Raw genomic sequence first — 222601 nt, forward strand, 5'->3', positions numbered from 1 at the left:
CCTTGACCTCCTGGCCTTCCGACAGGACGTCGGCCGGATTGGCGACGCGTTCCAGAGCGATCTGGGACACGTGGACCAGGCCGTCCTTGGCGCCGAAGAAGTTCACGAAGGCGCCGAAGTCGACGACCTTCACGACCTTGCCGGTGTAGATCGTGCCGACTTCCGGTTCCGAGGCGATGGACTGGATCCAGGCCTTGGCCGCGTCGATCTTCTCCTGGTCGTTGGCGGCGACCTTGATGGTGCCGTCGTCGCCGATGTCGATCTTGGCGCCGGTCTTCTCGACGATCTCGCGGATCACCTTGCCGCCCGAACCGATCACTTCACGGATCTTGTCGACCGCGATCTTGATGGTTTCGATCTTGGGCGCGTGTTCGCCCAGTTCGGTGCGCGGCGCGTCCATGGCCTTGGACATCTCGTCCAGGATGTGCAGGCGACCGGCCGAAGCCTGGGTCAGGGCCTGTTCCATGATCTCCTTGGTGATGCCGGCGACCTTGATGTCCATCTGCAGGCTGGTGATGCCCTGCGACGTGCCGGCGACCTTGAAGTCCATGTCGCCCAGGTGATCTTCGTCACCCAGGATGTCCGACAGGATGGCGAACTCGCCCGACGGCTCCAGGATCAGACCCATGGCGATGCCGGAGACCGGACGGATCAGCGGAACGCCCGCGTCCATCAGGGCCAGCGACGAACCGCAGACCGTGGCCATCGAGGACGAGCCGTTCGACTCGGTGATCTCCGACACCAGACGGATGGTGTAGGGGAAGTCTTCCTTGGTCGGCAGCATCGGGCGGATCGCGCGCCAGGCCAGTTTGCCGTGACCGATTTCGCGACGGCCGGGCGAACCCATGCGACCCGCTTCACCCACCGAATAGGGGGGGAAGTTGTAGTGCAGCAGGAAGCTTTCCTTGTAGGTGCCCTGCAGGCTGTCGATGTACTGCTCGTCCTCGCCGGTGCCCAGAGTGGCGACGACCAGGGCCTGGGTTTCGCCGCGCGTGAACAGGGCCGAACCGTGGGTGCGCGGCAGGACGCCGACTTCCGACACGATGGCGCGGACCTTGTCAAGGGCGCGGCCGTCGACGCGGTGCGCGTTTTCGATGATGTCGCGACGCAGGACTTCGGCTTCACATTCCTTGAAGGCGGCCGAGAACTTGGAGCTGTCGACGCCTTCGGGGTTCTCGTCGGTCTTCACCAGTTTGGCGGCGGCGGTCTTCTTGGCCGCATCGACGCCCGAGCGACGGTCGTACTTGCCGGGGTGGGTGTAGGCGGCCTTGATGTCCTCGCCGACCAGCGACTTGATCGAGGCGACGACGTCGGCGTGGTCTTCGGCCTGGAAGTCGAACGGCTCCTTGGCGGCGTGTTCGGCCAGGTCGATGATGGCGTCGATGACCGGCTGCATGCCCGCGTGCGCGAACATCAGGGCTTCCAGCATCTTCTCTTCCGACAGCTCCTTGGCTTCGGATTCGACCATCATCAGGGCGTCCTGCGTGCCGGCGACCACCAGGTCGAGGTCCGAGGTCGGGACCTGGTCGATGGTCGGGTTCAGGACCAGCTCACCGTCGATCAGGCCGACGCGCGCGGCGCCGATCGGGCCCATGAAGGGCACGCCCGAGATGGTCAGGGCGGCCGAGGCGGCGACCATGCCCAGGACGTCCGGGTCGTTTTCCATGTCGTGCTGCAGCACGGTCACGACGACCTGGGTCTCGTTCTTGAAGCCCTTGACGAACAGCGGGCGGATCGGACGGTCGATCAGGCGGGAAACCAGGGTTTCCTTCTCGGACGGACGGCCTTCACGCTTGAAGTAACCACCGGGGATCTTGCCGGCGGCGAAGGTCTTTTCCTGGTAGTTGACGGTCAGGGGGAAGAAGTCCAGGCCCGGCTTGGGCGCGCGGCCATAGACGACGGTGGCCAGAACCACGGTCTCGCCATAGGTGGCCAGCACGGCGCCATCGGCCTGGCGGGCGATGCGGCCCGTTTCCAGGGTCAGCGGGCGTCCGGCCCACTCGATCGTCTTGCGTTTGATGTCGAACATATTTCGTCTTTCGTATCCCGGCGGGCGTATTCCCGGCGGGGTCCCATCATGGGGCGGATGCGTCGGCGTTCAGTCCTTCGATCCAGAGGTCGCCGCGCCATCGCGAACGACCGGGAGAGGACCGTCATGGCCCTCGCAGCAGCGCCGTTAAGTCCTGCGGCGCACAGGTCGTGTCTAGTTGCACAACGAGGCGCGGACGTGACCGCCCGCGCCTCGAAAGCGTTCTTTTACACTGATCCGACGCCTTAGCGGCGAAGGCCCAGCTTGGAGATGAGCGCCTGGTAGCGGCCGGCGTCGACCTTGTTCAGGTGGTCGAGCAGGCGGCGACGTTGCGACACCATCTTCAGAAGGCCACGACGCGAGTGGTTGTCCTTCTTGTGGGTCTTGAAGTGTTCGGTCAGGTTGGCGATGCGTTCCGACAGGATCGCGACCTGAACCTCGGCCGAGCCGGTGTCGCCGGCGGAGCGGGCGTTATCGGCGATGATCTCGTGCTTGCGTTCAGCAGTAACCGACATCGTAAGAGTCCTTTCTTGGCCTATCGCGCTTCGCGCGACTTGAGGCCGTGGGGTCTCGGCCCTTGCCGGATGGCGCGGGCCTAGAGGTTGAAAACGCGGTCGGGTTCTAGCCGGCCGGCCCGCAACTGACAGAGGGCGACGAGGGTCTGGCCCTGAAAGGCTGAAACCGTGCGCGAACCGTCGGAAAGACGGCCTTTGAGGGTTTCCACCTGACGGGGGAGCAGAACGATCGGGCGTCCCTGCCGAAGCGAGAAGGCGTCCTGTTCCGTTACGGCCAGTTCCGGGATGTCGTCCAGAGCGGTCGCGACGGCAAGCAAGCCTTCCGAGGCGGCGCCCCTATGCACCATTTCCTCCAGAGAATCCAGAGTGACGGCGTTTTGCGTGCTGAACGGCCCCACCCGCTCGCGTCGCAGGGCGCTGACATGGCCCTCGGCGCCCAGAACCGCCGCCAGGTCGCGCGCCAGCGATCGCACATAGACGCCCTTGCCGGTGCGGATGGTGATTTCAACGTGGTCGGCGTCGGGCGCGCCGCTGACCTCGGCGGAATGGATGGTCACGCGCCGCGACGGCAGTTCGAACTCCACCCCGTCGCGCGCCAGGTCATAGGCGCGGGCGCCGTCCACCTTGATGGCGGAAAAGCGCGGCGGGGTCTGGTCGATCTCGCCGACGAAGGCGGGCAGGGCGGCCTTCACCTGATCCACGGTCGGGCGCACGTCCGACCGTCCGATGATCTCGCCCTCGCGGTCCACGCTGTCGGTCGAGACGCCCCAGTTGATGGTGAAGCGATAGACCTTCTGCGCCTCCATCATCATGGGCACGGTCTTGGTCGCTTCGCCCAGCGCGATGGGCAGGATGCCGCTGGCCAATGGGTCCAGCGTGCCTGCGTGACCGGCCTTCTGGGCGTCGAACAGGCGGCGGATGCGGCTGACGGCCTCGGTCGATCCCATCTCGAACGGCTTGTCCAGGCACACCCAGCCGTCGACGATCTCGCCCTTCTTCTTGCGGCCCATTACGGTTGGCCTATCGCGCTTCGCGCTACTTGAGGCCGCGTCGCTTGGCCTATCGCGCCTCGCCCTAATTGAGGCCTAAACATCAGGCGTCGCCCTCATCCTCTCCGTCGCGTCGCTCCAGGTCGGCGCGGACGCGAGGGTCGTCGAACAGGCGGTCGATGTGGCTGGCGGCGTCGAAGCTTTCGTCGTGACGGAAGCGCAGGTCGGGCGTGAACTTCATGTCCAGCCGGCGACCCAACTGACCGCGCAGGAATTTGGCGTGGGCGTTCAGCGCCTTGATGATCTCGCTTTCGTGGCCGGCGGTGGGGGCCGTCTCGACCCCGGCGCCCAGCGGCTCCACGAAACAGGTGGCGTGTTTCAGGTCGGGCGACAGGCGCACCTCGGTCACGGTGACGGACACGCCGACCAGGGCCTCGTCGTGGATATCCTCTTCGCGCAGGATGTCGACCAGGGCGTGACGGATCAGCTCGCCGGCGCGCAGTTGACGCTGGCTGGGTCCGGCGGGACCGGAGGCGTTTCGGGTATGTTGCTTGTGGGCCATCGGCCTCTCCTTCGTGTTCGGCCCGCTGGGGATCGGACCCGGCCGGATAGGCGAAAGTCGGGCGGTCTAGTCTCGCGATGGTCGCGTGTCCAGTTTTCGCTCCGGGGCCTTGGCCCTTTCCGCCGCCCGCACGGACCGCATCACCTCGGCCGAGGTGATCGACCGGACCGGCCGAATCGGCACGCCTGCGGCGTTCAGCACGCCAGAAGTCCAGTGGTTGCACAGATGGCCGATGGAGAAGGTCTCGCGACTGGCGAAAAACCGCGCGTCGTCGCCGGGGCGGGCCGCGACGACCCGGGGCGAACCTCCGTACAGCGCCAGAGATTGTTCGACGCGGGTCGCCATCCGGTCGAACTGCGCCTGCGTCAGGATCAGGCGCGCCACCTCACCGCCATGGCCTGCGCCGGGATCGACGCTGACCGGGTCCAGCATGACGACCGATGCATTGCCTGGCCGGAAAAAGGCGCGGGCGCCGTCCGGCAGGCGATCCGCGATCGGGCTCTGATCCACATAGAACCGCGCGTCGCCCCAGCCGATCAGAATCCAGTCGCCGGACGCCAGGCTCGCCGTCGCATGGGCTAGGGGGCCGCCGCGTCGTATCAAAGCGGCGCGCGGCATGGCCAGGTCGGTGTGAAAGCCGTTGTCCAGCACCTGAACGACCACCGTATCGCCTACCGCGCTGATCGCCGCCGCGCCCGGCCGGGTCCACGTCCACAGGGCGGCGGCGACGCCGATCAGGGCGGCCAGGATCAGCGCGCGGATCATCGGTTGAAGTCTCTAACGGCGCACAGCCGATCCGCGGAGGCCAGGGCGCCGGGCGGCGGACCCTGGCGCACCGGCATCAGCAGAAGGCCGTTGCGTCGCACCGCCAAGGCCAGCCAGCCCACGGCCTGACCGGCGCACAGCCGGCTGTCCTCGTCGGCGACGACCCTGCGGATTTCGATCTGGGCGGCGGCTGGCGCGCCCATGACGTCGGCGAAGGTCCGGGCGGCGTCGGCCTTCTGGCCCGCGCCCACCAACCTGTGCGGGGTGGTGGTCAGCCGACCTGCGCCCTCGATGGTCAGGGCGCCGCCTTCGGCCTGGATCGTGAGGGGCGAAAGCGCGTCTGACCCGGCGGAGACATAGCGTCCCCCGACCACCGGATCGCCGATCACCACCTGCCCCTTGGCGCCGGATCCTGCGGGCGCGGCGCCCGGCTCGATCAGGCGGTTCAGGGCCGGTTCGACCACCAGGGCGCCTAGCAGAAACAGGCCGAACGCGCCGACGCCGACCGCCGCGGTCCATTTCAGCGATGGGACGCCGGACGGCGGTACGGTCGCGCTCATGCCCGGCAGCTTAAGGGAACAGGGGTTGAGGAATGGTCACCTGACCACCCCCGCCCCCGCGCGCAATCAGTTCCGGCCGGGGCGGCGCGTCGGGTCGCTGAGCTGGAACAGGCGCGCTGACAAGTTCGACGCCGGTTGCAGCGACGTCAGTTGCGTGCGGGTGCGCGCGCCCTGCGGATCGGTGATCGTCCATTCGTGCAGCCGCACAGGGTCGCCCGCGAAGGCCAGCACCACCTGACCGTCGTTCGGCCGGCTGGCGTCGCGCGCCGTGATGGCGAAGGCGCCCGACGCCATGCGCGTCACCCGCTCGATGCGGACGCCCTGGTCCAGGCGGACGTTGCGCGCCAGGAAGGTGGACAGGGGCGTGCGGCCCAGCGGCGCCTGTTGGAAGGTGTTCAGGCGCGGGTCGTAGCGTTTGACGTTATAGCCGTCAGACACCACCAGCAGCCCGGCCGGGTCGGTGTATTCGAACCGCATCTTGCCCGGACGCTGCAGATAGAACCGGCCCTGGCGGGTCTGGCCGCTTGGGCCCGTCTCGGTGAAGGTCCCCTGGGCCGAGGTCAGGGCTTGCAGATAGCCCTGCGCTTGCTGCACCACCGCCCGGTCGTCGGCCGACAGGTTGGACTGGGCATGGGCGGCGTCGAAGGCGCCCAGGGCGATCAGGCCGGTCGTCAGGCCCGCGCCCAGCAGCAGGCTGCGGCGGTGCAGGTCGGCGGCTGGCAGGGCCAAGGTCTTGGTGCGCGAGGTCATGAAGTTCGTCTCCCGTTCGGGATGGTTGTCGATCCTGCCGTCTTGCCCGGTCGGCTTGGCGTCGGAATGACGCGAGCCTGACCATATTCCGGCGCTGCGATGAAGCCCTGTTCATCGAAATGCTGAAGCTTGGACGCGATAGCGGGTCAGACAACGGCTCCGAGCCGCAGCCGTTCCTCGATTTTCGTCACACCATCGGCGGCGGGCCGGCCAGGACGTCGCGCTTGCCGGCGTGGTTGGCGGGGCTGACCACGCCTTCCTGCTCCATCCGCTCGATCAGGGAGGCGGCGCGGTTGTAGCCGATCTGGAGACGGCGCTGGACGTAGGAGGTCGAGGCCTTGCGGTCTCGGGTGACGACGGCGACGGCGCGATCGTACAGGTCGTCGCCCGATCCGCCACCGCCGCCCTCGTCATAGCCGTTGTCGCCGTCGCCGTCCGGCTCGTCGGTGATCAGATCCAGATAGTCGGGCTCGGCCTGCGCCTTCAGGTGTTTGCAGACGTCCTCGACTTCCTTGTCGTCGACGAACGGGCCGTGCAAGCGGGTGATCCGGCCGCCGCCGGCCATATAGAGCATGTCGCCCTGGCCCAGCAGCTGCTCGCCGCCCTGTTCGCCCAGGATGGTGCGACTGTCGATCTTGGACGTGACCTGGAAGGAGATCCGGGTCGGGAAGTTGGCCTTGATGGTGCCGGTGATGACGTCCACCGACGGGCGCTGGGTGGCCATGATCAGGTGGATGCCGGCGGCGCGGGCCATCTGGGCCAGACGCTGAACCGCGCCCTCAACGTCCTTGCCGGCGACCAGCATCAGGTCGGCCATCTCGTCCATGACCACGACCAGGAAGGGCAGGGGTTCGGGGCGGATCTTCTCGGACTCATAGACCGGGCGGCCCTGGTCGTCGAAGCCGGTCTGGACCGTGCGTTCGAAATGCTCGCCCTTGGCCTGGGCCTCGCGGGCGCGCTCGTTGTAGGAGGCGATGTTGCGCACGCCCAGCTTGGACATGCGGCGATAGCGGTCCTCCATCTCGCGCACCGTCCATTTCAGAGCGACGACCGCCTTCTTCGGATCGGTCACGACGGGCGCCAGCAGGTGCGGAATGCCGTCATAGACCGACAGCTCCAGCATCTTGGGGTCGATCATGATGAAGCGGCATTCGGCCGGGCTGTGGCGATACAGGATCGACAGGATCATGGCGTTGACCCCCACCGACTTGCCTGAGCCTGTGGTGCCCGCAATCAACAGGTGGGGCATCCGCGCCAGATCGGCGACATAGGGTTCGCCGCCGATGGTCTCACCGAGCGCGAGCGGCAGCAGATGGCCCTTCTTGTCGTATTCGGCGCTGGCCAGCAGGTCGCGCAGATAGACGGTCTCCCGCTTGGCGTTGGGCAGTTCGATGCCGATGGCGTTGCGCCCCTGAACCACGCTGATGCGGCAAGCGCGGGCGGACATCGAGCGGGCGATGTCGTCGGCCAGGGCCACGACGCGGCCATGCTTCACGCCCGGCGCCGGCACCAGCTCGTACAGGGTGACCACCGGGCCGGGACGGATCTGATCGATCACGCCGCGCACGCCGAACTCCTGCAGCACGCCTTCCAGCATCTTGGCGTTTTGTTTCAGAGAATCCTCATCGACCGAGGCGGTGCGCTGGCCAGGCTTGCTCAATATGCCCAGCGGGGGAAGGTCGAAATCCCCTTCAGGCCGGGTGAAGTCGAAGGCCTGCTGATCCAGATCGTCCTTCCGAGCCTTGGGCGCCTTGACGGCCGCGACGCGCGGTTCGACGGATTGCGCGGCCGCGCGCGCCGCGCTGGGGGGCAAGGGCGCGGCCTCCTCCTCCCATGGCGGCAGGTCTTCGTAGGCGGTCTGCGGGCCGGCATCCTCTGACGGATCCGTCTCGACAGGCGAAGGCGCGTCCTGGACAGGCGCGGCGCGGGGCGCTCGCGCCTTGGGCGGGGCCTTTTCACGCGCGGGCTTGGCCGGCGCGCGCGGCGCGGGCGCCTTTAACGACCGTCCCCAATGCAGGGCGTCCAAGAAGTCCATGGCCCTCAGGCCGATGGCGAAGCCAACTAGCCACAGGCCCGCGATCAAGAAGATCAGGCCCGCGATGATCCGCGCGCCGGGAATGTGCAGGGCGCCGATGGCCTTGGCCGTCACTCCGGTCAGAGCGTCGCCCCACAGACCGCCCAATCCGGCCGCCAAGGGCCAGGCCGCGGGCGCCGCCAGCGCCGCCAGCGCCGCCGACAGGGCCAGGGTCCCGCCGGTCGCGGCCAGGGCCTTCAACGGCGTGGGCTTCAGCCGCTGCTGGATCGCGTCCCCGACCGCCCGCGCCAGACCGAAGGCGACCAGCAGCAGGGCGGCAGGCCAGGCGGCCAGGCCCAGCGACTGCATGAACAGGTCGGCGAACAGGGCGCCGTTCGCCCCCAGCCAGTTGGTGGTCGGCAGGGTGGAGGCCGCATTCAGACTGGCGTCCGCCGGATTCCAGGACAGCAGGGCGATCAGCAGCAGCGTCGCCAACAGCGCCTGCAGCACCCCCCGGAACCGCACCACGAACGGCGCGTCCCACAGGATGCGGGCGCTGATCCAGGCCTGGCGGCCGATGACGAGGGCGGTGGACATGAAGGGGCGAGCCTTCCGGGCGGCTGACATTCGACCGTCCTTTTCGCACCCACAGGGTTAAGGGGCTGTTTACCAGCTTGGCCGTGCGCGGACGTTTCGCCCTCTGGACCTTTCGGCCGCACGGGGCGACAAGCCTGTCATGTCCGAGATCGAACGCCATGACATCATCATCGCCGGTGCGGGCCTGACCGGGGCGGCCTTCGCCCTGGCCGCCGCGCAAGGCGGGCTGAAGGTGGTGATGATCGATCCCCAGCCGTTCGACGCCCAGCTGGCGCCGACCTTCGACGGCCGTTCGACCGCCATCGCCTTCTCGACCTTCCGCATGTTGGACGCCCTGGGGCTGGGCGAGGCGCTGCGGCCGCACGCCTGTCGCATGGACCATATTCTGGTGACGGACGGTCGCCGACCGGGCGCCGCCAGCCGCCCGGCCTCGCCCGCCTTCCTGCGCTTCGACGCCGAGGAGATCGGCGGCCGGACGGGCGGCGAGCCGCTGGGATACATGGTCGAAAACCGCCGCATCCGCGCCGCCCTGGCCCAGGCGGTGACGGCGGCCGGGATCGCGGTCCGGGCGCCGGCGGCCGTCGCGACCGTTGCGACCGACGCCGGCAGGGCGACGGTGACCCTGGCCGATGGCGCGGTCCTGACCGCCCCCCTGGTGGTGGGCGCCGAGGGACGCGGCTCCATCGTGCGCCGCGCGGCGGGCATCGAGACCGTCGGCTGGGCTTATGGCCAGAGCGGCGTGGTGGCCACGGTGCGGCTGGGTCGCGACCACGGCAATGTCGCCCACGAATATTTCCTGCCCGGCGGCCCCTTCGCCATCCTGCCGCTGACGGATCAGCGCGCCAGCTTGGTCTGGACCGAGACGACGAGACGTGGCGAGGCCTTGCGCGACGCCTCGGACGCCGCCTTCCACGCCCATCTGATGCGGCGGTTCGGCGAATTCCTGGACGGCGCGACGGTCGAGGGGCCGCGCTTCGTCTATCCGCTGTCGCTCAGCCTGGCCGAGACGCTGGTCGCCCCCCGCATCGCCCTGATCGGCGACGCCGCCCATGGCGTCCACCCTGTCGCGGGTCAGGGGTTGAACATGGGACTCAAGGACGCCGCCGCCCTGGCCGAGGTGCTGGCCGAGGCCGCGCGCCTGGGCGAGGACATCGGCGCCGAGACCGTGCTGGACCGCTACGCCCGCTGGCGCCGGTTCGACAATGCGGCCCTGGCGGCGGGCTTCGACGCCTTCGTACGCCTGTTCTCCAACGACATCGCGCCAATCCGTCTGGCGCGCGACCTGGGCATGGCGGCGGTCAACCGCATCGGCCCCCTGCGTCGCGCCTTCATGCAGGAGGCCGGCGGCGCGACCGGCGACCTGCCCCGGCTGCTGCGCGGCGAGGCGGTCGTCTAGTTCAGTTGCAAGCGCACGCGCTCGAACGTCGTGAAGCGCCGCGCCTCTTCGGCGCCGTCTAATCCGTGGGCGCGCGACAGGGCCTGGAGCGAGCCGGCCAGGGCGCCCTGCTTCTCGCGCGCCGAAGCGACATCGAGCCACGGCCGGTGGTCCTCCGGGTCCAGCAGGGCGCGGCGCAGGGCCGAGCGTTCCGCCGCCTCATAGTCGCGGTCACGGATGGCCCGGCTGAACAGAACGTTCTGCAGCCGGATCAACGACTGCCGGTCCGTCACCGGCGCCATCAGTATGTCCAGCCGGTCAGCCACGTGCGGCGTCAGCCCGGCGCGGAGGGCCCGGCGGGTCAGTTCGCTGGGCAGGATCAGCCGTCCCTGGCTGAAGGGGTCCAGCGCCACCGGCCCCTCCGCCGTCTCGACCCGAACCATGAAATGCCCCGGAAAATCCACGCCCGCCGCCGCTATGCCCGCATGGCGCGCCGCGTGCAGATAGAAGACGGCCAGGGCGGCGGACAGACCGCGTCGCCGCTCGGCCACCTGGATGATGTCGGTGTTGGCCGGGTGATCGTAGTGGATCAGGTCGCCGTTCAGCCGCAGGTCCGCGCATAGAGTCTCGGACAGGGCGTCGTCGGGCCCTTCGCCGCCCAACCGCTCCGTCAACCGCGCGCAGGCGTTCCGGGCCAGGGCCCGGGTCGGTTCGGGATCGCGCAGGGGATGATCGTGGATGGCGCAGGCGATCGCCGCCTCCAGCAGGGGGAAGGCCTCGTCGTCGGCCTCCCCGGCCGCCGTCAGGATACGTTCGGCCTCCTCGCGGGTCATGCCGTTCCTTCAACCGCCTCGTTCGACGCCGCGAAGATGACGCGGAAAGCGCCAGGGAGCCAGCGCCACAATATCAATTCTCAAGTCCAGCCCTTTCAGGGTCGGCCGATTGCGCCGGATCGCCTCGCCCGCCGCGACCAGCCGGTCGAACTGGGCGGGCTTCAGCGCCAGTCGCGCAGCCTGAATGGTGGCGCGTCGTTTGACCTCCACGACCGCCAGCACCCGGCCGCGGCAGGCGAGAAGATCGATCTCGCCGGCCCGGCTCTTCAGGCGAAAACCCAGGATTCGATAGCCGCGCAGCATCAGCCAGAAGGCCGCGACCCATTCCGCCGCATGGCCCGCCCGGAACGCCGTCCCGCCCTTCGCCTGACGCCACGCCGCCTTGGGGCGGCGGACGGGCGCGGGACGGGCCAGCCGCCTCACTTGGCCTTCAACGCCAGCGCGCGGCGATACAGGGTCTTGCGGTTCAGCCCCAGGGCCTTGGCGACCTCGGAAGCGGCGTCGCCGGTGGACAGGGTCTGCAAGGCGTCGATCAGGGCGGCGTCGGCGTCGGCCTCGGTCGCCTGAACCTCCTCGCCTGGGCCCACGACCACGACGATCTCGCCCTTGGGCGCATCCAGGCGCGGATCGACGGCCAACTGGTCCAGCGGACCGCGCACGCATTCCTCGTAGAGCTTGGTCAGTTCGCGGGCGACAGCGGCGGGGCGCGGCCCGAGGACGGCGGCCATGTCGGCCAGGCTGTCCTTCAGGCGCGGCCCGCTTTCGAAGAAGACCAGCGTCTGGCGCTGACCCTTCAAGGCTTCCAGCGCGGCGGTGCGGCCGGCCGTCTTGGGCGGCAGGAAACCGGCGAACAGCACCCGGTCGGCGGGTAGGCCGGCGATGCACAGGGCCGCCAGCAGGCTGGAGGCGCCGGGGATCGGATGAACCGGCAGGCCCTCGGCGATCACCGCGCGCGCGACGACGAAGCCGGGGTCGCTGACCAGGGGCGTGCCGGCGTCCGACACCAGGGCTACGACCTGACCGTCGCGCAGCCGGTCGATGGCCTGTTCGGCGGCGCGGCTCGACGCATGGTCGTCGCAGCGTTCCAGCTTCGCCTTCAGCCCATAGGCGCTCAGAAGTTTGGCGGTGACGCGGGTGTCCTCGGCCAGCACCAGATCGGCGGCGGCCAGAACGTCCAGCGCCCTCAGCGTCATGTCGCGCAGGTTCCCGATCGGGGTGGCGACCAGATACAGGCCCGGCTCCACCCGCCGGGGCGGCGGGGCGGCGGCGGGAAAGACCGAGGCTTCGCTCAAGGTTCGACCACGGCCGCCGGCGGACGCGGCGCCGAGGTCAGGCCCGATCCCTGGAAGGCGGGACCGGCGTCATAGGCGGCGAAGGTGGCTGCGGTGATGATCTCGCTGACCGAGGCGCCCAGGGACACGATCTGCACCGGCTTCTCCAGACCGACCAGCAGCGGGCCGATCACGGTCGCGCCGCCCAGGGCCTGAACTAGCTTGGTCGAGATGGCGGCCGAATGGATGGCGGGCATGACCAGAACATTGGCCGGCTTGGTCAGGCGGTTGAAGGCGTAGGCGGGATGGCCCTTGGGATCCAGCGCGACCTCAGGCGGCATTTCGCCCTCGTATTCGAAGTCGACGCCCTTCTTGTCCAGGATGCGGATCGCTTCGCGCACCTTCTCGGCGCGGTCGCCGGGCGGGTTGCCGAAGGTGGAATAGGACAGGAAGCCGACGCGCGGATTGCGGCCCAGCTTCCTGACGGTCTCGGCGGCCTTGATGGCGATGTCGGCCAGTTCCTCGGCGTTCGGCAGTTCGTGGATGGTGGTGTCCGCGACGAACAGGGTGCGGCCCTTGGCCAGCAGGATCGACAGGCCGATCAGGGTGTCGTCCACGTCCAGCACGCGCTGGACCTCCTTCAGCGCCATGTTGAAGTTGCGGGTCACGCCCGCGACCATGGCGTCGGCCCGGCCCTTGGCGACCAGGGTGGCGGCGAAATAGTTGCGGTCCTGGTTGATCATCCGCTGCACGTCGCGTCGCAGATAGCCCCGGCGTTGCAGTTTCTCGTACAGCCAGTCGGTGTCTTCGGCGTTGTTCGGCGAGACGCGGGCGTTGGTGATCTCGATGCCCAGATCATCGAAGTTCAGGCCCGCCTCGGCGGCGTTCTGACGGATCAGATCCTCGCGCCCGACCAGGATCGGCGTGCCCAGTTCCGCCTGTTTGAAGCCCCAGGCGGCGCGGATGACGGCCGGCTCCTCGCCCTCGGCGAAGACGATGCGCTTGTCCGGCCCGCCGCGCACGGCCGAGTTGATCTTCTGCATCAGGGCGGCCGACGGATCGACGCGCGAACGCAGGGCGTCGCGATAGACGTCCATGTCCTCGATCTGGACGCGGGCCACGCCGGTGTCCATCGCCGCCTGGGCGATGAAGGGCGGGATGTACCAGATCAGGCGCGGATCGAACGGGGTCGGGATGATGTAGTCGGGGCCGAACTTCAGCTTGCGCCCGCGGTAGGCGGCGGCCACCTCGTCCGGCACGTCCTCGCGCGCCAAAGCCGCCAGGGCCTGGGCGCAGGCGACCTTCATCTCGTGGTTCACCCGGCGCGCCCGCACGTCCAGGGCGCCCCGGAACAGATAGGGGAAGGCCAGGACGTTGTTGACCTGGTTCACATAGTCCGAGCGGCCCGTGGCGATGATGGCGTCCGAACGCACCGACTGGACGTCCTCGGGCGTGATCTCGGGATCAGGGTTGGCCATGGCGAAGATGATCGGATTGGGCGCCATGGACGCCACCATCTCCTTGGTGATCGCCCCCTTGGCCGACAGGCCCAGCACCACGTCGGCGCCGACCATGGCCTCGGCCAGGGTGCGGAACGGGGTGTCGGTCGCATGGGCGGCCTTCCACTGGTCCATGCCGTGTTCGCGACCCTTGTAGACCACGCCGTCCCGGTCGCAGATCACGGTGTTTTCGGCCTTCACGCCCGCCGCCTTCATCAGGGCGATGGAGGACAGACCCGCCGCCCCGGCGCCGGCCAGCACCACCTTGACCTCGTCCAGCTTCTTGCCGGCGATATGGACGGCGTTGATCAGGCCGGCGGTCGAGATGATGGCCGTGCCGTGCTGGTCGTCATGGAAGACGGGGATGTCCAGCAGGTCCTGAAGCTCGCTCTCGATGACGAAACATTCCGGAGACTTGATGTCCTCCAGGTTGATGCCGCCCCAGGTGTCGCCGATGTTCTTGACCACGGTGATGAACTCGTCCGGGTCGGTGGTCTTGACCTCGACATCGAAGCTGTCGACGTCGGCGAACCGCTTGAACAGGACCGACTTGCCCTCCATCACCGGCTTGGACGCCATGTGGCCCAGATTGCCCAGGCCCAGGATGGCGGTGCCGTTCGAGATCACGGCCACCAGATTTCCCTTGGCGGTATAGTCGTAGGCCTTGTCGGCATCCTCGGCGATGGCCAGCACAGGCACGGCCACGCCCGGCGAATAGGCCAGCGACAGGTCGCGCTGGGTCGCCATCGGCTTGGTCGGCGCCATGGAGATCTTGCCCGGCGTCGGGATGCGGTGGAAATCCAGGGCCTCCTGGTCGGAGAAGGTCTGTTTTTCGGTCTGATCGGGCATGGCTTCAGGCGTTTCCGGCGCGTCGTTCTGATTGGCTTTGTCTGTTCCTAAAGCGCGGGCGCAGGCGGGACAACCGGCCAGGCTCTATCGCCCGCCTGCCCGTCCTGGCGGGCGCAGCCGCCGCAGCCGGGGCCGCGTCACGTCCAGCGTGTGCGAAAAAGGTGATCGGCGCGCGCCTGTCCGTGCGGATTTCCGCAAGGCGGCGGGTTTCGTCAGGTCAGAACGCCAGTGCGCTCGATCTCGACCGGGCCGGTCATCAGCACGTGATCGGTCTCGGCGCTCCATTCGATGACCAGTTCGCCGCCGTCCACCACCACGGTCGCCTTGCGTTCGGTCAGCCCCCGACGCGCCGTCGCGACCAGGGCGGCGCAGGCGCCGGTGCCGCACGCCTTGGTCAGGCCCGCCCCCCGCTCCCAGACGCGCAGACGGATGTGATCCCGGTCCAGCACATTGGCGAAGCCGACATTGACCCCTTGCGGGAACAGCGGGTGATGCTCGACCAGAGAGCCTGACCCGGCGACGAAGTCGTCGTCCTGGCGGTCGGTGAAGAAGACGACGTGGGGATTGCCCATCGAGACGGCGCCCGGGGTGTGCAGGACAGGATCGTCGATGGGGCCGACCTGAAGCTCGATCCCGCGCGTGTCCATGTCTTCGGCCAGCGGCACCTGGGCCCAGTCCAGGCGAGGCTTGCCCATGTCCACCGTCACGCGGTGATCGCCCGCGCGGGTCGCGACGGTCGGGCCGCCAGCCGTGTCGATGACCACACGATCCGCGCCGTTGGCCTGCATCAATAACCAGCCGACGCAGCGCAGGGCGTTGCCGCAGGTCTCCACCATCGAACCGTCCGCGTTCCAGACCCGCATGAAGGCGTCGGCCGTGTCTGACGGCTCGATGGCGATCAACTGGTCGAAGCCCTCGCCCGTCGCGCGGTCGCCCAGCGCGCGAATCTGGTCTTCAGTGGGAGCGAACGGCTGTTCCAGCGCATTGACGACGACGAAATCATTGCCGGCGCCGTTCATCTTGACGAAAGGACGGGTCATGCAGGCCATATAGGCGCAATCCCCGCGCCCCGGAAACCAGCGTGCTGCACACCGAAACCGACCCCAAGGACGACGGCCTGCGCCTGCGTGCGCGGCTGCGATACCTTTATCACGGCAGTCGGCCGGCCGCAGTGAAGTTCCGCCTGACGGTGATCGCCGTCGATTTCGCCATCATCGCCTTCTTCCTGGCCTCGCCGATTCTTAAGAACATGGGGTGGGCCTTCTATGCGCTGGACTATCTGGTGGCGACGATCCTGGGCCTGGATCTGGCGGCGCGGGCCTATGCCTATTCCGACATCAAGGACTGGCTGAAGCGGCCCATCGTCTGGCTGGACCTGTTCATCCTGGCCACCCTGCTGTTCCCCGCCTGGCTGTTCAACCTGGGCTTCCTGCGGATGATGCGGCTATGGACGGTGCTGAACTCGGACTTCTTCTGGCGCACCGTTGGGGCGCGGTTCGACGACACGCGGGTCGAGGGGATCGTGCGGGCTCTGTCCAGCCTAGTCACCTTCGTTTTCGTCACGACCGGCTTCGTCTATGCGACCTTCCTGGGGCATGACGGGATCGCCGGCTATGTCGACGCCCTCTATTTCACCGTCGCGACCCTGACCACGACCGGCTTCGGCGACGTGACATTGCCGGGATCGATGGGCAAGCTCTTGTCCATCGCCATCATGCTGGTGGGCATCACCCTGTTCCTGCGTCTGGCCCAGGCCCTGATCAAGCCGCACAAGGTCCGCTATCCGTGCGAGGCCTGCGGTCTTCAGACCCACGATCAGGATGCGGTCCACTGCAAGGCGTGCGGCAATCTGCTGTGCATTCCCGACGAGGACTGATCGCGGTGTGACAAAAGGGTTGGGCTCCCCGACTTGCCGCCGCCTGCGCCGCCGCTAAGGTGCCGGCTTCGTTTTCGGGGACTGTCCATGATCCGCTCTTCCGCCGTCGCGCTCGCGGCGCTTCTCGCCTCCACCAGCCTGACCACGGTATCCATGGCCCAGACCCCTGCCGCTTCTCCCGCACCCGCTCCAGCCTCTGGCGGCTTCGCCTCCAGCGAGGCGACCGACCCCTATGTCTGGCTGGAGGATGTGGAGGGCGAGCGGGCCATGGCCTGGGTGCGCGAACACAACGCCCACTCGCTGGGCGTGCTTCAGGGCGATCCGCGCTACGAGACCCTGCATCAGGAAGCCCTGGCCATCGTCCAGGCCCAGGACCGCATCCCCTCGCCCGGCTTCACGCACGATGGCCATATCGACAACTTCTGGCAGGACGCCCAGCACGTGCGCGGCCTGTGGCGTCGCACCACGCTGGACAGCTATCGCACCGCGACGCCGGAATGGACGACGATCCTGGATGTCGACGCCCTGGCCGCCGCCGAGGGCCAGAACTGGGTCTACAAAGGGGCGATCTGCCTTCAACCCGAGGAACGCTACTGCCTGATCAGCCTGTCGAACGGCGGCAAGGACGCCGTGACGCTGCGCGAGTTCGACAGTGTCGAGCGCAAGTTCGTCGAGGGTGGCGTCGTCCTGCCGGAATCCAAGGGCGGTGCGTCCTGGATCGACAAGGACACCCTGCTGGTCTCGCGCGACTTCGGCCCCGGCACCCTGACCAACTCGGGCTATCCGATGGTGGTCAAGCGGATGAAGCGCGGCCAGAGCCTGGATCAGGCCGAAACCCTGTTCACCGGCCAGCCGACGGATGTGTCGGTGTCCGGCTATACGCTGCGCGACGCCGACGGGATGGTGAAGGCGGTGCTGATCAATCGTTCAGTGGACTTTTATTCGTCCGAGACCTGGCGCGTCGGCGATGACGGCGCCCTGACGCAGTTGCAGCTGCCGGCCAAGTCCGACATAAGCGGTCTGGTCGACGGCCGGCTTCTGGTGTCGCTGAAGCAGGACTGGGCCGCGCCGTCGGGTCAGGAATTCAAGACCGGCGACCTGATCGCCTGGCCGCTGCAGGCGTGGCTGGCCGACCCGGCGACCCCGGCCCAGTTGGTGGTGCGCCCGACCGAGCGTCAGGCCATCGAAGGCGTCAACGTCACGCGCAACCGCCTGGTCGTGGCCCTCTACGACAATGTGCGCGGCTCGGTGCGGGTCTATACGCCGGGCGATGGGGAATGGGCGCATACGACGCTGGACCTGCCGCAGAACGTCTCGGTCGGCGTCGGCTCCGCCTCTGAAAAGGACGACAAGGTCTTCGTCAGCGTCACCGGCTATCTGAACCCCTCCAGCCTGTGGCTGGCCGATGCGGCGACCGGCGCGGTCGATCAGGTCAAGTCCATGCCGGCCAAGTTCGACGCCGCAGGCATGACGGTGGACCAGCACGAGGCCCGCTCGGCCGACGGGACCCTGATCCCCTATTTCGTGGTGCATAAGTCGGACATGCCGCTGGATGGATCGAACCCGACCCTCCTCTACGGCTATGGCGGGTTCGAAAGCTCGCTGCTGCCCGGCTATTCGGCCACGGTCGGCAAGCTGTGGCTGGAGCGGGGCGGCGTCTATGTCATCGCCAATACGCGCGGCGGCGGCGAGTTCGGCCCCCGCTGGCACGAGGCGGCGCTGCAGCAGAACCGCCAGCGCGCGCACGAGGATTTCCAGGCTGTGGCCCTGGACCTGATCGCCCGCAACATCAGCAGCCAGCCAAAACTGGGCATCATGGGCGGCTCGCAGGGCGGGCTGTTCATGGGGGCGATGCTGACCCAGCGCCCGGACCTGATCAACGCCGCCGTCATTCAGGTGCCTCTGTTCGACATGCTGCGCTTCCACAAGCTGCTGGCGGGCGCCTCTTGGAAGGGCGAATACGGCGACCCGGACATTCCCGAGCAGCGCGCCTGGATCGAGCAATATTCGCCCTACCAGAACCTGCGCGCGGGCCAGCCCTACCCCGAGGTCTTTATCCACACCTCGACCAAGGACGACCGCGTCCATCCGGGCCACGCCCGCAAGGCGGCCGCGCGTCTGGAGGCGCTGGGCTATCCGGTCCTGTTCTACGAAAACGTCGACGGCGGCCACGCGGCGGGCGCCAACCTGCGTGAAACCGCGCGTCGTCTGGCGCTGGAATACACCTATCTGTCGCGCCGTCTGATGGACACGCCGACGCAGGAATAGTCCTTTTCCGATCCTCCCCCATGAAGCGAAGCGAAATGGGGGAGGGGGACCACGAAGTGGTGGAGGGGGCGACCCCGAGCGCCCTGTCTGGTTCCGCCCCCTCAACCGCCCGACGGCGGTCCCCCTCCCCCGATGGGGAGGATCAGATTTGCGGAGTATTCGAATGCGTCACCTGATCCTGTCCGCCGCCATTCCGGCGCTTCTGCTCGGTGCCTGTAGTTCGGTGCCTGCTCAGCAGTACGCAGAATATAACGACCCCCCAGTGATGATCCCGCGCGAAGCCCCGCCCCACTTCCCCCGTGACCTGACGCCCGCCGGCGTCGCGGCGGCGGACGATCATCTGGCGCTGGAGCAGGTGGACGGGGCCGAGGCCATGGCCTTCGTCGCGGAAGAAAACCGCAAGTCCCTCGCCGTCTTGACCGGCGACCCGCGCTACGAGACCTTCCGGGCCGAGGCCCAGGCCATCCTGACCGCGACCGACCGCATCCCCAGCCCGTCCTTCCTGGGCGACGGCGTCGGAAACTTCTGGCAGGACGCGAACAATCCCAAGGGCGTCTGGCGCCGCACGACGCTGGCCAGCTATCGCACCGCCACGCCGCAGTGGGACACCCTGCTGGACATCGACGCCCTGTCCAGGGCCGAGGGCAAGGACTGGGTGTTCAAGGGCGCCGACTGCCTGGCGCCCGACGACGCGCGCTGCCTGATCATGCTGTCGGACGGCGGCAAGGATGCGGTGGTGGTGCGCGAGTTCGACCTGCCGACCAAGCGGTTCGTCGAAGACGGCTTCCGCCTGCCCGAGGGCAAGCACCGCATCGAATGGCTGGACCGCGACACCCTGCTGGTCGCCACCGACTTCGGCGCCGGAACCATGACCGAGTCCGGCTATCCCTTCATCGTCAAGACGCTGAAGCGCGGCCAGACCCTGGCCCAGGCGACCGAAGTCTATCGCGGCAAACAGGGCGACGGCGGCTATGGCGTCAGCCCCGCCGTCTATCGCGACAAGGACGGCAAGGTCACGGCCGTCATCATCACCCGCCCGCTGGACACCTTCCGGTCCGAGACATGGCAACTGACGGGGGACGGCAAGACTCAGAAGCTGGCCCTGCCCGAGCGGGTCGGGATTTCAGGCGTAATCGACGGCCGTCTCGTGTTCTCGCCGGACCAGGCTTGGCGCTTTGACGGTCAGGACTACGCCGCCGGGTCGCTGCTCGCCTTGCCGATGGCGGTGTTGGGCGAGACGCGGATCGACATTCTGATCGACCGCGATCGCGCTGTCGTCTTCGAGCCAACGGCCCGCCAAGCGCTTCAGGGCGTCGCCGTCCTGTCCGACACCATTGTTGCGGCCATTACGGACAATGTAGCCGGACGACTGATGAAATTCCGCCCCGGTGAAACGGGTTGGACCGCTTCCTCTATCGCGGTTCCCGACAATCTGGCGGTCGGTCTGGGCGATAGCTCCAAGTCACGCGGCGAGGTCTTCGTCTCGACCCAGGGCTTCCTCGTGCCGCCGACCCTCAGTCTGGCCAATGTCGGCGCGGCGACCCTGACCACGTTGAAATCCGCCCCGGCCAAGTTCGACGCCTCGCGCGACATCACCGAACAGTATGAGGCGATCTCCACCGACGGGACCAAGATCCCCTATTTCATCACCCGGCCGCGCGACATGAAGCTGGACGGGTCGAACCCGACCATCATGCTGGGCTACGGGGGTTTCCAGGTCAGTCTGAACCCCGCCTACAAGCCCGAGATGGGCAAGCTGTGGCTGGAGCGGGGCGGCGTCTTCGTTCAGGCCAACATCCGCGGCGGCGGCGAGTTCGGTCCCGACTGGCACCAGGCGGCGCTGAAGGAAAACCGTCAGCGCGCCTTCGACGACTTCGCCGCCGTGGCCCGTGATCTTGAGCAGCGCGGCGTCACCAGCCCGCGTCGCCTGGGCATCTATGGCCGCTCCAACGGCGGTGTGCTGACCTCGGTCTCGATCACCCAACATCCCGAACTGTTCAATGCGGCGGTGATCGAAAGCCCGCTGGTGGACATGCTGCGCTATCAGGACCTGCCTGCGGGCGCCTCGTGGATCGGCGAATACGGCGACCCGCGCATCCCCGCCGACGCCGCCTTCATCGCCCGCTATTCGGCCTATCAGCAGCTTCGCCCCGGCGCCGCCTATCCGCGCGTCTATCTGACCACCAACACCCGCGACGACCGCGTCCACCCCGGCCATGCCCGCAAGTTCGCCGCGCGCCTCGGCGACCTGGGCTATGACCACCTCTATTACGAGGACACGGCGGGCGGTCACTCCAACGACGCCGATCCCGTCGCCAACGCCCGTCGCTGGGCCCGTCACTATGTCTATCTGGCTCAGCAACTGATGGATTGAGTCGGGCTCACGGACTTATGAGGCGCTCTGCTGAACGTCGAAGTTTAAGAACACGGCCATGAGAACCACGGGCTGGGTCATTGCAGGCACGGTGATGGCGGGCGCCGTTCTGTCGATGGGCGCTTCCGCCCAGCCGACGGGCGCGCGTCCCGCCGCCACGCGCCATGCCGCCAACACCCCGCCGGTGGTGATCGAGCTGTTCACCGCCCAGGGCTGCGGCAGTTGTCTGGAGGCCAATGCGGCGGTCGAACGGGCGGCGGCCGAGCCGGGCGTGATCGCCCTGACATACGGCGTCGATTATTGGGACTATCTGGGCTGGACCGACACCTTCGCCCAGCCCGAGTTTTCGGAGCGCCAGCGCGCCTATCGCGCGGCCCTGCGCCTGCGCGGGGTTTCGACCCCGGAAGTGGTCATCGACGGCCGCCGCCAGATGTCGGGCGCCCGCGCCGCCGAACTTGAGGCCGCCATCGACGAGGAGGCCAGCCGCCTGAACTGGCCGCCCCAGATCGAGTTCCGAGAGACCGGCGACCGGGTCGGCATCGGTTCAGGCCGCGCGCCCGTCGGCGGCGCCGAAGTCATCGCCGTCACCTATACGCCAGGCCCCCAGGTGGTTCAGGTCCGCAGCGGAGAGAACCGGGGCCAGTCGGTGCGCCACATGAATGTGGTGCGCGACATCAAACGCCTGGGCGACTGGCGCGGGCGTCCGGTGCTTTATGTCCTGCCGGAAGTCCGCAGCGGCGAAGCCCTGGCCATTCTTGTTCAGACCAAGACGGATAGACGCATCATCGGGGCGAAGATCAGAAGCTAGGCTTAGCTGTCCGACACGCGGATCGCGGCCGCTGGCGCCACCGTTACTATCCGCGACCCCGCGTCAAAGCCTGACAGAAGCCGATTATGGTGCGCCACGATCTGATCCGCCGTCAGGACGCCGAAATCCGAGGTGGCATGACCATCCTCGACCAAAACCACGTCAAAGCCGTTCGACACGGCGCGCCGCACGGTCGTGTCCACGCAGAACTGCGTCATGCAGCCGCCGACGATCAGGCGATCGATTCCTCGTTCCTCCAGCCGCGCCTGCAAATCGGTTTCGTGGAATGAATCGCAGCTACGCTTGTGAACGATGATCGTCTGATCGCTGGGCGCGATTTCAGGCCTGAAGCGCCAGCCCTCGGCTCCGACGGCCAATCGATGTCCGAGGTCGCCATCGTGTTGCACCAGGACAACCGGCATTCCTGCAGCTTCGGCCGAGGCTTTTAGGCAGCCGAGGCGCGATGAGACCCTGTCGAGTTCGCTATCGATTACAGCCTGTCGATCCGGCGTCGCAACGCCCTGCAGGATGGCCTGCTGGACGTCGATGATCAAAAGCGCGGTCTTCATTCGGCGTCCCTATCAGGCGCCTGCTTTCTTCGCAAAGCCCCAGGCGGCTTCGCTGAGCGGGCCGACCTGGGCGGCCATGGTCCTGGCGTGGGCGCTGGCGGCGGTGCCGTCGCGAACCCGGCCTGCGATGCCCTGACAGATGGCCGCCAGGCGGAACAGGTTGTAAGCGTAGAGCCAGTCCAGATTGGCCGGCCTCATCCCGGTCGCGGCGGCATAGCGTTCGACCGTCTCTTCGACCGAAGGAATGCCCAGCGCCTCCAGGTCCGCCCCCGCCAGACCGTTGCGCAGGTTCGCCGGAATGGCCCAGGCGATCAGCAGATAGGAGAAGTCGGCCATGGGATCGCCGAGGGTCGACAGCTCCCAGTCCAGCACGGCGCGCACTTCCGCGCGATCGGGCGCCAGGATCATATTGTCCAATCGCAAGTCGCCGTGGACGATCCGGCTTGGGCCTTCCTGCGGCAGGCTGTCGGGCAGGAAGGCGATCAGGCGGTCCATGGCCGCGACGGATTCGATCTCCGAGGCCCGGTATTGTTTGGTCCAGCGCCCGACCTGACGCGCGAAATAGTTTCCGGCCTTGCCATAGTCCGCCAGGCCGATGGCGACGGGATCGAAGCCGTGAAGCCGAGCGAGGGTGTCTGTCTGGGCCTCATAGACGGCGCGCCGTTCGGGTGGCGTCAGGCCGGGCAGTTTCAGGTCCCAGAAGATACGGCCCTCAACCTTGTCCATCACATAGAAGATCGAGCCGATTACGCCCTCGTCCAGGCATAGGGCGTGGGGCTTGGCCACGGGAAAGCCCTGGGCGGCCAGGGCGGAGATGACCTGATATTCGCGGTCCACCGCATGGGCGCTGGGCAACAGGACGCCGGGCGGCTTGCGTCGCAAGACATAGGCGGCGGTCGGGGTGATCAGCTCATAGGTCGGGTTGGACTGTCCGCCCTTGAACTGGCGCACAGTCAGCGGGCCGGCGTAGCCGGTGACGTGGTCCGCCATCCAGGCGTCCAGCGCGGCGTCGTCCAGCCGGTAGCGGGGATCGACCTCGCGCGTGCCGGAAAAGGCGGCCTGGGCGTCGATAGAAGAGGCGTCGGTCATGGGCGGCCCGGTCAGTCCTGTTCGCGTTTCCTGTCGCCGTCCGGGTCTCAGGCCCGGTTCGGCGCGGCGATGATGGCGGCCTTGACCGCGCGACGCCAGCCGGAAAGCAGCCGTTCGCGCTCGGCCTTATCCATGCGTGGAGACCAGCGCGCAGGCGCCTCGGCCGGGCGCGCCTCCAGATCGGAAACCACGCCGACGCCCAGGGCGGCCAGCCGCGCGGCGCCAAGCGCAGTCATCTCCTGGAAGGCCGGGCGTTCCACCTCGACCTGACAGATGTCGGCGACGAACTGCATGGCGAAACTGTTGGCGGTTACGCCGCCGTCCACATTCAGCGTCTTCAGCGGCGGGGCGCCATCCTCGGCCAGAGCGTCCAGCAGGTCCCGCGTCTGATAGGCCAGGGCCTCCAGCGCCGCACGAACGAAATGGGCGGGGCCGGAATCTCGCGTCAGGCCGATGATGGTCCCACGCGCTTCGGGCTCCCACCACGGCGCGCCCAGGCCGGTGAAGCCGGGGACCAGATAGACCCCGCCATTGTCGGTCAGGTCCTGAGCCATCGCTTCCGACTGGCGCGACTGCGAGATCATGCCGACCCCGTCCCTCAGCCACTGTATCGCCGACCCGGCCGAGAAGATGGAGCCTTCCAGCGCATAGGCCGTACGTCCGGGGGCCTGATATCCCAGCGTGCCCAGCAGACGCCGCGTCGAGGCGACGGGCCGGTCTCCGACATTGGCGACCAGGAAGGCGCCGGTGCCATAGGTGATCTTGGCGTCGCCGGGTTTCAGCGCGCCGTGACCGACCAGGGCCGCCTGTTGGTCGCCCGCCGATCCGGCGATGGGCAGAGGGCGGCCGAACAGGGCCGCGTCGCTTTCGCCGATAACGCCCGCGCAGGGAACGATGGCCGGCAGGGCCATGCGCGGGACGTCGAACAGGGCGCAAAGATCCTCGCGCCAAGCGACCGTCTCAAGGTCCATCAAAGCGGTGCGTGACGCATTGGTGGCGTCGGTCGCATGCACCCGACCGCCGGTCAGTTTCCAGATCAGCCAGGCGTCGATGGTCCCCAGCTTGACCTCGCCCCGCGCCGCCCGCTCGCGCCCGCCCGGAACGGCGTCCAGCAGCCATGCGAACTTGGTCGCCGAGAAATAGGGATCCAGGATCAGTCCGGTCGCCGCCTGCACCTTCGGCTCATGACCTTCGGCCGTCAGTCGCGCGGTCACGTCGGCTGTCCTGCGGTCCTGCCAGACGATGGCGCGGTGCAGCGGCTCGCCCGTCGTCGCATCCCAGATCACAGCCGTCTCGCGCTGATTGGTGATGCCGATGGCGGCGAAGCGGGCCACGCCGCCGGCCTTGCGAACGACCTCGCGGCAGGTCTGGAGCGTCGCCGTCCAGATTTCGCCGGCGTCATGCTCCACCCAGCCGGAACGCGGAAAATGCTGGGCCAGTTCGATCTGGCTGACGGCGGCGGGACGCAGGTCGCCCGCCTCGCCCGACGCCGTCTTCGCCCCGCTCTCGAAAGCGATCGCCCGCGTCGAGGTCGTGCCCTGGTCGATGGCGAGGATCAGGCTCATGGATTTTCTCCCTGCGGCGGCTTGGGCGACGCCGACGTTGCGGTCTATGGGAGCATATGACCACGCACCGGCCCAGCTATGAAGGCGTTCTGGACGCCGCCCGACAGATCCACGGCTTCGCCGTCCGCACGCCCCTGATCGAGAACCCAGCCCTGAACGCCTGCGTGGGCGGCCGGGTTCTGATGAAGGCCGAGACGCTGCAACAGTCCGGGGCCTTCAAGTTTCGCGGCGCCTACAATCGCATCAGCCGCCTGACGCCAGACGAGAAGGGGCGCGGGGTTGTGGCCTTCTCCTCCGGCAATCATGCGCAAGGGGTCGCCGCCGCCGCCGCCTTGGTTGGCGCACCGGCTCTCATAGTGATGCCGTCTGACTCGCCCCAGGTTAAGGTCGATGGGGTGATCGCCTTCGGAGGCGAGGTGCGGATGTACGATCGCTGGACCGAAAGCCGCGAAGCCATCGGCGCCGCCATCGCCATCGAGCGCGGGGCCGTTCTTGTACCGCCCTTCGACGACCCCTTCATCATCGAAGGCCAGGGTACGGTCGCCCTGGAGATTCTGGACCAGGCGGATGAACCGCTGGATCAGTTGCTGTGCGGGGCCTCGGGTGGGGGGCTGATGGCCGGGATCAACCTGGTGATGGCCGAACGCAGCCCCGCGACCTCGGTCCTGGTGGTGGAGCCGGAAGCGTTCGACGACACCGCCCGGTCACTGGCTGCGGGCGAACGAGTCGGGCGCCCGCAAGGGGCGCCGTCGATCTGTGACGCCCTGATGGCGCCGATGCCGGGCGAACTGACCTGGCCGATCAACCGGCGCCTCGCCGGCGCCGTCACCGTGTCGGACGCCGAGGTCGCCGAGGCGATGCGCTTCGCCTTCCGTCACCTGAAACTGGTGATCGAGCCGGGCGGCGCGGTGTCCCTGGCGGCGCTTCTGGCCGGCAAGGTCGAGACAAAAGGGCTCACGACCGTCATCGTCCTGTCCGGCGGGAACGTCGATCCTGGCCTTTACGCCCAGATCATCGAAGGCCGTTTCGCCAGCTGAGGGGTTTTATTCGTCTCGCCACTGGGTCACCCTCCCGCAAAATCGAAAAGGGAGCGAGGACACGATGACGCAGGCCAGTGAACTTCAAGCGCTGATCGGTCGAGAGGTAGGGCTGTCGAAATGGTTTGAGGTCGATCAGGCCCGGATCGACGCCTTCGCCGATTGCACCGAGGATCACCAGTTCATCCATGTCGATCCCGAAGCCGCCAGAGCGACGCCGTTCGGCGGAACCATCGCCCATGGGTTCCTCACGCTGAGCCTGGCCTCGGCCATGAGCTACGACGCTGTGGCGCCTCTGGACGGGGTGATGATGGGCGTCAACTACGGCTTCGACAAGCTTCGGTTCTTGGCTCCCGTGCGCGCCGGATCGCGCATTCGCGGTCGGTTCAAGCTCCTGTCCGCCGAAGACAAGGGCGGCGGCCGCTGGCTGCTCAAGCACGAGCTGACGGTCGAGATCGAGGGCGAGGACAAGCCGGCCCTGATCGCCGAATGGCTGGGCATGCAGATGGTCCGGGCCTAAAAGGCCGCCGCCAGATGTCGCCAATGCTCGCTCAAGTTGGACGTGCCGGGGGGTGAAGATTGTGACGTTGGGGGGATCATAAGTCAGCGAAACTTCGACCAAGTTCCAAATTCGTCTGTAGCATCAACGTCACGGTGGCCGCAGAAGCACCGATATCGGTCACGTTTCCGCCTCGACATTCCAAGGCAAGGCTGGTAAGACCCGCCTAGGCGGTAGACCCGCCCCCTTATAAACAGAGGCGGAGGGATACCCCCTTATGCGTATGAAGACTTTCGTGCTGGCTTCCAGCGCAGCGGCCGCCCTGGCCCTGTCGGCTGGCGCCGCATCGGCGGAACCCAATGGTTGGTACGGCGCCATCGACGCCGGTTATCACACCATGGACGACATCACGGCCGAGTCGTCCACCACCGGCGCAAGCTGGAAGTATGAAGTGAACAACGGCTGGGCCGCCTTTGCGCGCCTGGGCTATCGCTTCAACCCCAACTGGCGTGTCGAGCTCGAAGGCGGTTACCGCTCGGGCGACATCGGCAAGATCCGCGCCGTTTCCGGCACGCAAGGTCTGTGCAACCTGACCCCGGCGACGGGCGGCTGCTTCTCGCCGGAAGGCGACATCGAGTCCGCCACCCTGATGGCCAACGTCATCTATGACTTCGGCTACGAAGCCTGGGGCATCCGTCCGTTCGTGGGTCTGGGCGCCGGTGTGAACCGCGTCAACGTCGACACCATCGGCGCTCTGCGCGCCAACCGTTCGGCCGCCTTCGCCATCGACGACACCTCGACCAAGTTCGCCGCTCAGGCGATCGCCGGTCTGGCCTGGGCGATCGGTGACCGCGCCAACATCGACCTGACCTACCGTTACCTGACGGGCGACGCCTCGTGGGATTCGACCACGGCCGGCACGGGCGTGGGCGCCACGCAGTTCGGCACCTGGGACGGCGACTACGATCAGTCGCACACCGTGACCCTGGGTCTGCGCTACAGCTTCGGCGCGGAAGACGCGCCGCCGCCGCCGCCGCCCCCGCCCCCGCCGCCTCCCCCGCCGCCTCCGCCCCCGCCGCCCCCGCCGCCGGTCGCTCAGACCCCGACGCCTCGCCAGTTCGTCGTCTACTTCGACTGGGATCGTTCGGACCTGACGGCGGAAGCCCGTTCGGTGGTGACGCAGGCCGCCAACTACGCCAAGTCGGGTCGTCCGACGCGCGTCCTGGTCGTCGGCTACACCGACACCTCGGGTTCGGCCGCCTATAACCTGGGTCTGTCCAACCGTCGTTCGCGCACCGTCGCGGACGCCCTGGTGGCTCAAGGCGTCAACGGCGGCGTGATCGCCCTGGACGGCAAGGGCGAAACCAACCTGGCCAAGCCCACCGCCGACGGCGTGCGTGAACCGCTCAACCGCCGCGCGACCATCGACATCAACTTCTAAGACCCAACGGAAAGCCGGTCTGGATATCCAGACCGGCGTTCCAGTGGATCAGATGTCGAATGACTTTGACGCCGTCTCCGAAAGGAGGCGGCGTTTCTGTTTGCGTAAAAGGGTCAGTCTCTGACGTTTACGGACAGCAGCATGGTCGTCGCGCTGGCCAACTATCGGGTGAGGACAGCTTCGCCGATGGCGATCACGACGGTCGCTGTCAAAAGGGCGCAGACCACCGCGATGGCGGCCAGCTTCAGGCTTTGCCCGAAATCCCAGTCGTCCGGCGTCACGGCGTCGCTCCTGTGGACATGGCGACTGGCCTAACCGTGATGTTCGACATCGTGCAAGCGCGAGCTGAGGATATGGATGCAAAAAAGGGCGACGTCGTGCGACGTCGCCCTGCTCGTGTTGTGAAGGCGCGTGGTGATCAGCCGGTGAACGGGCGGATCAGGATCTCCACCCGGCGGTTCATCGCCTTGCCTTCCGGTGTGGCGTTGGACGCCACCGGGTTGCGCGAACTGTTGCCGGCGACATAGAGGCGTTGGGCCAGAACGCCGTTGCGCACCAGTTCCGAGGCGACGCTGCTGGCGCGACGCTCCGAGAGGGGCTGGTTGATCGCGTCGCCACCCGAGGAATCGGTGTTGCCGATCACATCGACGGTCGACTGGTCATACTGTTGCAGCACGCGGGCCACGTCCTGCAGCACTGGCAGAAAGCGCGGGTCGATGGACGACTGATTGGTGGCGAAGGTCACGTCTGACGGCATGCGCAGGACCAGGGTGTCGCCCTGACGCGCGACGCCGACGCCGGAGCCCGACAGCTGAGATTCCATGGCGCGTTGCTGGCGATCCATATACTGGCCGACGGCCGCACCGCCCAGAGCGCCGACGCCGGCGCCGATGAGGGCGTTCTTGCGGCCCTGTTCGCCGTTCGAAGTGTTGGTCAGGTAGCCGAGCAGCGCGCCGCCCAACGCGCCGGCGATGGCGCCGGTGCCGGTGTTGTTGCGCACGGGGCCGGATTGATAGGGGTCGGTCGTGGTGCAGGCGGCGGCGCCCAGCAGGGCGGCGATGGAGACGCTGGCGACGATGAATTTGGCGCGCATGGACGGGTCCTCTTCGTGTTTGCGATCTGGCGCGGAAACGTATGCTTACTGTGAAGGTTCCAACCTGTATGCCGGATGAACGGTCGTCGCTCCGCCGTTCCGCGAACTGACAATCGCCGGGATTAGGCGTAAGGGAGGCCGCACACCTCATAGACCGAAGGACGACGCCCGTGAGCGCGACCCAAGACACCCGCCCGCAGGACCGCGCCATCACGCCGGTCTCGATGAAACAGCATGACGCCGATTTCCAGGCGTTCAGCGACGCCCTGGGCGCCTCCTTCACGCGCTACGGTTTCGCCGTGATCGCCGACCACGGCCTGGACGAGGGGCGCATCGCCGCCGCCATCGACGACGCCAAGGCCTTCTTCGCCCTGCCGGAAGAGATCAAGCGCCAGTATCATCAGCCCGGCACGGGCGGGGCGCGCGGCCTGATGCCGTTCGGGGTCGAGGCGGCCAAGGACGCCAAGACGGTCGACCTCAAGGAATTCTGGCACGTCGGCCGCGAACTGCCCGAGGGACATCCCTACCGTCGCTACATGCGAGACAATGTCTGGCCGACCGAGGTCGAGGGTTTCCGCGAGCATCTGTACGGCATGTTCGAGGATCTGGATGCGCTGGGCGCCAAGATCCTGCGCGCCATCGCCCGCTATCTGAAGCTGGGCGACGACTTTTTCGCCGACAAGGTGGAAATGGGCAACAGCGTCCTGCGGATGCTGCATTACCCGCCGGTGCCCGCCGATGCGCCCGGCGTGCGGGCCGGCGCCCATGAGGACATCAATGTCATCACCCTGCTGTTGGGAGCCGAAGAAGCCGGGCTTCAGCTGAAGGACAAGGACGGAAGCTGGCTGGACATCGCCCCGCCGCCCGGCGCCCTGGTCGTCAACATCGGCGACATGCTGCAGCGGTTGACCAACCACGTCCTGCCGTCGACGACGCACCGCGTAGTCAATCCGGCGCCGGAACGCCGCGGTTTCGCGCGCTACTCGACGCCCTTCTTCCTGCACTTCAACCCGGACTTTCCGATCAAGACGCTGCCCAGCGCCATCACGCCGGACAACCCCGATCGTTATGCCGGCAAGACCATCCTGGCAGAGGACTATCTGACCGAACGGCTGCGGGAAATCCGCCTGCTCTGACGGATCATCGCGAGATCCTGAGCCGGGTGATGTCGCGGCCGATGGCCTGGAAGTTGCTGGACAGGTCCGCCCCCGACTGCGGCAGGAACGCCTTGTCCTTGTCTGTGGCGCAGGTGCTCAGGATCCGCGCCGCGTCGCTGCCCTGTGTGATGGAGAAGCCGACGGTGTAGACGATCACGCCCTTGGCCTTGATGCTGTCGCACAGTCTGGCCGCCTGGTCGAACGGATCGCCGTTGGTCGCGTCGCAGGCGATCTTGTCGTAATAGTTGCCGGAACCTGATCCGGCGTCCCGTGCGACCACGCCGCCGCAATAGGGGGTGTTGAACTCGCCGTCGGTCATCAGGATCACGGCCTTCAGCACCTTGGTCGGCGCATAGGCGGCGGCCGTGTTGGATGGCCACAGCCGATTGAACTGATCGGAAACCGCATACCAGCCCCAGGCCAGGCCGATCTGGCCCGCAGTCGATCCCGTGACCGACAGACCGTTCACCAGGTTGGTCAGGGTGTTGATGTTGGACGTCAGCGGCTGGATCGTGGCTGTCGGGCATGGGTTGCCCTGCGATTGAGGCGACGACCTCTTCATCGCCGGATAGTTGCGTCCGACATAGGTTCCGGCGCCCGGCGCTGCGTCGGAGTAGGCCGCCGAACCTGTTCGTTCACTGACGCAGGCGGTGTTGTCGAACCGGGTCAGGCGATTGTACTGCGCGTCGCGGAACACGCGGCTGGCGCAGCCGTCGCGGCCGCATTGCACCGCGCCGTCGCTCGCATAGTCGGCATAGGCCGCGCCGCCCACGGGCAGGACGAAGGTGTCGTTGGTCGGTCGCTCATACACTTCATAGAGGCCGCCGTTCGTGGTGTTCAGCGCCGTCATGCCGCGGACATCGGAGATCGCCACGCCCTCGCCCTCCGACAGACCGTGGTTGCGCGAGGTGACGGTCACGAAACAGTCGGACCGCGTGCATTTGCGGATCTGTCCGCCGTAGCTGTAGCTGCTGAAACCGTTCCCGCTGGTGGTGTTCAGCGTGTACCAGGCGCCGTTGGACTGGTATTGCAGCGACACGCGGTTGGCGTCGACGCGGACGACCCGGTAGATTCGGTCGTTGATCTGGGTCATGCCATTGACGCCGCTGATCCAGACATAGTCATTGGACGCTAGGTTATGCCCATTCGCGGTGACGACGCCGGGTGAGGCGCGGGTGATGTTGCTGATCGATTGACTTGGCGCGGCGGCCCAGGCGGCGCCCGTGATGGCGGTGTCGCTGATCTCCGCGCCGCGCGCGCCGTCAGCCCAGGAGCCCAGATTGACGCCGATCGAGTAGGGCACGATGGCCATGCGCGAATAGTAGGGCGTCTGCTTTTCGGCCGGTTGCACCACAAGTTTGATCAGCTGGTTGGCGGCGTTCTTCAGATCGCGGATGCGGCTGCCGCCCATCGAGCCGGTGATGTCCAGCACCAAGGACACCTCGATGTCCTTGGACGAGCGGTTGACCTCCGAGTGGACGCTGACCGGCAGGGTGTCGTCCATCAGCTTGCCGTAGGGCGGCAGGACGATATTGGCCACCAGGGTCTTCACCTGCACCCGCATGTCCGCCACGACCACCTGGTTCTCGGTCAGCACGATCTTGATGTCGCTGTCGGCGAAAGGTTCGACAGAGGAACCGCGCAGATTGGCCCTAAGGGCGACCAGGGCCACTTTCTGAAGGTTTTCGGAGTCCGTGTAGGACGACCGCGCGGCCGCCAGGGTCGCCGCGTCCAGGGCGTCCTGCACCCGCGCCTTGACCGTGGTGATGCGGTTCAGGTCGATCCCGCCCAGGGTGATCATGAGCAGGGCCGGCATGACCAGGGCGAAGATCATCACGACATTGCCGCCGCGATCCGAGGCCAGGCGCGACGCCAGGAAGTAAAGGCCGCGCAGCGCTCGACGGATCAGTGTGGAAGCGTTCGCCAAGATCATCCCCGTGGGCGCCTACGGCCGCATGACCGCCCGATTAGCCGGCAGTCTGGCGCCGGGCGGTTAAGGGAAGGCTCATGGGGAAGGGTTAACCTGGTCTGTACTCAGGCGGCGCTCCACCCGCATTGGTGGCCGCGGTTCTGCTGCTCAAGCCAGACGTTCAGCGGGGCGAAATAGTCGGCGATGGCCGAGGCGTCGTTGCCGTCGTCGCCGGTGAAGGCCTTCATCGCCTCCTGCCAAGGACGCGACTGTCCCATCTGCAGCATGGCGTTGAAACGCGCGCCCACCTCCTTGTTCCCATAGACCGAACAGCGGTGCAGCGGCCCGGTCCATCCGGCCTGCTTGCAGGCGGCGCGCTGGAACTGGAACTGGTAGATGGCCGCCAGGAAGTAGCGGGTATAGGGCGTATTGCCGGGCACATGATATTTGGCGCCCGGATCGAAGGCGTTGGCCGGGCGCGGGCCGGGCGGGATAAGGCCCTGATATTGCAGCATGTCGGCGGTCCAGGCGGCGTTGTAGGCGGCCGGCGCCGTCTGGCCCGAAAACACGTCCCAGCGCCAGCGATCGACCATCAGGCCGAACGGCAGGAAGGCGATCTTGTCCAGCGCCATCTTCAGCAGGAAGGGAATGTCCTCCTCGGCGCCCGGCGTGGTCTTCAAAAGGCCGATCTGGTTCAGATAGGTGGGGGTCAGGGCCGACAGGCCGACGAAGTCGCCGATGGCCTCGTGGAAGCCGTCGTTGGCGCCGTTCCTGAACAGCATCGGCTGGTTCTTGTAGGCCCGCTGGTAGTAGTTGTGACCCAGTTCGTGGTGAACGGTGTAGAAGTCGTCGCCGTTGACGTTGGTGCACATCTTGATGCGGATGTCGTCGGCGTTGTCCAGGTCCCAGGCCGAGGCGTGGCAGACGACCTCGCGGTCAAGCGGCCGCGTGATCTGGCTGCGTTCCCAGAACGTCTGGGGCAGCGGATCGAGGCCCAGCGACACGTAGAAGCCCTCACCCGTCCTGACCATCTTGGTCGCGTCGTAATCGGCCGCCTTCAGCAGTTGGGTCAGGTCGTAACTGGAGGCGCCGCCCGACGCCGGGGCGACTACATCATAGATGTTGCCCCACTGCTGGGACCACATATTTCCCAACAGGTCGGCGCGGATCGGGCCGTGATCGGGTTGGACCGCATCGCCGTATCTGGCGTTCAGCCGGGCGCGCACATAACAGTGCAGGTTCTCGTAGAACGGCTTGACCTGCGCCCACAGCCGATCGGTCTCGGCGGCGAAATCATCGGCGGGCATGTCATAGCCCGAGCGCCACAGGGCGCCGGTGTCGGCGAAGCCCAGTTCGCGCGAGCCTTCGTTGGCGATCTCGACCATCCGGGCGTAGTCGTCGCGCATGACCGGCGAAATGGTGCGCCAGCCTTCGTAAAGGGCCTTGGTCTCCTCCGGGTCGCGGCTGTCGGCCAGGATCAGCGAGGCCTCGTCCAGGGTGATCTTGCGGCCCTTGAAGTCGAACTTGCCGGTCGAATAGGTGGAGTCCAGCCGCGTGGTCAGCTGCGCCAGCTCATCGGCCGCGCCCGGCCGGTTCGGCGCCGGCAGCACCAGCCCCAGCCGCAGCAGGTCCAGCTTGCGCCGCACGACCGGATCGACCTGGACGGCGTTGAACCTGGCGGCCTGATTGGCCATCCGCACCTGAAGCTCGGTCGCCTCGGCGTTGGCCTTGGACTCCAGCCACATGGTGTCGAAGGTGATGTTGGTGGCGCGCGCCCATTGGATGCGGGCGACATATTCGCTGGTCGCGGCCCATTGGGTTTCGGCGTCGGCGACGAAGGCGGTCGCGCCCTCGGCGGTGATGGGATAGTCGGCCTTGATCCCCGTGGCGGCCGGCGCCGGCGTGGTGGTGGAGGCGGTCTGTTCGGGCCCCGCGGCGCGCGCTTTGGTTTTGGGTGTGCTGGCGCAGCCGGCGGCGAAGGCGAGGGCGCAGACCGCGACGGCGGTCATCATCTGACGCTTCATCATAGATCTCCTGAACAGCGCGTGCAGGAGAGGGGAGGCGACGGCGCCCGTCAAGCGGGACGGTTCAGCCGCCTCGGCCCACCACGCAGAGGTTCAGGCCCTGGTTCCGCACCGCCCCCATCGCCGCCTGGACGCGCGCGGCCCGCCGGCGGACATAGGGGCCGGGATCGGCCGCCTCGTAGCGGCGGGGGGCGGGCAGGATGGCGGCCAAACGCGCCGCCTCGCGCGGGCTGAGGTCCGCCGCATCCTTGCCGAACCAGTGGCGCGACGCGGCCTGGGCGCCATAGACGCCGGGCGCCCATTCCACCACGTTCAGATAGACCTCCATGATCCGGCGCTTGGACCAGACCGTCTCGATCAGCACGGTGTAGCCTGCCTCCAGACCTTTTCGGACCCAGTCCCGGCCGGGCCACAGGAAGACGTTCTTGGCGGTCTGCTGGCTGATGGTCGATCCGCCCCGGATGCGACCGCCCTCGGCGTTATGGTCCAGCGCCTTCTGGATCGCGTCCATGTCGAAGCCATGGTGGCTGCAGAAACGGGCGTCCTCGGCGGCGATGGCGGCGTTGACCAGATTGGGCGAGATGCGCTTCAGCGCCTGCCACTGATAATCCAGCCCCTCGCCCCGCACGGCCTGGCGCAGCATCAGGATGGTAGGCGGCGGCGGAACGACCGCCGTCGCCAGCACGCTGACGATCGGGAACAGCACCAGGATCGCCAGCACGATCAGCAGCACCCGACGCCCGCGCTTGCGCCCCTTGGCCATCAGAGGATGATCACGCCCGCTTGGCCGTCCTCGTCGGCCCAGGCGACCTTGTCGACGGCGGGGCTCAGCGACAGGGCCACGATGGCCGATCCCTTCTCGGCCTTGACGAAGTTCAGGCCTTGCGCCGCCGGATGGGCGACCCAGACCCGACCGTCCATCAGTCCGGCGGCCAGCAACCCCTGATCGGCGCGGGCAGAGACCAGATTGACCAGGGTCGTGTCGTCATAGCCGATCTCTGTCGCCTCGCGCCCCATCGGCCCGTTCGACCCGACGAAGGGCCACAGCACGGCCCCTTGCGCGCCCGAGGTCGCCATCAGTTGACCATCGCCCAGGAAGGCCATCGAGCGCACCTTGCCCGGATAGCCGCCCATCCGCAGGTTCTTGGCGTCCTTGATGCGCCAGCCGTGCAACTGGTTGTCCTGCATCGTCGTGACGACGAAGGCGCCGTCGGGGGAAAAGGCGACGCCGGTGTGCGACCCGGCCCAGGCCAGTTTCACGGGTTGCTGCTTTTCGATCCGCGCATACCACAGCGCCGCCCCGCCATAGGTCGAGGTGGCGATGCGGCGGCCCTTCGGTTCGAAGGCGACGCCGGAAACGGTGCGCTCGTGCTGGAAGTCGCGACGGAAACCCACCTCGTTGGGGTCGATCACCGACAGGGTGCGGCCGAAGGAAAAGGCGATCAGGCCCGAGGCGGGCGAGGCGTCGATGGCGTCGATCCACTGGTTCCTGGCCGTGGCCAGGACGATGGCGTCCTCGTCACGGCGGGTCCAGACGACCTTGCCGTCATCGCCGCCGGTGACGATCCCGTCGCCGGACGGGTGGACGCAGGCGCACAGAACGGCGCCGTCGTGCGCCTCGACCCGTGTCCGATCCTCGAACCGGACCGAACCGTCGCCGAGGGCGAAGACGGCGCCGGTGTTGTCGAACAGGGCGGCGGTGACCTGGGCGTCGAAATCGAAGTTCATGGCGCAGGCGTTAGCGGGTTGCGAAGGCGGGGGCAAATGAGGCGAAGCGTCCGCCGACATTCTTCCTGCCCGCGCAACGGACGTAGGTCCTCAGACCGGATCGGTCGGCTTGGGTTCCACCGGCGCCGGGGCGGATTGCGCCTTGGCGGGCTCGTCGGGCAGAGGAATGAACTCCAGGTCGTCGGCGTCGGGCAGTTTCATCCGCCCGGCCTGCCAGTCGGCCTTGGCCTGGTCGATGCGGGCCTGGCTGGAGGCGACGAAGTTCCACCAGATCAGCCGCTCGCCCACCGGCTCGCCGCCCAGCACCATGACGGTGGCCTGGGTCAGGGCCTTGACCGTCGGCTCGGCGCTGGACGCCAGCACCACCATTTGACCCTCGTGGAAGGTGCGGTCCCCGACCTCGATCGCGCCCTTGGCGACGTAGAGGGCGCGTTCGCTCATGCCGCCGGCGCCCTTTGCGGGGGGCGGCGCGGTGCGCACGCCGGGCTGAAGCTCCCAGTGGATATAGAACAGCGGCGAGGAGACCGGCGCCTCGGCCTTGGCGCCATAGGCTTCGCCCGCCACCAGCCGCGCGAACAGGCCGCCGTTCTCATAGGTCGGCTGGGCGTCCTCACCCAGGTGAACGAAGGACGGATCGATCTCCTCGGCCTCGGCGGGCAGGGCGACCCAGGCCTGCATGCCGTGCATCGGGCCGCCTCGGCTCTTGGTCAGGGGATCGGTGCGTTCGGAATGGACGATGCCCTTGCCGGCGGTCATCCAGTTCACCTCGCCCGGCCGGATCGCCTGATCGTAGCCGAGGTTGTCGTGGTGCATGATCTGACCCTCGAACAGATAGGTCAGGGTCGACAGGCCGATATGAGGATGAGGCCGCACGTCGATGGCGGTCGCGCCGGCTGCGAACTCGGCCGGTCCCATCTGGTCCAGGAAGATGAAAGGCCCCACCATCCGGCGCGAATGGAAGGGCAGGACGCGCCCGACCTCGAACCCGCCCAGGTCCTTGCGGCGCGCGTCGATCACCAGTTCGATCATGTCTCGGCTCCCACGACGACCCGCGCCGCCTGAGCGACGTTATCCGACGTGAGGCGTGATGATGCCAAGAGGCAGGGCGGTCACATTCTTCACGCCGCGCGTCACGATGTGGCTTTCGCAGTCCGACACGATGCCGAGCGCCAGCAGCTTCTCGCGCAGGAACAGGTCGAAGGCGTGCATGTCCGAGGTGATGATGCGCAGCACATAGTCCTCGCGCCCGGTGATGGTGGCGCACTGCACCACCTCCGGCCATTTGGCCACGGCCGCCTCGAAGACGTTCAGATTGTCCGCCGAGGGCAGCATCAGCTTGACGATGGCGTACACCTCGAAGTCAAGGCCCAGCAGCTTGGCGTTCAGCAGGGTGACCCGCTTGGTGATCAGGCCGGAATCCTCCAGCCGCTTGATCCGCCGCCAACAGGGCGAGGCCGACAATCCGACGCGATCCGCGACCTCGGCGACCGACAGCCCGGCGTCTTGTTGCAGGATATCCAGGATACGGGCGTCGATGGGATCGAGTTCATCCGCCAAGGCGTTTCTCCGATTATGATTATGGCGAAATAAAATACCCGAAATCGGGATTTAGCAAGGTCAATTTGAGCGAGCGCCTGCTTAGGGGCCGTGTTATCAAACGTCCAGAGGAAACACGGACGGACCCCCGAACGGACATGGACGCCCGCATGAACGACAAAATGAACCAAAAGAACAGCCAGCCCCTGTCGCTGCGCGTGCCGGAACCGTCCGGCCGTCCCGGCGATGCGCCCGACTTCGGCCATCTGCAGATCGACCCCGCCGGCGCGGTGGATCGACCCGACGTCGGTTCGACGCCCTATCAGATGCGCGATCTCGCCTTCCGCCTGATTCGGGTGCTGGACGACGAGGGCAATGCCGTCGGCGCCTGGAACCCGCGCCTGGACCCCGAGACGCTGCGTCGCGGCCTGAAGGCCATGATCCTGACCCGCGCCTTCGACGACCGGATGCACCGCGCCCACCGTCAGGGCAAGACCAGCTTCTATATGAAGTGCACGGGCGAAGAGGCGATCGCGGTGGCCCAGGGGATGCTGCTCAGCCGCGAGGACATGGGCTTTCCCACCTATCGCCAGCAGGGGCTTCTGATCGCGCGCGGCTATCCGCTGGTCGAGATGATGAACCAGATCTATTCGAACGCGGCGGACCCGATCAAAGGCCGCCAGCTGCCGATCATGTATTCAGCCAAGGACTACGGCTTCTTCACCATCTCGGGCAATCTGGGCACCCAGGTGCCGCAGGCGGTCGGCTGGGCCATGGCCAGCGCCTACAAGGGCGACGACAAGATCGCCATCAGCTGGATCGGCGACGGCGCCACGGCGGAAGGCGACTTCCACAACGCTCTGACCTTCGCCGCCGTCTATCGCGCGCCGGTCATCCTGAACGTGGTCAATAACCAGTGGGCCATTTCGTCCTTCATGGGCATCGCTGGCGGTCTTGAGACCACCTTCGCCTCCAAGGCCATCGGCTATGGTCTTCCGGCCCTGCGGGTGGACGGCAACGACTTCCTGGCCGTCTGGGCCGCGACCCAGTGGGCCGAGGAGCGCGCCCGCACCAACCAGGGGGCGACGGTGATCGAGCTGTTCACCTATCGCGGCGCCCCACACTCGACCTCTGACGATCCCAGCCGCTATCGCCCCGGCGACGAGCATGAGAAATGGCCGTTGGGCGATCCGCTTGAGCGTCTGCGCCAGCACCTGACCGTCATCGGCGAGTGGGACGACGCGCAACACGCCGAAGCCCTGAAAGACGCCGTCGAACAGGTCCGAGCCGCCGGCAAGGACTCCGAGGCTATCGGCACCCTGGGCCAGTCGCGTCCCAGCGTGAAGACGATGTTCGAAGAGGTCTATGCGACCGAAGACTGGCGGCTGATCGAACAGCGCCGCGAGGTGGGGGTCTGACCATGGCTGAGCAAACCACCTTCACCGAGGCCGACCGCAACGACGGCGTCGAACCCGACATGGTCGATCAGAACGCATCCCCGGCCTCGCAGGCGACAGGGTCCGGCGTCCAGCCGATGAACATGATCCAGGCCCTGAATTCGGCCATCGACGTCAAGATGGCCGAGGACGCCCATGTCCTGTCGTTCGGCGAGGACGCGGGCTATTTCGGCGGCGTCTTCCGCGTCACCGACAAGCTGCAGCAGAAGCACGGCCTGACCCGCAGCTTCGACGCCCCGATCTCGGAATGCGGCATCGTCGCCGCCGCCATCGGCATGGGCGCCTATGGGTTGCGTCCGGTCGTGGAGATCCAGTTCGCCGACTACATCTATCCGGCCTATGACCAGATCGTCTCCGAGGCGGCCAAGATGCGCTACCGCTCGGGCGGTCAGTTCACCTCGCCGATCACGATCCGCAGCCCCTATGGCGGCGGCATCTTCGGCGGCCAGACCCACAGCCAGTCGCCGGAAAGCCTGTTCACCCATATCGCGGGGCTGAAGGTCGTCATTCCGTCCAACCCCTACGACGCCAAGGGCCTGCTGACGGCGGCTATTGAGGACGACGATCCGGTCGTCTTCTTCGAGCCGAAGCGCCTCTACAACGGCCCGTTCGACGGCTGGCACGAGAAGCCGGTCTCGCCTTGGAAGACGCAAGACCTGGCCCAGGTCCCGACCGGAAAACATGTCGAGCCCATCGGCAAGGCCCGCATCATGCGCGAAGGCGCCGACGTCACCATTCTGGCCTATGGCACCATGGTCTGGGTCGCCCTGGCCGGCGCCGAACACGCGGGCGTGGACGCCGAGGTCATCGACCTGCGCACCCTGGTTCCGCTGGACATCGAGACCATCGAAGCCTCGGTGAAGAAGACTGGCCGCTGCGTCATCGTGCACGAGGCGCCCAAGACCTCGGGCTTCGGCGGCGAACTGTCGGCCCTGGTGCAGGAGCGCTGCTTCTATCACCTGGAGGCGCCGATCACGCGCGTCACCGGCTGGGACACGCCCTATCCCCACGCCTTCGAATGGGAATATTTCCCCGGCCCGCAGCGCGTGGCCGACGCCCTGAAAGCCGTCATGTCGGGAGGCCGCTGAGATGGGTCGTTTCGTCTTCAAACTGCCCGACGTGGGCGAAGGCACCGCCGAGGCCGAACTGGTCGGCTGGCACGTCAAGGTCGGCGATACGGTCGCCGAGGACCAGATCGTCGCCGACGTCATGACCGACAAGGCCACCGTCGAGATCACCGCTCCGGTCTCGGGCAAGGTCATCGCCCTGCACGGCGAGCCGGGCCAGATGATCCCCGTGCGCGGCCCTCTGGTCGAGTTCGAGGTCGAGGGGGCGGGCAATGCCGACGACGTCCCCGCCGCAGCCCCTGCGCCGAAACCCGCAGCCGAAGCTGCGCCCCAGCCTGCGCCCCAGCCTGCATCCCAGCCCGCAACCAAGACAGCGCCTGTCGCTCCGCCGCCCGTCTCGGCGGCTGGCGGCAACTACGTCTTCAAACTGCCGGACGTGGGTGAAGGCACGGCCGAGGCGGAGCTGGTCGGCTGGCACGTCAAGGTCGGCGACGCGGTCGAAGAAGACCAGATCATCGCCGACATCATGACCGACAAGGCGACGGTGGAGATCACCTCGCCCGTCGCCGGAACCGTCGCCGCCCTGCATGGCGAAGCGGGTCAGCAGGTGCCCGTCGGCGGCCCGCTGGTGTCGTTCAACGTCGAGGGCCGGGGCAATGTCGCCTCTGCTCCCGCCAGCGTCACGACCTCCCCCGCCGCACCCAAGACGGACGCGTCCGCTCCCGCACCGGTCGCCAAGGTCGCGGGCGCGGCAACAGCGTCGTCCGCCAAGCCTGTCCCGGCCCTGACCGGCCGCGCGCCCGGCGAACGCCCGTCCGCCTCGCCCGCCGTGCGCAACCGCGCGCGCGATCTGGGCGTGGACCTGACCTTCGTCCCCGGCTCCGGCCCGGCGGGACGGATCACCCACGAGGATCTGGACGGCTTCATCGCCGGGGGCGGATCGGTCCCGGCCTCAACCCCGGCCGCCAACGGCTCGACCTACGCCCGGGCCGAAGGGTCCACCGAGGTCCGCATCATCGGCCTGCGCCGCAAGATCGCGGAGAAGATGGCCGAGAGCGTGCGTCGCATTCCCCACATCACCTATGTCGAGGAAATCGACATGACGGCGGTGGAGGAGCTGCGCGTCCACCTGAACGCGACGAAGAAGAAGGACCAGCCCAAGCTGAATGTCCTGCCGTTCATCGCCCGCGCCATCGTGGTCGCCCTGCGCGACCAGCCCCAGATCAACGCCACCTATGACGACGAGGCCGGGGTCCTGACCCAGCACGCCCCGGTCCATCTGGGCATCGCCGCCCAGACGCCGAACGGCCTGATGGTGCCGGTGGTCCGTCACGCCGAGGCGCGCGACCCCTACGATACGGCGCTGGAGATCGCGCGTGTGTCGGGCGCGGCCAAGGACGGCACGGCCAAGCGCGAGGAGCTGTCGGGTTCGACCATCACCATCACCTCTCTGGGCACGTTGGGCGGGGTGGTCCACACCCCGATCATCAACCACCCCGAAGTCGCCATCGTCGGCCCCAACAAGATCGCCGAACGGGTCGTGGTCAAGGATGGTCAGATGGTCGTTCGCAAGATGATGAATCTGTCGTCGTCGTTCGATCACCGGATCGTCGATGGGCATGATGCGGCGGTCTTCGTCCAGCGGATCAAGGGGCTGCTGGAAAACCCGGCGACCTTGTGGATGGGGTGAGTCCGGTGCGTATCGTCGCTCTGGCGTTCTTAGCGGTGTTCGTCGCGGGCCCAGCCTACGCTTGCACCATTGTGGCGATGCCCAGCGGCGACATGGCGCAACTGCAGCAAGAGCGCGACAATGCGATGATCGATGATGCAAACCTGATCTACTTCGGAAGATTGTGGAGTTCTGGCGGCCTTACGAGAGACCGTTACGCGATCCGTGGAGAGCTCACAGTTCGAGGTGGTCTGGCGCCATTTTATGCAAGAACGTCTCCACGCTACGAGACAAGTTGCGGACGAGAACCGACATACTCGCTGGATGGCGCGTCGCGAATTTTGCCTGAGCAGCCCGTTATCGTTGTGGCTAGACGGCATTCTTGGTGGCGAATCGAAATTGTTGAGGTTGCGCGGAGGGACAGCATTCGCGGGCGTCAAATTTACAGTTTGGCGCGATCTCGCGCTGATCGACACTGACCGGATATCATGACCCAGACCCTGAAAACCAAAGTCCTGATCATCGGCGCGGGCACCGGCGGCTATGTCGCGGGCATCCGTTGCGGCCAGTTGGGTCTGGACACTGTCCTGGTCGACGGAGGCGATGGATTGGGTGGCACCTGCCTGAACGTCGGCTGTATTCCGTCCAAGGCCATCATCCATGCGGCGGGCAAGTTCGAGACGGTGGCCAAGGCGGCGGACGGCGGGACGCTGGGCATTACGGCGGCGGCGCCCGCCATCGACCTTAAACAGACGGTCGAGTGGAAGGACGGGATCGTCCGTAAGCTGAACGCCGGCGTCGCGGCTCTGCTGAAGAAGGCCAAGGTCAAGGTCATCAAGGGCTGGGCGAACTTCGAGGACGCCAAGACCTGCGTGGTTAAAACCGACGACGGCGATGTGAAGATCACCGCCGAACACGTCATCCTGGCCACCGGTTCAGAGCCGGTCGAACTGCCCTTCCTTCCCTTCGGCGGCGACGTCATCTCCTCGACCGAGGCGCTGAGCCTGCCCGAGGTTCCCAAGAAGCTGGTCGTGGTCGGCGGCGGCTATATCGGGCTTGAGCTGGGCATCGCCTTTAGGAAGCTGGGCGCCCAGGTGGCCATCGTCGAAATGGCCGACCGCATCCTTCCCCTCTACGACAAGGCCCTGACCGATCCCGTCTCCAAATGGCTGACTAGCCACGGCGTCGAACTCCACCTCGGCGCCCGCGCAGGCGGCTTCAGCAATGGCAGGCTGAACGTCACGACCAAGGACGGCGAACCGCTGCAAATGGACGCCGACAAGGTGCTGGTCACCGTGGGCCGCAAGCCCCGCACCCGGGGTTGGGGGCTGGAGAACATGGGCGTGGCCATGAGCGGTCCGTTCGTGAAGATCGACCAGCGCTGCGCCACCAGCATGAAGAACGTCTGGGCGGTCGGCGACCTGACCGGCGAACCCATGCTGGCGCACAAGGGCTCGGCCCAGGGGGAGGTGGTCGCCGAAATCATCGCCGGTCACGACCGCATCTTCGATCCCGTCACCATCGCCGCCGTCTGTTTCACCGAGCCGGAAATCGTCTCGGCCGGTCTGGGGCCGAACGAGGTCGCGGGCCGCGACGATGTGATCCAGTCCGTCTTCCCGTTCGCCGCCATCGGCCGCGCTCTGGCCATCGAGGCGGGCGAGGACGGCGGGTTCGTCCGGGTCATCGCCAACAAGCGCGATCATCGCATTCTGGGCATCCAGGCGGTGGGTCAGCACGTGTCGGAACTGTCCAACAGCTTCGCCCAGATGCTGGAGATGGGCGCGGTGCTGGAGGATGTGGCCGGGACGATTCACGTCCACCCGACGCTGGGCGAGGCCTTCCACGAGGCCAGCCTGCGCGCCCTCGGGCACGCCATCCACATCTGATCAGATTCGGTCCAGCCGCTTCGCGTGGTTCGCCACCATGCGGAGCGCCAGGCCATCGGGCAGGAAGCGGGCCAGTCCGGCCATGACGTTGTTCATGACGCCGGGAGTGACGCTGGGACGGTTGGCCTCGCAGGCGTCATATCCGATGCGGGCGACGCGGGCGGCGTCCATCCACATCCAGGGCGGATAGGCGGTCGAGACCTGTTCGCGCGATCCGTTGACGTCGTGGAACTCGGTCAGGGTGTAACCGGGGTTCAGCACCGTGATGTGGACGCCGGTCCCCCGCGTTTCCAGATGAAGCCCCTGAGACGCCTTGATCAGGAAGCTCTTGATCGGACCATACAGGGTGTCGCCGCCGGTCGCCGGCATCTGGCCAGCCAGGGAGGCCACGTTCAGCACCCGACCGAAGCCGCGTTGGATCATGGCGGGCAGCAGCAGGCGCGACAGTTCGACCGGCGCGCCCAGCATGACCTGGATCATGGCGCGGTGGGCGCCTAGGTCCGTGTCCATAAAGCCGGTGACGCGGCTGAAGCCCGCATTGTTGACCAGGCCGTCGACGGTGAGGCCGAGTGCGGCGATGGCCCCGACGAGGCGTTCTGGGGCTGCGGGATCGGACAGGTCTTCGGGGATCACGGTCGCGGCGACGCCGTGGGCGGTGGTCAGTTCATCCGCCAGGGCCAGCAGCGGCGCCTCGCGACGCGCGGTCAGGATCAGGTTCCAGCCTTCGGCCGCATAGACCCGCGCCAGGGCCGCGCCGATGCCGGCCGAGGCGCCGGTGATCAGAACGGCGCCGCTCACAGCACGGTCAGGCCGCGACGGGGCAGGACGTGTGGGGCGCAAACGCCGCCAGCGACGCAGGATTCTCGGCCAGCAGATCGGCGATGGTGATCTTGGACAGGGCCTCGGTCGCGGCCTCGTCGGCGGCGGTCAGGGCCTTGGCCACCTGGCGCGGGATGTGTTCGCTGATCGGGCAGCCCTTGGCCCCGGCGGGCGGCGAGCCGATGTGGGCGCAGCCGTTCACCGCCTTCAGCACCTCGTCCAGGCGGATGTCCTCGGGCTGGCGCAGCAGCCAGGAACCGCCAGTGGCGCCCGGCCGGGTGGCGATCAGCCCGGCCTTGGCCAACAGGGCGGTCACGCGGCGCACCACGACGGGATTGGTCGGAATGGACGAGGCCAGCACGCCGCTGGGGGCGGCCTGCGCAGGCCCATAGGCGCCCTTGTGGGCCATATAGGCCAAGGCGTGGGCGGCGACGGGGAAGCGCTGGCTGTCTGACATGGTTTTGTTCCTGGGGTGAAAATAGGCGCTCGCGCCTCGAATCACAAATCGGTCGCGGAACGGCGAAACCGAATCCTGCCGGGCGCGATTGAAGACCGCGCGGAATGAGCCTAAAGGCTCGCCGCTTTGAAGGGACCGACAGGGCGTCGGCGCCCCGGAGGATACCAATGGCCGGGGATACTCCCCACGACGCGAGCGCTCCCTCGCCCGCGTCGCACACGCCGGAAACGTCCACCCACGCCACGGGCCCGGAATCTCATGTTCCGGGCGGTCAGGCCGCCAAGCACGGGGGCCTGTGGGCGCTGACGCTGGGCGCGATCGGCGTGGTGTTCGGCGACATCGGCACCAGCCCGCTTTACGCGCTTCGCGAAGCCATCGGCCACGCCCAGCGCGGCGTCGGCGGCGACCTGGCCATCGTCGGCGTGGTGTCACTGGCCTTCTGGGCGCTGATGGTGGTGGTGACGTTCAAATACGTCTTCTTCCTGATGCGCGCCGACAACAAGGGCGAGGGCGGCACCCTGTCGCTGATGGCCCTGGCCCAGTTCGCGGTCGGTCGGCGCAGCGCGTGGATCTTCATTCTGGGCGTCTGCGGCGCGGCGCTGTTCTATGGCGACGGCATCATCACGCCGGCCATTTCTGTGCTGTCGGCGGTCGAGGGGCTGCAGGACGCGCCGGGCCTGTCGGGCAAGCTGGATCCCTTCATCGTGCCGATCTCGGCCGGCATCCTGATCGCCCTGTTCCTGGTCCAGTCGCGCGGCACGGCCCGGCTGGCCAAATATTTCGGGCCGATCACGGCGGTCTGGTTCCTCAGCCTTGGGGCCCTGGGTCTGGTCCACATCTTCGACGACATCACCATCCTGCGCGCCCTGTCGCCCTATTACGGCGTCAGCCTGCTGCTGCACGACGGCTTCCTGGGCTTCGTCATCCTGGGCAGCGTCTTTCTGGCGGTGACGGGGGCCGAGGCCCTCTATGCGGACATGGGCCATTTCGGAAAGGCGCCGATTCGCATGGGCTGGCTGGCCTTCGTCCTGCCGTGCCTGACGCTGAACTATCTGGGTCAGGGCGCCTTGATCCTGGACAATCCCGCCGCCGCCCAGAATCCGTTCTGGAACATGGTGCCCCAGGTCGCCTATTGGCCCATGCTGATCCTGGCGACCGCCGCCACGGTCATCGCGTCCCAGGCCGTCATCACCGGCGCCTTCTCGGTGACGCAACAGGCGGTGCAGTTGGGCCTTCTGCCCCGCATCGACATCAAGAACACGTCCGAGACCCAGGCCGGCCAGATCTTCGTGCCGGCGGTCAACACCTTCCTGATGGTGGGCGTTCTGGTGCTGCTGGTGGTGTTCCAGAGCTCGCATAATCTGACGGCCGCCTATGGCGTCGCGGTGACCGGCACCATGCTGGTCAATACGCTGATGGCCTATTCCGTCATTCGCAAGGGCTGGAAGTGGCCGATGTGGGCGGTGGCGGGAACCCTGATCCCGTTCGCCTTCATCGACAGCGTCTTCCTGACCTCCAACCTGCTGAAGATCCCCGACGGCGCCTGGATGCCGCTGGTCCTGGGCGCCCTTCTGGTCGTGGTCATGTGGACCTGGGTGCGCGGGACCCAGATTCTGACCGCCAAGACGCGCAAGGACAGCCTGCCCCTGACCGACCTGATCGAGATGCTGCAGGCCCGCCCGCCGCACCGCGCGCCCGGCATGGCCATCTTCCTGACTTCGGACCCCGACGTCGCCCCCGTCGCCCTGATGCACAACCTCAAGCACAACAAGGTGCTGCACGAGAAGAACGTGATCCTGACGGTGCGCACGTCCGAACGGCCGCGCGTCAAGGAGGCCGACCGCGTGCGGATGGAGCCGATCAACGACGACTTCAAGAAGGTCACCGTGACCTATGGCTTCATGGAGACGCCCAACGTGCCGCGCGCCTTGGGTCTGTGCCGCAAGAAGGGGCTGAAATTCGACATCATGTCGACCAGCTTCTTCCTGGGTCGGCGCTCGCTGATCCCCTCGGCGCGTCAGGGCATGCCGCTGTGGCAGGATCGGCTGTTCATCTTCCTGATGCGCAACGCCGCCAATCCGACCGACTTCTTCCACATCCCGCCCGGCCGCGTGGTCGAGTTGGGCGCGCAGGTGGCCGTATGAGGCCGGGCGCCCGGCCGGGCCAAAGCTCCGAGGCGCGCGGACGTCGCATGGCGACAAAGGGCAAGCCGCGCAACGCCCCGACGGCGGACGCCGCCGCGCCGTCTCAGGACGACATCGGCGTCGAGGCCCGCGTGGTCGCCGGCCTGTTGCTGAACGCCGCCCTGGAGAAGCGCAACGGCCTGGACGAGGCCCTGTCCCAACCGCCCGCCCGCGCCCTGGCGCCGGTGGACCGCGCCTTCGCCCGCGCGGTGGCCATGGCCGCCCTGCGCCGCCTGGGCGAGATCGACCAGATTCTGGATCGCCGCCTGCAGAAGTCGCCGCCCGAGGCCGTCCGCACCCTGATGCGCATCGCCCTGGCCCAGACCCTGGTGCTGGAGACCCCCGCCTTCGCCGCCGTCTCGACGGCCGTGAAACTGGCCGAACGCGATCCAAAGACCCGACCCTACAAGAATCTGGTCAATGCGGTGCTGCGCGGCGTGGGCCGCGACGGTCCCGGCCTGACGACCGCCGAGAGCAATCTGCCCGACTGGATCGCGGCGCGCTGGAAGGCGGCCTATGGCGAGGCGGCGCTGGTCGGGCTGGCGCTGGCCGCTCGCGAGGAGCCTGCGACCGACCTCAGCCTGAAGCCCGGCGTCGATCCCGCCGCTGTCGCCGCCACCGTAGAGGGGGAAGCCTTGTCCGGGGGCACGGTTCGCACCGGCCGTCGCGGCGACGTGGCGACCTGGCCCGGCTTCGAGGACGGCGACTGGTGGGTCCAGGACGCCGCCGCCGCGGCGCCCGCCCGCCTGCTGGACGTGAAGGCGGGCGAGACCGCTTTGGATATGTGCGCCGCGCCGGGCGGCAAGACCCTGCAACTGGCCGCAGCCGGCGCTTCGGTCGTGGCGCTCGACCGTTCGGCCTCGCGCTTGAAGCGGCTGACGCAGAACCTTGAGCGCACCGGCCTGACCGCCGAGGTCGTCGCCGTCCCCGCCGAGGACTGGGAGGACGCCCGCACCTTCGACGCCGTCCTTCTGGACGCCCCCTGCACCGCCACCGGCACCTTCCGTCGCAATCCCGAGGTTCTGCGCGCCACCCGCCCGGCCGAGATCGCCAAACTGGCCGATGTCCAGCACCGTCTGCTCGACGCCGCCGCCGAACGGGTCAGGCCGGGCGGCCGTCTGGTCTATTGCACCTGCTCGCTGGAGCGCGAGGAGGGCGAGACCCAGATCATCGCCTTCCTGCGCCGCAACCCCGCCTTCCGCACCGCCGCCGCCGACCCCGCCGCCCTCGGCGCCCCGCCCGAGGCCCTGACCCCCGAAGGCTGGCTGCGCATCCTGCCCTCCATGTGGGCCGAAAAAGGCGGCCTGGACGGCTTCTTCGCCGCTAGGCTGGAACGGGTTTCCTGAGCGGCGACGCCTTGCTCCCGCCCGCAACCCGTCCTATCCCGAGGGCCATGGCCGTTACCCCTCTGATCTGTCCGTCGATCCTCGCCAGCGACTTTTCGCGGCTGGGCGAAGAAGTCCGTGCGCTGGAGGCGGCGGGCGCCGACTGGGTCCATGTGGATGTGATGGACGGGCATTTCGTGCCCAACATCACCTTGGGGCCGGACATCGTGAAGGCGATCCGGCCGCATACGACCCTGCCGTTCGACGTGCATCTGATGGTCGCGCCGGTCGATCCGTGGCTGGAGGCGTTCCGTGAGGCGGGCGCCGACGTCCTGACCGTCCATCCTGAGAGTGGGCCGCATCTGCACCGCACCCTGGGTCGCATTCGTCAGTTGGGCGCCAAGGCCGGCGTCGTGTTCAATCCGGCGACGCCGCTGTCGATCCTGGAAGAGGTGGTCGATCTGGTCGATCTGGTGCTGATCATGTCGGTCAATCCGGGCTTCGGCGGTCAGAAGTTCATCGACAGTTCGCTGCGCAAGATCGCCGGCGCGCGCGCCATTCTGGACCGCGCCGGATCGGCGGCGCATCTGCAGGTGGACGGGGGCGTCACCTCGGCCAACGCCGGGGCCTGCGTCGCCGCCGGGGCCGACGCCCTGGTCGCCGGCTCCTTCGTGTTCAAGGGCGATTATGCGGCCAATATCGCCGCCCTGAAGGCCGCCCCGGACCGCGCATGAGCCCGCTCGGTCCCTTCGCCCCGCGCGGCCAGGACGCCGGTCTGGACGTGGCCTCGGGCCAAATTCCTGGCCTGCCCGGCGCGCCCGTCAGGACGCCCGTGCGGTCCGGCGACACCACGGCCGGCCCCGGACTGTGGCCCGCCATCGTCGGGCGGTTGGCGACGCGCCAGCTTTGGATCGAGCTTTACGGCCTGCCGGGCTATGGGCTGACGCTGAAGGGGCGCAAGGTCAGCGCCTTCGCCGCCACGCCGCGCGACTTCCGCCCGCACGACCCCGCGCCGGGCCGCAACGTGCTGGCCGGGCGTTTCATGCTGGCGGGCGCCGCCATGGAGGTTGAAGGGTCGGCCGATCCGTGGAACCGGCCCAGCCCGTCGCGGCCTTTCGCGGTCGAACTGCACGCCTTCGCCTGGCTGCCGGCGCTGATGGCCCAGGGCGATCGCGGCGCGCGCGAGGCGTTGCGCCTGACATTGGCCTGGGCCGAGGCCTTCGCGCGCTGGTCGCCCTTCGCCTGGGGGCCGGAGATCCTGGCCCGCCGGGTGGTCAATCTGGCCTGTGCGGCGCGGCGGATGGGGGCGGTCGCGACCGAGACGGAACGCCTGGCCCTGGCCGACAGCCTGGCGCGCCAGACGCGACAACTGCTGCGTCCGCCCGGCGGACTGGCCAGTCGGGCCGAGCGGCTGACCGCGGCGGCCATCGGCGGCTGCGTGCTGGCCGGACCCGCCGGGCAAGGCTTGCGGCGTCGCGCCCTAGGGGCTTTGGACGGCGCGCTGAGGACAACGGTTCAGGACGACGGCGGCCATGCCTCGCGCAGCCCCGAGGCCGGGCTGGAGCTGTTGCTGGACCTGCTGACGCTGGACGACGCCTTGTCGCAGTTGTCCGAGCCGACGCCCGAAGGCGTTTCCGCCGCCATCGCCCGCCTGACTAAGGGATTGCGCGTCCTGACCCTGCCCGACGGCCGGCTGGCCAGCTTCCAGGGCGGGGGCGCCTCCAACGCCGAACGGGTCGCCGCCGCTCGCGCCCATGACGAGGATGCCGAGGCCCTGTCCGTCGGAAAGGTCGCCGGCCTGACACGCATCGCCAGCCCGCTGTTGACGGTGGTCGCCGACACGGCTGCGCCGGCGCATGGCGCCTGGGGCGCAGCGGCCTGCGCCCAACCTTTGGCGCTGGAGATCGCCTGCGGCAGAGATCGGTTGTTCACCGGCTCGGGCTGGACCCCGGCCGCCACCGACCGCCAGGCCCTGCGCCTGACCCCGGCCCATTCGACCCTGACCCTGGGCGAGCGGTCGTTGAACGAGCCGCTGGGCGGATGGAAGGGCGACCTGTTGGGTCCCCGGCTTGTCGGCCCGCCGATCCACGTCACGGCCGACCGTCGCGAAGGCGACGGCGCCGTCTGGCTGGAGATGGAGCACGACGGTTGGACCGAGCTGTTCGGCCTCAATCATCAGCGTCGGCTTTATCTGGACCAGCGGCTCGACGAACTGCGCGCCGAGGAGCGGCTGTTCCCGACGCCGGGCCGCAAGGAGATGGTGCGCCAGATCGCGGCCCCCTACGCCATCCGCTTCCATCTGGAGCCGGGGGTGCAGGCCTCGCTGGCGCGCGACCGCCGCTCGATCCTGCTGCGCGGCGCCTCGGGCCGGGGCTGGTGGTTCAGGACCGACGGCCCCGACGTGGCCATCGAACCCAGCGTCCACATCGACGCCGGACTGACGCGACGCAGCCTGCAGATCGTGGTGCGTGGCTCGGCTCGCACCGACAGCGAAACCAAGATCCGCTGGAAACTGAGTCCCGCCGGCGCGAGCGGCGATCCGGCGTGACACGCGCCGGGATCAGGATCGGCGTGCTTTTGGCGGCGTCGATAATGATCTCGTCTTGCGCCACACGTGGTCAGGTTTTCGACCGCGACCGCAGCGAGAAGTTCGTCATTGGCCAGACGACGCCCGCGGAAGCCATCGCCGCCCTCGGCGAGCCGAGTTTCGACTATCTGCGGCCGGACGGTCTGAGGGTCGTTCGATGGGAGTATCAGCGGCTGCGAGGCTTGGCTATCACCCGCTATGTGATCGGAGCCAACTTCGGGGCCGACGGAAGACTGAACTATCTGCACAATCCCAAGCGGCCCGAAGTCGTCGATCCGTTCTGATGTGAGGTCCTGGATGACGCATGGGGCCAGCGGTGCTAGAGGGCGCGCCATCCTCCCCAGCCTTCCACGGACGCCGCCCCATGCCCGCCGCTCCCGACTTTCCGCCCGCGCCCGATCAGGTGAAGCCGCAACGCGCCCTGATCTCCCTGTCCGACAAGGCCGGGCTGGAGGATGCGGCCCGCGCCCTGCACGATCTGGGCGTCGAACTGGTCTCGACCGGCGGCACCAAGGCCGCCATCGAGAAGCTGGGCCTGCCGGTCAAGGACGTGGCCGATCTGACCGGCTTCCCCGAGATGATGGACGGCCGGGTCAAGACTCTGCACCCCGTCGTTCACGGCGGCCTGCTGGGCGTTAGAAACGCCCCGACCCACGCCGAGGCCATGACGACCCACGGCATCGGCGCCATCGATATCGTCTGGATCGACCTCTATCCGTTCGAGAAGACGGTGGAACAGGGCGGCGGCTTCGAGGCGGCGATCGAGAACATCGACATCGGCGGCCCGGCCATGATCCGCTCGGGCTCCAAGAACCACGGCCATGTCGCGGTGGCGGTGGACGGCGAAAGCATCGCCCTGATCCTGGAGGCGCTGAAGGTCGAGGGCTCGACCGACCTGGCCCTGCGCAAACGTCTGGCCGCGCGCGCCTTCGCCCGCACCGCCGCCTATGACGCCGCCGTCTCCGGCTGGTTCGCCGGTCAGATCGAGGACGCCGCCCCGGCCCGCAAGTCCATCGCCGGTTCGCTGGCCCAAACGCTGCGCTATGGCGAGAACCCGCACCAGACCGGCGCCTTCTATCGCACGGGCGAGCGCCGTCCGGGCGTGGCCTACGCCGAACAGGTGCAGGGCAAGGAGCTGGGCTACAACAACATCGCCGACGCCGACGCCGCCTATGAACTGGTCGCCGAGTTCGAACAGCCCGCGGTCGTTATCGTCAAACACGCCAACCCCTGCGGCGTGGCGGTCGGCAAGGACCTGTCCGAGGCCTACGCCCGTGCGCTGGAATGCGATGCGGTTTCGGCCTTTGGCGGGGTGATCGCGGTCAACCGCCCGCTGAACGGCGCAGATGCTGAGGCCATAACGAGCGTCTTCACCGAGGTCGTCATCGCCCCCGGCGCCGACGACGCGGCCAAGGCCGTCTTCGCGGCCAAGAAGAACCTGCGCCTTCTGATCACCGACGGCCTGCCCGACCCGCACGGCCCGGGCGAGGTGTTCCGCTCGGTCGCCGGGGGCTTCCTGGTCCAGTCGCGCGACCGCAGCCTGATCAAGCCGTCGGACCTGAAGATCGTCACGCGCCGCCAGCCGACGCCGACCGAGATTCAGGACATGCTGTTCGCCTTCACCGTGGCCAAACACGTCAAGTCCAACGCCATCGTCTACGCCAAGGACGGCCAGACGGCGGGCATCGGCGCCGGCCAGATGAACCGTCGCGACAGCGCGCGTATCGCCGCCATTCGCGCCAAGGAAGCGGGCGAGGCCAAGGGGCTGGCCCATTCGCTGGCCGAAGGCTCGGCCTGCGCGTCCGAAGCCTTCTTCCCGTTCGCCGACGGCCTGCTGGAAGCGGTCGCGGCGGGCGCCACGGCGGTGATCCAGCCGGGCGGCTCGATGCGTGACGCCGAGGTGATCGCCGCCGCCGACGAAAAGGGCGTTGCCATGGCCTTCACCGGCGTGCGGGTCTTCAGGCACTGACTTCTGGGCGGGAAAGGGCGCTGTCGCTCGCGGCTTGAGCGCCCTTCTTCGCACGACCGGCAGCCTCGCGTTCGTGACTGGACGCCGACGAAGGGGCGTGATGCTCTGACCGCTCCCCCTTTCCGGAGCGTGCGATGACCACCCTGATCCGTCCCGAGGGCCAGACCGTCGACGATCTGAAGCTCAGCCGACGAAGCCTTGGGGCGCTGGGGGGCTTGCTGTTCTCCGGCTACGCTGTGGCGGCCCTAGCCAGGGAGGCCAAGCCGATCACGACCGATGCGGCGGGCCTGACCACCGAAACCGTGACCTATGGCGCGCCGGACGGATTCGATCTGCCCGCCTATGTCGCGCGGCCGCAAGGCGACGGGCCGTTCCCGGTGGTCGTTGTGGTGTCGGAGATCTTCGGCGTTCACGACTACATCCGCGACATCTGCCGCCGGCTGGCCAAGCAGGGCTACGCCGCCATCGCGCCCGCCTTCTTCAACCGGGTCGAGGATCCGGCGCCGCTGTCGGACATGCAGCGGATCATGCAGATCGTGGGGGCGGCCGGTTACGAGCAGGTGATGGGCGACCTGTCGGAGACGCTGGAATGGGCCAGCCGCCAGGGCTGGGCCAGGGACGGCAAGGTGGGCGTCACCGGCTTCTGCTGGGGCGGCAAGGTGGTGTGGCAGGCGGCGGCCCGGTTCAGCGCCATCGGCGCGGGCGTGGCCTGGTACGGACGGCTGGCGCCTGCGCCGGACGCGACCCCGGCCCAGGTCTCGGCGGGCCAGCCGTGGCCGGTTGATCTGGCCGACGACCTGAAGGCGCCGGTGCTGGGCCTTTATGGCGGTCAGGATCAGGGCATCCCCTTGGACAGCGTGGAGCGGATGCGCCAAGCCCTGGCGCGCGCCGGCGAGACAGGCAGCCGGATCGTGGTCTATCCCGACGCGCCTCACGGCTTCCACGCCGACTATCGCGCCAGCTACGCCGAGGCGGACGCGCGCGACGGCTGGTCCAAACTGCTGGCGATCTTCGATAAGGCGTTAAAGAATTAGGGCGTTAGTGAACGACGGGCTGCGGAGGGCGGCCTTGGGGAGCGGCGTGCGATGGTCGGATTGCGACGCGGAGCGGCGATGATCTTGAGCGTGGGCCTGATGGTCCTGCCGCTGGCCGCCTGCGGCGGCGGCGGTGGTGGCGGCGGAGGGAGCGGAGGCGGGGGCACGATCACCCCGCCACCTCCTCCGCCACCCCCACCGCCCCCGCCTCCTCCACCGCCGCCATCGGTGTCATCCAGCGAATATCTCCGCAGCTACAGTCTGGCCAATGTCAGGGCCCAGGCGGCCTGGCAGGCCGGCGCCACGGGCGCAGGGATCACCGTCGCGGTGGTGGACACGGGCATTCAGCATGAACAGCCCGATTTGCAGGAGCGTATCTCCTCGCTGTCGGCCGACATCGTCGGCATGCGCAATACGCCGCGAGGCGAGGACCGGCACGGCACCCTGGTTGCGGGGGTGATCGCTTCGAACTTCAACGGCATGGGCACGATCGGGGTGGCCTACCAGTCGACGATCCTGTCGATCCGCGCCGATATTTCGGATTGCCAGGATTTGGACGAGGACTTCTGCTTCACCAGTTCCGATCTGGCGAAGGCGCTGGACTATGCGGTCTCCCAGCGCGTCAAGATCATCAACATGTCGTTGGGCGGCGACGGGCGGCTCGGCTCGACCTTCGAGGCGGCCCTGTTGCGGGCCGTCAACTCGGGGGCCGTGATCGTGGCCTCGTCGGGCAATGAGGCCGAATCCAACCCCGGCTGGCCGGCGCGATACGCGGTCGATCCCCGTTTCGCGGGCGCGGTCGTCGCGGTGGGTTCTCACAACGCCGCTGATGTGATGTCCAGCTTCTCCAACCGCGCCGGGGACACCGCGACCGCTTATCTTTCGGCGCCGGGCGAGGATGTCATAACGGGATGCGACGGCTCGTCGTGCTGGCGGATCAATGGGACGTCGTTTTCGGCCCCCCACGTGTCGGGCGCTCTGGCCCTGCTGATGCAGGCCTTTCCCAACCTAACGGCGCGTCAGGCGCTGGCCATCCTGTTCGATACGGCGCGGGACGCCGGCGATCCGGGAACCGACATCGTCTATGGGCGCGGCCTGCTGGATCTCGCCGGCGCCTTCCGACCGGTGGGAACGACCTCAACCCCCATGGCGAACGGCGGGGCCGTCAACACATCCACCGAACCCGGCAGCTTCATCGGCGGCGCGTTCGGCGACGCCTTCAGCCGACAAGATGCGCTGAACACCGTGGTGTTCGACGCCTATGACCGGATGTTCGCCGTCCAGCTTGGCGGGGCCTATCCCACGGCGCCCAGCCGCTCCTATCAGCCGGCGCCGTTCGAACAAAGCCAGACGGCGACCATCGGCCTGGCCTTGCCGGGCGGCGGCCGGTTGAACCTGATCGCGGCCCAGCCCGCCCCCGCGCCCGAGCTCGTCGCCCCCCGCCACGACCTCTATAACGCGCCGTGGATGGGCGACGAGGTGCGGCAGGAGGCGATGCTGAACCTGGAAACCGGGCGTCTGAACTTCTCCGCCTGGCAGGGCCGGGGCGGGGCGGTTTCGCCATTTGGCGGGACGGCGGGCGACGGCTTCGCCGCCCTGGCCCAGGCCGACCACGCCATGCGCGGGGCGATGCGGTTCGGGTCGCTGACCTTTTCCGCCGAAAGCGGAGGCGGGGATCGACGAATGCCGTTGCGCCGGGTCGAGCAGGACGCCTCGACCTATAATCGGGTCTCCGTCGGCTAGCGTGGCGCGGATGGCGGCCTGTCGTTCAGCGTCGGCGCCCTGGACGAACGGTTAGGGCCCTTGGGCGCCTTCCTGCCAGGCGGATCGGACTTCGCCCTGCCGTCGCGCACGGCCTTCTATGCGCTAGGCGGCGACTGGACCCTGACGTCGGGCCTGCGCCTGATCGGAGAGGCCGGGCTTGGCTCGACCCGGATCGAGGGGCGGTTCCTGTCGATGGACCGGGCGGCGATCAGTTCGAACTGGCGGTTGGGGCTGCTGACCGGCTGTTCGGCCCTGTGCGACCGGATCAGCTTCACCCTGGCCCAACCGCTCAGGATCGAAAACGGCCGCTTCTCGGCCTATCTCGCCGATGTGCCGGCGGATTATTTCGATCCGCTGACCTATTCGCGACGCAGCTTCTCGGCGGCGCCCAGCGGCCGCCAGATCGACTTCATCTTAGGCGGGGAACGCTATCTGTGGGGCGGCTCCAGCGTGACGCTTCAGGCTGTCGCCAGCCGCGAGCCGCGCCACGTCGCCGACGCCGCGCCGGAGTTCGCCCTGATCGGAGGATGGCGGCGCCGGTTCTGACCGACGCCGCCTGTCGCGCCTGGATCAGGCCTTGCCGTCGAAGGTCTGGCCGTCCGCCGCGTGTGCGGCGCCGTAAGGGTTGGGGCCTTGGCCGCCAGATCCCTTGGCGGCGACAATCACCATGGCGGGGCGCACGGTGCGACCGAACAGTTCGAAGCCGGACTGCATGGTCTGGATCACCGTGCCGCCGGGCACGGCGTCCGACGGCTGTTCCATCATGGCCTGGTGCAGATGCGGATTGAAGGCCTCGCCCGGTCCCGGCGCCACGCGCTTCAGGCCGTTGGCTTCGAACGCCTGCAGCAAGGCCTTCTGGGTCAGCTCCAGCCCCGTGACCAGACCGGCGGTGGCGCCTTCGGCGTCCTTGGGTGCGGCCGTCAGGGCGCGTTCCAGATTGTCGGACACGCCCAAAAGGTCCTTGGCGAAGCGCTGAATGGCGAAGGCGCGGGCGTCGTTCTGCTGCGTTTCCGCGCGACGCTTCAGATTCTCCATATCGGCGGCGACGCGCAGGGCGCGGTCTTTCCATTCGTCGCGTTCGGCGATCACGGCGTCCAGCGGGGCCAGGTCGTCCGCCGGATGGGCGTCTAGCCCGTGTTCGGCGTTGGCCTCGGCCGCCTCGGCGTCCAGAGCGTTGATGTCGTCGTTTAGGGGCTTGTCGCTCACGTCTCGTTCCCGTCCAGCATCCGGCCCAGCACCCGGGCGGTATAGTCCACCAACGGGATGACACGGGCGTAGTTCAGTCGCGCGGGGCCGATGACGCCGATGGCGCCCAGGACCCGCTGTCGGCCGCTCATATAGGGCGCCGCGATCACGGCGGAACCCGAAAGTGAAAACAACCGTGTCTCGGCGCCGATGAAAATGCGCACGCCTTGGGCCGCATCGACGCCGTCCAGCAGGCCGATCAGCTGTTCCTTCTGCTCCAGATCATCGAAAAGGACGCGGACCCGCTCCAGATCGGCCAAGCCTTCCCGGTCCTGAAGCAGGTTGGCGCGACCCCGCACGATCAGGGCCCGCTCGCGATCCTGGCCGCCGGACCACGCAGCGAACCCGTCCTCGACCAGACGGGCGGCCGTCTGGTCCAGCTCACGCCGTGCGATTTCCAACTCCTGGGTCATCTCGCGCTTGGCGTCGGCGAAGGGGCGGCCGCGCAGGCGGGCGTTCAAGAAGTTGGAGGCCTCGACCAAGGTCGAAGGCGTGACGCCGGCCGACAGGGTCATGATGCGGTTTTCGACCGTGCCGTCGTCAGCGACGATGACGGCCAGGGCCTGATCGCCGCCCAGGGCGACGAACTCGACATGTTTGACGCCGGAATCACGCACCGGGCTGGAGACAACGCCGGCGCCGCCGGCTAGGCCGGACAGCAGGTTCGAGGCCTCGTCCAGGGCGGACTCGAAGTTCCGGCCGCGCCCGGAGAGCCGCCCGTCGATCTCGCGACGCTCTTCCTTGGTCAGGTCGCCGACTTCCAGCAGGCCGTCGACGAACAGGCGAAGGCCTGCATGGGTCGGGATGCGCCCGGCCGAGGTGTGGGGCGCCGCCAGCAGGCCCGCGAGGGTCAGATCCTGCATGGTGTTGCGGATCGAGGCAGGCGATAGGGCGATGCCGCCCAGCGACAGGGTCCGAGACCCGACCGGCTCGCCGGTCTCCAGATAGCTTTCCACGATGCGACGGAAGATGTCGCGCGCCCGCGCATCTAGCCCCGCCAGTCCTGCGAGGGACTGGCCGGCGTCGAACGGCGGGTTTTTCGGGGCATACAGGCTCACGGTTTCAGGATAAGCACCGCCGCCACAGCTTCCAAGGTCAGACTTCCAAGGATCCCTCCCATGCGCCATTCGCAACGCACCGACGATCAACTGCGTCCCGTGACCATCGAGACCGGCGTCAACCGCTATGCCGAGGGCTCTTGCCTGATCAGCTTCGGCAACACCAAGGTGCTGGTGACCGCCTCGATCGAGGACAAGGTGCCGGGCTGGATGCGCAACTCGGGTCAGGGATGGGTGACGGCCGAATACGGCATGCTGCCCCGCGCCACCCACACGCGCGGGCGTCGTGAAGCCGCCGCCGGCAAACAGTCGGGCCGCACGCAAGAGATTCAGCGATTGATCGGCCGCTCCCTGCGCGCCGTGGTGGACCTCAAGGCCTTGGGCGAACGCCAGGTGTTGATCGACTGCGACGTCATCCAGGCCGACGGCGGCACCCGCACGGCGTCGATCACCGGCGCCTGGGTCGCCATGAGTCTGGCCCTGAACTATCTGCGCGACGAGGGCGTGTTGAAGGCCGACCCGATCACGGATCAGGTGGCGGCCGTGTCGTGCGGCGTCTGCGACGGCGTGCCGGTGCTGGACCTGGATTACGAAGAGGATTCCGAGGCCGAGGCGGATTCGAACTTTGTCCTGACCGGCTCGGGCCAGATCGTCGAGGTCCAGGCCACGGGCGAGAAGCGCGGCTTCTCGCGCGCCGAATTCGACCGGCTCTTCTCGCTGGCCGAGATCGGCTGCACCGAACTGTTCGCCCTGCAGAAGGCGGCCTTGGCGGCGGTGAAGCAATAGGGGGTTTCACCTCGGGGCGCGGACGGGCATCCTCGTCCGGTCAGTCCTGACCGGAGACAAGTCGATGCGTCGATCCCCCTGGCTTTCGATGGCCGCCTGCGTTGTGTTGATGGCCGGATGTCAGCGCGCTGATCCAGCCGATCAGCCTGGGTCCGGAGACACTGCGGCAAGCAGCAACGTCATCGACGCGGTTCCACTGGCGCCCGACGCCCCGCCGCCTGCCCCGCCCGCCAAGCCGGCGGCTGCGGAGAAGGAAGCCGCCAAACCGGCCGAGGACCCTGAGGCCAGCATTCCCGAGGGTCCAGACATGCCCGCTCAGCCGGTGCCGATCAGCGAGGTCCCTTGCCGCGACGCCATCGGCGCCGCCGCCTCGACCCGGCTGGTCGAGCGCTGCATCCAGGTCAGCCCGGCGACCCGCCCGCCCTGCAACGCCGCCAACCCCTGCGATCTGATCCAGGGGGAGATCGACCGGTCCTGCAAACTGTGGGCACGCGACGGCGACCCGCCGGCGGCGTGCAAGCCTTAGGCTGAGGGCACCGCGCCCGCCACATCGGCCACCACCCGCTTGACCAGCGCCTCGTCGTCGCCCTCGGCCATGACGCGGATCACCTTTTCCGTGCCCGAGGGACGCACCAGGAGACGTCCCTGACCGCTCAGGGCCGCTTCGGCCATCGGCGATGGCGGCCTTGACCGTGTCAGTCTCCAGCGGCTTGTCGGCGGTGAAGCGCATGTTCTCCCGCTTTTGGGGCACGGGCTCGTACTGGCGGGCTGACGTGCGGCGGCGAAGAGGATGTAATGGGCGGTTATCAGAAGCACTCAGGTCCTTTCCGCGGACACGATGGATCGTGATGCACCCGGATCAAAGCTGATCAAACGCCGTCAATCGGACGGAACAACTCAAAACGGGACAGGCGCGATTTTATTCGCAAACCTGCTCGGCGACCGGTGGGCGGTTTGCGGACAAGCCGGTCGATGACGACGGTTCCCCATGGCCAAGCCTCACGATTCAGACGATTTCCCATTCCGTCCGTCAATGACGGCGCACCGAGATCACTATCCCCACGGGACTGGTCTCCTCCTCGGACGCGCGACAGCGTCGATGCCCTCCAGAGCGCGGACACGACACTTTGCCGCCAGGACGGTCGCCAAGCGGGTCCGGCCGGCCTTCCGGGGCGCCGGGCCGTCACGACGTGTCTTCGTCAGGGTCAAGGTTGTTATGAAGACGCCGAACGCGCGCGCGTCGTTGAAAGCCTGCATGCGGTATTTCGGACGGGAGGGCGCGGGCGAGGACGGGGCGAGAGCCGCTTTCTTCGGGCCGCTGGAGGACCGGCCTGACGCTAGGGCGCAGGTCGATCGGTGGGCCGACGACCGCCGTCATTATCGGATTGTCGTGAATCCGGAGGATGGACAAGAGCTCGCGGACGTCAGGTCGTTCGCACGGCGGATGATGAAGCAGATTGAGATCGACACCGGCACGCCGCTCGAATGGCTTGCCGTTGCGCACTTCGACACCGGACGTCCCCATCTCCACATCATCCTACGCGGTGTGCGGGACGATGGGCGCGACCTTGTCTTCAACCGCGGTTATGCGGCGCATGGGCTGCGCGGCCGGTGCGAAGCCCTGGCAACCGAGATCCTGGGCCCGAGGTCCGACCGGACGGCTTCCTCCCGCGATCTGACGGCGGACCGGCTGACTGCGATGGACGACACGCTTCTGCGACGGCATGACGACGGATGGATCAACCTCGAGGGTCTGGACAGCGGAGAACGCGCCAACGCACAGCGCCGCCTGGTCCATCTTGAGCGTCGCGGATGGGCTACCCAAGACAGCCAAGGCCGTTGGACTCTTCCCGAAAATCTGCGCCATATCCTGCGAAGTGTCGGCGAACAGGAGGCGCGTGAAGCCGCCGCAACGCGCGCCATATGGGGCGGCTTCTGGGGCGGGCAGACGCATCGCCTTGAACCGCTGAGCCTCTCGGAAGGCGAGGTGATCGTTGGCGCTTACGCCGGCGTTCAGCCGCTCAAGTGGCTCAAGAAGGCGGCCCAGTTGCTCGTGCTTAAGACCATGGATGGTCGTCTGGGGCATGTCCGGCTGGCGTCATTGGATCGCGTTATGATCCTGGATCGCGTACCCGAGCGGGCCCTTATCGAACTGCGGGGAAGGCCGTGGAGGGCGAGGGCTTCAGACCGGACCATCGCTCAGATCGCGCAACTGAGGAATGGCGTTTACTCTAAGGCTGATCATCTCGTGGTCCGGCCCGAAGATCGGCCTGTTTTCATCGAGCGCCATCTTCGACGGCTCGAAGCCATGCGCCGCGAAGGCGCGGTCGAGCCTCGGGGCGACGGCCGGTTCGCCATTCCACCCGACTACGTCTCGCGGGCGTTGGCAGCGGATCAGGCGCGACATGGTCCTGCCGATGTGGAAGTCCGCGTGCTCGACGTCAGGCCTCTACACCTCCAGACCGAAGCGCAGGGCGTCACTTGGCTGGACCGGGTCGCCGGCGGCCTCGAGCCTGATCCCGGCTTGGGGTCTATGGCGGATGAAGCCAGAAGGTTAGGACAGGAACGGGCGGAGGCTCGCAAGGGGTGGGGGATCGGCGATGGCTCAAAGCTGATCGATAAGGACATGCTTGCCCTCTGGAAAATGGAGATCGAGGCGCAGTTCAAGAGGCTTGGGAAGGACGAGAAGTTGGTCGTAAAGGCCGTGGAGGGACAGCCCTTCTCAGGCGTCTACAACGATAGAGTTCACATGGGCGCTCGAACCTATGCGGCGGTCGAAAGCCGCTCTGTCGTAACGCTAGCGCCGTGGCGCGCCGGTTTGGAGGCCTGCCGTGGCCAAGGTCTCACCGCGGTTCTGCAGGCGGGGCGTGTGGAGTTTCGATTCGGAGAGCGGGGCCGGGGTTTGGGACTGGAGCTTTAGCCTACTTACTCGGGATCCGTGGGGCCCAGGTTGAGTTCCTATCGTCAGCTTCGGGACGCGCTCGCGAAGTCCAAGTGCACGGCGGGGGGAACCTCGATCTCCCGCCTCAATCCCGCAGCTGTGCCGCACATTGGGCAAGAGCCTTGGTCATCCGCCATTCGACTGTTTTCAGCCGGATGCCGAGATGATTGGCGATTTCCTGGTTGGTCATGCCGCCGAAACGGCTGAGCAAGAAGACGTCGCGAAGCGGTTTCGGAAGGCCCAGCACAATTTCCTTGAGGAGCAGGGATGCATCCTGTGCCGCGGCTTGGTTGGCGGGGAGTGACTGCCATGCGTCCAGTTCTTCTCGCCGGCGATCGCGGCGGTAACGGCTCAAGAACAGATTGCGGGCGACCTGGAGCAGAAAGGCCTTTGGTTTACGGATTTCGACAGGACGCTTCTGTCGCAGGATATTAGAATAGGTGTCCTGAAGGAGGTCTTCGGCGAGGTCGGTGCCATACCGATGTCGCAACGAGCCGAGCAACCATGCGCCGTGGGTAGCAAACAGGGTCTCGGCGTCGCTCCCGGTAGAAAGCGCCGGCACGGCTTTTGACTGTCGACCACCAGACGTCACGAGTTCGCCTCCGACCAGCGAGACCGCCCGTCTGAATTGACGGATTCGAGCCAAGGTCGAGGCAAGCGCAAAGGACGCGGCGCGCTGCAGCCCCCATGGACGTACAAGCGCAGGCTGCGGATTGTTCTCAACCGAGGTTCTCACGCCTCGACGCCGCTCTGCGACGCATCTCCAGGATGAATCATTCACTCGCCGTTGGCAAGTGTGGCGCGATACCTGCTCGACCTTCGCTTGCGTCTTGGTCATGCGCCGGGCGTTGAGAACATGGTTGAGCCACGCGCCGCCGCCTTTAGCCGAAGCCTGGACATGCGTGGGGGCCGCCCGGGCATCTGGATGATAGCTTATCCGGACGAACCCATAAACGACAACTTGCGATCCCTTCTGGGAGGCTTCTGTTCAAGTTGCAGTCGGCAGGGGCGGGCGGCGATGCAATATGCCCCAGGCCTTGACCCAACGAGATACGCAGGCTTCCGTGGCCCTCGCTTGCCAAGCTTATATACACCCTTCAAAGGGCGTACAGTCAGCGCCGCGCTGTCCATCTAGGCCCTGCCCTTCTGGGGGGTGCGAAGCTCTCGCGATGAGTAACGCACCTCGCTGACCTGAAGCCTGGCCCAATCTCGCAGTTGAAGCCTGGGATAATAAGGTCGCTTACGAATGTGGATGTAAGGCGGACCATCCAAACCAAGGCAAAGCATTTTTGCTAAAGTCGACGGCGCGAGTTGGATGCCCAGGGCGGCGAGTTCACGTGACGCTTCCTTTCGGTTTAGAAGACGGTCTTCGTATTCGACTTCCGCAATTGCATCTCTGGCTTCCAAGGCTGCGACCTAATTTGAGCTTGCCGCTTTCACCCGAAGGTCCTCGACGCGCGCCCGACTTGTTTCTGTGACGCGATCACGCAGGTGCCTCGCCCTAGCCATTAGCCAGTCCAAATCCTCGGCCGAGGCATCATACTGATCGCTGTAGCGCGCCTCGACATAGGCGCGTTTCAGCAGTTCGAACCGGCGACGATCGAAGCGGCTTTCACGCGGCCAGGCCTCGACTAGGCTGGTGTTTACGTCTTCGGCCAGCGAGCGGAGGAACTTGATGTTGTGCGAGCGCGGGAAATAGAAGGTGTGGACGAGGAGGACGCAGGCGTATGCCGCTTCGACCGCTTGGTGGAGGTTGAAGGCCGCATTCTTCCGCCAGTCTGGATCGTCTGCGCTTTCAGCAGACGCGATGTTCGCAAGCTTCAGGAAACGCTCGACGGCTTTCAGCCAACGATTCATCTCGCGCTCAGCAATCACTACGGCGTCGGCCGCTGTCATTGGTTGCGGTGTCATGAATGGATGGCCGGGAGTCTCGTACAGAGCGATGCCGTCGCGGACGATATCGGTCCAGAAGTACTCTCCCCGCCGCAGGGCATCGTCCACGTCTTGAAGATCATGGACGATCAGATTGACGGTGCGACCGATGGCCGGGTCACGAAGGATCTCATCCTCAGAATTCCACCAGTAGTCAGCGATGTTTGTTAGCTTCTCGTGGTTCACCACGATCAGGAGGTCGAAGTCCGAGAGGTAGCCGTTCTCAGGCTCATCGACCCAATCCGCCCGGGCGTACGATCCGAACAGGATGATCTTGAGGATCTGGCCGCCGCGTCGCCAACCTGAGTTGGCACCGCCACCGCTTGTCCTAGCCGCCTCAAATCCGGCAAGCAGGATGTCGCGAATGCGTTGAAGTTCACGCTGCTGACGCTCCGGCAAATGTTCCAGATCGGATCGCATTGAGTGATTCTATCGAAAACGCAGCCGCTGTGAACCGTGAAGTTGCACACACACCCCACACAGGTGCGTATATTGTATTGCGGGTCTCAGCCTGCTGTCTTCACAGCTGCGGCGACTTCAGACACCACGCGTCTCACCAGCGCCTCATCGTCGCCCTCGGCCATAACGCGGATCAGTTTTTCGGTGCCCGAGGGACGCACCAGCAGCCGTCCCTGACCGTTCAACGCCGCTTCGGCCTCGGCGATGGCGGCCTTGACCTTATCGGTCTCGAGCGGCTTGTCGGCGGTGAAGCGGACGTTTTCCAGCAGTTGCGGCACGGGGTCGAATTGGCGGGCGAGTTCGCTCATCGGCTTGGCGGATTCGACCAGGACGGCCAGCACCTGCAGCGCCGCCATCAGGCCGTCGCCCGTCGTGGCGTGGTCGTGCAGGATGATGTGGCCCGACTGTTCGCCGCCGATGTTGAAACCGCCCTCTCGCATCCGCTCCATGACGTAGCGGTCGCCGACCTTGGTCCGCTCGAGCGTCAGGCCCTTGGATTTCAGCCGGCGCTCTAGCCCCAGGTTCGACATGACGGTGGCGACGATCCCGCCGCCGGTCAGAATGCCGCGCCTGGCCCAGTCCAGGCCGACCAGGGCCATGATCTGGTCGCCGTCCACCACCTGTCCCTTTTCGTCGCAGACGATCAGCCGGTCGGCGTCGCCGTCCAGGGCGATGCCGATGTCGGCGCGGTAGCGTTTGACCGCCGCCGACAGGGTCTCGGGGTGGGTCGAGCCGCATTCGGCGTTGATGTTGGTTCCGTTAGGCTCCACGCCCACGGAGAAGACCTCGGCGCCCAGTTCGAACAGGGTGGTGGGCGCGACCTTGTAGCCCGCGCCATTGGCGCAATCGACGGCGATCCGCAGCCCCTTCAGGCTGAGCCGTTTGGGAAAGGCCTGTTTGGCGATCTCGATATAGCGGGCCTGAGCGTCGTCGATCCGCTTGACGCGGCCCAGTTTGTTGGACGGCGCCAGACCCTGGTCCAGGCCCTGGTCCATCATGGCCTCGATCTTCAGCTCGATCTCGTCGGACAGCTTATAGCCGTCCGGCCCGAACAGCTTGATGCCGTTGTCGGCATAGTCGTTGTGCGAGGCCGAGATCATCACGCCCAGATCGGCGCGCATCGAGCGGGTGAGCATGGCCACGCCCGGCGTCGGCACCGGCCCGAAGGTGCGCACGTCCATGCCGACCGAGGCGAATCCGGCGACCAGGGCCGGCTCGATCGTATAGCCCGACAGGCGGGTGTCCTTGCCGATCACCACCAGATGGCGCCGGTCGTCGCCGGTGCGGAACAGCTTGCCGGCGGCCAGGCCGACGCGCAGGGCGACTTCGGCCGTCATCGGATAGGTGTTGGCCCGCCCACGAATCCCGTCGGTGCCGAAGTATTTTCTGTCGCCCAAGGCATGGTCCTTCACGTATCGGGTAACGATCCGAAACCCCTTGTTTAGTGCGGCCGGCTTTGGGATTGCCTAGACGGCCCAAGGGGCAAGACCCACGGCTTAATCCCAGTTCGCCGCCAGTGCAAAGCGGCCTTTTTCTTCCCTTGGCGGAGCGTTCGTATGTGCGGCATCATCGGCGTCACGGGAAACGGTCCCGTCGTTCCCCGTCTAATCGACAGTCTGAAGCGGCTGGAATACCGGGGCTATGACTCCGCCGGCGTCGCCGCCGTGGTCGACGGCCATGTCGAGCGCCGCCGCGCCCAGGGCAAGATCCGCAATCTGGAGGCCGTGCTGGCCGAGGATCCGATGAAGGCCACGGTCGGCATCGGCCATACCCGTTGGGCCACGCACGGCGCGCCCACGACCGCCAACGCCCACCCGCACAAGGCCGGTCTGGTGACGCTGGTCCACAACGGCATCATCGAGAACTTCGCCGAGTTGAAGGCCGAACTGGCCGCCGAGGGGCACGTCTTCGAGAGCCAGACCGACACCGAGGTCATCGCCCACCTGCTGGACGCCGAACTGCAAACCGGCCGGCCCCCGCTGGAGGCGTTCAAGGCCACGCTGGACCGGCTGACCGGCGCCTATGCGCTGGCGGTTCTGATCGACGGCGAGAACGACCTCATTCTGGGCGCCCGGCGCGGCAGCCCGCTGGTCGTCGGTTGGGGCGAAGACGAGATGTATCTGGGCTCCGACGCCCTGGCGGTCGGCCCCTTCACCCAGAAGATCTCCTATCTGGAAGAGGGCGACTATGTCGCCGTGACCCATCGCGGCGCCCAGATGTTCGACATGACGGGCCAGCCGGTCGAGCGGGCGGTGGTTCAGGTCTCGGCCTCCTCGGCCCTGGTCGAGAAGGGCGAGTATCGCCACTTCATGGAAAAGGAAATCCATGAGCAGCCCGACAGCGTCCAGCACACCCTGTCGGAATATCTGGATTTGGTGAGCGGCAAGGCCAAGCCTCAGGGCGTGGATTTCGCCGCCGTCGACCGCATACAGATCGTGGCCTGCGGCACCGCCTCCTACGCTGGTCAGATCGGCCGCTATGCGTTCGAGAAGCTGGCAGGCCTGCCCTGCGACGTCGAGATCGCATCGGAGTTCCGCTACCGCTCGCCCGCCGTGTCGCCCCGCACCGTGGCGGTCGCCGTCAGCCAGTCGGGCGAGACGGCCGACACCCTGGCCAGCCTGACCTGGTGCAAGGCGCAAGGGTTGCAGACCGCCGCCGTGGTGAACGTCCATTCCTCGTCCATGGCGCGCGAGGCGGCGGTGCTGTGGCCCACCCACGCCGGACCCGAGATCGGCGTGGCCTCGACCAAGGCCTTCACCGCCCAGGTCGCCGCCCTGCTGGCCCTCGCCGTCGCGGCGGGCGTGGCGCGCGGCCGGATCGACGCAGAGCAGGAGGCCGAACTGGTCAAGGCCCTGTTCGAGAGCCCGCGCCTGATCGCCGAAGCCCTGACCATGGGCGACAGCATCCGGGCCGTGGTTCAGGACCTGTCCAAGGCCGACGACGTGCTGTTCCTGGGGCGGGGCGCCATGTTCCCCTTGGCCATGGAAGGCGCGCTGAAGCTTAAGGAGATCAGCTATATCCACGCCGAAGGCTATGCCGCCGGCGAACTGAAGCACGGCCCCATCGCCCTGATCGACGAGGCGACCCCGACCATCGCCCTGGCCCCGCTGGACGACGTGTTCGAAAAGACCGCCTCGAACCTGCAGGAAGTCGCCGCGCGGGGCGGCCCGGTCATCATGATCGCGCCGGTCAACGCTCCCGATCCGCACGGCGCCGGCATCAGCCGCATCGACGCCCCCGACTGCCACCCGCTGATCGCGCCGCTGGTCTATGCGGTGCCGGTGCAACTGCTGGCCTATTACACCGCCGTTCAGAAGGGCACCGACGTCGATCAGCCCCGCAACCTGGCCAAGTCCGTCACCGTCGAGTGAGGTTCTCCCGCCAGTCGGCGTAGGGCGTCAGGGTCGATGATCTGGATCGCGCCGCGCCGCAGTCGGATCGCGCCGGCGACGCACAACTCCGTCGAGGCGACCGAAATGCTGGCGCGGCGGACGGCCATCAGGCCCGCCAGATCGCTTTGGCGCAGGGACACCTGATCGACACCGCCTTGCGTCGTGACGTCGAGCAGCAGGGCGGCCAGCCGCTGAGCGACCTTCAGCGTCGCATGGAGGGTCAGTTGCGTCTGCAGCGCGGCGTTGCGGGCGCGCAGATCGGCGAGGGCTGTCGCGGTCAGAACGTCGGGATCGATATGCCGGATCAGCACGGCCGCCGGCACGGACACGAACCGGCCTGGCGTCAGCCACAGGGCGGTCTCGTCCTCCGCCTCTTCCGTCGCGGCGTCGAGGTTGATCAGGTCGCCGACGCCGGCCAAACCCCGACACAGTCGCAGGTCTGCGCCCAACCGCGCCAAAATCCCATCGAGGATCAAGGTGACGAGCCGTTCGCCGTTTCGCCCGGCGACGGTGCGTTGGCCGGCCTGAGCCGGGATCGCATCGCCCGCATCCACGCCCTGAACCGCCAGCAGCGACAACAAAGTGGGCGCAAGGGTCGATTGAGGCATGCGGCCTCTTAAGCGCCGCTCGACCCGCCCGGCCATAACATGGGTTAAGCGGTCAGACCGGCTCGCTCTGCAGCCGCAGATAGGTGGGGTCGAACTCGGCGATCTCGGCCAGGCGTCGCCAATCCAAGATTTCGATCCTCCCCCCCGACCAGTTCACCAGGCCTTCGCCCTTCAGTTCGCTGATCAGGCGGCTGACATGAACCGACGATAGACCCAGCGCATCGCCCAGCACGCTTTGCGTCAGGGGCAGGTCGAACCTCATCTCGCCGGTCTGACCGACCGCCTGCAGGCGCAGATAGAGCTCGCACACCAGATGCGCCAGATGGCCCAAACCGCTGCGCCGCCCCATGGCCACCAGCCACTGGCGATGGATGGCCGCATCGATGATGGTGTCCAGCCACAACAGGCGCGCCAGATGCGGATGGCGTTCGGTGATGTCGATCAGGCCGGTGTGCGGCGCCTCGGCGATCACGCAGTCGCTCAGGGCCACGACGCCATGATCCATCTGTTTCATCAGGAGGCTATGCAGGTCGATGAAGTCGCCGGACACATTGATCTCGGTGATCTGCCGCGCCCCGTCCTCCAGCGTCGAATAGCGTGCGGAGAAGCCGGAGATCAGCAGGGTGCTGTGCATCGGTCGGGTGTGTTCGCGCACGATGTCTGCGCCGGCGGCGATGGTCTTGGGCGCCTCCAGGACGGCCTCGAGGGCGGCGATCTCCTCGGCCGACACCCGGTCGCGCAGTGACAGTTTGTCGACCAGGGTGCTGACGCGTGGGGCTTGTCTGGCAGCGGTCACTGAAGTCCATCCGACAGGGTCCAACCGTCCGGCGCATCGTTCGACGCCGAAGCGGTGATGCTGACCACCGTCTCGCCGTCGTCATCCGTCACGATTACGCTGAAGGCGCGCGTCTCCCAGAAGGAGGCCCCGCGATAGCGCAGGATTTCGCCCAGCACCGCCACCGCCTCCTCGCGCGCGGCGTCCACGCCCTTCAGCTCTTCGCCCTGGTCGTCGCGAACGCAGTCGCCGTTCTGCGTGTGGAAAAAATAACGTGGCAATCCGTCCTCCCGCCTTGAGGTTTGGGAGGAAGCGACCGGGACGCCGATTGGTTCAGCGTCCGGTCGCATAGAGAGCTGATCGTTATCAGATTTCCTGGTTGAACGCGCCGATTTCGGGATAGGCGGCCAGGCGCGGCTTGATCTCCTTACGGAACAGATCGCGCATGTCGTCCTCGGACCTCATGCTCTCGACCACCACGACCAGTTCCGGCTTGTTGGACGAGGCGCGGACCAGCACCCACGAACCGTCGTCCAGATGCACCCGCACGCCGTTGACGGTGATGGCCTCGACGATCTTGCGGCCGAGGATTTCGCCCCCCGAGGCCGCCAGGTCGGCGTACTCCTTCACGATCCGATCCAGCACGCCGTACTTCAGTTCGTCGTCGCAATGGGGCGACATGGTCAGGCTGGTCCAGGCGTCCGGCAGCGCAGTCTTCAGTTCACTGAGCTTTTTGTCCGGATTGCGATCCAGCATGGCCAGAACGGCGCCCGCCGCGACCAGGCCGTCGTCGTAGCCGTGGCCCAGATCGCCGGCCATGAAGAAGTGGCCCGATTTCTCGAACCCGGCCAAGGCGCCCAGTTCGGCGGTCTTGCGCTTGATGTAGGAGTGGCCGGTCTTCCAGTAGACGACCTCGGCGCCGTTCGCCTTCAGCACCGCATCGGTCTTGTAGAGGCCCGTCGACTTCACATCGACCACAAAGGTGCTGTCCGGATAGACCTTGGACAGGTCGCGGGCCAGCATCAGGCCGATCTTGTCGGCGAAGATTTCCTCGCCCGTATCGTCCACAACGCCGCAACGGTCGCCGTCGCCGTCGAAGCCAAGGGCCAGATCGGCGCCCGTCTCACGGACGCGCTGGGCCATCTGCACCAGCATGGCGTGATCTTCCGGGTTCGGATTGTATTTCGGGAAGGTATAGTCGAGGTCGGTGTCCATCTCGATCACCTCGACGCCCATCCGGCGCAGGGCGTCGGGGGCGAAGGCGCCGGCTGTGCCGTTGCCGCAGGCGCAGACGACCTTCAGCGGTCGCTTGATCTGTACCTTTGAGGCCACGTCGGCGACATAGGTTTCGCGGAAGTCTTCGACGCGCACCAGCTTGCCGCCGGGGCGGGCCACGCCCTCGCCGTTCAGCACGATTTCTTTCAGGCGGCCCATCTCGTCGGGGCCGAAGGTCAGGGGCTTGTTCGCCCCCATTTTCACCCCGGTCCAGCCATTCTCGTTGTGGCTGGCGGTGACCATGGCGACGCACGGCGCATCCAGTTCGAACTGGCCGAAATAGGCCATGGGCGACAAGGCCAGGCCGACATCCAGAACCTCCATCCCGCCTTCCAGCAGCCCGAGTATCAGGGCCTGTTTGACGCTGAGGCTGTAGCCACGAAAGTCATGGCCGGTGACGATCTTGGGCGCGATGCCGATTTCATGGACATAGGTGGCCAGGCCAAGGCCCAGCGCTTGAATGCCGAGAAGGTTGATCTCCTTTTCCAGGATCCAGCGCGCGTCATATTCGCGGAACCCGGTCGGCTTGACCAAGGCCTGGGTTTCATAAGCGGCCGTGTTCGGCTTCAGGTCCTGACGGGGCTTGAGCATGGTTGTAGTCCTTGGTTGTCTCGGTTGGATTGCCGGCCGATCAGGCTGCGGCGCGATTGCGGATGCGGGCGATGCGGCGCAGGCGGCGCCAGAAGCGACCGCGTTCGGGTTCGGGATAGGGTTGCAGGTTTTCGACGAACTGCTCGGCTGAGGCACGCCAGCTGAACTTCTCCGCATAAGCTCGGACGGCTTTGCGGTCGAGGTCGAGACACTCCAGGCAGGCGGTCCTGAGATCCCTGTTGATCGCCCCGGCGTTCGAGCCGGGAATGATGTCGATCGGGCCGTGGGCCGGATAGGCGGCGACCGGCGTGCCGGCAGCCATGGCTTCCAGGATCACTAGGCCGAATGTGTCGGTCCAGCTGGGGAAGACGAAGACGTCGGCGTCGCGGAAGCAGCGGGCCAGATCGTCGCCGAACCGGGCGCCCAGAAACTTCGCCTCTGGATATTTCTCCTGCAGCTCCGCGCGGGCGGGGCCGTCGCCGACCACAATCTTGGTGCCGGGTAGGTCGAGCTGAAGGAAGGATTCGATGTTCTTCTCAACCGCCACGCGACCGACGTTCAGGAAGAAGGGCCGCGGCCAGTTCTTGCCGCCGAGTTCGTGGTAGATGCGCTCCAGGTCGGGATTGAACACATCCGTGTCCACGCCCCGCGACCATGGCGAGACATTCTTGAAGCCATGCTCGACCAGCTCGCCGCGCAGGGTCGGCGTCGCCACCATCAGCCGTCCGGACGGCTTGTGGAACCATTTCATATAGGCGTAGCCGACCTGGACCGGGATCGGGAAACGGGCCGAGACGTATTCGGGGAATTTTGTGTGGTAGCTTGTCGTAAACGGCAGCTTCCACTCGACGCAGATGCGGCGCGTGGCGATGCCGATTGGTCCCTCGGTTGCGATATGGACGGCCTCGGGTTCAAAGGCCCGCAGCATCTCGCGGATTTCTTCCTCGGCTCCGAGCGCCAGCCGGATTTCCGGATAGGTGGGGCAGGGGATGGTCTTGAACAGGCTGGGTTCGATGACCTCGACCTCATGGCCCATGCCGCGGCATTCCGCGACGGTGCGCGTCAGGGTGCGGACGACGCCATTGACCTGAGGTTCCCAGGCGTCGGTGGCCAGAACGATGCGCATTGAGGCGGGCGGACCCTGAGCCGTTGAGTAAGGGTGGAACTTCTAGACGGTTCGAATGACGAAGGCGAGACAATCTCCGATGTCTAAGGCTCCTATAGCAGCCTCAAGGGCGGAGCTATATCAGGCTCCATTACGGTCAGGGTTTCTTTCGCCTGAACGTAAGCGGCCATGATGTGATAGAAGGAACTGGCAGGAGCCGGCTCGTCGATGAACTCGCCAGTGGCAAGGAGCTTGTCGTGCCAAAGTCCTTGCGGCGTGAGATATTTCCAAAGCGCGCGCTGCGCATTGGCGGCCTGTTCCAAACATTGAACGCGTCTGCCGTCGTCACTTAACGACGCCAGTATAAGAGAGGCCTTGAGCCATTCGGTTTGGGGCCAGAGCCTGGATCTGCCGCTCCTTACGCTTCCGTCGGTGTTCATGGCGTCTATGGCGATATTGCGCTTCCTGTCGATACCCTTCAGGCCCGCTTCATAAAGTCTCCAGGCGTCCGCAATGACGGATTCATCGCGCCTGTTGCGGCCATGCCGTGCAAATAGCCAAGCCCACTCAAACTGATGTCCCGGCTCGACCAAGCGCCCGTCTTCTCCTGCAGCCGGAGACCAGTCCTTCTGGAAGAATTCCAGCAGGTATCCGGACTGGGGATCAATGAATCGGGTTCGAGCGAGGTCTACGATGCGGTCAGCGAGACGCCCCCATGCCGCGTCGCCGTTTGCTTCTTCCCAGGCGAGCGCGGACTCCAACAGATGCATGTGCGCGTTTGATTGATAAGGGTGGGCCCCGCTTTCCATTACGCCGCCGACAGCATCCGCCCGCTTAAGTATTTCCTCTCTGACGGCAGCCGCATCGACTTCCAGCGCAGGGTCGCCGGTTGCGACCGACGCGCGTGCGAGAGCGAAGATCAGGAACGCTTGATCATAAACCATCGCGGTCTCGTCCATCGGCGAGCCGTCGGCTGCAAGAAGCGTCCGCATCAGCCCGTCAGGGCGCAGGTAGAGTGACCTAAGCCGCTCAAGACCCTTTGAAATCACCACCTTCCACGGGCCCTGCCAGCCCTGCAATCCTGCTTCTGCATAGACCTGCAACTGCCTCGCCTGTACACGGGCGCGGCGCGGCGCCGAGACGTGGCGGCCGTCGAGCGCCAGAACTTCTTCAAAAGCCCCCGTAGCATCTTGGCCCAAACCGGACCAAACCGGCAGCGCGGCCTGCCGCAACCAGTTTGTCAACCTGACCGCACCGTCCTTCAATCCTTCCGGCTCCGGAAGGGGCGGAAAGTCCAAATGTTGAGGAGAGAGGTTTCGAAGGCGATCAACAACCTTCTTCACATCTTGGCTTTTTCTCAGATCGGTCACCAGGACCGCATCGCGCTCTACGACAATTCCGACGTCCCGCAAGCCAATTGCGGCGACCATTACGCCATCGCAGGCTCTGATCAGACAGGCCTCTGAGTCCTCCAAGACATGCAGGCCGACATTGCCCTCGCCCGAGGCGTGCACGGAATCCCAAGCGCCGAGGTCAGTCCAAGCGAAACGTACCGGCAGCACCGCAGCGAGACTGGTTTTTTCCATTACCGCATAATCTATCGAGATTTTCGGAGCCAGTTTGAACTCCGAGCCCAGCAGGATGCATGCGTCATCCTGCACGGCGCTTTCCAACGCGCCCTCTACGGCTTCCGCAACGGCGGCGGCGCGCTCTGTTATTTCTTGAACGAGGACCTTGGACTGGACAATAAAGTTGCCGCTGTTCCAGAGATACCCCTCGGAGATATAGCGCTGCGCCGTCGTAGCATCGGGCTTTTCAACAAAAGCGGCGACTGCCGACAAGCCAGGGCCCTCTGGCGCAATATATCCGTAGGCCGACGACGGTTCGGTCGGCACGACGCCCAAAGTGACGATACGTCCGTTCTCAGCGCCGACAACGGCTTCGCGAACCGCGTCCCTGAAATCTTCTCCGTGGGGGATATGGTGATCAGAAGCGACAAACAGGTTGATCGCGTCAGGATCCCTGCGGGCCGTCCACAGGGCGGCAGCGGCCATAGCGGCTGCAGAATCCCGACCTTCAGGTTCCAAGATTACGATTGCCGATATCCCGATCTCGTCAAGTTGGGACTGAATGGCATCGCGATGCGATAGCCCAGCGACGACGATGAGGTCAGCGCCCGCCGCCAAAGACATCACGCGTTCGGCCGTCTCTTGAAACAGTGACCGGTTTCCCGCCAGCGGGATGAATTGCTTCGGCAGGGAAGGCCGTGACGCTGGCCACAACCGTGTACCTGAACCGCCGCACATGATGACCGGGTAAAGCGTTGCCATATTCTTAAAGCTGCCATTTCTTGACCGAACCGCCTACTACGCGAGCTTTGCTGTCGCGTCACCTATTGAATGCGCCAGAGTTGTGCGACCCGTCACTTGGTTTGACGCTTCCAGTCACAGCGGCAGAACTGTCGTCGATTTGACCTCTTCCAGCACCGCATAAGTCCGCGTTTCCCGCACGCCCGGCATCCGCACCAGAACGTCGCCCAGGAAGGCGCGGTAGGCGTCCATGTCGCCGACGCGGGCTTTAATCAGATAGTCGAAGCCGCCGGCGACCATGTGGCACTCCAGCACCTCCGGCTGACTGCGAACGGCGGCGGCGAAGGCTTCGAAGACGTCGCCGGTGGTGCGGTCTAGCAGGACCTCGACGAAGATCAGCAGGTCTCGGCCGACCTGGGCCGGGTCGATCATGGCCGCGTAGCCGGTGATAATCTTCTTTTCCCGCAGCCGTTTGACCCGTTCGAAACAGGCGGCGGGCGACAGGTTGCAGCGTCGCGCCAGCTCGGCGTTGGAGATGCGGGCGTCGGTCTGAAGCACCCGCAGAATGCGGCGGTCAACGGCGTCGATATCGATCATCGGAAATCACGAGACTGCACCGAACGATCTTCGGCATCAGTTCATATCATACGAAGCACCTTCAATGAACTCCGGCATATACGGCTGAAATCCACAGGATTTGTCGCCGATGACCACGCCCGCCTTCATGCCTTCGAGCCTGGCCGCCTGGGACGGTCTGGATGCACATAAGTTCCGCGACGAGCGTGAGGCCGTCGCCGCCAATCTGGCGCGCATGCCCCTGGATGCAACCGAACGGGCCGATGTGGTTGCCGAGGCGACGGCCCTGGTTGAACACGCCCGCCGCAGCCAGAAAAAACAGGGGGTCGTCGAAAGCTTCTTGCAACAATTCTCGCTGGGCACCCGCGAAGGTCTGGCCCTGATGTGCCTGGCCGAGGCCCTGCTGCGCGTGCCGGACGAGGACACCCGTGATCGCCTGATCGCCGAGAAGATCGGCTCGGCCGACTGGGCCGCCCACCTAGGTCAGTCGGACAGCCTGTTCGTCAACGCTTCGACCTGGGGTCTGATGCTGACCGGCAAGCTGGTCGATGTGGATGACGAAGCGCGCACCGACCTGCCCGGTTTCCTGAAGCGGATCGCCGGCCGATTGGGTGAGCCGGTCATCCGTCAGGCCGTGGCCACCGCCGTCAAGATCATGGGCGAGCAGTTCGTCGTCGGCCGCACCATCCAGGGCGCGCTGAAGCGGTCGAACAAGGAAGGCTGGCTGTGCAGCTTCGACATGCTGGGCGAGGGCGCCCGGACCATGGCTGACGCGGACCGCTATGAGAAAATCTACGCCGACGCCATCGAGGCGGTGGGCAAGACGTCGAAGAGCCAGGGACCTGAACACGGCCACGGCGTCTCGGTGAAACTGTCGGCCCTGTCGCCCCGCTATGAGGCGACGCACGAGGATGACGTCTGGGCGACCCTGTATCCCCGCATCCTGCGCCTGGCCCAGATCGCGGCCAAATACGACATCAACTATACGATGGACGCCGAGGAGGCGGACCGTTTGGCCCTGTCGCTCAAGCTGCTGGACCGGCTGGCGCACGAGCCTTCGCTGGGCGGCTGGACAGGCCTCGGTCTGGCGGTTCAAGCCTATCAGAAACGTGGTTTTGAGACGATCGAACGCGTCGCCGACCTTGCTCGCCGCTCGGGCCGTCGTCTGATGGTGCGCCTGGTCAAGGGCGCCTATTGGGACACCGAGATCAAGCGCGCTCAGGTGTTCGGCCGCACCGACTATCCCGTCTATACGACAAAGGCGGCGACCGATCTGAACTACCTGGTCTGCGCCAAGGCCATGATCGAGGCCGCGCCGGTCCTCTATTCCCAGTTCGCTAGCCACAACGCCCACACCCTGGCGGCCGTGCGGCGTATGGCCCGCGATCACGGCGTCACGGTCGAGCATCAGCGTCTGCACGGCATGGGCGAGGCGCTTTATGACGCGGCGCACGAGGCATGGGCCGACGAGACCGTCATCGTGCGCGCCTACGCCCCTGTCGGCGGACACGAGGAGTTGCTGCCCTATCTGGTGCGGCGTCTACTAGAAAACGGCGCCAACTCCTCCTTCGTCCACGCCCTTCTGGACGAGCGCGTGCCTGCCTCGGCCGTCGCGGCCGATCCCATTTCCCTGGTCGAGCAGGCGCCCGACCGTCACCCCAAAATTCCGGTTCCGAAAGACATGTACGGCGATCGTCAGAACTCCCTCGGCCGCGATTACTCTCAGGCCGCCGACCGTGAAGCCCACGCCAAGGCGCTGGAACTGGTCGACCGCGAGAAGTTGACCAGCGGTCCGATCATCGGCGGTAAGCTGCGCGCCGGCCTCAACGCTCAGGACGTGACCAATCCCTTCGATCGATCGCAGGTGCTGGGCCATGTCTCGGAAGCCGAGGCGGCTGACATCGACGCCGCCGTCCATGCCGCCGCGGAGGCTCAGGTCAGATGGGACCGCCAGGGCGGCGCCAAGCGCGCGATCGTCTTGCGCGCCATGGCCGATGCGCTGGAGGCCGATCTGGACCGGCTGGTCGCCCTGCTCAGCCGCGAAGCGGGCAAGACCCTGAACGACGGCGTCGCCGAGGTGCGCGAGGCCGCCGACTTCTGCCGCTATTACGCCCTGCTGGCCGAGCGCGACTTCACCGCCCCTGAAACGCTGAAGGGCCCGACCGGCGAGACCAACCAGCTGTTGCTGCATGGACGGGGCGTCTTCGCCTGCATCTCGCCGTGGAATTTCCCCCTTGCCATCTTCACCGGCCAGATCGCCGCAGCGCTCGCCGCCGGTAACGCCGTGCTGGCCAAGCCCGCCGAACAGACGCCGCTGATCGCCGCCGAGGCCGTGCGCCTGTATCACAAGGCCGGCCTGAATCCCGACCTGTTGGCGCTGGTTCCCGGGCGTGGCGAGACGGTTGGCGCGGCCCTGGTCACCCATCCGGGCATCGACGGCTTCGCCTTCACCGGCGGCACTGACACGGCCGCCGCCATCAACCGATCCATCGCCGCCCGGCCAGGCGCCATCATCCCCTTCATCGCCGAGACTGGCGGCCTGAACGGCATGTTCATCGACACGACGGCGCTGAAGGAACAGGTCATCGACGACGTGATCCTGTCGGCCTTTGGCTCGGCCGGCCAGCGCTGCTCGGCGCTTCGCATCCTTTATGTGCCCAAGGATTCGGCCGACGCCTTGATCGAGGGCCTGAAGGGCGCGCTCGCGGTTCAGACCGTCGCCGACCCCGCCGACCCCAAGACCGACATCGGCCCCGTTATTGATCCCGAATCCCGCCGCGCCCTGGAAGCCCACGTCGAGCGCCTGTCGAAGGAAGCGAAGATCGTCGCGCGCGCCGCCCTGCCGATGGGCGCCGAAAAGGGCGACCTGTTCGCCCCCACCATCGCTGAAATCCCGACGCCCGACTTCTTGGAGCGTGAGGTCTTCGGCCCCATCCTGCACATCTACCGCTATGCCCCATCCGACTTGAAGTTGGTCGCCGGCAAGCTCGCCGCCCGAGGCTACGGCCTGACCTTGGGGATCCACAGCCGCATCGAAGCCTTCGCCGCCGAAGTCGTCGACCTGGTCCCCGCCGGCAACGTCTACGTCAACCGCTCGATCACCGGCGCGGTGGTCGGCGTGCAGCCCTTTGGCGGCGAAGGATTGTCGGGCACCGGCCCGAAGGCGGGCGGTCCCAACAGCCTGATCCGATACGCGGCGGAGAAGGCGATCAGCGTGAATATTGCAGCGCAGGGGGGCGATCCGGCGCTGCTGAACCTCTAGGACATGGTGACGATTTAGGCGATCAGCGCGCGCTTGAGCGTTTCGGCGACACGCAGGATGTCGTCGGAGGACAGCAGTTCGTGGGTAGGCAGGTTGATGCCTTGGGCGGCGCAGTGGCGCGCGTTCGGGGCGTCCACGGCCGCATCGTAATAGGGCGGCATGTCGTTCACCGGATAAAAGACCGGACGTGTCTCGACGCCGTCCGCATCCAGCCTCACCATCACTTCGTCACGCGAGACCTTGCCGTTCGGCTTCAGCTGGATCGTGTACATCCAGAAGGAATGCACGCAGTCATCCGCCGTGAATGGCAGATCGATCAGGTCGGTCAGCCCGCTCAGCGCGTCATCGTAGGTGGCTGCGATCTCGGCCCGCCGTTTCAGGGCGTCTGCGATCCGCTCCATCTGCGCCACGCCAATGGCGGCCGTCAGGTTGGTCATGCGATAGTTGAAGCCGACCATAGGGTGCCAGTAGCGGCGCTCGGCGCTCATGCCCTGGCTGCGTAGCAGGCGCATGCGGGCGGCCAGCGCGTCGTCATTGGTGGTGACCGCCCCGCCTTCGCCGGTGGTTATGATCTTGTTGCCGAAGAAGCTGAAGCTGCCGCATTGACCGATCCCACCGACGGGACGGCCGCGGTACTGGGCTCCGTGCGCTTCCGCTGCGTCCTCGATCACCCACAGGCCGTGGCGGTCGGCGATCTCCATGATCGGACCCATGTCGGCCGATTGTCCGTAGAGGTGGACCACAACGATGCCTTTGGTCCGGGGCGTGATGGCCTCTTCGATCCGGGCGGGGTCGATGTTGAAGGTGCGGGGGTCGTTATCGACGAAGACGGGCGTGGCGTTGCAGTAACGGACGCAGTTGGCGGTAGCGATATAGGTCAGCGAGGGCATGATGACCTCGTCGCCCACCTGCAAATCCAGCCCCACCATCGCCAGATGCAACGACGTCGTGCCATTATTGCACGCGATGGCGTGTTTCGTCCCGGCCATCTCGGCGACTTGCGCCTCGAAACGCTCGATGAAGGGGCCTCGCGACGAAATCCAGGTGCTGTCCAGCGCCTCGTTGACATAGGCTTTCTCGCGGTCCGAAAGACGAGGAACGGCGACGGCGATGCGGTCCATGATATTACCTTGTTGCTCTTGCGCGCGCGGGGGTCCCGACGGCGATAGTATTGGACGGAATGTCGTGGATGGCGGTGGCGCCAGCGCCCAGTGTGGCGTCGGCGCCGATGGTAACTCCGGGCGCGACGGCTGAACCCACACCGATCATGGCGCGGTCCCCAATGAAGACGGAGCCGGCGATGCGGCTGCCCGGCGCAACATGGACTGCAATGCCGAGGCGGCAGTCGTGATCGACGGACGCACTCGTGTTGACGATGCCGAACGGTCCGATCCGGCACTCGGCGTTCAGGACCGCGCAAGGCATGACGATGGCCCCACGCTCGACCTCGGCGGACGGCGACACCACGGCCTTCGGACTGATCAAGGCAGGCAAGGTAAAGCCCAAGGCCTCAAGCTCAACGCTAATGCGCTCCCGCACGCGATTTCTTCCGATGCCAAGAGCCGCGAAGCGCACGCCATCGGACAGCAAGGAGGCCGCCATGTCATCCTTGCCGATCACAGGCGCGCCGACGACGAGGCGCGGCGTGTCGTCCGCGTCCAGGCAGCCCACGACCTCGAAACCGCAGGACCTCGCCAGTTCGACAACGACCTTGGCGTGTCCGCCCGCGCCAATGACCACCAAGCGAGGAATGGGCGTCTCCTTAACGGTGCTTTTGGGTCAACCGTGCGAGGTCGGCGTCCACCATCTCGCAGATCATGTCTTCCAAGGAAATCGTCGGCGTCCAGCCCAGCTTGCGCTCAGCCTTGGCGGGATCGCCCAGGAGAATATCGACCTCGGCCGGGCGGAACAGGGCCTGATCGATGATAAGGTGGTCCTCGACGGACAGGCCCGCGTGCTTGAAGGCGATGTCCACCATATGTTTGACGGTCCAGGTCTGGCCGGTCGCAACGACATAGTCGTCGGCCGTTTCCTGCTGCAGCATCATCCACATGGCGCGGACATAGTCGCGTGCGTGACCCCAGTCGCGCTGGGCCTCGATGTTGCCGAGACGCAGTTCCTTGGACAGGCCCAGCTTGATCCGGGCCACGCCGTCGGTGACCTTGCGGGTGACGAACTCCTGCCCACGCAGAGGGGATTCATGGTTGAACAGGATGCCCGAGCTGGCGTGCATGCCGAAGCTTTCGCGGTAGTTCACCGTGATCCAGTGACCGTAGAGCTTGGCGACGGCATAGGGCGAGCGCGGATAGAAGGGGGTGGTCTCGCTCTGCTTCTCGTGCTGGATCAGACCAAACATCTCCGACGAAGAGGCCTGGTAGAAACGCGCTTCGCTCTTAAGCAGACGCAGGGCTTCCAGCACGTTCAACACGCCCACGCCAGTAACGTTGGCGGTCAGGTGCGGCTGCTGCCAGGACGTGGCGACGAAGGACTGGGCCGCCAGATTGTAAACCTCGTCCGGATCGATGTCGGCGACGATGCGCATAAGGCTGGACAGGTCGCCCAGGTCGCCTTCCACCAGATTGATCCGGTCGAGTACGCCGAGCCACTCCAGACGATCCAGATGCAGGCCGCCCGAGCTGGAACGCCGCGCCAGACCCCAAACCTGATAGCCTTTGTCCAGAAGGAACTCGGCCAAATAGGCGCCGTCCTGACCTGTTATCCCGGTGATGAACGCTCTTGGCACGCAAGCCCTCCATGAAAGCGTGGACTCCCTAGACGCTGGCGGGGCCTTCGCCAAGCGGTTGATTGTCGAGATTAGAATTTTTCGTTGCTTTGATGGGGACGGGAACGTATCCCCACGCTCTCATTGGAAAGAGGCTCACCCCTTGAAAATCGCGATACTTCTTCCCGAGCGTGCTGATATTGGGTGGCGCTGGCGCGCAAAGGAGTTGGCGCGATCGCTGCGCCAAAACCGTGCGCCGGACGGTGGCGAAATCACGATTGCAATAGGTTTGCCCCGCGAGGCTGAGGCAGACTGGCGCAAAAAGGAAGCTGAACTGCTGACCGACGATGGCGGCGTCGTTGTTCGCCACCTCGGCTGGGAAAGGGTCGAGCCCGCCATGGCGGCGCGTATGTTTCCCGATTTGAAGGCTAGTCTCGACGACATTCCGGACGTTGCGCTTCCTCGCGATTGGGGTTGGAACTTTGTGGATTGCGATGCCTGGATCATCTGTGCGGACGCCGCGCAAGGTGCGGTCGTGCCTCTGAAGCCGGTCGCCTATTACGTACGCGATCTGTCGCAGCGCTATGTGCCGACGGCTTTTGCATCGGGCCTCGACCATATCTTCTGGCGGCGACAGGATCATGCTTTCCGCCTGTGGCGTCAGGCGGAGTGCGCGTTTTCCACTCAGATTGGAACCTGTGACGACATTTCCGGCTATGCTGGCGTGCGTCGCGATCGCATCGTGCTCGCGCCGCAGCTAAAACCGGCTTCGGAAAACCTTGTTGGGCGTTCTGTGGATGCGCCGATCGATGTGCTGTGGCTGGCAGAACCTTACGCAGGCCATGATCCGGCCGTCGCTCTGGAGGCTGTTCGTATCCTGAGAGCGGAAGGCGAGGACGCTCAGATCACGGTTTGCGGCGAGCAGGCCTACGGCTTCGATCCCGAGGATGGCCAATTGACGTTGTCCGCGGCGCCCGCTCGCGCACGTCGAGCGGCTGGGTCGGTAGTCTGCGAAACGGTTTCGGGTGAGCGAGAACTGGCGCGTGTCCTGTCCCGCGCCAAGCTTGTCTGGTCCAGCGCTTTGGCAGATGGAGAGGCCGAAGGGGTTCTTCGCGCATCGCAGAGGGGTGTGCCTTTCGTCGGTCTGCGATACCCGCAAGCTGAAAGGTTGGCGCAGGAACTGGGGGTCAAGGCCTTCTTATACGATCGTTCCGAAGCGGGACTGATCGCAGACGCCCTTAGGCTGGCCTTGTCGAGCGCAGCGCCTGTAGCGATCTCCGGCTTATCGCTGGACGACGATACCCGTGACTGGGGTTCCGTAGTTGAACGTCTGTGGAGGCCTGCCGGTGCGTGACGGGAATAGGACGGAGATCGGCATCTGGAGCGAACTGCCTCCCGGGGCCCGGTGGGCCAACGAGGGAATCTCGCGCATCGTCGGTTTTCTCATCGAGGGCGGGGCGGAGACAGGCGACTATACCTTCCGCGTTCTGGTGCCTCGAGGTATGGCTGAAACGGTGCGTGACGACCTGCGCACCTTGATCGCCAAGGAAAATGTTGACTGGATAGTCGATGAGCCGACTGCAGAATTCGAAGCCGAGTGGGCGAAACAGAATGGATTGATTTCAGGGAAGTCGGCCATAGCCTCCGTGATGGCGGCCTATGCGAACACCCGGATCGATGTCGCCGGCTGGATCAATACCTTTCCTCACTTTACAGGCTCGCGGCTGCTGAATGGCCGCAAGGCAGTGTTGCTGCCCGACGCCATTCCTTACGATTTCCCTATCGGTTGGGACTACAACCACTACTGGGGGCCGCAAGGTGAATGGGTGCAGTGGAAGCATATCGCCCGCGAAACGTTGGCCGATGGTCAGGCTGTGATCGCCCACTCCAAGCACGTAGCGCGTCGTCATGGCGTGAAGCTGCTTGGGTTGGATGAAAGCCTGATCCGAGTCGTGCCTCACGCGCCGCCGGACCTAGCCCCGATCCTTCCTTTTATCAGGGATCGGAAAAAGACGCCCGAAACCAAGCGCCTGGCAGCAAACATCCTACGTGATTACGCGGCGACCAGAGGCCTTGACTATCTACGCGCATTCCCGTTTGAGGAGACACAATTCGTCATGGTGGCGACCCAAGACCGGGTGACGAAGAACGTGGGAAGGGCGGCCGAGGTCGTGCGACGTCTGGTTCGTGACGAGCGTCGAAACCTGAAGTTGTTTACGACGGCACCTCTGCACTACGGTGCGAACTGGACCTTGTTCCCCGGCCTAGTCGCGGATCACCAGATGCAGCATGACATCGTCTCAATGCCAGACGTGCCGCGCGATGTTCATGCGGCGCTCTTCCACTGTGCTTCCCTCACCATCCACCCGACTTTCTATGAGGGCATCGTTGGCACGCTGACCTTCTACGAGTCGGTAAGCGTCGGAACTCCCTGCATTATGGGCAATGGGCCTCATGTGAAGGAGTTGATGGAAACGGCTCCCGAGTTGGAGCCCCTGACCTTCGACCCCTATGATATTCCAGCGATGCGTAAGCTTGTTTTGAACGTGTTGGAAAATCCTGAAGCGGCGGTAAACCTGCAGCGGCCTGCCTATGAGCGTCGCCGAAAACGGGGATGGGCGACGGTGGCTCAAGCCTATGCTGACGCAGCCGCCGGCTTCGACGGTCCGGTCGCAGCATGAGCGCGTCGTCTAGGCTCGCTCCATATGGCGCCCGCGTTCCGGTCGGCGTATGGACGGAGTGGCCGGTTGGTGCGCGATGGGCTAACGAGGGCATGACCCGGCTTCTCGGTTTCTTGATTGAAGGCGTCGCCAAGGGGCAGACTTATGTGTTTCACGTTGTTCTGCCGGACGGGGTCCGCGCCGAGGCCCGCCAAGATCTAGCTGCCCTCCAAGCCGTGGAGGGCGTGGATTACGTCCTGCACTCTCCGCCACCGGAGATGAAGCTGGCTGCGGACGATTTTGAGGGGCAGGCCAAATTCGCCAACGCATCTGTGAAGGTCGATGGATGGATTGTCCTCTTTCCCTATTTCCGTCATGCTCTGCTGTTGGACGCTCCGGTGGCCACGATCTTTCCAGATGGCATACCTGTAGCCTTTCCTGTGCCGGATCCTGGAGCATGGGGCCCGAACGGCTATCATCTGAGGTGGCGGCAGCAGGTGCAGTCACTGTTAAATGGTTCTGATCGGGTCGTGACCTTTTCGAATCACGTAGCGGATGAGCAGGCTGGGCGGCTGTTCGGCGTGCCTAGGGACAAGATACACGTCGTTCCGCATGCGCCGCCCAATCTCTCGCATCTGGCAACTTACGCGCACAATGGGGTGACGGCGAATAGTCGATCGGTCGCCGCTAACCTTCTAAGATCTCACGCGATCGAACGTGGCTGGTCCCAGCTAGCGGATTTCCCTTTCGAGGAAGTGGATTACATCGCCGTTTCCACGCAGGATCGTGTGACCAAAAACATCCGCCTAGTGGCGGAATCAGTGCGTATGATCTTGCGAGAAGAACGTCGCAGTCTGAAGTTGTTCACGACCGCCCCTTTACATTTCGGTGCCACTTGGACGCCTTTGCCCAACCAGCTAGAATATGACCAAATGGTGGGCGACGTTGTGTCCATGACAGACTTGCCACGCGATGTTCACGCCGCCTTCTATCACTGTGCCGCCCTAGCGGTGCATCCCTCCATTTTTGAAGGCGGCCTTGGACCTTTTCCCTTCTATGAGGCTGTTAGCGTAGAAACGCCCTGTGTGATGGCGGATGGGCCGCATATCCGCGAACTGGTTATGGATGAGCCAGGGCTGGCCGAGTTCGTCTTTGATCCGAACGACAGTCGCAAGCTGCGCGACCTCATCCTTTCGACGCTACAAAATCGCGATGTGGCGCTTGCATTACAGAAAGCCTCCCTGAGCCGCATCGCAGTGTACGGCTGGAATCAGGTGGCGGCGGCCTATTCCGAGGCGGCGATTTCAGGCAAAGTCGCTCAATGACGACAGAAGATGCTTCTGTCGGAGCGCGGCTCTCGTTGATCGAAAGTCGTCTCGCAGACTTGCAGCACATGGTTTTGGCGGGGCTTCAGCGGCAGATTGTCCCGCTTGACGACGATTTCGTAGCAATCCGGCGTTCAAGTGGCTGGGTTATAGTAGGCGCCGAGGAATTTCGCTCCATACTTCATCTTGCCGACGGCGTCAGCAGCCACGAGCCCGGGGTCCAGACGCTGCTCAAACGTGCAGTGCGACCTGGAGATGTGGTGATAGATGTCGGTGCCCATATAGGCCTGATCGCTGTGGAACTCGCCCGACATGTTGGGCCCGAAGGCCATGTGATTCTGGTCGAGCCGAACCCAAGGTCCGCGGAAGCTGCGCGTCGCACGCTTGTCTCAAATGGTTTTTATGACAGGTTCAGCATCCACGTCGTGGCGGGAGGCGCAGCGGCTGGCCGCTCGAACTATTTTTTCGGCTCTAACAGTATGCTCGGTAGCCTGGCGGCCCAGGATGGCCCGGAGCTAGGAACATTAGAAGTCCAAGTAGCGCCTTTAGACGAAGTTGTAAGACCAGGGCAGGTCATTTCCTTGGTGAAGATTGACGCCGAAGGCTGGGAAAACGAGGTCGCTAAGGGCATGACCCGCGTCTGCCGCGAATCAGCAAACATTTTGGTGATCGCCGAATTTGCGGCCAGTCATCTGGCCAGGACCGGCGTTTCGTCTGAAGACTGGTTCGAGGATTTCGCCAGACATGGCCTTTCCGAAATTGCTTTGATCGACGAACATACGGGCACAATATCTGAATGTGACATCGTAACGCTGTTGGGGATGGAAACGGCGAACATTCTTCTCGCTCGACCTGGAAACTCTGTAAAGGCAGAGCTTTTCAAGATCGGTCGGGAAGCGTAGTAGTCGTCTAGGCCTGCGGGATTGATATGATTGACAAGAACTCTGCCGCTGGCGCGAACCCTGCGGATGCGATGCGTCGCATCGCTGCGTCCCAGTCTGCATCGGCCGTAGCATTGGGCCAGATAACTGACCGCCTAGGCTCTCTAGAAGGGCGTCTGCACGCGCTAGAAGGCCTAACGGCGAACGCCGACCTACGTCAAGCGGCGACTCAAGGCCATCTCGAAGTGTTGGTAGCCGCCGTCGGAGAAAGCTCAGATGTATCGCGAAAGGCCCTTGATCATCTGACCACCCAAAGCGCTGACGGCATTCAGGCGTTGAACAAGGCGGTCGAGAGCCTGACAGCCGTCGTCGAAGACAATGCGGGCGTATCCCAAAAGGCTCTTGAACGCGTGGCTACCGAGAGCGCTGAGGGCATTCAAAGGTTGAACAAGGCGGTCGAGAGCCTGACAGCCGTCGTCGGAGACAATGCGGGTGTGTCCCGAAAGGCTCTTGAACGCGTGGCGACCGAGAGCGCTGAGGGCATTCAAAGGTTGAACAAGGCGATCGAGAGCCTGACAGCCGTCGTCGGAGACAATGCGGGTGTGTCCCGAAAGGCTCTTGAACGCGTGGCGACCGAGAGCGCTCAGGGCATTCAAAGGTTGAACAAGGCGATCGAGAGCCTGAGAGCCGTCGTCGGAGACAATGCGGGCGTATCCCAAAAGGCTCTTGACCGTGTGGCGACCGAGAGCGCTGAGGGCATTCAGGCGTTGAACGAAGGGATTGAGACGCTGACCAAAGCTGTCGGCCACAGTTCGGATTTGTATGGAAAGGCCCTCGCACGTCTATCGACAGACGGCGCGAAAGACATTCGAGCCTTGAACAAGGCGATCGAGGCGTTGGGCGGGCGACAAGACAAAGCCTATGATGGCGTGATAATGGCCTTGGACGCGGTCGCGCTGGAAATGACGGAGCTGGGTCGCGTACGAAGCGTCCTGTTGGAGGAGCAGCGGAAGGGGGCGGCTGTGCAGCGGCGGCGCATCCAGGATATCGCCCGCATCCAAGCCTTGAGTGCGGAACGCGATGCCTTGGAAATTGAATTACAAGCGGTCGCCGCGCGTCACAGACGGGCGGTCCGCAGCGCTTCGGCCGGCAAACAGCCTTTGCCCCCCCCTGTCGCTCCTCCTTTAGACATTACAGTCGCTCCTTCCGCCGAGACTGTCGGGGAGGCTTCATCCGCCGCATCGCTTCCTGTGGCTGCTACAGAGACATCGCCCACCAAGGCCGACGCCGCTGCAATGCTGGCCGAGGCTCGCCAGGCGAAAGCGGATCGTGACTGGCCCCGCGCGCGCGAGGCGTATGCGGCCTATACTGCAGCACACCCTAGGAAAGCCTCGGCCTGGAAGCAATATGGGCATGCTCTAAAAGAGAGCGGTGATTTCGATGGGGCCAAAGCGGCTTATTTTCGATCACTGGCCCTGTCGCCTTCTGATGAAGATACCTGTCTTCACCTAGCCCACCTTTTGAAAAACATCGGCGACCGTGATCTGGCCGCCGAAGTCTTCGGCGCCGCACTGGCGATGAATCCCGACTTCGGTCCCGCCAAGGACGGCTTGGGCGATCTCGGCTTTGCGATTCCAGAGTCAGGCCCAGCGCGTCTGAAAGCACGAAAGACCGATACGAGACTGGATCGCTGGTTCTACCGAAAACGTTTGCGCTGGGCGCAGTCAGCCTTCGCCGAGCACAAATGGGATGCAGCCGAAGCACGGTATCGCAGCCTGCTTCGAGATCGTCCTTGGGACGCGCGATTGATGATCCAGATCGGCCATGCCCTGAAGGAGCAAGGCAAGATCGAAGCAGCCGCACAGATGTATCAGCGGGCCTTGGATCAGGAGCCCCTGAACAGCGACGCCCACCTTCATCTCGGCCATGCGGCCAAGCTCGCCGGCGACATCCAAGGCGCACATGATCATTATCGCCGTGCGCTGCGTTACTGGCCTCAGAATCCTGACGCCCTGTCCGAGTTGCGAGACGCGTCTTGATCGCGACCGACGACTCCTTCGGGTCGCACATCCGGATCATCGGCGCCCTGATGATGCGCGAGACGGTCACGCGTTATGGCCGTCAGGGACTGGGGTTGCTGTGGCTGATCGGCGAGCCGCTGCTGTTCTGCTTCGGCGTCATCATTATGTGGTCGCTCATCAAGCCGGCTTACGAGCATGGCGTGCGGATCGCCCCATTCATCATGACAGGCTATATGTGCCTTCTGCTGCTGCGGCATCTGGTCGGCGCGAACATGAACGCGCTCCAGGCCAACGGTGGCCTGCTCTACCATCGCCCCGTCAAGGTGATGCACCTGTATCTGTCGCGTTGCGGGCTGGAGATCGCCGGCAATACGATGGCCTTCTTCGTCGTCTATCTGGCGATGCTGGCGATCCGCCAAGTGGATCTGCCTCACGACCTGCTGCTCTTCTATTCCGGCTGGTTTCTGCTCGCCTTCATGGGGTGCGGGATCAGCTTCGTCTTCGCGGGCCTCGCGCTTCGTTATGAGCTGTTCGAACGCGTTTCGCCGGTGCTTCAGTATGCGATGATCCCGCTTTCCGGCGTCTTCACCATGATGGCCTGGCTGCCCCAGCATTATCGCGACATTCTGCTAAAGGTGCCGATTCCGCATACGGTGGAGATGGTGCGCGCCGGGATGTTCGGGGAATTCACGCCGACCTACTACGACGCCGGATACGCCTTCGCCTGGGCGGTCGCCCTCAACTTTGTCGGTCTGGTGCTTCTGGCGCGCGCTAAGCATCATCTGGAAATGGAATGAAGCGGCGCAACCGTTTCTGGAAATCGAAATGAACAAGCCAATTCTGAACTATAGTGGCGTCGGTGATTACGCCGAGAAGGCCGACAAGCAGCCAGCCTGGCGGCGGTTCTTCAAAAAAATTCCGTTGTCCTTCTTGGTCGTGGTGGTCGCCCCCACGGTACTGGTGGCCATCTATTATCTGCTGATCGCCTCGCCCCAATACACTTCGGAAGCTCGCTTCGTGGTTCGCTCAAAGGCGCAGGAGCAGCCGTCCAGCCTGGGTGTGGCCCTGCAGGGCGTCGGCCTATCCTCGAACCAGACGGACGCTTATGCGGTGCATGAGTATATACGCTCGCGCAATGCGCTTGAGGATCTTCGCGGCAAGCTGGATGTGCGCGCCATCCTGGGCCGTCCCGGCGTCGATGACCTGTCGCGTTATCCGCGTCCTTGGGAAGGACAGTCGTTTGACAGCCTTCATGAAGGACTGAAACGCTTCGTGACTGTGGGGTACGACTCGTCCACCGGCCTTAGCACTCTTCGGGTCAGAGCTTTCCGACCGCAGGATTCTCAGGCTCTGGCCGACGCGCTGCTCGACGGAGGAGAGCGCCTGGTCAACCAGCTCAACACACGTGCCGATGAAGGTGCGGTGCGCGACGCCCGTCGCGACGTGGCCGACGCGGAAGCTCGCCTGACAGCCGCCCAAGTGCGCCTGACAACCTTCAGAAACCGGGAAGGTCTGCTCGACCCGGCCAAGGCTGCGGTCGAGAACATGGAGTTGATCGGCAATCTGCGCGGTACGGTCGCCAACCTTCGTGCGGAGCGGTCGCAACTGTCGTCCGAGGCGCCGCAGAGCCCGCAACTGGCCGCGCTTGACAGCCGTATCGCCGCCTTCGAAAGACAGATCGCGGCCGAACAGGCCAAGATGGCGGGCGCTGCTGACTCGCTTGCGCCCAAGCTCGAAACCTACGAGGCTCTCGCGTTGGATCGCGAGTACGCCGACAAGGCACTGGGGTCAGCTAGGGCGATGCTGGACCGTTCGGAATCGGAAGCTCGCAGCCAACGCCTTTATCTTGAGCGCGTCGTGCGTCCCAACCTACCGACCGATTCGTCTCAGCCAAAGCGGCTGCTGGCGATTCTGACCGTGTTCGCCAGTCTGCTGATACTGTACGGCACGGCCTTCCTAGTGGTCGCCGGCCTTAAAGAACACAATCAGGGATGACGGCGGTTTCCGTGCCAGAGACAGTCCCTGCGCCTCAACCAGTGGCGCTGGATGTGCGCGGTCTGGGTAAGGCCTTTCCCGCCAGTCATGGCGCAGGAGAGCGCTGGCTGTTTCGTGATCTCGACTTCGATTTAAAACGGGGCGACCGTCTAGCGATTCTCGGGCGAAACGGCCAGGGCAAATCGACCTTCATCAAGATCCTTGGTGGCGTGCTGCCGATGTCGGAGGGGGAACTGACCTGGAAGGTTCGACCATCCTGGCCCATCGGCTTTGGCGGCGGATTTCAAGGCAGCCTCAGCGGGCTGGACAACATCCGCTTCCTCTCGCGCGTCTACGCCGCCAACTACGACACGGTGCTGGAGCGCGTCGAGAATTTTGCCGAACTGGGTCTGGCGCTGAAACAGCCGGTGAAACACTATTCGTCGGGCATGCGGGCGCGTCTGGCGTTCGGCCTTTCACTGGCGATCGATTTCGACTGCTACCTGATCGATGAACTGATTGCGGTGGGCGACGCGCGTTTCGCCGCCAAATGCGCCGACGAGTTATTCACGCGCCGCGCAGATCGCGCGTTCATCATGGCGTCCCATGACATGAACTCCGTCGCCAGTGTCTGTTCCAGCGCGCTGATTATCGAAAGCGGGCAGGTGAAGTTCTTCGACGACGTCGCCGAGGCCATCGATGTCTACAGCTGGCTGAGAGCCGCCTGAGGCCTTTCGTTTGGCGTCCGGCCGATCTCTACCGAAATCAACCGCATCCTGCCGGCAAAGACGGCATGGGCGGCCGACACGCGAAACTCGGCGATGGCGGCGGCGTCCCAATTCCTGTCCAAGGCGATGTCGTACCGCCCCGCGCGGCCCAGCGACACTTCGTGACGCTCATGCCTCTCCAGATCGCCCCACTCGAAAGCCAGACTTTGAGCCGCTGCGGCCCGGTCCACATCGAAGCGGATGGACAGCCGCCACGGCCCAGGAGGAAGGGTCATGTGCGGACCCCACGCTAAAACGTCGGGGCGGCCGGTCAGGTCGAACGTGGCAAAGGCCTCATCGGCGTGCAGCCGACGCTCATTTAACCGCAACAGTTCGAAGTCAATGGGCGTCGCAGTGGCGGCGGTGCCGAATAGTTCCAGCGCCTGAACCGGCCCCGTCGGGGGGCGAGGCGACGCCTGACCGCTCCGTAGGAGCGCATCTTCGGCGGACTTTACAGACCCCGAGCCGCCACCAGCGCCCATAACGCTGCAGGCAGCGCCCCTTTCGGCAGATCGCGAGAACAGCCGAGACAGGTCCCGCGTCTGGTTTGCGCGAAACTCAGGCGCCGCTGCCGGCGCTTCGGTCAGGACGACAAGCCAGTCGCACACATCCATCGTCAGGGCTTCGTCCACCGACACGCTGATCCGAACCGTCCTGTTCGGCGACTCCTCCTGAAACGTGCGGGCCTTTGAAAGCCATGCGTCGCTGTCGGCGCCGGGCGTGACTAGAATACCGACGCCACGCGACGGGTCAGTCGAGAGGGCGAGAGGCGTCATGAAAATCCAAGGGTTTGGTAGGCCAGCCGCAACCGGCCCTGGTAGGCTTCAAGGGAAAAGGCGTCGGCCCGCAGACGTCCAGCGGCCTCCAGGGCGACGCGTTTGTCATCATCGCTGTCCAGCGCGACGATCGCCGCGCGGATAGCCTCGATGCTGCGAGGATCGACCGTCAGGGCCGCCTCCCCCGCGACCTCCGCCGTCGCCGAGACATTGGCGGTTATGACGGCGGTGCCGGCCATCATGGATTCGAGGATGGGCAGGCCGAACCCCTCGTAAAGGGATGGAAACAACGTCGCCTTCGCGCCACGGATCAGATTCCGCAACAGAGCGGCCGGCAGGTAATCAATACGCTTGACGCCGCTGGCGCTTTCCGAGGCATGGGACAGCAGGGCGAGATCTTCCTGCGCGAGCCAGTCACGTCCCGCCACGACCACGAGAGGCGTGGCGATGCGGCTTTCTAGGTAGGCCTGAATCAGACGGGAAACATTCTTCTTGGGCTCCACCGCGCCGAAGAAGAGGAAATATCCCTTGAATTCTAGGCCGTGAAGCGTCGCCAATTCGTTCGCCAGATAATCCGTCGATTTCTGTTCGCCCCTGGGCGATGTGACGGCCTGATAGGTGGTGACAACCTTACGTTCGTCGGCGCCGAGCATAGCGATGAGATCCTGCCGGGTCGTCTCCGATACGGCCAGCACAAGGTCGGCCCTGCGCACGACGGACGTCATCAGGTCATGATACCGTTTCTTGTTGTCCAGCGTGGTGTGCGGCAGCTTCAGCGGGATCAGGTCGTGAACGGTGTAAACATTGGCGGCGCGCCGGGCGTACAGGGGCAGCGGCGTGGTCCAGTGCATGATGTCCGGCGTTCCATGGTCATCGTCAGTCCTTCGGAATCCCAAGGGCGTGAAGGTCCCATATACGTCGTGGGCTCGGTTGGCGGTCGAAAACAGGTCGTGCGCCGTCCAACGGCGACGGATCGGCAAGGCGTCGTCGCGGCCGATAATCATACCGCCTTCTCGCACAGGCCGAGCCACACGGCCAAAGCGGGACAGAATCGTCGAAAGAGCTCTAGGGAGCCCCGCCTTTCGACTGGAACGGCGAGCGTCCGTCAGTGCGACCTCGCTAAGCAGTGCATTCGCTGTCGATGCCATTACTGGGCCGTGGAGGAGTTCAACCTCTACGCCGACGCCCGCGAGGGCCTCGGCCAGGTTCCTTCCATAGGTGGCGATGCCCGACCCCTTCGCGAGCGAAAGGTTCCAGCCGTCGATACAGGCCCGAGTCATGAAACCTCTCCACTTATTCCCCCGCAAAACGCGATAGGAAAGGCCCTTACATCATCCAGTCGCGAACAGCGACAGACGTCCATACGCATTCCTGAACACCGGCGAAAGGTCGGTCTCAAGCTTAGACATCGCCCAGACGTCTGTCAGAATGAAAATGTCACGTCCCTTGCCGTCGTCGAGTTCCGTCCATCCAGGCAACATCTGTGCGTCTCCATCCACCTCGGCCAAATCCGAAGCATCGATGCGAACGATGTTGGTCGCTTCTAATGCTACTCCAGGCGGCGGTGTCGCGATTAGGGCGGGACCGTTCTCAGCCGCGCCGTCCGGATCTCAGAGCACCCACGCAAGTCGACGCGTCCCGCACGATTTGTGGACCCCGGCCGTTCGCCACCACGCTGTTCACGAACCAGTCGTTCTCGGTCAGTCCGAAGCCTAGCAATTCGAGCGCGTCCTCGCCGGACTGGAAGTCGGCGATCGAGTCGCCATCTTTCGCAGCGGCGAAATCGACGAAGGCGTCGCCGCCGGCGCTGTCGGTCAGGAAGTTGGAGCCCCGGCCGCCGGCGATCCGGTCGGCCCCCGCTCCGGCGTCGATCAAGTCGTCTCCTACGCGTCCGTCGACCAAGTCATCACTGTTGCGCGCCAGGATGAAGTCGCGGCCCGGGGTGCCCAGCACATAGCCGACACCGTTGGGTGGGACCAAGCGTTCGATGGAGACATAGGTGTCACCTGCGGCCTCACCCTTACCACGGCTCGAACTATTCAGTTCGATCAGCAGCGTCCCTCCGGTGACGCCCTGATCGTACCAGACGGCGTCTACGCCATCTCCGCCTCCGAAGGTGTCGGCCCCGCCGCGACCGAGGAAGATATCGTCACCTCGCCGGCCCAGCATGTAGTCGGCATTGTCCGCGCCGCGAATGATCTCCGCATCATTGGATCCCACGACCCGTTCGATGGAGACATAGCGGTCTCGAGTGGTCGAGCGCCGTTCTGGTCAGGCCAGCCGGACCGGCCATGGCACTAAATGGTGTCGATCCCTACGCCGCCATCGATCCAGTCGCCAACCCGATTCGAAAGGCTGGACCGTCGCTACCTCACCTTTGTCCACATCGCCACGTCCATGCTCTGGCTGAGGTGAGTGAGCTAGTGGCGGTCATTAGCTTCTTGATCGCATTCAACTCCCCGGGAAGCCGGCCTCCCGGAAGGATTGCATATGTCAGCGTGCATCGCGTAACCCCGAAGCGTCGCCAATGTCGAAAGGCCGCCAACTCAACGGATGGCAGCTTCAATAGCTGAGGCTGGCGGATTACCAATCGTTATGTTGGCCGAGTCGGACTAGTGGCGGCATGCTCTTTGAATGAATCTGTTGGCCACCATCCTGAACGGCGCTGACAGCCTCCTCTGCTGACGGGCCGCGCGCTTACTTTAGTTCCCTTGAAATCAACAACTCAAACATGTGTGTGAATAGCCGTCGAGTGCTTCTGGCGCGCCGTGAGTGTGCTCTGCCCATGCACGCGATGGGCGTGCATATGGAGAAAATCCGATGAAAATCCGCGTTTAAGCCATGCTTGTTGGTGCCCCCTTTGTCGCAACCGCCGACGTTCCTTCAGGCGTCGCCTAAACTGGCCTGATCGCCTACCAATACGTGCAATATGCAGATGGGGCGAAGATCGAATATCTCGGTGAGATTTCTGATAGGGCTGAGGCCGTTTGACGTGACCCCCTGAAACTCCTCCAGGAATAGCTAGAGTCCGCCCAACGAAGGACGGACAGAATGAAGCGATCAAGGTTCACGGAAGAGCAAATCATCGGGATCTTGCGGGAGCAGGAGGCCGGTGTGGCGACGGCAGAGGTGTGCCGGCGACACGGTGTCAGCTCGGCGACCTTCTACAAGTGGAAGGCCAAGTTCGGAGGCATGGACGTGTCGGAGGCCCGGCGGCTGAAGGCGCTGGAGGACGAGAACACCAAGCTGAAGCGGATGCTGGCGGACGCGATGCTGGACAACGTCGCGCTGAAGGATCTGCTGGGAAAAAAGTGGTGACGCCCGCCGGCTATCGCGAGGCGGCTAGCCATCTGCAGGCCGCCTACGAGATGAGCGAACGGCGGGCGTGCCGTGTGCTGGGCGTCGATCGGACGAGCGTGCGCTATCAGGCGACGCGCCCGGACGACGGCGCGCTGCGCGACCGGCTGAAGGCTCTGGCCCAGGAGCGTCGCCGGTTCGGCTATCGCCGCCTGCACGTGCTGCTGCGGCGCGAAGGCCATGCGGTCAACAGGAAGCGGATCCAGCGGATCTATCGCGAGGAGCGACTGACGGTCCGTCGACGCGGCGGTCGGAAGCGCGCCATCGGCACCCGAAGACCGCTGGAGCTGCCACTGGTGGCGAACCAGCGCTGGTCGCTGGACTTCGTGGCCGACCAGATGACTGACGGGCGGCGCTTCCGCATCCTGACGGTGATCGACAACTGCACGCGTGAATGCCTGGCGCTGGTGGCCGACACCTCGCTGTCGGGCGCGCGGGTCGTGCGGGAGTTGGACGCCGTCATCCGGCAGCGGGGCCGGCCCGACACCATCGTCAGCGACAACGGGACGGAATACACCTCGAACGCGGTCCTGGCCTGGGCCGACAGCACCGGCGTCGGCTGGCATTACATCGCGCCCGGCAAGCCCCAGCAGAACGGCTTCAACGAGAGCTTCAACGGACGCCTGCGCGACGAGCTGCTGAACGAGACGCTGTTCCGATCCCTGCCGCACGCCCGCGCAGTGCTCGAAGCTTGGCGGCGCGATTACAACGAACGGCGTCCGCACTCGAAGCTCGGGTGGCTGACGCCGCAGGCCTATGCAGAAGCGCTCACCGGACAGATCGGCCGGTCCGCTGCGCTGGTTGGGGGCTGCGCTGACCGGCCTCTTGCCAACCCCGACAACCCCAGCTCAGATCACCAAAGGACTCTCGTTATGGCTGGATGAGAAACGGGGGTCACGTCACGTTCGGGCACCTACAACTAGTCCTTGAGAGCCAAGGTACCTTCGCCCTATCATGACGCCACGCCGATCAACGTGTGCGGCGGCAACGGCCCGACCCTTCCCAAAGAACCGGTGATCCAAGGTCCGCCCACTCGCGGGGGGGCGGGCATACGAACGAGGGCTTACCGCCTCGTGCTGCGCCATAAAATCCTGACGGCGTAGAGGCTGCCCACCATCGGGTTATCGGGGTTTGTCCGGTCGAACACGAACAGCCCACTATCAACCATCGGCCGCATAAAGGCCGACTGGGTTTTCGCTGGATCCCACCATTTTTGCCGCTCGATCATCATAACATCGATCGACTTTAACAGGACCGCGCGCCCTAGGTCTGCGAAAATGGTTCAGACCCCTCGCAATCTACCTTCACGACGAGGCGCTGCTGGGCCGCCTTGGCAGTGGCGAGGATGTTCAGCCGCCGATGCGATGTGAAGGGTTTCTTCGGTGTCCACGGTTGTGCCTGCGATGCTGACGCCGACCGTATTCGTGTCCTGGACATTTACCTTGACCTGTAGGGCATCCTTCCGATCCGCGAGCCCAAACGGATAGGCTGTGATTTTCGACTCCAGCATCGGCTTCATGGCGATGTTCGCAGCCGCGCGGGAGTAGGGCGTGGCGAACGGCTCGAACGCATGAACGGCAGTGACCAACAGATTGTTGGCCGGTAGTAGAGAGGTCATGCTCCACGTTCATGCCTATATCTTGCTCAAGGCATGGACGCAGAACTCGACGACAAGTTCGAAAGCCAGCTCCGTCAAGCCGGCAGTCACCTTACGCTCAACCAAAACGGTCGAGCCGCTGTTGGTCACCACATCGATGAGGGCAAGGTCCTTGGCGACATCGGCGGTAATGTCGAAGGCGCCCCTGAGGCGGCCGGTGGTCAGCTCCGCGTAGGGGCCATAGACGACGCAGCCCCACGTCCCGGCCGCAACATCGACCGAACCTTCGTCTCCTACTGTCGCGTTGTTGACGCGTATCATGCCCTCCAGCATCAAGTAGAGGTAACAAATTCTGCTACTTCAACTCCAATCGCAACAACATAACGAGGGTGCTTCAAATGCAGCGCCATGAGTGAGACGGTCGAGATGGATGGATCAGACGGTTTAGTCGGTGACAAATGACCCTGTGACAGCCACGCCGACTCCCGGCGTCAGAGGTACGATCTGATAGCGTAGGGAAGTCGCCTTACCCGACAGCTGGAGTTGCCCGGTGAACATCTGCGGACGCCGTGTAAGATCGACCCGGATCACCGAGGAAGCAAACTCACGCCCCTCCCTGTCCAGCTCTACCAGTTCGATCGCGGCACGACCGGTCGCGCCCGGCGTCCAGATAAGAGAGCCAAATGACAGCTTGGTGTCACCTAAGCGCGGCAAGATTGTCTGGCTGAGCGATCCGTATCCTGAGTGGGAGGTTGCTGTGATCACGGCCGTGCAGTTGCCGTTGCCCGACCATGGGGCGGCGTCCAGCCAACTCAGCCGCAGGTTCCGCGACAAGGTCCACGGCGAGGCGGTGCACTCGACATCTGGATGCGACGGCAGGTAGCCATGCTGAAGCCGGTTGGACCCTGTGTAGAGGGGATCGACGGGCCACGTCGGTGCGCGAGGATCGATAGGCGATCGACCATCAGGATCCCACGGCGTCGCCCGAGGCATTATCACCGACCAGTCGTGACAATCGGCCATGTAGAAGGCCTTGCCGTGCAGAATGAGATCGTGCGGTCCTGTTGGGCATTGCAGCCGAACGACCTCGGATGTCTTGCCGGTGCCTTGCCGCCAGGCTTCCCATCGCGTGACGCCGTATTCGCGCGTGAAATAGTTGAATTCGGCGGATGCATAGCCAGGCGCGAAATGCACCACCTTGAGCGTGTCCAGCACCTTGTCGCTCTCATAGCGTTGTTGCGGAGCGTGCGACCACTCGACCGTCGAGGCGACTGCGTTGATACGTTCTTGGCACGTGGCGGCGTTCTGCGTCGGTGACGCCTTCGCGCCGGGTGTAAACGCCGCATTACCCGAGGGAAAAAGGAGCCAGCCTGCCGCACGGCAGTCGCCGGTCCACCATGGTTGCCAGCCGCCGCCCTGGTCGAAGGTGCCGCGGAAATAAGCGTTCTCTCGATCAGCCCCGAGGATATTGTATCCGCCGTTCTCCGGGTTGAAGTGCACCATGTTGGGGAACAGGGGGTTGGTCGCAAGGTCAGACACATAGAAATAGGTCTGGATTCCCCGCGAGATGCCGTTGACGTCGGCGATGGGGTAGGAATCGCTGATCTGCCCTCTGGTGAAGTCGACCTTATGATAGGGTAGAGGCTCGCCGATCTTCAACTTCCGGCGTGATCCAGGGCATGTCACAGGATCCGTCGGCAATGGAAGGTTGTGCCGATCAACGCACACCATCTGCGTCAGATAGTCGGAAGCGTAGGTCGGGAACGGCGGGCCGGCGCGTCCAGGCCCGCAGCTTGCCGTGAGGTATGCTGCAACAAGCGCCAGAACTCTGATCATCATTTCCGCCAGTCCTCGTCTACTCGTCCATTTGAAGCCTATGGCGGCTCTTTATGAACCATGAATCGGTTTTTTGCTTCTCCTCCGGCCTTACCCGCTCATTGTTAAGCCGATGCTTGGCACGCTGCGTCTCGACGGCCAGTTTCCGTGCACCGTCGCAGTGACAGTCTGGGTGTGCGCGTGGCGTAGGCGACGTCGAGGTCGGCTTTGGTAGGATTTGGCAGCAGAACAGCCAAGGCCCGGTCACCGTATCGGAGCGTCAGGCGTGCGGTCGGACAGGAAGTGGGGGCGACACACAGCTGGTGGTCATGATCGCGAAGGCGAGCAGCACGCTCACCCGAAAGAGGTTCTGCCGCATCGGGTGCGCTCCTGTCTTCGGTTGCGGCCGAGGCGGTGCCCCCCCCCCTCGACCCGGATATTGATGTCGCCATAGGCTTCGGTTCTGGCGACCTGGATGGCGGTGCTTCGGGCCTCTATGCTACGCGCGGTGGCGTTGCCCTCAACTTGGTCCGCCTGGCCCTCGGCACCGTCGAGGCGCGCCTCAGTTGATCAAGGCGGCAAGGACCAGAGGCAGTTTCAACTGCCAAGCAAGGTGCCGCCCCTATTGTTCTCGAAAAAACTCATCAGAGCGTACTGATGAGAACTCTCGAAATAGATCGACTCGTTTCTAGTCGAATTGTTCCGATAGGTGATTGAGGCGCCTTCACTGGCGTTGTAGTCAGCCGGGTAGCGAATGCCTAAGGCATGCCCGGTCTCGTGGGTCAGAACCTGTTGACCGTGCACCAGTATCGTGGGGGTGGCATTTTTACTTAGGGCGGAGTTGACCCAAACGTCGCCAGAGACACGGTCCGTTGCCGGCGCGCCTAGACCATAGGCCAAGGCCGCCGCCTCGCTTTTGCCGCTGGATTAATTGCCGAACAGGATCGAAGCGTTATCGGAATAGCCCACCGTTGTCATGGTGGCGGCGCTCGTCCGGAAGGCCAACGTCACCGTCGCAGCCGTGCCAAGCGGTTGACCAGCTCTGATCCCAAGACTGGTTTCTTCGCGTAACCTGAACGCCTGCATCCCTGCTGGAGAGAAAGGGCTTGCCGTGGGGTTGAATCCGCCGCGATTGTCAATTTTGACGATGAATCCCTGATGTCCGACATCGGTTGGCCGTAACAACCGCATATGGCGAAGTTCGAAACCGATGCGCTGGCGGCGGATGCAACGCTCCATCCGGATAGTGGCCCGGAGTGATAGGCGTCTGACGCCAAGCTGAAGGTCCGGCTGTTCAGCAAGACAGGTATCGTCCAGTATCCCTTGTGCCTTCGTCATGCCACCCCGGGGCACGGAATTTCTGGGGTAGGCGCAGCCGAATTTGAGGGTTGTCAGATCACACCGCTTCGAACACCGTATTGATGTATTCCCCGTCTCTTTCTTTCACGATCGTGCGAAACCCGGCCTTCTCCGCCACGACCTCGATGCTGTTCTCCAGATAGAACACGGTGTGGAAACGCGTATCCAGATAGCGCTCCTCATAACAAGGCGATGAATGCGACATTCGTGACCCAGGCTGAAGCAGGGCTCTCATCTTGCTGAACTCTTCCACGGGATGGGTGAAATGTTCGATTGTGTTGTTCGAGTAGATGCCTGCAAGCCCCGGCGCCACCTGGCCGAGATCGCTAAGGATGAAGTCGGAGGATCCACCCGGCGTCGGCTCGTACCCCCAGACGTTCCAGCCCTCTGAGCGCAACTGCGCCAAGGATGACGACCACCAGCCGCAGCCCCAGTCCAGATAGACGCGGCCGGGAATGGGATCGAGGGCATGGAAGGTTCGGGCCGTATCCTCGACCGTGTCGCCTTCCTGATATGAGGCATAGAGAATTTCATATTCCGACGACAGCTCGGCCTCGCTCATGACCAGCATCTTCTCCGGCCCGAACAGGGCGCCGCACGACCGGCAGTGATGCCGGACAAGCTCGCCGCCGCCGAACCGGCAGTGTGTGCGAGAAGCGCGCATGGCGTCTGTGTGGTCTGACGAGTCGCATACTATGCAGCGAACCGCCCTGTTTCCAAGGCTGCGATAATAGAGGTCCAGTGCGGCATGCTTGCTGGCGACGATGTAGCGCTCTAGCATCGCGATGCGGTCGTTGCTCATGAAAATCCCTGCCGGGTGAAAACGGCCGTCATGATGATGGGGTGTTTCTCCGCGTCAATGCCGGTCGTGCTTTTCTTGGCGGGGACCCTTCCCGCGTGACACCGCCGCCGTCCCCCGCTATCTCGCGCGCGTGATGAACGAAACAGAACGCCAGTCCGAGGAACGCAGCTGGGAGACGGCGAAGACGCTCGCCGAGGCCTTGCCGTATATTCAGGTGTATGACCGCGAGACCGTGGTCATCAAATACGGCGGCCACGCCATGGGCGAGAGCGCTGTGGCGCGGCAGTTTGCGGCCGATGTGGTGCTGCTGAAGCTGATGGGCGTGAACCCGGTGGTGGTGCATGGCGGCGGGCCGCAGATCAGCGCCATGCTGGACAAGGCGGGGGTGAAGTCCAGCTTCGTCGATGGGCTGCGGGTCACCGATCCGGCGACGATGGAGGTCGCCGAGATGGTGCTGTCAGGCGCGGTGAACAAGGAGATCGCCCACTGGATCACCATGGCCGGCAAGGAGGCGGACGTGCGCGGCGTCGGCCTGTCGGGCAAGGACGCCGGTTTGCTGACCGTCGAGAAGACGCGCCGGACCAAGCGCGATCCCGACAGCATGATCGAGCACGAGGTCGACTTGGGCTATGTCGGCGAGCCGACCAAGGTGGATCCCAAACTTATCGCCGGCCTGATCGCGTCCGAGACCGAAGACTGGGTCCCGGTCATCGCCCCGATCGGCGTGGCCGAGGATGGTCAGACCTACAACGTCAACGCCGACACGGTGGCCGGCGCGGTCGCGGGTTCACTGAACGCCAAGCGGATGCTGCTACTGACGGACGTGCCGGGGGTGAAGGGCGCGGACGGCGACATCATCCGTCAGATGACGCTGGGCGAGGCGCAAAACCTGATCGACACGGGCGTCGCCACCGGCGGCATGATCCCCAAGCTGGAGACCGCCATGGCCGCCGTGCGTGCGGGCGTCGAAGCCGTAGTCATTCTGGACGGGCGTCGGCCGCACGCCATGCTGGTCGAGCTGTTCACAGAGTTTGGCGCCGGCACGCTGGTGAAGGCGTCTTGATCGACCCCCATTCCACATCCCTCGGGCATGTGCGCGCCTGGGTGTTCGACATGGACGACACCCTGTATCCGCGCGAGCAGGGTCTGATGCGGCTGGTCCAGGCGCGCATCAACGCCTTCGTGGTCGAAGCCGTCGGACTGGAGCCCGAGGCTGCGGCCGCGATGCAGCGCCAGTTTCTGGACGAGCACGGCACGACCCTGGCCGGGCTGATGGCCAACTATGCGGTCGATACCGAACGGTTCCTGCGCGAGGTGCACGACGTGCCGCTGGACGGGGTCGAGCCCAATCCGCGTCTGGCCGAGCGGCTGAAGGCTCTGCCTGGTCGTTGCTATGTCTTCACCAACGGCGCGCGTGAATACGCCCACCGTGTGCTGGAGCGGATCGGCGTCGCCGACTGTTTCGAAGGCGTCTTCGCCATCGAGGATGGGGATCTGACGCCCAAGCCCAATCCCGCGACCTTCCGCCGGATGCTGGAGCAGTTCGGCATCGATCCGCACCGATCCGCCTTCTTCGAGGACACGCCCAAGAATTTGGAGCCGGCCAAGGCGCTGGGCATGGCCACGGTCCTGATCGGCGACGGCCATGGCAAGCCGATCGGGCCGCATATCGACCATGTGGCCCCGGACCTTTTCGACTTCCTTTCCGATCTGAGCCTCAAGGACGCCGCATGACCGATCTGTCGCATCTCGAATCCGTCGTCGAGGCCGTCTGGGAACAGCGCGCCGAGGTGTCCGCCGCCACGCATGGCGAGGTGCGCGACGCCGTTGAAACCGCCCTCGCCCTGCTGGATTCCGGGCAGGCGCGCGTCGCCTCGCGCGGCGCGGATGGCGTCTGGACCACGCATCAGTGGATGAAGAAGGCGGTGCTGCTGTCCTTCCGTCTGAACGACAACCAGATCATGCGGGCGGGCGCGCCATCCGTCATGCCGCTGTCGGTGGATCATCCCGTCGCCGTCGGTCCCTTCTGGGATAAGGTGCCTAACAAGTTCGGCGACTGGACCGCGTCGGATTATCAGTCGGCCGGCTTCCGTTCGGTGCCCGGCGCCATCGTCCGTCACGGCGCGCATATTGCCAAGAACGTGGTGCTGATGCCGTCGTTCGTTAACATCGGCGCCTTCGTCGATGAGGGCTCGATGGTGGACGCCTGGGCCACGGTCGGCTCCTGCGCGCAGATCGGCAAGAATGTGCACTTGTCGGGCGGCGCGGGCATCGGCGGCGTGCTGGAGCCGTTGCAGGCCAATCCGACCATCATCGAAGATGGCTGCTTCATCGGCGCCCGCGCCGAGGTCGCCGAGGGCGTGATCGTGCGCGAGGGCGCGGTCCTGGCCATGGGCGTCTATCTGTCGGGCTCGACCAAGATCGTTGACCGCGCGACCGGCGAAGTGTTCCGGGGCGAGGTGCCGGCCTATTCGGTGGTCGTGCCGGGTTCGCTGCCGGATCCCAACGGCGGGCCGTCGCTGTATTGCGCCGTCATCGTCAAGCGTGTGGACGCGCAGACGCGGGCCAAGACCGGTGTGAACGAACTGCTGCGCGACTAATCAGGCGGCGGCGCGGACAGGCTGCGTCGCAGGCGTGTCGAACGTCGCGTGAAGGGTGAAGGTTGATCCTTTGCCGGGGGTGGACGTCACCGTGATCTCGCCGTCCATCAGGGCGGCCAGGCGCTGACAAATGCTGAGGCCCAGACCGGTGCCGCCGAACTTGCGGGTGGACGACCCGTCCACCTGAGAGAAGGGCTGGAACAGTCGCGTCAGATCGTCGGCGGCGATACCAATGCCGGAATCGACTACACCAAGTCGTAAGGTCGTGCGCCCCTCGCCTGCCGGCTCGCTTTCGATAATCAGGCGAACCTCGCCTTGGGGGGTGAACTTGATGGCGTTGGCCAGCAGGTTATGTGTCACCTGGGCCAGGCGCAGCGGGTCCATTCTGAGAAGCGGCGGCAGCGGCCCGCGGATGTCGGTCGTAAAGGTCAGGCCGCGCGCTTCGGCCTGGGCCTTAAACGGGCCCGTCAGGCGGGCGGCGAGGGTCTCGGCTTCGACATCGACGAAATCCAGTTCCATCTTGCCGGACTCGATCTTGGTGATGTCGAGGATGTCGTTCAGCAGCACCATAAGCCCTTCACCGGAGTCGCGGATGACCCCGACGAATTCTTTCTGGCGGTCGCTGAGCTCGGACATCTGCAGCAGTTGCGCGGCTCCCAGGACGCCGTTCATTGGGGTGCGGAGTTCATGAGAGATGACGCCCAGGAAGTTGGATTTGGCGGCGCTGGCGGCGTTGGCCGTGTCACGGGCGGCTTCCAACTCGGCGATCAGTTCGGCCTGGCGGCGGTTGACGGCTTCCAGATCGCTGTCCTTCATCTGGGTGATGGCCACCTTGATCAACAAGGCCAGCGCCAGAACCGGGATCATGCTGACGACCACCCAAAAGCCCGGCGTGCCCCACAGTTTCGCGAACAGCAGCACCACGACCACCGAATAGGGCGCCGACACGATCAGGGCCTCACGGGGCGCGGCGCGCATCTGGGTGAAGACCAGCACATAGCCGGCCATGAGAAGGGCGACGCCCAGCGGCACGCCATAGGCGCCGCCGTAGAGGAAGGCGAGCAGCGGCGCTGCTGACCAGGCGATGCAGGAAATGGTGGCGGCCATCAGCTTGATCCGGCTGTGAAGCCCCTGATCCCGCAATACCAGCACACGTTCGGCGAACGTCCGAAGCAGACCTGACGCAGTCGCGGCTGCAAACCACAACACTGCGGTCGCCCAATCGGTGACGGTAAACAAAGCGACCGCCCAACTGGCGATGATCAGATACCGCATATGACCGTTGGCGATCAGATGCTGCAGCACTGAGCGTTCTTGGCCTGGCGTGTGGTTCGTCATCGTCGGATCTCGGGGTTCGATGACGCATCGTCGCCAAATCCGACTAAGAGACTATGAACGCTAAGCTTTATGCGTGAAGTGTCCGGCGTCGGACATAGCGCGGAATGCGCGGGGAGGCAGGAAGCGGTCGTCAGCCGCTTCCGTCTCTGTATCAGGCGGCCGACTTCATGGCGTCCGCGTTGACAGCCGCGTCGGCGATGCCGGTCAGATCTTCGTCAGTTTGGGATTCCTCCTGGAGCGTCTCGTCCAGAAGGGCGGCGGCGTCCTTCATGCCCAGCACCAGCGCCCAGCGTTTCAGCGTGCCGTAGCGGGTGATCTCATAGTGTTCGACCGCCTGGGCGGCGGCCAGCAGGCCGGCATCCAGGGCCGGTGTGTCCTTGTATTCTTCCATGATCTCGTCGCCTTCGGCCAAGATGCCCTCAATGGCGTCGCAGGTCTTGCCACGCGCGGGCTTGCCGATCAGCTCAAAGACCTGTTGCAGGCGTTCAATCTGGTTTTCGGTCTGACTTTTATGCTTTTCGAAGGCGGCTTTCAGCTCTGGCGACTGAGCCGCTCGGGCCATCTTGGGCAGGGATTTCAGGATTTTGCGCTCAGCGTAATAGATGTCTTTGAGCGTGTCGTGGAACAGGGTGTCCAGGGTCTTGTCGGCCATGGTGAGGTCTCGCATCTGTGATGGAGCGCAGGCGCGCGCCCCATCACAAGCAATCCATCCCATTAGTGTTCCTATGCGCGAATTCGCGCGCGCAGCGGATCAGCCCGCGCGCTTCAGATCCGGCGGGGTCGCTTCGTCGGTCAAGATGCGGATGGCCTCCTCGACCGTGACCAACGTCTGGGCCTGAGAGCCCAGGCGGCGGATGGCGACCATGCCCCCTTCCGCTTCCTTCCTGCCAACCACGGCGATGACCGGGACCTTGCCGACCGAGTGTTCGCGCACCTTGTAGCCGACCTTTTCGTTGCGCAGGTCGATCTCGGTGCGCAGGCCGGCGGCCTTGAACTTGGCCATCACATCGCGGGCGTAATCGTCGGCGTCCGAGGTGATGGTGGCCACCACCGCCTGGGTCGGGGCCAGCCACAGCGGGAAGGCGCCGGCGTAGTTCTCGATCATGATGCCGATGAAGCGCTCGAACGACCCCAGGATCGCCCGGTGCAGCATGACCGGGCGGTGCTTCTGGCCGTCCTCGGCGATGTAGGTGGCGTTCAGGCGTTCGGGCAGGACGTAGTCCAGCTGGATCGTGCCGCAGGTCCATTCGCGGCCGATGGCGTCCTTGACGATGAAGTCCAGCTTGGGCGCATAAAAGGCGCCGTCGCCCTCGGTCACGACCGGCTCTGTTCCGGCGGCGCGGGCGGCCTCGGCCATCAGGGTTTCGGCCTTGTCCCAGAACTCGTCCGTGCCGGCGCGGTTTTCGGGCCGGGTGCCCAGGCTGATGTAGGCCGTCTCCATGCCCAGGTCGGCGTGGACGCTCCGGGCCAGTTTGATGAACTCGGCCGTCTCCTCGACGATCTGGTCTTCGCGGCAGAAGATGTGGGCGTCGTCTTGGGTGAAGCCGCGCACGCGCATCAATCCGTGCAGCGATCCTGACGGCTCATAGCGATGGCAGGCGCCGAACTCGGCCATGCGCAGCGGCAGTTCGCGATAGGAGCGCTGACCTTGGTCGAAGATCTGCACGTGACCCGGACAGTTCATCGGCTTGAGGGACAACTCCTCGCCCTCGACCGTCTCGCAGACGAACATGTTCGGCCGATACTTGTCCCAGTGCCCGCTCTGCTCCCAGAATTTGCGGTCCAGCACCTGGGGCGTCTTGACCTCGACATAGCCGGCGGCGTCCAGGCGGCGGCGCATATAGGCCTCCAGCACGCGCCACAGCACCCAGCCCTTGGGGTGCCAGAAGACCATGCCCCGGCCCTCTTCCTGCATGTGGAAGAGCTCCATGGCCTTGCCGACCTTGCGGTGGTCGCGCTTTTCGGCCTCTCCCAGACGCAGGAGATGGGCGTCCAGATCCTCCTTGGTGGCCCAGGCGGTGCCGTAGATGCGTTGCAGCTGCTCGCGCTTGGAGTCACCCCGCCAATAGGCGCCGGCCAGTTTGGTCAGTTTGAACGCCTTGCCGACGTGGCGCGTCGAGGGGAAGTGCGGGCCACGGCACAGGTCGATCCAGTCGCCCTGTTTGTACAGGGTGATGGTCTCGGTGCCCGGCAGGTCGCGGATCAGCTCGGCCTTGAACTTCTCGCCGCGCGCCTCGAAGAATTTGATGGCCTCGTCCCGCTCCCAGACCTCGCGTTCGAACTTGGCGTCGCGATCCACGATCCGGCCCATCTCCTTTTCGATGGCGGCGAAGTCGTCGGTCGAGAAGGGCTCTTCGCGGTAGAAGTCGTAGTAGAAACCGTCCTCAATCGCCGGGCCGATCGTAACCTGGGTGCCGGGGAACAGGGTCTGGACCGCTTCGGCCAGGACGTGGGCGGTGTCGTGGCGGATCGTATAGAGGGCGGCGGGGTCGTCGCGCATGATCAGGCGGAAGTCGCCGCCCGTCTCCAGCACCCGGCCCATGTCGCGCTGCTCGCCGTTCAGTTCAGCCAGCACGGCCTTCTTCGCCAGCGACGGCGAGATCGAGGTCGCGACGTCGCGCGCCGTAGAGCCGGCCGGGTATTGGCGCACCGCGCCGTCGGGGAATTTCAGGTCGATCATGTGTCAGTCTTTGCAGGTGGAACCGGGTCGTATCCCGATCCCCCGAAGGGATGGCATTTACAGAGGCGTCGCACGGTGAGCCACCCCCCCTTGACCGGGCCGTGCTGGATCAGGGCGTCGCGCCCGTAATCCGAACAGGTCGGCAGGAACCGGCACTGCTGGCCGATCAGGGGGGACAGCGTCAGCTTGTAGCCCCGATGGGCCGCGCGCACGCCGCGTTCATAGAGAGACATATGTCCCTTCGCCGGGGGCTGGATGAGTTCGCCGCGCTTATCCCCCGTCGTCGCAAGGGGATCAACCGGTCGCGCCCGTCAGGCCGCACCGGCGAGACGAGTTCGGGCGGCCAGCGCCGCGTTCACCGCCTCCAGCGTCGCCTCCAGCGACACCAGGGTCGAGGCGTGGCGGGCGGGATAGTCGGCGACCTGTTTCAACAGGCGCAAATCCTCGAACCGGCCGGTGGGGCCGTCGCCGCCGGATTTCAGCATGGCGGTCATGGCGTCACGGGCCTCGGCGATCTCGTCGGCGGAGGCGCCGAGGACGTGCTGGCCCAGCACCCCGGCGGCGGCCTGGCCCAGCGCGCAGGCTTTCACGTCCTGGGCGAAGTCGGTGATGCGGCCCTGATCGTCCAGCGTCACATCCACCGTCGCCCGCGACCCGCACAGTTTCGCGACCCGCTCACCTGTGCCTTCCGGCACAGGTAACCGCCCCGCATGCGGCAGGTTCGCCGCCAGCGTCAGAATGCGCGCACTGTAGAGGTCGTCGATCATGGGCGGGAAGATAGGGTGTTCCGCAACGCTGCGAAACCTCTCCCTCCCGGATGCACGGAGAGACGATCGCGGCCTAGATTTTCACCGTCAGGGCGCCGTCCGCGCCGACCTTCAGCGTCACGTCCGCATAGTCGGCCAGCGTCGGGTGGTCCGTCTCCAGCGGATGGGTCCAGGCGGCGGTGACGACCACCACATCGGCGCCGGCCGCTTCGCCGGCCTGGACGCCGGCTTTGGCGTCCTCGAACACCAGACAGTCGGCGATGTCGAAGCCCAGGGTCGCGGCGGCCTTTAGATAGCCGGCCGGGTCGGGCTTGCCGCGTTCGACGTCCTCGGCGGTGATCAGGACGGCGGGCGGCGTGACGCCGGCGGCCTTGAGCCGTGCGCGGGCCAGAGGGACGGAGGCGGATGTGACCACGGCCCAGCGGTCGGGCGGCAGGCGTTTGACGAAGTCCACGGCGCCGGGAATGGGGGCGACGCCCTCGACATCCTCGATCTCGCCGCGCTCGACCCAGGCGACCTCGGCGTCCAGGTCGATGTCGGGCAGGTTCTGGCGGCGGATGGTGTCGACGGCGCGCACGCCGTGCATGACCGACAGCAGGGCCGCGACGTCCAGGCCATGCCGCTCGGCCCAGCGGGTCCAGACCCGCTCGGCGGCGGCGGTCGAGGTGATCAATGTGCCGTCCATGTCGAACAGGAAGGCCTGATAGGCGCGGGACGCGGGGAGGGAAGTCATGGCCTCATCCAACACGCGCGGGCGCCGACCGCAACGGTCGGATCAACCGCCTTGAAGGGAATTCCACGTGCGAGCGGTGTCGTTGGTCGGACCCGAGGCGGCGACGGCGGTCGGCGTGGCGCGGGCGCGCAGCCAGCTCAGGTTCTGCTCGGCCTGTTCGGGCGGCAGTTCGCGACGCAGGATCTGTTCCGCCTCGCTCAGCTTGCCCTGGAGGCCCAAGGCCAGGGCCAGGTTCTGGCGCACCTTGGCCGAGGCGGTCGGCTGGGCGGCGGCGCGGCGCAGCAGGGTCTCTGCGCCCGGCGCATCCCCTTGCGTCAGGGCGGCGGCGGCGGCGTTGGCCAGGACGTCGGGGTTGTCGGGCGACAGGACCAGCGCCTGATTCCAGGCGGCGCGGGCGTCGTCGAAGCGCCGCACCTGCTCATAGGCCACCCCCAGCAGCGAATAGGCCCGCCAGTCGCGCGGCGCCAGGTCGCGCGCCCTTTCCAGCGGGGCGACGCCGTAAAAGGCCTGGCCGCGCGCGATATGGGCGCGGCCCAACTCCAGCAGGGCGTCCAGATCGTTCGGCTTGAGGGTCAGGGTGGCCTGGGCCGCCTCGGCCGCCTGATCGTAGCGCCCCAGTTCACGCAGGGCCTGGGCCAGTTTGACGCCCGCGACCGCATCGGTGGGATCGGCCTGTTGCTCCGACGCCCAGAAGACCGAACGCGACAAGGCGTCCATCCGGTCATAGGTCGCCCGCACCTGAGCCGAGGACGCGCCGCGCTGCGGCTGGGCCGCGATCGGCGCGGGATCGGCCGCCAGAGCGGACGCGGCGGCCAGGGTCGGGATCAGACCTGTCAGCGCGACGGTTGCGATCAGGGCGGGCATGGGCGACATGGAAAAGGTCCGAACGGTCCCTGAGTATTCGCCGCTCAGGGTCGCCGCTCTGCGTCAACCAATGGTTAACCGCGTTTCGAGGCCCTCATGTCCGCCCTTCATCCCCTTCTGGTCGCCGCCGCCGACGGCGGCGACGCCGTGCCGATCCGCGTCGTCGCGGCCGGTCAGTCGTTGGACGGCGCCGCAGGCCGCTGGGCGACGCTGAACGGGTTCGAGGGCAGGGCGGGCCAACTGCTGGTGGTCGCCGGGTCCGACGGGGCGGCGGCCGAGGTGCTGCTGGGCGCGGGGCCCGCCTTCGATCCGATGACGGCGCGGGGTCTGTGGGCGCGGCTGCCGGGCGGCCTGTATCGGCTGGAGATCGAAGGCGCGGACGTGGCGCACCAGGCGGCCCTGGCCTTCCTGCTCGGGACCTATGTGTTCAACCGCTACAAGGCCCGGCCGGATCGGGCGCCGGTCAGGCTGGTCGCGCCCGAGGGGCTGGACGCAGCCGAGGTGTCGCGCATCGCCGCCGCCTGCGCCCTGGCGCGCGAGATGGTCGATACGCCCGCCGCCGACATGGGCCCGCTGCAGATCGAGACCATCGCCCGCGAGATCGCCGAGAGCGCCGGGGCGAGCATCGCGGTGACGGAGGGCGACGCCCTGCTGGACGACAACTATCCGGCCATCCACGCCGTCGGCCGCGCCGCCGCCCCGCACCGCGCGCCGCGCCTGATCGAGATCGGCTGGAAGCTGGACCAGACCGACCTGCCGCTGGTCGCCCTGGTCGGCAAGGGGGTGGTGTTCGACACCGGCGGTCTCGATTTGAAGCCCGCCGCGGGAATGCGCAACATGAAGAAGGACATGGGCGGCTCGGCCCACGCCCTGGCGCTGGGGCGGCTGGTGATGCAGGCGGACCTGCCGGTGCGGCTGGTCGTGATCGTGGCGGCGGTGGAGAATGCGGTGTCCGGCGACGCCTTCCGCCCCGGCGACATCCTGAACAGCCGAAAGGGTCTGACCATCGAGGTCGGCAATACGGACGCCGAGGGCCGGCTGATCCTGGCCGACGCCCTGACGCGGGCGGGCGAACATTCGCCGGACCTGACGCTGGACTTCGCCACCTTGACCGGGGCGGCGCGGATCGCCTTGGGGCCGGAGCTTCCGCCGCTCTATACCGACGATGAAGTCCTGGCGGGTCAGTTGCTGGCGGCGGCGGCCGAGGTGCGCGATCCGCTGTGGCGGATGCCCCTGTGGTCCGGCTATCGCCCAGCGCTGGACGCCGAGATCGCGGACCTCAGGAACGATCCCGCAGGCTGGGCCCAGGCCGGATCGGTGACGGCCGCCCTGTTCCTGCAAAAGTTCGCCCCGACGACCGGCGCCTGGGCGCACATGGACATCTTCGCCTGGAACCCGCGCGCCCGCCCCGGCTGGCCCGAAGGCGGCGAGGCGCAGGCCTTGCGCGCCTGCTACGCCATGCTGAAGGCGCGTTATCGGGGGTAGGGATCAGGCGAAGACGAGGTCCGGTTCGGCCTCGTCCGATCCGGGGCGTGGCGGACGCGGGCGGCGCGGCTTGCGGGGGCCTCGGCCTCGGCGCGCGCCCAGGCGCGCGATCAGTCGCCGGGTTCTGCGCCGAAGGGCGGTCGCGACATGGGTCACGCCGCGCCAGCCGGCCAGGGCCTTCAGGCTGACGGCCAGAACCATCAGGTCGAACAGCACCGTGACGTCGAACATCAACACCCAGCCGATCAGATCGGGCGCCGCCATCGACGCCAGCTTCAGCCCCTCCGCTTCGAACATCACGGTCGCGACGAGCATCAGAAGCGCGACCAGCAGAAAGCCGACGGCTCGGCCGCGCGTCAGCCATCCCAGCATCCGCGCGGGCGCCTGCACCAGGGCGCGACGCAGCGCCTCGCCGGCCGCGCTGCGATCGAAGGCGGTCAGGCCGAACAGGATCGATAACAAGAGAAACACCAGCACGATACGCCCCACGCCGCTTGGTCATTCGTCGTGCATTTCCACGTGGGCGCTTGCGGCGACGCTTCAAGACGTGTTGAAGGCCGAAGAACGCAGTTCTGTTGATTTCCTTCGAAAAAGCGACGCGCGTTAACGGCCCCTAAGCCATCGGGGGATAAGGCTGTGGGTTCAATCACGCGAGTTCACGTTGACCGACGTCGTCGATCTTGTTCCGCCCGGCGACCGCCTCGCCCGCCCCGACCTCGCCGAACAGGCGTTGGAGGGTCTGGTGCGCGCCGGAGCCTATCGCGCGACCGAGGCGGCGCACTGCCGGGCGGTGGTCGCCGACGTGCTGTCGGACGCCGGCGAGCGGATCGACCAGCTGTTGCATGGCGAAATCTTCGACGTTCTGGAACGGGCGAACGGCCGGGCCTGGGGCCGGGCGCGGCGCGACGGGGTGGTCGGCTGGGTGGTGGCCGACAGTCTGTCGGCGGGCGTTCCCCTGGCGACGCATCGGGTTGCGGCCGTGGACGCGGCCCTGCCCCTGAACGCCCTGGTGGTCGAGGGGCGCGCGGGGCTGGATGCGGGCGATCTCACCCCTGTCGGCGCCTTCGAGACCGATCTGGTCGCGGTGGCCGAGCGGCTGCTGGGGCGGCCGCATGACTTGGGCGCGCGATCCTCGATCTCGACCGACTGTTCGGGTCTGGTGCAGCAGGCTTTGCTGGCCTGCGGCCTGGCCGGCCCGCGCCGGTCGGACGGGCAGGCGAAGCTGGGCCGGGCGGTCGCCGCCGGCGACGCCCGGCGCAACGACATCGTCGTTTGGCGGGCGCCCAAGGGCGATCACGACTGGACCGGCCATTCGGCCCTGATGCTGGACGGCCAGCGGATCATCCACGCCACGGGCGGCAAGGGGGTGGTCGTCGAGGCTCTGGCCGAGGTCGAGGCGCGTCTGATCGCCGAAGGGTTCGAACCCGCGCTGTTCCGGCGGGTCTAGTCCCGCATCGCCCGCAGGGCGCCCAGCCGGGCGAAGGCCAGGGTCAGGGCCTTGCGTCGCGCCGGCGCCAGGGGCGTGACGGCCGTCTCGCGCACCACCGCCCCGCCGAAACCGTCGGCGACGATCAGGCCCGGTTCGTCCGGCAGGATGGTCTGCGGAAACTCCGGCGCCACGGCGAAGTAGAAGGCGTCGCAGAAGGGGCCGTATTCCTGCCATTTGCGGTCGACGCGATAGTCGTCGACGCCGGACTTGACCTCGCAGATCACGATGTCGCCCTTGCGCCCGATCCCCATGACGTCGGCGCGGCGGCCGTTGGGCAGGCAGACCTCCAAAAGCGGCGCATAGCCCATGTCGACCAGCAGGCGGGCCGCACCGCGCGTCACCGACAGCGTCGTTTCCGGGCGGCTGAAAACCAGTTCGAGATGGAGGGCGGCGGACATGCCGACAACTTATGTTCCGCCTACGTTCCCATCGCAAGCGCGGCCGTGCGTCAGGCCAGGCCCAGCCGGTTGACCGCCCATTCCGCCCGCGTCTGGCCCCAAAGGTCGATGACGTCGTCCTGCAGCGGGTCGGGCAAGAGGCCGGGACCGCGATTGCGCGAGCCCAGCCGCGTCGCCACGGCCGCCGACGCCTGATTGTCGGGGGCGATGCAGTGGATCACGTCGTCCCAGCCCAGCGCGTCGAAGGCGTAGTCCAGGGTCGCGGCGGCGGCCTCGACCGCATAGCCCTTGCCGGCGGCGTCGCGGTGCAGGCTCCATCCCACCTCGCGGCCGGGCCATCCATAGGGGTGGAGCGGGCCGATCCGCCCGATCCACAGGCCGGTCGATTTCTCCAGGATGGAGAACATGCCTTCGCCGGTCAGGGCCCACATGCCGGCGACGGCGCACAGGGTGCGCCACACCTGCGGAGCAGACTGAACGCCGCCGATGAAGCGCGCGGTCTCCGGGTCGGCCATGAAATCCGCCCAGCGCGGAAAGTCCTCCACCGCCGGCGGACGCAGGATCAGCCGCTCGGTCTCCAGAGTCGGGCCGAGACTGACATGCGGCGGAACGGCGTAGGCGTCGTTCACAGCAGATACTCCCGCTCCAGCGCGTAATGACTGCCGTCGTCGGTCAGAACGCTGGAATAGAGACCGAAGCGGTCGATGCGGATCGGCGGCGAATGCAGCAGATTGTGGCCCGCCATCCAGGCGCCGATGCGGTCCGGGTTCGTCTGGGGCTTCAGATAGGCCAGGGTGACGTGGGGCCGGTAGTCGCGCGCCTCCAGCGTCAGTCCGGCGCGCTGGCCCGCCGCCTTGCAGCGGCCGGCCAGGACCGACAGGCGTTCGTTGGGCGTCTCGACGCCGGCCCACAGCGTATGGCTGCGGTGGTCGTCGCCGAAGGCCCCCACGCCCTTCAGCGCGATCTCGAACGGCGCGCCGGCTGCGCGCGCCAGTTCCGAGGCCAGGTCGTCGGCGCGCCGCTCGTCCATCTCGCCATAGAAGGCCAGGGTGACATGCAGCGCCTCCAAGGGGCGCCAGCGCGCGCCGGGCAGGCCGGATTGGCGCCTGCGCAGGGTTTCGCCCACATCCGGCGGCAAGGTCAGGGCGGCGAACAGACGAACCATGCGACGGAAGGTAGCGGCGGGAACACAAGCCTCCAAGCCCGGTTTTCCTTGCAGTCAGGGCTCAGGCTCACGATATTCCAAGCCAGTGACCGGAGACGCCTCTCCGGCCAATCGGAGAAGGTTCGTCGCCATGAGCGATTTCAACAACGGCTACGCCCGTCCCATGCCGCAGACGGCCGACATGTCGGTCGACGCCGGTCTGCGCAGCTTCATGCTGGGCGTCTACAACAAGCTGGCGCTGGGCCTCGTGGTCGCGGCGGCGCTGGCCTACACCACCGGCAACGTCCCCGCCGTGCAGCAACTGCTCTACACCGTCGGTCCCGACGGGCGGATGGGCATGACGATCCTGGGCATGGCGGTCCAGTTCGCGCCCCTGGTGCTGATCTTCGGCTCGATGTTCTTCATGAAGAACCCGACGGCCGGCGCGACCAACGTGCTGTACTGGCTGGTCGTCGCGACCATGGGCGCGTCGCTGGGCTGGGTCTTCCTGATCTACACCGGCGCCAGCGTGGCCTCGACCTTCCTGGTCACGGCGGCGGCCTTCGGCGGGCTCAGCCTGTACGGCTACACGACCAAGCGCGATCTCTCGCCGATGGGCACCTTCCTGATCATGGGCGTGATCGGCCTGATCATCGCCTCGCTGGTGAACATGTTCTGGCCGAACGGCGTCCTGTACTGGATCATCAGCGCCGCCGGCGTGCTGCTGTTCTCGGGCTTGATCGCCTTCGACACCCAGCGCCTGAAGATGAGCTACTACGCCATCGAAGGCGACCGGAACGCCTTGGGCGTCGCCACCAGCTACGGCGCGCTGAGCCTGTTCATCAACTTCGTGAACCTGTTCCTCTTCCTGCTGCGCTTCATGGGCGGCAACCGGAACTAGGCGTCCTCGAAAGATTGAAACGGAAAGGGCCCCTCGCGGGGCCCTTTCTTTTTGGCTAATCCACCACCTGAAACTTGCGCCTGTCGAACACCCGCAGCACCTGGGACAGGTCGCGGCCGCGGCGCAGGATCTGGCCGCCTTCGCCGATGACGGCCCACTGGCCCTGGCGGGTCTGGAGGGCGGGGCGTTTCTCGATGCGGTAGGCGGGGGCGTCGCCGGTGCGGCGGAAGACGGCGAACTCGGCGAAGTCCTTGTGGCCGACCATGGCGTAGTCGCGCCATTCGCCCTGGGCGACCATCCGGCCATAGACCCGCAGGATCGGGTCCAGTTCGCGACGGTCGAAGAAGACGGGGCCGGCGGCGGGCGTCGCGTCGAGAGGGGTCATGCTCATGTCCTTCAACTTAGGCCGCGCCGTGGGCGACGCCAGAGCCTGGGAGGCCGCGGTCGGACCGCGCTCTGAAGAAAACCGGTGCAGACACGAAATGGCCCCGTTTCGGTCCTTCGCCCGCCTGTATGGCCGACGAAATATCGATCATCGGCTCGTCGGAGTTCGGAAGCGTCCCGGATCCTGAACAGCCCCCCCAGCCCCCCTGGATGTTTCCAGTTTACGGGCTCCGGCGGCCGATGCTTCCTCCAAGCGAGCGCCCGCCCTGCCTTTCCCCTCCCCCTCCCTGGCAAGGCGGGCGTTTCGCTGTCTGGAGCCCGACGGAACGTCGACCCTTACGGGTTCAGCGTTACGGTCTGGGTCTCTCCCCCTCGCGACACCGTCAAGACTGCAGCGCCGCTTGCGGACTGCAGAGCCGTGGCGACGGCGCGGGCGTCGGCGACCGGGGCGCCGTTTACGGCGGTGATGAGGTCGCCGGCCGTCAGATCGGCCTGAGCTGTCGCAGAGCCGGCCTGGACGCTGACGACCTGGGCCCCGCCGTCCTGATTTCGCAAGGTCGCCCCATAGGCCAGGACCGACCGGGCGCCGATCGTCACCGCCTGGTCGGACGGGGTCTCGACCCTGAGCGAGGTCGTGGCGTCGCGGCCGTCGCGCAGATAGGAGACGCTGAGGTCCGAGCCGGGCGCGGCGATGCCCACGGTGGCGTTGACCGATCCGGCGTTGGCGACCGGCCGGCCCTGCAGGCGGGTGATGACGTCGTTGTGGCGCAGGCCCGCGCGCTCGGCCGGGGAACCGGGGCCCACATCGGCGACGACCGCGCCGCGCACGATGCCCAGATGCAGTTCGCGCGCCCGTTCGGCGTTCAAGGAGCCGAAGATGGCGCCGGTCTGCCCGCGCTTGACCTCGCCGTTCTTCTTCAGCTGGTCGGCGACATACAGCATGATGCGCGTCGGCACGGCGAAGGCGATGCCGTCGTTGCCGCCGCCCAGGCCGCCTGACAGGATCGAGGTGTTGATGCCGATCAACCGGCCCCGGCTGTCCAGCAGCGGTCCGCCCGAATTGCCCGAGTTCACGGCCGCGTCCGTCTGGATATAGTCCTCGACCGCGTCGCCCAGGCCCGAGCGGTTCAGGCCCGAGATGACGCCCATGGTCAGGGTCTGGTCCAGACCCAACGGATAGCCGACCGCGAAGGCCAGGTCGCCGGTGCGCAGGGTGTCGGAATCCACCGTCTGGACCTGTTTCAGGTTCAGCGGACGGCCGTCGGGAGTGATGCGCAGCACGGCGATGTCGGTGGCCTTGTCCGCCCCGACCAGAACCGCGTCGAACAGGCGGCCGTCGGTCAGGTCCACGGTGAACTTTCGACCGCCCTCGACCACATGGTTGTTGGTGATGACCAGCCCCTCGGCCGCATCGACGATGACGCCCGAGCCGGAGGCGTAGGGTTTGGGGTCGGTCGAATCCGAGCTGGGGCCGCGCGACTGGCCCAGCGTGGTGACCTGCACCACCGCCGGAAGCGAGCCCTCCAGCCCCGAGGAGAAGCTGAACACCCCGCGCCGCGCGTCATAGGGCAGGCCGGCGGCGGCCGCGCGCGTGTCGGCCTGAGCCACGGGCCGCGCCAGGACGGGCGTCGCGGCGGCCGCCAGGGCCAGGGCGAGGGCGACGGAGGAGACGGCCTTGGAGCGGATCGGCATGAGCATTCCCTTGATCGAACCCCGACCCTAGACGGAGTTTTCGCCCCTGACGATGGGTTCGTTGGGGGTGGGCGGGACTTGCTTTTGCAGCCGTCCGGCGTGACCATGCGGCCGACGCCGAACCAGGAACCCCCCATGAGCCAGACGACGATGGACCGCAGCCGACCCGCCGCGACCCCGTTCGCCCGGCTGTTCCGCGACCATCCGCGCGAGGTGGGCGAAACCTATTTCGAGCATATGGCCGCCTCCGCCCGCTTCGGTTTCAAACTGATGGGCCTGGCCGGCGCCGCCTTCATCCACGCCGTGGTTCCAGGGGTGCACAAGGCCACCGTCTCGACCGCCATTCGCGGCATGGCGCGCGACATGGGCGGCCGGGCCGAAGAGGCGAAGGAGACCCGGATGCGCGACGCCGGCGTCTGGGACGTGGGCCTCTAGGGCGGCCGAATCCGCCCCGGCCATGCAATCGCCGGGATCCGTGCTATATAGGCCGGCTCAACCTCACGCAGGATCGCCGCCTTGAGCATCACGCTCGATCTTTCGCGCGTCTCTACCGCGCCCGCCGTCAAGGCGCCCGTCAACCTCAGCGGCCTGACGCGCGCGGGCCTGCGCCAGGCCCTGATCGACGCCGGCGTCTGCCCGCCCGAAAAGGCCAAGATGCGGGCCAGCCAGGTCTGGAGCTGGATACACCACTATGGCGTGATCGACTTCGCCGCCATGTCGAACGTCGCCAAGGACATGCAGGCCAAGCTGGCCGAGCATTTCACCCTGGCCCGCCCCGAGGTGGTCGAGCGCCAGGTGTCCAAGGACGGCACGCGCAAATGGCTGATCCGCACCGCTCCGGGCATCGAGATCGAGACGGTCTATATCCCCGACGTGGGCCGCGCCGGCGCCCTGTGCGTGTCCAGCCAGGTGGGCTGCACCCTGAACTGCACCTTCTGCCACACCGGCACCCAGAAGCTGGTTCGCAATCTGACCGCCGCCGAGATCGTGGCCCAGGTTCAGGTGGCGCGCGACGACCTGGGCGAATGGCCGTCGCCCAAGGAAGACCGCCGGCTGTCGAACATCGTCTTCATGGGCATGGGCGAGCCGCTCTACAATCTGGACAACGTTTCCGACGCGATCGACATCATCTCGGACAATGAGGGCATCGCCCTGTCGCGCCGCCGGATCACGGTCTCGACCTCGGGGGTGGTGCCGCAGCTGCAGGCGCTGGGCGACCGCACGGCGGCCATGCTGGCCATCAGCCTGCACGCGACCAACGACCCGTTGCGCGACGTGCTGGTGCCGCTGAACAAGAAATATCCGCTGGAACAGTTGATGGCGGCGATCCGGGCCTATCCGGGCCTGTCCAATGCGCGGCGGGTGACGTTCGAATACGTCATGCTGAAGGGCGTCAACGACAGCCCCGAGGAGGCGCGCGCCCTGTTGAAGCTGATCGAGGGCATCCCGGCCAAGATCAATCTGATCCCGTTCAACCCTTGGCCCGGCGTTGAATACGAATGCTCGGACTGGAAGACCATCGAGCGCTTCGCCGCCATCCTGAACAAGGCCGGCTACGCCAGCCCTATCCGCACCCCCCGCGGCCGCGACATCCTGGCCGCCTGCGGCCAGCTGAAGTCCGAAAGCGAAAAAGTCCGCGCCTCGGCGCTGAGGAAGGCGGAGCAGGCGGCGGGAGCCGAGGCGGCCTGACCGACCGTCTCCTCCCCGATTGCGGGGACGGGGGCCGGAGACGAGACAGACCGGCGTTTAGAACTCCGAGATCGCGCCCGGTCTCCGCGAACGCGTCTTCAACCACATGACGCCCATCAGGTCCGAGACCGACGCGCGCAGCCGGCCCCAGTTGGTGTATTTGGATCGGCCGGTCTCGCGATGGCGGTGGTCCACGTCCAGATACTGGTTCTTGAACCCCTCGCGGATCATCAGCGCCGGCAGGTAGCGGTGGATGTGATCGAAATAGGGCAGGCGCAGGAAGACGTCGCGGCGAAAGGCCTTCAGGCCGCAACCCGTGTCGTCGGCGTCGTCGCCGAGCAGTTTGCGGCGGATGCGGTTGGCCCAGATCGAGGCCTGGCGTTTGGCCTGGGTGTCCTGACGCTTGGCGCGGCGGCCGCCGACCAGGCCGACGTCGGCGGGCGCCGCGATCAGGGCGTCGACCAGGCGTGGGGCGTCGGCGGGCGGGTTCTGACCGTCGCCGTCCATGGTCACCACGACGGGACCGCGCGCCGCCAGGACGCCGGTGCGCACTGCACGGCTCTGGCCCGCATTCGTTCCATGAGACAGGACGCGCAGGGCCGGCAGTTCGGTCATGGCGGCCTTCAATTCGGCCAGGGTCGCGTCCTTGGAGGCGTCGTCCACGAAGATCATTTCATACGAACGCCCGGCGAAGGCGGCGGCGATCTCGCGCGCCAAAGGCACGGCGGCGCCGGCTTCGTCGTGAACGGGCACGACGACGGAGATGTCGGGGGCGGAGGCGGCGCGGTCGATCATTCGTGGCTCCTTAGCGCATCCGCGGGCGCGAGTGAAACGGACGGTGCGACCTTGCGTCTCATGGCGGGCGGGCGGGGCGGGGGCGCGCGGCCGCGCCGCCTCTCCGTCGTTCGGACGCCAGATGACGGGCGGTCCTGCGAGGGAGCGCTTCCGGCGAGCGTCGTGGGCGTGATACGACGCTCGGATGAACCGCCTGAACCTGGATCACCTTATCGCCGGTTGGAGGGGGCCGCTGTTCGCCGCCCTGCTGACGCTGATCGCCGGCCTGCCGGGCCTGTTGCTGATGCCGCCGCTGGATCGCGACGAGAGCCGCTTCGCCCAGGCCACGGCCCAGATGGTCGAGAGTGGAGACTATGTGGATATCCGCTTCCAGGACGAGCCGCGCTGGAAGAAGCCGGTCGGCATCTACTGGCTGCAGGCGGCGGCGGTGGCCCTGACCTCGGACGTCGAGGATCGCCAGATCGCGCCCTATCGGATTCCGTCCCTGCTGGGCGCAGTGCTGGCGGCCTGGGCGGTGGCCTGGGCCGGGTCGGCGATGCTGGGCGGTCGCGTCGGCTTCCTCGGCGGAGCGATCATGGGGGCGACCTTCCTGTTGTCCACCGAGGCGGGCATCGCCAAGACCGATGCCATGCTGTGCGGGGCGACCACCCTGGCCATGGCGGCCCTGGCGCGCATCTATATGGCGACCCGGGCCGGGGAGCGGCCGGAACGGCTGCACAAATTCCTGTTCTGGGCGGGGCTGGGCCTGTCGGTCCTGATCAAGGGGCCCATCGGATTTCTGGTCATCGCCTTGGCCGTCATCGCCGTGTCGATCTGGGACCGGAACGTCAAATGGCTCTATCGCCTCGGTTGGGGCTGGGGACTGCCGCTGGTCGCCCTGATGGTGGGGCCATGGGCCATCGCCATCACCATCGCCACCGACGGCGGCTTCTGGCGCGAGGCCATCGGGGGCGATCTCGCGCCCAAGATCGCCGGCGCCCATGAGAGCCATTCGGGCTTCCCCGGCATGTATCTGTTGCTGGCGCCCCTGCTGTTCTTCCCCTCCACCCTTCTGTTGCCCGCCGCCGTCTCGACGGGTTGGAACCGGCGGGCCGAGCCGGCGATCCGGTTCCTGGTCTGCTGGGTGCTGCCGGGCTGGCTGATGTTCGAACTCGCGCCGACCAAGCTGTGGCACTACACCCTGCCGACCTTCGGCGGGCTGGCGCTTCTGGCCGCCGCCGCCCTGGCCCGGCCCATCGGCAAGGTTTCGCGCATCACGGGCGCAATCCTGGCCGGGTTCGCGGCGATCCTGATCATCGGCATCACGGTGTATGGGCTGACGGTCTATGGCACCTCAACCGCCCAGACCTGGGCGGCGCTGACAGTGGTCATGGCTCTGGCGGCCGGGGCCATGGGAGCCTTCCTGCTTTTGAACCGGGCGCCGGTCGCGGCCCTGATCGCCTCGCTGGCCTTCGGGATCGTCGCGCACGCGGCGCTGGCCGGCACCATCCGCCAACTGCGCCCCCTGGCCATCGCGCCCCAGCTTGAGCGGACGCTGGAGGCCGCCGACCTGCATCCGCGTCAAGGCCGCACGCCGGGCCCCGTGGCCATCACCGGCTTCCATGAGCCCAGCTTCGTCTTCCTGACCGGACGCGACACCGAACTGACTGACGCGCAAGGGGCCGCCGAAGCCCTGGCCGAGGGCCGGCCCGCCATCGTCGAAGGCCGTGACGCCGACGCCTTCCGCGCCGCCGCCGCGCGCCTGGGCGTCTCGGGCCGGGCGGTCGGGGTGGTCAACGGCTACAACTATTCCGCCGGGGACGAGGTCAGTCTGACGGTCTATGCGCCGCCGCCCAGAAACGGCAACGCCGCCGCGGGAGCCGAGTAATGGGTCGCTTCATCCAGATCGTCGAAGTCGGCCCGCGCGACGGGCTGCAGAACGAAAAGGCGGTTCTCGAGCCCGCCGTGCGCGCCGATTTGGTGCGCAGGCTGGAGGCGGCGGGCGCGAAACGGATCGAGGCCGTCTCCTTCGTCCATCCCAGATATGTGCCGCAGATGGCCGGCGCCGAAGAGGTCATGGCCGCCCTGCCGCGTCAGCCGGAGCGCAGCCGCATCGGCCTGGTCCTCAACGGCAAGGGCTATGACCGGGCGCTTGCGACCGGGGTGGACGAGGTCAATGTCTCGGTCGCCGCGACGGACGGCTTCGGTCTGAAGAACCAGGGCCTGGCTGTGAAGGACCAACTGGGCATGCTGGCGGACATCGTGGCGCGGCGGCACAACGCCGAGGCGTCCGAAGGCGCGCCGTCGCTGTCGGCCATGATCTCCTGCGTCTGGGGCTGTCCGTTCGACGGCGAGGTCTCGGTCGATCAGGTCGCGGACATGGTCGGGGCCATCGCGGCGATGGGCGTCCGGGAGATCGGTCTGGCCGACACCATCGGCGCCGGCGATCCCTGGGCGGTGACGCGGAAGGTCGAGGCGGCCAGGGCCGCAGCCCCCGGCGCGACCCTGCGCCTGCATTTCCACGACACCCGCAATACCGGCCTGGCCAACGCCTATGCCGGGGTTCAGGCTGGGATCGACGTGCTGGACGCCTCAGTCGGGGGCGTCGGCGGCTGTCCGTTCGCACCCGGCGCCACGGGCAATATCGCCACCGAAGACCTGGTCTATATGCTGGAGCGCGGCGGGTTCCAGACGGGCTATGACCTGGACGCCCTGATCGAGACGGCGCGCTGGATCGGTCAGGCCATCGGCCGACCGGCGCCCTCGGCGCTCAGCCGGGCGGGCGGCTTTCCCCCGTCCTGATTGGGACGACGGGACCGCGGCGGCCCTGTGGCGGCGTGTCGCAAACGGGGCTATTCATAAGGAATGGACGCGAAGAGCCCGGGGGGCGGGTCGCGTAGAGGACCGACCATGTTGATCGCCATTCCGCTGCTGCTGATCCCGGTGGTCCTCTACAATATCGTGGTGCTGTTCGGCGGCTCTGGCGACGCGGGCGTGGCGCAGGCCGACGTGCTGCTGCGCGATCCGCTGTTCGCCGTCACCATGACGTCCGGCGCGCAATGGACCATCGGTTCGGGCGATCTGATCCTGTTCCTGGGGTTGATCCTTCTGTTCTTCGAACTGCTGAAGTCGACGTCAAGCCAGCGGGTGGCCATCATCAATCACGCCCTGTCGATGATCCTGTTCATCGGCGTGCTGATCGAGTTCCTGCTTTTGCCGGGTTTCGCCACCTCGACCTTCTTCCTGATCGTGACGATGATCCTGCTGGACGTGCTGGCCGGCTTCATCGTCACCATCATCGCCTCACGCAAAGATTTCGACTTCGGCGGGGCGTGACCTCTCCGGCACGTGGGGCCCGGCGACCTCACGAAGGCCGACGGCCGAAGGCGCGTGTGCCTAGGAAAAGGCCGAGAAGATCAGGGCCACGACGGCGACGTCGAAGAATTTTGCGGCGAGGCTGAAGGCGGCGGGCATGATCGGGTCCGACGTGAGGCGTGTGACGGCGCCTCCAGCAAACCCCGTGCCGCCTGGTCAGATGTCGGTCTTGGTCGTCCTGCCCGTGGTCGGGCGGCGCTCGGCCGCGCCGGAATATTCAGTTCCGAGATAGGCGGAGCGGGCCGCGTCCAGCACGGGCGGGCCGCCGCGCAGGCCGCGCTTCTGGCCGCTCTGGCCCATCTGCTGGGCGACGAAGGCGGCCGCGCCGGGTTCGGCGGCCGGTTGCACGGCAGCTCTTGCCGGGCGGTCCTGCGTCTTGGCCTGGAGTTCGGGCGCATCCAGGGCCACCAGATCGCGCGAGGGCGGGTTGGCGCGCCGCTCGCGCTCGCGCCGTTCGCCCTCGCGCCGCTCGATGCGCTCGGGCCCGCCGACAGCGCCGATACGGTCGGTCATTTGGGCTTGGCGCTGGCCAGCTTGTCGATCTGGCGTCGCATCTCGTCCATCTGGCGGCGCATTTCGTCCAGGGCGTCAGGCGCGCTCGCGGCCGGCTCTGGTGAAGCGGTCTGTTCAGCGCGCGTTTCGGCGGTGGGTTCGGCGCGGGCGTAGCCGAAACCGGGGAACATCTGCATGGCGCGTTCGAACATGGCGATGTTGGCGCGGGCCGCGTCCTCCATCAAGCTGGCGCCCGCGCCGGTTCCAAAGGCGCGGCTCATCTGGCTGGCGAACTGTTCCTGCTGCTTGCCGAAATTGGCCAGCGACATCTCCAGATAGGAGGGCAGAACCCCCTGCATCTGGCCGCCGTAGAAGCCGATCAGCTGACGCAGGAACTGGACCGGCAGCAGGGCCTCGCCCCGGCTTTCCTCCTCGAAGATGATCTGGGTCAGGATCTGGCGCGTCAGGTCGTCGTTGGTCTTGGCGTCGTAGACGACGAATTCGACACCCTCGCGGACCATGGTCGCCAGGTCTTCCAGCGTCACATAGGCGCTGGTTCGCGTGTTGTAGAGGCGTCGGTTCGCATACTTCTTGATCACGACCGTCTCGGTCGCATCCTTGTTTCCACCCTTGGTTTTTTCGTCAGCCACGCTTGTTCTCGCGATGTTGCAACGCATCACTATCCCCCCTTGCGCGCTCAAGCGCCAGAGGGGGCGACGATGCGCCGGATGCTGAGCGTTTTCTCAGTGCGTCAAGGCCGGGGCCAGGACGACGCCGACCAAGACGGCCGCCCAATGCACGGTGGCGCCGGTCACGACGAACCCATGCCAGATGGCGCGACGGAAACGGACCTTGGGGCTGATGAAGACGAAGACCCCGGCGGTGTAGATCAGCCCGCCGATCACAAGCAGGGCCAGGGCGATCGGATGAACCGTTTCGACCATCGGTTTCAGGGCGGCGACCGCCAGCCAGCCGAAGACGACATAGACCCCGCTCCAGAACCGATCCGAGATGCGTGGCGCAAACAGCTTCACGCCCGCGCCCATGAAGGCCAAGGTCCAGATCAGGGTGGTGAAGCCCACGGCCCACACCCCCTCGAACCGCTGGGTAGTGAAGGGGGTGTAGCTGCCGGCGATCATCAGGAAGATGGCCGCCTCGTCCAGCCGCCGCAGAACCGGCCGCGCCGCGCAGGGGTTGGTCCAGTTGTAGATGGTGGAGGCCGTCAGCATTCCCACCAGACACAGCGCATAGATGGCGGTGGCCAGCACCCCGCCGATGCCGGTGTAGACCCCCGCCAGGCCCGCCAGGATGATCCCGCCGACCGCCGCCAGCATCAGTCCGACAACATGGACCCACAGGTCCGCCAGCTTTTCCGCCCGCGTCGGATAATGGTCGATCATGTCCAGCTCGTCCGGCGTGCAGACGTGGGCGACAAGACGTTTGATCGTGCGCAGCATGGCCAATCCAATCCCAGATCGCGCTTATCGTTCCGCCACAATGCGCCGACAGGGTGACGAAGCGCTGAATCAGCCGGTGGGCGCCTCGTCGCAGGTGACGAAGCCGCCGCGATGCGGCAAAACGGCCACGCATCTTTATTCCCTAGAGAGTGAAATCCCATGACCGAGGTCGTCATCGTCTCCGCCGCCCGCACGCCGGTCGGATCGTTCATGGGGGGGCTGGCCGCCCTGCCGGCGTCCAAGCTCGGCGAGATCGCCATCAAGGCGGCGCTGGAGCGCGCCGACGTGTCCGGCGATGAGGTCGATGAGGTGATCCTGGGCCATGTGCTGCAGGCCGCCGCCGGGCAAGGCCCAGCGCGTCAGGCCGCCGTGGGCGCAGGGGTCAGGAAGGAGGCCGCAGCCTGGAGCATCAACCAGATCTGCGGCTCGGGCCTGCGCGCCGTGGCTCTCGCCGCACAGCAGATCGCGCTAGGGGATGCGAAGATCGTGGTTGCGGGCGGTCAGGAAAGCATGAGCCAGGCGCCGCACGCCCAGCAGCTTCGCAATGGTCACAAGATGGGCGATGTCGCCTTCGTCGACACCATGATCAAGGACGGGCTGTGGGACGCCTTCAACGGCTATCACATGGGCCAGACCGCCGAGAACATCGCCGAAAAGTGGGCGATCAGCCGGGAGGCCCAGGATGAGTTCGCCCTGGCCAGCCAGCACAAGGCCGAGGCTGCCCAGAAGGCCGGCAAGTTCGCCGATGAGATCACGCCCGTCGTCATCCCCGGCAAGAAGGCCGACGTCATCGTCGACCAGGACGAATACATCCGCCACGGCGCGACCATCGAGGCCATGCAGAAGCTGCGTCCGGCCTTCACCAGGGACGGCAGCGTCACCGCCGCCAACGCCTCGGGCCTGAACGACGGCGCCGCGGCTCTGGTGCTGATGAGCGCCGATGAGGCCAAGGCGCGCGGGCTGGAGCCGCTGGCCCGCATCGCCTCCTACGCCACGGCGGGCGTCGATCCGTCGATCATGGGCACGGGACCGATCCCGGCATCCAGAAAGGCGCTGGAGAAGGCGGGCTGGAGCGTCGCTGATCTCGATCTGGTCGAATCCAACGAGGCCTTCGCCGCCCAGAGCCTTTGCGTGGTCAAGGAGCTGGGCCTCGATCCGGCCAAGGTCAACGTCAACGGCGGCGCCATCGCCATCGGCCACCCCATCGGCGCCTCGGGCGCGCGCATCCTGACGACCCTGCTGTTCGAGATGAAGCGTTCGGGCGCCAGGAAGGGTTTGGCGACCCTGTGCATCGGCGGCGGCATGGGCGTGGCCCTGTGCGTCGAGCGCGCCTGAAGCCTTCTAATTGATGAGGGGCGAGGATTTCCTCGCCCCTTTTTCGTTTCAGTCCGCCCGGTATTCGAACGGGTCGCTCGGGGTCGGCTCGGTCGGCAGCGGCATCCGGGGCAGGGGGGCGTCGCGGTTGGCGGCGTTCAGCAGGAAGCTGGCCAGGATGATGGCCGCCTGACGCAGGTCCTCGGCCTTCAGGTGGTCATAGCTGTCGATGCTGGTGTGGTGCAGGCGGCTGGAATAGTCGAGCGGGTCCTGAATGAACTGATATCCCGGAATGCCGACCGTCTGCATATAGACGTGGTCGGTTCCGCCGGATGGACGCAGGGACACCGTGGTGGCGCCCATGCTGGCGAAGGGGGCCAGCCATTCCTGGAAGATCGGGGCGGCGGCGACATTGCCCTCGGCGTTGATGCCCCGGATCTTGCCCGAGCCGTTGTCGAGATTGAAATAGGCGACCAGATCGCGATAGCCCGCGCGCGGCTGGACCGGCCAGCGGCTGCGCCAGGTGCGGTTGTTCGGCAGATGGGCCAGGGCGGGATCGTTTGACGGCGCGCGCGTCGCCAGATGTTGATCGACGTAGGCCAGAGAGCCGAGGATGCCCTGCTCCTCGCCGTTCCACAGGGCGAAACGGATGGTGCGCTTGGGCTGGACGCCCAGGGTCTTCAGGATGCGCGCGGCTTCCATGACCACGGCGCTGCCCGCCGCATTGTCCACCGCGCCGTCCGAGGCGACCCAGCTGTCCAGGTGGGCGCCGGCCATGACGTATTCCGTGCCGCGCGCCGTGCCGGGGATGTCGGCCAGGATGTTGTAGGCGTTGACGTCCTCGTCATGGAAACGCACCTCGCTGTTCAGCTCCAGCGTCGGCGGCGTGTCGGTCAGGGCCAGGCGGGCCAGACGGCGATAATCCTCGGCCGCTAGCTCCATCCCCGCCAGCTTCGGCGTAGCGCCGATTTGATAGGTGTAGCCCGTGCCGTGCAGCAGGCCGCCGTCACGCTGGGAGATGCGGACCCAGGCCAGGGCGCCCTGTTCGACCAGGAAGGCGTCCAGTTTCGAGGCGAAGTCGGCGGTCTCCAGCGACTTGCGGATGGCCTCGGGCGAATACTGCGGCTGGACGTAGGTGTTGCGGTCGGCGAGGTCGGCGGCGCTGAGGCGGCGGAATGCGGGTTCAGTCGGTTCCGACCCCGTGCCGGGCAGGGAGATCATGACGATCTTGCCCGACAGCTTGCCGCGCCATTTGTCGAAATCCTCGACCTTGGACAGGGGGGCGACGATCACGCCCGCGCTGATGGTTCCGTTGGTGCTGGGCGTCCAGGCCACCGGGATGGCGCGCAGGTCCAGCGGGCGGGGCGTCGTCATCCGGGCGCTGGAGCGGACGATGGACCAGCCGCGTCCGAACTCGAAACCCTCGGCCCGGACGTTGGACAGGCCATAGTTGCGGAACTGCTGTTGCGCCCACTGCTCGGCCTCGCGCATCTGAGGCGAGTTGGTCATCCGTCCGCCGATCCGGTCGGTCAGATAGGCGGCGTTCTGCATCACCTGACTTTGGTTCAGTCCCTGGTCGATGATGCCGTTGATGGCGACCCGGTCAACGGACTGGGCCATGACAGGGGTGGCCAGGAGAGCGGCGGCGGAGACAAAGGCGAGCAGACGCGACATTCAACAAACAGCCCCATGATTCAGATGGGCGGCATCTGACGCGATGACGCCGGTTTACGCAAATCCGACAGGGTGTGGCGAACCGCCCCGGTCGGGACGCGGATCGTTTTCGTCGCCTCAGCCCCACGGACCTCTGGACGGGGGCGGCGTGGTCGGCACGCCGGTCGTGCTGGCGGTGAAACCCGCGGCAGGGCGGGGCTGGGTCGGTTCCGGCGCGGATTGTGTCGCGCGCGGCTGCATTCCCATCTTGGCGCCCAACTCCATCAGGGCGCGCACGCGGTTGCCGGTCGCCGGGTGGGTCGAGAACAGATTGTCCGCCCCGCGTCCCGCCAGCGGATTGATGATGAACAGCTGGCCCGAGGCCGGATTGCGCTCGGCCGTGGGATTATGGATGCGTTTGGCGTAGGCCTCGATCTTCTGCAGGGCGCTGGCCAGGGCCTGGGGATCGCCCGCGATCTCGGCGCCGACGCGGTCGGCCTCATATTCACGGCTGCGGCTGATGGCCATCTGGACCAGACCCGCCGCCATGGGGGCCAGCAGCATCAGGGCCAGTGCGCCGATGATCCCACCCGGACGCTCGCGGTCGTTGCCGCCGAAGAACAGGGCGAAGTTGGCCAGGGCCGCGATGGCGCCCGCGATGGTCGCCGTCACCGTCATGGTCAGGGTGTCGCGGTTCTTCACATGGGCCAGTTCGTGGGCCATCACGCCGCGAACCTCCTCGCGGGTCAGCATGTCGAGCAGGCCGGTGGTGGCGCAGACGGCGGCGTTTTCAGGGTTGCGGCCGGTGGCGAAGGCGTTCGGCTGGTCGCTGGGGATGATGGCGATCTGGGGCTGGGGCATTCCCGCGTCCCGAGCCATCTGGCGAACATCGGCGACATAGTTGCGGACGACCGCATTGGGATGCTGCTCGTCGACCGGCTGGGCCTTGTACATCTTCAGCACGATCTTGTCGGCGTTCCAGTAGCTGAACAGATTCATCCCGCCAGCGAACAGCAGGGCGACGGCCATGCCCGTCGCGCCGCCGATCAGATACCCCAGGCCCATGAACAGAGCGGTCATCGCGGCGAGCAGGGCGAAGGTCTTCAGATGGTTCATCGCGGTTCCAGGCCCGATCCGGCCTCAGCGTCTGGCGTCACGGGTTTGATCGTCTATTTGAGGAAAGGCGCACCAAGCCTCAAGGGAGCCGCCCTGTGACCGAACATCCCACCCCCGCGCCGAACGGCGACGACCAGACGCCGCCGACAGGCCCCGTCTTCAACGCCGACGTGCCCCATGCCACGTCCGAGCGGCCGTTGAGCGCGGCCGCCCGTCGCGCCTTGCAGGAGGCGGCGGATCGCCGCGCGCAGCAGCAGACAGCCCAGACGGCGGGCGTCCAGGCCGATCCCGAGCATGGCGGCCCGAGAGGGCCGGAGCCGACCCGGTTCGGCGATTGGGAGAAGAAGGGCATCGCTGTGGATTTCTGACAGGGCGATCATGGGGGCCAGGGCGGCGTTAACCTTCGCTTAAGAAACAGGCGCCGGTTTTGCCAGAATGGGGACAACTCAGAGGAGCTTGTCCCGTGACGATACAGTCGATGATCACCGCCGCGTCGGCGGCTCTGCTGCTCTCCGCAGCGCCCGCCCTAGCCGGAGGTCCCGGCGGCCACGGCGGAATGCCGGGCGGCTGCGGCGGCGGATGTGGCGGCGGCGGCCATTACGGCGGCGGCAACTACAACGCCAATCACAACGTCAATGTGAACGTGAATGGCGGGGCCAACGCCTATTCCAACGCCTACGCCAACTCCGGGGCCTATGCCGGCGCGACCGCCTATTCGGCCATCAACGCCCGCTCCTACTCCAGCTCGTCCACCTTCCAGCGCGGCTATGTCGGCGGGGGCACGACCTATGTGGGGGGCGGCGGCTATTCGGACGGCTATTACGGCGGCGGCTATGGCGGCGGTTATGTGACTTCGGCCCCGGTGCTGGTCGGTCGCCCGCCCGTCAGCGCGCCAGTCGGCTATCCGGTCTATGGCTTCGGTCGCGACTATATCGGCTGGCGCCCGTATCCAGGCCGTCCGGTCGACTGCAACTGCCGCCCGCCCGTGCGCCCGCCGGTTCGCTATGAACAGCGCTACGAGCAGCGTTACGTCGAGCAGCCGCCGGTCTATGTGCAGGCCCCGCCGGTCCAGGTCGCGCCGCAGCGTATCTATGTCGCCCCTTCCCAGGTAAACATCGCCCCCGCCCAGGTCGAGATGGGTCCGCCCACCTATATCGAACAGCCGCCCATCTATGTTCAGGCGCCTCCGGTCAATATCGGGCCCCAGCGCGTGCAGGTGGCCCCGGCCCAGGTCAACCTGGCCCCGGCCCAGGTCGAGGTCGGACCGCCCGTCTATGTGGATCAGGCGCCGATCTACGCCCAGGCCGCCCCCGTCAACATCGGTCCGCAACGGGTCCAGGTCGCTCCAGCCCAGGTCAATGTCGCCCCCGCCCAGGTGGAGGTCGGCGGTCCGGTCTATGTCGATCAGTCGCCCGTCTATGTACAGTCGGCGCCGGTCAACGTCGCCCCGGCCCAGGTCTATGTGGCGCCGCCGGAAGTGAACGCAGCGCCCCCGCCGCCACCTCCCCCGCCCAGCTATTACGGCGACCTGCCGCCGCCAGAGGCGCCGGCGCCCCACGCGCCGCCGCGTCACCGCTACGCCCAGGAGCCGGGCGAGCGGGGCTGACCGCCCGGCGACAATGAAGTGTCGTCGTCGCCCCGGTCTGTCTCAGATCGGGGCGATCTCGTTGGCGATGGCCAGGGCCGCCGCGCGCGGATCGGCGGCGGCCGTGATCGGCCGACCGATCACCAGATGGGTCGCCCCGGCTTGCAGGGCCTTGGCCGGGGTCGCCGCCCGCGCCTGATCGTCCAGCGCCGCGCCGACCGGCCGCACGCCCGGCGTCACGATCAGAAAGTCCGGTCGTCCCGCCGCGATGGCCAGGTCGCGGACGCGCGCCGCCTCGTGCGGGCTGGAGACGACGCCGTCGATCCCGGCGTCCAGCGCCTGGCGCACGCGCAACTCCACCAGGTCGCCCGGCGACAGGCTGTGGTCGTCCGCCGCCAGATCCTCGGCCGTCAGACTGGTCAGGACGGTCACGCCCAGCACCTTCAGCGTCGATCCGGCCGCGCCGCGCCGCGCCGCCGCCATCACTTGGGGCCGCGCATGGACGGTTAGAAGATCGCAGCCGGCCCCGGCCAGATTGGCCGTCGCCTTCTCCACCGTCGCGCCGATGTCGTGCAGTTTCCAGTCCAGGAACACCTGGCGTCCCTGGGCCTTCAGGTGGCGCGCCAGGTCCATGCCGCCCACCGCGAACAGCTGCAGCCCGATCTTGTAGAAGCCGACCGCATCGCCGATCCGCTCGACCAGGGCGGCGGCCTCGTCGGTGGTCGGGACGTCCAGGGCGCAGATGATCCGCGAGCCGGGGGCCGCAACTGAGGTCTGGGTCATCGACGGACTCGCGCTTAGCGGCTATGCCGGACGACCAAGGGGCGCGTCGGCAAGCGGCGTGGACGGATTGAAGGCGAGGGCAGGCGATGAACGCAGTCGATTTGGGTGTCAACCTGTTCGTGACCCTGTTCGCCCTGTTGGACCCCATCGGCAACCTGCCGATCTTCGCCGCCGCCACGGCGGGGGCCACGCTGCGTCAGCGGATTTCGGTCTCGGCCCTGATCTGCGCCTTCGCCACCGTCTTTCTGGCCTTCTTCCTGTTTACGGGTCTGGGCCTGCTGCAGTTCTTCGGCATCTCCCTGGCCGCCTTCCGCATCGCGGGGGGGATTCTGCTGCTGTTCCTGGGGCTGGACATGGCGCGCGGCGATTTCCTGGCCATGTTCGCCGACAAGGATGCGCTGAGCGACGCCAAGGACGTGCGCGGCTATGCCCGCCGCCGGTTCCAGCGCCTGGTCGTGCCCTTCGCCATTCCGCTGATGATCGGGCCGGGCGCCATTTCGGCGGTCATCATCCAGGCGGGCGAGGCGGCCAAGCTGGGCTATGCCGGGACCATGGGCTCGCTGGTCGCCATCGCGGCCGCCTGCGCCGTGTCCTTCGTTTGTTTCGCCCTGACAGGGTCGCTCAGCCGCCTGCTGGGCGAGGTGGGCATGGCCATCGTGGTCAAGGTGCTGGGCCTGATCCTGTGTGCGCTTGCGATCCAGTTCATCCTGCTGGGCCTGGGCGAGGCCATTCCCGGGATGATCTCCGGCGCGGTGACGACGCCCTATCCGGCGGACCGCTGACCCGGCCTCAGTCGGCGTCGTCCTCGATGGCGTGGATGTCGTCGTCGGTCAGGCCCAAGTGGTGGCCGATCTCGTGGATCAGGACGTGGGCGATCAGTTCGGCGATCCCCACGTCGCCGCGCTCGCACCATTCGTCCAGGATCGGACGGCGATAGAGGAAGACCCGCGACGGCTCGACCGCCGGCCCCAGGCCGTCGCGCCGGCCGATGTCCACGCCGTGATACAGGCCCGTCAGTTCGAACGGATCCTCGATCTCCATTTCCGCCAGGGTCGCCTCGTCGGCGAAGTCGTCGATGCGGATCACCACCTCGCCGGCGGCGTGACGGAAGGGGCCGGGCAGGGCGTCGAACGCCTGACGCGCCAGCCGGGCGAAGTCGTCGAGCGAAGGGGCGATGGGGTCGGTCATGACCGCGATATCGCCGCGCCGATCGCCCTTCGCAACGGGGCGCAATGACGCGATCATGAGACTGCCGCATTTTCGCGCAGTTGGCGTTATGGTTAGCGAATCGCGGCGCGCACTTTCCAAGGACACGAATGGCCGAGGCCGACATCGCCTATGTCGCCACTGCAGGCGCAGCCGGACTGGCCATGGCCGTCAGCGCCTGGGCCCTGCTGATGCGCGGCCGGCTGAACGCCGCCGCTGACGACGCCGAGCGCGAGCGCGTCGAGGCCCTGGCCAGCCTGGGCCGCCACGACGCCATGCTGCGCGCCTTCGACGACGTCAGCCTGGCCCTTACGCCCAACGGTCAGGCGGCCGGAGCGCCCATTGGATCGGCGGAGCTGGTGGCGCGGCTGGCCGAGGACAGCCAAGACGTGGGCGCCGCCGTTCTGGCCCGCCTGAGACAGACGCATGGCGCCCTGATTGACGCCCTGGTGCAATCGGGTCAGGCGTTCGAAGGCCTGGTCGCACTGGACGATGTGGAGCCCTGGCGGATCGAGGGTCGGGTCGCGGGGGGCGCGGCCTGGCTGCGTCTGTCGCCGGCCTCGCGCTTCACCTTGACCGGAGCGGATGCGACCGAGAGCGGCCTGGCCATGCTGGGCGACGCCTCGCCCACCCCGACCTGGGTGGTGGACGGCGCGGGCAAGCTAGCCTGGGCCAATCGCGCCTGGCTGAACGCGACCAACGTCGAGACCCTGGACGCCGCCATCGAAAGCGGCCTGTCGTTCGATCGCGGGGCCGACGCCCTGGTCGCCGAGGCCGCCCGGCTGGGCGTGCGTCAGGAGGGCTTTCGCTGGACGACCGGGGGCGGCGCCCGACGCGCCTGGCGCATCATCGCCGAACCGGCGGGCGGCGGCGCCGTCACCGCCTTCGCCATCGACGTCACCGAGGCGGAAGAGACCCGCGACACCCTGCGCCGCCATGTCGAGGCCCATGACGAGACGCTGAACCACCTGGCGGACGCCGTGGCCATCTTCGGCCCGCAGAAGCGGCTGGCCTTCCATAACACCGCCTTCCAGACCCTGTTTGACATCGACCCGGCGTGGCTGGACGAACGCCCGACCCACGCCGAACTTCTGGACCGGCTGCGCCAGCGCCGCAGCCTGCCCGAGGTGGTCGATTACGCCGGGTGGAAGGCGCACGAGCTGGACTTCTACGGCGCGTCCGAGGCTTCGCCCGACGACAGCTGGTCCCTGCCGGACGGGCGGACCTTGCGCGTGGTTCGCCAGCCCCACCCGTTGGGCGGCATCCTGCTGATCTTCTCGGACATCACCGACGAGCTGAAGCTGCGCAGCCGGTTCAACGCCCAGATTCAGGTTCAGCGCGCCACTCTGGACAAGCTGAACGACGCGGTCGCCGTGTTCGGGTCCGACGGCCGTCTGCGTTTGCATAACGAGGCGTTCGAGACCTTCTGGAGCCTGTCGGCCGAGCGGATCGCGACCCTGGCCGACTTCGACGCCCTGGCCGAACCTTGCAAGGCGGTCCTGCCCGATCCGGCCTTGTGGCTGGGGCTGAAGGCTCGCGTCGCCGATCCCGATCCCGAAAGCCGGGTCGCCATTTCGGGAGAGGGGCGAACGGTGGACGGCCGCGTCGCCGCCTGGCAGACCCGCCCCCTGCCGGATGGCGCGACCCTGGTCGCCTTTTCCGACGTTACGGCTCGGCGCGGGCTGGAACAGGCCTTGGTCCAGCGCGAACAGGCCCTGGCCGAAAGCCAGGCCCTGAAGCGCGAGTTCGTGGGCAGCGTCTCCTATGAACTGCGCACGCCGCTGACGACCATCGTCGGCTATTCCGAACTGCTGGAGACGATGGGCGACCTGCCCGACCGCAGCCGCCAGCACGCGGGCGCCATTCGCGTCGCGGCCAGCCAGCTGGCGCGCTCCATCGACGATGTGCTGGACATGGCCCAGATCGACGCCGGAGAGATGGAGCTGTCGTTGGGCGACCTGCGCGTCTGCGATCTGTTGGCCGAGGCGGGCGAAAAGGTCCGCGCCCGGATCGAGGGGCGCGGCGCCAGCCTGACCCTAAGCTGTCCGACCGATCTGAAGCCGATCCGCGCCGACCAGCATCGCATCGGCCAGGCGCTGGATCACCTGCTGGAGAACGCCGCGCGGGCGGTGTCGGACGGCGGGGCGGTGGTGCTGAAGGCCGAGGCCGGTCCGTCAGAGGTGCGCCTGACGGTCTCCGACACCGGGCGCGGCATCCCCTATCATCTGCAGGCCCACGTCTTCGACCGCTTCGTGCGGCGCGAGCGGGGCGGCCCTGGCGTAGGCCTGGCCCTGGTCAAGGCGCTGGTTGAACTGCACGGCGGCTGGGCCGAGGTCGAAAGCGAACCGGGCAAGGGCGCCGCCTTCATCCTGCATCTGCCGCTGGGCGCCGCGACCACCGCCGCCGCGCCCGAGCTTCAGCTGGAGCTTTAACGCCGCGCCGCTCTGGACGCATCCCGCGCCGGTCCGAACTCGGCGCCCGCATTCCATTCCGGCCATTGGTCGCTGTCGGCCAGTTCGCGCCCGACCGCATAGATCAGGGCCACGTCGGCAGCTGCGGCGTCCATCTTCCAGGTGTCATTCCATTCGTCCGTAGGCTGATGGTATCGATTCTGGACATAGTCGCGGCTGGCCGCGCTGGCGCCGGTGAAACCCGCCGCGGGGAACAGGGCCGGCACGCCGCGCAGGGCCAGGGGGAAGTGGTCGGAGCGATAGAAGGCGCCGGCCTGGGGCGCCGGATCGGCGATCAGGGTGCGGCCGGCTTGCGTCGCGTGGCGGGCCAGCACGTCGTCCAGCTGGTTCTTGCCCTTGCCGATGACCACGACGTTGGGGTCGATCTCGGTCCCGGGCAGCAGGCTGTCGACATTGATGTTGGCGACCGTGGTATCCAGCGGCCAGACCGGATTGGCGGCGTAATAGGTCGAGCCTAGCAGGCCCGCCTCCTCGCCCGACCAGGCGGCGAAGACGACCGACCGTTTCGGGCGCGGTCCCTCGGCGAAGGCGTGGGCCAGTTCCAGCAGGGCGGCGACCCCGGTCGCATTGTCCACGGCGGCGTTATAGATCTTGTCGCCCTGGGCGTTCGGCGTGCCGACGCCATAGCCGTCCCAGTGGGCGCCATACATCACGGTCTCATTCGGATGCTCCGAACCCGGAATGCGGGCTATGACGTTCCTGGTCTCCACCCGGTCGGCGATCTGGCCGAAATCGACGCTGAGGGTCAGGCCGGGCAGGACGACGGGCTTGAAGTCGGCGCGACGCGCGCTGGCCTTCAGGGCGACGAAATCCAGGCCGGCGGCGGTGAACAGCTCTTCCGCCTTGGCGCGTTGGATCCAGCCTTGGAAGGGCGCGCGCTCGGCGTCGGGGTTGGCGCGCACAATATCGAACTTGGCCGCCGCCGACGAGTTTTGCAGCGTCGACCAGGGATAGCCGGCGGCGGCCGTCTCATGCACCACCAGGACGCCGGCTGCGCCGCGACGCCCCGCCTCCAGGAATTTGTAGGTCCAGCGGCCGTAGAAGGTCATGGCCTGGCCGTCGAACTTGCCCGCCACCGGCTCGCCCTCGGCGGCCTCGAAATCGGGGTCGTTGACCAGGACGACGATGACCTTGCCCCGCACGTCCACGTCCTTGAAGTCGTCCCACTGGCGCTCGGGCGCCGTCGCGCCGTAGCCGACGAAGACCACCGGCGCGTCGGTCACGGTGATGTGGTTCACTGGTCGGTCGCTGGACACCAGCACGTCCGGCCCGCGCTGCAGGTCGAGGGTGCGGCCCCCGACATGGGCGGCCACCACGGCCGGGCCGTCCTGGCGCGTGCGCGACAGATGGGCGACCTGGACGAAGGCGCCATCCGGCCCGCCGCCCTGGGCGCCCGCCGCCCGGAACTGTTCCACCAGCCAGGCGACGGTCTTCTCCTCGCCGGGCGAGGCGGGGGCGCGGCCTTCGAACTCATCCGAGGCCAGCACCCGCACCGCCTGGTTCATCCGTTCGGCGTCGATCGCCGGCGCCTGCTGGGCCAGGGCGGGCGCACAGGCCATCATCAGGGCTAGGGCGGAAACGGCGGGGAGGGCGTGGCGCATCGAGAACTCCTTATCGAACCGGCCGACCCTGCCCGTCTCAGCCCTGGCTGTCGAGCCAGTCGATCACGCCCTGGGCCGCCACGACGCCCGAGGCGAAGCTGGCCTGCAGCAGATAGCCCCCTGTCGGCGCCTCCCAGTCCAACATTTCGCCCGCGACAAAGACGCCCGGCCGGGCATGCAGCATCAGCCTTGCGTCCACGCCGTCCAGCCGGACGCCGCCGGCCGAGGAGATGGCCCGCTCCAACCCCTGCACGCCGGCCAGGGTCAGAGGCAGGGCCTTGATGCGATTGGCCAGGGCGTGGGGTTCGGCGGGCGGCGGGCCGGCTTCATGCAGGAGGGCCACCGCCGCGGGCTCCAACCCGGTCGTCTTGCGCAGATGGTTCGACAGACTGGTCTTGCCGCGCGGCCGATCCAGCCGTTTGGTCAGGCGCTCCATGTCGATGTCGGGCTTCAGGTCGATCCGCACCTCGGCCTGACCCGCCGCCTCGATCGCATCGCGCAGAGCGGCCGAAAGGGCATAGACGGCGCCGCCCTCCAGCCCGTACCCGGCGATCATCGCCTCGCCCCTGATGGATCGGTCGCCGTGGCTGAGTGCGATCCCCTTCAGCGGCAGACCGGCGAACCGCTCGCGGAACAGCGGCGACCAGGCGACGTCGAAACCGACGTTGGCGGGCCGAAACGGCGTCGTGGGCGCCCCCAGCCAAGCGGTCCAGGCGCCGTCCGACCCCAGGCGCGGCCAGCTGGCGCCGCCTAGGGCCAGAACCACGGCGGCTGGCCGTTCCTGCCGCTGGCCTTCCGGCGTCTCGAACGCCAGCGCCCCGTCTCGCCATCCGGTCCAGCGCGAGCGGGTGCGGACCAGGACCCCCAACGTCTCCAGCCGCGCCAGCCAGGCGCGCAGCAGGGGCGAAGCCTTCATCGCCTTGGGAAAGACCCGCCCGCTGGATCCCACGAAGGTCGGCTGGCCCAGACCTTCGACCCATTGCGTCAGGTCCTCCGGCGAGAAGTCCTCGATCCAACCGCCGACAGCCGCCTGGGCGGGGCCGTAGCGGCTGACGAACCGCTCAGTCGCCTCGGAATGGGTCAGGTTCAGCCCGCCCCGTCCGGCCATCAGGAACTTGCGCGCCACCGACGGCATTCGGTCGTGGACCACGACGCCCAGCCCTGCCTGGGCCAGTCGTTCGGCCGCCATCAGGCCGGCCGGACCGGCACCGATCACATGAACCTGTCTGATGGATTCGTTCATCGCCTCGCTTTGCCCGGTCGGCTCGGCTCTGGCTATAGGCGCGGGCGTCGCTATGTTCCGTACCATGAGCGTCGCCTTCACCCGAGAAGAAGATCTAGAGGCCACCGCCGCAGACCTGGCGGATCGCCCGATTTCGCCCCATCCCAATCTGGTCACGCCGCAGGGTCTGGCCTTGATCGAGGCCGAACTGGCCTCGGCGCGCGCCGCCTATACGGCCGCCCAGGTGCAGGGTTCGATAGAGAGCGACCGCACCGCCATGGCCCGGGCGACGCGCGACCTGCGCTACTGGTCCGCGCGACGCGCCTCGGCCCAACTGGTCGAGCCGGGCGAGGACGAGGGCGTCGTGCGCTTCGGCGGCTCCGTCACCATCGAACGCGACGACGGCCGCACCCAGACCTGGCGCATCGTCGGCGAGGACGAGGCCGATCCGGCGGCCGGTTCGGTCAGCCACGTCTCGCCGCTATCGCGCGCCGTCATGGGCCGCCGCGTCGGGGAAGAAGTGCAGGTGGCCGGGCAGGCGGCCGAGATCACGGCCATCGGCTAGATTTCAGGCGTCGTCGCCCACGCCTTCGTCCAGCATTTCGCGCATGATCTGCACGACCGCCTTTTGCTTTCGTAGCGGCAGGCGGGGGGCCAGTTTGGCGATCTCCAAACTCTGTTTGGTCATCGGGAAGTCGTGGTCGAAGCCGGGCGCCGCAGCCTCGGACAGGCCGGGCTGCCGAAGCGGAACGCCGTCGAAGAAGAAGGCGATCTCCTCCTTCATGAACTGGGCGATTTCAAACAGCTTGGACGCCGAAACGCGGTTCGTGCCCTTTTCGTATTTCTGCACCTGCTGGAAGCTGACGCCGACCGCATTGGCCAGGGCGGTCTGGGTGAGACCCAGGTTCAGCCGCTTCTCCTGGACGCGACGGCCGACATGGCGATCCACGGGGTGGATGGTCTCGTCCTTGTCCTGCGCCATTGTCCTCGCCCCCGCTTCAGATCGCCGATAGCCCCGTTCTCACCTTAGATCGCAGGATCAGCGGCCACAAGGATAGAGCGAGCATAGCCATTAGGGCCAGCGCCAGCGGCCAGTCGCCAAACCGGCCGTAGAAGGTGACGTTGGTCGGGCGTGGCAGGGGCGCGTCGATCACGCCCATCACGCCCGGCTCCAGCTTCTGGCCGTCCACGATCCGGCCCCAGGGGTCGATCATCGCCGAAATGCCGGTCGGCGTGGCGCGTGCGATGGGCAGGCCCGTCTCGATGGCGCGATAGCTGGCCAGATTCAGATGCTGTCGCGGGCCGGATGTGGCGCCGAACCAGGCGTCGTTGGACGCATTGACGATCCAGTCGGGACGGCCCGCCGCGCCGGGCGTGAAACCGGGATAGAGGCTTTCGTAGCAGATCAGAATCTGGGCGCGCGGGGCGCCGGGGATCGAGATCGGCTCCGGCTTCGGTCCCGCCGAGAAATCACTGGGCATATGGACCAGGCTGCGCAGGCCGATGGAGGTCATCACCGACCCCAGCGGCAGGTATTCGCCGAACGGCACCAGACGGTGCTTGTCATAGACGGCGGCGACCCGCAGACCCGCCTGACCTTCGCCGGACAGGGCGAACAGGCTGTTGTAATAACGCGCGCCGTCGGGCGCTGTCAGATCGCCCTGTCCGCGCGCCAGACCGACCAGCAGGGTCTGGCCCGGCCGCACGGCGGCGGCGATGGCGCGGGCGTCTTCCGATGCAAAGACGTCATTGGCCGAAGCGGGCAGCGACCCTTCGGGCCAGACGATGACATTGGGCGCGCGACCATCCGGGTTGGCGGTCGGCTGGGCCGTCAGCCGCACATAGCGGTCGACGATAGAGCGATAGGTCTCGGGCGACCATTTCGTCTCCTGTTTCACATCGGCCTGAACCAGACGCACCACCGTGTCGGTGAACTGCACGTCCGACTGGGCCAGACGCACCGCGCCGAAGACGCCGACCGAAATCAGCGCGAGGGCGCCGAGGCATGCCGAGATCAGGCGGCTGCGTTTCAGACCCGGCCCGATCAGGGGCGCAAAGGCCGATGTGGCGGCGACGGTGATCAGGCTCAGGCCATAGACGCCGACGACCGAGGCGAACTGGGACATGCCGCCGCCCGCCTTCCAGGTCGCGCCCGCCGGGTTCCAGGGAAACCCGGTCAGCACATGGCCGCGCAGCCATTCGGCGGCGCAGAACAGGGCGGCGAACAACAGGACCCGCACCGACCCGATGGGCGCGAACCGCCGATAGAGGGCCGTCGCCGCGCCCCAGAACAGACCCAGGCCCGCAGGCAGCAGACTGGCCGCAAAGGGCGCCATCCACGCCTGTTCGGGATTGACGAAAAAGGCCTCGGCCACCCACCAGCAGCCGACGAAGAAATAGGCGAACCCGCCCAGCCATCCCATCCAGAAGGCGCCGGGCACCGTGTCGGACCGCTCCGACAGGATCATCAGCAGGGGATAGCCCAACAGACCGATCAACACCCCGAACGGCGGATGGGCGAAGGCCGTCCCCGCCCCCGCCAGCAGGGCCAGGACGATGCGGATCAGACGCCAGGTCAGGGCGCGTTTCCTGTCGGGCAAGGCCCTGATCGGGGCGGCGAGACGGTCCAGCAGGGCGTCGGCAAACATCGGTTAGTCCTGCTCGGCGGCATAGGGATCGGCGACACCGATCCCGGCCAGGATTTCGCGCTCCTCGGCCTCCATCTCCTCGGCCTCGGCCTCGTCCTCGTGGTCGCGGCCCAGCAGATGCAGCACGCCGTGGACCACCAGATGGCTGAGATGATCGGGCAGGGTCTTCTTCTGCGCCACAGCCTCGTCGGCGCAAACGCCGTAGGCCAGGACGATATCGCCCAGATGCGGCGCGGCGCCGAGAAGCTCGGGAAGTTCGGGCGCCGGGAAGGACAGGACATTGGTCGGCTTGTCCTTGTCACGGAACCGGGCGTTCAGGTCCCGCACCGTCTCGTTGTCGGTCAGCAGGACGACGACATCGCCCTGAACCGTTCCAAGAGCCGCCGTCGCCGCACGCTCGACCACGGCCTCGACCTCAGGCAGGGCGGCGGACCAGTCGTCCGCCTCGACTTCGATCTCGATCATGCCAGGTCTTCACGGTCCGAGGCAGGGCGTCCCCTTGCAGCATCGGCGTCATAGGCGCGCACGATCCGCTCGACCATGGCGTGGCGCACCACGTCCGAGGCGTCGAACTTCAGCACCCCCACCCCCTCGACCCCGTCCAGAATCCGCAGGGCGTGGGCAAGGCCGGAATCGCGCGGGTTCAACAGGTCGATCTGCGACGGATCGCCCGTCACGACCATCCGCGCCCCTTCGCCCAGACGGGTCAGCACCATCTTCATCTGCAGACGGCTCGTGTTCTGGGCTTCATCGACGATGACGAAGGCGTGGCTGAGGGTGCGGCCGCGCATGAAGGCGATGGGGGCGGCTTCGATCTCGCCCTTGTCGCGGCGGCGCTGCACGTCTTCGGCGCCCAGGATGTCGTTCAGCGCCTCCCAGATCGGGGCCAGATACGGGTCGACCTTCTCGTTCAAATCGCCGGGCAGAAAGCCCAGCTTCTCGCCTGCCTCGACCGCCGGGCGGGTGATGACCAGCCGGTCCACCTGTCCGCGCCGCAGCAGGGACGCGCCATAGGCCGCCGCCAGAAATGTCTTGCCGGTGCCCGCAGGTCCGACGCCGAAGGTCAGTTCGCACCGGCCCAGCATGTCCAGATAGGCGGCCTGGGCCTTGGTCTTGGGCACGATGGCGCCGCGCTTGCCGCCCGGCAGGGATACCCCGGCCGCCGCCATGCCCGGCGTGCCTTTTCCGCCGCGCGCCTGGCCCAGGGCGGCGCGCACATCGGCCTCGGTGACCTCGGCGCCCAGGGCCGCGCGCTTGGCCAGATCCTCGATCACCCGGCGGGCGTCGGATCGATCGCGCGTGCCGCCGTTGACCGAGACCCCGCCGCCCGGCGCCTCGACCAATACCTTGAAGGCGTCCTCGATCAGGGCGACGTGGCGGCTGTTCGGCCCGATGACCGCGCGCAGTTCAGCGTCATTCAGCGGTACGAACTCGGACTCTCTCGCCATCAAGCGGCCTTTTCTGATTGGGTCGGCGCAGCGTTCGGCTGCTGGGGCCCGTGGGGTGTGACAAGTCGGCCGTGCAGACTGTTCTGCTGACCCACAATGATCTCGACCGGAACGATCTGGCCGATCAGATGATCCGCATCATCGACATGGACCGACTGCAGATAGGGGGATCGGCCGATCGCCTGGCGACGGTGGGCGTGGCGGCCCTTGCGGTCGAACAGCACGTTCAGAACCTTGCCCGCCTGAGATTCATTGAAGGCGGTCTGCTGTTCGGTCAGCAGGGCGATCAGACGGTGCAGCCGCTCCCTGGCCACTTCCGGCTCGACCTGTTTGCCCATGCCTGCGGCCGGCGTGCCGGGGCGGGGCGAATACATGAAGGCGAAGGCCCCCGCGTAGTTCACCCGCTGCACCAGATCCAGCGTGTCCTCGAACTCCCTGTCGGTCTCGCCGGGGAAGCCGACGATGAAGTCCCCCGCCAGCGCCATGTCGGGCCGCGCCTGACGGATGCGGTCGATCAGGTCGAAATATTTCTGGCGCCCGTGCTTGCGGTTCATCAGCCGCAGGATGCGGTCCGACCCCGCCTGAACCGGCAGGTGCAGATAGGGCATCAGGGCGTCCAGATCGGCATGGGCGGCGATCAGGTCGTCGCTCATGTCGTTGGGGTGGCTGGTCGTATAGCGGATGCGGTCCAGGCCGGGGATTTCGGCCAGGGCGTAGGCCAGCTCGGCCAGGGTCGCCTTCTTGCCGTCGGGCCGCTCGCCGTCATAGGCGTTGACGTTCTGGCCCAGCAGCGTGACCTCGCGCACGCCCCGATCCGCCAATTGACGCGCTTCCTCCAGCACCGAGGCCAGGGGCCGCGACCATTCCGCGCCCCGCGTATAGGGCACGACGCAGAAGGTGCAGAACTTGTCGCACCCCTCCTGCACGGTCAGGAAGGCGGTCGGCCCCTTGGTTCCGCGCGCAGCGGGCAGGGCGTCGAACTTGTCGTCGGGGGCGAAGTCGGCGCCGATCCGCTCGCCCCGCGCCCGCGCCGTGCGGGTCAGAAGCTCGGGCAGCTGATGATAGGCCTGCGGGCCGACGACGATGTCGACGGCGGGCTGGCGCTTCATGATCTCCTCGCCCTCGGCCTGGGCGACGCAGCCGGCGACGGCGATGGTCATGTCCCCGCCGGTCTCGCGCTTGATGTCGCGCAGCTCGCGCATCTTGCCCAGCTCGGAATAGACCTTTTCCGCCGCCTTCTCACGGATGTGGCAGGTGTTCAGAATGACGAAGTCGGCCTCGGCCACATCCTCCGTCGTGGCATAGCCCAGCGGGCGCAGGACATCGGCCATGCGCTCGCTGTCATAGACATTCATCTGACAGCCATAGGTCTTGATGAACAGACGCTTGGTCGCATCCGTCGCCTTGGCTGGCTTGGAAACCAGGGTATCGGTCATGGGCGGCTTATGATCGCCCGGACAGGCGACGACAAGACGGGCAAGAAAACAGGCTCAGCCCGCGTCCACATCGGCCGGATCGACCCGCGCGGCGTGACGCTTGAAGATCAGGCCTTCGCGCTGCGACGGTTCGGCGCCCTCGATCGGCACGCCGTAAAGCTCCAGCTTGTGGCCGATCAGCTGGAAGCCCAGACGTTCGGCGATCTCGGTCTTCAGGCGCTCGATCTCGGCGTCGAAGAACTCGATCACCTCCCCCGACTTGGTGTCGATCAGGTGGTCGTGGTGATCGTCGCCCGCCTCTTCATAGCGGCTGCGCCCGTCGCCGAAATCATGCTTCTCGACCACGCCCGCCTCTTCGAACAGGCGCACGGTGCGATAGACGGTGGCGATGGAGATGTGCGGATCAATGGCCGAGGCGCGGCGGTACAGCTCCTCGACATCGGGGTGGTCCTCGGCGTTCGACAGCACGCGGGCGATCACCCGGCGCTGTTCGGTCATACGCATGCCGCGGTCGGCGCAAAGTTTTTCGATCCGGTCCATCCCCCTAGGATAGGGATTCGTCGCGCGTCAGGGAAGCGCCGGCGTGAGGGGATCGACAGACAGATCGCGACGCAGGGCCAGGGCGTCGATCCGGCGCCCGTCCGGGCCGGGGTAATAGGCTTTTCGACGGCCGATCTCGACGAAGCCGGCGCGGGCGTACAGGGCGCGCGCCGCCGCATTGTCCTCGGCCACTTCCAGAAAAAGGGTAGCGGCGCCGGCGGCCTTGGCGGCGACGCAGGCGCGCTCGACCAAACGCCGGCCCAGGCCCTGGCGACGTGCATCGGGTCGCACCGCCAGGGTCAGAATTTCCGCCTCGTCCAGCACCACGCGGATCAGGATGAAGCCGTCGGTATCCAGACCCAGCAGCACGCCCGGCTGGGCCAGAAGGTTGGTGAAGGCCTGGGCGTCCCACGGCGAGGCGAAAGCCTCGGCATGCAGGGCGGCTAGAACGTCCGGGGTCGTCGCGGTCATGCCGCCGGCTGGCGCGGTTGGCCCGGCAGGCGGCTGGGCGGGGTGGCGTCCGGCGCGCGCAGATAAAGCGGACGCGGCGGATGGGTCGCCGGATCGGCGGCGGCCGCCAGGCGTGCCAGGGCCTCGGGCGCCGGGGCGGCTCTCTCGTCGCTCTGCGAAATCTTCAGGTCGGGAAAGGCGGCCGACAAAACCGCCGCGCCGTTTCCGACCAGGGCGACAGCGGGGCCGAGCGAAGCGATCCGTTCAGCCGCCTGTTCCAGCGCCAGGGCCTCGGCGTCGCCCAGCGGTGCGCCATCAGCGAACAATCGGGCATAGACCTGCCCACGCCGCGCATCGATCAGGGCCGCCAGCGGCCTGTCCGGCGACCCCCGCGATGCGGCCAGGGCGTCCAGGGTCGAAATCCCCACGACCGGCCGATCCAGGGCGGCGCCCAATCCTTGGGCGAAGGCCAGGCCGACCCGCAAGCCCGTGAAGGAGCCGGGGCCCACCGTCACGCCGATCCGGTCCAGGCTCTCGAAGCCTCCGCCCGCCTCGGCCATCACGTCGCGCACCAGGCCGCCCAGCCGCTCTTGGTGCCCCTTGATCATCGGTTCGAATTGCACGGCCAGCGGACGGCCGTCCGCGAACACCGCCGCCGTGCAGGCGCCGAGCGCCGTATCGATCACCAGAAGTCTCATGGCGCCCTTTTAGGCGGGCTTGGCCAGAACCTCTACTAGCTGCGTGACGGCCTGCCTCACGGCGCGGCTCTCCATTCGGGCGAAACTGAGGGCGAGAGTGCGGCCTTCGACCGTGGCGCAAACGGCGCGCAGCAGGGCGGCGTCTGGGTCGGGCGACGGCTCGACTCTGTGAGGAAAGAAGGCCTGGATGGGCGCGCCCAGCGCCACGGCCAGTCCATGCAGGCGCGACGCCGATATGCGGTTACGCCCGCTTTCGTATTTCTGCACCTGCTGAAAGCTGACGCCCACCTGGTCCGCCAGCGCCGACTGCGACAGGCCCAACGCCATGCGTCGCGCGGCGATCTGTGCCCCGACGAAGACGTCGACCGGCTCAGCGGCCCTTGGAGAGAGGTTGTGGCGAGGATTGACCATAACGAGTGTGTTTCACGCCTGAGCGATGAAATCAACGATTTTGTTTCATTCCCGCTCTAGCCTTGCGGTTACGGCCGACAGGCGGTCGATGGCTCCGCGAGCCAGAACCTCCATCTTGTCCGAGTGGGCCGCGCCGCGAACGGTGACGGTTTCCGCGTCGCCGGTCTCATAGATGCGGACGCGGGTTTCGCCGCCGAGCTCGATCACGCAGCCTTGGCCACGCCGTGGCCAGACCCCGAGCGCATATTCCAGCACCACCCCCGAATCCGCCCAGGGCGACAAGTCGTCGTTCAGGACTTGAAGGCGGCGAATCTGGCTGGGAGCGCCGGCGAATGCGCGGCCCCGGCTTTCCACAGCCTGCGCGGACGACGCGACGGTCGGCGTCCTGCCGGTCGAAGGCGCGGTCTCTGGCCCTAGCGCTAAGGCCAACGCCTCGGGCGTGGAATCCAGCGCGCCGGTCAGGCGGCGTTGCACATCGGGACGAAACAGGCCGGAGCGTCGGCCGGCCTCATACAGGCCCCACCCTTGGCTGGTCATATCCAGCCGCGCGCCAGCCTCGGCCTGCGACAGGCCTCGCTCGCGTCGTAGGGCGGCCAGCGCCTCGCCCAGGCGCAGGGCTTCGGGATCGGGAATGAAACGCGACATAGCCCGCAGGATGGCGCACCGGCGTGTCCAAGGCGAGGACGAAAAGGTTTCAGACGTTACAGCGTCTGCTCGACCCGCGTCACTTCCGGCACATAGTGGCGCATCATCTGCTCGACGCCGGCCTTCAAGGTGGCGGACGAGGACGGGCAGCCCGAGCAGGCGCCGCGCATGCGCAGGGCCAGGACCCCGGTCGCCTCGTCGAAGGAATCGAACAGGATGTCGCCGCCGTCCTGGGCCACGGCCGGGCGGATGCGGCTGTCCAGCAGGGCCTTGATCTCGGCGACGATCTCGCTGTCGTCCTCGGCATGGCCGTCGACTTCCGCGTCCGCACCGCGCGTCAGCGGCTGGCCCGAGACGAAATGATCCATGACGACGCCCAGAATCGGCGCCTTCATTTCCGACCATTCCGGCCCCTGGGGCTGGCGGGTCACCGACACATAGTCCGCGCCGAAGAAGACGCCGTCGACGCCTTCCAGCTCGAACAGGGCCTCGGCGAGGGGCGAGGCCGTCGCCTCGTCGATGGTGCGATAGTCCAGGGCGGCGGCCGGCGACACGTCGCGGCCGGGCAGGAACTTCAGCACGTTGGGATTGGGCGTGGGTTCGGTCTGGATGAACATGGGCGGGAGATGCGCTCGCCCCCGCCCCGTTGCAAGACCTCAGGCCCGATCTAGCGTTTCTTGAGGCCGCCCAAGATGCCGCGCATCAGTTCGCGCGTCAGGGTCGACCCGGCGGTGCGAAGGACCGACTTGGTCAGGGCCTCAATCGGCGTTTCGCGCGTGGAGCGGCGAGGCGGGGCCGCCGTCGTCCGCGCCGCCCGCGCCTCGGCCTGGGCCTGCGCTTTTGCTGCAGCCTGCGCCGCTTTCTCGTCGGCCTTGGCCTTGATCTGGGCGGCCTTGTCGGCCTCGGCCTGGGCTTTCGCCTGAACCGCCGCCTGATCGGCCGCACTGTGGCGGTTGGCCAGGATTTCGGCGGCGGATTCGCGGTTCAGGACCTGATCGTACAGGCCGCGAACCGGGCTGGCGGCCATGATCGCCGCGCGCTCGGCGTCGGTTGCGGGCCCCAGGCGCGAGGCCGGGGGGCGAATCTTGGTGCGGGCCACGACGGTCGGCGCGCCCTTCTCGTCCAGCACGGAAACCAGGGCCTCGCCCACGCCCAGCGCCTGGATCGCCTCGGCTGTGTCGAATGCTGGGTTGGTGCGGAAGCTCTCGGCTGCCAAGTTCAAGCCACGCTGCTCGGCTGGCGTATAGGCACGAAGCGCATGCTGAATGCGATTGCCCAATTGGCCTAATACCGTTGGCGGAATGTCTGCTGGATTCTGTGTGACGAAATAGATACCGATGCCTTTTGAGCGTATTAGGCGCACCAGTTGTTCGATTTTCTCGAGTAAGGACTTGGGAGAGTCGCGGAAAAGAAGGTGAGCTTCGTCGAAAAAGAAAACCATTCTAGGTTTTTCAGGATCACCAATCTCTGGAAATTGTTCAAAAAGCTCAGAAAGTAACCAAAGCAAGAAGGCCCCGTACAGGCGAGGATTGTTCATTAATCTTGTGGCGTCGAGAACATTTACTTGGCCTCGGCCATCCAAGCTGGTGCGCACCATGTCATCCAGCCTCAGTGCTGGCTCACCTAGGAAACCCGCGCCGCCTTCTCTTTCTAGCTGCAGTAATGCACGCTGAATGGCGGCGATAGAGGCTGGGGCGACGGCGCCTACTTCTCTGCCGATTCTCGATGCGTTTTCGCTGACATATGCCAAGAGACTTCTTAGATCGTCGAAGTCCAGCAGCAGAAGCTTTTCGCTGTCGGCCACATGATATGCAACGGTCAGCACGCCCTCCTGAACCTCGTTCAGATCCAGCATCCGCGCCATCAGCACCGGGCCGATCTCGGAGACTGTGGTGCGGATCGGGTGGCCTTTCTGGCCGTAAAGATCCCAGAACACGACCGGCGCCGCGCGCGGCGTCAGGGTCAGGCCCATTTCGGTCGCGCGCGCGATCAGCTTGTCGCTGGGCGCGCCGACCTGCGAAATGCCCGACAGGTCGCCTTTTACGTCTGCGCAGAAGACCGGCACGCCTGCGTCGGAAAAGCCCTGCGCCATGATCTGCAACGTCACCGTCTTGCCCGTGCCGGTGGCCCCGGCGACCACGCCGTGGCGGTTGGCGCGGTTGAACAGCAGGTTTTCCGGCTGAGCTGTGTCGGACTGGCCGAGGAACAGGCCGGGCAGGGCGTCGGGCATTGGGGTCTCCGATGGCGTCTCGACGAAAGGTCTAGCGCGTTCCAAACGCCGCCGGAACAGCGATTGACGCCGCCGTCGCACGGTTCGACAAGACCAGGATGAAAAGCCCCGTCGCTGTTCCGTCCTCGACCGTGTCCCGAAACGCCGTCGCCCTGATCGCCACCGTGGCGGCGGGGGCGGCGCTGTACTGGCTGCGGGACATATTGACCCCGCTGGCCATGGCCATCTTCCTTTTGATCATGATCGACGGGGTGAAGCGGTCGGTCGAGGCGCGCACGCCGCTGAGCCATCGGTGGGCGGGGATCGCGGCTCTGACGCTGGTGGTGCTGGCCTTCTTCGCCTCCATCGCCATCATCGTGAACGGGGCGGCCGGCTTCTTCGGCGAGGCGTCGGGCGTCTCGGCCAACATCGGCCCGCGCATCGATCAGATCATTCGCGACGTCTATGGGCTGGTGCGGCTGAACAATCCGCCCACGGCCCAGGACCTGATCAACGGCGTGGATGTGCGCGGGTGGCTGACCTCCATGGCCTTCCAGGTCCAGGGGATCGTGTCCGGCGCCTTCTTCGTGATGGTCTATCTGGGCTTTCTGCTGGCCTCCCAGGCGGGGTTCCGAAAGAAGATCGTCGCCATGTTCCCGCAGAAGGCCCAGCGGGACGAGGCCGTGGCGGTGTTCCAGCGCGTGCGCGGCGGTGTCGAGGGCTATATCTGGGTCCAGTCGGTGACCGGGGTGATGATCTGCGTCGTCGCCTGGATTCTGATGCGGGCCGTGGGGCTTCAGAACCCGGAGTTCTGGACCTTCGTCATCTTCATCGTCGGCTTCATTCCCGTTCTGGGCGGGGCGATCGCGGGCTTGGCGCCGCCGATCTTCGCCCTGGCGCAGTTCGAAAGCTATTGGCCCGCCGCCATCCTTCTGGTCGGGCTGCAGGTCATACTGTTCGTGGTCGGCAACTTCATCCAGCCCCGGATGCAGGGCGACAATCAGAACATCGACCCGGTGGTGGTGCTGCTGGCCCTGGCCTTCTGCGGCAAGATGTGGGGCGTAGTCGGCATGTTCCTGTCCACGCCGCTGGCGGTGATGGCGATGGCCATCCTGGCCGAGTTCAGGGGATCGCGCTGGATGGCGGTCCTGCTGTCCGGCGACGGCGAACCCTATGCGGACGAGGGCAAGACGACCGACAAGCCCAAGCCGGTTCGCCGCAAGCCCAGACCGGAGCCTGCGGCGGAGGGCTGATCAGGGCTGCCAGCCGCTGATCTGGTCCGCCTCGCTCTCGCCGGCCAGGGCGCCGCGGGTCTTTTTCACCTCGGCCCAGGCGGCGCGCAGCAGGGCGGGCACGCCCTCGCCCGACACGCCCGACACCAGCATGGGGCGACGACCGGCGACGGCCTCCAGTTCGGCGGCCTTCTCCTCGCGCGCCTCGGGCGTCAGGGCGTCGATCTTATTCAGCGCCAGGATCTCGGCCTTGTCCGCCAGGCCCTCGCCATAGGCCTCCAGTTCGCCGCGAATGATCCGGTAGGCCTCGACCACGTCGTCCTGCGTGCCGTCGATCAGGTGGATCAGGCTGGCCGAGCGTTCGACGTGACCCAGAAAGCGGGTGCCGAGGCCCGCGCCCTCGCTGGCGCCCTCGATCAGGCCGGGGATGTCGGCGATGACGAACCGCTCGGACGGCGACAGGTCCACCATCCCCAGGTTCGGCGCCAGGGTGGTGAAGGGATAGTCCGCGATCTTGGGCTTGGCGGCGCTGGCGGCCGACAGGAAGGTCGACTTGCCCGCATTGGGCAGGCCCGCCAGACCGATGTCGGCGATCAGCTTCAGCCGCAGCCATATCCAGCGTTCCTGCCCCTCCTGGCCCGGATTGGCGTAGGTCGGCGCCTGATTGGTCGGCCCCTTGAAGCGCACATTGCCCCAGCCGCCGTTGCCGCCCTTCAGCAGCAGTTCGACCTTGCCGGCCACATCCATGTCCAAGAGGACCGTTTCCTTGTCCTCGTCCAGAACCTGCGTTCCGACGGGCACCTTCAGATGCACGTCCTCGCCCTTGCCGCCATGCATCTGGCGGCCCTGGCCGTGGTGGCCGGTCTGGGCCTTGAAATGCTGCTGATAGCGATAGTCGATCAGGGTGTTCAGCCCCTCGACCGCCTCGATCCAGACGTCGCCGCCCTTGCCGCCGTCGCCGCCGTCGGGACCGCCGTTGGGAATGAACTTCTCGCGTCGGAACGACACGGAGCCCGCGCCGCCGTTGCCGGAGCGGATATAGATCTTGGCCTGGTCGAGGAACTTCATCGCGGGCTTATGCCGCAGAAGCGCGACGAATTACAGGCGTGACCGCAAGGATCATCGTGTCGAGAAGTTCAGTCTGACTTCGCGCGGTCCGGTCTGGCCGGGCTGAGCGCGCGCCGTTCTGACGCCGCGGATGGCCTCGCGACCAAAGCCCATGCCCGCAGGCGTCTCGGAAACGACGACGCAGTTCGTGGCGGCGCCGTTCTCCATGAAGACGCATCGCAGCACGACCGATCCCGAAGCGCCGGCTTCCAGCGCCTTGGGCGGCGTTTCAACCCTCGGCGGCTCGGCCCAGACGACGGGAGGCGGCGATGGCGCCGGAGCTGTCTGGATTAGGACGGCGGCGAGAAGTGCGGTCAACATGGACGCACCTTAACCCTCGGCGGTTGCAGCGCAAGCCGCCCTTTACCCCTGCCCGTCAGCCGGGCTTCAACGCCAGGGTCACCGTCTTGATGTCTACATACTCGTCGATGCCGTGGATCGAGCCTTCGCGGCCATAGCCGGATTGTTTGACCCCGCCGAACGGGGCGACGGCGGTGGAGATCAGGCCGGTGTTGACCCCGCACATCCCGGCCTCGATCCGGCGCGAGAACCGCATGGCCCGGTCCAGATCGCGGGTGAACAGATAGGAGGCCAGGCCGTAGTCGCTGGCGTTGGCCTTCTCCAGCGCCTCCTCCTCGGTGTCGAAGACGAAGACCGGGATCATCGGGCCGAAGGTCTCTTCCTCGCGGAACAGTTCGTCGTTTCCCCCCAGGGTGACGGTGGGCTGGAAAAAGCGGCCGCCCAGCTCATGGCGCGATCCGCCGGTCAGGACGCGCCCGCCGTCCGCCTTGATCGCCGCGACGTGCTTCTCGACCTTGTCGATAGCCTTGTCCTCGATCAGCGGCCCGACCTTCACGCCGTCTTCGAAGGCGGCGCCGACCTTGATCTTCGACACCTCGGCGGCCAGTTTTTCGGCATAGGTCTCGGCGACCGATCGCTGCACATAAACGCGGTTGGGGCAGACGCAGGTCTGGCCCGAGTTCCTGAACTTGCCCTTGATGGTTTCCGCGACCGCCAGGTCCAGATCGGCGTCGGCGAAGACGATCAGCGGAGCGGCGCCGCCCAGCTCCATCGACACCCGCTTCAGCGTGGGCGCGCACTGCTCGGCCAGCTTGCGCCCCACGCCGGTCGAACCGGTGAAGCTCAGCTTGCGGATGTCGGAACTGTCGGTCAGCGCCTTGCCGATCGTGGCCGCATCGCCGGTGACGATGGACAAAGCGCCCTTCGGCAGGCCCGCCTGATAGGCCAACTCGGCCAAGGCGATGGCGGTGAACGGCGTCTGGCTGGCCGGCTTGACCACGGCGGTGCAGCCCGCCGCAAAGGCCGGGCCAAGCTTCCTCGTCAGCATGGCGGCGGGGAAGTTCCAGGGCGTGATCAGGGCGCACGGTCCCACGGCTTCGCGATAGGTCAGGATCAGATGGCCCAGCGGGCTGTCCTGGGTCTCGCCGATCAGCCGCTCGGCCTGACCCGCGAACCATTTCAGAAAGCCGTTGGCATACACGACCTCGCCCTTGGCCTCCTCGAACGGCTTGCCGTTCTCCAGCGCCATCAACGCGCCCAGACCCTCGATATTCTCGTCGATCAGCGCGGCCCAGGCTCGCAGAAAGGTCGCGCGCTTGTGCGGATCAGATCGGGACCAGTCGATGAAGCTATCGGTCGCGGCCGCCACGGCGCGCTCGGTCTCGACGGCTCCCAGGTTCGGCACATGGCCGATAACTTCGCCGGTCGCCGGGTCGTCCACGGCGACGCCCGATCCGTTGGCCAGGATGGGCTCGCCTGCGATCAGGGCGTGCTGTTTCAGCAGGGCCAGGCCGGCGTTGCGGGCGGTGTCGTTCACGGCGATCTCCTGAAGGCGGTCCTGAAACCAACAAGGCCCCGACGAAGCGGGGCCTTGCAAGTCGGTCGATGCAGCCGGGGCTGCGTCGAAATCAGTTCTTGGCGTCTTGGGCGGCGCCGGTGACGGCCTGGCCGGCGGCCTGGGTGTCGCGGCCGACGCCTTCGACTGTGTTGCAGGCGGCGGTGGTCAGGGCGGCGGCGGCGGCGACCAGAACGAACATCTTGCGCATGAAGAGACTCCAGGGTTGGCCGAGGCGAACACCCCGGTCTTGCCTGATCAACGCGACCCCCCGGCGGCGGTTCCTTTGCCGTCCGCAGACTTGTCGAGCGGATCGACCGGCATCAGCGCCTCGGGCGTGGCGAAGGTCATGCGGGCGATGGTTCCGCCGCCCGGCGCCGCTACGAATTCGGTTTCGCCACGCAGCTGTTTGGCGAAGGCGCTCATCAGGGTGCGTCCCACCCCGACCTCCGCGCCGGCGGGCGCGCCGGGACCGTTGTCCTCGACTTCCAGAACCGAGGTGTCGCCCTGGACGCGGAACCGCACCTTCAGCTCGCCGCCGTTCAGCGCGAAGGCGTGCTTCTGGGCGTTGGTGACCGCCTCGACCAGCCACAGCGCCAGCGGCGCCAGCTTGTCCGGATCGACGTGCAGGGAATCGGCGTCCACCGAACTGATGACCACCGGGCCGCGCCCGACCTCGCTGGCGATCAGCTGGCCGACCAATTCATTCAGGAATTCGCGCGCATCCGCGTGGCGGATGTCGGCGCTTTGATAAAGGGTGCGATAGATCAGGGCGAGCGCCGAAATCCGCTGGCGCGTGTCGCCCAACGCGGCCTTGGCCGGGGCGTCGGTCAGGGCCCGCTGCTGCATCGACAGCAGGGACGAGATGATCTGCAGATTGTTCTTCACCCGGTGATGGATTTCGCGCATCAGCGCGTCCTTCTCGGCCAGGGCGTCGGTCAGTTCACGGTCGCGTGCAGTGATGGCCTCGGCCATCTCGTCCAGCGTCTTGGCCATGGTGCGGATTTCGGCGGGCGCGTTCATGGCCTGAAGCGGCCGCACGGAAAACCGCCCCCGCGCATAGATGGCCGCCACCCGCTCCAGATAGTCCAGCCAGCGAATGAAGATGCGTTCGGACAACAGCATCACCGCCGCGAACGCCGTCAGCCAGGCGCCCAGCGGCAGCAGAAGCGTGCCGATCGGATTCAGCCGCGCCCAGGACAGCAGCCCCTGAGACGGGGCGGACAGCAGGGCGTAGAGATCGCCGCCGGCCAGGGCCGCCCCGGCGTAGTCGCGCCGCTCGCCGCTAGCGTCGCGCGCCTCGAACACGGCTGACCCCTGCGCCCGCGCCCGCGAAACCCAGCCCGCCAGATCGTCGCCTCCAGACAGGCGGAAGACGCCGGCCTCGCTGGCGGTCAGTATGCGCCCGCCGCCGTCGGTCAGGGCCGCTTGAGAGCCTGAGGGCAGGGCGGGGTCGTTCAGGTCGGGTTGCAGCGCCGACAGCGGGATCACCGCCACCATGGCGCCGTCGAATCGGCCCATCGGCCGTTCGGCCCGCGTCGCCACGATCAGGGCGGCGTGATAGCCGGCGTCCTCGGGCGCGCGCATGACCACCAGGTCCTCGCCGTTGCGCAGACGTTGAAACCACGGGGCGTTCGTCGCGGGCGCCACGCCGGACCGCAGGCCGCCCTGTCGATCGGAGGCGCAGGTCGCCTCGCCGGTCGGGCTGATGCGATAAAGCCCCTCATAGCCGTCCAGCCGACCGACCAGGGCCGTGAGCCGCGCCGCGCAATAGGGCCCAGCCGCGTCGGGGCTGAGCGCGCGCAGAAGAACCTGGGCGCTGTCCAACTGCGCCTTGGCGTCCGACGCGCTGCGTTCGGCCGCCAGCTGCAGATCGACCTGACGGTCCTCGGCCTGACGTCGGAAATCGGCCTGGGTCTGGATCAGGCTGAGGACGAATATCGGCAGGAGGGCCATGGCCATGGCCATGCCCAGCCGAAAGCGGATGCCCTGGAACCGGTCCTTCGTCCATGTGCGGGCCAGGCGCGGCCGTGGGGCGTCAGACGGCGCATTCACCGCCGATCAGCTCCGTGCGCCGGCCAGCCTGTCGGCCTCGCCCAGAATGGTCCGCATGGCCTCGCCGGCCGCCTGGCCGTCACGGCTGTAACCGCCCTTTTCCAGCGTGGCCAGGAGCGCGCGTCGCGCCCGGCTGACGCGACTCTTGACGGTGCCGACCGCGCAGCCGCAGATTTCGGCCGCCTCTTCGTAGGCGAAGCCGCCGGCGCCGACCAGGATCAGCGCTTCGCGCTGTTCTTCCGGCAGGGTCTTCAGCGCCTGACGCAGTTCGTCCAGGGCGACGGGCGCCTCGGGGTCATCGACGGCGACCAGAGTGCGTTCGGCGGCTTCCTGGTCCAGCTGCGACTGGCGCCACGAGCGGCGCTTCTCCGAATAGAACTGGTTGCGCAGGATCATGAAGGTCCAGGCCTTCATGTTGGTGCCCATCTGATAGCTGGCGCGCGCGTCCCAGGCCTTCATCATGGCGTCCTGCGCCAGGTCGTCGGCGGCGGTGGGATCGCCGGTCAGGGTGCGGGCGAAGGCGCGCAGATGCGGGATCAGCAGCACCAGTTCGCGCTTGAAGCCTTCGTCGTCGGCTGACGCCGGCTTCGGGGCGGCTCCCAGGCGTGAGGTGCTCATGCGGGACCGTCCGCCGCCCTGGCGTCAGCGCGTTTCAGGATTTCCAGGAACTCGTCCGGCACCGGCTCGTTGACGACTTCGTCGAACATATGGCGCAGCTTCACGCCGATGGCCTGTTGGCGAAGGCGGGCTTCTTCCAGGTCTGCCTCCCCTGTTTTGTCGGCGCCCCCCAGGCGCGAGGAGTCATTAGAATCAATCATAGACAGAACAAGGCCCACCCAACGGTCGTCGCAGAGATGCCAGCCCTTAACGTCGTCCCGCCGGGCCGGTTCCTCCATGAAACAGATTTTACGCCCAAGCTTGATCGAAACTGGGGAACCGCGACCGATATGATACGTTCAGCATCGCTGTAGCGCTTTCCCTTGCCGGGACGGCGGAGATTTGTCGGGGACTATCTGAATGAGCCTTTTGGCTAGACTCGCGCCGCACCTGCCTTACGTGCGTCGCTACGCCCGCGCCCTGACCGGCGATCAATCCACGGGCGACAACTATGTGCGCGTCGCGTTGGAGGCTTTGGCGGCCGGCGAGCAGCAGCTGTCTTCGGACATGACGCCCCGCGTGGCTCTCTATCACGTGTTTCACGCCATCTGGTCATCGACCGGCGCCCAGCTGGAAACGGGCGAGCTGGAGACCACCGGCGACGCCTCGCAGCGGCTGCTGCGCATCGCGCCGCGTTCGCGCCAGGCCTTCCTTCTGACCGCGCTGGAAGGGTTCACCCCGTCCGAGGCGGCCCAGATCCTGTCGGCGGACCCGCGCGACGTCGAGCGGCTGATCGCCGACGCCCAGGCCGATATCGACGCCGAACTGGCCACCGACGTCCTGGTGATCGAGGACGAGGCCATCATCTCGGCCGACATCCAGAGTTTGGTGCAGGAACTGGGCCACCGCGTCACCGGCACCGCCACCACGCATGACGAGGCCATCGACGCCGTCGCTCGCCACAAGCCGGGCCTGGTTTTGGCCGACATTCAGCTGGCTGACGGGTCATCCGGGATCGACGCGGTGAAGGACATCCTGAAGACGCTGGACGTGCCGGTGATCTTCATCACCGCCTTCCCGGAGCGTCTGCTGACGGGCGAACGGCCCGAGCCGACCTTCCTGATCACCAAGCCGTTCCAGCCGGAAACGGTGAAGGCGGCGATTAGTCAGGCGCTGTTCTTCCACCCCTCCCGCCAGAAACAGGCCGCCTGAGGTCTGAGCCAGGCTGGTGGCTATAAGGCCCCGATCGCCCGTGGCGACGGGGCCTTTTCCGTGGTGCAGACGGGGTTTGGACCGGCTGAAAAGAAAAGCAAGGCCGCCGGGAACCGCCACCACGCGGCGCCGTTATCGGAGTGCGGAGGCGGCGACGCCCCCCGACTTGACTGGCGACAGCCGGTCATGCCGCCTCCGCGCCTCATTCTCGATGATGCCACTTCAAAGCGGTCCGCAAGGGCCGCTTTTTTCTTGCGCCTCGTCTCGACCCGCCGTCCCGTCCGGCTCAAGATGGTGGTCAAAGAAAACCTTCAGGAGAGACGCGGATGGCTTCGAAAGGCGGCAAGACGAATCGACAATGGGTGCTGCGCCAACGGCCCAAGGGGCTGATCCAGCCCGGCGACCTTGAGCTGGTCGAGACGCCCGTCCCCAATCTGGCCGAGAGCGAGGTGCTGGTCCGCACCGTCTATCTGTCGCTGGACCCCACCAACCGCACCTGGATGAACGATACGGAAGGCTATCTGCCGCCGGTGGGAATCGGCGAGGTCATGCGCGGCCTGACCCTGGGCGTGGTCGAGGCCTCACGCTCCAGCCGGTTCAAGGCCGGCGACGTGGTCATGCCGACCTCGGGCGGTTGGGCCGACTACGCCGTCGTGTCGGAGGGCGGCTTGCGTCCGGTCCACCGCGCGCCGGGCCTGCCGCTGACGGCCAATATGTCGGTGCTGGGCATGACGGGCCTGACCGCCTATTTCGGCGTGACCGATGTGCTGAAGGCCAAGACCGGCGAGACGATCGTCATTTCTGCGGCGGCCGGGGCGGTCGGCTCCATCGCCGGCCAGATCGCCAAACAGCGCGGTTGCCGCGTCATCGGCATCGCCGGCGGGCCGCAGAAATGCGCCTGGCTGACCGACGAACTCGGCTTTGACGCGGCCATCGACTACAAGAACGAGGACGTGGGCGAGGCGCTGGACCGGCTGGCCCCGGACGGCATCGATCTGAACTTCGAGAACGTCGGCGGCGACATCATGATTGCGGTGTTCAACCGCCTGAAGGTGCATGGCCGCATGGCGGTGTGCGGCCTGGTCTCGTCCTACAATGCGACCAAGGCGCCGCCGTCGCCGAACTTCGCGCGCATCATCACCCATCGTCTGCATGTCCAGGGTTTCCTGGTCCTGGACTACGCCGCGCGCGCCAAGGAGATGGTCGCCGAGATGGGGCCTTGGCTGGCCGATGGCCGGGTGAAATGGAAGGTGCACGTCGAGGACGGCCTGGAAGGCGCGGTCGATTCGCTGAACCGCTTGTTCACGGGCGATCACGACGGCAAGTTGCTGGTCCGGGTTTCCGAGGAACCCGCCTGATACTGTCACGGAAGGCCCGCGCATGAGCGACCCGCTGCACGTCCATTTTGAAGACCTGGAAGTGGGACAGGTCGTGCCCCTGGGCGCCTGCGCGGTCGATCAGTCGGCGCTGGATGTGTTCGTCGAACGGTTCGCGCCGGGTTGGGACATGGCCTATGGCGCGCCGGACGCCATGGTCTATGTGCTGTGGAGCCGTCTGGCCGCCGACAAGTCTGGCGGTTGGGCCCAGACCAAGGTCCTGGCCGTCGACGGCCTGCGCTATATGCGCAATCCCCCGGCGGGCGAGCTGTTGCGCGGGCGGATGACGGTGATGGGCAAGGATCCGGTCGGCGACGAAAAGGGCATCGTCATCGCCTCGCACGACCTGCTGGACGAGGCGGGGCGGCTGGTCTTCTCGTGTCTGACGCGCGCGGTCTTCTCGCGGCGCTGAAAATGAAGACGCCCCGACGGCGCGAACCGTCGGGGCGTCTTTTTTGGTCTGAACGTCCGTCTTAGTTGACCGTCGTCGGCTGCGCCTGACGCAGGAAGGCCAGGGCGATCAGGCGGTCCCAGCCCAGCAGCGACACCAGGTGGGCGTAGATCTGGCCCAGGGCGCCGTTGTCGCGCAACTCGGCCAGCTTCTCGGCCGGCAGGGCGCGCAGCTTGTCTTCCGACACGGCGTAGTATTCGGCCAGCTTCTGCGGCTCGCCGGGCGTGCCGTCGGGGTTGCGCGGCGTGAACACGGCGTCGCGCGTGTCCAGCAGGTCCAGGTCCTTGATCAGCTGGACGAAGCTTTCCGTGCGTTGGCGTTCCTGTTCGAAGTTGTTGCAGAACTCCATCGCCATGTTCGTGTAGTCGCTGGGCTGGCCCTCGACGAACAGCGGGTTCTCGCCGCCCTCGGCGACGATGGCCGCGCCGCGGTCGATGCACAGGATCAGACGTTGGTTCTGCTTGTCGTCGGCGAAGACGAACGGATAGCGACGGACATAGGCGGGCACATAGGCGTCGGCGCGGAATTCGCCGTCGTCGGCGACGAACAGGTTCTCACCCTGGCGCAGCCCCATGACCACGACCGGCTGGCGGTTATCGCCGGTGAAGATGATCGGATACGACAGGGCGGCGGCGGCGAACTCGGTGACCGTCAGCGGTACGATGTTCGTCTGGGCCACGAAGGCGTAGGGCTTGTCGGTCGGATTGACGCCCAAGGTCCCATGAACGCTCTGATCCAGCGGCTCGGGGTTCACATAGAAGAGGACATTGCCTTCGAGCGGCGAGTTGTTCGTGTCGGTCATGAAGCGAGGACGCTCTGGATAATGAAGTTATGAGGCGCGCCTTCTAACCCAAGCCCGCGTCAGCGGCAAACCCGCGATGCTTCGGTTGCAGCCAGGGGCCTCAGCCATTAGCTGTGGGCCATGGGCAGCGCCTGCGATCACGATCACGACCATTCCGGCCTGAAGGGCGGCGCGCTGGATCGCGCCCTGGCCCAGGCCGAGGCGCGCGCGGTCAAGGACGGCGAGCGGATGACCGCCCAACGCCGCCGCGTGCTGGCCCTGCTGCTGGAGGCCGGAGAGCCGGTCAAGGCCTATGACCTGATCGCCCGCTTCGGCGAGGACGGCCAGGCCGCCAAGCCGCCCACCGTCTATCGCGCGCTGGAGTTTCTGGAGCGGCTGGGCATGGCCCACCGCATCGCCTCCATCAGCGCCTATGTCGCCTGCAGCAGCGAAGAGGGCGACGCCATCCACGCCGCCGCCTTCCTGATCTGCGACTGTTGCGGCGCAACGCGGGAGGTCACAGGCCCGGACCATGGCGCCATGGCCGCCGCCGCCTCGGCCGCCGGCTACGCCATCGTCCGCACCACCATCGAGGCGCACGGCCGCTGCGCCGCCTGTCGCGAGGCGGCCTGATCATGGATGCGGCGCTGATGTCCCCACCGCGCCGCCTGTCCGTGCCCATCGACAATCGCTGGGGCGCCGGCGAGATGGCGGTGCTGGACTTCGGTGATCCGAACCGGCCGGTCGATCTGATCTTCAGCCATGCCAACGGCTTCAACGCCGCCACCTATCGCAGCCTCTTGTCGCCCCTCTCGACGTCGCTGCGCATCTGGGCGCCGGACCTGCGCGGCCACGGCCGCTCGACCCTGCCGACCTTCGCCCGACCCAAGACCAGCTGGCGCGATCACCGCGACGACCTGCTGGCGCTGCTAGAGGCGGTGGACGGGCCGCCGGTGGTGATGGCCGGTCATTCAATGGGCGGGACCGCCTCCTTGCTGGCCGCGGCTGAAAGGCCCGATCGAGTCTCCAGCCTGGTGCTGTTCGATCCGGTAATCTGGAAACGCGCGGCGGTCGCAGCCTTCAACCTGCCCTTCGCCCATCGGTTCGTGGGACGCATCCCGATCGCGGCGGCTGCGCGCCGCCGTCGCAGCCGGTTCGACAGCCGCGAACAGGCCATGGCGGCCTATCGAGGGCGCGGCGCCTTCAAGGGTTGGCCAGACGCGGTTCTGGCCGACTATCTGTCCGAGGGGCTGGTCGAGACGGAAGGCCAGGACGGCTTCGATCTAGCCGCCGCCCCGGCGTGGGAGGCCGCCAACTACGCCGCCCAGGCGCACGATCCCTGGCGCGCGCTGCGCCGCTACGCTGGGCCCGTCCATATCCTGAAGGCCGAACATGGGGCGCTGACCCAACTGCCTGCGGCGCCGCGCGGCCTTCCGAACGTCAAGGTCGACGTGGTGCGGGGCGGGGGGCATCTGTTCCCCATGACCCACGCCGACATCGCGCGCGACGCCCTGTTCGAAGCCGCCGTCTGAAATGATTTCTGTAGGCTGAACAAAGTCCCGCGCTATAAGGGCGCCGCTGAGCATAACTCCCCGCCCGAGACGCCGTTTGTCCTTCTTCCACGCCGGTCCCGCGCCCAAAGGCGCCGGCCCCCGTTCCGGGGCGCTGCGCGACGGCCTGATCCTGGCGCCGGGCATGAAGGTCGGGCTGTTCGGCGGCTCGTTCAATCCGGCGCACGACGGCCACGCCCATGTGGCGGAAACCGCCATGCGCCGTCTGGGCCTGGACCGGGTGGTGTGGCTCGTCTCGCCTCAGAACCCGCTGAAGGACGCCCGCCACAGCGCCCCCCTGGGCGAGCGGATGGCCTCGGCCCGCGCCCACGCCCACGGCCCGTCCATGATCGTCTCGGATTTCGAGAGCCGGGCCGGCACCGCCTGGACGGTCGACACCCTGCGCCTTCTCGTCGCGCGGCATTCCGGCGTGCATTTCGTCTGGCTGATGGGGTCGGACAATCTGGCCAGCTTCCACCGCTGGCGCGGATGGACCGACATCATGCGTCTGATGCCGGTCGCGGTGATCGCCCGGCCGGGCTCTCTGCTGGACAGCCGCACCGCCCCGGCGGCCGCCCGCTTCGCCGGTTTCCGCATTCCCGAGCGCGAGGCGGGCCTGTTGCCGACCCTGGTCGCCCCGGCCTGGACCTATCTTACCGCGCCGCTGAATCCGCTGTCCTCGACGGCCATTCGCAGCGCCGGGGCGCGCCGCGCGGGCGCATCCTCGGGATCGCCCACAGCATCGCCCACGGGGGCGTGATTGCGGCGCCGGTTCACGTTTCGGCCCATCCGTGCTAGAGGGCGTCTTTAGTCAACGCTCCCGGAGCCCTCCGCTGACCCCCTCGCCCGCGTACGATACGCAAGACGCCGCCGTTTCGAACACGGCGCACGAGATGGACCCTATCGAACCTCTCCATTCCGAAGACGGCCCTGAATCCAACCTGGCTTTTGGCGAGTCCGCCCCCCGCCCGGTCGGCTCCACCCCGCTGGAAGAAGCCCTGCTGAGCCGCCTCGACGAAGATAAGGCCCAGGACCTGGTCCTGATCGACCTGAAGGGCAAAAGCGCCATGGCCGACACCATGATCGTGGCGTCCGGCCGATCGCACCGTCACGTCGGCGCCATCGCCGACCACCTGCTGCGCACCCTGAAGGAGCAGGGTCTGGGCAAGGCCAAGGTCGAGGGCCTGCCGCATTGCGACTGGGTGCTGATCGACGCCGGCGACGTGATCGTCCACCTGTTCCGCCCCGAGGTCCGCACCTTCTACAACATCGAGAAGATCTGGGCTGTCGATTCCGCGCACCGCACCGCGCGCGACTGACACCATGAAGCTGGGCATCGTCGCCATCGGCCGGCCGGGCCGGGGGCCTGAGGCGACGCTGGCCGACGACTACGCCCGGCGCGCCACCCTTGCGGGACGCGCGCTGGGCCTGGGGCCCCTGGAACTGATCGATCTGGAACCCCGGAAGCCGGGCAAGGCGCCAGAGGCCGAGTTGATCCTGGCCGCCAGCCAGGGCGCGCACCTGATCGCCTGCGACGAACGCGGCAAGACCTATTCCTCGCGCGCCTTCGCCGACCATATCGCCAGGCTGCGTGATCAGGGCGAACGCCGTCTGGTCTTCGCCATCGGCGGGGCGGACGGGTTGGACGACAGCGTGCGGGCTGCGGCATCCTCGACCCTGGCTTTCGGCCCTCAGACCTGGCCCCACGCCCTGGCCCGCGCCATGCTGGCCGAACAGCTCTATAGGGCCGTGACCATCCTGGCCGGATCGCCGTATCATCGCGACTGAGATGCGTCGCGCTCTGCCCCTTTCCCTCGCCCTGCTGACCGGCTTTGTCTGCGCCGCGCCCGCCGTGGGACGGCAGGCGCCGGAAAGCGAACTGTCGCGCATCCAGGCCGAATATCGCGACGAGGCGGTGCGGGCGCGCCGTCTTCGCGCCGACGCCGACGCCGCCAAGGTCGAACTGGCCCAGCTGGAGCGCCGTCTGGCCACCCTGCGCGCCGACGCCCGCAACGACGACCGCCAGATCGACGATCAGCGCGCGCGTCTTAGGCAACTCAGCGAACGCGAGGCCGAACTGGTCTCCAGCCTGGCGCGTGAGCGGGGCGCCCAGAGCCGCCTGCTCAGCGCGCTGCAGATGATGAGCCGCCGCCCTCCCCCGCCGCTTCTGGTCCCGGCGGACAAGGCCATCGCCACCGTGCGCGCCTCCATCCTGCTCAAGGCCATGACCCCTGACCTGGAGCGCCGCGCCCAGGCCCTTGCGGCGCGTCAGGCCGAGATCATGCGCATCCGGCGCCTGGCCGTCCTGTCGTCCGAACGCCTGCTGACGACCGAGAGCGCCCAGGGGGATCGTCGGGCCGAGATCGAGGGGCTGACATCGCGCAAGACCGCCCTGACCGCCGTGCTGAACGCCGAGGCGCGGGCCGCCGAACGCGCCGCCGACGTTCTGGAGCGCCGCATTCGCGATCTGGGCGGCGCCGTGCCGGAGGCCGAGGCCGTCGAGACGCGCACGGCGCGCCTGCCCGCCAACCGCGCCCGTCTCAGCCCGCCGGTCGGCGGCGCGCCGACCCAGACCTGGGGGCCGGGGACGTCCGGCTGGCGCTGGCGCGCGGACCGGACGACGATCAAGGCGCCCGCCGACGCCAAGGTCGCCTACGCCGGGCCGCTGACCGGCTGGGGGCAGGTGGTGGTGCTGGACCTCGGCCCCGGCTGGCGCGCGGTGATCGCCGGGCTGGAAAGCGTCGACGTCCACGGCGACGCGCGTGTGGCGGACGGCCAGACCCTGGGCCGAAGCGGGCCGGACGGCGATGTCTATTTCGAACTGCGCCGCGACGAACGACCCATCGATCCGGGGCCGTGGTTGCGCTGAACCTGCAATAGTCCTTTGCATTATCCTCCGACGCTGATTTTATCGGCGGGACGCCGCGTCGCCACGATTTGGTCGTGTCTGCGGGGCCTTACCCTTCCAACGGGCGCCTTGAATGATCGGCCCGACCGAAAGAGACCGAATGCGTAAACTGCTCCTCGTCGGCTGCGCCGCACTGGTGCTCGGCGGCTCCGCCGCTGCTGTCTCAAGCCAGACGCCCCGCAACGAAACCTTCCGCATGCTGGAGCTGTTCGGCGACGTGGTCGGGATCGTGGAGCAGGCCTATGTCGTCCCGGTCGACAACAAGAAGCTGATCGAGGCGGCGCTGGCGGGCATGATGACCGCGCTGGACCCCCATTCCAACTATCTGCCGCCGTCCAACTACAGCGAACTGCGCGAGCGGACCGAGGGTCAGTATTCGGGCGTCGGTCTGACCATCAGCGCCGACGGCGGCATGGTGAAGGTCATCTCGCCGATGGACGACAGCCCCGCCGCCAAGGCCGGGGTCCAGGCGGGCGACGTCATCTCCTCCATCGAGGGTCAGAACGCGGCGGGCCTGACGGTCAGTCAGGTGTCCGAGAAACTGCGCGGCGCCGTGGGCACCAGCGTCAAGGTGACCTTCCTGCGCGACGGGTCCGATCCGCTGGAGGTCGTCCTGACCCGCGAGGTCATCAAGGTCCAGTCGGTCACGGGCCGGGTCGAAGGCGACTTCGGCTATCTGCGCGTCTCGACCTTCAACGAGAACACCGGCCGCGAGTTGAACGAGGCCATCGCCAAGATCAAGGCCGAGAAGCCGGGCGTGAAGGGCTATGTCCTGGACCTGCGCAACAACGGCGGCGGCCTGCTGAACGCCGCCATCGACGTGTCCGACGCCTTCCTGGAACGCGGCGAGATCGTCAGTCAGCGCGGCAGGAAGCCCGAACAGATCCAGCGCTATTCCGCCAAGCCCGGCGACATCACCGGCGGTCTGCCGCTGGTCGTTCTGGTCAACTACGGCTCGGCCTCGGCGTCGGAAATCGTCGCCGGCGCCCTGAAGGATCATCAGCGCGCGACCATCGTCGGCCTGACCAGCTTCGGCAAAGGTTCGGTCCAGACCGTGATCCCGCTGCGCCAGGGCCAGGACGGCGCCCTGTCGATCACGACCGCGCGCTACTACACCCCCTCCGGCGCGTCGATCCAGAAGATCGGCATCGAGCCGGATCTGGAGGTCGCCCGGTCCGAGGCCGAGGCCCGCATCGTCTCACGCTCCAGCTTCATCTATTCCGAGGCCGCCTACGCCACGGCGCTGGACGCCTCCATCGGCGCCGAGCGCAAGGGTCCGCACACCCCGCGCGAAGCCCCGGGCGACAAGTTCGACAAGGAAAAGGACTATCAGCTTCAGCGGGCGCTGGACGTTCTGCGCGTCGGCGGCGACCTGTCGAAACTGCCTGCCGCGCCCGAAGGCGTCGTCGTCACCGAACCGGGCTCCACGCCCAAGCCCGACGCCGCCCCGGCGGCGGACGAACCCAAGGAAGAATAGGTCGGGAAAGGGCGGCGCCAGCCGCCCTTTTTATTGCGCCTACGACAGTCGGTCGCGGAAGGCCGAATAGTCGAAGTCGCGCACCGTCCTCAGCGCATCCGTCTGGGAGTTCCACAGCACGATGGACGGCAGCGGCACGCCGTTGAAGGTGTTGGTCTTCACCATCGAATAGTGGGCTTGGTCCAAAAACGCGATCCGTGTTCCGGGCGTCGGCCGTTCGGCGAAGACGTAGTCGCCGATGATGTCGCCGGCTAAACACGACGGCCCGCCCAGCCGCACCGTTACGCCGTGTTCGGGTTCGTTCAGCAGCGCGGGGCGATAGGGCGCCTCGATCACATCGGGCATATGGCAGGTGGCGGAGATGTCGGTGATGCCGATGGGCATGCCGTTGTCGAACACGTCCAGCACTTCCCCGATCAGGATGCCGGCGTCCAGCGCCACGGCCTCGCCCGGCTCCAGATAGACCTGAACCCCGTGCCTGGCCTGCAGATCGCGTACGAAGGCGATCAGATCGTCGGTCTGATAGTCGGCGCGGGTGATGTGGTGCCCCCCGCCAAGGTTCAGCCATTTGATCCCTCCCAGCAGAGGGGCCAGTTTCGGCTCCACCGCCGCCCAGATGCGCGACAGCGGCTGAAAGTCCTGTTCGCACAGGGCGTGGATATGCAGCCCGTCCACCCCATCCAGATGTTCGGGCTTCAGTTGCGACACCGGAAAACCCAGGCGCGAGCAGGGCTGGGCCGGGTCGTATTTGGCGACCTCGCCTTCGGAATGTTCGGGGTTCAGCCGCAGGCCGATCTCGAACACTTGCCCTTCGGCCCGCGCCCCAGCGATCAGATCGTCGAAGCGGGCGATCTGGGCCGGGTTGTTGAAGATGACGTGGTCCGACAGACGCAGGATCTCGGGCAGGTCCTGCGCCGTATAGGCCGGCGAATAGGTTGTCAGCTCGCCCTTGTAGAACTCGCGCGCCAGCCGCGCCTCCCACAGGCCCGAGGCGCAGACCCCGTCGAGGTATTCGCCAACCACATCGGCCAGCGACCACATCGAAAACGCCTTCAGCGCCAGAAGCACGCGCGCCTCCGCTCCGTCACGCACGCCCTTCAGCACGGACAGATTGCGGCGGACGGCCGCCTCGTCCACCACGAAGGCGGGCGAGGCGACGCGGTTCAGGTCGAAATGCGCAAAGGCGCCCGGATCGCCGGCCTGGGTCTGCATTCAATCGGTCCGATCAGAAGTCCAGGGGGGCGTCCAGGTCCTGCACCTTCCACGGCAGGCCGTGCTGGTTCAGCATGTCCATGAAGGGATCGGGGTCCAGCTGTTCCATGTTGAACACGCCGTCGCCCTTCCACTGGCCGGTCACCATCAGGGCCGCGCCGATCATGGCGGGGACGCCGGTGGTGTAGCTGACCGCCTGGTTGCCGGTCTCGGCATAGGCCTCTTCGTGGTCGCAGATGTTGTTGATGTAGACCGTCTTCTTGACCCCGTCCTTCAGGCCGGTGGCGATGACGCCGATGTTGGTCTTGCCCTTGGTGATCGGACCCAGCGAGGCGGGCTCGGGCAGCAGGGCCTTCAGGAACTCGATCGGAATGATCTCGCGGCCCTGGAACTGCATCGGCTCGATCGAGGTCATGCCGATGTTTTCCAGCACTTCAAGGTGTTTCAGATAGCTGTCGCCGAACGTCATCCAGAAGCGGATGCGCTTGATCTCGGGATAGAATTTCGCCAGCGATTCCAGCTCCTCATGGTACATGAGGTACATATTCTTCTCGCCCACGCCTTCGAAGTCGAAGACCTGCTTGTGGCTCAGCGCCGGGCCTTCGACCCACTGGCCGTTCTCCCAGTGACGCGAGTTCGCCGTCACTTCGCGCAGGTTGATCTCGGGGTTGAAGTTGGTCGCGAAGGGCAGGCCCGTGTCGCCGCCGTTGCAGTCCAGGATGTCCAGCATCTCGATGGAATCCAGCAGGTGCTTCTTGACGTAGGTGGTGAAGACCGAGGTCACGCCGGGGTCGAAGCCCGAACCCAGCAGCGCCATCAGGCCCGCGTCCTTGAACCGGTCCTGATAGGCCCACTGCCACTTGTATTCGAACTTGGCCTCGTCGCGCGGCTCGTAGTTGGCGGTGTCCAGATAGTTCACGCCCGCCGCCAGACAGGCGTCCATGATCGACAGGTCCTGATAGGGCAGGGCCAGGTTCACGACCAGTTCGGGCTGCACCTTCTGGATCAGGGCCGTGGTCGCCGCCACGTCGTCGGCGTCGATGGCGGCGGTGTCGATGGCCACGCCAAAGCGCGACTTCACCGATTCCGCTATGGCGTCGCACTTGGACTTGGTGCGGCTGGCCAGGGTGATATGCGAGAAGATGTCCGTATTCATCGCCATCTTGTGGACGGCCACCGAACTGACGCCGCCCGCGCCGATAACCAGCACCTTGCTCATTCGTGCTTCTCCCGAAGTCAAAAACCCTGGCGACAACGCCGCCCCTATAAAGGGCGCGGCTCTTAGCACGATGATGACAATCCGCTAAATGTCTTACTGAAGGTCAGGCTTATAGCGCGATTGACTCGCTGCGGTTGCCTTGCGGCCGGTTTTCCTTCATAAGCCGCCGCTTCCGACGCAAGTGAACCTCGCGTCTCCACCCACACGACAGCTCTCCAAGGAGAGAACGAGGTGGGCGAGAACCCTCCGCCGACGTGATCGTCGCCGGGGGCCGTTGTCGTATGGAGCCGTTTCACCCGTCGCCATGAGGTAGTGAATGTTCGAGGCTCTGAACGAGCGGCTGACAGGCGTATTCGACCGGATCACCGGGCGCGGCGCCCTGTCCGAAAAGGACGTCGCCGAGGCGATGCGCGAAGTGCGCGTGGCCCTGCTGGAGGCCGACGTCGCCCTGCCGGTCGTCAAGGAATTCATCGCCTTCGCCACCGAACGCGCGACCGGCGAAGAAGTCATCCGTTCGGTCAAGCCGGCCGATCAGGTGGTCAAGATCGTCTATGACGGCCTGATCGAGATGCTCGGCGGCGAAGAGCCGGTCCCGCTGAACACCAACGCCAACCCGCCCGCCGTCGTTCTGATGGCCGGTCTGCAGGGGTCGGGCAAGACGACGACTTCCGCCAAGCTGGCGCTGCGTCTGACCAAATTCGATCGCAAGAAGGTCATGCTGGCCTCCCTCGATACGCGCCGTCCGGCCGCGATGGAGCAGCTGGCCACCCTGGGCAAGCAGATCGAGGTCGCGACCCTGCCCATCGTGGCGGGCGAGAGCGCGGTCCAGATCACGCGCCGGGCGCTGCAATCCGCCAAGCTCCAGGGCTTCGACGTCCTCATCCTGGACACCGCCGGCCGCATCACCCTGGACGAAGGGCTGATGAACGAGGTGGCCGAGGTCGCCGACATCGCCAAACCCGTCGAGACCCTGCTGGTCGCCGACAGCCTGACGGGTCAGGACGCGGTTCGCACCGCCAAGGCCTTCCACGAGCGCCTGCCCCTGACCGGCCTGGTCCTGACCCGCGCCGACGGCGACGGTCGCGGCGGCGCCATGCTGTCGATGCGCGCCGTCACCGGCCTGCCGATCAAATATCTGGGCGCCGGCGAAAAGGTCGATGCGCTGGACGTCTTCGACGCCCGTCGCGTCGCCGGCCGCATCCTGGGCCAGGGCGACATCGTCGCCCTGGTCGAAAAGGCCAGCCAGGATCTGGACCAGGCCAAGGCCGAGAAGATGGCCCGCAAACTGGCCAAGGGTCAGTTCGATCTGGACGACCTGGCCGGCCAGCTTCAGCAGATGAAGCGGATGGGCGGGCTTCAGGGCATCATGGGCATGCTGCCCGGCGTGGCCAAGATGAAGAACCAGATGGCCGACAGCGGCATCGACGACCGCATGATCCTGCGTCAGGAAGCCATCATCTCCTCGATGACCAAGGCCGAGCGCAAGAAGCCCGACCTGCTGAATGCATCGCGCAAGAAGCGCATCGCCGCCGGCGCCGGGGTCGATGTGCAGGACGTGAACCGGGTTCTGAAACAGCACCGCCAGATGGCCGATGTGGTCAAGTCGATGGCGCGCGGCGGACCCAAGAAGATGCAGCAGATGGCCGCCATGCTGAGCGGCCTCGGCGGCGGCGGCGGACTGCCCGGCATGGGCGGCGGTCCCGACATGGCCCGCCTCAAGGCGCTGGGCGGCGGCAAGATGGCCGAACCCTCCGCCGACGATCTGAAAGCCATCCAGGACCGCCTCGCGGGTCTGGGCGGCGGACAACTTCCGGGGGGCCTGCCGGGTCTTCCGGGCTTCCCTCCCAAGAAATAACCACTTCCTAGAAAGAGACTTGAATGCTGAAGATTCGTCTGGCCCGCGGCGGCGCCAAGAAGCGCCCCTACTACCACATCGTCGTCGCCGACTCGCACTCGCCCCGTGACGGCAAGTTCATCGAGAAGGTCGGCAGCTACAACCCGATGCTGCCCAAGGACGGCGCTCAGCCGCGCGTCGCCCTGAAGGTCGAACGTATCGCCGAATGGCTCGGCAAGGGCGCCCAACCGACCGACCGGGTCGCGCGCTTCCTGTCGCAGGACGAGACTCTGGGCCAGAAGGTCAAGTGGACGCAAAGCAACAACCCGAACAAGGCCCAGCCCGGCAAGAAGGCGCAAGAGCGCGCCGCCGAACGCGCCCAGCGCGAAGCCGACCGCCTGGAAGCCGAAGCCGCCGCCAAGGTCGAGGCCGCTGAAGCCGCCGCCCGCGCCAAGGAAGAGGCCGCCGCCGCCGCCGAAGCCGCCAAGAACGCTCCGGCTGCCGAGGAAGCGCCTGCCGAAGACGCTCCGGCCGCCGAAGCGACCGAGGAAAAGGCCGAAGGCTAAGCCTTTCGGTTTGACGATGATCAGGGCGGCGTCTTCCGGCGCCGCCTTTTTCATGCGCTAAGGACGACCATGACCACGGAAAGCAGATTGATCCTCGTCGGCCAGGTCGGCGGTGGTTTCGGGGTGCGGGGCGAGGTGCGCGTGACCGCCTTCACCGCCGATCCCCTGGCCCTGACCGCCTATGGCCCGCTGCTGCGCGCGGACGGGACCGTGGCCCTGACCCTGACCTCGACCCGGCCCGACAAGAACGGCGTCGTCGGCCGCGCCAAGGAGATCGCCACCAAGGAACAGGCCGACGCCCTGCGCGGCCTGAAGCTGCACGTCCCCCGCGACCGCTTCCCCGAGCCGGACGAGGACGAATTCTATCTCGCCGACCTTCTGGGCGTGCAGGTCCGCGACGTCGCCGGCGCCGTCATGGGCGTGGTGAAGTCGGTCCAGAACTTCGGCGCCGACGACATGCTGGAGATCGCGCCCGCCGCCGGCGGCCCGACCTGGTATCTGCCGTTCACCAAGGAGGCGACGCCGGAACTGCACTTGGCCGACGGCTGGCTGATGGCGGCGCCGCCGACCGAGGTGGGCGAGCGGGAGCCCGACTAGGCGTCCTCGACCGGGGCGTCGCCGACGTGTTTCTTGATCGATTCGATGGCCCGCTTGGCCCCCGACTTGTCGGAATAACCCTCGGTCGAGAAGATGATCTCGGAATTGTATTTGAAGCGGACGCGGTATTCGCCGGCCTTGTCCTGATAGACTTCGAACTTGTGCGCCATCGGGCCTCTCCCTGGATTTGACCGACTGTCGGCCACGGCCAAGCTGGCGCCGTCTCCTGCGCGGTTCCAGACACAAGCCCGCGATCAAAACGGCGCCCATCGCAGTTGCCAAATCACGACGCCCTACCGACATGGGAGGTTCAACCGCCAGAGGTTCGTCCCATGTCCGACCTGTCCGCCTTCCCGATCAACCAGCGCTGGCCGGCCCAGCATCCCGACCGCATCCAGCTCTATTCCCTGCCCACGCCAAACGGGGTGAAGGTGTCGATCATGCTGGAGGAGGTCGGCCTGGCCTATGAACCGCACCTGATCGACATCACGGCCAACGAGACCTGGGGGCCGGAGTTTCTGTCACTGAACCCCAACGGCAAGATCCCCGCCATCATCGACCCCGACGGTCCGGGCGGCCAGCCGCTGGCTCTGTTCGAATCCGGCGCCATCCTGATCTATCTGGCGGAGAAGACCGGGCAGTTGCTCTCGGCTGATCCGGCGACCCGCTATCAGACGATCCAGTGGCTGATGTTCCAGATGGGGGCGGTCGGCCCCATGTTCGGCCAGCTGGGCTTCTTCCACCGCTTCGCCGGCAGGGACTACGAGGACAAGCGCCCGCGCGACCGTTACGTCGCCGAAAGCCGACGTCTGCTGGGCGTGCTGGAGACGCAGCTGGACGGTCGAGACTGGATTGTCGGAGACTATTCCATCGCCGACGTCGCCACCCTGGGCTGGGTCCGCAATCTGATCGGCTTCTATGAGGCCGGCGAGATCGTGGGCTTCAAGGATTTCCCGCGCGTCGCCGCCTGGCTGGAACGGGGTCTGGCGCGGCCGGCCGTGCAGCGCGGACTGGAGATTCCGGCGCGTCACTGAACCGTCGCCGCTGGCGGGCATTATCTGACGGCATCAACTGGAGCGAGACTAATGGGTATCTTCTCTTCGATCTGGAACAAGATCACGGGCCACAAGCCCAAGACGGCCCCGCAGCAGACCCCGGCGCCTTCGGCCCAACCCGCGCCCGGCGCCGCACCGGCCGCTACCCCTGCGCTTCCGCCTGTGGACGTCGAGGCGGTGCTCAGCGATCTGGCGGCGTCAAAGGGCGGCGGCGGCAACTGGCGCACCTCAATCGTGGACCTCCTGAAGCTGCTGGACCTGGATTCCAGCCTGGCGGCCCGCAAGGAGCTGGCCGAGGAGCTGAATGTCCACGCCGGCGAGCACGGCTCGGCCGAGCAGAACATCGCCCTGTCCAAGGCGGTCTGGCAGAAGCTGGCTGAAAACGGCGGCCAGGTCCCGGCCTCGCTGCGCGACTAACCGGCCTCAAGCAGCGCGACGCGCGGTAGGTCACAGAGGCGGCCTCAAGCAGCGCGAAGCGCGTTAGGCCGCAGAACGAAGCGACGCTGGGTCAGGCCCTCGGTCTGATCCAGCGCATCGCCGCCAGGGCGGCGAAACCTACGACCAGTCCCCAAAAGGCTGCGCCGATCCCGAACAAGGCCAGGCCGGAGCCGGTGGCTGCGAACGTCAGGACGGCGGCCTCCCGCTCTTCAGTCTTGGCCAGCATGGCGCTCAGCGCCCCGGTCAGGGCCGCGATCAGGGTCAGCCCCGTAATGATCGCCAGAACGGCAGGCGGCATGGCGATGAACAGCCCCGCCAGAGGCGCTGCGAACAGCGCCACGATCACATAAAACCCACCATAGATGACGCCGACCATCCACCGTTTGGCCGGATCGGGATGGGCGTCGGCGTCCGTGCAGATTGCGGCGGTGATGGCCGCCAGATTGACCCCGTGGGCGCCGAAGGGGGCGGCGATCAGGCTGGTCAAGCCGGTGGCGAAGATCAGGCGGTTGGCGGGCGGCTCGTAGCCCGCAGCCTTCAGCACCACCAGCCCCGGCAGGTTCTGCGAGGCCAGCGTGACCAGAAACAGCGGCAGACCCAGGCTGACGGCGACCTTCCAGTCAAAGGCGGGCATGACGGGCGTCAGACCGCCGAACAGGCCGGTTCCCGGCGGCAGGCCGATCTGACCTTTGAAAGCCAGAACGCCGAAGGCGACGCAAAGCACGGCGGGCAACGCCCAGGCGGGCCACATCCGCCTTGCGACGATGAAGATCGCCAGCAGCCCGACCGCCAGCCCCATCTCGTCCGGCACAACCTTGAACAGCCTCAGCACGAAGGGCAGCAGCACCCCCGCCAGCATGGCAGAGGCGACGGAGGCCGGGATTCTCTGCGCCAGCCGACCCAGCACGGGCAAAAGGCCCGTCAGCACCATCAGGACCGCCGCGAATAAGAACGCCCCGATGGCGTTGGCCCAGCCCAGACCCAGCGTCGAGGCCGCTAGCAGGGCCGCGCCCGGCGTCGACCAGGCCAGCACGACCGGCATCCTTAATCGCCAGCTCAGCAGCAGTCCCGGCAGGCCGATGCCCAGGCACAGGGCGGTGACCATCGAAACGATCTGGGGCGGGCTGGCGCCCAGCACCTGGCCCGCCTGAACGACCAGGGCGACCGTGCCGCCGAATCCGACGACGGTGGCCACGGCGGCGGCGGAGAAGCTGGCGGGGGGCGGGATATCGGAGGCGCTCATGGCCACACGGATAAGCGGGGCCGTTGCGCCCCGAAAGCAAAAAGGGCCGCCGGATCGGCCGGCGGCCCCTGATTGTTCCATGATCCGGGGGGATCAGCCCTCGAAATCCTCCGGCAGACCGACGGCGTGGAAGCCCGCGTCGACGTGGACGACTTCGCCCGTGGTCGAACGGCCCAGGTCCGAGCACAGCCACAGGGCCGCGCCCGCGACGCCCTCCATCGATGTCTCTTCCTTGATCAGCGAGAACTGCGCCGACTTGGAGTGCAGGCCGCGTCCGCCCGAGATGCCGGCCAGCGACAGGGTGCGCATGGCCCCGGCCGAGATGGCGTTGACTCGGATGTTCTTCGGTCCCAGGTCGCGCGCGATATAGCGGGTCGCCGCCTCCAGCGCGGCCTTGGCCACGCCCATGGTGTTGTAGTTCGGAATGACCCGCTCGGACCCCAGATAGGTCAGGGTGATCATTGAGCCGCCGTTGGGCATCAGCTTGGCTGAACGCTTGGCCACGTCCACGAAGCTGAAGGCCGAGATGTTCAGGGCCAGGAGGAAGCTGTCGCGCGTGGTGTTTTCGACGAACGAACCCTTCAGCTCATCCTTGTTCGCGAAGGCGACCGAGTGGACGACGAAGTCGATCGTGCCAAACTCTTTTTCCAGCTCGGCGAAGGCGGCGTCCATCGAGGCGTCGTCGGTGACGTCGGCCTGGATCAACAGCTTGGCGCCGACGCTTTCGGCCAGCGGACGCACGCGGCGCTCCAGCCCCTCGCCCAGATAGGTGAAGGCCAATTCGGCGCCCTGGGTGGCCAGTTGCGAGGCGATGCCCCAGGCGATGGAGTTGGAGTTCGCGACCCCCATGATCAGGCCCTTCTTGCCCTTCATGAGGTCTCCGGTGGGCATGTCCCAGCCTTCGCTCGTCGCCATGATACGTCTCCTGATGATTTGGCGGAGGGTTAGCAGGGGCCGGTGCGAACCGGAACCCCCGCAAGCTTCCCCAGGGTTAAAGCAGGGCCGAAACCGCCTGACGCGCGGCCTCGCCCAGGTCTGGGCGTTTCAGCGCCAGGGCGACGTTGGCGCGAAGCAGGCCGATCTTGTCGCCGCAATCGTGGGTCACGCCCGCATATTCGACGGCGGTGAAGGTCTGCGTCCGCATCAGCCGCGCCATGGCGTCGGTCAGCTGGATCTCGTTGCCGGCGCCGCGCTCCTGGGTCGCCAGCAGGTCGAAGATTTCCGGCTGCAAGATGTAGCGGCCCGCGATCGACAGATTGGACGGCGCCGTGCCCGGGGCGGGCTTTTCGACCATCCCCTTCATGGCGATGCGATTGCCCTCGCGGACGGCGGGATCGACGATGCCGTATTTGTGGGCCTGCTCGATATCGACCGATTCCACCCCGATCAGATTGCCGCCCGTCTCGGCATAGACTTCGACGAGCTGCTTCAGGGCGCCGGGCTTGCCGTCCACGATCACATCCGGCAGGACGACGGCGAACGGCTCATGGCCGATGATGTCGCGCGCGCACCAGACGGCGTGGCCCAGGCCCTTGGGTTGCATCTGGCGGGTGAAGCTCATTTCGCCGGGGCGCGCCAGTTCGGCGTTCATGGCCGCCAGGATCTCGGTCTTGCCCTTGGCCTCCAACTGGGCCTCAAGCTCGATCTGGTGGTCGAAATAGTCCTCGATGGCTTCCTTTGAGCGGCCGGTCACGAAGACGATATGCTCGATTCCCGCCTCTCGCGCCTCTTCGACGATGTAGGACAGGATGGGGCGGTCGACGACGTTCAGCAGTTCCTTCGGCGTCGTCTTGGTGCCGGGAAGAACCCGCGTGCCGAGACCGGCGACGGGGAATACGGCCTTGCGCAGGCGCGTGGGCGTGGAGGTCATAAATGAATCCTGACAGCTATGCCGCCCCTTCTAGCCGGTGCGGGCCGGCGAAAGAAGGGGCGGGACGGCGGTCGGTTCCGACCTTATTTGGCGGGACGCGCCATCGGGGACATGGCGGCGATGGTCGCACGCTGGGCCAGAAGCTGATCTTCCGGCAGGGGGATCAGGCCGCGGTCGGCCAGATAGCCGCCCTTGCCGGCCGAACCTTCCGAAAGGAATTCCTGAACGAACTGCTGCAGGCCGGGGATCACGCCGATGTGGGCCTTCTTCACATAGATGTAGAGGCTGCGCGACAGCGGATATGCGCCGCTGGCGATGGTGTCGGCGGTGGGCGAGACGCCGTCGATGGTCTCGGCCTTCACCGTATCCAGGTTCTGCTCCAGGAAGGAATAGCCGAACACGCTTAGCGAGCCCGGCGTGCGGGTCAGGGTCTGGACGATGGCGTTGTCGTTCTCGCCCGAGTCGATCCAGGCGCCGTCCTCGCGCAGAGTGTGGGCGATGGCTTCGAACCGATCCTTGTCGCCTTCGATGGCCTTGACGCCCGGGACCAGCTTGGCGCCCGGCGTCATGCCCAGCTCCAGGAAGGCGTCGCGCGTGCCCGAGGTGGGCGGCGGGCCATAGACCTGGATGCGCTGGACCGGCAGGCCCTTGTTCACGTCGTTCCAGGTCTTGGTCGGGTTGGCGATGAAGGTTCCGTTCGGACCCGGCACGTCCTTGGCCAGACCTTCGTACAGGTCGTTCAGTTCGAAGTTGAAGCCGTTGCCGTTACGGGCGGTGGCGATGACGATGCCGTCGAAGCCGATCTTGATCTCGACGATGTCCTTGACGCCGTTCTTGGCGCACAGATCGAACTCGGACTGCTTCATCTGGCGCGAGGCGTTGGCGATGTCGGGGGTATTGGGGCCGACGCCCTGGCAGAAGGCCTGAATGCCGCCGCCCGTGCCGAGGGATTCGACGCGGGGCGCAGCCCCGCCCGAGGTGCGGGCGAAGGTTTCCGCGACGCGGGTGGCGAACGGGAAGACGGTGGACGACCCTGCCGCCCAGATGCCCGACCGGGTTCCCGATGGCGAACCGCCCGCGCCGCCGTCGCCGCAGGCCGCCAGGGCCATCAGGGCGGTCGCCGCCGCGGCGTATTTCAGTGAACGGATCATCAGTCGCTCTCCCTGAGCCTCGATTTCGCGACGCTTAGACCAGAGGTTTGTGACGGTTTTTGTCGCCGGTCAGCGCCCTGTCACAGCAGGCGGCGACGCATGACCTGCGACAGGGTGTCGATCAGGGTCACGGCGACCACGACGACGATCACGATGGCCGAGACGGCGCGGAAATCGAAGGCGTTCATGCTGTCGAACAGCACCTGGCCGATGCCCCCGGCGCCGATCAGGCCCAGCACCGTCGCCGAACGGCTGTTGGACTCGAAGCGGTACAGCGCAAACGACGTCCATAGCGGCGCGACCTGCGGCAGCACGCCCCAGACGATCTCGTGCAGCTTGCCGGCGCCGGTGGCGCGTACGCCCTCGACCGGCCCCTTGTCGATGGATTCCACCGCTTCAGAGAACAGCTTGGCCAGGACGCCGGCGGTGTTCAGGGTGATAGCCAGGACGCCGGCCAGCGGCCCCAGGCCCACGGCGGTCACGAACAGCAGGCCGATCACCAGGTCCGGCACCGAACGCAGCAGGTTCATCACCCAGCGCACCGGCGTCACGATCCAGACGGGGGCGATGTTGCGCGCCGCCGCCAGACCCAGGGGAATGCCCAGCAGGACGGCCAGGAAGGTGCCCCACAGGGCGATCTGGACCGTCTCCCACATCTTGGCGACGAACATCTTCCAGTCGGCGAAGTCCGGCCGCAGCAGGTCGTGGACGAACAGTTTGGTGCTGTCGTTGCCCGCGAACAGGCGCGAGATATTGCCCAGGTCCACCGCGTCGATGCTGTAGAGCAGGACGGCCGCGACGCCGCCCCAGACCAGGATGTCGGCGACCCAGGCCAGGGTCGATTTCTTGGGCGCCGCCGGAATGGCCGGGGCGGGAGACGTCGTCGCGGTCAAGGACGGACCTCGCGCAGGCTGCGCAGGCGTTGCAGTTCACGCTCGGCGGCGGCGGCGCCGGCGGTGTCGCCCTTGGCGCGGGCCTCGCCCAGCTTCTGGTCGGCGATCATCTCGCGGATCGGGTCCAGATAGCTGTCGTCGGCGGCCGCGAAGCGCGAATATTCCAGGTCCGCCAGGATCTTGCGCTGACGCTCTGCCTCGGCGCCTTCGCCCTGGCCATAGGTCAGGAAGAAGCTGCGGATCTTTTCCTTCAACGCCGGGTCCAGGTCCTCGCGCACGACGATGCCGCTTTCGGGGATGGGGGGCGAGGTCCAGATGTCCTCGATCTGGGCGGCCAGCTGCGGGTTCTCCTTACGCATGAACAGGGTGTTGACGCTGTTGGAGGTGGCCACGTCGATCACGCCGGTCGCCACGCCGAAGGCGTTGGCCTGGTGGTTGGCCGAACGCACCGTCTTGAAGCACTGGCTGGGGACCACGCCGCGCGGATTGAACAGGAAGGTGAGGGGCGCCAGGGTGCCGGACGTCGACTGGGCGTCGCCGATGCCGAAGTTGTACTGCTTGCCGCACGCCAGGACCTTGTCCAGCGTGATGCCAGACCCCTTCTTGACGATCAGGGTCGACTGATAGCTGTCCAGACCCTCGCGGTTGACGGTGCGGGCGATGACTTCGGCCTTGGCGCGGTCGATGGCCTCCACCTCGGGCTTGGCCGAGAACCAGCCGACCTGGGTGTGGTTGCCGCGCATGGCCTCGACCAGAACCGTGTAGTTCGAGCCGAAATAGGGCTTTACCGGAACGCCGACGGCCTTGGACATGTCGTCCAGCAGCGGCTGCCACAGCGGGCCGGCCGACGCCTGGCCTTCCGCCGACAGGATCGAGAAGGTCAGCTCCGTGGGCGCGCCGCCCGCAGCCGTCTTGTCGCCGCCGCCGCACGCGGCCAGGCCCAGGATCATCACGGCGGCGCCGGCCGCCGCCATCAGGCGGCGGGTGGGGGCAATACGGGACAGGCTCATGCCTTGGTCTCCCAGAACGCGTCCTCGAATTCGGGACCGTAGATTTCGATCAGGCGCTTTTGGTCCAGCGCCGTGGAAGGGCCGTCATAGACGATCTTGCCGCCCTGTAGCGCGATGACCCGGTCGCAGTAGCGGATGGCGTAGTCGACCTGGTGCAGGGTGACGATCACGCCCAGGCCGTCGCGCTTGTTCAGCTCGACCAGCAGCTCCATCACCTTGCGCGCCGACACCGGGTCCAGAGAGGCGACGGGTTCGTCGGCCAGAATGGCCTTGGCGCCCTGGACGATGGCGCGGGCGATGGCGCCGCGCTGTTGCTGGCCCCCCGACAGGGTGTTGGCGCGCTGGGCGGCGTAGTCGCTGACGCCGACGCGGTGCAGGGCCGCCATGGCCTTGTCCTTGTCGGCTTGGGGCCACATCCCCAGAAGGCCCTGCCACGAGGGCAGGCGGCCCAGGGCGCCCAGCATGACGTTGGAGAACAGGCTAAGGCGGCCGACCAGATTGAACTGCTGGAAGATCATGCCCAGCTTGCCGCGCGCCTTGCGCACCGCGCCGGTGACGCGGCCGTCCTTCTGCACCGTCTCGCCGAAGACCTGAATGGTCCCCTTGCCGGCGTCGATGGACTGAAGCCCGGTGATGGAGCGCAGCAAGGTGGACTTGCCCGACCCGGACGGCCCGATCAGGGCGACCATCTCGCCCGAGGCGACCGAGATCGAGACGCCGTCCAGCGCCTTTCGCGATCCGAAGGTCTTCGACACGTCACGCGCCTGGACTAGCCCGGGGGCGACGGCGGCTGCGGATGAACTCATGAACTCGCTGAGAGGCTGTGGCGAAGGGGCGCCGCATGACGCGACGAAGGCGTTTGGGCAAGTCCTAATCGCACGGCGCGAGGGATTTCGTCTAGCCCGCGCTTGTCCGGGCCTGGGCGCCGCAGCGCCGCAGCCGCTCGGCGTCCGCGACATTGGCGAAGTCCGCATCCTGCATCAGCCGCGCGTCCATCACTGACGCCGGTTCAGCCAGAACCGGGTGGACGGACAGGGAGGCCAGGGCCTTGCGCAGCCTGATCGCGCTGGTCAGGTCGTGGGCGCCGTGACGGACCACAGGGCCGAAGATGTCGTCCAGCAGATCGTGCGCCGACAAGGGCTCGGCCAGCACGCGGTCGCAGGGCGGCCGATCCTCCGGCGCCGCGTCGGCCCACAGATCCATAAGCCGCACCCCCGAACCGATCACCCCGACCACGGTGCCGATGTCGTTGACGGCGGCCGACAAAGCCTTGTCCGCGATTTCGCCCAGGACGATCAGCCCGTAACGCGGATCCTGATCGAACGACCGTTCCCGCCCCAGGGTGAAGGCGGTCTGCACCGCATCGGCGTCTATGGCGTCGCCGCTCAGCCGCGCCAGGGGTTCGCCCCGCATCACAAAGGCGCCGGGGCGGGCGATGACCTGGATGCGGCCGTCAGCTCGCTCGGCCGCGGCCTGAAGGCTCTGGATGTCCACGTTCAGCACATAGCCGGTCTGCGCGGCCGTCACGACCGGCCCTCGATCCAGAACGCCAGCCGACGCGCCCATGCGTGGCCGCTTCGCCTCTGCGGTCAGGGCGACCAGGGTTTCGGCCTCGACACGCTCCACCGTATGGCTGAGGCGCGCCAGCCGCGTCAGGCGACTGACCCAGGTCAGCAGACGAAAGGCGACCAGGGCCACCACCGCCAGGCTGAACAGGAAGATGATCGCCCGGCCGCCAGGTCCGTAATACTGCGCATTGATCGCCGTGACCCCGACGATGGCGTAGAGAAAGGCCCCGACGAAGGTGGCCAGGGCCTTTTGGGTGCTTTCGTCGCCCGTGATCAGGGCGGCGGCGCGGGGCGTCGCGGCGCTGGAGACGCTGGTGTAGGCGGTGACCATGGCCCCCAGCGAGAATGTCGCCACGGCGAGCAGGCTGGACGCCAGTATGGTCAGCACCGCCTCGACGGAATCCCCGCCGAACCGCTCGGCCAGCACGGGCGGGGCGAACGGCGCGCCCCAGGCGCCGGCCAGGGCCGCGACCACGCCCAACGCCGCATAAAGGCTGGCCCGCCACCACAGCTGCCGCGACATCCGTCGAAACAGGAATATCCACCGATTCATCCGCTCCTCCGCCGTCTGAACGACAGCCAAAGGCCAAGGTTGCCGTCGGCGCGGCCATTTCGGAGGTGGACGGACATTTGTGACAGTCCCGGTCCGATCAAACCCAGGCCCCGCCATGAAATTACCGCTTTACATGACAGTCCACAGCCCCCATATCGCGCTCTCCGGCGGACCCCGTAGGTCTAACCGTTACGCGCTGCTAACGCCGGTCTGGGTTAACAATTAGCAGGGGGTTACGTGAATTGCGCACGTACCAATTTCCCCTGGACCTGGTCCGTGAGCGGCCTCCTGAACGTCCCGTCGCACTCGTGCGGCCGCGTTCGGTATCCGTAGCGGCGCGCTGGTTCCAGGATAATCTGAAAGCCGACGTCTTCTATGCAGTGAAGGCCAATCCCTCGCGCTGGGTCATCGAGACCCTGATCGAGGCTGGCGTTCGCGCCTTCGACGTGGCGTCCGTGGCCGAAATCGAACTGGTCCGTTCGGTCAGCCATGACGTGCGTCTGGCCTTCATGCATCCGGTCAAGAGCCGGTCTGCGATCACCAAGGCCTATTTTGACCACGGCGTCCGCACCTTCTCGCTGGATTGCGTGGAAGAGCTGAACAAGATCCTCGACGCCACCGGCGGCGCCGACGACCTGAACCTTGTGGTTCGCATGGCCGTCTCGGCCGATGGGGCCGCCTATACCCTTTCGGGCAAGTTCGGCGTGTCGTCGGATCAGGCTCCCGCCTTGCTGCTGGCCACGCGCCAGGCGGTCAAGGAAGGCCTGATGGGCGTCAGCTTCCACGTCGGTTCGCAGTGCATGCGCCCGACCGCCTATCAAGCGGCGATGGCCCAGGTCGGACGGTCGATCAGCCGCGCGGGCGTGATCGTCGACATCGTCGATGTCGGCGGCGGCTTCCCCTCGGTCTATCCCGGCATGGTCCCGCCGGACATGAGCGAATACGCCGACGCCATCCATCGCGGCTTCAACGAGATGCCGGTGTCGGAAACGACCGAGTTGTGGTGCGAGCCCGGTCGGGCGCTGGTCGCCGAATCCTCGTCGATCCTGGCCCGCGTCGATCTGCGAAAGGGCGACGCCCTGTATCTGAACGACGGCTCCTACGGTTCGCTGTTCGACGCGACCCACTCGCGCTGGCCCTTCCCGACCAAGCTGGTCCGGGACGGCGAAGCGTCGGGCGAGTTGAAGGCCTTCCAGTTTTACGGCCCGACCTGCGACAGCATCGACCATATGCCGGGCCCGTTCTGGCTGCCGGCCGATGTGCGCGAAGGCGATTTCATCGAGATCGGCATGCTGGGGGCTTACGGCGTCGCCATGTCGACCGGCTTCAACGGCTATGGCGAACACGACATCGCCGCGGTCGGGGACGCCCCGATGGCCTCGCTGTACGGCCTGGCGCCGCGCTCCATTCCCACCGTGCGCACCACGGCGGAAGAGAACGCGCGCAAGGTCGTGCGCCTGTCACGTCCCAAGGGTAAGGCCGGTCAGCGCAAGTCGCGCCGGAAGTAGGGCGCCCGCACCTCATATCCGTCATCCTCGGGCTCGACCCCAGGATCGGCTGCTGTGCGTCTCCATTGCGGAGAGAGCACGGCGGGACCTTCGGCCCTCGGATCAAGTCCGAGGGTGACGGCTGCAGGTTGGGCGTCTATCGGTCCTGTCGGTCGCTCCGTCCCGGCACGTCTGCTTGTTCGACGGGCGCTCAAATCACAGGGAAACCGCCGAAATGAACGCTCCCGTTCAATCGAACACCAAGGCCCAGCTGCTCCAAAACGTGGTCGAACACGTCGACATCACCAGCTTCGACGCCCGACCGATCATCGACTCGATGCGCAAGATGTCCTTTTCGTCGCGCGACACCGCCCGCGCCGCCGACATCTTCTCCATGGCCATCGAGGATGCGGACTGCTCGCCCTGGCTGATCCTGGCCGGTTCGACCTCGGCGGGCGGCTGCATGGACGTGTACCGCGACATGGTGAAGTTCGGCATGGTCGACGCCGTGGTCGCCACCGGCGCCTCCATCGTGGACATGGATTTCTTCGAGGCCCTGGGCTTCAAACACTATCAGGCCGCCGGTCAGGTGGACGACAACGTCCTGCGCGACAATTACATCGACCGCATCTACGACACCTATATCGACGAGGAAGAGCTTCAGGCCTGCGACCACACCATCCTGGAGATCGCCGACCGTCTGGAGCCGCGCGGCTATTCCAGCCGCGAGTTCATTTGGGAGATGGGCAAGTGGCTGTCCGAAGGGAATGCGAAGAAGCCCGGCTCGCTGATTCAAACCGCCTATGAAGAGGGCGTGCCGATCTTCTGCCCGGCCTTTGTCGACTCCTCCGCCGGCTTCGGCCTGGTCAAGCACCAGAAGGAACGCGCGGCCGCCGGCCAGCCCTATCTGATGCTGGACGCCATCGCCGACTTCCGCGAACTGACCGACATCAAGATCGCGGCGGGCGTCACCGGCCTGTTCATGGTCGGCGGCGGCGTGCCCAAGAACTTCGCCCAGGACACGGTCGTTTGCGCCGAAATTCTGGGCGTTGAGGCCGAGATGCACCGCTATGCGGTCCAGATCACCGTCGCCGACGTCCGCGACGGCGCCTGCTCGTCGTCCACGCTGAAAGAGGCCGCCTCCTGGGGCAAGGTTCAAACGACCCACGAACAGATGGTCTTCGCCGAAGCCACCACCGTGGTTCCCCTGATCGGGTCCGACGCCTATCATCGCGGCGCCTGGAAGGCCCGCGAGAAGCGCCGCTGGAACAAGCTGTTCGGGAAGTAATTAAGGAAAAAGACCGCCGAGTGATCCGGCGGTCTTTTTTCTAGCCTTGGCCGCCGTGGGCCGCGACGACGGATGACCAGAGCTTGGCGACTTCACCCAGGCCGTCCTCGAAGGCTTTTCGTTCGGCTCTCAGTCGCGCCGCCTCGATGGCGTTCTCGCTGCCCCAGACATTGGAGCGCTGGTCTTCGGTCGCCGTCGTCTCGCCCGTTCCGTAAACAAAGCCGGTTCGCACATCGATAAGGATAAAGGCGCAGGTGGCGTTCACGACCGCCTTCTTGCTGGGAAGAAAGCCGAGGGCGATGGTCTGCAGAGGGCCAAGCGCTGCGCTCTCGGTGCGGAAGCGCGTATCGATCGTATAGACGAGGATGACATCCGCCCTCAGTTGGGCTGCGGCGGCGCGCAGGTCTCGGGTGTCTTTCAAATCTGGCGAGACCAAAAGGCGACTTACAGGGGCGACGGCGGAAATGCGCGGCATTTGCGCCAGCCTTGCGAGGCTTTCATCCGTCTCGATGTCGCGTGTCGTCACAATGCCGAACGCGCCCGTGCCCATGCTGCTGTTGGAGGCGCTTCGATAGCCTGCCGAAGCGACACGAGCGACGGCCATCCGAGCAGGAAAAACAACGGCCGGTTGGCGAGCGAATGCGGCGGCGATGTCGCCGTCGTTCTCGGTGATTGCGCCCAGTTCGACCCCAGCGCCGGGCGTCGTATAGGTCGAACAGCCGCACAGCAACGCCATGCAGGCCGTCAGAATCAATCGCTTCATGGTTTCCCTCCGCCTAACTACAGGCTGCGGAGGGAGTGCGGCGTAAAAGTGGCGGGACGCTAGGCCGCGCAGGCCTCGAAGCCTTTGCGAAGTTCGGCTTCGTCCAGATCCCGGCCAATGAAGACCGCGCGGCTCCAGCGGCGTTCGGCGACGCCCCATTCGCGTTGCAGATCGCCTTCCAGGATCATGTGGACGGCCTGGAAGACCAGGCGGCGGTTCTCGCCCTGAACGTCGATGATGCCCTTGGCGCGCAGGATGTCCTGGCCCTGCTCGCCCAGCAACCGGTCAAGCCAGGCCGTGAACTTCGCCCCATCCAGCGGACGGTCGAGCGACAGGGAGATGCCCTTGATGTCGTCCTGGTGCGCGTGCCCCCGCGCGCCATGATCGTGATCGTGGTGGTCATGCCCGTGGTCGTGGTCATGATGGTGGTGATCGTGGCCGCAGTGTTCGTCGTGCACATGGCCGTCCGCGCCATGCGGCGGGTTCACGAAGTCCGGCTTCACTTCCAGAATCCGCTCCAGATCGAAGGCGTGAAGGCCCAGCACCTGATCCAGCGGCACGTTCGATCGTTCGGCTCGCACGATGGGCGCCAGCGGATTCAACGCCCGCAGACGCGCCTCGACCGTCTCCAGTTCGTCCGCCGTCGCCAGATCGACCTTGTTCAGGATGATCCGGTCGGCGAAGGCCACCTGTTCGCGGGCCTCCCTGGAATCGTCCAGCCGCGCCATCACGTGCTTGGCGTCAACCAGGGTCGTGACGCTGTCCAGCTGGGTCTTGGCCTTGACGTCCTCGTCGACGAAGAAGGTCTGCGCCACCGGGCCGGGGTCGGCCAGGCCCGTCGTTTCCACGATGATGGCGTCGAATGCGGGCTTTCCGGGACGCTGCCGCTTCATCAGGCCCGCGACCACGCGGATCAGGTCGCCGCGCACCGTGCAGCAGACGCAGCCGTTGTTCATCTCGAACACGTCCTCGTCGGCTCCGACCACCAGGTCGTTGTCGATGCCGATCTCGCCGAACTCGTTGACGATGACGGCGTAACGCTTGCCGTGATCCTCGGTCAGGATGCGGTTCAGCAGGGTCGTCTTGCCCGCGCCGAGATAGCCGGTCAGGACGGTGACGGGAATCTTGCCAGTCGTTGCGGCGGTCGAGGTCGGGGCGGCGAGGGTGTCGATCATAGGCCGCTAGATGGCGGCTGATATCACGCTTGGGAAGAGGGGCCTTAAGCCTTCTTCACGAACTCGGTGCGCAGGACCAGGCCGCGCACCTTTTCGACATTGGCCTCGATCTCGTCGGGATCGCCGGTCAGGCGGATGTTCTTGACCAGGGTCCCGCGCTTCAGGGTCACCCCGCCCGATCCCTTGACCTTCAGATCCTTGATCAGGGTCACGCTGTCGCCATCGGCCAGGATGTTGCCGTTGGAGTCTTTGGTCACGTCATCGGTCATGGCGACGCTTCTAGCGGCCAGAGGACCAAATATCCATACAAGCCGTGCGGGAATTGCGTGGCCTGCCTTAATCCGGCACGTTTGCCTCAAGCTCATCCAGCCACACCCGGGCAGAGCCATCCGACGGCGCTCGCCAGTCGCCGCGTGGCGACAGCGACCCGCCCGTCACGACCTTTGGCCCGTTCGGCAGGGCTGATCGCTTGAACTGGGCCGTCTGGAAGAAGCGATTAAGGAACTTCCTCAGCCAGCCCTTGATCGTCGCCAGATCGTATTCGACCTTCTCGTCGTCCGGCGTATTCGCCGGCCATTCGCCCGCCCCCGCATCGCCCCAGGCCTGGTGCGCCAGGAAGGCGACCTTGGACGGCTTCATCCCGAACCGGCTGAGGTAGAACAGGAAGAAGTCGTTCAGCGCATAGGGGCCGACCGTCCCCTCCGTCGACTGGATCACCCCATCCTTGGCGGGCACCAATTCGGGCGAAATCTCGGTGTCCAGAATGGCGTGCAGCGTCTCGCGCGCCTCTCCGCCGATCAGATCGCCTGTCGCCACCCAGCGGATCAGATGCCGGATCAGCGTTTTGGCCACCCCGGCGTTGACGTTGTAGTGGCTCATATGGTCGCCGACGCCATAGGTGGCCCAGCCCAGCGCCAGTTCCGACAGGTCCCCGGTCCCCAGAACGAACGCCTTGTTCTGGTTGGCCAGCCGGAACAGATAGTCGGTCCTCAGGCCCGCCTGCACATTTTCGAAGGTGATGTCGTGGACCGGCTGACCCTCGGCATAGGGGTGGCCGATGTCCCGGAACATCTGTTCGGCGGCGGGGCGAATGTCGATTTCCGCGCCCGTGACGCCCAGCGCGGTCATCAGCGCCCAGGCGTTGGACTTGGTCCCGTCCGAGGTCGCGAACCCCGGCATCGTATAGGCCAATATGCCGGTTCTCGGCAGGTCCAGCCGGTCGAAGGCGCGACAGGCGACCAGCAGGGCCTGGGTGGAATCCAGCCCGCCGGACACGCCGATCACCAGCGAGTTGGCGCCTGTGGCCGTCATCCGGCGCATCAGCCCTTGCACTTGGATATTGAACGCCTCGTAGCAGTCCTGATCCAGCCGCCCGGCGTCGTCCGGTACGAAGGGGAACCGGTCCAGCGGCCGGATCAACTCGCTGGCTTCATGATCCTCGCGCGCCAGGAAGGGCACGACGGTCGCCGCCTCGCCCTCGTTTCTGGCGCATTCGGCGAAGGTGCCGTTCCTCAACCGATCCAGCCCGATCCGGTCCACGTCCACATCGGCGATCGTCAGATGGCTCTCAAGGGCGAACCGCTCGCCTTCGGCCAGTTTCGACCCCAGCTCATGGATCGTCGCCTGACCGTCCCAGGCCAAGTCGGTGGTGCTCTCGCCCCAGCCCGATGCGGCGAAGACATAGGCCGACAGGGTGCGCGCCGAATGGCTGGCGCTCAGCATCGCCCGCTCGTCCGCCTTGCCGATGACGATGTTGGACGCCGACAGGTTCAGCAGGATCCGCGCGCCCGCCAGCGCCGCCCGCGTGGACGGAGGCAGCGGCGCCCAATAGTCCTCGCAGATCTCGACGGCGAAGACGAAGCCCGGCCGGTTCGCCGCCTCGAAGATCAGTCCCGGCGCGAAATCCACCGTCTCGCCGTTCAGCCGGATCACGTCTTCGGTCCGCGCCGTCGCTGGCGCGAACCAGCGTTTCTCGTAATATTCGCGGTAGTTGGGCAGATAGGTCTTGGGCGCGACGCCCAGCACCTCGCCCCCGCCCATCACCACGGCGCAGTTGAACAGGGTGTCTCCGCTGCGGATCGGCGCACCGACCACGGCGATCAGATCGGCGCCGGCTGTCGCCTCGGCCAGGACCGCGATCTGCCGCTCCACCTCGTCCAGCAGGGCCGCCTGCATATGCAGGTCGTCGATCGCATAGGCCGACAGCGACAGCTCGGGAAAGACCATCAGGTCCACGCCCTGTTCGCCCGCCTGGCGGATCAGCGCCAGATGCTCGCCCGCATTCGCCTTCGGATCCCCGACGTGCGCCACGGGCGTCGCCGCCGCCACGCGCACGAACCCTTGGGTCTTGGGCGAGAAGAAGGAAGAAGCATCGGTCATCGGATCGTCCTGCACCCGGCCTGGCCGGTCTTCGACCCCATATAGGCGCGAAAGATGAGGGGACGGAATCGTCTTCGCCGAGGCGAGGCGTGCGGAGCGTAACGAACCGCAAGCCTGTCCTCAGGCATGTCGCCGCAACTTAGCGCTCCGCCTTCTCGTCCGGGCGCTGGGTCAGCACCCGCACGCCGTCCCTTGTCACCGCCACCGTGTGCTCGAATTGCGCGGACAGTTTTCCGTCCGAGGTGACCACGGTCCAGCCGTCGTCCTCGGTCAGAACCGTGTGGACGCCCTGGTTCAGCATCGGCTCGATGGTGAAGGTCATGCCTTCGCGCAGGGTGACGCCCGTCCCCGCACGGCCGAAATGCAGCACCTGCGGCTCCTCGTGCATCTCGCGGCCGATGCCGTGCCCGCAATAGTCGCGCACGACGGAATAGCCCGCCTGTTTGGCGTGACGCTCGATGGCGAAGCCGATGTCGCCCAGGCGCGCGCCGGGTCGCACGGCGCGAATGCCCTTCCACATCGCCTCGTAGGTGGTGCGGACCAGACGGCGCGCCTGCGGCCCCACCGACCCGATCAGATAGGTCTTGGAGGAATCGGCGATGAAACCGTCCTTCTCCAGGGTGATGTCCAGATTGACGATATCGCCGCTCTTCAGCACGTCGTCGGCCGAGGGCGCGCCGTGGCAGACGACCTGGTTGATCGAACTGTTCAGCACGAAGCCATAGCCGTACTGGCCCTTGCTGGCCGGTCGCGCCTTCAAGACATCGACGATGAACCGCTCGACCCGGGCGTCGATTTCCAGCGTCGTCATCCCCTCCAGCGCCATGTTGTCCAGATGGGTGAAGACCGAGGCCAGCAGCCGGCCAGAGGCGGCCATCAGTTCGATCTCCTGCGGCGTCTTGGTCACGCCGCCGCGCCCGTCGTCGCCGGCGCCGCGACGCCCGCCGCCTTCAGCTCGCGCGCCACCAGTTCCTGAAACGTCAGGCCGGGGTTCGTCTCGCCCAACATGCCGATCCTGATCCAGAAGGCCGCCTGGGCGTTGATGGAGCGATAGGAGGCCTTTGCCGCCCGACGCAGTTGCTCGTGCAGTTCGTCCTCGATGTTGACGATGCCCATGTCCGGTCCCGACTATATGAAACGTATGCTAAACGTATATTCTGTCGGCGATCCGCAGCAAGAGCCTCTTTTTGCGAATGCGGATGACGTCCGCCTTCGCCCCCGCTAAAGCCATCCCATGACCGACACGCCGAAAAAAGGCTGGTTCCAGCGCCTGTCCGCTGGGCTCTCGCGCTCCTCCAAACAGATGACCGATCAGGTCGTCGCCACCTTCGTCAAGGAGCCTCTGTCCGAGGCGTCCCTGGAGCAGTTGGAGGAGCATCTGCTGGAAAGCGACCTCGGCCCGGCCGCCTCGGCCCGGATCGTCGAACGTTTTCGTGGGCTGAAGTTCGGCAAGGACGCGCCGGAACGCGAGGTCAAGGAGGCCCTGGCCGAGGCGGTCGCCGCCGAACTGTCGCCGCGCCAGGCGACCTTCGATCCGCTGAGCGGACCCAAACCCTATGTCGTCCTGTTCGTCGGGGTGAACGGCTCGGGCAAGACCACGACCCTGGGCAAGATCGCCGCCGATCTGACGGCCAAGGGCGCCAAGGTGATGATCGTCGCCGGTGACACCTTCCGCGCCGCCGCGCGCGAACAGCTGAAGGTTTGGGCCGAACGGGCCGGGGCCGATTTCGAAAGCCGTCGCGACGGCGCCGATGCGGCGGGTCTGGCCTTCGACGCCTATCAGAAGGCGCGGTCCGAAGGTTACGACGTCGTCCTGATCGATACGGCCGGGCGGCTGCAGAACAAGTCGGCCCTGATGGACGAACTGCTGAAGATCGTCCGCGTGCTGAAAAAGGTCGATCCCGATGCGCCGCACGACACGCTTCTGGTGCTGGACGCCACCGTGGGCCGCAACGCCTTGGCCCAGGAACAGATTTTCGGCCGCACCGCCTTCGTGACCGGCGTGGTCATGACGAAGCTGGACGGCACGGCGCGCGGCGGGGTGCTGGTGCCGGTGGCCCAGGCGTCGGACGCCCCCCTGATGCTGATCGGCGTGGGCGAGGGGGTCGAGGACCTGCAATCCTTTGACGCCCGCGCCTTCTCCCGCTCGCTGGTCGGACTGGAAGACTGACATGACCGAGACGTCGAAAAAGGCTTCCAGCATTCGTCAGGCCGTCGATTTCGGCGCCCTGGTCGCCTTCATGGCCGCCTACGCCGTCAACCGTTTCGCACGGGGCCTCGACGGGCAAGAGGCTCTGGTCCAGGCGACCTGGGTTCTGGTCGGTGCGTCGTTGATCGCGCTGATCGTCGGCTATGCGGTGGAGAAGCGGCTGGCGCAGCTGCCGTTGCTGACGGGCGGTTTCGCGCTGATCTTCGGCGTGCTGACCATCCTGTTCCACGACCCGAACCTGTTGAAGATCAAGCTGTCGATCCAGAACGGGCTGCTGGCGGCGGTGTTGTTGGGCTCCCTGCCGCTTAACCGCTATCCGTTCAAATATCTGCTGGGCGAGGCGATCAAGATCACCGACCGGGGCTGGCGCGGCCTGACCCTGCGCTACGGCCTGTATTTCGCGGCCGTGTGCATCGTGAACGAGATCGTGTGGCGCACCCAGTCGGACGATACTTGGGTCGCCTTCCGCGGCGGTCTGTGGATCGCCTCGGCCGTGTTTGGCGTCTGGCAGGTCTTCTTCATCATGAAGCACATGATCAAGGACGAGGAGCCCGCTCCGGTCTCGCCCGATACGGGATTGTAGAACTGCAAGCGGAACTGTCACGGAATCGACGCGCTTTTCCCGTCAAATCGTAAAGCTGAGCTGATACGTGTTCGGACGAAACTTTAGGGGAGCGGTGCGATGGTGAAGGCCGGTAAGTCAGGGCGCAGGGTCGGGCCTCTGGGCGCCTCGCCCAGCCATCTGATGCATCGCGCGCTGCAACTCGCGCTGGACATCTACGCCGAGGAGACGGGCGCCGACGGCCTGACCCAGCGTCAGTTCGCGGTGCTGGAGGCGGTGTCGCTCAAGGCGGGCCTGACCCAGACCGAACTCGTCCGCATGACCGGCATCGATCGTTCGACCCTGGCCGATCTGGTTACGCGCATGACCGCCAAGGGCCTGCTGGAACGCGAACGCTCGACGCTGGACGCCCGCGCCAAGGCCGTGCGTCTGTCCACGGAAGGGGCCGCCCGGCTGGAGGCCGCCCGCCCGCTGGTCGACGCCGCCGACAAGCGGATCATGGCCCTGCTGCCCAAGGGACAGCGCGAGAGCTTCCTGGCGCAGCTGGCCGAACTGGCCGCCGCCGCTGACGCCGCCCCCGACGCCGCCAAGGCCGAGGCCAAGGCCGCCAAGAAGGCGCTGAAGGCGGCTGAGAAGGAAACCCGCAAGGCCGAAAAGGCGGCGCGCAAGGCCGACCGCCCGGCCAAGCCCGCCAAGGTCAAGAAGCCCAAGCTGAAGCTCGTCGAGCCGGTCTGATTCCGGCCGCCAGCCGCCTCTGACCGTCCTTCCGACGCCCCGGAATGACGACCAGACCAGGCGGGGGATATCGAAGCCGCTAAGTTTTCTTGCGCAGCCGTTTCGCATTGGCGACGGCGGTCTTGTGGATGGGGGCCATCGCCTCGGCCTGGGCCTTCAGCAATTCGCCGTTCAGGGTCATGGCCTGGGTCGCCGCCCGGCTCCACCACCCCATCGCATAGCTGAACTGCGCCTCGGCCGCCTGGGCGGGCGTGCGGGCCTGGGTCACGGCCGCCGCCGCCCGCAGGACATGGGCGCCCTCGTCCATCGCCACGCGGCCCAGACGTTGGCCGATGGCCCCTGCGCTGGCGGCGACGGCCCCGGCCGAGGCGGACAAGGCCTCGGCCTTCTCCGAACTCATCAGCGACAGCTCCTTGAAATCCTGTCCCTTGGCGCTGGTCAGGCCCTGCGCCATCCGGCCGGTGCGGGCCGCGATCACCTCGGCGGAAGCGGCCATCAACTCGGCCCCGACCATGGCGGCGTCCGCGACCGTGGGGGTCCGGCGGCTCAGGACGCGACCTCCGGCTGGACTTCGGCGGCGAAGGCCGCGACGTCGTCGAGCAGGCCGGGGATCGCCGCCTCGATGATCTGCCGCCCCTTCTCCGGGCTGGCCTGGGCGGGGTCCGATCCGATGCGGCCGTCGGGGAAGCGGGCGCGATAGTCCAGGGCGTCGCGGATCGGCCCGTTCGGCGCGATCTGCGGCGAATAGTCGGCCGTCTTGATCCGGTCGGGATAGGCGGCCTGGGTCACGGCGATCTCGGACGGGGTGGCGTGCATCCCGTGGCCGGTCGGAAACAACCGGTTGCACAGGCCGTTCACGCCCGGCAGGTCCCACCAGTTCTTCAGCTTCAGGATAAACGGCGGCCGATCCTCGACAAAGCTCCACTCGGCGTAGATTTCCGAGATGGTCGCCTCGATGGTGGCGACATTGCCGCCGTGGCCGTTCAGGAAATAGATCCGCTCGAACCCGTGGCGGCTCAGCGACGACACCCAGTCGGTGATCGCGGCCATGAAGGTCGAGGGGCGGAGGGAGATGGTGCCCGCAAAGGCCAGGTGGTGCTGGGCCATGCCGATGTTGAAGGTGGGCGCCACGATCAGGTTGGCGTCGGTCTTCTCGGCTTCGTGGGCGATGATCTCGGGGCACAGCCAGTCGGTACCCAGAAGGCCGGTCGGGCCGTGCTGCTCGTTCGATCCGATGGGCACGACCACCGTCTTGGACAGCGCCCCGCCGTCTTTCAGGCGGGCGTCGATCTCGGGCCAAGAGGACAGGTGGATCAGCATGGGCAGGCTTTCACTCTACTAGACGCGGCGACGTTAGCGCGCCCGGATCAGGAAGTCGCCTGAAGCGACGGGGCTGGAGACGATTTGGGCGCATGGGCGGCCACGAAGATGCGCGCCGCCTCCTTCGCCCGCGCCGCACGCTTCTCGGGCGCCAGTTGCGGCACATCCAGCATGGCGCGCAGATGGCTGTGGCCCAGCACCAGGCCCGCGAACATCTCGGCCGCCTGCTCGGGATCGCCGACGTGCAGCCGGCCCAGCCGCGTCTGTTCGGCCAGCCACGCCGCCATCTCGCGCAGGCTTCGGCGCGGCCCGGCCTCATAGATGGCGTGGGCGATCTCCGGCGCCTCGGTGGAGATCAGGGCGACCCCCCGCATCGAGCCGACCTTGTCGGCGCTGCACACCCGGTTCAGCAGCGTCAGGGCCAGGGTCTCCAGCACCGTCTGCGGATCGCCGGCGGTGCGCAGGGGCGCCACGATGTCCTCCACCCGTTTGGCGGCCAGGGCCTGGGCGATCTCCAGCTTGGAGGCGAAACGGTTATAGACCGTCTGTTTGGACACGCCGGCCAGTTTGGCGATCTCGTCCATCTTGGCCTGCAGGCCCTTGTCGGCGAACAGGGCGGCGGCGGCGTCCAGGATCGCCTCGCTCTTCTTCTCGTCCACCTGCCCGCGACGGCGCGCCATCAGTGGGCGTCCGACGGCGGGGCGCCGGCCTGGGCCTTCACCGGCTGGGCCAGCAGGGTGACGAAGGCCGCGCCCGCGCACATGACGCCCAACAGGGCGAAGGCGTCGCCGAACGCCATGGTGGTCGCCTGCCGTTGCAGGATCCCGTAGATGGCCTTCATCGCCGAGGCGGCCGGGTCGATGGTGCCCGCGAACCGCTGGGTCATGCCGGCCAGCATCTGGCGCACCGCCTGATCGCCCTGGCCGATGGCGCTGGTCAGTTCGGTCATATGCAGGGCGGTGTTGGACGTCAGGCTGGTGTTCAATATGGCCAGGCCGAAGGCGCCGCCGACGTTGCGCGCCAGGTTGACCAGGCCCGAGGCGTTCTTGACCATGTGCGGCGGCAGGGTGGCCATCGTCACCTGCTGTGAGGCGATCATGGCCAGCATCACCCCTATGCCCCGGAACGCCTGGACCGAGGCGAACTCCCAGAAGCCCCAGTTTTCGGTGACCAGTCGCGCCTCCCACATGCCCCAGGCGCACATCATGAAGCCGCCGAACATCAGGATGCGCGCATCCATCTTGCGCACCAGCCGCCCGGCGAAGGGCGCGGTGGCGAACATGGCCAGGCCGGAGACGACCATGGTGGTGCCCACCTCCGACGAGGAATAGTGCAGCACCCGACCCAGGAACAGCGGCAAGAGGAAGGTGCCGCCGAACAGGGCGAACCCGACGATGAAGGTCATGATGAAACCGACCAGGAAGTTGCGGTTGCCGAAGGCGCGCAGCTCAACGATCGGCTGGCGATAGGTCAGCGACCGCCACACGAAGATCGGCCCGGTCACGGCGGCCACCACCGTCAGCAATAGGATGTGGGTGTCGTCGAACCAGTCGTTCTTGGCCCCTTCCTCCAGCACGAACTGCATCGACATCAGGAAGACGGCCATCAGGCCCAGGCCCCACCAGTCGAACCCCTTGGCCAGGGACGGATCGCCCTTGTCGAAGTTGCCGTAGCGCCCGACCAGGAACAGCACGATCAGTCCCGGCCCGACGTTGATGAAGAACAGCCAGCGCCAGCTCAGCCACTCCGTCAGGTGCCCGCCCAGCGTCGGCCCAACAGTCGGGGCCAGGGTGACGATCAGACCCATGACCACGCTGGCCGTGACCCGCTTGTCCGGCGGAAAGGCGGTGAAGGCGACGGCGAAGACGGTCGGGATCATGGCCCCGCCGACAAAACCCTGAATGGCACGGAACAGGATCATCATGTCGATCGACGACGACAGGCCCGTGGCGATGCTCATCAGGACGAAGCCGGCGCAGGAGGCCAGGAACAGCCGCTGCGTGCCCCACAGGCGCGACAGGAACCCCGACAGAGGGATCATCACCACCTCGGGGATCAGATAGGCGGTCTGGATCCAGCTGATCTCGTCGGCCGAGGCGCCGACCCCGGCCTGGATCTGGGGCAGGGAGGCGGCGACGATCTGGATGTCCAGGATAGCCATGAACTGGCCCACAACCATGCCGGCGAAGCCCAGCAGCAGCATGGTCCAGTTGATCTCGGGATGGCCGGCGACGGGGCCCTTTGACGCGGCGGGGGCCCCGCCGTCAGCGGCGGGGGCGGCGGCGGTCACTGGGCTGCGGCTCCGGTCACAGTCCCGGTCGCGGCCTCGGCGAAGCTTTGGCCGCCCTGGCTCTTCAGGTCGATCTTGACGTCGACCGACAGGCCCGGACGCAGGGCCAGGTTCCGGTCCTCGCCGCTGACCACGATCCGCACCGGCACGCGCTGGGTGATCTTGGTGAAGTTGCCGGTGGCGTTCTCGACCGGGATCAGGGCGAACTCGGACCCGGTGGCGGGGGCGAAGCTGTCGACCCGGCCCTGGATCTTGCGGCCGGGAAAGGCGTCGGCGGAAATTTCGACCGCCTGACCCAGGCGCACCTTATCCAGCTGCGTCTCCTTGAAGTTGGCGACGATATAGGTGTGAGTCAGGGGTACGATGGACATCAGCTGCGTGCCGGCGTTGACGATCTGGCCGGGCCGCACGCTGCGGGCGCCCACGACGCCGGCGGCGGGTGCGCGAATGACGGTGCGCTCCAGGGCGATCCGCGCCTGATCGACCACGGCGCGAGCCTGTTCGACGGCGGCGACGCTCTGCTGGCGGGTCGAGCCCAGCACGCCGGCGGTGCGCTGTTCGGCGACCAGGGCGGCCTGGGCCTGCTGCACGCTGGCGGCGGCGGTGGCGGCCGAGGCGCGCTCGGTCTGTATGCGCTGCTGCGAGACCCAGCCCTGTTCGGCCAGCCTGCCGTAACGATCGACCTCGGCGCGGGCCAGGCCGGCCTGGGCGTGGGCCTGGCTGACGGCGGCGGCGCGGGCGGCGATGGTGGCCTGTTCCTGCTCGGCCTGGGCGTCGACATGGCCCACGGCGGCGATGGCGGCGGCCAGATTGGCCTCGGCTTGGGCCAACTGGGCCTTTTGGTCGGAATCGTCCAGCTTGACCAGGATCTGGCCGGCCTCGACCCGCTGGTTGTCGCCCACCAGAACCTCGGTCACGCGCCCCGACAACTGCGGGCTGACCAGGGTGGTGTCGGCCTGGACGAAGGCGTTGTCTGTGCTCTCCCACCGCTGGCCGTTCAGCCACCAGACCGTGCCGCCGACGATCAGGGCCACGACGACGATCCCCGCCGCGATCAACGGCAGACGTTTCTTGAGTTCAGGCGACATGGCGAAATCCGGGGGAGGGGTGCGACCGATTGAAGCGGCGCTAAAATGGACTTCACTGTCCAAAAATCAATGACCCTGGATACGAATGTTTTGCGTCCTGTCCGGGCGGGTCCGATTTCGTGTATCTGTCGCGCCCCATGACCGACTTCGCCCAGGCCTCCAATCCCCTTCCGTCCCAAGTCGACGTGGTCGTGGTGGGAGCTGGCGCGGCGGGGATCGCGGCGGCGCGGCGCCTGATGCGGCCCGGGCTTTCGCTCTTGGTTCTGGAGGCGCGTGACCGGATCGGCGGGCGCGCCTTCACCCAGCGGATCGAGGGCGAGGGCCTGGATATGGGTTGCGGCTGGCTGCATTCCGCCGACGACAATGTTCTGGCGGGCCGGGTGGAGGCCGAGGGGCTGACACTGGACCAGACCCCGCCGCCTTGGCGCAGCCAGGCTTTCGACCACGAGATGACGTCGGCGGACCAGGCCGCCTTCGGCGAAGCCTTCGCCGCCTTCGACCAGCGCGTCGCCGAGGCCGCCACGCGCGGAGAAGATCGCCCGGCGTCCGACTTCTTCGATCCCGACAGCCGCTGGAACGCCCATATGGACGCCATCTCCGGCGCCCTGAACGGCGCGCGGTTCGCCCAGGTGTCCAGCCTGGACTACGACGCCTATGGCGACACTGGCGTGAACTGGCGGGTGCGCGAGGGATACGGCCGGCTGATCGCGCGGCTGGGCCAGGCGGCGGCCCCGGTCACGGCGACGGATTGCGCCGTGCGCCGCATCGACCGCTCCGGCCCCCTGCTGCGGCTGGAGACCAGCCGGGGCGAACTGACCGCGCGGATCGTCATCCTGACCACGCCCAACAGCCTGATCGCCAACGAGACCGTCCGCATCGACCCGCCGGCGCCCGCCCTGCTGGAGGCGACGGCGGGCGTGCCGCTGGGACTGGCGTCCAAGGTGCATATGACGGTGCGCGGCGCCGCAGATTTCCAGCCCGACACCCAGCTGTGGACCCGCACCGACACGGCCCAGACCGGCGGCTATCACCTGCGGCCGTTCGGGCGGCCGATGATCGAGGCCTATTTCGGGGCCGACCTGGCCTGGGGACTGGAGGCGGAAGGGCCGGCGGCCCTGGCGGATTTCGCGGTCGCCGAACTGGTCTCGGCCCTGGGGTCGGACATGCGCCGACGGCTTCAGGCGGTCGCCGTCAGCGGCTGGGGCGTCGATCCCTGGTCGCAGGGCGCCTATTCCCACGCCCTGCCGGGCCATGCGGCGGATCGGGCGAAACTGCGTGTCTCGGTCGAGGACCGCCTCTTCCTGGCTGGAGAGGCGACGGCCCCTGTCTATTACGGCACGGCCCACGGCGCCTGGATGGAGGGCGAGCGCGCCGCCGACGCCGCCCTGTCCGCCCTTGGCGTTCGGCCCCGCCGGCGTCTGGAAGAGGCCGGGTCATGAAGCCGGTCAAACCCCGAAAACCCGCCGTCAAGCCGGCCGCCAAACGCCCCGCGGTCATGACGGGCGCCCCCATCCCCGTCCTGCGCTGGCCGCCTGACGAGGATCGGGTCGAGGAAATCTTCCAGCGTCTGTCCGGCGTCATGCCCGATCCGAAGACCGAGCTGAACTTCTCCAACCCCTATACGCTGGTGGTCGCCGTCGCCCTGTCGGCCCAGGCCACGGACGTCTCGGTCAACAAGGCGACCGACCGCCTGTTCCAGGTCGCCGACACGCCCGAAAAGATGCTGGCCCTGGGCGAAGAGGGGTTGATCCCCTACATCGCCTCCATCGGCCTTTATCGCGGCAAGGCCCGCAACGTCATCGCGCTGAGCCGCATCGTGCTGGAGCAGCACGGCGGGCAGGTTCCCCTGAACCGCGCCGAGCTTCAGTCCCTGCCCGGCGTTGGGCGAAAGACGGCCTCGGTGGTGCTGAACGAACTGGGGATCGAGGCGGCCATCGCCGTCGACACCCACGTCTTTCGCGTCTCGCACCGGCTGGGCCTGGCCAATGCGGGAACGCCCGACAAGGTGGAGGCTCAGCTGTTCAAGGTGGTGCCGGAAGACTGGCTGCCCAAGGCGCACCACTGGCTGATCCTGCACGGTCGCTACACCTGCACGGCGCGAAAGCCCAAATGCCTGTCCTGCCTGATCGCCGACCTGTGTCCGTCGCGGGCGGGGCTTATGGCGTCGGGGGAAGCCGCTGCGCCGCTCTGAAGGCGTCCGGCCCTTTGACCAGCCTGTCGGACAGGGCGTTCAGCACCCGCAACGCGGCGGCCATGTCGGCCTCGGACACGTCCTGGAACATCCGCTGACGCATCGCCGAGGCGTGGACCTCGAATTCCTTCACGGCCTGATGGCCGCCCGGCTCCATTTCGATCAACCACGAGCGTCCGTCGCCGACCATGCGGCGACGGCTGACCATGCCGTCGCGCTCCAGCCGCTGGACCAGCCGCGTCAAGGAGGCGCCCGACAGCTCCATCCGCTCGGACAGTTCCGACAGCGTCAGACCCTTGGGATGATCCGCCAGAATATAGAGCACTACGGTCGGCGCGCCCGTATGGCCATGATCGCGGAAAAGGTCGGCGACCCGCATCTTCCAGCGTTTCGCCGTGATCATGATCTGCATGGCGACTTGCCGCTGCAGCGTCTCTCGCGCGATGGCCGACAAGCCGGACCTCTTTGAAAACCGGGGAAAAAGCAGATTTGCACGGCGCGCGCGAAGCAGAAACCGTCAGGGTTGAGCCTTAGCTTGCTAACTAAGGCCGCACGGCTTCTAAACCTCCGCCGTGCGATTCCCGTTCCTGCTTTTTTGTCTTGAAAGTCCTGAACATGCGCCTGTTTCGAAACCGCGACGACGATATCGCCGTCGCCGAACTGCGCAGCATGGTCGCCGCGATCGATCGCTCGCAGGCGGTGATCCAGTTCGATCTGGACGGCACGGTCCGTGAGGCGAACGCCAACTTCCTGTCCGTCCTGGGCTATGCGCTGGACGACATCGTCGGGCGTCATCACCGGATGTTCGTCGATCCCGCGGAGGTCGACAGCCCGGCCTACGCCGACTTCTGGCGGCGGCTGAACGCGGGCGAGTTCGTCAGCGACAAGTTCGTCCGCTATGGCCAAGATGGTCGCCGCGTCGTGATCGAGGCCAGCTACAACCCCGTCTTCGACGCGACGGGACGCGTCTATAAGGTCGTCAAATTCGCCATTGACGTGACCGCCGTGGAGGAGGAACGCGAACGGCGTCTCGCGGCGGAACACCAGGCGGCGGCCATCCAGACCGCCGTGGTTCAGGGCACGGCGCGGGGCCTGTCGGCCATGGCCGCCGGCGACCTGGCCTATCGGATCGAAGACGCGTTTCCGGGCGACTACGCCGCCCTGCGCGACAACTTCAATGCGGCCATGGCGGCGCTGGACGATGCGGTCGGGGTGATCGGCGTTAACGCCGTGGCCATGCAGGCCGGCGCCCATGAGATCAGCCAGGCCGCCGACGACCTGTCGCGCCGCACCGAACGTCAGGCCGCCAGTCTGGAAGAGACGGCCGCCGCTCTGGATCAGATCACCGCCACGGTGCGCAGGACCGCCGAGAACGCCCAGGCCGCGGACAGCGTCGTCGGACAGGGCCGCAGCCAGGCCGAAGTCGGGGCCGTGGTGGTTCAGCGCGCCGTCGCCGCCATGGGCGAGATCGAACACTCCTCGGGCCAGATCAACCAGATCATCGGGGTTATCGACGAGATCGCCTTCCAGACCAATCTGCTGGCCTTGAACGCCGGGGTCGAGGCCGCGCGCGCCGGCGAGGCGGGGCGCGGCTTCGCCGTCGTGGCCTCCGAAGTCCGCGCCCTGGCCCAGCGGTCGGCCGAGGCCGCCAAGGAGATCAAGACCCTGATCTCGTCCAGCGCCGGCCAGGTGAAACAGGGCGTGGACCTGGTGCGCCAGTCGGGCGAGGTGCTGACCGGCATCGCCGACCGCATCGCCGAGATCACCACCCTGATGGGCGAAGTCCGCGCCTCCACCCAGGAACAGTCGGTCGGCCTGGCCGAGGTCAACACCGCCGTCAACGAGATGGATCAGGTCACTCAGCAGAACGCCGCCATGGTTGAACAATCGACCGCCGCCAGCCTCAATCTGACGCGAGAGGCGGCCGAACTGGCGGCCCTCGTCGGCCGGTTCACCGTCAGCGCCGTCGCCGGCGCCGCCGCGCCCCCGGCGCATGATTCCGCGGTCCATCAGGCCCAGGCGCGCATCGAAACCTTCGCGCGCGATCAAACCGCGCCGACGCGGCCCCGACTGGTGGCGGGCGGCGGGGAATGGGAGGCCTTCTGACCGGAGCGCTCGCTCAGCCGCCCAATCGTCGACTCACGGCGGCGGCGAAGCCCGCGCCGTTCGCCGGGTCGTGATCCAGATAGAAGTCCGGTTCGATCAGTTCGGCCTCCATCAGCACCCACCGTCCGGCGTCGTCGCGCGCCAGGTCGATACGGGCGTAGAGCAGCGGCTCGTCGATGGCCGCCAGCACCTGCTGCGCCAGAGCCATGGCCGCGTCATCCGGCGTCACGGTCGTGTAAAGGCCGCCGAACTGCATCTGGATGCGGAAATCGCCCGGCACGGGACGTTTGTTGACCGCATGGCTGAACCGCCCGCCGAAGAACAGCAGCGAGGTCTCCCCCTCGGTCTCAATGGATTTCAGATAGGGCTGGATCATCGACGCCCCCTCCGGCGCCTCGATCAGAGCCTCGCCGGGCGATAGCCGCAGGGTGCGAAAGGCGCCTGCCGACACCGTCGGCTTGACGATCAGGACCGGCGCGCCGGTCTCGGCGAAGACGGCGTCCACCTGATCCTGGGTAACGCCGTCGGTCCAGCGGGTCGGCGGGGTGGGCACGCCCTTGTCCGCCAGCCGCGCCAGATACGCCTTGTCGGAGTTCCAGCGCAGCACGTCGGCCGGATTGTCCATCGTCAGGCCCGCGCGGGTCCAGGTTTCGCACCCCGCCAGCCAGCGATCGTGGTCGCGGTGATAGCCCCAGGCGATGACCGGCAGTATCAGATCGTGGTCCGCCAGGCCTGCGGCGTGGTCCACATGATCGGTCCAAGGCGTGGCGACCACGCGCGCGCCAGTGGTCTCCAGCGTCGCCTTCAGCCGCGCCAGCACCTCGGGCCAGCGCCCGATGTAGGAGCGATCGGATGGATCGGGGGTCAGCACGGCGATCTGGGTCATGCGATCGTCATATCGAAGTGGGAACGGGCATATAAGGGCTTCCTTATATGATTTCGGGTGACGCGCGGTCTTCCAGACGCTAAGGCGCGATCATGACCCAGAACACCGCCCAATACGACGTCTGCGCCGTCGGCAACGCCATCGTCGACGTGCTCAGCCCCTGCGACGCCGCCTTCCTGGCCGCCCAGGATCTGGCGCCCAACTCGATGCAACTGGTCGACGCCGAACGCAGCGCCGCCTTGTACGACGCCATGGCGCCGGGCGTGGAGGCTTCGGGCGGGTCGGCCGGCAACACTGTCGCAGGCGTCGGTTCGTTCAGCGGACGGGCGGCCTATATCGGCAAGGTCGCCGACGATGTGCTGGGCCAGGTCTTCACCCACGACATCCGCGCGGCGGGCGTGCATTTCGACACCCCGGTCCTGACTGGCGGCGCCGACCAGGGCTTCGGCACCGGGCGCTGCCTGATCAACGTCCTGTCGGACGGCGCGCGCACCATGGCCACCTTCCTGGGCGCCGCGAACCAACTGTTCGCCGACGACATCGACGAGGCCCTGATCGCGGCCAGCCAGATCGTCTATCTCGAAGGCTATCTGTTCGACCCGGCCCCGGCCCGCGCCGCCTTCGAACGCGCCGCCGCCGCCGCCCATGCGGCGGGCCGCAAGGTCGCCATCACCCTGTCCGACACCTTCGTCGTCGCCCGCTGGCGCGCCGAACTGCTCGACTTCGTCGCCCAGTCCGCCGACATCGTCCTGGCCAACGAGGCCGAACTGGGCGCCCTGTTCGAGACCGAAGACTTCGACGCCGCCGCCGCGCAACTGGCCGCCATCGTCGAGATCGCCGCCGTCACGCGCGGCGAACATGGCTCGGTCGTGATCAAGGGCGACGAGCGCATCGTCGTCGCCGCCTATCCGGTCGCCAAGGTCATCGACACCACCGGCGCCGGCGATCAGTACGCCGCCGGCTTCCTGCTGGGCGTGGCGCGCGATCTGCCGCTGGAAGACGCCGCTAGGCTCGGCTCCCTCGCCGCCTCGGAAGTCATCGCCCACTGGGGCCCGCGTCCGATGGTGAAACTGTCCGATCTGGCCAAAGAGAACGGGCTGAAGATCTAGGACGCTCAGTCTCCTCCCCATTTCATGGGGAGGTGGCTCGGAGTGCAGCGGAGAGACGGAGGGGTTCTTACCGCATCGCCAGCGTCTGTGAGACTTTAAAGAGCCCCTCCACCGCTACGCGGTCCCCCTCCCCATTGTATGGGGAGGAGACGGCCTCCCTCAGCTCTTCCACCTCAGCGTCACAGGCTGGATCGGGTTCACGAAGGCTCGGTCCTCCCCCCGGCTCCTGGCCCATTCGCGCTTCAGCTGCTGATACCATTTCGCCTGTCGGTCGGCGTCGTCGATCCAGATCAGGGCGGGGTCGTAGCGCAGACCTTCGTTCTGCAGGTTCACCATCCCGCCGTCCTGTTTCAGGAAGGCGACCACGCCCATCCGCAGGAAGGGTTTGGCGATGTTGAACACCCAGTGGTCGGACCAGAACATCTGGGTGATGCGGGTCTTGGTCTCGGTGATCGGGGTCAGGCAGGTCAGGGCCAGCACCTGTTTCTCGCCCACCTGGATATGCTCCCAGCGATAGCCGGGCAGGCGGAAGGTGATCTCGGTCGCGGGCGCGCCGCCCAGAATCTTGTAGAGGCGACTGTTCGACGACGGGGTGTGGCGCACCATGGCCCAGCCATAGTCGGTCGGGGCGAAGGCCTTGGCCTTTTCGTGCATCGAATGTTCGGACCGCCACCACCATTGCTGGTGGACGTAGGGACCATGGGCGGGGTCCATCAGGCCGACAACGGCGTGGTCGATGTGGCTGTCGAAATCCATGGCCTCGACCAGCTTGGCCTCGCCCCCCACAACGCCGGGAAAGACCGGCGGCGCGTGGTCGGGGTCCATCGGGTTTCGGGCGTCCGACGCCATCCAGACGAAGACGATCCCCTGGCTTTCACGCACCGGATAGGACCGAACCCGGATGCGGTTCGCCTCGAACGCCTGGTCCTCGACCAGGGACGGGATGGCGGCGCAGACCCCGTCGGGCTGGAAGCGCCAGCCGTGGTAGGGGCATTCGACCGTCTCGCCCTCGCCGGGCTTGTCGACCAACCGGCCCGCCGACAGGGGCGCCGCCCGGTGGGGGCAGATGTCGCGCATCGCATAGACCTGGCCCGCCTTGGTGCGTCCGATCAAGACAGGCTCGCCCATGATCTCGTGACGTTTCAGGCTGCCGGGCGCGACGTCTCGACCTAGCGCCACGAAATACCAGGCGTCGGTGACGAACCCCTTGCCGAACGGCTGTGCGCCGGCCTTGGACGGGGCGGCTTCGGCGGAGGGCGACGATACAGGGGCGGCGGTCATCCGCGCTGTTTAACAGCGCAGCCGCCGTCGCCATAGAGGGCTGGGCCGGAGACGCGCGGGACGGTTTGTCCTGCCCACATCTTTCCCTCTGCGGCCGGACGCGATTAAGTCTCTGCCGAAGAACGCCGCCCACGGCGTCGAAGGGACGTTTCGCCATGCTTCGCATCCTCGCCATCGCCGCGGCCATCCTGGCCTCGCCCGTCGCGGCCGCCGCCCAGGATGGCCACGCAGCGCATCCCGGCGATGGGGCCGTGGCCTTCCAGTCGGACCGCATCCAGGTGCGCGTCGATGGCGACACGAACGGCCGCGACATCATCCTGATCCCCGGCCTCAGTTCCTCGCCCCAAATCTGGCAGGGGACGGTGGATCATCTGGCGGGGCGCAACGGTCCGGGCTGGCGCATTCATCGCATCCAGGTTGACGGTTTCGCCGGGGCGCCCGCCGCCGGCAACGCCCAGACCGGTCAGACCCCGACCTCCGTCGCAGCCCCCGTCGCCGAGGAGATCGCCCGCTACATCCGCGAACGGGGGCTGACCAAGCCGGTCGTGGTGGGGCATTCCATGGGCGGGACCATCGGTCTGATGCTGGCGGCGCGCCACCCGCATCAGGTGGGGCGGCTGATGGTGGTGGACATGATCCCCTTCATGGGCGCCATGTTCTCGGCCCCCGGCGCGACGGCCGAGACGGTCGCCCCCGTCGCCGACCAGATCTGGGCCGCCCAGGCCAACAGCCCGCGCGAGGTCTATGTCGCCCAGGCCACGGCCTCCATAACCGGCATGATCAATACCGAAAGCCGCCGCGAACTGGCGCTGCAGAACATGCGCGACAGCGACCAGAAGGTTTCGGCCGCCGCCTTCCGCGAACTGGTCGCCACCGACCTGCGCCCCGAACTGCCCCGGATCACCGCCCCGACCGAGGTGCTTTACGTCAAGTTCAACGACGCCCGCATGACCCCGGAAATCACCGACGCCATCTATCAGGCCGCCTACGCCGGCCTGCCGGGCGCGACCCTGAAGCGGATCGACGACAGCGCCCACTTCATCATGTTCGACCAACCCGAGGTCTTTTACGGCGCGCTGGACGCTTTCCTGGCGCGATAATCCATCCGAAAGCCTGTTGGGGTGCGCTTCTGGACGCCATTCTTTCGGCGAAATGGCCGCTCACGGTCGCGTGATCTGGGCGAGGGCGTTTCGGCGGCGTCGCTTAGGCGATATGAGAACGGCTTAGGCGAACCGCGTCGCTTCCGGCGCGGCATCTGAAGGATGGACATGGCGGGACCAGTGAACGCGGGCGGACCACAGGCCCAGGGCAAGCCCCGCCGGTCCGGGCTTCAACGGCTGCTGTATTGGAGCGCGGTTCTGGCGGTCTGGGGGCTGATCTTCCTGGTCGTCTTCTTCGCCGTCTTCGCGCGCGGCCTGCCCGACACTTCCAGCCTGTACAATGTCGATCGCCAGCCCTCGATCACCTATTTGGACCGCAACGGCGCCCTGATCGCGACACGGGGCACCCAGATGGCGCCGCCCGCCGATCTGGACGCCCTGCCGGACTATGTGCCGGCGGCCTTCATCGCCATCGAGGACCGGCGCTTCTATCACCACCCCGGTTTTGACCCCATCGGCATGATGCGCGCCATGGCCACCAACGTCCGCGCCGGACGGGTGGTTCAGGGCGGCTCGACCCTGACTCAGCAGCTGGCCAAGAACCTGTTCCTGACGCCCGACCAGAACCTGCGCCGCAAGGTGCAGGAGCTGATGCTGGCGGTCTGGCTGGAGATGAAATTCTCCAAGAAGGAGATCCTGGCCCTCTATCTGAACCGGGTCTATTTCGGCGCCGGCGCCTATGGGATCGAGGCGGCGTCGCAGCGCTATTTCGACAAGTCGGCCAAGGATCTGACCGTCGGAGAGGCCGCGCTTCTGGCGGGCCTGCTGAAGGCGCCTTCGCGCTATTCGCCGGTGTCCGAGAGCGAGCGCGCCGCCGCCCGCGCCACCGTCGTCCTGAACGAGATGGAGGAGGCCGGCGTGATCACCGCCGCCCAGCGCGAACAGGCCGTGACCCAGCCGGTCATCGTCTCGCGCACGCTCGCGACCCAGCACGCCCAGTATTTCATCGACTGGCTGGACAAGTCGATCCGCGGCCTGGTCGGCGAACCGACCGAGGATATGGTGGTCGAAACCACCCTGGATCTGACCCTGCAGACGGCCGCCGAACGGTCGGTGCGCCGCATCCTGGACCGCGACGGCGCGAAGGGCGTGCAGCAGGCAGCCCTTGTCGCCCTGGACGGCGATGGCCGGGTGCGGGCCATGATCGGCGGAGCCTCCTACGCCGACAGCCAGTTCAACCGCGCCGTCGATGCGCGCCGTCAGGCGGGCTCGTCATGGAAGCCCTTCGTCTATCTGGCGGCCATGGAGGCGGGCTTCACGCCCCAGACTCCGTTGGTCGATCAGCCGATCACCATCGGCAACTGGTCGCCCCGCAACTATTCCGGCGCCTTCAGCGGTCCGATGACCATCGCCCAGGCGGTGGCCCAGTCGACCAATACGGTGGCGGCCTCGGTCGCCGATCAGGTGGGGCGCGACAGCGTGGCCCGCGCCGCGCGCCGACTGGGCATCGAGAGCCGCATCGGCCTGGAGCCGGCCATGGCGCTCGGCGCCGTCGAGGTGTCGCCGCTGGAGATGGCCACCGCCTATGACGCCTTCGCCAACGGCGGTCGCCGCGTCGAGGCCTACGGCATCAGCCGCATCCGCACGCCCCAGGGCCGCGTCATCTATCAGCGCGAGAGCGGCCAGAGCGGCCAGGCGATCAACAATCCGCCGCTCTATTACATGAACCAGATGCTGCGGGGCGTGGTGACGGGCGGCTCGGGCCGGTCGGCGGCCATCGCCGGCCGCGATCTGGCGGGCAAGACCGGCACCACCTCGGACTACAAGGACGCCTGGTTCGTCGGCTACACTGGCGGCTTCGTCGCCGCCGTCTGGGTCGGCAAGGACGACAACACCGCCATGCGCGGCGTGACCGGCGGCTCCTCGCCCGCCGCCATCTGGAAGGGCTTCATGGAGGCGGCCCTGCCGCGCCTGAACGCCCCCGCCATCCCCAATGGCCCCGCCATGCCCGAGGGCTGGGTCGCGCCCGATCCGGTCGGCGACCTGATGAGCGGCCTTGATCAGGGCGGCGTCCTGGTCGATCCGGTCGATCCCAATCAGGGCGAACCCTATGCGGACCAGCCCGGCGCCGTCGTTCAGCCGATGCCGCCCAAACAGTCCGCGCCCCAGCAGCCGACCAAGCCTTCCGGCCCGCCGCCCGGCTATCGCGATCCGCCGAACCAGCAGCCCGAGGGACGGCCCCAGCCCGAACGCAAGGGCGACGCCCTGTTCTTCTGACCGGCCGATGCCGCCGCGACCACAGAAAAAGGGAGGCGACCCCGCGGTCGCCTCCCTTTGTCTTTATCCGACCCGAAACGGGTTCAGCGCGGGCAGGACAGGTCGCCCTCCTGGCATTGCGCCAGGGTCCGCAGTTGCTGTGTGCGTTCGTTGGTCAGGCGCGCCAGACAGCCCGAATGGACCATCGGATAGGCCGACCCGCCCTGCACGCCGGACGCTTCGACCCGGCATTGCTGGTCGCGGAAGCTGATCCAGCTGCGCTGGGCGTTGCGCAGCAGGGTCCGGCTCGCGGGCGACAGCCGACCCATGGTCGTGGTGTACTGGCTGTTCAGCGCCCGGTCGGCGCGCTGCAGGTCTTGGGCGGCGCTGGCGTTCATCGCCGTCTGGCTTTGCGCCGAGGCGGACGAGGCGGCGAGCGCCAGGCCGAGGGCGACGGTCAGGGGAAGGATGGCTTTCATGGTGCGTTCCTGAGGTGGAGGGCGCCTATCGAACGCGCCCCACTGCAGGAGTTTCCGCCCCTGTCGCCATCCGTCGTCTCTTTTCCTACCGGCCCACGGCGTGCAGCGCGCCGCCGTGATCCTTCAGCCACTTCCGCCAAGGCCTGTGATCTCCGACCAGCCGTTCGACCACTGACCAATAGGCCGGGCTGTGGTCGGCATGGACCAGATGGGCGACCTCGTGGGCGGCCAGATAGTCGATGACCGGCGGCGGGGCCATGATGACCCGCCAGGAATAGCGGATGGTGCGATTGTGCGGGCTGCACGAGCCCCAGCGCGACCGGGTGTCGGCGATGGACACCTTGACCGGTCCCTGGCCCAGCGTCCGCAGATGGTGGCCGGTACGTTCCACCAGCGTGTCGCGCGCCTCGCGTTTCAGCAGGTTCTCGACCCGGCGCGCATAGGCGTCGTCCTCGCCGCCTGAGCGGATGACCGTTCCTTCTTCGACCAGACGCGCCGCGACCGCGCCGGGCGCCGCCTCCAAGCGCACGGGGCGACCGCGCAGGGAAATGACCTGGCCCGGTTCCAGCGGCCGGCCCTTGGGCCGCACCGCCAGCCGTTCGCTGATCCAGACGGCCTTGGTCCGGGCGAAGGCGACGGCCTGGGTCAGGCCGCGCTCGCTGGGCGCGATCACCACCGCCTCGCCGGCCCGCGCGTCGATCCGCACCGACAGGCGCCGGGCGCGCGGATTGACCGACAGTCTCAGGACGGGACCGACGCCGGCCCCGCCTTCGTCAAGCGGCAGCCGCTGACCGTTGCGGTACGCCACCGACAGCCTCGTTCTGGGCGATGAAATCGCGGACGCGGGGATAGATTTCGTCGCGGAAGCGACGGCCGTTGAACACGCCGTAATGGCCGACGCCCGGCTGGACGTAGAGGACGCGCCGATCCTCGGGGACATTGGGGCACAGGCCGTGGGCCGCCTGGGTCTGGCCGACGCCGGAGATGTCGTCCTTCTCGCCCTCGACGGTCATCAGGCCGATGTCGGTGATCTTGGTCAGATCGACCTTGCACCCGCGATGTTCCAGCAGGCCCCGCGCCAGCAGATGCTGCTGGAAGACGATGTCGATGGTCTGCAGATAGAACTCCTCGGTCAGGTCCAGCACCGACAGGTATTCGTCGTAGAATTCCTCGTGCTTCTCCACCCCGTCGCCGTCCCCGGCGATCAGGCTGTTGAAATAGCTCCAGTGGGCGTCGCGGTGCCGATCCTCGTTCATCGACATGAAGCTGTAGAGCTGGACGAACCCCGGATAGACGCGCCGCCCGAACCCCGCATAGGGCAGGGGCACGGTGTGGATCATGTTGGACTTGAACCAGGTGAAGGGCTTTTCCTCCGCCAGCTGGTTCGTCACGGTCGGCGACAGGCGCGCATCGATGGGCGAGCCCATGAAGGTCATGGACAGGGGCCGGTTCTCGTCGCCGTCCTCGGCCATCACCGCGCCGGCGGCCAGAACCGGCGGCCCGGGCTGGCAGACGCCGACGACGTGGGCGCGTCCCCCGATCTCGGCCAGCATCAGTCGGATGTGGTCGATATAGTCGAAGAAGTCGAACCGTCCCTCCAGCATCGGCACCTGACGGGCGTTGATCCAGTCGGTGACATAGACGTCGTGGTCCTGCAGAAAGGCCTCGACCGTGCCGCGCAGCAGGGTGGCGTAGTGACCTGACAGCGGGGCCACGATCAGGACGGCCGGACCGGAGGCGGGCTTCTTGGCGCGCTTCAGGTCGCCGATGTTGCGCGCGAACCGGACCAGGCGGCACCAAGGGCTCTGCCAGATCACCTGTTCGGTGGTTCGCACGGTCTTGCCGCCGATCTCCAGCGTCTCCAGCTTCCAGGCCGGCTTGCCGTAGCGCCGGGTGACGCTCTCGAACAGTTCGGCCGAGGCGTAGGCGGTTCGGCCGACGGCGGTGTCGGCCGCCGGGTTCAGCGGCGAGGTCCAGAAGCTGCGGGCCAGCTGCGCCCCGATGCGGAAGGGCAGGGCCGACTGATAGGCGAGTTCGTGAAAGGCGTAGAGCATGACGGTCCGTGACGGCTGAGGGCCGTTTGTGCAGGGCAACATATAACGCCGCACCCTGCAAAAGGATTATGAGGCTGCGGAACAGCCCTTAGTCGAATGCGCTTCCACGACACCTGTCATCCTAGGCCTTGTGCCTAGGATTCATCGAGTCGGACGCGCCCGTTGATCGACAGGCGCCGGCCGCCAAACCTAAACACCGGGCGTATGCATCCCAAGCGCAAGGCCTAGGATGACGAGCAGAGAAGAACTCACCCCCGCGCCATCGCGTCCTCGATGATCTTGGTCGTCTTGTCCGGCCCCATGCCATAGGCGACGGCGGTGCGGAAACGGCCGTCCGGCCCCATCAGATAGACGGTCAGGGAGTGGTTCATCGTATAGGTCTCGCCCTCGCCCACCTTCTGATAGAAGGCGCGGTAAGCCTTGGCCGCCGTCGCCACCTGTTCGGGCGTGCCGGTCAGGCCGATGGTCCCCTTGGGAAAGCCGTCCGACGACAGATAGTCTTTCAGCATCTGCGGCGTGTCGCGCTGGGGGTCGATGCTGACGAAGACGATCTGCAGGTTCTGGGCCTTGTCGCCCAGCCGCTGCTGCACGGCGGCCAGTTCGGCCAGGGTCGTGGGGCAGAACTCGGGGCAATAGGTGAAGCCGAAGAAGACCAGGCTCCATTTGCCGTTCAGCATCGTCTGGTCGACCGTGCGGCCGTCCTGGTCGACCAACTGGAAGTCGCCGCCGATCAGCGGCTGGCCGGTCGAGGTCGTCTCCGCGCCGTTCGCCGGCGCGCCGCGCCCGCTGACCACGACCACGGTGATGATGGCCAGCGCCGCCGCCACGGCGATGCAGGCGCCGGCGAACAGCAGGACGGAACGACGCGGCATGACGACCTCTCACGAAATGGTTCTGGTCGGTCTATAGAAGTCGCGTGACCTCGACAGAAGCCCGCATCGCGCCGCAGGGCGCGCCATCGCCCCATGCCCTGCCGTCCGATCCCCTCGACGGCTGGCGCGACGCGCCGCGACGGGGACGGGGGTTTTCGCTCAGAACCCTGATCGTGCTGCGCTGGCTGACCATCCTGGGCCAGAGCGCGGCGATCCTGACTGCGCATCAGGTGCTGCACTTCCCCCTGCCGCTGTGGCCCTGCCTGATCGTGATCGCCATCAGCGCGGCGGTGAACCTGGGCGCCATGGCGCGGGTGCGGCGGCTGGAGGCCAGCCTGCCCGACGGCCGCCAGACGGCGATCCACCTCGGCTTCGACATCTTCCAGCTGGGCGTGCTGTTGGCCCTGACCGGCGGGCTGGAGAACCCCTTCTGCCTGTTGCTTGTCGCGCCGGTGACCATCGCGGCGGCGGCCCTGCCGGCGCGTCAGGCTCTGGTGTTGGGCGTGCTGGCCCTGGTGGCGGTCGGCATCCTGTTCTTCTGGTCCGAGCCGCTGCCGTGGCGCCCCTACGAGGATTTCCACCTGCCGCTGCTCTACCGACTGGGCATGGCCATGGCCCTGGTGACGGGGGTGGTCTTCACCGCCGGCTACGCCTGGCGGGTGGCGGCCGACGCCGAAAAGCTGGAGCTGGCCCTGGCCACGACCCAGGACGTGCTGCAACGCGAACAGCGGCTGGCGGCGCTGGGCGGTCTGGCGGCGGCGGCGGCGCATGAACTGGGCACGCCCCTGGCCACAATCCAGGTCGTCGCCAAGGAGCTGCAGCGGGCCTCGGCCCCCGACAGCGACGCGGCCGAGGACGCCGCCCTGATCCTGCAACAGGCCGAACGCTGCCGGGGCATACTGACCCAGCTGTCGCAACAGCCGGAGGGTGACGACGCCCTCTACGCCGACGTGTCGCTCAAGGCCCTGCTGGAAGAGGTGGTGGAGCCGCACCGGGGCTTCGACCTGGCGTTCGACGTCCTGGTCAAGACCCCGCCCGGCCAGCCCGCTCCGCGCGTGCGCCGCCTGCCCGAGGTGATCCACGGCCTGTCCACCCTGGTCGAGAACGCCGCCGATTTCGCCGCCGCCACCGTGCGCGTCCAGGCGGTGGTCGACGCCGGCTGGATCGAGATCGACATTCTGGACGACGGGCCGGGCTTCTCCGGCGACATCCTGCCCCGCCTGGGCGAGCCCTATGTGACCAGCCGGCCCCACGGCAAGGCGCGCCAGGCCTTGGCCGCCCAGATCGCCGCCGCCGCCCGGCCGTCTAAACGCCGAGACGCCGTCGACGCCCCTATCGCCCCCAGTCAGGGCGGCATGGGCCTGGGCTTCTTCATCGCTCGCACGCTTCTGGAACGCACCGGCGGATCGGTCAGTGTGGGCCAGGGCCTGCCCCAGCCGGACGCCGCGCCCGAGGCCAAGGCGGTCCCACGCGGCGCGCGTGTCGCCGTGCGCTGGGCCCGGCCCGCGCTGGAAGTCGCGGCGTGACCCCGCTGGGTCGAAGCGTCGCAGGCGGAACCTTGACCTTGACCCGCGCGCTACCGCTCCCGACTTGAAGGGGCAGGAGAAACCAAGACAATGTCCGAACTCGAAACCCGCATCGCCGCCCTGCCCGACAAGTCCCTGTTGCTGCTGGACGACGACCAGGCCCTGCGGACCCGCATGGGACGGGCGCTGGAGGCGCGCGGCTTTCAGGTGACGACCGCCGAATCCGTCGCCGAGGCGACCCAGGCCCTGCGCGACAAGGCCCCCGCCTTCGCCGTTCTGGACATGCGGCTGGAGGACGGCAACGGGCTGAAGATCGTCGAGGCGGTGCGCGAAAAGCGTCAGGACGCCCGCATCGTCATGTTGACGGGCTATGGCGCCATCGCCACGGCGGTCGCGGCGGTTAAGGCCGGCGCCGTCGACTATCTGTCCAAGCCCGCCGACGCCGACGACGTGGTCAAGGCCCTGCTGGCCACCGGCGAGGCGCCCGAACCGCCCGAAAACCCCATGAGCGCTGACCGCGTCCGCTGGGAGCATATCCAGCGCGTATATGAGTTGTGCGACCACAACGTCTCGGAAACCGCGCGCCGTCTGGGCATGCACCGCCGCACCCTGCAACGCATACTGGCCAAGCGCGCGCCGCGGTAGGGGCGGGTCCCCATCGGCTGATTATTCTCCCAGCGTCATTCCGGGGCTAAGCGTCGCGAAGAACCCGGAAGCCAGGGCCACACGCGGGCTGTTGGAACCCTCGACGCTCGATGAAGCCTCCTGGGTTCCGGGTTCGTCCTTCGGACGCCCCGGAATGACGACTATGGACCGGCTATCGACTTGACCGAAACGACCTCAGTCCTCGTCGTCGTCCTCGGCCGCATCGGGGATTTCCGGCGTGACGACGGTGGGGGCGATGGTGCGGATCTCGCCCAGCTTGGCGCCGGGAAAGGCCAGCAGGACGGCCTGGACGAAGGGATTGGCCTCGACCTCGGCGCGTTCGGCGATGCGGGCCTTCTTCTGTTGTTCAATTAGGGTTTCGCCGCCGCCCTGGCCGTTGGCGGCGATCAGCCAGGTGCGGCCGGTCCATTCACGCAGGCGCGCCGACAGCTTGCGCGCCAGCTCCACCGGCGCCCCCTGAACGCTTTCATAGACGATGGCGCCTGGCTTGAACGAGACCGGCTTGACGAACCGCTCCACGTCCATCTGCAGCCCGACCTCGCGCTTTTGTCCGATCAGGGCCACGACCTGTTCGAAGCTTTGCGGGTCGGGCAGGGCCGGGGCCATGACCGGCCGCGCCGCCAGCTGCGCCGAGCTTCCGCCGCCGCCGCCTCCACCGCCGCCGCGCGGGCCAGCCCCGCCGCCCATCGGTTCGCCGGACTGCAACCGCTTCAGCGCCTCTTCCGGTCCGGGCAGATCGGCGGCGTAGGCCAGGCGCACGATGGCCATTTCCACCGCATCGGCCGGATTGGGCGCGCGCCGCACTTCATCCAGCGCCTTGAGCAGCATCTGCCAGGTGCGAGACAGGGTCGCCGCCGGAATGGCCGCGCCCAGGGCCGTCAGTTTCTGCGCCTGATCATTGGGCAGGCGCGTCGCATTCGGGCCCAGCATCTTGGCGACCGAGGCCGCGTGGCAATGCTCCAAGAGGTCATTGGTCACCTGCACCGGATCGGCGCCGAATCCGTAAAGCGTACGGAAATTCTCCAGCGCCTCGGGCGTGCGGCCGGCCATGACGCTTTCGAACAGGGCGATGGTCTGGGTCCGGTCCGCCAGACCCAGCATGTCGCGCACCGTGTCGGTCTTGACCATCTGCCCGCGCTCGGCCTGAACCAGCGCCTGATCCAGCAGCGACAGGCCGTCTCGCACCGAGCCTTCCGCTGCGCGCGAGATCAGGGCCAGGGCGTCCTGTTCGATCTTCATGCCTTCGCGGTGCGCGATCCGGCCCAGATGTTCGACCAGGATTTCCGGCTCGACCCGGCGCAGGTCGAACCGCTGGCACCGGCTCAGGATCGTCACCGGCACCTTGCGGATCTCGGTGGTGGCGAAGATGAATTTGGCGTGGGGCGGCGGCTCCTCCAGCGTCTTCAGCAGGGCGTTGAACGCCTGCGTCGACAGCATATGCACCTCGTCCAGCACATAGACCTTGTAGCGCGCCTCGACCGGCGCATAGCGGACGCTTTCCAGGATGTCGCGGATGTCGTTGACGCCGGTGTGCGACGCGGCGTCCATCTCCATCACGTCCATGTGCTGGCCGGCCATGATGGCTGCGTCGTGCCGGCCGTGGGCGGTCAGGGCCAGCGACGGCTTGTCGATGACGTCGGTTTCGTTGTTCAGGGCGCGGGCCAACAGACGCGCGGTCGTCGTCTTGCCGACCCCCCGCACCCCGGTCAGCATGAAGGCGTGCGCGATCCGCCCGGTGGCGAAGGCGTTGGTCAGCGTCCTGACCATCGCCTCCTGCCCGATCAGATCCTCGAAGGTGCGCGGCCGGTATTTGCGCGCCAGCACCTGGTAGGCGGCGCCGTCGTCGACATGGGCCTCGACCTCGGACGGAGCCGGCGTGGCCGCGACAGGCTTGGCGGCCGCAGCGACCGGCTCAGCCGCCCCGGCGGGCGCGCCGAACATGTCGTCAGTGTTCTCGTCGCGCTCCACGACCTCGTCCTCTTCCCAGGGGGGGCCGTCCATGTTGGTGTCGCTGTCCGTCATGGATGAGGTCTTACAGCGGCAAGGGGGCGGGGCGAAGCCGGCCGCTCATTAAAAAAATGAAGCCGATCTGCGTCGATCAGGCAGAACCTAGATTGGCGCGTTCCTTAATCGTATACCCTCGCATGGACAGATCCCGCATGATCATTTCAACGTCCCGATAACGCGCGACCTTGTCCGCCCGCACATAGATCGGATGTTTGACGTCAACGCCGAGGGCATAAAGGCTTCGGCCAATCTCGATCTTTGAATCGAGGCGCGCTCGCCCGCCAGACCAGGTGGAGACTTCAACCGTTCCATCGGCATGAAGTCCAATTTCGGCCGCGTCGGACGGCGAAACGCCGAAGTCGCGCCCCATCCCAGGGGGCATGCGAATCTCAGTCAGCAGCGGGCGCGGCTCGATCGGCCCTGATCCACAGGCGCACAAGGGCAGCATCAGAATGAGCCACAGCCACTTCATATAACGACCGTCTCATAGTCAGCCGTCGCCGACAATGACCGAGATGGCGGAGCAGCGAGCCGCCGCGCGGCGAGCGTTCGCGCAAAAACGCGCTCAAGCAGCGAGCGACCGCGTCGCGAGCGTTAGCGCGAAAAAGAATGAAAGGGTGGAGACCGCGACCCGAAGGGGAATTCGTTGTGGCTGCTGCCTTCCGGCCCTGACCAGATTGGCGAAGCCTTCGCCCGCGATCTCCGATTGGGGATATGACGGGTGCGACGGTTGGAATCAAGAGCTACAAGGACGCATGGCGCATCAGAACATCTTCGCCGGCAATCCGCTCGACCGGGCCGGCGATCTCAGGAACGACCCCGACTGGCTGGCCGAACAGGCGGACAAGCCCTACGCCCAGGCCCTGGTGCTGTGGGAGGGACGGCCGCTGATCGAGGAGACGGATCAGGGCCCGCGTCTGGTCTGGCTGTCGATGAAACACGCGCGGACCCTGGTGCGCGACCGCGAGGCCTTTCTGGGCCTGTGGAAGGACGAGCCGGTCTTCGCCATCGAGTTCGAGGGCTCCATCGACCCCGCCAACGGGCCGGTCGGCGGCCTAGGCGTGTTTCACGACATGCGCGCGGCCGCGGCCCTGTTGCCGACGGCGGATGCGGCCATGGCGGGAGGGGCGAAAAGCCTGTTCGACTGGCGGCGCAAACACGGTTTCTGCGCCAACTGCGGCGCCCTGTGCGAGACGGCTTCGGGCGGCTGGAAGCGGCGCTGCCCGGCCTGCGGGACCGAGCATTTCCCCCGCGTCGATCCCGTCACCATCATGCTGCCGATCTACACCGGCGGGGCCGAGCCGATCTGCCTTTTGGGGCGTCAGGCGGCATGGGCGCCGGGGCGGATGTCGGCGCTGGCCGGCTTTCTGGAGCCGGGCGAATCGATCGAGGAGGCTTGCGCCCGAGAGGTGAAGGAGGAGGCGGGACTGACCGTGGTCTCGGCGACCTACCACTCCAGCCAGCCCTGGCCATTTCCGTCCCAGCTGATGATCGGTCTGATAGCCCAGGTGTCCGACGATCAGGCCCGGCCCGACCAGACCGAGCTGGAATCAGTGGCCTGGCTGACGCGCGCCGAGGCCCGGGCGGTGCTGGCCGGCGACCATCCGACCATCAGCGCGCCGCCCCCGTTCGCCATCGCCCACAGCCTGATCCAGGCCTGGGTCGAGGAAAAATAGGCTTCGGTCTTCTCCCCTCCCCGCAGGGGGAGGGAGAAACACTGTCACCCATCCTAATTTCGACCACGAACCCACGCCGTTTCAAAGGCATGAGTCGTCGGATCGACCCTTTGCCATACAGGGGTTCGATCCGGCCTATAACCGCCGCCGGGTCTTTGACATCGTCGTGGCGCACCAGGAGCGCCGCCTTGGGCAGTCCAAGTCGATTGGCGAAGATTCGCTAGGAATAACAATGGCCTAAAGCTGAAATTGGACTCGCTGGACTGTTTTTTCAGAGTCCAACGAGCGTGATCACGCCAACGCCCGCGCCGCCTCCAGGTCCGCCGGATTGTCGACCGACAAGGGGGCTTCGTCGATGACGGCGGCCCAGATCTGCATCCCCATCTCCAGGGCGCGCAACTGCTCCAGCTTTTCGCGCTTCTCCAGCGGCGACGGGGGCGCGGCGCAGAAGCGGTTCAGGGCCTCGCGGCGATAGCCATAGACGCCGATGTGACGCCACACCGGCGCGTCGCCATACAGGGTGGAGCGGGTGAAATACAGGGCGCGGCCTTGGCGCTCGCCCTCGCCCAGGGCCAGCACCGCCTTGACCACGTCGGGGTTGGTTCTGTCGGACGCCTCGGCTTCGGCGGCGACCAGGGTGGCGATGTCGCAGGCCGGCTCGCCGTGCAGGATGGCCGCGCAGGCCGTGGCCAGGCCGGGGCTGGCGAAGGGCATGTCGCCCTGGACGTTGATCACCGCGTCGAAATCGCCTTCGGGGTCGATGGCGTCCACCGCGGCGCGGATGCGGTCCGACCCGCTGGGCAGGGCCGGGTCCGTCAGGATGGCGCGCCCGCCCTCGGCCTCGATCGCCTCGACGATCTCGGGATCGCCGGCCGCGACCACGACCGGCAGGCCCGAGGCCTCGGCCTGGCGATAGGCGCGCACGATCATGGGGACGCCGCCGATCAGGGACAGCGGCTTGTTCGGCAACCGGGTCGCCGCCATGCGAGCGGGTATCATTATCAAAGGATTCATGGGCTTCCCTGACGCCTTGCGGGGCCGGCGCTTGCCGGGCCGGTTGCGAAGGTCGCGCTAGCGTGCCAGACAGCCCAAGGCAAGACTATGACCGGGCGGTTCAACGGCCTGGAAGCGGCAGAGGGGAGCGACGGGGCGCATGAGCGGCGATCTGAAGTGGAACAAGATTTTCGGCGCGGCCCTGGGGACGGCCTTCGTCATCCTGGTGGTCCAGCAGGCATCGGGCCTGGTCTATCATTCCGCGCCACCGGAAAAGATGGGCTATTTCGTCGATGCGCCGGAAGAGGCCGCAGGCGGTGAAGCGCCCGAGCTGGCCCCGGACTGGGGCACGGTTCTGCCGGCCGCCGATCTCGCCGCCGGCGAGGCCGCCTTCGCGCGCTGCCAGGCCTGTCACGACGCGCACCAGGGCGGCGCCGACAAGATTGGTCCCAACCTGTGGGGCGTGGTCGGCGGTCCGGTCGAGCACCGCGCGGGCTTCGCCTATTCCGACGCCATGACCAAGCACAAGGCCGAGGCGCCGACCTGGGGCTATGACCAGATCAACAGCTTCATCACCGCCCCGGCCAAATACGTGCCGGGCACCAAGATGTCCTTCGCCGGCATCCGCGACACCCAGACGCGCATCAATCTGATCGCCTGGCTGCGGACCCAAGGGTCCGGCGGCTTCGCCATTCCCGCGCCCGATCCCTCGCGTCAGCCGGGCGCCGCCGCGCCCGCCGCCGGCGCCGAAGCGCCCGTGACCGAAGGCGCCGCCGCGAGCGAGCCGACCGGCGCGACGCCGGCCGATGGCGCGCCCGCTGCGACCCAGGCCACGCCGGCCGCGCCGCCCGCCGCCACCAGCCCGGCGCCGGCCAATCATTAGGCCGCTCCGCAGCCCTGTCTTTCAGGGCGCGATCGCAAACGTCGGTTAAACGGGTTCGGCGTCTGGGGCTTACGCCGCCAGGCCCGCCGCCTGCATCAGGCCGCGAAGCGCCGCGACGCTGTCGGGCGCGGCGGACAGGGCGGTGCGGGTTTCGGGCGCGCGTAGCAGGCGGACGGCTTCGGCGCGGGCGCGTTCGGCCGACGGCCCCAGCGGTCCGGCCTCCCCGGCGGCCAGTTTCAGCAGGGCGGCCAGCTTTTTCGGCGCAGGGGCGGGTGCGCGCGCGATCTGGGCGACCAGGCCGGCGTCGGCCTCCAGACGGGCGCCGACCGCGCCGATGACGTCCGAAATCTGCTTCTCGTCGTGTTCGCCCAGGTTGGCGGCCCGCACCGCCCGTTGCAGCCGCGCCAGTATGGCCAGCTTCTGCGACGGGCTGGGCCCCCCGGGCGCGGCCTGACGCATCTCGGTCTCGAAGCGCAGCGCGCCGATGCAGGCGCCCAGCCAGCGGGCCGCCGCGCGCTTGTTGGCCCCGCCGGTCACATTCTCGCACAGGCGCGTCAGGTATTCGGCCTCGGCCAGCACGCTTTGGCAGCCGGCGACATAGGCGGCGACGAAATCGGCCGTGACCAGGCTTTTGGAGCGCTCCACGAAGGCGGTCTGCACCTCCTCCAGCGTCAGCAGCCGACCGGCCGCGGCGGTCAGGGCCATGGCCAGCAGGCGCAGGATGTCGATCTCGCCGACCGGATCGTTGGGACGCAGCCGGCGCGGGCTGGTCAGTTCGCCCGTCACCATCCGGGCCAGAGCCGCCGCCAGCAGTGGAAACTCCCCGGCGGCCAAATGGACACCCAGTCGCGCAGCGGGCCCGTCGATGGCGGGCATCATCAGGTCCAGGCGCGGGTCCAGCTTCAGCAGGCCGTCCATCTCGTCCGGCGCCACCATCCGCACGATGGCGGCTAGACTGGCGCCCTGATCCAGGGCCGGGCCCAGCACCGCGTTCAGGTTCTGGCGCAGAGCCAGCATCTCGGCGACGATCTGCTCGACCGCCACCACGATCAGGGCGCGCGGCGGGCCGTCCGTCGGGGCGGCGTCCATCAGATCCATCAGGGCCGACAGCCGCGCCCGCGCGCCGCTGTGTTCGGCCAGGGCGCCGGCGACTACTCCGCCCATGCGCAAAGCCCGGTCCGGCGCGCCGCTGAACCGATGGGCCAGGTCGGCGATGGAGGTGTCCTGAAGGGCCGGGAACAGGCCGTCGCGTCCGGCCTTGCGCAGCCGCGCGATCGTCAGTTCGGTCAGCTTCTGATAATGGCGGACGACGGTGTGGACGTCCTGGCCGGTCGACTGGCTTTCGGGGACGGCGACCTTCTGAATGGCGTGCTGAAGCTCGATCCCCGCCGCCTCCAGCCGCTCGGCCGCATCGGGGCGGTGCAGCAGTTCGAAGGCCGTCACGCCCTCGCGCCGCAACCAGTCTTCCAGCACGCGCCCGATCACGGCCCGGGCGTGGGGCGAATAGAGTTCCGCCGGGCTGGAGCAGGCCGGGCGGTGGGTCGCATTTGCCGCCTTCTTCCTGAGCGGCTCGGGCGCGCCCAGCGTCAGTATGGTGACGGAGGCGAACTCCATCGTCTCGGGGTCCAGCGTCTCCTTGGTGACGCGCGACGCGACGGCGAATCGGTCCCGCAACTGGTCCTCGGCCGCCTCGATGGCCTGTTTGCGGTTCTCGGTGGCGATCAGCAGGGTCCAGGCCGCGGGCGCGGTCTTGCGGACATAGACTTCGTAGTGGATCGGACCGGCCATGCGGCGATCCTTTGACCCGAAGACTTTAAAGCGAGGTTTTCGCCGCCGAATACCCTCCCTGCCCCGTCCGGGGCGCCGCCGCGTTGAAATCGCCAGCGGAACCAACCATCTTGGCCAGGACTTGCGCGAGGGCGTTCTGAGCGAATTCCCTTCGGGTCGGGGCGTCATAGCCCTAATGTGACCGTGATCGAACGGTTACGCTTGAAGCGCGTTCCTGCTCGCGGGACCGCAAAGTTCAGGAGAAGACACCCTTGGCGAACATCACCCTGGTCGACGACGACGAGAACATCGTGGCGTCCGTGTCGTTGGCGCTGGAAAGCCATGGCCACAAGATCACCGCCTATCATGACGGGGCCTCTGGCCTGGCCGCGCTGGAATCCACGCCGCCCGACCTGGCCATCCTCGACGTGAAGATGCCGCGCATGGACGGGATGGAGGTGCTGCGTCGCCTGCGCCAGACCTCGCAGATCCCGGTCATCATGCTGACGTCCAAGGACGAGGAGATCGACGAGATCCTGGGCTTCAACCTGGGCGCCGACGACTATATCCACAAACCCTTCAGCCAGCGTCTGCTGATCGAACGGGTCAAGGCGCTGTTGCGCCGCACCGGCGCCGACGGCGGTGAGCCGGAAGCCGCCGCAGAGATTTCGGGCCGGGCGATCAAGCGCGGCAAGCTGTCGATGGACCCGGCGCGCCACGAATCGACCTGGGACGGCAAGCCGGTCAAGCTGACCGTGACCGAGTTCCTGCTGCTGCAGGCCCTGGCCCAGCGGCCCGGCTTCGTGAAGAGCCGCGACAACCTGATGGACGCCGCCTACGACGACCAGGTCTATGTCGACGACCGCACCATCGACAGCCACGTGAAGCGGATGCGCAAGAAGTTCCGCGCCGTAGATAACGAGTTCGACGCGATCGAGACCCTGTATGGCGTCGGCTACCGCTACCGCGAGAGCTGATCGTCCCGACGGGCGAGAGCCCGACGAGGAGCGCGTGCGCCGGCCGTTGTTCCGCTTCGGCGGATCGCGGCTAGGCGGCTTCATCCTGGCGCTCAATCTGCTCAGCCTGCTGATCCTGTTCGGCGGCGCCCTGCTGCTGAACGAATGGAGCAAGGGGCTGGTCGGCGCGCGTCAGGAATCTCTGACCGTCCAGGCGGAACTGCTGGCCAATGTGCTGCGCGAGGAGGGCGTGACGCGGGGCGAGCCGACGCCCGAACTGGACCCCATCCGCGCCTCCCTGTGGCTGACTGACCGGTTCATCCCGGCGGGGCAGCGCGTGCGGCTGTACGACATCAACGGCCTGTTGCTGGTGGACAGCTATCAGGTGACCGAGGCCATCGGCGGACGCCCCCTGCCGGACGCCCATTCGGCCGGGTCGCCGACCGACGACGGGGCCGCGGCCAAGCTGGTGTCTGAGCGCCGGATCGCGCGGGCCGACGGCGAGCTGGCCGCCGAGGTCAACGCCGCGCTGGAGGGCGCGCCCCAGGCGACGCTGCGACGCAACGAATCCGGCGACCGGGTGGTGTCCGTCTCCATCCCGGTGCGGCATGTGCGTCAGGTGCTGGGGGTGCTGACGGTCGAATCCGGCGACGTGGACGAGATTCTGAGCGCCCAGCGCCGCGCCCTGGTGCCGTTCGCCCTGGTGGCGCTGGGGGTCAATCTGGTGGCCTCGCTGGTGCTGCATCTGTTCGTGGCGCGGCCCATCATGCGGCTGTCGGCGGCGGCGGATCAGGTCAAGCTGCAACGCGCGCGCGCCATCTCCCTGCCCGATCTGGAGGATCGCAAGGACGAGATCGGCGATCTGGCCCGGTCGCTGGAATCCATGACCGACACCCTGTCCACCCGCATGGACGCCATCGAACGGTTCGCCGCCGACGTCTCGCACGAGATCAAGAACCCCCTGACCTCGATCCGCTCGGCGCTGGAGACTCTGCCGCTGGTCAGGACCGACGCCCACCGCGAGAAGCTGACAGCCCTGTTGCAACAGGACGTGCGGCGCCTGGACCGGCTGATCACAGACATCTCCAACGCCTCGCGCCTGGATGCGGAACTGTCGCGCGACCGGCCCCGCCCGATCACGCTGAACCAACTGCTGACCGACATCGCGGGCGTCTATGACACCACGGCCAAGCCCGGCGACATCCCGGTGCTGTTCCAGGCGCCCGAGACGCCGCTGCGCGTCATGGGCCGCGACGGGCCGCTGGGCCAGGTGTTCCGCAACCTGATCGACAACGCCCGCTCCTTCAGCCCTTCGGGCGGGGCGGTCCGCGTCAGTCTGGAAGAGACGACCGACGACCTGCCGGTCCGCGTGCGGGTCGAGGACCAGGGGCCGGGCATCCCGCCCGAGAACCTGGAGACGGTGTTCGAACGCTTCTACACCTCGCGGCCGCAAGGGGCGAAGTTCGGCTCCAACTCGGGCCTCGGCCTGTCCATCGTGCGCCAGATCGTCGAGGCGCACGGCGGCCGCGTCCACGCCGAGAACCAGATGCAGGACGGTCAGGTTGTCGGCGCCCGGTTCGAAATCCTGTTCCCCGCGGTCGGCCGCCGGGCATGACGCCCGCCGCCCCGATCCACGCCACCACGGTCGCCGTGCGCCAGGGGGGCGGCTGGCGCGGGGTGATGATCCTGGGCGCATCGGGCGCGGGTAAAAGCGACCTGGGCCTAAGGCTGATCGGGCGCGGCGGGCGGCTGGTCAGCGACGACTACACCCATGTCTGGGCGTCGAACGGCGCGCTCTACGCCCGCGCGCCAGTCGCCATAGCGGGGCGAATCGAGGTTCGGGGCCTGGGAATCGTGACCGCCGCGACACGGCCGCTGGTCAGAGCGGCGCTGGCCGTCGTCTGCACGCACGAACCGGTCGAACGGCTGCCCGAGGCGCAATCGCGGGCGTTCTGCGGGGTGGACCTGCCCTTCCTGACGCTGGACCCGCGCCCCGCTTCGGCCGTCGATGTGGTCGCAGCGGTGTTGGAGACGCTTTGAAACGCCGAAAGACAGGTCTATGACACCCCCCTTGCGGTCCAGGAAAGGACGGCGTCCGGCCTCCTCGCCGGGCGGGGGAACGTTCGGGACGGTTCGGGGCGGGATGCGAGTGAAGTCCTCATGATCGGTCTGGTCATCGTCACCCACGGCGGGCTGGCGTCAGAATTTCTGTCGGCGATGGAGCATGTGGTCGGCCCGCAGCGCGGCGTCGCGGCCATCTGCATCGGTCCCGAAGACGACATGGAGCGTCGGCGTCGCGACATCGTCGATGCGGCGGCGGCCGTGGACGACGGCGACGGCGTCATATTGTTGACCGACATGTTCGGCGGCACGCCCTCCAATCTGGCCATCTCGGTGATGGAGCAGACCCACGCCGAGGTCATCGCCGGCTTGAACCTGCCCATGCTGATCAAGCTGGCCAGCGTGCGCGGGCGCGAGACGCTGGAAGCCTGCGTAGCCCATGCGCAGGACGCCGGGCGCAAATACATCTCGGTCGCCTCCTGGGTGCTGGCGGGCGAGAAATGACCGTCGCGGCGACCCTGAACATCTGCAATACGCGCGGCCTGCACGCCCGCGCCTCGGCCAAGTTCGTCAAACTGGCCTCCAGTTTCGAAAGCGAGATCCACGTCACCCGCGACGGGGTGACGGTCGACGCCCGCTCCATCATGGGCCTCTTGATGCTGGGCGCCGGCATCGGCTGCAGCATCGACGTCTCCGCCGAAGGCCCGGACGCCGAAGAGGCGATGGAGGCCCTGACCGATCTGGTCGCGCGCAAGTTCGA

Annotated in this window: 213 protein-coding genes, 1 other RNA gene and 1 pseudogene (2 of these 215 only partly in view); 89 read left to right on the forward strand and 126 right to left on the reverse strand. The window is 66.9% G+C overall.

What is annotated here, in order from left to right; all coding sequences use genetic code 11:
* The 8 genes from pnp to ACYX4P_RS03305 form a co-directional block, all read right to left on the reverse strand.
* Positions 1–2029 carry the 5' portion of a polyribonucleotide nucleotidyltransferase gene (pnp, locus tag ACYX4P_RS03270; protein WP_248120567.1) on the reverse strand. 206 nt of this gene lie to the left of the window's left edge, so the window shows 2029 of its 2235 coding nt (coding positions 1–2029); the start codon lies at positions 2027–2029; its stop codon lies off the left edge, out of view.
* A 245-nt stretch (positions 2030–2274) separates the two neighbouring features.
* Positions 2275–2544 (reverse strand): 30S ribosomal protein S15, encoded by a 270-nt coding sequence (gene rpsO, locus ACYX4P_RS03275; protein WP_017506665.1) that lies wholly within the window; start codon positions 2542–2544, stop codon positions 2275–2277.
* A gap of 80 nt (positions 2545–2624) precedes the next feature.
* A complete protein-coding gene (gene truB / locus ACYX4P_RS03280; RefSeq protein ID WP_248120565.1) occupies positions 2625–3554 on the reverse strand; it encodes a tRNA pseudouridine(55) synthase TruB in 930 nt (309 codons plus the stop codon).
* Between the two features lie 82 nt (positions 3555–3636).
* A complete protein-coding gene (rbfA, locus tag ACYX4P_RS03285; protein WP_248120563.1) occupies positions 3637–4095 on the reverse strand; it encodes a 30S ribosome-binding factor RbfA in 459 nt (152 codons plus the stop codon).
* A gap of 66 nt (positions 4096–4161) precedes the next feature.
* A complete protein-coding gene (locus ACYX4P_RS03290; protein ID WP_248120561.1) occupies positions 4162–4860 on the reverse strand; it encodes a DUF2459 domain-containing protein in 699 nt (232 codons plus the stop codon).
* Positions 4857–5420: a hypothetical protein gene (locus ACYX4P_RS03295; protein ID WP_248120559.1), complete on the reverse strand. Its 564-nt coding sequence runs from the start codon at positions 5418–5420 to the stop codon at positions 4857–4859. Before ACYX4P_RS03295 ends, ACYX4P_RS03290 begins: the two co-directional genes overlap by 4 nt.
* Before the next feature lie 66 nt (positions 5421–5486).
* Positions 5487–6170, reverse strand: a complete 684-nt coding sequence (locus tag ACYX4P_RS03300) for a LolA family protein (RefSeq protein WP_248120557.1) — start codon at positions 6168–6170, stop codon at positions 5487–5489.
* Positions 6171–6357: 187 nt separating this feature from the next.
* On the reverse strand, positions 6358–8781 hold the full coding sequence (locus tag ACYX4P_RS03305; protein WP_248120764.1) for a DNA translocase FtsK: 2424 nt from the start codon (positions 8779–8781) through the stop codon (positions 6358–6360).
* Between the two features lie 139 nt (positions 8782–8920).
* Here ACYX4P_RS03305 and ACYX4P_RS03310 point away from each other — a divergent pair, with 139 nt between their 5' ends.
* Positions 8921–10177 carry a UbiH/UbiF/VisC/COQ6 family ubiquinone biosynthesis hydroxylase gene (locus ACYX4P_RS03310; RefSeq protein ID WP_248120556.1) on the forward strand — a complete coding sequence of 419 codons (1257 nt, stop codon included), beginning with the start codon at positions 8921–8923 and terminating at the stop codon, positions 10175–10177.
* On the opposite strand, the gene ACYX4P_RS03315 is transcribed toward ACYX4P_RS03310, so the two are convergent.
* The 5 genes from ACYX4P_RS03315 to dapF form a co-directional block, all read right to left on the reverse strand.
* Positions 10174–10989: a transglutaminase family protein gene (locus ACYX4P_RS03315; protein ID WP_248120554.1), complete on the reverse strand. Its 816-nt coding sequence runs from the start codon at positions 10987–10989 to the stop codon at positions 10174–10176. The two genes, ACYX4P_RS03310 and ACYX4P_RS03315, sit on opposite strands and share 4 nt — an antisense overlap.
* Positions 10990–10998: 9 nt before the next feature.
* The gene (locus ACYX4P_RS03320) at positions 10999–11412 is read right to left on the reverse strand and encodes a YraN family protein (protein ID WP_374321909.1); all 414 of its coding nucleotides are present in this window, start codon (positions 11410–11412) and stop codon (positions 10999–11001) included.
* Positions 11409–12281, reverse strand: coding sequence for a 16S rRNA (cytidine(1402)-2'-O)-methyltransferase (gene rsmI / locus ACYX4P_RS03325; protein WP_248120552.1), 873 nt, complete (start codon positions 12279–12281; stop codon positions 11409–11411). Before rsmI ends, ACYX4P_RS03320 begins: the two co-directional genes overlap by 4 nt.
* A complete protein-coding gene (locus ACYX4P_RS03330; RefSeq protein WP_248120550.1) occupies positions 12278–14608 on the reverse strand; it encodes an NADP-dependent malic enzyme in 2331 nt (776 codons plus the stop codon). Before ACYX4P_RS03330 ends, rsmI begins: the two co-directional genes overlap by 4 nt.
* Before the next feature lie 212 nt (positions 14609–14820).
* A complete protein-coding gene (gene dapF, locus ACYX4P_RS03335; RefSeq protein WP_248120548.1) occupies positions 14821–15648 on the reverse strand; it encodes a diaminopimelate epimerase in 828 nt (275 codons plus the stop codon).
* A gap of 41 nt (positions 15649–15689) precedes the next feature.
* Here dapF and ACYX4P_RS03340 point away from each other — a divergent pair, with 41 nt between their 5' ends.
* The 4 genes from ACYX4P_RS03340 to ACYX4P_RS03355 all read left to right on the forward strand — a co-directional run bounded on the left by ACYX4P_RS03340 (position 15690) and on the right by ACYX4P_RS03355 (position 21934).
* The gene (locus ACYX4P_RS03340; protein WP_248120546.1) at positions 15690–16484 is read left to right on the forward strand and encodes a potassium channel family protein; all 795 of its coding nucleotides are present in this window, start codon (positions 15690–15692) and stop codon (positions 16482–16484) included.
* An 87-nt stretch (positions 16485–16571) separates the two neighbouring features.
* Positions 16572–18752 carry a prolyl oligopeptidase family serine peptidase gene (locus tag ACYX4P_RS03345; RefSeq protein WP_248120545.1) on the forward strand — a complete coding sequence of 727 codons (2181 nt, stop codon included), beginning with the start codon at positions 16572–16574 and terminating at the stop codon, positions 18750–18752.
* 163 nt (positions 18753–18915) lie between these two features.
* Entirely contained in the window at positions 18916–21126 is a 2211-nt protein-coding gene (locus ACYX4P_RS03350) for a prolyl oligopeptidase family serine peptidase (RefSeq protein WP_248120543.1), read from the forward strand.
* A gap of 58 nt (positions 21127–21184) precedes the next feature.
* Positions 21185–21934 carry a DUF1223 domain-containing protein gene (locus ACYX4P_RS03355; protein ID WP_248120540.1) on the forward strand — a complete coding sequence of 250 codons (750 nt, stop codon included), beginning with the start codon at positions 21185–21187 and terminating at the stop codon, positions 21932–21934.
* 2 nt (positions 21935–21936) lie between these two features.
* Here ACYX4P_RS03355 and ACYX4P_RS03360 read toward each other — a convergent pair whose 3' ends face one another.
* Genes ACYX4P_RS03360 through glpK form a run of 3 tightly spaced genes read right to left on the reverse strand, consistent with a single transcriptional unit; the run spans position 21937 to position 25157 of the window.
* A complete protein-coding gene (locus ACYX4P_RS03360; protein WP_248120539.1) occupies positions 21937–22503 on the reverse strand; it encodes a cysteine hydrolase family protein in 567 nt (188 codons plus the stop codon).
* A 12-nt stretch (positions 22504–22515) separates the two neighbouring features.
* Complete coding sequence (locus ACYX4P_RS03365; protein WP_248120537.1) at positions 22516–23592, reverse strand: phosphotransferase family protein; 1077 nt, start codon at positions 23590–23592, stop codon at positions 22516–22518.
* Positions 23593–23639: 47 nt separating this feature from the next.
* A complete protein-coding gene (gene glpK / locus ACYX4P_RS03370; RefSeq protein ID WP_248120535.1) occupies positions 23640–25157 on the reverse strand; it encodes a glycerol kinase GlpK in 1518 nt (505 codons plus the stop codon).
* Positions 25158–25213: 56 nt separating this feature from the next.
* On the opposite strand from glpK, the gene ACYX4P_RS03375 reads away from it, so the two are divergent.
* From ACYX4P_RS03375 to ACYX4P_RS03385, 3 genes are all read left to right on the forward strand, one after another.
* Complete coding sequence (locus ACYX4P_RS03375; protein WP_248120533.1) at positions 25214–26194, forward strand: threonine ammonia-lyase; 981 nt, start codon at positions 25214–25216, stop codon at positions 26192–26194.
* 64 nt (positions 26195–26258) lie between these two features.
* On the forward strand, positions 26259–26714 hold the full coding sequence (locus ACYX4P_RS03380; RefSeq protein WP_248120531.1) for a MaoC family dehydratase: 456 nt from the start codon (positions 26259–26261) through the stop codon (positions 26712–26714).
* A 262-nt stretch (positions 26715–26976) separates the two neighbouring features.
* Positions 26977–28134 carry an OmpA family protein gene (locus ACYX4P_RS03385; RefSeq protein WP_476070252.1) on the forward strand — a complete coding sequence of 386 codons (1158 nt, stop codon included), beginning with the start codon at positions 26977–26979 and terminating at the stop codon, positions 28132–28134.
* A 418-nt stretch (positions 28135–28552) separates the two neighbouring features.
* On the opposite strand, the gene ACYX4P_RS03390 is transcribed toward ACYX4P_RS03385, so the two are convergent.
* The gene (locus ACYX4P_RS03390; RefSeq protein ID WP_248119487.1) at positions 28553–29227 is read right to left on the reverse strand and encodes a YiaD family glycine zipper/OmpA-like lipoprotein; all 675 of its coding nucleotides are present in this window, start codon (positions 29225–29227) and stop codon (positions 28553–28555) included.
* A gap of 224 nt (positions 29228–29451) precedes the next feature.
* On the opposite strand from ACYX4P_RS03390, the gene ACYX4P_RS03395 reads away from it, so the two are divergent.
* A complete protein-coding gene (locus ACYX4P_RS03395) occupies positions 29452–30363 on the forward strand; it encodes an isopenicillin N synthase family dioxygenase (protein WP_476070253.1) in 912 nt (303 codons plus the stop codon).
* Positions 30364–30367: 4 nt separating this feature from the next.
* Here ACYX4P_RS03395 and ACYX4P_RS03400 read toward each other — a convergent pair whose 3' ends face one another.
* The 6 genes from ACYX4P_RS03400 to ACYX4P_RS03425 form a co-directional block, all read right to left on the reverse strand.
* Positions 30368–32311 (reverse strand): TadE/TadG family type IV pilus assembly protein, encoded by a 1944-nt coding sequence (locus ACYX4P_RS03400; RefSeq protein WP_292045994.1) that lies wholly within the window; start codon positions 32309–32311, stop codon positions 30368–30370.
* A 107-nt stretch (positions 32312–32418) separates the two neighbouring features.
* Positions 32419–34317: a M2 family metallopeptidase gene (locus ACYX4P_RS03405; protein ID WP_292045992.1), complete on the reverse strand. Its 1899-nt coding sequence runs from the start codon at positions 34315–34317 to the stop codon at positions 32419–32421.
* 64 nt (positions 34318–34381) lie between these two features.
* Positions 34382–35080, reverse strand: a complete 699-nt coding sequence (mtgA, locus tag ACYX4P_RS03410; protein WP_248119484.1) for a monofunctional biosynthetic peptidoglycan transglycosylase — start codon at positions 35078–35080, stop codon at positions 34382–34384.
* The gene (locus tag ACYX4P_RS03415) at positions 35080–36045 is read right to left on the reverse strand and encodes a WD40 repeat domain-containing protein (protein WP_248119483.1); all 966 of its coding nucleotides are present in this window, start codon (positions 36043–36045) and stop codon (positions 35080–35082) included. Before ACYX4P_RS03415 ends, mtgA begins: the two co-directional genes overlap by 1 nt.
* Positions 36046–36135: 90 nt before the next feature.
* On the reverse strand, positions 36136–37074 hold the full coding sequence (locus ACYX4P_RS03420; RefSeq protein ID WP_248119482.1) for a pirin family protein: 939 nt from the start codon (positions 37072–37074) through the stop codon (positions 36136–36138).
* A 39-nt stretch (positions 37075–37113) separates the two neighbouring features.
* Complete coding sequence (locus ACYX4P_RS03425; RefSeq protein ID WP_248119481.1) at positions 37114–37602, reverse strand: Lrp/AsnC family transcriptional regulator; 489 nt, start codon at positions 37600–37602, stop codon at positions 37114–37116.
* 149 nt (positions 37603–37751) lie between these two features.
* On the opposite strand from ACYX4P_RS03425, the gene ACYX4P_RS03430 reads away from it, so the two are divergent.
* The 4 genes from ACYX4P_RS03430 (at position 37752) to lpdA (ending at position 43660) form a co-directional block, all read left to right on the forward strand.
* Positions 37752–38999: a 3-methyl-2-oxobutanoate dehydrogenase (2-methylpropanoyl-transferring) subunit alpha gene (locus ACYX4P_RS03430; protein ID WP_248119480.1), complete on the forward strand. Its 1248-nt coding sequence runs from the start codon at positions 37752–37754 to the stop codon at positions 38997–38999.
* 2 nt (positions 39000–39001) lie between these two features.
* Entirely contained in the window at positions 39002–40126 is a 1125-nt protein-coding gene (locus ACYX4P_RS03435) for an alpha-ketoacid dehydrogenase subunit beta (protein WP_248119479.1), read from the forward strand.
* 1 nt (position 40127) lies between these two features.
* Positions 40128–41795 (forward strand): 2-oxo acid dehydrogenase subunit E2, encoded by a 1668-nt coding sequence (locus ACYX4P_RS03440; protein WP_292074984.1) that lies wholly within the window; start codon positions 40128–40130, stop codon positions 41793–41795.
* 467 nt (positions 41796–42262) lie between these two features.
* Positions 42263–43660: a dihydrolipoyl dehydrogenase gene (lpdA, locus tag ACYX4P_RS03445; RefSeq protein WP_292046041.1), complete on the forward strand. Its 1398-nt coding sequence runs from the start codon at positions 42263–42265 to the stop codon at positions 43658–43660.
* On the opposite strand, the gene ACYX4P_RS03450 is transcribed toward lpdA, so the two are convergent.
* Positions 43661–44458 (reverse strand): SDR family NAD(P)-dependent oxidoreductase, encoded by a 798-nt coding sequence (locus ACYX4P_RS03450; RefSeq protein ID WP_248119476.1) that lies wholly within the window; start codon positions 44456–44458, stop codon positions 43661–43663. It abuts the gene before it with no gap.
* Between the two features lie 7 nt (positions 44459–44465).
* Complete coding sequence (locus ACYX4P_RS03455) at positions 44466–44936, reverse strand: Rrf2 family transcriptional regulator (RefSeq protein ID WP_248119475.1); 471 nt, start codon at positions 44934–44936, stop codon at positions 44466–44468.
* A 167-nt stretch (positions 44937–45103) separates the two neighbouring features.
* On the opposite strand from ACYX4P_RS03455, the gene ACYX4P_RS03460 reads away from it, so the two are divergent.
* The 9 genes from ACYX4P_RS03460 to ACYX4P_RS03500 all read left to right on the forward strand — a co-directional run bounded on the left by ACYX4P_RS03460 (position 45104) and on the right by ACYX4P_RS03500 (position 56344).
* Positions 45104–47080 carry a potassium transporter Kup gene (locus ACYX4P_RS03460; protein WP_292044950.1) on the forward strand — a complete coding sequence of 659 codons (1977 nt, stop codon included), beginning with the start codon at positions 45104–45106 and terminating at the stop codon, positions 47078–47080.
* 47 nt (positions 47081–47127) lie between these two features.
* A complete protein-coding gene (locus ACYX4P_RS03465) occupies positions 47128–48465 on the forward strand; it encodes an RsmB/NOP family class I SAM-dependent RNA methyltransferase (protein ID WP_476070190.1) in 1338 nt (445 codons plus the stop codon).
* A 47-nt stretch (positions 48466–48512) separates the two neighbouring features.
* Positions 48513–49178 (forward strand): ribulose-phosphate 3-epimerase, encoded by a 666-nt coding sequence (gene rpe / locus ACYX4P_RS03470; protein ID WP_292044954.1) that lies wholly within the window; start codon positions 48513–48515, stop codon positions 49176–49178.
* The gene (locus ACYX4P_RS03475) at positions 49175–50992 is read left to right on the forward strand and encodes a heparinase II/III family protein (RefSeq protein ID WP_476070191.1); all 1818 of its coding nucleotides are present in this window, start codon (positions 49175–49177) and stop codon (positions 50990–50992) included. Before rpe ends, ACYX4P_RS03475 begins: the two co-directional genes overlap by 4 nt.
* Positions 50993–51036: 44 nt before the next feature.
* Positions 51037–51315 carry a hypothetical protein gene (locus tag ACYX4P_RS03480; RefSeq protein WP_248119470.1) on the forward strand — a complete coding sequence of 93 codons (279 nt, stop codon included), beginning with the start codon at positions 51037–51039 and terminating at the stop codon, positions 51313–51315.
* An 80-nt stretch (positions 51316–51395) separates the two neighbouring features.
* Positions 51396–53000, forward strand: coding sequence for a bifunctional phosphoribosylaminoimidazolecarboxamide formyltransferase/IMP cyclohydrolase (purH, locus tag ACYX4P_RS03485; protein ID WP_248119469.1), 1605 nt, complete (start codon positions 51396–51398; stop codon positions 52998–53000).
* 134 nt (positions 53001–53134) lie between these two features.
* Positions 53135–54034: a dienelactone hydrolase family protein gene (locus ACYX4P_RS03490; protein ID WP_248119468.1), complete on the forward strand. Its 900-nt coding sequence runs from the start codon at positions 53135–53137 to the stop codon at positions 54032–54034.
* Between the two features lie 228 nt (positions 54035–54262).
* Positions 54263–55777: a S8 family peptidase gene (locus tag ACYX4P_RS03495; RefSeq protein WP_248119467.1), complete on the forward strand. Its 1515-nt coding sequence runs from the start codon at positions 54263–54265 to the stop codon at positions 55775–55777.
* Between the two features lie 60 nt (positions 55778–55837).
* Complete coding sequence (locus ACYX4P_RS03500; RefSeq protein WP_248119466.1) at positions 55838–56344, forward strand: hypothetical protein; 507 nt, start codon at positions 55838–55840, stop codon at positions 56342–56344.
* A gap of 24 nt (positions 56345–56368) precedes the next feature.
* Here ACYX4P_RS03500 and grpE read toward each other — a convergent pair whose 3' ends face one another.
* Together grpE and hrcA are read right to left on the reverse strand one after the other, a co-directional pair.
* Positions 56369–56968 carry a nucleotide exchange factor GrpE gene (gene grpE, locus ACYX4P_RS03505; protein ID WP_409514510.1) on the reverse strand — a complete coding sequence of 200 codons (600 nt, stop codon included), beginning with the start codon at positions 56966–56968 and terminating at the stop codon, positions 56369–56371.
* 32 nt (positions 56969–57000) lie between these two features.
* On the reverse strand, positions 57001–58095 hold the full coding sequence (hrcA, locus tag ACYX4P_RS03510; protein WP_312572322.1) for a heat-inducible transcriptional repressor HrcA: 1095 nt from the start codon (positions 58093–58095) through the stop codon (positions 57001–57003).
* Positions 58096–58161: 66 nt separating this feature from the next.
* On the opposite strand from hrcA, the gene rph reads away from it, so the two are divergent.
* On the forward strand, positions 58162–58887 hold the full coding sequence (gene rph, locus ACYX4P_RS03515; RefSeq protein ID WP_312572316.1) for a ribonuclease PH: 726 nt from the start codon (positions 58162–58164) through the stop codon (positions 58885–58887).
* A 64-nt stretch (positions 58888–58951) separates the two neighbouring features.
* Positions 58952–59413 carry a hypothetical protein gene (locus ACYX4P_RS03520; protein WP_312572315.1) on the forward strand — a complete coding sequence of 154 codons (462 nt, stop codon included), beginning with the start codon at positions 58952–58954 and terminating at the stop codon, positions 59411–59413.
* Here ACYX4P_RS03520 and ACYX4P_RS03525 read toward each other — a convergent pair.
* Positions 59410–59656, reverse strand: a pseudogene (locus ACYX4P_RS03525) (phosphoglucosamine mutase); the annotation flags it as partial. The gene ACYX4P_RS03520 and the pseudogene ACYX4P_RS03525 overlap by 4 nt on opposite strands.
* Positions 59657–60103: 447 nt before the next feature.
* On the opposite strand from ACYX4P_RS03525, the gene ACYX4P_RS03530 reads away from it, so the two are divergent.
* Entirely contained in the window at positions 60104–61807 is a 1704-nt protein-coding gene (locus tag ACYX4P_RS03530) for a DUF3363 domain-containing protein (RefSeq protein ID WP_312572313.1), read from the forward strand.
* Positions 61808–61913: 106 nt separating this feature from the next.
* Here ACYX4P_RS03530 and ACYX4P_RS03535 read toward each other — a convergent pair whose 3' ends face one another.
* The 3 genes from ACYX4P_RS03535 to glmM form a co-directional block, all read right to left on the reverse strand.
* Positions 61914–62666 carry an RNA polymerase sigma factor gene (locus tag ACYX4P_RS03535; RefSeq protein WP_312572311.1) on the reverse strand — a complete coding sequence of 251 codons (753 nt, stop codon included), beginning with the start codon at positions 62664–62666 and terminating at the stop codon, positions 61914–61916.
* Positions 62667–63244: 578 nt separating this feature from the next.
* On the reverse strand, positions 63245–64180 hold the full coding sequence (locus tag ACYX4P_RS03540; RefSeq protein WP_312572310.1) for a HEPN domain-containing protein: 936 nt from the start codon (positions 64178–64180) through the stop codon (positions 63245–63247).
* Between the two features lie 86 nt (positions 64181–64266).
* Positions 64267–65616, reverse strand: coding sequence for a phosphoglucosamine mutase (gene glmM, locus ACYX4P_RS03545; RefSeq protein ID WP_476070192.1), 1350 nt, complete (start codon positions 65614–65616; stop codon positions 64267–64269).
* A gap of 159 nt (positions 65617–65775) precedes the next feature.
* Here glmM and glmS point away from each other — a divergent pair, with 159 nt between their 5' ends.
* Positions 65776–67590, forward strand: a complete 1815-nt coding sequence (gene glmS, locus ACYX4P_RS03550; RefSeq protein WP_476070193.1) for a glutamine--fructose-6-phosphate transaminase (isomerizing) — start codon at positions 65776–65778, stop codon at positions 67588–67590.
* Here the strand turns inward: glmS and ACYX4P_RS03555 are convergent.
* The 7 genes from ACYX4P_RS03555 to ACYX4P_RS03585 all read right to left on the reverse strand — a co-directional run bounded on the left by ACYX4P_RS03555 (position 67551) and on the right by ACYX4P_RS03585 (position 74871).
* Positions 67551–68219, reverse strand: coding sequence for a helix-turn-helix domain-containing protein (locus ACYX4P_RS03555; RefSeq protein ID WP_312572738.1), 669 nt, complete (start codon positions 68217–68219; stop codon positions 67551–67553). The genes glmS and ACYX4P_RS03555 overlap by 40 nt on opposite strands.
* A gap of 52 nt (positions 68220–68271) precedes the next feature.
* Positions 68272–69015 carry a Crp/Fnr family transcriptional regulator gene (locus tag ACYX4P_RS03560; RefSeq protein ID WP_312083761.1) on the reverse strand — a complete coding sequence of 248 codons (744 nt, stop codon included), beginning with the start codon at positions 69013–69015 and terminating at the stop codon, positions 68272–68274.
* Positions 69012–69275, reverse strand: coding sequence for a DUF6894 family protein (locus tag ACYX4P_RS03565; RefSeq protein ID WP_312572737.1), 264 nt, complete (start codon positions 69273–69275; stop codon positions 69012–69014). The genes ACYX4P_RS03560 and ACYX4P_RS03565 overlap by 4 nt, the downstream gene beginning before the upstream one ends.
* Positions 69276–69360: 85 nt before the next feature.
* On the reverse strand, positions 69361–70860 hold the full coding sequence (locus ACYX4P_RS03570) for a phosphomannomutase/phosphoglucomutase (RefSeq protein WP_312572735.1): 1500 nt from the start codon (positions 70858–70860) through the stop codon (positions 69361–69363).
* 40 nt (positions 70861–70900) lie between these two features.
* A complete protein-coding gene (locus tag ACYX4P_RS03575) occupies positions 70901–71986 on the reverse strand; it encodes a glycosyltransferase family 4 protein (protein ID WP_312572733.1) in 1086 nt (361 codons plus the stop codon).
* Between the two features lie 92 nt (positions 71987–72078).
* A complete protein-coding gene (locus ACYX4P_RS03580; RefSeq protein WP_312572731.1) occupies positions 72079–74295 on the reverse strand; it encodes an AGE family epimerase/isomerase in 2217 nt (738 codons plus the stop codon).
* Positions 74296–74409: 114 nt separating this feature from the next.
* Positions 74410–74871: an Lrp/AsnC ligand binding domain-containing protein gene (locus ACYX4P_RS03585; RefSeq protein ID WP_039243792.1), complete on the reverse strand. Its 462-nt coding sequence runs from the start codon at positions 74869–74871 to the stop codon at positions 74410–74412.
* 109 nt (positions 74872–74980) lie between these two features.
* On the opposite strand from ACYX4P_RS03585, the gene putA reads away from it, so the two are divergent.
* Complete coding sequence (gene putA, locus ACYX4P_RS03590; RefSeq protein ID WP_476070194.1) at positions 74981–78112, forward strand: bifunctional proline dehydrogenase/L-glutamate gamma-semialdehyde dehydrogenase PutA; 3132 nt, start codon at positions 74981–74983, stop codon at positions 78110–78112.
* 14 nt (positions 78113–78126) lie between these two features.
* On the opposite strand, the gene ACYX4P_RS03595 is transcribed toward putA, so the two are convergent.
* Genes ACYX4P_RS03595 through ACYX4P_RS03605 form a run of 3 tightly spaced genes read right to left on the reverse strand, consistent with a single transcriptional unit; the run spans position 78127 to position 80807 of the window.
* Complete coding sequence (locus tag ACYX4P_RS03595; protein WP_312572698.1) at positions 78127–79233, reverse strand: DegT/DnrJ/EryC1/StrS family aminotransferase; 1107 nt, start codon at positions 79231–79233, stop codon at positions 78127–78129.
* A gap of 4 nt (positions 79234–79237) precedes the next feature.
* Positions 79238–79852 carry an acetyltransferase gene (locus ACYX4P_RS03600; RefSeq protein WP_293827095.1) on the reverse strand — a complete coding sequence of 205 codons (615 nt, stop codon included), beginning with the start codon at positions 79850–79852 and terminating at the stop codon, positions 79238–79240.
* A gap of 22 nt (positions 79853–79874) precedes the next feature.
* Positions 79875–80807 (reverse strand): GDP-mannose 4,6-dehydratase, encoded by a 933-nt coding sequence (locus ACYX4P_RS03605; protein ID WP_476070195.1) that lies wholly within the window; start codon positions 80805–80807, stop codon positions 79875–79877.
* 190 nt (positions 80808–80997) lie between these two features.
* On the opposite strand from ACYX4P_RS03605, the gene ACYX4P_RS03610 reads away from it, so the two are divergent.
* From ACYX4P_RS03610 to ACYX4P_RS03645, 8 genes are all read left to right on the forward strand, one after another.
* On the forward strand, positions 80998–82188 hold the full coding sequence (locus ACYX4P_RS03610) for a hypothetical protein (protein WP_312572700.1): 1191 nt from the start codon (positions 80998–81000) through the stop codon (positions 82186–82188).
* The gene (locus ACYX4P_RS03615) at positions 82181–83515 is read left to right on the forward strand and encodes a glycosyltransferase family protein (RefSeq protein ID WP_312572702.1); all 1335 of its coding nucleotides are present in this window, start codon (positions 82181–82183) and stop codon (positions 83513–83515) included. The genes ACYX4P_RS03610 and ACYX4P_RS03615 overlap by 8 nt, the downstream gene beginning before the upstream one ends.
* A gap of 92 nt (positions 83516–83607) precedes the next feature.
* The gene (locus tag ACYX4P_RS03620; RefSeq protein WP_293827076.1) at positions 83608–84819 is read left to right on the forward strand and encodes a glycosyltransferase; all 1212 of its coding nucleotides are present in this window, start codon (positions 83608–83610) and stop codon (positions 84817–84819) included.
* Entirely contained in the window at positions 84816–85721 is a 906-nt protein-coding gene (locus ACYX4P_RS03625) for an FkbM family methyltransferase (protein ID WP_293827077.1), read from the forward strand. The genes ACYX4P_RS03620 and ACYX4P_RS03625 overlap by 4 nt, the downstream gene beginning before the upstream one ends.
* 26 nt (positions 85722–85747) lie before the next feature.
* Complete coding sequence (locus ACYX4P_RS03630) at positions 85748–87739, forward strand: tetratricopeptide repeat protein (RefSeq protein WP_476070196.1); 1992 nt, start codon at positions 85748–85750, stop codon at positions 87737–87739.
* A complete protein-coding gene (locus ACYX4P_RS03635) occupies positions 87736–88518 on the forward strand; it encodes an ABC transporter permease (RefSeq protein ID WP_293827079.1) in 783 nt (260 codons plus the stop codon). Before ACYX4P_RS03630 ends, ACYX4P_RS03635 begins: the two co-directional genes overlap by 4 nt.
* 28 nt (positions 88519–88546) lie before the next feature.
* On the forward strand, positions 88547–89716 hold the full coding sequence (locus tag ACYX4P_RS03640; protein WP_312572650.1) for a KpsE/RkpR family capsule polysaccharide export protein: 1170 nt from the start codon (positions 88547–88549) through the stop codon (positions 89714–89716).
* Complete coding sequence (locus ACYX4P_RS03645; protein ID WP_312572651.1) at positions 89713–90423, forward strand: ABC transporter ATP-binding protein; 711 nt, start codon at positions 89713–89715, stop codon at positions 90421–90423. Before ACYX4P_RS03640 ends, ACYX4P_RS03645 begins: the two co-directional genes overlap by 4 nt.
* Here ACYX4P_RS03645 and ACYX4P_RS03650 read toward each other — a convergent pair.
* From ACYX4P_RS03650 to ACYX4P_RS03660, 3 genes are all read right to left on the reverse strand, one after another.
* Positions 90399–91238, reverse strand: a complete 840-nt coding sequence (locus ACYX4P_RS03650; protein ID WP_476070197.1) for a hypothetical protein — start codon at positions 91236–91238, stop codon at positions 90399–90401. The genes ACYX4P_RS03645 and ACYX4P_RS03650 overlap by 25 nt on opposite strands.
* Positions 91235–92518 carry a glycosyltransferase family 4 protein gene (locus ACYX4P_RS03655; RefSeq protein ID WP_312572653.1) on the reverse strand — a complete coding sequence of 428 codons (1284 nt, stop codon included), beginning with the start codon at positions 92516–92518 and terminating at the stop codon, positions 91235–91237. Before ACYX4P_RS03655 ends, ACYX4P_RS03650 begins: the two co-directional genes overlap by 4 nt.
* Before the next feature lie 310 nt (positions 92519–92828).
* Positions 92829–93458 (reverse strand): calcium-binding protein, encoded by a 630-nt coding sequence (locus tag ACYX4P_RS03660; RefSeq protein ID WP_312572654.1) that lies wholly within the window; start codon positions 93456–93458, stop codon positions 92829–92831.
* Positions 93459–94289: 831 nt separating this feature from the next.
* Here ACYX4P_RS03660 and ACYX4P_RS03665 point away from each other — a divergent pair.
* Positions 94290–95479 (forward strand): IS3 family transposase gene (locus ACYX4P_RS03665; RefSeq protein WP_248118088.1). Its coding sequence is split into 2 segments (ribosomal slippage): positions 94290–94548 and positions 94548–95479, totalling 1191 coding nucleotides; the frame shifts between segments, so codons are not numbered across the junction.
* A 398-nt stretch (positions 95480–95877) separates the two neighbouring features.
* On the opposite strand, the gene ACYX4P_RS03670 is transcribed toward ACYX4P_RS03665, so the two are convergent.
* The 5 genes from ACYX4P_RS03670 to ACYX4P_RS03690 all read right to left on the reverse strand — a co-directional run bounded on the left by ACYX4P_RS03670 (position 95878) and on the right by ACYX4P_RS03690 (position 100168).
* Positions 95878–96213, reverse strand: a complete 336-nt coding sequence (locus ACYX4P_RS03670; RefSeq protein ID WP_293827089.1) for a hypothetical protein — start codon at positions 96211–96213, stop codon at positions 95878–95880.
* A 15-nt stretch (positions 96214–96228) separates the two neighbouring features.
* A complete protein-coding gene (locus ACYX4P_RS03675; RefSeq protein WP_312572093.1) occupies positions 96229–96513 on the reverse strand; it encodes a hypothetical protein in 285 nt (94 codons plus the stop codon).
* A 123-nt stretch (positions 96514–96636) separates the two neighbouring features.
* The gene (locus ACYX4P_RS03680) at positions 96637–97851 is read right to left on the reverse strand and encodes a hypothetical protein (protein WP_476070198.1); all 1215 of its coding nucleotides are present in this window, start codon (positions 97849–97851) and stop codon (positions 96637–96639) included.
* A gap of 1083 nt (positions 97852–98934) precedes the next feature.
* On the reverse strand, positions 98935–99345 hold the full coding sequence (locus ACYX4P_RS03685; protein WP_312572090.1) for a hypothetical protein: 411 nt from the start codon (positions 99343–99345) through the stop codon (positions 98935–98937).
* Between the two features lie 58 nt (positions 99346–99403).
* The gene (locus ACYX4P_RS03690; protein WP_293828605.1) at positions 99404–100168 is read right to left on the reverse strand and encodes a class I SAM-dependent methyltransferase; all 765 of its coding nucleotides are present in this window, start codon (positions 100166–100168) and stop codon (positions 99404–99406) included.
* A gap of 133 nt (positions 100169–100301) precedes the next feature.
* Between ACYX4P_RS03690 and argB the strand changes: the two genes are divergently transcribed.
* Genes argB through dapD form a run of 3 tightly spaced genes read left to right on the forward strand, consistent with a single transcriptional unit; the run spans position 100302 to position 102768 of the window.
* The gene (gene argB, locus ACYX4P_RS03695) at positions 100302–101231 is read left to right on the forward strand and encodes an acetylglutamate kinase (protein ID WP_184279878.1); all 930 of its coding nucleotides are present in this window, start codon (positions 100302–100304) and stop codon (positions 101229–101231) included.
* Positions 101228–101902, forward strand: a complete 675-nt coding sequence (locus tag ACYX4P_RS03700) for a pyrimidine 5'-nucleotidase (RefSeq protein ID WP_312572078.1) — start codon at positions 101228–101230, stop codon at positions 101900–101902. The genes argB and ACYX4P_RS03700 overlap by 4 nt, the downstream gene beginning before the upstream one ends.
* The gene (gene dapD, locus ACYX4P_RS03705; protein WP_312572077.1) at positions 101899–102768 is read left to right on the forward strand and encodes a 2,3,4,5-tetrahydropyridine-2,6-dicarboxylate N-succinyltransferase; all 870 of its coding nucleotides are present in this window, start codon (positions 101899–101901) and stop codon (positions 102766–102768) included. The genes ACYX4P_RS03700 and dapD overlap by 4 nt, the downstream gene beginning before the upstream one ends.
* Here the strand turns inward: dapD and ACYX4P_RS03710 are convergent, their stop codons facing one another.
* The 7 genes from ACYX4P_RS03710 to ACYX4P_RS03740 form a co-directional block, all read right to left on the reverse strand.
* Positions 102769–104073, reverse strand: coding sequence for a sensor histidine kinase (locus ACYX4P_RS03710; RefSeq protein ID WP_312572075.1), 1305 nt, complete (start codon positions 104071–104073; stop codon positions 102769–102771).
* Between the two features lie 184 nt (positions 104074–104257).
* Complete coding sequence (locus ACYX4P_RS03715) at positions 104258–104758, reverse strand: YciE/YciF ferroxidase family protein (RefSeq protein ID WP_312572074.1); 501 nt, start codon at positions 104756–104758, stop codon at positions 104258–104260.
* A 99-nt stretch (positions 104759–104857) separates the two neighbouring features.
* Positions 104858–106786, reverse strand: coding sequence for a threonine--tRNA ligase (thrS, locus tag ACYX4P_RS03720; protein ID WP_312572072.1), 1929 nt, complete (start codon positions 106784–106786; stop codon positions 104858–104860).
* Positions 106783–107019, reverse strand: coding sequence for a membrane protein insertion efficiency factor YidD (yidD, locus tag ACYX4P_RS03725; RefSeq protein WP_135194176.1), 237 nt, complete (start codon positions 107017–107019; stop codon positions 106783–106785). Before yidD ends, thrS begins: the two co-directional genes overlap by 4 nt.
* Before the next feature lie 78 nt (positions 107020–107097).
* Positions 107098–107553 carry an iron-sulfur cluster assembly scaffold protein gene (locus ACYX4P_RS03730; protein ID WP_312572070.1) on the reverse strand — a complete coding sequence of 152 codons (456 nt, stop codon included), beginning with the start codon at positions 107551–107553 and terminating at the stop codon, positions 107098–107100.
* 73 nt (positions 107554–107626) lie between these two features.
* Entirely contained in the window at positions 107627–108286 is a 660-nt protein-coding gene (locus ACYX4P_RS03735) for an HAD-IA family hydrolase (protein ID WP_312572068.1), read from the reverse strand.
* Positions 108287–108328: 42 nt separating this feature from the next.
* Entirely contained in the window at positions 108329–109159 is an 831-nt protein-coding gene (locus ACYX4P_RS03740) for a tetratricopeptide repeat protein (RefSeq protein ID WP_312572066.1), read from the reverse strand.
* 87 nt (positions 109160–109246) lie between these two features.
* Here ACYX4P_RS03740 and ACYX4P_RS03745 point away from each other — a divergent pair, with 87 nt between their 5' ends.
* Positions 109247–110635, forward strand: coding sequence for a leucyl aminopeptidase family protein (locus ACYX4P_RS03745; RefSeq protein WP_312572064.1), 1389 nt, complete (start codon positions 109247–109249; stop codon positions 110633–110635).
* Between the two features lie 3 nt (positions 110636–110638).
* Here ACYX4P_RS03745 and ACYX4P_RS03750 read toward each other — a convergent pair whose 3' ends face one another.
* Complete coding sequence (locus tag ACYX4P_RS03750) at positions 110639–111124, reverse strand: hypothetical protein (protein WP_312572062.1); 486 nt, start codon at positions 111122–111124, stop codon at positions 110639–110641.
* A 172-nt stretch (positions 111125–111296) separates the two neighbouring features.
* Here ACYX4P_RS03750 and ACYX4P_RS03755 point away from each other — a divergent pair, with 172 nt between their 5' ends.
* Positions 111297–112082, forward strand: a complete 786-nt coding sequence (locus ACYX4P_RS03755) for a C40 family peptidase (RefSeq protein ID WP_476070199.1) — start codon at positions 111297–111299, stop codon at positions 112080–112082.
* Here the strand turns inward: ACYX4P_RS03755 and mmcB are convergent.
* The 3 genes from mmcB to thpR are packed head-to-tail and all read right to left on the reverse strand — an operon-like array spanning position 112079 to position 113687.
* The gene (gene mmcB / locus ACYX4P_RS03760) at positions 112079–112522 is read right to left on the reverse strand and encodes a DNA repair putative endonuclease MmcB (protein ID WP_312572410.1); all 444 of its coding nucleotides are present in this window, start codon (positions 112520–112522) and stop codon (positions 112079–112081) included. The genes ACYX4P_RS03755 and mmcB overlap by 4 nt on opposite strands.
* 50 nt (positions 112523–112572) lie before the next feature.
* Entirely contained in the window at positions 112573–113151 is a 579-nt protein-coding gene (locus ACYX4P_RS03765; protein WP_312572412.1) for a GNAT family N-acetyltransferase, read from the reverse strand.
* Complete coding sequence (thpR, locus tag ACYX4P_RS03770; RefSeq protein WP_312572414.1) at positions 113148–113687, reverse strand: RNA 2',3'-cyclic phosphodiesterase; 540 nt, start codon at positions 113685–113687, stop codon at positions 113148–113150. The genes ACYX4P_RS03765 and thpR overlap by 4 nt, the downstream gene beginning before the upstream one ends.
* Positions 113688–113817: 130 nt before the next feature.
* On the opposite strand from thpR, the gene ACYX4P_RS03775 reads away from it, so the two are divergent.
* Entirely contained in the window at positions 113818–114567 is a 750-nt protein-coding gene (locus ACYX4P_RS03775; RefSeq protein WP_312572415.1) for a Bax inhibitor-1/YccA family protein, read from the forward strand.
* Between the two features lie 55 nt (positions 114568–114622).
* Here ACYX4P_RS03775 and ACYX4P_RS03780 read toward each other — a convergent pair whose 3' ends face one another.
* Positions 114623–114958: a DUF2794 domain-containing protein gene (locus tag ACYX4P_RS03780; protein WP_312572416.1), complete on the reverse strand. Its 336-nt coding sequence runs from the start codon at positions 114956–114958 to the stop codon at positions 114623–114625.
* Positions 114959–115287: 329 nt separating this feature from the next.
* Positions 115288–116643 carry a trypsin-like peptidase domain-containing protein gene (locus ACYX4P_RS03785; RefSeq protein ID WP_248119432.1) on the reverse strand — a complete coding sequence of 452 codons (1356 nt, stop codon included), beginning with the start codon at positions 116641–116643 and terminating at the stop codon, positions 115288–115290.
* Between the two features lie 135 nt (positions 116644–116778).
* Here ACYX4P_RS03785 and ACYX4P_RS03790 point away from each other — a divergent pair, with 135 nt between their 5' ends.
* Positions 116779–117078: a DUF6356 family protein gene (locus ACYX4P_RS03790; protein ID WP_248119431.1), complete on the forward strand. Its 300-nt coding sequence runs from the start codon at positions 116779–116781 to the stop codon at positions 117076–117078.
* 81 nt (positions 117079–117159) lie between these two features.
* Complete coding sequence (rlmN, locus tag ACYX4P_RS03795) at positions 117160–118332, forward strand: dual-specificity RNA methyltransferase RlmN (protein WP_248119430.1); 1173 nt, start codon at positions 117160–117162, stop codon at positions 118330–118332.
* A gap of 57 nt (positions 118333–118389) precedes the next feature.
* Here the strand turns inward: rlmN and ACYX4P_RS03800 are convergent, their stop codons facing one another.
* Positions 118390–119127, reverse strand: a complete 738-nt coding sequence (locus ACYX4P_RS03800; RefSeq protein ID WP_248119429.1) for a glycosyltransferase family 2 protein — start codon at positions 119125–119127, stop codon at positions 118390–118392.
* 184 nt (positions 119128–119311) lie between these two features.
* Between ACYX4P_RS03800 and ACYX4P_RS03805 the strand changes: the two genes are divergently transcribed.
* The 3 genes from ACYX4P_RS03805 to ACYX4P_RS03815 all read left to right on the forward strand — a co-directional run bounded on the left by ACYX4P_RS03805 (position 119312) and on the right by ACYX4P_RS03815 (position 122442).
* Positions 119312–120994 (forward strand): ArnT family glycosyltransferase, encoded by a 1683-nt coding sequence (locus ACYX4P_RS03805; protein ID WP_248119428.1) that lies wholly within the window; start codon positions 119312–119314, stop codon positions 120992–120994.
* Entirely contained in the window at positions 120994–121908 is a 915-nt protein-coding gene (locus ACYX4P_RS03810; RefSeq protein ID WP_248119427.1) for a hydroxymethylglutaryl-CoA lyase, read from the forward strand. The genes ACYX4P_RS03805 and ACYX4P_RS03810 overlap by 1 nt, the downstream gene beginning before the upstream one ends.
* Before the next feature lie 108 nt (positions 121909–122016).
* Complete coding sequence (locus tag ACYX4P_RS03815) at positions 122017–122442, forward strand: hypothetical protein (protein ID WP_248119426.1); 426 nt, start codon at positions 122017–122019, stop codon at positions 122440–122442.
* Between the two features lie 195 nt (positions 122443–122637).
* Here ACYX4P_RS03815 and ACYX4P_RS03820 read toward each other — a convergent pair whose 3' ends face one another.
* The 3 genes from ACYX4P_RS03820 to trhA all read right to left on the reverse strand — a co-directional run bounded on the left by ACYX4P_RS03820 (position 122638) and on the right by trhA (position 124430).
* The gene (locus ACYX4P_RS03820) at positions 122638–122994 is read right to left on the reverse strand and encodes a hypothetical protein (RefSeq protein WP_248119425.1); all 357 of its coding nucleotides are present in this window, start codon (positions 122992–122994) and stop codon (positions 122638–122640) included.
* Positions 122991–123623, reverse strand: coding sequence for a polyhydroxyalkanoate synthesis repressor PhaR (phaR, locus tag ACYX4P_RS03825; protein WP_248119424.1), 633 nt, complete (start codon positions 123621–123623; stop codon positions 122991–122993). Before phaR ends, ACYX4P_RS03820 begins: the two co-directional genes overlap by 4 nt.
* Positions 123624–123716: 93 nt before the next feature.
* Positions 123717–124430 (reverse strand): PAQR family membrane homeostasis protein TrhA, encoded by a 714-nt coding sequence (trhA, locus tag ACYX4P_RS03830; RefSeq protein ID WP_248119423.1) that lies wholly within the window; start codon positions 124428–124430, stop codon positions 123717–123719.
* Positions 124431–124589: 159 nt separating this feature from the next.
* On the opposite strand from trhA, the gene ACYX4P_RS03835 reads away from it, so the two are divergent.
* Positions 124590–125765 (forward strand): acetyl-CoA C-acetyltransferase, encoded by a 1176-nt coding sequence (locus ACYX4P_RS03835; protein ID WP_248119422.1) that lies wholly within the window; start codon positions 124590–124592, stop codon positions 125763–125765.
* A 48-nt stretch (positions 125766–125813) separates the two neighbouring features.
* Here the strand turns inward: ACYX4P_RS03835 and ACYX4P_RS03840 are convergent, their stop codons facing one another.
* Both ACYX4P_RS03840 and htpX read right to left on the reverse strand, forming a co-directional pair.
* Complete coding sequence (locus ACYX4P_RS03840) at positions 125814–127418, reverse strand: M20/M25/M40 family metallo-hydrolase (RefSeq protein WP_248119421.1); 1605 nt, start codon at positions 127416–127418, stop codon at positions 125814–125816.
* 117 nt (positions 127419–127535) lie between these two features.
* Entirely contained in the window at positions 127536–128513 is a 978-nt protein-coding gene (gene htpX, locus ACYX4P_RS03845) for a zinc metalloprotease HtpX (RefSeq protein ID WP_248119420.1), read from the reverse strand.
* 95 nt (positions 128514–128608) lie between these two features.
* Between htpX and ACYX4P_RS03850 the strand changes: the two genes are divergently transcribed.
* On the forward strand, positions 128609–128881 hold the full coding sequence (locus ACYX4P_RS03850; RefSeq protein ID WP_248119419.1) for a DUF1674 domain-containing protein: 273 nt from the start codon (positions 128609–128611) through the stop codon (positions 128879–128881).
* Positions 128882–128976: 95 nt separating this feature from the next.
* Positions 128977–130119, forward strand: a complete 1143-nt coding sequence (locus ACYX4P_RS03855; protein WP_292075001.1) for a ribosomal eL19 family protein — start codon at positions 128977–128979, stop codon at positions 130117–130119.
* 42 nt (positions 130120–130161) lie between these two features.
* On the opposite strand, the gene pyrF is transcribed toward ACYX4P_RS03855, so the two are convergent.
* Entirely contained in the window at positions 130162–130881 is a 720-nt protein-coding gene (pyrF, locus tag ACYX4P_RS03860) for an orotidine-5'-phosphate decarboxylase (protein WP_248119417.1), read from the reverse strand.
* An 86-nt stretch (positions 130882–130967) separates the two neighbouring features.
* Between pyrF and ACYX4P_RS03865 the strand changes: the two genes are divergently transcribed.
* Positions 130968–131663, forward strand: coding sequence for a MarC family protein (locus ACYX4P_RS03865; protein WP_248119416.1), 696 nt, complete (start codon positions 130968–130970; stop codon positions 131661–131663).
* A 7-nt stretch (positions 131664–131670) separates the two neighbouring features.
* Here ACYX4P_RS03865 and ACYX4P_RS03870 read toward each other — a convergent pair whose 3' ends face one another.
* Positions 131671–132069, reverse strand: a complete 399-nt coding sequence (locus ACYX4P_RS03870; protein ID WP_248119415.1) for a metallopeptidase family protein — start codon at positions 132067–132069, stop codon at positions 131671–131673.
* Positions 132070–132197: 128 nt separating this feature from the next.
* On the opposite strand from ACYX4P_RS03870, the gene ACYX4P_RS03875 reads away from it, so the two are divergent.
* Positions 132198–134519, forward strand: a complete 2322-nt coding sequence (locus ACYX4P_RS03875; RefSeq protein ID WP_248119414.1) for a sensor histidine kinase — start codon at positions 132198–132200, stop codon at positions 134517–134519.
* On the opposite strand, the gene ACYX4P_RS03880 is transcribed toward ACYX4P_RS03875, so the two are convergent.
* Both ACYX4P_RS03880 and ACYX4P_RS03885 read right to left on the reverse strand, forming a co-directional pair.
* On the reverse strand, positions 134516–136159 hold the full coding sequence (locus tag ACYX4P_RS03880; RefSeq protein WP_248119413.1) for a M28 family peptidase: 1644 nt from the start codon (positions 136157–136159) through the stop codon (positions 134516–134518). The genes ACYX4P_RS03875 and ACYX4P_RS03880 overlap by 4 nt on opposite strands.
* 37 nt (positions 136160–136196) lie before the next feature.
* Complete coding sequence (locus ACYX4P_RS03885; protein WP_248119412.1) at positions 136197–137402, reverse strand: BaiN/RdsA family NAD(P)/FAD-dependent oxidoreductase; 1206 nt, start codon at positions 137400–137402, stop codon at positions 136197–136199.
* A 64-nt stretch (positions 137403–137466) separates the two neighbouring features.
* Here ACYX4P_RS03885 and greA point away from each other — a divergent pair, with 64 nt between their 5' ends.
* Positions 137467–137946 carry a transcription elongation factor GreA gene (greA, locus tag ACYX4P_RS03890; protein WP_248119496.1) on the forward strand — a complete coding sequence of 160 codons (480 nt, stop codon included), beginning with the start codon at positions 137467–137469 and terminating at the stop codon, positions 137944–137946.
* A gap of 3 nt (positions 137947–137949) precedes the next feature.
* Here the strand turns inward: greA and ACYX4P_RS03895 are convergent, their stop codons facing one another.
* The 12 genes from ACYX4P_RS03895 to ACYX4P_RS03950 are packed head-to-tail and all read right to left on the reverse strand — an operon-like array spanning position 137950 to position 147887.
* Positions 137950–138363, reverse strand: a complete 414-nt coding sequence (locus tag ACYX4P_RS03895) for a helix-turn-helix domain-containing protein (protein ID WP_248119411.1) — start codon at positions 138361–138363, stop codon at positions 137950–137952.
* A gap of 16 nt (positions 138364–138379) precedes the next feature.
* Positions 138380–140029, reverse strand: a complete 1650-nt coding sequence (lnt, locus tag ACYX4P_RS03900) for an apolipoprotein N-acyltransferase (protein WP_248119410.1) — start codon at positions 140027–140029, stop codon at positions 138380–138382.
* A gap of 3 nt (positions 140030–140032) precedes the next feature.
* Positions 140033–140494 (reverse strand): rRNA maturation RNase YbeY, encoded by a 462-nt coding sequence (ybeY, locus tag ACYX4P_RS03905; RefSeq protein WP_248119409.1) that lies wholly within the window; start codon positions 140492–140494, stop codon positions 140033–140035.
* A complete protein-coding gene (locus ACYX4P_RS03910) occupies positions 140491–141477 on the reverse strand; it encodes a PhoH family protein (protein ID WP_248119408.1) in 987 nt (328 codons plus the stop codon). Before ACYX4P_RS03910 ends, ybeY begins: the two co-directional genes overlap by 4 nt.
* Positions 141477–142913 (reverse strand): tRNA (N6-isopentenyl adenosine(37)-C2)-methylthiotransferase MiaB, encoded by a 1437-nt coding sequence (miaB, locus tag ACYX4P_RS03915; RefSeq protein ID WP_476070200.1) that lies wholly within the window; start codon positions 142911–142913, stop codon positions 141477–141479. The genes ACYX4P_RS03910 and miaB overlap by 1 nt, the downstream gene beginning before the upstream one ends.
* A gap of 54 nt (positions 142914–142967) precedes the next feature.
* A complete protein-coding gene (locus ACYX4P_RS03920) occupies positions 142968–143453 on the reverse strand; it encodes a Fur family transcriptional regulator (RefSeq protein ID WP_248119406.1) in 486 nt (161 codons plus the stop codon).
* Positions 143454–143480: 27 nt separating this feature from the next.
* On the reverse strand, positions 143481–143924 hold the full coding sequence (gene rimI / locus ACYX4P_RS03925) for a ribosomal protein S18-alanine N-acetyltransferase (RefSeq protein WP_248119405.1): 444 nt from the start codon (positions 143922–143924) through the stop codon (positions 143481–143483).
* Positions 143921–144601, reverse strand: coding sequence for a tRNA (adenosine(37)-N6)-threonylcarbamoyltransferase complex dimerization subunit type 1 TsaB (gene tsaB, locus ACYX4P_RS03930; protein WP_248119404.1), 681 nt, complete (start codon positions 144599–144601; stop codon positions 143921–143923). Before tsaB ends, rimI begins: the two co-directional genes overlap by 4 nt.
* Before the next feature lie 9 nt (positions 144602–144610).
* Positions 144611–145012: a helix-turn-helix domain-containing protein gene (locus ACYX4P_RS03935; RefSeq protein WP_248119403.1), complete on the reverse strand. Its 402-nt coding sequence runs from the start codon at positions 145010–145012 to the stop codon at positions 144611–144613.
* Between the two features lie 45 nt (positions 145013–145057).
* On the reverse strand, positions 145058–145657 hold the full coding sequence (locus tag ACYX4P_RS03940) for a helix-turn-helix domain-containing protein (RefSeq protein WP_248119402.1): 600 nt from the start codon (positions 145655–145657) through the stop codon (positions 145058–145060).
* 56 nt (positions 145658–145713) lie between these two features.
* Positions 145714–146274 carry a NifU family protein gene (locus ACYX4P_RS03945; RefSeq protein WP_248119401.1) on the reverse strand — a complete coding sequence of 187 codons (561 nt, stop codon included), beginning with the start codon at positions 146272–146274 and terminating at the stop codon, positions 145714–145716.
* Positions 146275–146324: 50 nt separating this feature from the next.
* Positions 146325–147887, reverse strand: coding sequence for a helicase HerA-like domain-containing protein (locus ACYX4P_RS03950; protein WP_248119400.1), 1563 nt, complete (start codon positions 147885–147887; stop codon positions 146325–146327).
* A gap of 98 nt (positions 147888–147985) precedes the next feature.
* On the opposite strand from ACYX4P_RS03950, the gene ACYX4P_RS03955 reads away from it, so the two are divergent.
* Positions 147986–149119, forward strand: a complete 1134-nt coding sequence (locus ACYX4P_RS03955) for an AI-2E family transporter (RefSeq protein WP_248119399.1) — start codon at positions 147986–147988, stop codon at positions 149117–149119.
* Here the strand turns inward: ACYX4P_RS03955 and obgE are convergent, their stop codons facing one another.
* The 7 genes from obgE to nepR form a co-directional block, all read right to left on the reverse strand.
* On the reverse strand, positions 149120–150166 hold the full coding sequence (gene obgE, locus ACYX4P_RS03960; protein ID WP_248119398.1) for a GTPase ObgE: 1047 nt from the start codon (positions 150164–150166) through the stop codon (positions 149120–149122).
* A 51-nt stretch (positions 150167–150217) separates the two neighbouring features.
* On the reverse strand, positions 150218–150526 hold the full coding sequence (locus ACYX4P_RS03965) for a TonB family protein (protein ID WP_248119397.1): 309 nt from the start codon (positions 150524–150526) through the stop codon (positions 150218–150220).
* 55 nt (positions 150527–150581) lie between these two features.
* Complete coding sequence (locus tag ACYX4P_RS03970; protein ID WP_248119396.1) at positions 150582–152042, reverse strand: NAD-dependent succinate-semialdehyde dehydrogenase; 1461 nt, start codon at positions 152040–152042, stop codon at positions 150582–150584.
* Between the two features lie 91 nt (positions 152043–152133).
* Positions 152134–152271: an entericidin A/B family lipoprotein gene (locus ACYX4P_RS03975; RefSeq protein ID WP_248119395.1), complete on the reverse strand. Its 138-nt coding sequence runs from the start codon at positions 152269–152271 to the stop codon at positions 152134–152136.
* A 47-nt stretch (positions 152272–152318) separates the two neighbouring features.
* Positions 152319–154028 carry a sensor histidine kinase PhyK gene (gene phyK, locus ACYX4P_RS03980; protein ID WP_292075052.1) on the reverse strand — a complete coding sequence of 570 codons (1710 nt, stop codon included), beginning with the start codon at positions 154026–154028 and terminating at the stop codon, positions 152319–152321.
* 93 nt (positions 154029–154121) lie between these two features.
* The gene (locus tag ACYX4P_RS03985) at positions 154122–154733 is read right to left on the reverse strand and encodes a sigma-70 family RNA polymerase sigma factor (protein ID WP_292046354.1); all 612 of its coding nucleotides are present in this window, start codon (positions 154731–154733) and stop codon (positions 154122–154124) included.
* Entirely contained in the window at positions 154730–154933 is a 204-nt protein-coding gene (nepR, locus tag ACYX4P_RS03990; protein ID WP_248119495.1) for an anti-sigma T factor NepR, read from the reverse strand. Before nepR ends, ACYX4P_RS03985 begins: the two co-directional genes overlap by 4 nt.
* Before the next feature lie 199 nt (positions 154934–155132).
* On the opposite strand from nepR, the gene phyR reads away from it, so the two are divergent.
* The 3 genes from phyR (at position 155133) to ACYX4P_RS04005 (ending at position 157712) form a co-directional block, all read left to right on the forward strand.
* A complete protein-coding gene (gene phyR / locus ACYX4P_RS03995) occupies positions 155133–155924 on the forward strand; it encodes an anti-anti sigma factor/receiver protein PhyR (protein WP_248119392.1) in 792 nt (263 codons plus the stop codon).
* Between the two features lie 326 nt (positions 155925–156250).
* A complete protein-coding gene (locus tag ACYX4P_RS04000) occupies positions 156251–157282 on the forward strand; it encodes an NADP-dependent oxidoreductase (protein WP_248119391.1) in 1032 nt (343 codons plus the stop codon).
* Positions 157283–157304: 22 nt separating this feature from the next.
* On the forward strand, positions 157305–157712 hold the full coding sequence (locus ACYX4P_RS04005; protein WP_248119390.1) for an acyl dehydratase: 408 nt from the start codon (positions 157305–157307) through the stop codon (positions 157710–157712).
* 61 nt (positions 157713–157773) lie between these two features.
* On the opposite strand, the gene ACYX4P_RS04010 is transcribed toward ACYX4P_RS04005, so the two are convergent.
* A complete protein-coding gene (locus ACYX4P_RS04010; RefSeq protein ID WP_248119389.1) occupies positions 157774–158553 on the reverse strand; it encodes a SapC family protein in 780 nt (259 codons plus the stop codon).
* Positions 158554–158673: 120 nt separating this feature from the next.
* On the opposite strand from ACYX4P_RS04010, the gene ACYX4P_RS04015 reads away from it, so the two are divergent.
* From ACYX4P_RS04015 to ACYX4P_RS04045, 7 genes are all read left to right on the forward strand, one after another.
* Positions 158674–159165: a Fur family transcriptional regulator gene (locus tag ACYX4P_RS04015; protein WP_248119388.1), complete on the forward strand. Its 492-nt coding sequence runs from the start codon at positions 158674–158676 to the stop codon at positions 159163–159165.
* A 2-nt stretch (positions 159166–159167) separates the two neighbouring features.
* Complete coding sequence (locus ACYX4P_RS04020; protein WP_248119387.1) at positions 159168–160064, forward strand: alpha/beta fold hydrolase; 897 nt, start codon at positions 159168–159170, stop codon at positions 160062–160064.
* 163 nt (positions 160065–160227) lie between these two features.
* On the forward strand, positions 160228–160842 hold the full coding sequence (locus ACYX4P_RS04025; protein WP_476070254.1) for a nicotinate-nucleotide adenylyltransferase: 615 nt from the start codon (positions 160228–160230) through the stop codon (positions 160840–160842).
* A gap of 133 nt (positions 160843–160975) precedes the next feature.
* Positions 160976–161401 (forward strand): ribosome silencing factor, encoded by a 426-nt coding sequence (rsfS, locus tag ACYX4P_RS04030; RefSeq protein ID WP_248119385.1) that lies wholly within the window; start codon positions 160976–160978, stop codon positions 161399–161401.
* Positions 161402–161405: 4 nt separating this feature from the next.
* A complete protein-coding gene (rlmH, locus tag ACYX4P_RS04035) occupies positions 161406–161870 on the forward strand; it encodes a 23S rRNA (pseudouridine(1915)-N(3))-methyltransferase RlmH (protein ID WP_248119384.1) in 465 nt (154 codons plus the stop codon).
* A 1-nt stretch (position 161871) separates the two neighbouring features.
* Positions 161872–162951 carry a murein hydrolase activator EnvC family protein gene (locus ACYX4P_RS04040; protein WP_248119383.1) on the forward strand — a complete coding sequence of 360 codons (1080 nt, stop codon included), beginning with the start codon at positions 161872–161874 and terminating at the stop codon, positions 162949–162951.
* Between the two features lie 139 nt (positions 162952–163090).
* Entirely contained in the window at positions 163091–164467 is a 1377-nt protein-coding gene (locus ACYX4P_RS04045) for a S41 family peptidase (RefSeq protein ID WP_248119382.1), read from the forward strand.
* Between the two features lie 39 nt (positions 164468–164506).
* Here the strand turns inward: ACYX4P_RS04045 and ACYX4P_RS04050 are convergent, their stop codons facing one another.
* Together ACYX4P_RS04050 and ACYX4P_RS04055 are read right to left on the reverse strand one after the other, a co-directional pair.
* Positions 164507–165679, reverse strand: coding sequence for a carboxynorspermidine decarboxylase (locus ACYX4P_RS04050; protein WP_248119381.1), 1173 nt, complete (start codon positions 165677–165679; stop codon positions 164507–164509).
* Between the two features lie 13 nt (positions 165680–165692).
* The gene (locus ACYX4P_RS04055; protein ID WP_292046750.1) at positions 165693–166898 is read right to left on the reverse strand and encodes a saccharopine dehydrogenase family protein; all 1206 of its coding nucleotides are present in this window, start codon (positions 166896–166898) and stop codon (positions 165693–165695) included.
* 316 nt (positions 166899–167214) lie between these two features.
* Between ACYX4P_RS04055 and ffh the strand changes: the two genes are divergently transcribed.
* From ffh to rimM, 3 genes are all read left to right on the forward strand, one after another.
* Positions 167215–168753, forward strand: coding sequence for a signal recognition particle protein (gene ffh, locus ACYX4P_RS04060; protein ID WP_248119379.1), 1539 nt, complete (start codon positions 167215–167217; stop codon positions 168751–168753).
* A gap of 23 nt (positions 168754–168776) precedes the next feature.
* Positions 168777–169298 carry a 30S ribosomal protein S16 gene (rpsP, locus tag ACYX4P_RS04065; RefSeq protein WP_248119378.1) on the forward strand — a complete coding sequence of 174 codons (522 nt, stop codon included), beginning with the start codon at positions 168777–168779 and terminating at the stop codon, positions 169296–169298.
* A gap of 69 nt (positions 169299–169367) precedes the next feature.
* The gene (gene rimM / locus ACYX4P_RS04070) at positions 169368–169895 is read left to right on the forward strand and encodes a ribosome maturation factor RimM (RefSeq protein WP_248119377.1); all 528 of its coding nucleotides are present in this window, start codon (positions 169368–169370) and stop codon (positions 169893–169895) included.
* Here the strand turns inward: rimM and ACYX4P_RS04075 are convergent.
* Positions 169892–170065, reverse strand: coding sequence for a YegP family protein (locus tag ACYX4P_RS04075; RefSeq protein WP_087120843.1), 174 nt, complete (start codon positions 170063–170065; stop codon positions 169892–169894). The genes rimM and ACYX4P_RS04075 overlap by 4 nt on opposite strands.
* Before the next feature lie 162 nt (positions 170066–170227).
* Here ACYX4P_RS04075 and ACYX4P_RS04080 point away from each other — a divergent pair, with 162 nt between their 5' ends.
* The gene (locus ACYX4P_RS04080) at positions 170228–170929 is read left to right on the forward strand and encodes a glutathione S-transferase N-terminal domain-containing protein (protein ID WP_248119376.1); all 702 of its coding nucleotides are present in this window, start codon (positions 170228–170230) and stop codon (positions 170927–170929) included.
* A gap of 51 nt (positions 170930–170980) precedes the next feature.
* Complete coding sequence (locus ACYX4P_RS04085) at positions 170981–171367, forward strand: DUF3597 domain-containing protein (RefSeq protein ID WP_248119375.1); 387 nt, start codon at positions 170981–170983, stop codon at positions 171365–171367.
* Between the two features lie 91 nt (positions 171368–171458).
* Here the strand turns inward: ACYX4P_RS04085 and ACYX4P_RS04090 are convergent, their stop codons facing one another.
* The 8 genes from ACYX4P_RS04090 to ACYX4P_RS04125 all read right to left on the reverse strand — a co-directional run bounded on the left by ACYX4P_RS04090 (position 171459) and on the right by ACYX4P_RS04125 (position 179676).
* Positions 171459–172631: a benzoate/H(+) symporter BenE family transporter gene (locus ACYX4P_RS04090; RefSeq protein WP_248119374.1), complete on the reverse strand. Its 1173-nt coding sequence runs from the start codon at positions 172629–172631 to the stop codon at positions 171459–171461.
* Between the two features lie 93 nt (positions 172632–172724).
* Positions 172725–173546: an enoyl-ACP reductase FabI gene (locus tag ACYX4P_RS04095; RefSeq protein ID WP_248119373.1), complete on the reverse strand. Its 822-nt coding sequence runs from the start codon at positions 173544–173546 to the stop codon at positions 172725–172727.
* Between the two features lie 76 nt (positions 173547–173622).
* Entirely contained in the window at positions 173623–174501 is an 879-nt protein-coding gene (gene galU, locus ACYX4P_RS04100) for a UTP--glucose-1-phosphate uridylyltransferase GalU (RefSeq protein ID WP_248119372.1), read from the reverse strand.
* An 83-nt stretch (positions 174502–174584) separates the two neighbouring features.
* Positions 174585–175652, reverse strand: a complete 1068-nt coding sequence (locus ACYX4P_RS04105) for a substrate-binding domain-containing protein (protein ID WP_292046745.1) — start codon at positions 175650–175652, stop codon at positions 174585–174587.
* Between the two features lie 80 nt (positions 175653–175732).
* Entirely contained in the window at positions 175733–176545 is an 813-nt protein-coding gene (gene phnE, locus ACYX4P_RS04110; RefSeq protein WP_248119370.1) for a phosphonate ABC transporter, permease protein PhnE, read from the reverse strand.
* The gene (phnD, locus tag ACYX4P_RS04115; protein WP_292075005.1) at positions 176542–177555 is read right to left on the reverse strand and encodes a phosphate/phosphite/phosphonate ABC transporter substrate-binding protein; all 1014 of its coding nucleotides are present in this window, start codon (positions 177553–177555) and stop codon (positions 176542–176544) included. The genes phnE and phnD overlap by 4 nt, the downstream gene beginning before the upstream one ends.
* Positions 177552–178361 carry a phosphonate ABC transporter ATP-binding protein gene (gene phnC / locus ACYX4P_RS04120; protein ID WP_248119368.1) on the reverse strand — a complete coding sequence of 270 codons (810 nt, stop codon included), beginning with the start codon at positions 178359–178361 and terminating at the stop codon, positions 177552–177554. Before phnC ends, phnD begins: the two co-directional genes overlap by 4 nt.
* Positions 178362–178452: 91 nt before the next feature.
* Positions 178453–179676, reverse strand: coding sequence for a DUF2254 domain-containing protein (locus ACYX4P_RS04125; RefSeq protein WP_248119367.1), 1224 nt, complete (start codon positions 179674–179676; stop codon positions 178453–178455).
* A gap of 242 nt (positions 179677–179918) precedes the next feature.
* Here ACYX4P_RS04125 and ACYX4P_RS04130 point away from each other — a divergent pair, with 242 nt between their 5' ends.
* The gene (locus ACYX4P_RS04130) at positions 179919–181184 is read left to right on the forward strand and encodes a type III PLP-dependent enzyme (protein WP_248119366.1); all 1266 of its coding nucleotides are present in this window, start codon (positions 179919–179921) and stop codon (positions 181182–181184) included.
* Positions 181185–181398: 214 nt separating this feature from the next.
* Positions 181399–182451 (forward strand): 1,9-bis(guanidino)-5-aza-nonane synthase, encoded by a 1053-nt coding sequence (locus tag ACYX4P_RS04135; RefSeq protein ID WP_248119365.1) that lies wholly within the window; start codon positions 181399–181401, stop codon positions 182449–182451.
* Between the two features lie 40 nt (positions 182452–182491).
* Here ACYX4P_RS04135 and ACYX4P_RS04140 read toward each other — a convergent pair whose 3' ends face one another.
* The 6 genes from ACYX4P_RS04140 to ACYX4P_RS04165 all read right to left on the reverse strand — a co-directional run bounded on the left by ACYX4P_RS04140 (position 182492) and on the right by ACYX4P_RS04165 (position 187884).
* On the reverse strand, positions 182492–183214 hold the full coding sequence (locus ACYX4P_RS04140) for a hypothetical protein (protein WP_248119364.1): 723 nt from the start codon (positions 183212–183214) through the stop codon (positions 182492–182494).
* Positions 183215–183273: 59 nt separating this feature from the next.
* A complete protein-coding gene (locus ACYX4P_RS04145; protein WP_248119363.1) occupies positions 183274–184389 on the reverse strand; it encodes a CobW family GTP-binding protein in 1116 nt (371 codons plus the stop codon).
* A gap of 44 nt (positions 184390–184433) precedes the next feature.
* The gene (locus ACYX4P_RS04150; RefSeq protein WP_017506643.1) at positions 184434–184658 is read right to left on the reverse strand and encodes an alkylphosphonate utilization protein; all 225 of its coding nucleotides are present in this window, start codon (positions 184656–184658) and stop codon (positions 184434–184436) included.
* Positions 184659–184725: 67 nt separating this feature from the next.
* Positions 184726–186768, reverse strand: a complete 2043-nt coding sequence (locus ACYX4P_RS04155; RefSeq protein WP_248119362.1) for an NAD(+) synthase — start codon at positions 186766–186768, stop codon at positions 184726–184728.
* Positions 186769–186907: 139 nt separating this feature from the next.
* Complete coding sequence (gene map, locus ACYX4P_RS04160; protein WP_248119361.1) at positions 186908–187675, reverse strand: type I methionyl aminopeptidase; 768 nt, start codon at positions 187673–187675, stop codon at positions 186908–186910.
* Positions 187672–187884 (reverse strand): ParD-like family protein, encoded by a 213-nt coding sequence (locus ACYX4P_RS04165; RefSeq protein WP_248119360.1) that lies wholly within the window; start codon positions 187882–187884, stop codon positions 187672–187674. The genes map and ACYX4P_RS04165 overlap by 4 nt, the downstream gene beginning before the upstream one ends.
* A 118-nt stretch (positions 187885–188002) precedes the next feature.
* Between ACYX4P_RS04165 and ftsY the strand changes: the two genes are divergently transcribed.
* The 3 genes from ftsY to ACYX4P_RS04180 all read left to right on the forward strand — a co-directional run bounded on the left by ftsY (position 188003) and on the right by ACYX4P_RS04180 (position 190274).
* The gene (gene ftsY / locus ACYX4P_RS04170) at positions 188003–188938 is read left to right on the forward strand and encodes a signal recognition particle-docking protein FtsY (protein WP_248119359.1); all 936 of its coding nucleotides are present in this window, start codon (positions 188003–188005) and stop codon (positions 188936–188938) included.
* 1 nt (position 188939) lies between these two features.
* Entirely contained in the window at positions 188940–189560 is a 621-nt protein-coding gene (locus tag ACYX4P_RS04175; RefSeq protein WP_248119358.1) for an inner membrane-spanning protein YciB, read from the forward strand.
* Positions 189561–189659: 99 nt separating this feature from the next.
* Complete coding sequence (locus tag ACYX4P_RS04180; protein WP_248119357.1) at positions 189660–190274, forward strand: MarR family winged helix-turn-helix transcriptional regulator; 615 nt, start codon at positions 189660–189662, stop codon at positions 190272–190274.
* A 79-nt stretch (positions 190275–190353) separates the two neighbouring features.
* On the opposite strand, the gene ACYX4P_RS04185 is transcribed toward ACYX4P_RS04180, so the two are convergent.
* The 5 genes from ACYX4P_RS04185 to ACYX4P_RS04205 are packed head-to-tail and all read right to left on the reverse strand — an operon-like array spanning position 190354 to position 194972.
* Positions 190354–190770 carry a phasin family protein gene (locus tag ACYX4P_RS04185; RefSeq protein WP_248119356.1) on the reverse strand — a complete coding sequence of 139 codons (417 nt, stop codon included), beginning with the start codon at positions 190768–190770 and terminating at the stop codon, positions 190354–190356.
* 50 nt (positions 190771–190820) lie between these two features.
* A complete protein-coding gene (locus tag ACYX4P_RS04190; RefSeq protein WP_248119355.1) occupies positions 190821–191594 on the reverse strand; it encodes a creatininase family protein in 774 nt (257 codons plus the stop codon).
* Positions 191595–191641: 47 nt separating this feature from the next.
* On the reverse strand, positions 191642–192274 hold the full coding sequence (locus ACYX4P_RS04195) for a TetR/AcrR family transcriptional regulator C-terminal domain-containing protein (protein ID WP_248119354.1): 633 nt from the start codon (positions 192272–192274) through the stop codon (positions 191642–191644).
* A complete protein-coding gene (locus ACYX4P_RS04200) occupies positions 192274–193884 on the reverse strand; it encodes a DHA2 family efflux MFS transporter permease subunit (RefSeq protein WP_374322012.1) in 1611 nt (536 codons plus the stop codon). Before ACYX4P_RS04200 ends, ACYX4P_RS04195 begins: the two co-directional genes overlap by 1 nt.
* Positions 193881–194972 carry an HlyD family secretion protein gene (locus ACYX4P_RS04205; RefSeq protein ID WP_248119353.1) on the reverse strand — a complete coding sequence of 364 codons (1092 nt, stop codon included), beginning with the start codon at positions 194970–194972 and terminating at the stop codon, positions 193881–193883. Before ACYX4P_RS04205 ends, ACYX4P_RS04200 begins: the two co-directional genes overlap by 4 nt.
* A gap of 137 nt (positions 194973–195109) precedes the next feature.
* On the opposite strand from ACYX4P_RS04205, the gene ACYX4P_RS04210 reads away from it, so the two are divergent.
* Positions 195110–196411 carry a flavin monoamine oxidase family protein gene (locus ACYX4P_RS04210; RefSeq protein ID WP_248119352.1) on the forward strand — a complete coding sequence of 434 codons (1302 nt, stop codon included), beginning with the start codon at positions 195110–195112 and terminating at the stop codon, positions 196409–196411.
* Positions 196408–197163 carry an endonuclease III gene (nth, locus tag ACYX4P_RS04215; RefSeq protein WP_248119351.1) on the forward strand — a complete coding sequence of 252 codons (756 nt, stop codon included), beginning with the start codon at positions 196408–196410 and terminating at the stop codon, positions 197161–197163. The genes ACYX4P_RS04210 and nth overlap by 4 nt, the downstream gene beginning before the upstream one ends.
* On the opposite strand, the gene ACYX4P_RS04220 is transcribed toward nth, so the two are convergent.
* Positions 197129–197617: a MarR family winged helix-turn-helix transcriptional regulator gene (locus ACYX4P_RS04220; protein WP_248119350.1), complete on the reverse strand. Its 489-nt coding sequence runs from the start codon at positions 197615–197617 to the stop codon at positions 197129–197131. The two genes, nth and ACYX4P_RS04220, sit on opposite strands and share 35 nt — an antisense overlap.
* 161 nt (positions 197618–197778) lie before the next feature.
* Here ACYX4P_RS04220 and ACYX4P_RS04225 point away from each other — a divergent pair, with 161 nt between their 5' ends.
* A complete protein-coding gene (locus ACYX4P_RS04225; RefSeq protein ID WP_248119349.1) occupies positions 197779–199269 on the forward strand; it encodes a methyl-accepting chemotaxis protein in 1491 nt (496 codons plus the stop codon).
* A gap of 13 nt (positions 199270–199282) precedes the next feature.
* Here the strand turns inward: ACYX4P_RS04225 and ACYX4P_RS04230 are convergent, their stop codons facing one another.
* On the reverse strand, positions 199283–200155 hold the full coding sequence (locus ACYX4P_RS04230; protein ID WP_248119348.1) for an ATP-grasp domain-containing protein: 873 nt from the start codon (positions 200153–200155) through the stop codon (positions 199283–199285).
* Between the two features lie 92 nt (positions 200156–200247).
* Here ACYX4P_RS04230 and ACYX4P_RS04235 point away from each other — a divergent pair, with 92 nt between their 5' ends.
* Positions 200248–201264, forward strand: a complete 1017-nt coding sequence (locus ACYX4P_RS04235) for an adenosine kinase (RefSeq protein ID WP_248119347.1) — start codon at positions 200248–200250, stop codon at positions 201262–201264.
* 159 nt (positions 201265–201423) lie between these two features.
* Here the strand turns inward: ACYX4P_RS04235 and ACYX4P_RS04240 are convergent, their stop codons facing one another.
* A complete protein-coding gene (locus tag ACYX4P_RS04240; protein WP_248119346.1) occupies positions 201424–202545 on the reverse strand; it encodes an aromatic ring-hydroxylating oxygenase subunit alpha in 1122 nt (373 codons plus the stop codon).
* 155 nt (positions 202546–202700) lie between these two features.
* Between ACYX4P_RS04240 and ACYX4P_RS04245 the strand changes: the two genes are divergently transcribed.
* Positions 202701–203645, forward strand: a complete 945-nt coding sequence (locus ACYX4P_RS04245) for an alpha/beta fold hydrolase (protein ID WP_292047455.1) — start codon at positions 202701–202703, stop codon at positions 203643–203645.
* A 168-nt stretch (positions 203646–203813) separates the two neighbouring features.
* Entirely contained in the window at positions 203814–205922 is a 2109-nt protein-coding gene (locus ACYX4P_RS04250; protein ID WP_312571063.1) for a transglycosylase domain-containing protein, read from the forward strand.
* An 83-nt stretch (positions 205923–206005) separates the two neighbouring features.
* On the opposite strand, the gene ACYX4P_RS04255 is transcribed toward ACYX4P_RS04250, so the two are convergent.
* The 4 genes from ACYX4P_RS04255 to ACYX4P_RS04270 all read right to left on the reverse strand — a co-directional run bounded on the left by ACYX4P_RS04255 (position 206006) and on the right by ACYX4P_RS04270 (position 209306).
* Positions 206006–206380, reverse strand: a complete 375-nt coding sequence (locus tag ACYX4P_RS04255; RefSeq protein WP_248119343.1) for a lysozyme inhibitor LprI family protein — start codon at positions 206378–206380, stop codon at positions 206006–206008.
* Positions 206381–206465: 85 nt separating this feature from the next.
* A complete protein-coding gene (locus ACYX4P_RS04260; RefSeq protein WP_248119342.1) occupies positions 206466–207188 on the reverse strand; it encodes a M48 family metallopeptidase in 723 nt (240 codons plus the stop codon).
* Complete coding sequence (locus ACYX4P_RS04265) at positions 207154–208434, reverse strand: polyhydroxyalkanoate depolymerase (RefSeq protein ID WP_248119341.1); 1281 nt, start codon at positions 208432–208434, stop codon at positions 207154–207156. Before ACYX4P_RS04265 ends, ACYX4P_RS04260 begins: the two co-directional genes overlap by 35 nt.
* 248 nt (positions 208435–208682) lie before the next feature.
* Positions 208683–209306: an SCO family protein gene (locus ACYX4P_RS04270; RefSeq protein ID WP_248119340.1), complete on the reverse strand. Its 624-nt coding sequence runs from the start codon at positions 209304–209306 to the stop codon at positions 208683–208685.
* Between the two features lie 44 nt (positions 209307–209350).
* On the opposite strand from ACYX4P_RS04270, the gene ACYX4P_RS04275 reads away from it, so the two are divergent.
* Positions 209351–210832 carry an ActS/PrrB/RegB family redox-sensitive histidine kinase gene (locus ACYX4P_RS04275; RefSeq protein ID WP_248119339.1) on the forward strand — a complete coding sequence of 494 codons (1482 nt, stop codon included), beginning with the start codon at positions 209351–209353 and terminating at the stop codon, positions 210830–210832.
* A 90-nt stretch (positions 210833–210922) separates the two neighbouring features.
* Entirely contained in the window at positions 210923–211477 is a 555-nt protein-coding gene (locus tag ACYX4P_RS04280) for an ActR/PrrA/RegA family redox response regulator transcription factor (protein WP_248119338.1), read from the forward strand.
* A 195-nt stretch (positions 211478–211672) separates the two neighbouring features.
* Here the strand turns inward: ACYX4P_RS04280 and ACYX4P_RS04285 are convergent, their stop codons facing one another.
* The 3 genes from ACYX4P_RS04285 to ffs all read right to left on the reverse strand — a co-directional run bounded on the left by ACYX4P_RS04285 (position 211673) and on the right by ffs (position 214212).
* A complete protein-coding gene (locus ACYX4P_RS04285; protein ID WP_292047458.1) occupies positions 211673–213520 on the reverse strand; it encodes a DNA polymerase III subunit gamma/tau in 1848 nt (615 codons plus the stop codon).
* Between the two features lie 76 nt (positions 213521–213596).
* Complete coding sequence (locus ACYX4P_RS04290; protein ID WP_248119336.1) at positions 213597–213977, reverse strand: hypothetical protein; 381 nt, start codon at positions 213975–213977, stop codon at positions 213597–213599.
* A gap of 141 nt (positions 213978–214118) precedes the next feature.
* Positions 214119–214212, reverse strand: an RNA gene (gene ffs / locus ACYX4P_RS04295) — signal recognition particle sRNA small type.
* A 48-nt stretch (positions 214213–214260) separates the two neighbouring features.
* On the opposite strand from ffs, the gene nudC reads away from it, so the two are divergent.
* A complete protein-coding gene (gene nudC / locus ACYX4P_RS04300) occupies positions 214261–215181 on the forward strand; it encodes an NAD(+) diphosphatase (protein WP_292047461.1) in 921 nt (306 codons plus the stop codon).
* A 291-nt stretch (positions 215182–215472) separates the two neighbouring features.
* On the opposite strand, the gene ACYX4P_RS04305 is transcribed toward nudC, so the two are convergent.
* A complete protein-coding gene (locus ACYX4P_RS04305; RefSeq protein WP_248119335.1) occupies positions 215473–216195 on the reverse strand; it encodes a 3-deoxy-manno-octulosonate cytidylyltransferase in 723 nt (240 codons plus the stop codon).
* 139 nt (positions 216196–216334) lie between these two features.
* Between ACYX4P_RS04305 and ACYX4P_RS04310 the strand changes: the two genes are divergently transcribed.
* A complete protein-coding gene (locus ACYX4P_RS04310; protein ID WP_292075014.1) occupies positions 216335–217057 on the forward strand; it encodes a c-type cytochrome in 723 nt (240 codons plus the stop codon).
* A gap of 69 nt (positions 217058–217126) precedes the next feature.
* Here the strand turns inward: ACYX4P_RS04310 and ACYX4P_RS04315 are convergent, their stop codons facing one another.
* Positions 217127–218845 carry a hypothetical protein gene (locus ACYX4P_RS04315; RefSeq protein ID WP_292075015.1) on the reverse strand — a complete coding sequence of 573 codons (1719 nt, stop codon included), beginning with the start codon at positions 218843–218845 and terminating at the stop codon, positions 217127–217129.
* Positions 218846–219096: 251 nt separating this feature from the next.
* Here ACYX4P_RS04315 and ACYX4P_RS04320 point away from each other — a divergent pair, with 251 nt between their 5' ends.
* The 5 genes from ACYX4P_RS04320 to ACYX4P_RS04340 all read left to right on the forward strand — a co-directional run.
* A complete protein-coding gene (locus ACYX4P_RS04320) occupies positions 219097–219801 on the forward strand; it encodes a response regulator transcription factor (protein ID WP_292021168.1) in 705 nt (234 codons plus the stop codon).
* Positions 219770–221395 (forward strand): sensor histidine kinase, encoded by a 1626-nt coding sequence (locus tag ACYX4P_RS04325; RefSeq protein ID WP_248119331.1) that lies wholly within the window; start codon positions 219770–219772, stop codon positions 221393–221395. The genes ACYX4P_RS04320 and ACYX4P_RS04325 overlap by 32 nt, the downstream gene beginning before the upstream one ends.
* Complete coding sequence (locus ACYX4P_RS04330) at positions 221392–221820, forward strand: HPr kinase/phosphorylase (RefSeq protein ID WP_248119330.1); 429 nt, start codon at positions 221392–221394, stop codon at positions 221818–221820. Before ACYX4P_RS04325 ends, ACYX4P_RS04330 begins: the two co-directional genes overlap by 4 nt.
* A gap of 120 nt (positions 221821–221940) precedes the next feature.
* On the forward strand, positions 221941–222345 hold the full coding sequence (locus tag ACYX4P_RS04335) for a PTS sugar transporter subunit IIA (RefSeq protein WP_054764347.1): 405 nt from the start codon (positions 221941–221943) through the stop codon (positions 222343–222345).
* Positions 222342–222601, forward strand: the 5' portion of a protein-coding gene (locus tag ACYX4P_RS04340; protein WP_248119329.1) for an HPr family phosphocarrier protein. Its footprint extends 13 nt past the window's final position; 260 of the gene's 273 nt are visible here — the first part of the coding sequence; its start codon is at positions 222342–222344; its stop codon lies off the right edge, out of view. The genes ACYX4P_RS04335 and ACYX4P_RS04340 overlap by 4 nt, the downstream gene beginning before the upstream one ends.

The organism is Brevundimonas sp. ABV4_179 (genome assembly GCF_056311945.1).

Bases quoted from the DNA above. Each gene is read 5' to 3' on its own strand.
- rpsO (WP_017506665.1), bottom strand. From the start codon at position 2,544: ATGTCGGTTACTGCTGAACGCAAGCACGAGATCATCGCCGATAACGCC.
- truB (WP_248120565.1), bottom strand. From the start codon at position 3,554: ATGGGCCGCAAGAAGAAGGGCGAGATCGTCGACGGCTGGGTGTGCCTG.
- rbfA (WP_248120563.1), bottom strand. From the start codon at position 4,095: ATGGCCCACAAGCAACATACCCGAAACGCCTCCGGTCCCGCCGGACCC.
- ACYX4P_RS03290 (WP_248120561.1), bottom strand. From the start codon at position 4,860: ATGATCCGCGCGCTGATCCTGGCCGCCCTGATCGGCGTCGCCGCCGCC.
- ACYX4P_RS03295 (WP_248120559.1), bottom strand. From the start codon at position 5,420: ATGAGCGCGACCGTACCGCCGTCCGGCGTCCCATCGCTGAAATGGACC.
- ACYX4P_RS03300 (WP_248120557.1), bottom strand. From the start codon at position 6,170: ATGACCTCGCGCACCAAGACCTTGGCCCTGCCAGCCGCCGACCTGCAC.
- ACYX4P_RS03305 (WP_248120764.1), bottom strand. From the start codon at position 8,781: ATGTCCACCGCCCTCGTCATCGGCCGCCAGGCCTGGATCAGCGCCCGC.
- ACYX4P_RS03310 (WP_248120556.1), top strand. From the start codon at position 8,921: ATGTCCGAGATCGAACGCCATGACATCATCATCGCCGGTGCGGGCCTG.
- ACYX4P_RS03315 (WP_248120554.1), bottom strand. From the start codon at position 10,989: ATGACCCGCGAGGAGGCCGAACGTATCCTGACGGCGGCCGGGGAGGCC.
- ACYX4P_RS03330 (WP_248120550.1), bottom strand. From the start codon at position 14,608: ATGCCCGATCAGACCGAAAAACAGACCTTCTCCGACCAGGAGGCCCTG.
- dapF (WP_248120548.1), bottom strand. From the start codon at position 15,648: ATGACCCGTCCTTTCGTCAAGATGAACGGCGCCGGCAATGATTTCGTC.
- ACYX4P_RS03345 (WP_248120545.1), top strand. From the start codon at position 16,572: ATGATCCGCTCTTCCGCCGTCGCGCTCGCGGCGCTTCTCGCCTCCACC.
- ACYX4P_RS03350 (WP_248120543.1), top strand. From the start codon at position 18,916: ATGCGTCACCTGATCCTGTCCGCCGCCATTCCGGCGCTTCTGCTCGGT.
- ACYX4P_RS03355 (WP_248120540.1), top strand. From the start codon at position 21,185: ATGAGAACCACGGGCTGGGTCATTGCAGGCACGGTGATGGCGGGCGCC.
- ACYX4P_RS03360 (WP_248120539.1), bottom strand. From the start codon at position 22,503: ATGAAGACCGCGCTTTTGATCATCGACGTCCAGCAGGCCATCCTGCAG.
- ACYX4P_RS03365 (WP_248120537.1), bottom strand. From the start codon at position 23,592: ATGACCGACGCCTCTTCTATCGACGCCCAGGCCGCCTTTTCCGGCACG.
- glpK (WP_248120535.1), bottom strand. From the start codon at position 25,157: ATGAGCCTGATCCTCGCCATCGACCAGGGCACGACCTCGACGCGGGCG.
- ACYX4P_RS03375 (WP_248120533.1), top strand. From the start codon at position 25,214: ATGACCACGCACCGGCCCAGCTATGAAGGCGTTCTGGACGCCGCCCGA.
- ACYX4P_RS03380 (WP_248120531.1), top strand. From the start codon at position 26,259: ATGACGCAGGCCAGTGAACTTCAAGCGCTGATCGGTCGAGAGGTAGGG.
- ACYX4P_RS03385 (WP_476070252.1), top strand. From the start codon at position 26,977: ATGAAGACTTTCGTGCTGGCTTCCAGCGCAGCGGCCGCCCTGGCCCTG.
- ACYX4P_RS03390 (WP_248119487.1), bottom strand. From the start codon at position 29,227: ATGCGCGCCAAATTCATCGTCGCCAGCGTCTCCATCGCCGCCCTGCTG.
- ACYX4P_RS03395 (WP_476070253.1), top strand. From the start codon at position 29,452: ATGAAACAGCATGACGCCGATTTCCAGGCGTTCAGCGACGCCCTGGGC.
- ACYX4P_RS03405 (WP_292045992.1), bottom strand. From the start codon at position 34,317: ATGAAGCGTCAGATGATGACCGCCGTCGCGGTCTGCGCCCTCGCCTTC.
- mtgA (WP_248119484.1), bottom strand. From the start codon at position 35,080: ATGGCCAAGGGGCGCAAGCGCGGGCGTCGGGTGCTGCTGATCGTGCTG.
- ACYX4P_RS03415 (WP_248119483.1), bottom strand. From the start codon at position 36,045: ATGAACTTCGATTTCGACGCCCAGGTCACCGCCGCCCTGTTCGACAAC.
- ACYX4P_RS03420 (WP_248119482.1), bottom strand. From the start codon at position 37,074: ATGATCGAACTGGTGATCGACGCGCGCCGCAAGGACCTGGGCGGGTTC.
- ACYX4P_RS03430 (WP_248119480.1), top strand. From the start codon at position 37,752: ATGAACGACAAAATGAACCAAAAGAACAGCCAGCCCCTGTCGCTGCGC.
- ACYX4P_RS03435 (WP_248119479.1), top strand. From the start codon at position 39,002: ATGGCTGAGCAAACCACCTTCACCGAGGCCGACCGCAACGACGGCGTC.
- ACYX4P_RS03440 (WP_292074984.1), top strand. From the start codon at position 40,128: ATGGGTCGTTTCGTCTTCAAACTGCCCGACGTGGGCGAAGGCACCGCC.
- lpdA (WP_292046041.1), top strand. From the start codon at position 42,263: ATGACCCAGACCCTGAAAACCAAAGTCCTGATCATCGGCGCGGGCACC.
- ACYX4P_RS03455 (WP_248119475.1), bottom strand. From the start codon at position 44,936: ATGTCAGACAGCCAGCGCTTCCCCGTCGCCGCCCACGCCTTGGCCTAT.
- ACYX4P_RS03460 (WP_292044950.1), top strand. From the start codon at position 45,104: ATGGCCGGGGATACTCCCCACGACGCGAGCGCTCCCTCGCCCGCGTCG.
- ACYX4P_RS03465 (WP_476070190.1), top strand. From the start codon at position 47,128: ATGGCGACAAAGGGCAAGCCGCGCAACGCCCCGACGGCGGACGCCGCC.
- rpe (WP_292044954.1), top strand. From the start codon at position 48,513: ATGGCCGTTACCCCTCTGATCTGTCCGTCGATCCTCGCCAGCGACTTT.
- ACYX4P_RS03475 (WP_476070191.1), top strand. From the start codon at position 49,175: ATGAGCCCGCTCGGTCCCTTCGCCCCGCGCGGCCAGGACGCCGGTCTG.
- ACYX4P_RS03480 (WP_248119470.1), top strand. From the start codon at position 51,037: ATGATCTCGTCTTGCGCCACACGTGGTCAGGTTTTCGACCGCGACCGC.
- purH (WP_248119469.1), top strand. From the start codon at position 51,396: ATGCCCGCCGCTCCCGACTTTCCGCCCGCGCCCGATCAGGTGAAGCCG.
- ACYX4P_RS03490 (WP_248119468.1), top strand. From the start codon at position 53,135: ATGACCACCCTGATCCGTCCCGAGGGCCAGACCGTCGACGATCTGAAG.
- rph (WP_312572316.1), top strand. From the start codon at position 58,162: ATGCGCCATTCGCAACGCACCGACGATCAACTGCGTCCCGTGACCATC.
- ACYX4P_RS03520 (WP_312572315.1), top strand. From the start codon at position 58,952: ATGCGTCGATCCCCCTGGCTTTCGATGGCCGCCTGCGTTGTGTTGATG.
- ACYX4P_RS03530 (WP_312572313.1), top strand. From the start codon at position 60,104: ATGAAGACGCCGAACGCGCGCGCGTCGTTGAAAGCCTGCATGCGGTAT.
- ACYX4P_RS03535 (WP_312572311.1), bottom strand. From the start codon at position 62,666: ATGACCAAGACGCAAGCGAAGGTCGAGCAGGTATCGCGCCACACTTGC.
- ACYX4P_RS03540 (WP_312572310.1), bottom strand. From the start codon at position 64,180: ATGCGATCCGATCTGGAACATTTGCCGGAGCGTCAGCAGCGTGAACTT.
- glmS (WP_476070193.1), top strand. From the start codon at position 65,776: ATGTGCGGCATCATCGGCGTCACGGGAAACGGTCCCGTCGTTCCCCGT.
- ACYX4P_RS03555 (WP_312572738.1), bottom strand. From the start codon at position 68,219: ATGCCTCAATCGACCCTTGCGCCCACTTTGTTGTCGCTGCTGGCGGTT.
- ACYX4P_RS03570 (WP_312572735.1), bottom strand. From the start codon at position 70,860: ATGCTCAAGCCCCGTCAGGACCTGAAGCCGAACACGGCCGCTTATGAA.
- ACYX4P_RS03575 (WP_312572733.1), bottom strand. From the start codon at position 71,986: ATGCGCATCGTTCTGGCCACCGACGCCTGGGAACCTCAGGTCAATGGC.
- ACYX4P_RS03580 (WP_312572731.1), bottom strand. From the start codon at position 74,295: ATGGCAACGCTTTACCCGGTCATCATGTGCGGCGGTTCAGGTACACGG.
- ACYX4P_RS03585 (WP_039243792.1), bottom strand. From the start codon at position 74,871: ATGATCGATATCGACGCCGTTGACCGCCGCATTCTGCGGGTGCTTCAG.
- putA (WP_476070194.1), top strand. From the start codon at position 74,981: ATGACCACGCCCGCCTTCATGCCTTCGAGCCTGGCCGCCTGGGACGGT.
- ACYX4P_RS03595 (WP_312572698.1), bottom strand. From the start codon at position 79,233: ATGGACCGCATCGCCGTCGCCGTTCCTCGTCTTTCGGACCGCGAGAAA.
- ACYX4P_RS03620 (WP_293827076.1), top strand. From the start codon at position 83,608: ATGACCCGGCTTCTCGGTTTCTTGATTGAAGGCGTCGCCAAGGGGCAG.
- ACYX4P_RS03625 (WP_293827077.1), top strand. From the start codon at position 84,816: ATGACGACAGAAGATGCTTCTGTCGGAGCGCGGCTCTCGTTGATCGAA.
- ACYX4P_RS03630 (WP_476070196.1), top strand. From the start codon at position 85,748: ATGATTGACAAGAACTCTGCCGCTGGCGCGAACCCTGCGGATGCGATG.
- ACYX4P_RS03640 (WP_312572650.1), top strand. From the start codon at position 88,547: ATGAACAAGCCAATTCTGAACTATAGTGGCGTCGGTGATTACGCCGAG.
- ACYX4P_RS03645 (WP_312572651.1), top strand. From the start codon at position 89,713: ATGACGGCGGTTTCCGTGCCAGAGACAGTCCCTGCGCCTCAACCAGTG.
- ACYX4P_RS03650 (WP_476070197.1), bottom strand. From the start codon at position 91,238: ATGACGCCTCTCGCCCTCTCGACTGACCCGTCGCGTGGCGTCGGTATT.
- ACYX4P_RS03655 (WP_312572653.1), bottom strand. From the start codon at position 92,518: ATGACTCGGGCCTGTATCGACGGCTGGAACCTTTCGCTCGCGAAGGGG.
- ACYX4P_RS03670 (WP_293827089.1), bottom strand. From the start codon at position 96,213: ATGACCTCTCTACTACCGGCCAACAATCTGTTGGTCACTGCCGTTCAT.
- ACYX4P_RS03675 (WP_312572093.1), bottom strand. From the start codon at position 96,513: ATGATACGCGTCAACAACGCGACAGTAGGAGACGAAGGTTCGGTCGAT.
- ACYX4P_RS03685 (WP_312572090.1), bottom strand. From the start codon at position 99,345: ATGACGAAGGCACAAGGGATACTGGACGATACCTGTCTTGCTGAACAG.
- ACYX4P_RS03690 (WP_293828605.1), bottom strand. From the start codon at position 100,168: ATGAGCAACGACCGCATCGCGATGCTAGAGCGCTACATCGTCGCCAGC.
- argB (WP_184279878.1), top strand. From the start codon at position 100,302: ATGAACGAAACAGAACGCCAGTCCGAGGAACGCAGCTGGGAGACGGCG.
- dapD (WP_312572077.1), top strand. From the start codon at position 101,899: ATGACCGATCTGTCGCATCTCGAATCCGTCGTCGAGGCCGTCTGGGAA.
- ACYX4P_RS03715 (WP_312572074.1), bottom strand. From the start codon at position 104,758: ATGGCCGACAAGACCCTGGACACCCTGTTCCACGACACGCTCAAAGAC.
- thrS (WP_312572072.1), bottom strand. From the start codon at position 106,786: ATGATCGACCTGAAATTCCCCGACGGCGCGGTGCGCCAATACCCGGCC.
- yidD (WP_135194176.1), bottom strand. From the start codon at position 107,019: ATGTCTCTCTATGAACGCGGCGTGCGCGCGGCCCATCGGGGCTACAAG.
- ACYX4P_RS03730 (WP_312572070.1), bottom strand. From the start codon at position 107,553: ATGATCGACGACCTCTACAGTGCGCGCATTCTGACGCTGGCGGCGAAC.
- ACYX4P_RS03735 (WP_312572068.1), bottom strand. From the start codon at position 108,286: ATGACTTCCCTCCCCGCGTCCCGCGCCTATCAGGCCTTCCTGTTCGAC.
- ACYX4P_RS03740 (WP_312572066.1), bottom strand. From the start codon at position 109,159: ATGTCGCCCATGCCCGCCCTGATCGCAACCGTCGCGCTGACAGGTCTG.
- ACYX4P_RS03745 (WP_312572064.1), top strand. From the start codon at position 109,247: ATGTCCGCCCTTCATCCCCTTCTGGTCGCCGCCGCCGACGGCGGCGAC.
- mmcB (WP_312572410.1), bottom strand. From the start codon at position 112,522: ATGTCCGCCGCCCTCCATCTCGAACTGGTTTTCAGCCGCCCGGAAACG.
- thpR (WP_312572414.1), bottom strand. From the start codon at position 113,687: ATGGTTCGTCTGTTCGCCGCCCTGACCTTGCCGCCGGATGTGGGCGAA.
- ACYX4P_RS03775 (WP_312572415.1), top strand. From the start codon at position 113,818: ATGAGCGATTTCAACAACGGCTACGCCCGTCCCATGCCGCAGACGGCC.
- ACYX4P_RS03780 (WP_312572416.1), bottom strand. From the start codon at position 114,958: ATGAGCATGACCCCTCTCGACGCGACGCCCGCCGCCGGCCCCGTCTTC.
- ACYX4P_RS03785 (WP_248119432.1), bottom strand. From the start codon at position 116,643: ATGCCGATCCGCTCCAAGGCCGTCTCCTCCGTCGCCCTCGCCCTGGCC.
- ACYX4P_RS03790 (WP_248119431.1), top strand. From the start codon at position 116,779: ATGAGCCAGACGACGATGGACCGCAGCCGACCCGCCGCGACCCCGTTC.
- ACYX4P_RS03800 (WP_248119429.1), bottom strand. From the start codon at position 119,127: ATGATCGACCGCGCCGCCTCCGCCCCCGACATCTCCGTCGTCGTGCCC.
- ACYX4P_RS03805 (WP_248119428.1), top strand. From the start codon at position 119,312: ATGAACCGCCTGAACCTGGATCACCTTATCGCCGGTTGGAGGGGGCCG.
- ACYX4P_RS03810 (WP_248119427.1), top strand. From the start codon at position 120,994: ATGGGTCGCTTCATCCAGATCGTCGAAGTCGGCCCGCGCGACGGGCTG.
- ACYX4P_RS03815 (WP_248119426.1), top strand. From the start codon at position 122,017: ATGTTGATCGCCATTCCGCTGCTGCTGATCCCGGTGGTCCTCTACAAT.
- ACYX4P_RS03820 (WP_248119425.1), bottom strand. From the start codon at position 122,994: ATGACCGACCGTATCGGCGCTGTCGGCGGGCCCGAGCGCATCGAGCGG.
- trhA (WP_248119423.1), bottom strand. From the start codon at position 124,430: ATGCTGCGCACGATCAAACGTCTTGTCGCCCACGTCTGCACGCCGGAC.
- ACYX4P_RS03835 (WP_248119422.1), top strand. From the start codon at position 124,590: ATGACCGAGGTCGTCATCGTCTCCGCCGCCCGCACGCCGGTCGGATCG.
- ACYX4P_RS03840 (WP_248119421.1), bottom strand. From the start codon at position 127,418: ATGTCGCGTCTGCTCGCCTTTGTCTCCGCCGCCGCTCTCCTGGCCACC.
- htpX (WP_248119420.1), bottom strand. From the start codon at position 128,513: ATGAACCATCTGAAGACCTTCGCCCTGCTCGCCGCGATGACCGCTCTG.
- pyrF (WP_248119417.1), bottom strand. From the start codon at position 130,881: ATGACCCAGACCTCAGTTGCGGCCCCCGGCTCGCGGATCATCTGCGCC.
- ACYX4P_RS03865 (WP_248119416.1), top strand. From the start codon at position 130,968: ATGAACGCAGTCGATTTGGGTGTCAACCTGTTCGTGACCCTGTTCGCC.
- ACYX4P_RS03870 (WP_248119415.1), bottom strand. From the start codon at position 132,069: ATGACCGACCCCATCGCCCCTTCGCTCGACGACTTCGCCCGGCTGGCG.
- ACYX4P_RS03875 (WP_248119414.1), top strand. From the start codon at position 132,198: ATGGCCGAGGCCGACATCGCCTATGTCGCCACTGCAGGCGCAGCCGGA.
- ACYX4P_RS03880 (WP_248119413.1), bottom strand. From the start codon at position 136,159: ATGCGCCACGCCCTCCCCGCCGTTTCCGCCCTAGCCCTGATGATGGCC.
- ACYX4P_RS03885 (WP_248119412.1), bottom strand. From the start codon at position 137,402: ATGAACGAATCCATCAGACAGGTTCATGTGATCGGTGCCGGTCCGGCC.
- greA (WP_248119496.1), top strand. From the start codon at position 137,467: ATGAGCGTCGCCTTCACCCGAGAAGAAGATCTAGAGGCCACCGCCGCA.
- ACYX4P_RS03895 (WP_248119411.1), bottom strand. From the start codon at position 138,363: ATGGCGCAGGACAAGGACGAGACCATCCACCCCGTGGATCGCCATGTC.
- lnt (WP_248119410.1), bottom strand. From the start codon at position 140,029: ATGTTTGCCGACGCCCTGCTGGACCGTCTCGCCGCCCCGATCAGGGCC.
- ybeY (WP_248119409.1), bottom strand. From the start codon at position 140,494: ATGATCGAGATCGAAGTCGAGGCGGACGACTGGTCCGCCGCCCTGCCT.
- ACYX4P_RS03910 (WP_248119408.1), bottom strand. From the start codon at position 141,477: ATGGCGAGAGAGTCCGAGTTCGTACCGCTGAATGACGCTGAACTGCGC.
- miaB (WP_476070200.1), bottom strand. From the start codon at position 142,913: ATGACCGATACCCTGGTTTCCAAGCCAGCCAAGGCGACGGATGCGACC.
- ACYX4P_RS03920 (WP_248119406.1), bottom strand. From the start codon at position 143,453: ATGGACCGGATCGAAAAACTTTGCGCCGACCGCGGCATGCGTATGACC.
- rimI (WP_248119405.1), bottom strand. From the start codon at position 143,924: ATGACCGCGACGACCCCGGACGTTCTAGCCGCCCTGCATGCCGAGGCT.
- tsaB (WP_248119404.1), bottom strand. From the start codon at position 144,601: ATGAGACTTCTGGTGATCGATACGGCGCTCGGCGCCTGCACGGCGGCG.
- ACYX4P_RS03935 (WP_248119403.1), bottom strand. From the start codon at position 145,012: ATGGTCAATCCTCGCCACAACCTCTCTCCAAGGGCCGCTGAGCCGGTC.
- ACYX4P_RS03940 (WP_248119402.1), bottom strand. From the start codon at position 145,657: ATGTCGCGTTTCATTCCCGATCCCGAAGCCCTGCGCCTGGGCGAGGCG.
- ACYX4P_RS03945 (WP_248119401.1), bottom strand. From the start codon at position 146,274: ATGTTCATCCAGACCGAACCCACGCCCAATCCCAACGTGCTGAAGTTC.
- ACYX4P_RS03950 (WP_248119400.1), bottom strand. From the start codon at position 147,887: ATGCCCGACGCCCTGCCCGGCCTGTTCCTCGGCCAGTCCGACACAGCT.
- ACYX4P_RS03955 (WP_248119399.1), top strand. From the start codon at position 147,986: ATGAAAAGCCCCGTCGCTGTTCCGTCCTCGACCGTGTCCCGAAACGCC.
- obgE (WP_248119398.1), bottom strand. From the start codon at position 150,166: ATGAAGTTCCTCGACCAGGCCAAGATCTATATCCGCTCCGGCAACGGC.
- ACYX4P_RS03965 (WP_248119397.1), bottom strand. From the start codon at position 150,526: ATGTTGACCGCACTTCTCGCCGCCGTCCTAATCCAGACAGCTCCGGCG.
- ACYX4P_RS03975 (WP_248119395.1), bottom strand. From the start codon at position 152,271: ATGCGCAAGATGTTCGTTCTGGTCGCCGCCGCCGCCGCCCTGACCACC.
- phyK (WP_292075052.1), bottom strand. From the start codon at position 154,028: ATGGCCATGGCCATGGCCCTCCTGCCGATATTCGTCCTCAGCCTGATC.
- ACYX4P_RS03985 (WP_292046354.1), bottom strand. From the start codon at position 154,733: ATGAGCACCTCACGCCTGGGAGCCGCCCCGAAGCCGGCGTCAGCCGAC.
- nepR (WP_248119495.1), bottom strand. From the start codon at position 154,933: ATGATTGATTCTAATGACTCCTCGCGCCTGGGGGGCGCCGACAAAACA.
- phyR (WP_248119392.1), top strand. From the start codon at position 155,133: ATGAGCCTTTTGGCTAGACTCGCGCCGCACCTGCCTTACGTGCGTCGC.
- ACYX4P_RS04000 (WP_248119391.1), top strand. From the start codon at position 156,251: ATGGCTTCGAAAGGCGGCAAGACGAATCGACAATGGGTGCTGCGCCAA.
- ACYX4P_RS04005 (WP_248119390.1), top strand. From the start codon at position 157,305: ATGAGCGACCCGCTGCACGTCCATTTTGAAGACCTGGAAGTGGGACAG.
- ACYX4P_RS04010 (WP_248119389.1), bottom strand. From the start codon at position 158,553: ATGACCGACACGAACAACTCGCCGCTCGAAGGCAATGTCCTCTTCTAT.
- ACYX4P_RS04015 (WP_248119388.1), top strand. From the start codon at position 158,674: ATGGGCAGCGCCTGCGATCACGATCACGACCATTCCGGCCTGAAGGGC.
- ACYX4P_RS04020 (WP_248119387.1), top strand. From the start codon at position 159,168: ATGGATGCGGCGCTGATGTCCCCACCGCGCCGCCTGTCCGTGCCCATC.
- ACYX4P_RS04025 (WP_476070254.1), top strand. From the start codon at position 160,228: ATGAAGGTCGGGCTGTTCGGCGGCTCGTTCAATCCGGCGCACGACGGC.
- rsfS (WP_248119385.1), top strand. From the start codon at position 160,976: ATGGACCCTATCGAACCTCTCCATTCCGAAGACGGCCCTGAATCCAAC.
- rlmH (WP_248119384.1), top strand. From the start codon at position 161,406: ATGAAGCTGGGCATCGTCGCCATCGGCCGGCCGGGCCGGGGGCCTGAG.
- ACYX4P_RS04040 (WP_248119383.1), top strand. From the start codon at position 161,872: ATGCGTCGCGCTCTGCCCCTTTCCCTCGCCCTGCTGACCGGCTTTGTC.
- ACYX4P_RS04045 (WP_248119382.1), top strand. From the start codon at position 163,091: ATGCGTAAACTGCTCCTCGTCGGCTGCGCCGCACTGGTGCTCGGCGGC.
- ACYX4P_RS04050 (WP_248119381.1), bottom strand. From the start codon at position 165,679: ATGCAGACCCAGGCCGGCGATCCGGGCGCCTTTGCGCATTTCGACCTG.
- ACYX4P_RS04055 (WP_292046750.1), bottom strand. From the start codon at position 166,898: ATGAGCAAGGTGCTGGTTATCGGCGCGGGCGGCGTCAGTTCGGTGGCC.
- ffh (WP_248119379.1), top strand. From the start codon at position 167,215: ATGTTCGAGGCTCTGAACGAGCGGCTGACAGGCGTATTCGACCGGATC.
- rpsP (WP_248119378.1), top strand. From the start codon at position 168,777: ATGCTGAAGATTCGTCTGGCCCGCGGCGGCGCCAAGAAGCGCCCCTAC.
- rimM (WP_248119377.1), top strand. From the start codon at position 169,368: ATGACCACGGAAAGCAGATTGATCCTCGTCGGCCAGGTCGGCGGTGGT.
- ACYX4P_RS04075 (WP_087120843.1), bottom strand. From the start codon at position 170,065: ATGGCGCACAAGTTCGAAGTCTATCAGGACAAGGCCGGCGAATACCGC.
- ACYX4P_RS04080 (WP_248119376.1), top strand. From the start codon at position 170,228: ATGTCCGACCTGTCCGCCTTCCCGATCAACCAGCGCTGGCCGGCCCAG.
- ACYX4P_RS04085 (WP_248119375.1), top strand. From the start codon at position 170,981: ATGGGTATCTTCTCTTCGATCTGGAACAAGATCACGGGCCACAAGCCC.
- ACYX4P_RS04090 (WP_248119374.1), bottom strand. From the start codon at position 172,631: ATGAGCGCCTCCGATATCCCGCCCCCCGCCAGCTTCTCCGCCGCCGCC.
- ACYX4P_RS04095 (WP_248119373.1), bottom strand. From the start codon at position 173,546: ATGGCGACGAGCGAAGGCTGGGACATGCCCACCGGAGACCTCATGAAG.
- galU (WP_248119372.1), bottom strand. From the start codon at position 174,501: ATGACCTCCACGCCCACGCGCCTGCGCAAGGCCGTATTCCCCGTCGCC.
- ACYX4P_RS04105 (WP_292046745.1), bottom strand. From the start codon at position 175,652: ATGATCCGTTCACTGAAATACGCCGCGGCGGCGACCGCCCTGATGGCC.
- phnD (WP_292075005.1), bottom strand. From the start codon at position 177,555: ATGAGCCTGTCCCGTATTGCCCCCACCCGCCGCCTGATGGCGGCGGCC.
- phnC (WP_248119368.1), bottom strand. From the start codon at position 178,361: ATGAGTTCATCCGCAGCCGCCGTCGCCCCCGGGCTAGTCCAGGCGCGT.
- ACYX4P_RS04125 (WP_248119367.1), bottom strand. From the start codon at position 179,676: ATGAATCGGTGGATATTCCTGTTTCGACGGATGTCGCGGCAGCTGTGG.
- ACYX4P_RS04135 (WP_248119365.1), top strand. From the start codon at position 181,399: ATGAACGCTCCCGTTCAATCGAACACCAAGGCCCAGCTGCTCCAAAAC.
- ACYX4P_RS04140 (WP_248119364.1), bottom strand. From the start codon at position 183,214: ATGAAGCGATTGATTCTGACGGCCTGCATGGCGTTGCTGTGCGGCTGT.
- ACYX4P_RS04145 (WP_248119363.1), bottom strand. From the start codon at position 184,389: ATGATCGACACCCTCGCCGCCCCGACCTCGACCGCCGCAACGACTGGC.
- ACYX4P_RS04150 (WP_017506643.1), bottom strand. From the start codon at position 184,658: ATGACCGATGACGTGACCAAAGACTCCAACGGCAACATCCTGGCCGAT.
- ACYX4P_RS04155 (WP_248119362.1), bottom strand. From the start codon at position 186,768: ATGACCGATGCTTCTTCCTTCTTCTCGCCCAAGACCCAAGGGTTCGTG.
- ACYX4P_RS04165 (WP_248119360.1), bottom strand. From the start codon at position 187,884: ATGGGCATCGTCAACATCGAGGACGAACTGCACGAGCAACTGCGTCGG.
- ftsY (WP_248119359.1), top strand. From the start codon at position 188,003: ATGACCGACACGCCGAAAAAAGGCTGGTTCCAGCGCCTGTCCGCTGGG.
- ACYX4P_RS04175 (WP_248119358.1), top strand. From the start codon at position 188,940: ATGACCGAGACGTCGAAAAAGGCTTCCAGCATTCGTCAGGCCGTCGAT.
- ACYX4P_RS04180 (WP_248119357.1), top strand. From the start codon at position 189,660: ATGGTGAAGGCCGGTAAGTCAGGGCGCAGGGTCGGGCCTCTGGGCGCC.
- ACYX4P_RS04185 (WP_248119356.1), bottom strand. From the start codon at position 190,770: ATGGCCGCTTCCGCCGAGGTGATCGCGGCCCGCACCGGCCGGATGGCG.
- ACYX4P_RS04190 (WP_248119355.1), bottom strand. From the start codon at position 191,594: ATGCTGATCCACCTGTCCTCTTGGCCCGAGATCGACGCCCGCCTGAAA.
- ACYX4P_RS04195 (WP_248119354.1), bottom strand. From the start codon at position 192,274: ATGGCGCGCCGTCGCGGGCAGGTGGACGAGAAGAAGAGCGAGGCGATC.
- ACYX4P_RS04205 (WP_248119353.1), bottom strand. From the start codon at position 194,972: ATGTCGCCTGAACTCAAGAAACGTCTGCCGTTGATCGCGGCGGGGATC.
- ACYX4P_RS04210 (WP_248119352.1), top strand. From the start codon at position 195,110: ATGACCGACTTCGCCCAGGCCTCCAATCCCCTTCCGTCCCAAGTCGAC.
- nth (WP_248119351.1), top strand. From the start codon at position 196,408: ATGAAGCCGGTCAAACCCCGAAAACCCGCCGTCAAGCCGGCCGCCAAA.
- ACYX4P_RS04225 (WP_248119349.1), top strand. From the start codon at position 197,779: ATGCGCCTGTTTCGAAACCGCGACGACGATATCGCCGTCGCCGAACTG.
- ACYX4P_RS04230 (WP_248119348.1), bottom strand. From the start codon at position 200,155: ATGACCCAGATCGCCGTGCTGACCCCCGATCCATCCGATCGCTCCTAC.
- ACYX4P_RS04235 (WP_248119347.1), top strand. From the start codon at position 200,248: ATGACCCAGAACACCGCCCAATACGACGTCTGCGCCGTCGGCAACGCC.
- ACYX4P_RS04240 (WP_248119346.1), bottom strand. From the start codon at position 202,545: ATGACCGCCGCCCCTGTATCGTCGCCCTCCGCCGAAGCCGCCCCGTCC.
- ACYX4P_RS04245 (WP_292047455.1), top strand. From the start codon at position 202,701: ATGCTTCGCATCCTCGCCATCGCCGCGGCCATCCTGGCCTCGCCCGTC.
- ACYX4P_RS04250 (WP_312571063.1), top strand. From the start codon at position 203,814: ATGGCGGGACCAGTGAACGCGGGCGGACCACAGGCCCAGGGCAAGCCC.
- ACYX4P_RS04255 (WP_248119343.1), bottom strand. From the start codon at position 206,380: ATGAAAGCCATCCTTCCCCTGACCGTCGCCCTCGGCCTGGCGCTCGCC.
- ACYX4P_RS04265 (WP_248119341.1), bottom strand. From the start codon at position 208,434: ATGCTCTACGCCTTTCACGAACTCGCCTATCAGTCGGCCCTGCCCTTC.
- ACYX4P_RS04270 (WP_248119340.1), bottom strand. From the start codon at position 209,306: ATGCCGCGTCGTTCCGTCCTGCTGTTCGCCGGCGCCTGCATCGCCGTG.
- ACYX4P_RS04280 (WP_248119338.1), top strand. From the start codon at position 210,923: ATGTCCGAACTCGAAACCCGCATCGCCGCCCTGCCCGACAAGTCCCTG.
- ACYX4P_RS04285 (WP_292047458.1), bottom strand. From the start codon at position 213,520: ATGACGGACAGCGACACCAACATGGACGGCCCCCCCTGGGAAGAGGAC.
- ACYX4P_RS04290 (WP_248119336.1), bottom strand. From the start codon at position 213,977: ATGAAGTGGCTGTGGCTCATTCTGATGCTGCCCTTGTGCGCCTGTGGA.
- nudC (WP_292047461.1), top strand. From the start codon at position 214,261: ATGGCGCATCAGAACATCTTCGCCGGCAATCCGCTCGACCGGGCCGGC.
- ACYX4P_RS04305 (WP_248119335.1), bottom strand. From the start codon at position 216,195: ATGAATCCTTTGATAATGATACCCGCTCGCATGGCGGCGACCCGGTTG.
- ACYX4P_RS04310 (WP_292075014.1), top strand. From the start codon at position 216,335: ATGAGCGGCGATCTGAAGTGGAACAAGATTTTCGGCGCGGCCCTGGGG.
- ACYX4P_RS04315 (WP_292075015.1), bottom strand. From the start codon at position 218,845: ATGGCCGGTCCGATCCACTACGAAGTCTATGTCCGCAAGACCGCGCCC.
- ACYX4P_RS04325 (WP_248119331.1), top strand. From the start codon at position 219,770: ATGGCGTCGGCTACCGCTACCGCGAGAGCTGATCGTCCCGACGGGCGA.
- ACYX4P_RS04330 (WP_248119330.1), top strand. From the start codon at position 221,392: ATGACGCCCGCCGCCCCGATCCACGCCACCACGGTCGCCGTGCGCCAG.
- ACYX4P_RS04335 (WP_054764347.1), top strand. From the start codon at position 221,941: ATGATCGGTCTGGTCATCGTCACCCACGGCGGGCTGGCGTCAGAATTT.